206 protein-coding genes and 1 pseudogene (1 of these 207 cut by a window edge) are annotated in these 209,249 nt (G+C 70.9%); 100 read left to right on the top strand and 107 right to left on the bottom strand.

Annotated features, from left to right (window positions below):
* A partial coding sequence (locus FH608_RS29390; protein ID WP_139633847.1) for a phosphoketolase occupies positions 1-1,618 on the bottom strand: 1,618 nt, incomplete at its 3' end.
* 69 nt (positions 1,619-1,687) lie between these two features.
* A complete protein-coding gene (locus tag FH608_RS29385) occupies positions 1,688-3,388 on the bottom strand; it encodes a sensor histidine kinase (RefSeq protein WP_139633846.1) in 1,701 nt (566 codons plus the stop codon).
* A 115-nt stretch (positions 3,389-3,503) separates the two neighbouring features.
* Between FH608_RS29385 and FH608_RS29380 the strand changes: the two genes are divergently transcribed.
* Positions 3,504-4,145, top strand: a complete 642-nt coding sequence (locus FH608_RS29380; RefSeq protein ID WP_139633845.1) for a response regulator — start codon at positions 3,504-3,506, stop codon at positions 4,143-4,145.
* Between the two features lie 91 nt (positions 4,146-4,236).
* Here the strand turns inward: FH608_RS29380 and FH608_RS29375 are convergent, their stop codons facing one another.
* Positions 4,237-4,815 (bottom strand): TetR/AcrR family transcriptional regulator, encoded by a 579-nt coding sequence (locus FH608_RS29375; protein WP_139633844.1) that lies wholly within the window; start codon positions 4,813-4,815, stop codon positions 4,237-4,239.
* 62 nt (positions 4,816-4,877) lie between these two features.
* On the opposite strand from FH608_RS29375, the gene FH608_RS29370 reads away from it, so the two are divergent.
* Entirely contained in the window at positions 4,878-5,723 is an 846-nt protein-coding gene (locus FH608_RS29370; protein WP_139633843.1) for an oxidoreductase, read from the top strand.
* 67 nt (positions 5,724-5,790) lie between these two features.
* Here FH608_RS29370 and FH608_RS29365 read toward each other — a convergent pair whose 3' ends face one another.
* Both FH608_RS29365 and FH608_RS29360 read right to left on the bottom strand, forming a co-directional pair.
* Positions 5,791-6,447 (bottom strand): CBS domain-containing protein, encoded by a 657-nt coding sequence (locus FH608_RS29365; RefSeq protein ID WP_139633842.1) that lies wholly within the window; start codon positions 6,445-6,447, stop codon positions 5,791-5,793.
* Between the two features lie 90 nt (positions 6,448-6,537).
* Positions 6,538-6,732 carry a universal stress protein gene (locus FH608_RS29360; protein WP_139633841.1) on the bottom strand — a complete coding sequence of 65 codons (195 nt, stop codon included), beginning with the start codon at positions 6,730-6,732 and terminating at the stop codon, positions 6,538-6,540.
* A 28-nt stretch (positions 6,733-6,760) separates the two neighbouring features.
* On the opposite strand from FH608_RS29360, the gene FH608_RS29355 reads away from it, so the two are divergent.
* Positions 6,761-6,967: a respiratory nitrate reductase subunit gamma gene (locus FH608_RS29355; protein ID WP_317135589.1), complete on the top strand. Its 207-nt coding sequence runs from the start codon at positions 6,761-6,763 to the stop codon at positions 6,965-6,967.
* Between the two features lie 82 nt (positions 6,968-7,049).
* Here FH608_RS29355 and FH608_RS29350 read toward each other — a convergent pair whose 3' ends face one another.
* On the bottom strand, positions 7,050-7,580 hold the full coding sequence (locus FH608_RS29350; RefSeq protein WP_139633840.1) for a DoxX family membrane protein: 531 nt from the start codon (positions 7,578-7,580) through the stop codon (positions 7,050-7,052).
* A 241-nt stretch (positions 7,581-7,821) separates the two neighbouring features.
* Between FH608_RS29350 and FH608_RS29345 the strand changes: the two genes are divergently transcribed.
* The 4 genes from FH608_RS29345 (at position 7,822) to FH608_RS29330 (ending at position 13,844) form a co-directional block, all read left to right on the top strand.
* Positions 7,822-10,371, top strand: coding sequence for a cation-translocating P-type ATPase (locus FH608_RS29345; RefSeq protein ID WP_226900015.1), 2,550 nt, complete (start codon positions 7,822-7,824; stop codon positions 10,369-10,371).
* A gap of 122 nt (positions 10,372-10,493) precedes the next feature.
* On the top strand, positions 10,494-11,210 hold the full coding sequence (locus FH608_RS29340; RefSeq protein ID WP_139633839.1) for an HAD family hydrolase: 717 nt from the start codon (positions 10,494-10,496) through the stop codon (positions 11,208-11,210).
* A 151-nt stretch (positions 11,211-11,361) separates the two neighbouring features.
* The gene (locus FH608_RS29335) at positions 11,362-12,033 is read left to right on the top strand and encodes a LacI family DNA-binding transcriptional regulator (RefSeq protein WP_226900014.1); all 672 of its coding nucleotides are present in this window, start codon (positions 11,362-11,364) and stop codon (positions 12,031-12,033) included.
* Positions 12,034-12,062: 29 nt separating this feature from the next.
* On the top strand, positions 12,063-13,844 hold the full coding sequence (locus tag FH608_RS29330) for an RICIN domain-containing protein (RefSeq protein ID WP_226900013.1): 1,782 nt from the start codon (positions 12,063-12,065) through the stop codon (positions 13,842-13,844).
* A 193-nt stretch (positions 13,845-14,037) separates the two neighbouring features.
* Here FH608_RS29330 and FH608_RS29325 read toward each other — a convergent pair whose 3' ends face one another.
* A complete protein-coding gene (locus FH608_RS29325) occupies positions 14,038-14,427 on the bottom strand; it encodes a hypothetical protein (RefSeq protein ID WP_193318690.1) in 390 nt (129 codons plus the stop codon).
* A gap of 76 nt (positions 14,428-14,503) precedes the next feature.
* Entirely contained in the window at positions 14,504-15,349 is an 846-nt protein-coding gene (locus FH608_RS29320; RefSeq protein WP_139633838.1) for an enoyl-CoA hydratase/isomerase family protein, read from the bottom strand.
* 124 nt (positions 15,350-15,473) lie between these two features.
* Here FH608_RS29320 and FH608_RS29315 point away from each other — a divergent pair, with 124 nt between their 5' ends.
* From FH608_RS29315 to FH608_RS29300, 4 genes are all read left to right on the top strand, one after another.
* The gene (locus FH608_RS29315; RefSeq protein WP_139633837.1) at positions 15,474-16,073 is read left to right on the top strand and encodes a TetR/AcrR family transcriptional regulator; all 600 of its coding nucleotides are present in this window, start codon (positions 15,474-15,476) and stop codon (positions 16,071-16,073) included.
* Positions 16,074-16,284: 211 nt separating this feature from the next.
* Entirely contained in the window at positions 16,285-16,614 is a 330-nt protein-coding gene (locus tag FH608_RS54455; protein ID WP_139633885.1) for a transposase, read from the top strand.
* 25 nt (positions 16,615-16,639) lie between these two features.
* The gene (locus FH608_RS29305) at positions 16,640-17,440 is read left to right on the top strand and encodes a YdcF family protein (RefSeq protein ID WP_139633836.1); all 801 of its coding nucleotides are present in this window, start codon (positions 16,640-16,642) and stop codon (positions 17,438-17,440) included.
* A gap of 25 nt (positions 17,441-17,465) precedes the next feature.
* Positions 17,466-17,819 carry a WbqC family protein gene (locus FH608_RS29300; RefSeq protein ID WP_139633835.1) on the top strand — a complete coding sequence of 118 codons (354 nt, stop codon included), beginning with the start codon at positions 17,466-17,468 and terminating at the stop codon, positions 17,817-17,819.
* A 13-nt stretch (positions 17,820-17,832) separates the two neighbouring features.
* On the opposite strand, the gene FH608_RS29295 is transcribed toward FH608_RS29300, so the two are convergent.
* Positions 17,833-18,606, bottom strand: a complete 774-nt coding sequence (locus tag FH608_RS29295; RefSeq protein WP_139633834.1) for an ABC transporter permease — start codon at positions 18,604-18,606, stop codon at positions 17,833-17,835.
* Entirely contained in the window at positions 18,603-19,538 is a 936-nt protein-coding gene (locus tag FH608_RS29290) for an ABC transporter ATP-binding protein (protein ID WP_139633833.1), read from the bottom strand. The genes FH608_RS29295 and FH608_RS29290 overlap by 4 nt, the downstream gene beginning before the upstream one ends.
* 110 nt (positions 19,539-19,648) lie before the next feature.
* Between FH608_RS29290 and FH608_RS29285 the strand changes: the two genes are divergently transcribed.
* Both FH608_RS29285 and FH608_RS29280 read left to right on the top strand, forming a co-directional pair.
* Positions 19,649-20,758: a histidine kinase gene (locus FH608_RS29285; RefSeq protein WP_139633832.1), complete on the top strand. Its 1,110-nt coding sequence runs from the start codon at positions 19,649-19,651 to the stop codon at positions 20,756-20,758.
* Complete coding sequence (locus tag FH608_RS29280; protein WP_139633831.1) at positions 20,755-21,405, top strand: response regulator; 651 nt, start codon at positions 20,755-20,757, stop codon at positions 21,403-21,405. Before FH608_RS29285 ends, FH608_RS29280 begins: the two co-directional genes overlap by 4 nt.
* Positions 21,406-21,529: 124 nt before the next feature.
* Here the strand turns inward: FH608_RS29280 and FH608_RS29275 are convergent, their stop codons facing one another.
* From FH608_RS29275 to FH608_RS29260, 4 genes are all read right to left on the bottom strand, one after another.
* The gene (locus FH608_RS29275; RefSeq protein ID WP_226900012.1) at positions 21,530-22,816 is read right to left on the bottom strand and encodes a sensor histidine kinase; all 1,287 of its coding nucleotides are present in this window, start codon (positions 22,814-22,816) and stop codon (positions 21,530-21,532) included.
* Positions 22,817-23,856: 1,040 nt separating this feature from the next.
* Positions 23,857-24,072 carry a hypothetical protein gene (locus tag FH608_RS29270; RefSeq protein ID WP_139633830.1) on the bottom strand — a complete coding sequence of 72 codons (216 nt, stop codon included), beginning with the start codon at positions 24,070-24,072 and terminating at the stop codon, positions 23,857-23,859.
* Positions 24,073-24,151: 79 nt separating this feature from the next.
* A complete protein-coding gene (locus FH608_RS29265) occupies positions 24,152-24,634 on the bottom strand; it encodes a type III secretion system effector protein (RefSeq protein ID WP_139633829.1) in 483 nt (160 codons plus the stop codon).
* 613 nt (positions 24,635-25,247) lie between these two features.
* Complete coding sequence (locus tag FH608_RS29260; protein ID WP_226900019.1) at positions 25,248-25,655, bottom strand: ATP-binding protein; 408 nt, start codon at positions 25,653-25,655, stop codon at positions 25,248-25,250.
* Positions 25,656-25,821: 166 nt separating this feature from the next.
* Here FH608_RS29260 and FH608_RS29255 point away from each other — a divergent pair, with 166 nt between their 5' ends.
* From FH608_RS29255 to FH608_RS29245, 3 genes are all read left to right on the top strand, one after another.
* Positions 25,822-26,709, top strand: a complete 888-nt coding sequence (locus FH608_RS29255; protein WP_193318689.1) for a helix-turn-helix domain-containing protein — start codon at positions 25,822-25,824, stop codon at positions 26,707-26,709.
* Positions 26,706-26,936 carry a DUF397 domain-containing protein gene (locus FH608_RS29250; RefSeq protein ID WP_139633827.1) on the top strand — a complete coding sequence of 77 codons (231 nt, stop codon included), beginning with the start codon at positions 26,706-26,708 and terminating at the stop codon, positions 26,934-26,936. The genes FH608_RS29255 and FH608_RS29250 overlap by 4 nt, the downstream gene beginning before the upstream one ends.
* Positions 26,937-27,064: 128 nt before the next feature.
* Positions 27,065-27,901, top strand: a complete 837-nt coding sequence (locus FH608_RS29245) for an SAM-dependent methyltransferase (RefSeq protein WP_139633826.1) — start codon at positions 27,065-27,067, stop codon at positions 27,899-27,901.
* 47 nt (positions 27,902-27,948) lie between these two features.
* Here the strand turns inward: FH608_RS29245 and FH608_RS29240 are convergent, their stop codons facing one another.
* A complete protein-coding gene (locus FH608_RS29240) occupies positions 27,949-28,770 on the bottom strand; it encodes a CPBP family intramembrane glutamic endopeptidase (RefSeq protein ID WP_139633825.1) in 822 nt (273 codons plus the stop codon).
* Between the two features lie 160 nt (positions 28,771-28,930).
* Between FH608_RS29240 and FH608_RS29235 the strand changes: the two genes are divergently transcribed.
* Positions 28,931-29,566, top strand: coding sequence for a response regulator (locus FH608_RS29235; protein ID WP_139633882.1), 636 nt, complete (start codon positions 28,931-28,933; stop codon positions 29,564-29,566).
* Here the strand turns inward: FH608_RS29235 and FH608_RS29230 are convergent.
* The 9 genes from FH608_RS29230 to FH608_RS29190 form a co-directional block, all read right to left on the bottom strand.
* Complete coding sequence (locus tag FH608_RS29230) at positions 29,551-31,218, bottom strand: sensor histidine kinase (protein ID WP_139633824.1); 1,668 nt, start codon at positions 31,216-31,218, stop codon at positions 29,551-29,553. The two genes, FH608_RS29235 and FH608_RS29230, sit on opposite strands and share 16 nt — an antisense overlap.
* Before the next feature lie 359 nt (positions 31,219-31,577).
* On the bottom strand, positions 31,578-32,993 hold the full coding sequence (locus tag FH608_RS29225) for an MFS transporter (protein ID WP_226900011.1): 1,416 nt from the start codon (positions 32,991-32,993) through the stop codon (positions 31,578-31,580).
* Between the two features lie 31 nt (positions 32,994-33,024).
* Positions 33,025-33,519: an SRPBCC family protein gene (locus tag FH608_RS29220; RefSeq protein ID WP_139633823.1), complete on the bottom strand. Its 495-nt coding sequence runs from the start codon at positions 33,517-33,519 to the stop codon at positions 33,025-33,027.
* Between the two features lie 117 nt (positions 33,520-33,636).
* Positions 33,637-34,854, bottom strand: coding sequence for an RNA polymerase sigma factor (locus tag FH608_RS29215; RefSeq protein ID WP_139633822.1), 1,218 nt, complete (start codon positions 34,852-34,854; stop codon positions 33,637-33,639).
* A complete protein-coding gene (locus tag FH608_RS29210; RefSeq protein ID WP_139633821.1) occupies positions 34,851-35,186 on the bottom strand; it encodes a YciI family protein in 336 nt (111 codons plus the stop codon). Before FH608_RS29210 ends, FH608_RS29215 begins: the two co-directional genes overlap by 4 nt.
* A gap of 339 nt (positions 35,187-35,525) precedes the next feature.
* Positions 35,526-36,956 carry an MFS transporter gene (locus FH608_RS29205; protein ID WP_193318687.1) on the bottom strand — a complete coding sequence of 477 codons (1,431 nt, stop codon included), beginning with the start codon at positions 36,954-36,956 and terminating at the stop codon, positions 35,526-35,528.
* Positions 36,957-37,273: 317 nt separating this feature from the next.
* A complete protein-coding gene (locus FH608_RS29200) occupies positions 37,274-38,515 on the bottom strand; it encodes an RNA polymerase sigma factor (protein ID WP_139633820.1) in 1,242 nt (413 codons plus the stop codon).
* Positions 38,512-38,835, bottom strand: a complete 324-nt coding sequence (locus FH608_RS29195; protein WP_139633819.1) for a YciI family protein — start codon at positions 38,833-38,835, stop codon at positions 38,512-38,514. Before FH608_RS29195 ends, FH608_RS29200 begins: the two co-directional genes overlap by 4 nt.
* A 313-nt stretch (positions 38,836-39,148) precedes the next feature.
* Positions 39,149-39,982: an AraC family transcriptional regulator gene (locus FH608_RS29190; protein WP_193318686.1), complete on the bottom strand. Its 834-nt coding sequence runs from the start codon at positions 39,980-39,982 to the stop codon at positions 39,149-39,151.
* Positions 39,983-40,064: 82 nt separating this feature from the next.
* Here FH608_RS29190 and FH608_RS29185 point away from each other — a divergent pair, with 82 nt between their 5' ends.
* Positions 40,065-40,883 (top strand): phytanoyl-CoA dioxygenase family protein, encoded by an 819-nt coding sequence (locus FH608_RS29185; RefSeq protein WP_139633817.1) that lies wholly within the window; start codon positions 40,065-40,067, stop codon positions 40,881-40,883.
* A 287-nt stretch (positions 40,884-41,170) separates the two neighbouring features.
* Here FH608_RS29185 and FH608_RS29180 read toward each other — a convergent pair whose 3' ends face one another.
* Positions 41,171-41,911, bottom strand: a complete 741-nt coding sequence (locus FH608_RS29180; RefSeq protein WP_139633816.1) for an SDR family NAD(P)-dependent oxidoreductase — start codon at positions 41,909-41,911, stop codon at positions 41,171-41,173.
* Between the two features lie 70 nt (positions 41,912-41,981).
* On the opposite strand from FH608_RS29180, the gene FH608_RS29175 reads away from it, so the two are divergent.
* Complete coding sequence (locus tag FH608_RS29175; RefSeq protein WP_139633815.1) at positions 41,982-42,866, top strand: LysR family transcriptional regulator; 885 nt, start codon at positions 41,982-41,984, stop codon at positions 42,864-42,866.
* Between the two features lies 1 nt (position 42,867).
* On the opposite strand, the gene FH608_RS51705 is transcribed toward FH608_RS29175, so the two are convergent.
* Positions 42,868-43,905 carry a helix-turn-helix transcriptional regulator gene (locus FH608_RS51705; RefSeq protein WP_193318685.1) on the bottom strand — a complete coding sequence of 346 codons (1,038 nt, stop codon included), beginning with the start codon at positions 43,903-43,905 and terminating at the stop codon, positions 42,868-42,870.
* A 63-nt stretch (positions 43,906-43,968) separates the two neighbouring features.
* On the opposite strand from FH608_RS51705, the gene FH608_RS29160 reads away from it, so the two are divergent.
* On the top strand, positions 43,969-45,114 hold the full coding sequence (locus FH608_RS29160) for an epoxide hydrolase family protein (protein WP_139633813.1): 1,146 nt from the start codon (positions 43,969-43,971) through the stop codon (positions 45,112-45,114).
* A 70-nt stretch (positions 45,115-45,184) separates the two neighbouring features.
* Here the strand turns inward: FH608_RS29160 and FH608_RS29155 are convergent, their stop codons facing one another.
* On the bottom strand, positions 45,185-45,757 hold the full coding sequence (locus tag FH608_RS29155; RefSeq protein WP_139633812.1) for a TetR/AcrR family transcriptional regulator: 573 nt from the start codon (positions 45,755-45,757) through the stop codon (positions 45,185-45,187).
* A gap of 71 nt (positions 45,758-45,828) precedes the next feature.
* On the opposite strand from FH608_RS29155, the gene FH608_RS29150 reads away from it, so the two are divergent.
* The gene (locus FH608_RS29150) at positions 45,829-46,401 is read left to right on the top strand and encodes a dihydrofolate reductase family protein (RefSeq protein ID WP_139633811.1); all 573 of its coding nucleotides are present in this window, start codon (positions 45,829-45,831) and stop codon (positions 46,399-46,401) included.
* Between the two features lie 42 nt (positions 46,402-46,443).
* On the opposite strand, the gene FH608_RS29145 is transcribed toward FH608_RS29150, so the two are convergent.
* On the bottom strand, positions 46,444-46,737 hold the full coding sequence (locus tag FH608_RS29145) for a hypothetical protein (protein WP_139633810.1): 294 nt from the start codon (positions 46,735-46,737) through the stop codon (positions 46,444-46,446).
* Here FH608_RS29145 and FH608_RS29140 point away from each other — a divergent pair.
* The gene (locus FH608_RS29140; protein WP_139633809.1) at positions 46,709-47,461 is read left to right on the top strand and encodes an alpha/beta fold hydrolase; all 753 of its coding nucleotides are present in this window, start codon (positions 46,709-46,711) and stop codon (positions 47,459-47,461) included. The genes FH608_RS29145 and FH608_RS29140 overlap by 29 nt on opposite strands.
* Positions 47,448-47,903, top strand: coding sequence for a MarR family winged helix-turn-helix transcriptional regulator (locus FH608_RS29135; RefSeq protein WP_139633808.1), 456 nt, complete (start codon positions 47,448-47,450; stop codon positions 47,901-47,903). The genes FH608_RS29140 and FH608_RS29135 overlap by 14 nt, the downstream gene beginning before the upstream one ends.
* 95 nt (positions 47,904-47,998) lie before the next feature.
* Here the strand turns inward: FH608_RS29135 and FH608_RS29130 are convergent, their stop codons facing one another.
* The 6 genes from FH608_RS29130 to FH608_RS29105 form a co-directional block, all read right to left on the bottom strand.
* A complete protein-coding gene (locus tag FH608_RS29130; RefSeq protein ID WP_139633807.1) occupies positions 47,999-48,979 on the bottom strand; it encodes a threonine ammonia-lyase in 981 nt (326 codons plus the stop codon).
* A gap of 142 nt (positions 48,980-49,121) precedes the next feature.
* Complete coding sequence (locus FH608_RS29125) at positions 49,122-51,536, bottom strand: alpha-N-acetylglucosaminidase (protein ID WP_193318684.1); 2,415 nt, start codon at positions 51,534-51,536, stop codon at positions 49,122-49,124.
* A 33-nt stretch (positions 51,537-51,569) separates the two neighbouring features.
* A complete protein-coding gene (locus FH608_RS29120) occupies positions 51,570-52,871 on the bottom strand; it encodes an ABC transporter substrate-binding protein (RefSeq protein WP_139633805.1) in 1,302 nt (433 codons plus the stop codon).
* A gap of 24 nt (positions 52,872-52,895) precedes the next feature.
* A complete protein-coding gene (locus tag FH608_RS29115) occupies positions 52,896-53,732 on the bottom strand; it encodes a carbohydrate ABC transporter permease (protein ID WP_139633804.1) in 837 nt (278 codons plus the stop codon).
* A gap of 7 nt (positions 53,733-53,739) precedes the next feature.
* Positions 53,740-54,690 (bottom strand): carbohydrate ABC transporter permease, encoded by a 951-nt coding sequence (locus FH608_RS29110; protein ID WP_139633803.1) that lies wholly within the window; start codon positions 54,688-54,690, stop codon positions 53,740-53,742.
* Between the two features lie 147 nt (positions 54,691-54,837).
* Entirely contained in the window at positions 54,838-56,634 is a 1,797-nt protein-coding gene (locus FH608_RS29105; RefSeq protein ID WP_193318683.1) for a DUF6528 family protein, read from the bottom strand.
* A gap of 124 nt (positions 56,635-56,758) precedes the next feature.
* Here FH608_RS29105 and FH608_RS29100 point away from each other — a divergent pair, with 124 nt between their 5' ends.
* From FH608_RS29100 to FH608_RS29085, 4 genes are all read left to right on the top strand, one after another.
* Positions 56,759-57,490, top strand: a complete 732-nt coding sequence (locus tag FH608_RS29100; RefSeq protein ID WP_139633801.1) for an HAD family hydrolase — start codon at positions 56,759-56,761, stop codon at positions 57,488-57,490.
* A gap of 131 nt (positions 57,491-57,621) precedes the next feature.
* Positions 57,622-58,236: a DUF1989 domain-containing protein gene (locus FH608_RS29095; RefSeq protein ID WP_139633800.1), complete on the top strand. Its 615-nt coding sequence runs from the start codon at positions 57,622-57,624 to the stop codon at positions 58,234-58,236.
* 32 nt (positions 58,237-58,268) lie between these two features.
* Positions 58,269-59,393, top strand: coding sequence for an oxidoreductase (locus tag FH608_RS29090; RefSeq protein ID WP_139633799.1), 1,125 nt, complete (start codon positions 58,269-58,271; stop codon positions 59,391-59,393).
* Between the two features lie 53 nt (positions 59,394-59,446).
* Positions 59,447-60,313 (top strand): polysaccharide deacetylase family protein, encoded by an 867-nt coding sequence (locus tag FH608_RS29085; RefSeq protein ID WP_139633798.1) that lies wholly within the window; start codon positions 59,447-59,449, stop codon positions 60,311-60,313.
* A gap of 19 nt (positions 60,314-60,332) precedes the next feature.
* Here the strand turns inward: FH608_RS29085 and FH608_RS29080 are convergent, their stop codons facing one another.
* Positions 60,333-61,889 carry a PucR family transcriptional regulator gene (locus tag FH608_RS29080; protein ID WP_139633797.1) on the bottom strand — a complete coding sequence of 519 codons (1,557 nt, stop codon included), beginning with the start codon at positions 61,887-61,889 and terminating at the stop codon, positions 60,333-60,335.
* A 78-nt stretch (positions 61,890-61,967) separates the two neighbouring features.
* Here FH608_RS29080 and FH608_RS29075 point away from each other — a divergent pair, with 78 nt between their 5' ends.
* Together FH608_RS29075 and FH608_RS29070 are read left to right on the top strand one after the other, a co-directional pair.
* Positions 61,968-63,440: a purine-cytosine permease family protein gene (locus FH608_RS29075; protein ID WP_226900010.1), complete on the top strand. Its 1,473-nt coding sequence runs from the start codon at positions 61,968-61,970 to the stop codon at positions 63,438-63,440.
* Positions 63,437-64,417 (top strand): asparaginase, encoded by a 981-nt coding sequence (locus FH608_RS29070; RefSeq protein ID WP_139633796.1) that lies wholly within the window; start codon positions 63,437-63,439, stop codon positions 64,415-64,417. The genes FH608_RS29075 and FH608_RS29070 overlap by 4 nt, the downstream gene beginning before the upstream one ends.
* Before the next feature lie 357 nt (positions 64,418-64,774).
* Here FH608_RS29070 and FH608_RS29065 read toward each other — a convergent pair whose 3' ends face one another.
* The gene (locus FH608_RS29065) at positions 64,775-65,617 is read right to left on the bottom strand and encodes a universal stress protein (protein WP_139633795.1); all 843 of its coding nucleotides are present in this window, start codon (positions 65,615-65,617) and stop codon (positions 64,775-64,777) included.
* A 293-nt stretch (positions 65,618-65,910) separates the two neighbouring features.
* On the opposite strand from FH608_RS29065, the gene FH608_RS29060 reads away from it, so the two are divergent.
* Positions 65,911-68,502, top strand: coding sequence for a bifunctional acetate--CoA ligase family protein/GNAT family N-acetyltransferase (locus FH608_RS29060; protein WP_139633794.1), 2,592 nt, complete (start codon positions 65,911-65,913; stop codon positions 68,500-68,502).
* 30 nt (positions 68,503-68,532) lie between these two features.
* Here the strand turns inward: FH608_RS29060 and FH608_RS29055 are convergent, their stop codons facing one another.
* The 3 genes from FH608_RS29055 to FH608_RS29045 all read right to left on the bottom strand — a co-directional run bounded on the left by FH608_RS29055 (position 68,533) and on the right by FH608_RS29045 (position 71,630).
* Entirely contained in the window at positions 68,533-69,390 is an 858-nt protein-coding gene (locus FH608_RS29055) for a universal stress protein (protein ID WP_226900009.1), read from the bottom strand.
* A 363-nt stretch (positions 69,391-69,753) separates the two neighbouring features.
* Entirely contained in the window at positions 69,754-70,755 is a 1,002-nt protein-coding gene (locus FH608_RS29050; RefSeq protein ID WP_193318682.1) for a phosphotransferase enzyme family protein, read from the bottom strand.
* Between the two features lie 95 nt (positions 70,756-70,850).
* Positions 70,851-71,630 carry an NAD(P)H-dependent oxidoreductase gene (locus tag FH608_RS29045; protein WP_139633792.1) on the bottom strand — a complete coding sequence of 260 codons (780 nt, stop codon included), beginning with the start codon at positions 71,628-71,630 and terminating at the stop codon, positions 70,851-70,853.
* Positions 71,631-71,772: 142 nt separating this feature from the next.
* Here FH608_RS29045 and FH608_RS29040 point away from each other — a divergent pair, with 142 nt between their 5' ends.
* On the top strand, positions 71,773-72,702 hold the full coding sequence (locus FH608_RS29040; protein ID WP_139633791.1) for a helix-turn-helix domain-containing protein: 930 nt from the start codon (positions 71,773-71,775) through the stop codon (positions 72,700-72,702).
* 65 nt (positions 72,703-72,767) lie between these two features.
* On the opposite strand, the gene FH608_RS29035 is transcribed toward FH608_RS29040, so the two are convergent.
* The 5 genes from FH608_RS29035 to FH608_RS29015 form a co-directional block, all read right to left on the bottom strand.
* Positions 72,768-73,712, bottom strand: a complete 945-nt coding sequence (locus FH608_RS29035) for a hypothetical protein (protein ID WP_139633790.1) — start codon at positions 73,710-73,712, stop codon at positions 72,768-72,770.
* A 103-nt stretch (positions 73,713-73,815) separates the two neighbouring features.
* Complete coding sequence (locus tag FH608_RS29030) at positions 73,816-74,421, bottom strand: GNAT family N-acetyltransferase (protein ID WP_226900008.1); 606 nt, start codon at positions 74,419-74,421, stop codon at positions 73,816-73,818.
* Positions 74,418-76,148: a glycoside hydrolase family 9 protein gene (locus FH608_RS29025; protein WP_226900007.1), complete on the bottom strand. Its 1,731-nt coding sequence runs from the start codon at positions 76,146-76,148 to the stop codon at positions 74,418-74,420. Before FH608_RS29025 ends, FH608_RS29030 begins: the two co-directional genes overlap by 4 nt.
* On the bottom strand, positions 76,145-77,500 hold the full coding sequence (locus FH608_RS29020) for a GH1 family beta-glucosidase (RefSeq protein WP_139633789.1): 1,356 nt from the start codon (positions 77,498-77,500) through the stop codon (positions 76,145-76,147). Before FH608_RS29020 ends, FH608_RS29025 begins: the two co-directional genes overlap by 4 nt.
* 28 nt (positions 77,501-77,528) lie before the next feature.
* Positions 77,529-79,166 (bottom strand): beta-N-acetylhexosaminidase, encoded by a 1,638-nt coding sequence (locus FH608_RS29015; protein WP_193318681.1) that lies wholly within the window; start codon positions 79,164-79,166, stop codon positions 77,529-77,531.
* 181 nt (positions 79,167-79,347) lie between these two features.
* On the opposite strand from FH608_RS29015, the gene FH608_RS29010 reads away from it, so the two are divergent.
* The 10 genes from FH608_RS29010 (at position 79,348) to FH608_RS28965 (ending at position 89,201) form a co-directional block, all read left to right on the top strand.
* Positions 79,348-80,295, top strand: coding sequence for an ABC transporter permease (locus FH608_RS29010; RefSeq protein ID WP_226900006.1), 948 nt, complete (start codon positions 79,348-79,350; stop codon positions 80,293-80,295).
* On the top strand, positions 80,292-81,179 hold the full coding sequence (locus FH608_RS29005) for a carbohydrate ABC transporter permease (RefSeq protein ID WP_139633786.1): 888 nt from the start codon (positions 80,292-80,294) through the stop codon (positions 81,177-81,179). Before FH608_RS29010 ends, FH608_RS29005 begins: the two co-directional genes overlap by 4 nt.
* A gap of 24 nt (positions 81,180-81,203) precedes the next feature.
* A complete protein-coding gene (locus tag FH608_RS29000) occupies positions 81,204-82,850 on the top strand; it encodes a type 2 periplasmic-binding domain-containing protein (protein WP_139633785.1) in 1,647 nt (548 codons plus the stop codon).
* Between the two features lie 23 nt (positions 82,851-82,873).
* Positions 82,874-83,608: a ThuA domain-containing protein gene (locus FH608_RS28995; protein WP_139633784.1), complete on the top strand. Its 735-nt coding sequence runs from the start codon at positions 82,874-82,876 to the stop codon at positions 83,606-83,608.
* Positions 83,605-84,399, top strand: a complete 795-nt coding sequence (locus FH608_RS28990) for a sugar phosphate isomerase/epimerase family protein (RefSeq protein WP_193318680.1) — start codon at positions 83,605-83,607, stop codon at positions 84,397-84,399. The genes FH608_RS28995 and FH608_RS28990 overlap by 4 nt, the downstream gene beginning before the upstream one ends.
* On the top strand, positions 84,396-85,385 hold the full coding sequence (locus FH608_RS28985; RefSeq protein ID WP_226900005.1) for an NAD-dependent epimerase/dehydratase family protein: 990 nt from the start codon (positions 84,396-84,398) through the stop codon (positions 85,383-85,385). The genes FH608_RS28990 and FH608_RS28985 overlap by 4 nt, the downstream gene beginning before the upstream one ends.
* Before the next feature lie 76 nt (positions 85,386-85,461).
* A complete protein-coding gene (locus tag FH608_RS28980; RefSeq protein ID WP_139633782.1) occupies positions 85,462-86,223 on the top strand; it encodes a GntR family transcriptional regulator in 762 nt (253 codons plus the stop codon).
* A 118-nt stretch (positions 86,224-86,341) separates the two neighbouring features.
* Positions 86,342-87,367, top strand: a complete 1,026-nt coding sequence (locus tag FH608_RS28975) for an SIS domain-containing protein (RefSeq protein ID WP_139633781.1) — start codon at positions 86,342-86,344, stop codon at positions 87,365-87,367.
* On the top strand, positions 87,367-88,266 hold the full coding sequence (locus FH608_RS28970; RefSeq protein ID WP_139633780.1) for an N-acetylglucosamine kinase: 900 nt from the start codon (positions 87,367-87,369) through the stop codon (positions 88,264-88,266). The genes FH608_RS28975 and FH608_RS28970 overlap by 1 nt, the downstream gene beginning before the upstream one ends.
* A 20-nt stretch (positions 88,267-88,286) precedes the next feature.
* On the top strand, positions 88,287-89,201 hold the full coding sequence (locus tag FH608_RS28965) for an alcohol dehydrogenase catalytic domain-containing protein (RefSeq protein ID WP_139633779.1): 915 nt from the start codon (positions 88,287-88,289) through the stop codon (positions 89,199-89,201).
* Positions 89,202-89,269: 68 nt separating this feature from the next.
* Here the strand turns inward: FH608_RS28965 and FH608_RS28960 are convergent, their stop codons facing one another.
* The 6 genes from FH608_RS28960 to FH608_RS28930 form a co-directional block, all read right to left on the bottom strand.
* Entirely contained in the window at positions 89,270-90,127 is an 858-nt protein-coding gene (locus tag FH608_RS28960; protein WP_193318679.1) for an oxidoreductase, read from the bottom strand.
* Positions 90,128-90,355: 228 nt separating this feature from the next.
* Complete coding sequence (locus FH608_RS28955; RefSeq protein ID WP_226900004.1) at positions 90,356-91,129, bottom strand: methyltransferase domain-containing protein; 774 nt, start codon at positions 91,127-91,129, stop codon at positions 90,356-90,358.
* Between the two features lie 575 nt (positions 91,130-91,704).
* Entirely contained in the window at positions 91,705-92,109 is a 405-nt protein-coding gene (locus tag FH608_RS28950) for a VOC family protein (RefSeq protein ID WP_139633778.1), read from the bottom strand.
* Positions 92,106-92,927 (bottom strand): arsenate reductase/protein-tyrosine-phosphatase family protein, encoded by an 822-nt coding sequence (locus FH608_RS28945; protein WP_139633777.1) that lies wholly within the window; start codon positions 92,925-92,927, stop codon positions 92,106-92,108. The genes FH608_RS28950 and FH608_RS28945 overlap by 4 nt, the downstream gene beginning before the upstream one ends.
* A 457-nt stretch (positions 92,928-93,384) precedes the next feature.
* Positions 93,385-94,083: a response regulator transcription factor gene (locus tag FH608_RS28935; protein WP_139633776.1), complete on the bottom strand. Its 699-nt coding sequence runs from the start codon at positions 94,081-94,083 to the stop codon at positions 93,385-93,387.
* Positions 94,080-95,330, bottom strand: coding sequence for a sensor histidine kinase (locus FH608_RS28930; protein WP_139633775.1), 1,251 nt, complete (start codon positions 95,328-95,330; stop codon positions 94,080-94,082). The genes FH608_RS28935 and FH608_RS28930 overlap by 4 nt, the downstream gene beginning before the upstream one ends.
* Before the next feature lie 217 nt (positions 95,331-95,547).
* On the opposite strand from FH608_RS28930, the gene FH608_RS28925 reads away from it, so the two are divergent.
* Positions 95,548-95,940, top strand: a complete 393-nt coding sequence (locus tag FH608_RS28925; protein WP_139633774.1) for a DUF6223 family protein — start codon at positions 95,548-95,550, stop codon at positions 95,938-95,940.
* 304 nt (positions 95,941-96,244) lie between these two features.
* Here the strand turns inward: FH608_RS28925 and FH608_RS28920 are convergent, their stop codons facing one another.
* The 3 genes from FH608_RS28920 to FH608_RS28910 form a co-directional block, all read right to left on the bottom strand.
* Entirely contained in the window at positions 96,245-96,457 is a 213-nt protein-coding gene (locus FH608_RS28920; protein WP_139633773.1) for a hypothetical protein, read from the bottom strand.
* 144 nt (positions 96,458-96,601) lie between these two features.
* Positions 96,602-97,279: a response regulator gene (locus tag FH608_RS28915; RefSeq protein WP_139633772.1), complete on the bottom strand. Its 678-nt coding sequence runs from the start codon at positions 97,277-97,279 to the stop codon at positions 96,602-96,604.
* A complete protein-coding gene (locus tag FH608_RS28910) occupies positions 97,279-98,430 on the bottom strand; it encodes a sensor histidine kinase (RefSeq protein ID WP_193318678.1) in 1,152 nt (383 codons plus the stop codon). Before FH608_RS28910 ends, FH608_RS28915 begins: the two co-directional genes overlap by 1 nt.
* A 209-nt stretch (positions 98,431-98,639) precedes the next feature.
* On the opposite strand from FH608_RS28910, the gene FH608_RS28905 reads away from it, so the two are divergent.
* Both FH608_RS28905 and FH608_RS28900 read left to right on the top strand, forming a co-directional pair.
* Positions 98,640-99,242, top strand: coding sequence for a hypothetical protein (locus tag FH608_RS28905; protein WP_139633770.1), 603 nt, complete (start codon positions 98,640-98,642; stop codon positions 99,240-99,242).
* Between the two features lie 319 nt (positions 99,243-99,561).
* Positions 99,562-100,995 (top strand): sensor histidine kinase, encoded by a 1,434-nt coding sequence (locus FH608_RS28900; RefSeq protein ID WP_193318677.1) that lies wholly within the window; start codon positions 99,562-99,564, stop codon positions 100,993-100,995.
* 10 nt (positions 100,996-101,005) lie between these two features.
* Here FH608_RS28900 and FH608_RS54450 read toward each other — a convergent pair.
* Positions 101,006-101,095: pseudogene (locus FH608_RS54450) on the bottom strand (IS5/IS1182 family transposase); the annotation flags it as partial.
* 175 nt (positions 101,096-101,270) lie between these two features.
* On the opposite strand from FH608_RS54450, the gene FH608_RS28895 reads away from it, so the two are divergent.
* From FH608_RS28895 to FH608_RS28885, 3 genes are all read left to right on the top strand, one after another.
* On the top strand, positions 101,271-102,044 hold the full coding sequence (locus FH608_RS28895; RefSeq protein ID WP_139633768.1) for an alpha/beta fold hydrolase: 774 nt from the start codon (positions 101,271-101,273) through the stop codon (positions 102,042-102,044).
* The gene (locus FH608_RS28890; protein WP_139633767.1) at positions 102,041-102,853 is read left to right on the top strand and encodes a MerR family transcriptional regulator; all 813 of its coding nucleotides are present in this window, start codon (positions 102,041-102,043) and stop codon (positions 102,851-102,853) included. The genes FH608_RS28895 and FH608_RS28890 overlap by 4 nt, the downstream gene beginning before the upstream one ends.
* A gap of 628 nt (positions 102,854-103,481) precedes the next feature.
* A complete protein-coding gene (locus FH608_RS28885) occupies positions 103,482-104,630 on the top strand; it encodes a trypsin-like serine peptidase (RefSeq protein ID WP_139633766.1) in 1,149 nt (382 codons plus the stop codon).
* Positions 104,631-104,910: 280 nt separating this feature from the next.
* Here the strand turns inward: FH608_RS28885 and FH608_RS28880 are convergent, their stop codons facing one another.
* Positions 104,911-105,318 carry a MerR family transcriptional regulator gene (locus tag FH608_RS28880; protein ID WP_139633765.1) on the bottom strand — a complete coding sequence of 136 codons (408 nt, stop codon included), beginning with the start codon at positions 105,316-105,318 and terminating at the stop codon, positions 104,911-104,913.
* Positions 105,319-105,391: 73 nt separating this feature from the next.
* Here FH608_RS28880 and FH608_RS28875 point away from each other — a divergent pair, with 73 nt between their 5' ends.
* Entirely contained in the window at positions 105,392-106,252 is an 861-nt protein-coding gene (locus tag FH608_RS28875) for an NAD(P)-dependent oxidoreductase (RefSeq protein WP_226900003.1), read from the top strand.
* Positions 106,253-106,424: 172 nt separating this feature from the next.
* Here the strand turns inward: FH608_RS28875 and FH608_RS28870 are convergent, their stop codons facing one another.
* Positions 106,425-107,417, bottom strand: a complete 993-nt coding sequence (locus FH608_RS28870) for a hypothetical protein (protein ID WP_139633764.1) — start codon at positions 107,415-107,417, stop codon at positions 106,425-106,427.
* 500 nt (positions 107,418-107,917) lie between these two features.
* Here FH608_RS28870 and FH608_RS28865 point away from each other — a divergent pair, with 500 nt between their 5' ends.
* Positions 107,918-108,631, top strand: a complete 714-nt coding sequence (locus FH608_RS28865; RefSeq protein WP_226900002.1) for a helix-turn-helix domain-containing protein — start codon at positions 107,918-107,920, stop codon at positions 108,629-108,631.
* Between the two features lie 14 nt (positions 108,632-108,645).
* Here the strand turns inward: FH608_RS28865 and FH608_RS28860 are convergent, their stop codons facing one another.
* The 3 genes from FH608_RS28860 to FH608_RS28850 all read right to left on the bottom strand — a co-directional run bounded on the left by FH608_RS28860 (position 108,646) and on the right by FH608_RS28850 (position 113,166).
* Positions 108,646-110,058: a WS/DGAT/MGAT family O-acyltransferase gene (locus FH608_RS28860; protein WP_139633763.1), complete on the bottom strand. Its 1,413-nt coding sequence runs from the start codon at positions 110,056-110,058 to the stop codon at positions 108,646-108,648.
* A 62-nt stretch (positions 110,059-110,120) separates the two neighbouring features.
* A complete protein-coding gene (locus FH608_RS28855; protein ID WP_193318676.1) occupies positions 110,121-112,652 on the bottom strand; it encodes a helix-turn-helix domain-containing protein in 2,532 nt (843 codons plus the stop codon).
* Between the two features lie 196 nt (positions 112,653-112,848).
* Positions 112,849-113,166, bottom strand: coding sequence for a hypothetical protein (locus FH608_RS28850; protein ID WP_139633762.1), 318 nt, complete (start codon positions 113,164-113,166; stop codon positions 112,849-112,851).
* Between the two features lie 187 nt (positions 113,167-113,353).
* Between FH608_RS28850 and FH608_RS28845 the strand changes: the two genes are divergently transcribed.
* Positions 113,354-115,609, top strand: coding sequence for an ATP-binding protein (locus FH608_RS28845; RefSeq protein ID WP_193318675.1), 2,256 nt, complete (start codon positions 113,354-113,356; stop codon positions 115,607-115,609).
* A 52-nt stretch (positions 115,610-115,661) separates the two neighbouring features.
* On the opposite strand, the gene FH608_RS28840 is transcribed toward FH608_RS28845, so the two are convergent.
* Complete coding sequence (locus FH608_RS28840) at positions 115,662-116,939, bottom strand: oxidoreductase (protein WP_226900001.1); 1,278 nt, start codon at positions 116,937-116,939, stop codon at positions 115,662-115,664.
* A gap of 40 nt (positions 116,940-116,979) precedes the next feature.
* Between FH608_RS28840 and FH608_RS28835 the strand changes: the two genes are divergently transcribed.
* Both FH608_RS28835 and FH608_RS28830 read left to right on the top strand, forming a co-directional pair.
* Positions 116,980-117,936: an aldo/keto reductase gene (locus FH608_RS28835; RefSeq protein WP_317135588.1), complete on the top strand. Its 957-nt coding sequence runs from the start codon at positions 116,980-116,982 to the stop codon at positions 117,934-117,936.
* Between the two features lie 95 nt (positions 117,937-118,031).
* Positions 118,032-118,925: an IclR family transcriptional regulator gene (locus tag FH608_RS28830; RefSeq protein ID WP_139633758.1), complete on the top strand. Its 894-nt coding sequence runs from the start codon at positions 118,032-118,034 to the stop codon at positions 118,923-118,925.
* A gap of 18 nt (positions 118,926-118,943) precedes the next feature.
* Here FH608_RS28830 and FH608_RS28825 read toward each other — a convergent pair whose 3' ends face one another.
* Together FH608_RS28825 and FH608_RS28820 are read right to left on the bottom strand one after the other, a co-directional pair.
* Positions 118,944-120,530, bottom strand: coding sequence for an FAD-dependent oxidoreductase (locus FH608_RS28825; protein WP_193318674.1), 1,587 nt, complete (start codon positions 120,528-120,530; stop codon positions 118,944-118,946).
* Positions 120,531-120,541: 11 nt separating this feature from the next.
* Positions 120,542-121,978 (bottom strand): aldehyde dehydrogenase family protein, encoded by a 1,437-nt coding sequence (locus FH608_RS28820; protein WP_139633756.1) that lies wholly within the window; start codon positions 121,976-121,978, stop codon positions 120,542-120,544.
* Between the two features lie 143 nt (positions 121,979-122,121).
* Between FH608_RS28820 and FH608_RS28815 the strand changes: the two genes are divergently transcribed.
* From FH608_RS28815 to FH608_RS28775, 9 genes are all read left to right on the top strand, one after another.
* Entirely contained in the window at positions 122,122-123,924 is a 1,803-nt protein-coding gene (locus FH608_RS28815; protein WP_226900000.1) for a thiamine pyrophosphate-binding protein, read from the top strand.
* The gene (locus FH608_RS28810; RefSeq protein ID WP_139633753.1) at positions 123,921-124,925 is read left to right on the top strand and encodes a zinc-dependent alcohol dehydrogenase; all 1,005 of its coding nucleotides are present in this window, start codon (positions 123,921-123,923) and stop codon (positions 124,923-124,925) included. Before FH608_RS28815 ends, FH608_RS28810 begins: the two co-directional genes overlap by 4 nt.
* Before the next feature lie 23 nt (positions 124,926-124,948).
* On the top strand, positions 124,949-126,427 hold the full coding sequence (tcuA, locus tag FH608_RS28805) for an FAD-dependent tricarballylate dehydrogenase TcuA (protein ID WP_139633751.1): 1,479 nt from the start codon (positions 124,949-124,951) through the stop codon (positions 126,425-126,427).
* Positions 126,428-126,489: 62 nt separating this feature from the next.
* On the top strand, positions 126,490-127,872 hold the full coding sequence (locus FH608_RS28800) for an MFS transporter (protein ID WP_139633750.1): 1,383 nt from the start codon (positions 126,490-126,492) through the stop codon (positions 127,870-127,872).
* 2 nt (positions 127,873-127,874) lie between these two features.
* On the top strand, positions 127,875-128,816 hold the full coding sequence (locus tag FH608_RS28795; RefSeq protein ID WP_193318673.1) for an NAD-dependent epimerase/dehydratase family protein: 942 nt from the start codon (positions 127,875-127,877) through the stop codon (positions 128,814-128,816).
* Positions 128,813-129,685 carry a sugar phosphate isomerase/epimerase family protein gene (locus tag FH608_RS28790; RefSeq protein ID WP_193318672.1) on the top strand — a complete coding sequence of 291 codons (873 nt, stop codon included), beginning with the start codon at positions 128,813-128,815 and terminating at the stop codon, positions 129,683-129,685. The genes FH608_RS28795 and FH608_RS28790 overlap by 4 nt, the downstream gene beginning before the upstream one ends.
* 243 nt (positions 129,686-129,928) lie before the next feature.
* Positions 129,929-130,849 (top strand): phosphotransferase, encoded by a 921-nt coding sequence (locus FH608_RS28785; RefSeq protein WP_139633747.1) that lies wholly within the window; start codon positions 129,929-129,931, stop codon positions 130,847-130,849.
* 95 nt (positions 130,850-130,944) lie between these two features.
* Positions 130,945-131,679, top strand: a complete 735-nt coding sequence (locus FH608_RS28780; protein ID WP_139633745.1) for a phosphotransferase enzyme family protein — start codon at positions 130,945-130,947, stop codon at positions 131,677-131,679.
* 174 nt (positions 131,680-131,853) lie between these two features.
* On the top strand, positions 131,854-132,258 hold the full coding sequence (locus tag FH608_RS28775) for an NUDIX hydrolase (RefSeq protein ID WP_226900018.1): 405 nt from the start codon (positions 131,854-131,856) through the stop codon (positions 132,256-132,258).
* A 404-nt stretch (positions 132,259-132,662) separates the two neighbouring features.
* On the opposite strand, the gene FH608_RS28770 is transcribed toward FH608_RS28775, so the two are convergent.
* Entirely contained in the window at positions 132,663-133,148 is a 486-nt protein-coding gene (locus FH608_RS28770; protein ID WP_139633742.1) for a MarR family winged helix-turn-helix transcriptional regulator, read from the bottom strand.
* A 331-nt stretch (positions 133,149-133,479) separates the two neighbouring features.
* Here FH608_RS28770 and FH608_RS28765 point away from each other — a divergent pair, with 331 nt between their 5' ends.
* From FH608_RS28765 to FH608_RS28755, 3 genes are all read left to right on the top strand, one after another.
* Positions 133,480-133,890 carry a RidA family protein gene (locus FH608_RS28765; protein ID WP_139633741.1) on the top strand — a complete coding sequence of 137 codons (411 nt, stop codon included), beginning with the start codon at positions 133,480-133,482 and terminating at the stop codon, positions 133,888-133,890.
* 502 nt (positions 133,891-134,392) lie between these two features.
* Positions 134,393-134,584, top strand: a complete 192-nt coding sequence (locus tag FH608_RS28760) for a hypothetical protein (RefSeq protein WP_139633739.1) — start codon at positions 134,393-134,395, stop codon at positions 134,582-134,584.
* A complete protein-coding gene (locus FH608_RS28755) occupies positions 134,574-134,768 on the top strand; it encodes a hypothetical protein (RefSeq protein ID WP_139633738.1) in 195 nt (64 codons plus the stop codon). Before FH608_RS28760 ends, FH608_RS28755 begins: the two co-directional genes overlap by 11 nt.
* A gap of 45 nt (positions 134,769-134,813) precedes the next feature.
* On the opposite strand, the gene FH608_RS28750 is transcribed toward FH608_RS28755, so the two are convergent.
* From FH608_RS28750 to FH608_RS28745, 3 genes are all read right to left on the bottom strand, one after another.
* Positions 134,814-135,392, bottom strand: coding sequence for a TOPRIM nucleotidyl transferase/hydrolase domain-containing protein (locus tag FH608_RS28750; protein WP_139633737.1), 579 nt, complete (start codon positions 135,390-135,392; stop codon positions 134,814-134,816).
* A gap of 65 nt (positions 135,393-135,457) precedes the next feature.
* Entirely contained in the window at positions 135,458-135,592 is a 135-nt protein-coding gene (locus tag FH608_RS53895) for a hypothetical protein (protein ID WP_264372925.1), read from the bottom strand.
* Between the two features lie 133 nt (positions 135,593-135,725).
* Positions 135,726-137,204, bottom strand: a complete 1,479-nt coding sequence (locus FH608_RS28745) for a SulP family inorganic anion transporter (protein ID WP_139633869.1) — start codon at positions 137,202-137,204, stop codon at positions 135,726-135,728.
* 537 nt (positions 137,205-137,741) lie between these two features.
* On the opposite strand from FH608_RS28745, the gene FH608_RS28740 reads away from it, so the two are divergent.
* A complete protein-coding gene (locus FH608_RS28740; protein WP_139633736.1) occupies positions 137,742-138,143 on the top strand; it encodes a MerR family transcriptional regulator in 402 nt (133 codons plus the stop codon).
* A gap of 347 nt (positions 138,144-138,490) precedes the next feature.
* Here the strand turns inward: FH608_RS28740 and FH608_RS28735 are convergent, their stop codons facing one another.
* Together FH608_RS28735 and FH608_RS28730 are read right to left on the bottom strand one after the other, a co-directional pair.
* Positions 138,491-139,927 (bottom strand): MFS transporter, encoded by a 1,437-nt coding sequence (locus tag FH608_RS28735; RefSeq protein ID WP_317135587.1) that lies wholly within the window; start codon positions 139,925-139,927, stop codon positions 138,491-138,493.
* A 608-nt stretch (positions 139,928-140,535) separates the two neighbouring features.
* Complete coding sequence (locus FH608_RS28730) at positions 140,536-141,213, bottom strand: SDR family NAD(P)-dependent oxidoreductase (RefSeq protein WP_139633735.1); 678 nt, start codon at positions 141,211-141,213, stop codon at positions 140,536-140,538.
* A gap of 222 nt (positions 141,214-141,435) precedes the next feature.
* Between FH608_RS28730 and FH608_RS28725 the strand changes: the two genes are divergently transcribed.
* The gene (locus FH608_RS28725) at positions 141,436-141,759 is read left to right on the top strand and encodes a hypothetical protein (RefSeq protein WP_139633734.1); all 324 of its coding nucleotides are present in this window, start codon (positions 141,436-141,438) and stop codon (positions 141,757-141,759) included.
* Between the two features lie 56 nt (positions 141,760-141,815).
* Here FH608_RS28725 and FH608_RS28720 read toward each other — a convergent pair whose 3' ends face one another.
* The 11 genes from FH608_RS28720 to FH608_RS28670 all read right to left on the bottom strand — a co-directional run bounded on the left by FH608_RS28720 (position 141,816) and on the right by FH608_RS28670 (position 150,716).
* A complete protein-coding gene (locus FH608_RS28720) occupies positions 141,816-142,256 on the bottom strand; it encodes a DoxX family protein (RefSeq protein ID WP_226899998.1) in 441 nt (146 codons plus the stop codon).
* Between the two features lie 345 nt (positions 142,257-142,601).
* On the bottom strand, positions 142,602-143,636 hold the full coding sequence (gene gnd, locus FH608_RS28715) for a phosphogluconate dehydrogenase (NAD(+)-dependent, decarboxylating) (RefSeq protein WP_139633732.1): 1,035 nt from the start codon (positions 143,634-143,636) through the stop codon (positions 142,602-142,604).
* 191 nt (positions 143,637-143,827) lie between these two features.
* Positions 143,828-144,031, bottom strand: a complete 204-nt coding sequence (locus FH608_RS28710) for a hypothetical protein (protein ID WP_139633731.1) — start codon at positions 144,029-144,031, stop codon at positions 143,828-143,830.
* 138 nt (positions 144,032-144,169) lie between these two features.
* A complete protein-coding gene (locus FH608_RS28705; protein WP_139633729.1) occupies positions 144,170-145,051 on the bottom strand; it encodes an aquaporin in 882 nt (293 codons plus the stop codon).
* On the bottom strand, positions 145,035-145,313 hold the full coding sequence (locus tag FH608_RS28700) for a hypothetical protein (protein ID WP_139633728.1): 279 nt from the start codon (positions 145,311-145,313) through the stop codon (positions 145,035-145,037). The genes FH608_RS28705 and FH608_RS28700 overlap by 17 nt, the downstream gene beginning before the upstream one ends.
* Before the next feature lie 174 nt (positions 145,314-145,487).
* On the bottom strand, positions 145,488-146,252 hold the full coding sequence (locus FH608_RS28695) for a DUF427 domain-containing protein (RefSeq protein ID WP_139633727.1): 765 nt from the start codon (positions 146,250-146,252) through the stop codon (positions 145,488-145,490).
* A gap of 60 nt (positions 146,253-146,312) precedes the next feature.
* Positions 146,313-146,819: a peptide-methionine (S)-S-oxide reductase MsrA gene (gene msrA / locus FH608_RS28690; protein ID WP_139633726.1), complete on the bottom strand. Its 507-nt coding sequence runs from the start codon at positions 146,817-146,819 to the stop codon at positions 146,313-146,315.
* 9 nt (positions 146,820-146,828) lie between these two features.
* A complete protein-coding gene (msrB, locus tag FH608_RS28685) occupies positions 146,829-147,296 on the bottom strand; it encodes a peptide-methionine (R)-S-oxide reductase MsrB (RefSeq protein ID WP_139633725.1) in 468 nt (155 codons plus the stop codon).
* A 121-nt stretch (positions 147,297-147,417) separates the two neighbouring features.
* Positions 147,418-147,888 (bottom strand): YkgB family protein, encoded by a 471-nt coding sequence (locus FH608_RS28680; protein ID WP_139633724.1) that lies wholly within the window; start codon positions 147,886-147,888, stop codon positions 147,418-147,420.
* Positions 147,889-148,022: 134 nt separating this feature from the next.
* Positions 148,023-149,378, bottom strand: coding sequence for a sensor histidine kinase (locus tag FH608_RS28675; RefSeq protein ID WP_139633723.1), 1,356 nt, complete (start codon positions 149,376-149,378; stop codon positions 148,023-148,025).
* Between the two features lie 420 nt (positions 149,379-149,798).
* Complete coding sequence (locus FH608_RS28670; protein WP_139633721.1) at positions 149,799-150,716, bottom strand: NADP-dependent oxidoreductase; 918 nt, start codon at positions 150,714-150,716, stop codon at positions 149,799-149,801.
* Between the two features lie 448 nt (positions 150,717-151,164).
* Here FH608_RS28670 and FH608_RS28665 point away from each other — a divergent pair, with 448 nt between their 5' ends.
* The 5 genes from FH608_RS28665 (at position 151,165) to FH608_RS28645 (ending at position 153,645) form a co-directional block, all read left to right on the top strand.
* A complete protein-coding gene (locus FH608_RS28665) occupies positions 151,165-151,587 on the top strand; it encodes a DUF5709 domain-containing protein (RefSeq protein ID WP_139633720.1) in 423 nt (140 codons plus the stop codon).
* A 69-nt stretch (positions 151,588-151,656) separates the two neighbouring features.
* A complete protein-coding gene (locus tag FH608_RS28660; protein WP_139633719.1) occupies positions 151,657-152,262 on the top strand; it encodes a molybdopterin-dependent oxidoreductase in 606 nt (201 codons plus the stop codon).
* A complete protein-coding gene (locus tag FH608_RS28655) occupies positions 152,253-153,020 on the top strand; it encodes an FAD-binding oxidoreductase (protein WP_226899997.1) in 768 nt (255 codons plus the stop codon). Before FH608_RS28660 ends, FH608_RS28655 begins: the two co-directional genes overlap by 10 nt.
* Positions 153,017-153,298, top strand: coding sequence for a DUF6510 family protein (locus FH608_RS54445; RefSeq protein ID WP_226899996.1), 282 nt, complete (start codon positions 153,017-153,019; stop codon positions 153,296-153,298). Before FH608_RS28655 ends, FH608_RS54445 begins: the two co-directional genes overlap by 4 nt.
* Complete coding sequence (locus FH608_RS28645; RefSeq protein ID WP_139633717.1) at positions 153,298-153,645, top strand: hypothetical protein; 348 nt, start codon at positions 153,298-153,300, stop codon at positions 153,643-153,645. The genes FH608_RS54445 and FH608_RS28645 overlap by 1 nt, the downstream gene beginning before the upstream one ends.
* A 25-nt stretch (positions 153,646-153,670) precedes the next feature.
* Here FH608_RS28645 and FH608_RS28640 read toward each other — a convergent pair whose 3' ends face one another.
* On the bottom strand, positions 153,671-154,315 hold the full coding sequence (locus FH608_RS28640; protein WP_226899995.1) for a TetR/AcrR family transcriptional regulator: 645 nt from the start codon (positions 154,313-154,315) through the stop codon (positions 153,671-153,673).
* A 197-nt stretch (positions 154,316-154,512) separates the two neighbouring features.
* Here FH608_RS28640 and FH608_RS28635 point away from each other — a divergent pair, with 197 nt between their 5' ends.
* On the top strand, positions 154,513-155,442 hold the full coding sequence (locus FH608_RS28635; protein WP_139633716.1) for a ketopantoate reductase family protein: 930 nt from the start codon (positions 154,513-154,515) through the stop codon (positions 155,440-155,442).
* On the opposite strand, the gene FH608_RS28630 is transcribed toward FH608_RS28635, so the two are convergent.
* Positions 155,409-156,101 carry a TetR/AcrR family transcriptional regulator gene (locus FH608_RS28630; protein WP_226899994.1) on the bottom strand — a complete coding sequence of 231 codons (693 nt, stop codon included), beginning with the start codon at positions 156,099-156,101 and terminating at the stop codon, positions 155,409-155,411. The two genes, FH608_RS28635 and FH608_RS28630, sit on opposite strands and share 34 nt — an antisense overlap.
* Positions 156,102-156,319: 218 nt before the next feature.
* Here FH608_RS28630 and FH608_RS28625 point away from each other — a divergent pair, with 218 nt between their 5' ends.
* A complete protein-coding gene (locus FH608_RS28625; protein ID WP_139633714.1) occupies positions 156,320-157,312 on the top strand; it encodes a GlxA family transcriptional regulator in 993 nt (330 codons plus the stop codon).
* A 265-nt stretch (positions 157,313-157,577) separates the two neighbouring features.
* Positions 157,578-158,216 (top strand): HD domain-containing protein, encoded by a 639-nt coding sequence (locus tag FH608_RS28620; RefSeq protein WP_139633713.1) that lies wholly within the window; start codon positions 157,578-157,580, stop codon positions 158,214-158,216.
* On the opposite strand, the gene FH608_RS28615 is transcribed toward FH608_RS28620, so the two are convergent.
* Complete coding sequence (locus FH608_RS28615; protein ID WP_139633712.1) at positions 158,188-158,709, bottom strand: YkgB family protein; 522 nt, start codon at positions 158,707-158,709, stop codon at positions 158,188-158,190. The genes FH608_RS28620 and FH608_RS28615 overlap by 29 nt on opposite strands.
* A 170-nt stretch (positions 158,710-158,879) precedes the next feature.
* Here FH608_RS28615 and FH608_RS28610 point away from each other — a divergent pair, with 170 nt between their 5' ends.
* The 6 genes from FH608_RS28610 (at position 158,880) to FH608_RS28585 (ending at position 162,448) form a co-directional block, all read left to right on the top strand.
* Positions 158,880-159,551 (top strand): RNA polymerase sigma factor, encoded by a 672-nt coding sequence (locus FH608_RS28610; protein ID WP_226899993.1) that lies wholly within the window; start codon positions 158,880-158,882, stop codon positions 159,549-159,551.
* Entirely contained in the window at positions 159,548-159,769 is a 222-nt protein-coding gene (locus FH608_RS28605) for a hypothetical protein (RefSeq protein ID WP_139633711.1), read from the top strand. The genes FH608_RS28610 and FH608_RS28605 overlap by 4 nt, the downstream gene beginning before the upstream one ends.
* 112 nt (positions 159,770-159,881) lie before the next feature.
* Positions 159,882-160,154, top strand: a complete 273-nt coding sequence (locus FH608_RS53020) for a hypothetical protein (RefSeq protein ID WP_226899992.1) — start codon at positions 159,882-159,884, stop codon at positions 160,152-160,154.
* Positions 160,155-160,221: 67 nt separating this feature from the next.
* Positions 160,222-160,704: a peroxiredoxin family protein gene (locus FH608_RS28595; RefSeq protein ID WP_139633709.1), complete on the top strand. Its 483-nt coding sequence runs from the start codon at positions 160,222-160,224 to the stop codon at positions 160,702-160,704.
* A gap of 63 nt (positions 160,705-160,767) precedes the next feature.
* Positions 160,768-161,589 carry a GntR family transcriptional regulator gene (locus tag FH608_RS28590; RefSeq protein ID WP_139633708.1) on the top strand — a complete coding sequence of 274 codons (822 nt, stop codon included), beginning with the start codon at positions 160,768-160,770 and terminating at the stop codon, positions 161,587-161,589.
* Between the two features lie 94 nt (positions 161,590-161,683).
* Entirely contained in the window at positions 161,684-162,448 is a 765-nt protein-coding gene (locus tag FH608_RS28585; protein WP_139633707.1) for a sulfite exporter TauE/SafE family protein, read from the top strand.
* Between the two features lie 253 nt (positions 162,449-162,701).
* Here the strand turns inward: FH608_RS28585 and FH608_RS28580 are convergent, their stop codons facing one another.
* The 3 genes from FH608_RS28580 to FH608_RS28570 all read right to left on the bottom strand — a co-directional run bounded on the left by FH608_RS28580 (position 162,702) and on the right by FH608_RS28570 (position 165,457).
* On the bottom strand, positions 162,702-163,481 hold the full coding sequence (locus tag FH608_RS28580; protein ID WP_139633706.1) for an ABC transporter permease: 780 nt from the start codon (positions 163,479-163,481) through the stop codon (positions 162,702-162,704).
* Positions 163,474-164,424, bottom strand: coding sequence for an ABC transporter ATP-binding protein (locus tag FH608_RS28575; RefSeq protein ID WP_139633705.1), 951 nt, complete (start codon positions 164,422-164,424; stop codon positions 163,474-163,476). Before FH608_RS28575 ends, FH608_RS28580 begins: the two co-directional genes overlap by 8 nt.
* A 559-nt stretch (positions 164,425-164,983) precedes the next feature.
* Positions 164,984-165,457 (bottom strand): GbsR/MarR family transcriptional regulator, encoded by a 474-nt coding sequence (locus tag FH608_RS28570; protein ID WP_226899991.1) that lies wholly within the window; start codon positions 165,455-165,457, stop codon positions 164,984-164,986.
* Between the two features lie 158 nt (positions 165,458-165,615).
* On the opposite strand from FH608_RS28570, the gene FH608_RS53890 reads away from it, so the two are divergent.
* Positions 165,616-166,887, top strand: coding sequence for a glycosyltransferase (locus tag FH608_RS53890; protein WP_139633702.1), 1,272 nt, complete (start codon positions 165,616-165,618; stop codon positions 166,885-166,887).
* Positions 166,884-168,158, top strand: coding sequence for a cytochrome P450 family protein (locus FH608_RS28560; protein WP_139633700.1), 1,275 nt, complete (start codon positions 166,884-166,886; stop codon positions 168,156-168,158). The genes FH608_RS53890 and FH608_RS28560 overlap by 4 nt, the downstream gene beginning before the upstream one ends.
* 72 nt (positions 168,159-168,230) lie before the next feature.
* Here the strand turns inward: FH608_RS28560 and FH608_RS28555 are convergent, their stop codons facing one another.
* The gene (locus FH608_RS28555; protein ID WP_139633699.1) at positions 168,231-168,872 is read right to left on the bottom strand and encodes a histidine phosphatase family protein; all 642 of its coding nucleotides are present in this window, start codon (positions 168,870-168,872) and stop codon (positions 168,231-168,233) included.
* A gap of 168 nt (positions 168,873-169,040) precedes the next feature.
* Here FH608_RS28555 and FH608_RS28550 point away from each other — a divergent pair, with 168 nt between their 5' ends.
* The 5 genes from FH608_RS28550 to FH608_RS28530 all read left to right on the top strand — a co-directional run bounded on the left by FH608_RS28550 (position 169,041) and on the right by FH608_RS28530 (position 172,972).
* A complete protein-coding gene (locus tag FH608_RS28550; RefSeq protein WP_139633698.1) occupies positions 169,041-169,991 on the top strand; it encodes an SPFH domain-containing protein in 951 nt (316 codons plus the stop codon).
* Between the two features lie 5 nt (positions 169,992-169,996).
* Positions 169,997-170,257 (top strand): hypothetical protein, encoded by a 261-nt coding sequence (locus FH608_RS28545; RefSeq protein ID WP_139633697.1) that lies wholly within the window; start codon positions 169,997-169,999, stop codon positions 170,255-170,257.
* Positions 170,232-170,888, top strand: a complete 657-nt coding sequence (locus FH608_RS28540; protein ID WP_226899990.1) for a GPP34 family phosphoprotein — start codon at positions 170,232-170,234, stop codon at positions 170,886-170,888. The genes FH608_RS28545 and FH608_RS28540 overlap by 26 nt, the downstream gene beginning before the upstream one ends.
* 81 nt (positions 170,889-170,969) lie before the next feature.
* A complete protein-coding gene (locus FH608_RS28535; RefSeq protein WP_139633696.1) occupies positions 170,970-171,866 on the top strand; it encodes an ABC transporter ATP-binding protein in 897 nt (298 codons plus the stop codon).
* Positions 171,863-172,972, top strand: coding sequence for an ABC transporter permease (locus FH608_RS28530; protein WP_139633695.1), 1,110 nt, complete (start codon positions 171,863-171,865; stop codon positions 172,970-172,972). Before FH608_RS28535 ends, FH608_RS28530 begins: the two co-directional genes overlap by 4 nt.
* Here the strand turns inward: FH608_RS28530 and FH608_RS28525 are convergent.
* Positions 172,941-174,206 carry an MFS transporter gene (locus FH608_RS28525; RefSeq protein WP_139633694.1) on the bottom strand — a complete coding sequence of 422 codons (1,266 nt, stop codon included), beginning with the start codon at positions 174,204-174,206 and terminating at the stop codon, positions 172,941-172,943. The two genes, FH608_RS28530 and FH608_RS28525, sit on opposite strands and share 32 nt — an antisense overlap.
* 86 nt (positions 174,207-174,292) lie before the next feature.
* Between FH608_RS28525 and FH608_RS28520 the strand changes: the two genes are divergently transcribed.
* Positions 174,293-175,291, top strand: coding sequence for an ArsR/SmtB family transcription factor (locus FH608_RS28520; RefSeq protein WP_226900017.1), 999 nt, complete (start codon positions 174,293-174,295; stop codon positions 175,289-175,291).
* A gap of 24 nt (positions 175,292-175,315) precedes the next feature.
* On the opposite strand, the gene FH608_RS28515 is transcribed toward FH608_RS28520, so the two are convergent.
* Entirely contained in the window at positions 175,316-176,008 is a 693-nt protein-coding gene (locus FH608_RS28515) for an alpha/beta fold hydrolase (RefSeq protein WP_139633692.1), read from the bottom strand.
* 118 nt (positions 176,009-176,126) lie between these two features.
* Between FH608_RS28515 and FH608_RS28510 the strand changes: the two genes are divergently transcribed.
* From FH608_RS28510 to crcB, 6 genes are all read left to right on the top strand, one after another.
* On the top strand, positions 176,127-176,969 hold the full coding sequence (locus FH608_RS28510; RefSeq protein WP_193318671.1) for an AraC family transcriptional regulator: 843 nt from the start codon (positions 176,127-176,129) through the stop codon (positions 176,967-176,969).
* 495 nt (positions 176,970-177,464) lie between these two features.
* Complete coding sequence (locus FH608_RS28500; protein ID WP_226899989.1) at positions 177,465-178,436, top strand: sigma-70 family RNA polymerase sigma factor; 972 nt, start codon at positions 177,465-177,467, stop codon at positions 178,434-178,436.
* A gap of 57 nt (positions 178,437-178,493) precedes the next feature.
* The gene (locus FH608_RS28495; RefSeq protein ID WP_139633690.1) at positions 178,494-179,051 is read left to right on the top strand and encodes a dihydrofolate reductase family protein; all 558 of its coding nucleotides are present in this window, start codon (positions 178,494-178,496) and stop codon (positions 179,049-179,051) included.
* 337 nt (positions 179,052-179,388) lie between these two features.
* A complete protein-coding gene (locus tag FH608_RS28490) occupies positions 179,389-179,883 on the top strand; it encodes a fluoride efflux transporter FluC (RefSeq protein WP_139633689.1) in 495 nt (164 codons plus the stop codon).
* Positions 179,880-180,236: a DUF190 domain-containing protein gene (locus tag FH608_RS28485; RefSeq protein ID WP_139633688.1), complete on the top strand. Its 357-nt coding sequence runs from the start codon at positions 179,880-179,882 to the stop codon at positions 180,234-180,236. Before FH608_RS28490 ends, FH608_RS28485 begins: the two co-directional genes overlap by 4 nt.
* Positions 180,233-180,592 carry a fluoride efflux transporter CrcB gene (crcB, locus tag FH608_RS28480; RefSeq protein ID WP_139633687.1) on the top strand — a complete coding sequence of 120 codons (360 nt, stop codon included), beginning with the start codon at positions 180,233-180,235 and terminating at the stop codon, positions 180,590-180,592. The genes FH608_RS28485 and crcB overlap by 4 nt, the downstream gene beginning before the upstream one ends.
* A 36-nt stretch (positions 180,593-180,628) precedes the next feature.
* On the opposite strand, the gene hpaD is transcribed toward crcB, so the two are convergent.
* From hpaD to hpaH, 6 genes are all read right to left on the bottom strand, one after another.
* On the bottom strand, positions 180,629-181,702 hold the full coding sequence (hpaD, locus tag FH608_RS28475; RefSeq protein ID WP_139633686.1) for a 3,4-dihydroxyphenylacetate 2,3-dioxygenase: 1,074 nt from the start codon (positions 181,700-181,702) through the stop codon (positions 180,629-180,631).
* Positions 181,703-181,781: 79 nt separating this feature from the next.
* Entirely contained in the window at positions 181,782-183,305 is a 1,524-nt protein-coding gene (gene hpaE, locus FH608_RS28470; protein WP_139633685.1) for a 5-carboxymethyl-2-hydroxymuconate semialdehyde dehydrogenase, read from the bottom strand.
* Positions 183,302-184,021: a GntR family transcriptional regulator gene (locus tag FH608_RS28465; protein WP_226899988.1), complete on the bottom strand. Its 720-nt coding sequence runs from the start codon at positions 184,019-184,021 to the stop codon at positions 183,302-183,304. The genes hpaE and FH608_RS28465 overlap by 4 nt, the downstream gene beginning before the upstream one ends.
* On the bottom strand, positions 184,018-185,472 hold the full coding sequence (locus tag FH608_RS28460; RefSeq protein WP_139633683.1) for a fumarylacetoacetate hydrolase family protein: 1,455 nt from the start codon (positions 185,470-185,472) through the stop codon (positions 184,018-184,020). The genes FH608_RS28465 and FH608_RS28460 overlap by 4 nt, the downstream gene beginning before the upstream one ends.
* A complete protein-coding gene (locus tag FH608_RS28455) occupies positions 185,469-186,251 on the bottom strand; it encodes an aldolase/citrate lyase family protein (RefSeq protein ID WP_139633682.1) in 783 nt (260 codons plus the stop codon). Before FH608_RS28455 ends, FH608_RS28460 begins: the two co-directional genes overlap by 4 nt.
* Complete coding sequence (gene hpaH / locus FH608_RS28450; RefSeq protein WP_139633681.1) at positions 186,236-187,021, bottom strand: 2-oxo-hept-4-ene-1,7-dioate hydratase; 786 nt, start codon at positions 187,019-187,021, stop codon at positions 186,236-186,238. Before hpaH ends, FH608_RS28455 begins: the two co-directional genes overlap by 16 nt.
* Positions 187,022-187,136: 115 nt before the next feature.
* Here hpaH and FH608_RS28445 point away from each other — a divergent pair, with 115 nt between their 5' ends.
* From FH608_RS28445 to FH608_RS28435, 3 genes are read left to right on the top strand one after another with little or no spacing between them, the layout of a single operon-like run.
* Positions 187,137-188,102 (top strand): PDR/VanB family oxidoreductase, encoded by a 966-nt coding sequence (locus FH608_RS28445; RefSeq protein WP_193318670.1) that lies wholly within the window; start codon positions 187,137-187,139, stop codon positions 188,100-188,102.
* Positions 188,095-189,333, top strand: coding sequence for an aromatic ring-hydroxylating dioxygenase subunit alpha (locus FH608_RS28440; protein ID WP_139633679.1), 1,239 nt, complete (start codon positions 188,095-188,097; stop codon positions 189,331-189,333). The genes FH608_RS28445 and FH608_RS28440 overlap by 8 nt, the downstream gene beginning before the upstream one ends.
* Positions 189,326-189,835, top strand: coding sequence for a hypothetical protein (locus tag FH608_RS28435; protein ID WP_139633678.1), 510 nt, complete (start codon positions 189,326-189,328; stop codon positions 189,833-189,835). Before FH608_RS28440 ends, FH608_RS28435 begins: the two co-directional genes overlap by 8 nt.
* A gap of 11 nt (positions 189,836-189,846) precedes the next feature.
* Here the strand turns inward: FH608_RS28435 and FH608_RS28430 are convergent, their stop codons facing one another.
* The 3 genes from FH608_RS28430 to FH608_RS28420 form a co-directional block, all read right to left on the bottom strand.
* Entirely contained in the window at positions 189,847-190,563 is a 717-nt protein-coding gene (locus FH608_RS28430) for a FadR/GntR family transcriptional regulator (protein ID WP_139633677.1), read from the bottom strand.
* 104 nt (positions 190,564-190,667) lie between these two features.
* Positions 190,668-192,122 carry an aldehyde dehydrogenase family protein gene (locus FH608_RS28425; RefSeq protein ID WP_139633676.1) on the bottom strand — a complete coding sequence of 485 codons (1,455 nt, stop codon included), beginning with the start codon at positions 192,120-192,122 and terminating at the stop codon, positions 190,668-190,670.
* The gene (locus FH608_RS28420; protein ID WP_226899987.1) at positions 192,119-193,756 is read right to left on the bottom strand and encodes a thiamine pyrophosphate-dependent enzyme; all 1,638 of its coding nucleotides are present in this window, start codon (positions 193,754-193,756) and stop codon (positions 192,119-192,121) included. Before FH608_RS28420 ends, FH608_RS28425 begins: the two co-directional genes overlap by 4 nt.
* A gap of 214 nt (positions 193,757-193,970) precedes the next feature.
* Between FH608_RS28420 and FH608_RS28415 the strand changes: the two genes are divergently transcribed.
* Entirely contained in the window at positions 193,971-194,696 is a 726-nt protein-coding gene (locus FH608_RS28415; protein ID WP_139633675.1) for a FadR/GntR family transcriptional regulator, read from the top strand.
* A 137-nt stretch (positions 194,697-194,833) separates the two neighbouring features.
* The gene (gene hisC / locus FH608_RS28410; protein WP_139633674.1) at positions 194,834-195,904 is read left to right on the top strand and encodes a histidinol-phosphate transaminase; all 1,071 of its coding nucleotides are present in this window, start codon (positions 194,834-194,836) and stop codon (positions 195,902-195,904) included.
* Positions 195,905-195,984: 80 nt separating this feature from the next.
* On the opposite strand, the gene FH608_RS28405 is transcribed toward hisC, so the two are convergent.
* From FH608_RS28405 to FH608_RS28395, 3 genes are read right to left on the bottom strand one after another with little or no spacing between them, the layout of a single operon-like run.
* A complete protein-coding gene (locus FH608_RS28405) occupies positions 195,985-197,190 on the bottom strand; it encodes a M20 metallopeptidase family protein (protein ID WP_139633673.1) in 1,206 nt (401 codons plus the stop codon).
* Positions 197,191-197,242: 52 nt separating this feature from the next.
* Entirely contained in the window at positions 197,243-198,448 is a 1,206-nt protein-coding gene (locus tag FH608_RS28400; RefSeq protein WP_193318669.1) for an amidohydrolase family protein, read from the bottom strand.
* A gap of 58 nt (positions 198,449-198,506) precedes the next feature.
* Complete coding sequence (locus FH608_RS28395) at positions 198,507-199,919, bottom strand: S10 family serine carboxypeptidase-like protein (protein WP_193318668.1); 1,413 nt, start codon at positions 199,917-199,919, stop codon at positions 198,507-198,509.
* Positions 199,920-200,023: 104 nt separating this feature from the next.
* On the opposite strand from FH608_RS28395, the gene FH608_RS28390 reads away from it, so the two are divergent.
* Complete coding sequence (locus FH608_RS28390) at positions 200,024-201,499, top strand: S10 family peptidase (RefSeq protein WP_193318667.1); 1,476 nt, start codon at positions 200,024-200,026, stop codon at positions 201,497-201,499.
* A gap of 104 nt (positions 201,500-201,603) precedes the next feature.
* Here the strand turns inward: FH608_RS28390 and FH608_RS28385 are convergent, their stop codons facing one another.
* From FH608_RS28385 to FH608_RS28360, 7 genes are all read right to left on the bottom strand, one after another.
* Positions 201,604-202,779 carry a M20 metallopeptidase family protein gene (locus tag FH608_RS28385; protein WP_139633669.1) on the bottom strand — a complete coding sequence of 392 codons (1,176 nt, stop codon included), beginning with the start codon at positions 202,777-202,779 and terminating at the stop codon, positions 201,604-201,606.
* On the bottom strand, positions 202,779-203,594 hold the full coding sequence (locus FH608_RS28380; protein ID WP_139633668.1) for an ATP-binding cassette domain-containing protein: 816 nt from the start codon (positions 203,592-203,594) through the stop codon (positions 202,779-202,781). Before FH608_RS28380 ends, FH608_RS28385 begins: the two co-directional genes overlap by 1 nt.
* Positions 203,594-205,546 (bottom strand): dipeptide/oligopeptide/nickel ABC transporter permease/ATP-binding protein, encoded by a 1,953-nt coding sequence (locus FH608_RS28375; protein ID WP_139633667.1) that lies wholly within the window; start codon positions 205,544-205,546, stop codon positions 203,594-203,596. Before FH608_RS28375 ends, FH608_RS28380 begins: the two co-directional genes overlap by 1 nt.
* Entirely contained in the window at positions 205,543-206,529 is a 987-nt protein-coding gene (locus FH608_RS28370) for an ABC transporter permease (protein WP_139633666.1), read from the bottom strand. The genes FH608_RS28375 and FH608_RS28370 overlap by 4 nt, the downstream gene beginning before the upstream one ends.
* Before the next feature lie 4 nt (positions 206,530-206,533).
* Positions 206,534-208,075: an ABC transporter substrate-binding protein gene (locus tag FH608_RS28365; RefSeq protein WP_193318666.1), complete on the bottom strand. Its 1,542-nt coding sequence runs from the start codon at positions 208,073-208,075 to the stop codon at positions 206,534-206,536.
* A 208-nt stretch (positions 208,076-208,283) separates the two neighbouring features.
* A complete protein-coding gene (locus FH608_RS53885; RefSeq protein WP_263008676.1) occupies positions 208,284-208,406 on the bottom strand; it encodes a hypothetical protein in 123 nt (40 codons plus the stop codon).
* A 226-nt stretch (positions 208,407-208,632) separates the two neighbouring features.
* Positions 208,633-209,249: the 3' portion of a helix-turn-helix domain-containing protein gene (locus tag FH608_RS28360; protein WP_226899986.1), read on the bottom strand. Its footprint extends 169 nt past the window's final position; only the last 617 of its 786 coding nucleotides appear in the window; its start codon lies off the right edge, out of view — the gene reads right to left on this strand; its stop codon occupies positions 208,633-208,635.

The raw sequence follows: 209,249 nt of genomic DNA, 5'->3' as shown, positions 1-209,249 counted from the left end.
TGGCGTCCGGCGGCAGGTAGACCCGCACCACGGACGCCTTCTTGTTGAGCACCACGTCGAGGAAGCCGGGGTCCTGGTGGCTGAAGCCGTTGTGGTCCTGGCGCCACACGTGCGACGACAGCAGGTAGTTGAGCGAGGCGACCGGCCGCCGCCAGGGGATCCGCTTCGAGGCCTCCAGCCATTTGGCGTGCTGGTTGAACATGGCGTCGATGATGTGGACGAACGCCTCGTAGCAGTTGAACAGCCCGTGCCGGCCGGTCAGCAGGTAGCCCTCCAGCCAGCCCTGGCACAGGTGCTCGCTCAGCACCTCCATGACCCGGCCACCGGCCGCGAGGTGCTCGTCGGTGGGTTCGATCCCGGCGTTCCAGGCGCGCGTGGTGGTCTCGAAGACGGCCTGCAGCCGGTTGGAGGCGGTCTCGTCCGGGCCCATCAGCCGGAAGGTGTGCGGGTTGGCGGCGATCACGTCGCGCAGGAACGCGCCCAGCACCCGGGTCGGCTCGCTCGACTCCGCGGCCGGTGTCTTGACCTGCACCGCGTACTCGCGGAAGTCGGGCAGCCGCAGCGGGGCGAGCAGTTCGCCGCCGTTGGCGTGGGGGCTGGCGCTCATCCGCAGCGGCCCTTCCGGCACCGCCCGCAGCACGGCGGGCACCGGGCGCCCATCGGCGTCGAACAACTCCTCCGGCCGGTACGAGCGCATCCACGCCTCCAGCATCGCCAGATGCTCGGGGTTGTCGCGGACGCCGGACAGCGGCACCTGGTGGGCCCGCCACGTGCCCTCGACGGGCAGGCCGTCGACCTCGCGCGGCCCCGTCCAGCCCTTCGGCGTCCGCAGGACGATCATGGGGAGGCGGCCGGCACGGCCCTCCTTGTAGGCGGCGATCTCGTCGAAGACGGTGTCGAGGGTGGCGGCCATCTCCTCGTGCGAGGGGCCGACGACGTGCGGGCGGTAGCCGTACCCCTCCATGAGTTTGAGCAGTTCGGCCTCGGGGATGCGGGCCAGCACGGTCGGGTTGGCGATCTTGTAGCCGTTCAGGTGCAGGATCGGCAGCACCACGCCGTCACGGTACGGGTCGAGCAGCTTGTTGGAGTGCCAGCTCGTGGCCAGCGGACCGGTCTCGGCCTCGCCGTCGCCCACGACGCACGCCACGACCAGGTCCGGGTTGTCGAACGCGGCGCCGTACGCGTGCGCCAGCGAGTACCCCAGCTCCCCGCCCTCGTGGATGGAGCCCGGCGTCTCCGGGGCGACGTGGCTCGGGACGCCGCCGGGGAAGGAGAACTGCCGGAACAGCCGCCGCATGCCCTCGACGTCCTGCGAGACCTCGGGGTACCTCTCCGAGTAGGAGCCCTCCAGCCAGGCGTGCGCCACCGCCGCGGGGCCGCCGTGGCCGGGGCCCGCGATGTAGATCATGTTCTGGCCTCGCTCGCCGATGATCCGGTTGAGGTGAGCGAAGACGAAGGTGAGGCCGGGGGTGGTGCCCCAGTGGCCGAGCAGGCGCGGTTTGATGTGCTCGGGTCGCAGCGGCTCGGTGAGCAGGGGGTTGTCCAGCAGGTAGATCTGCCCCACCGACAGGTAGTTGGCGGCACGCCAGTACGCGTCGATCGTCCGTGTCGTCGTCATAATCACGATGATTTCCGGCACACCGCCCCCGGCCTAGGGGCCTTGGTCCCCAAGCTCCCGAGTCCAACCTCACAAGGGGATCTTCCAGCACAGCCGCGTGCCACCCTCGCCGGGAGACTCCAGCCGCGCGGTGCCGCCCAGACGGGCGGCCCGTTCCTCGATGTTGCGCAGGCCGCTCCGGCGACCCCCCTCGCCCGTGCCGATGCCGTCATCGGTGACCATCAGGGTGAGGCCCGCGCTGCCGACCTCGACGGACACCTCTGCCCGGGTGGCGTGGGAGTGGCGGACCACGTTGGACAGGGCCTCGCGCAGCACCGCCAGCACGTGCTCGGCGGCCCGCTCCGGCACAAGGGTGTCGATCTGCCCCTCCATCCGCAGACCCGGCATGAACCCCAGGTGACTGCCCGCGCCCTCCACCAGGCCCACGATCTGCCCGCGCAGGCTCGGCGCGGCATCGTCGTGCGCTCCCTGCAGGGCGAAGATGGACGAGCGGATCTGCCGGATGGTCTCGTCCAGCTCGTCGATCGCGTGCTGCACCCGCTTGGACGCCTCCGGCCGCTCCACCAGCCGGACCGTGCTCATCAACGTCATCGCGGTCGCGAACAGCCGCTGGATGACCACGTCGTGCAGGTCCCTGGCGATCCGGTCACGGTCCTCCAGCAGGCCGAGCCGCTCCGCGTCCCGCCGCGCCTCGGCCAGCTCCAGAGCGATCGCCGCCTGTCCGGCGAACGCCTGCAGCATCTGCCGGGTGGCCGCGCTGAACGGCAGCCGCCCGCTGCGCTTCGCCAGCACCAGCACGCCCCGTACGGCCGGCGCGGCTCCCAGCGGGACCATCAGCCCCGGGCCGAAGCCGGCTCGCCGCAGGGGCGAGCCCGGGTGGGAGACACTCTGCAGGTCGGGGCTGGACGTCGGCTCCCCTCGGGTGAACGCGGCGCCCGCGAGCGTGGCCGACACGTCGAAGGCGGCCTCGGCCAGGATCTCCGCGCCCTCACCCTCGGCGACCTCCACCAGGAGGGCCTGCCCGTCGGCGTCCGGCAGCATCACCAGCGCCAGGTCCGCGTCGCTCATCTGGCGGGCCCGCGCGGCCACCACCGACAGCACCTCCCGCGGGTCCGCGCCGGACAGCAGGCTCGTGGTCACCTCCGAGGACGCCTGCAGCCACGTCTCGCGACCGCGCGACTCCTCGTACAGGCGGGCGTTCTCCACCGCGACGCCGGCGGCGGTGGCCAGCGCGACCACCACGGCCTCGTCCTCCTCGTCGAACTCGCCGCCGCCGCGCTTCTCCGTCAGGTACAGGTTGCCGAACACTTCGTCGCGCACCCGGATCGGCACGCCCAGGAAGGTGCCCATCGGCGGGTGGCCGGGCGGGAACCCGTAGGACTCCGGATGGTCGGAGATCCGGCCCAGCCTGAGCGGCCGGGCGTCCTTGATCAGCAGGCCGAGCAGCCCCAGCCCGTGCGGCCAGTGCTCGATCCTGGCGATCTCCTCCTCGCTCAGCCCGACCGGGATGAACTGCAGGAGCGTGTTGTCCTGCCCCACCACGCCGAGCGCGCCGTAACTGGCGTCCACCAGCGTCGTCGCGGTCTCGACGATGCGCCGCAGCACCGTCGGCAGGTCGAGATCACTGCCGACCGACACCACGGCCTCCAGCAGCGCGTGCACCCGGTCCCGGGTGGCCAGCACGGCGTTCAGCCGGACCTGCAGCTCCGCCAGCAGCTCATCGAGCCGCATCTGCGGCAGCAGCGGGCTGCGTTCATCCTCCACGCTCATCCTCCACGCCGATCAGTGTCGCACCCGGGCGACAGGCTGCCTAGCGCGATCGGGCTGCGCGGCCCGCGAACCTTCGTCCTGTCGCGCATGCCGCCGCTTCGGTAGCGTCGGAGACATGATTCGTGTGTTCCTCCTCGACGACCACGAGGTCGTCCGCCGAGGCGTCGCCGCCCTGCTGGACTCCGAGGACGACATCGAGGTGATCGGGGAGGCGGGCACGGCCGAGTCGGCGATCGCGCGCATCCCGGCGCTCGAGCCGGACGTGGCGGTGCTGGACGTGCGGCTCCCCGACGGCAACGGCGTGGACGTGTGCCGCGAGGTGCGCTCGCGGGTGCCGGGGCTGGCGTGCCTGATGCTGACCTCGTTCGCCGACGACGACGCGCTGTTCGACGCGGTGATGGCCGGCGCCGCCGGTTACGTGCTCAAGCAGATCCACGGCTCCGACCTGGTGGGCGCCGTCCGCACGGTCGCGTCGGGGCAGTCGCTGCTCGACCCGCGGACCACGGCGGCCATGTTGCAGCGGCTGCGCGAGCAGGCCACCAGGAAGGATCCGCTGGCCGCGCTGACCGAGCAGGAGCGGCACATCCTCGACCTCATCGGGGAGGGGCTGACCAACCGGCAGATCGGCGAGCGCATGTTCCTGGCCGAGAAGACGGTCAAGAACTACGTCTCGAACCTGCTGGCCAAGCTCGACATGCAGCGCCGCACCCAGGCCGCCGCCCTGGCGGCGCGGCTGCGAGCCGAGCGCGGGCAGTGACGGCCGGCCGGCGGGACCGACGCGCCGCCGGCCCGTAGCCCCGGCGTCGTCGCCGGCAGGACGCCCGGGAGGCGTCTCGCGCCCCCGGGCCCTACTCGTGGACCAGGAGGGAGATCGCGTCGTCGATGAGGGAGTCGCCGTCCTCCGCGGAGATGCGGCGGGCGCTGACGAGGGACGCGATTCCCTGCATGACGGCGGCGAAGAGCAACTGCAGCCGGTACGGGTCCTGGGCTTTGAGCACTCCGGCCTCGGTGCTGCGCTCGATCAGGTCACCGATGGCCGCGAAGAGCCGCCCCGAGGCCGCGTGCAGCCCTTCGGGAGCGTCGCCGTTCTTCGCGGTGAACATGAGGTCAAGGAGCGCGGCGTCCGTCACGGCGAAGCGCACGTAGGAGATCGCGATGGCGCGGAAACGCTGCTTGTAGCCCTCGGCGTCGGAGGCGATCACCGCCTCCACGTCATCGGCGAGGCGGTTGAAGCCTCGCTCGGCGAGCGCGTCGAGGAGTGACTGCCGGTCGATGAAGTGACTCCGGGGTGCGCCATGACTGACGCCGGCCTTCCGTGCCAGCTCACGCAGCGACAGCGCGTCGATGCCGCCCTCGCGCAGCGTCTGCTCGGCCTGGTCGAGCAGGACGGCTCGTAGGTTGCCGTGATGGAAGGGTTTCTGGGTCACTCCCTCAGCCTATCTCGAACTAGACGTTGCCTAGAAACTAGGCAACGTCTAGTGTCACTGTCATGACCCCCGACCTCACAGGCAAGACAGTCATCGTCACCGGCGCGAACAGCGGCATCGGGCTCGCCACCGCCAGAGCACTCGCCGGATACGGCGCGCGCGTCGTCTTCGCGGTGCGCAACACCGCGAAGGGCGGAAGCGCCGCCTCGACGGCGCCCGGCCTCACCGAGGTGCGCCACCTGGATCTGGCCGATCTGGCGTCGATCCGCCGCTTCGCCGCCGACTGGCGGGGCCCGATCCACCTGCTGGTCAACAACGCGGGCACCTCGGCTCCCGAACTCGAGAGGACCGCCGACGGATTCGAGCTGCACTTCGGAACCAACCACCTCGGCCCGTTCGCCCTGACGAACCTGCTCCTGCCCCACGTCACCGGACGCGTGGTCTCTCTGTCGTCACAGGCGGAGCGAATGGGCAGGATCAACCTCGACGATCTCAACTGGGAACGCACCCGCTACCGACAGTCCGGCGCCTATGCGACGTCGAAGCTGGCGAACGTGCTGTTCTCCTCCGAGCTGCAACGCCGGCTCAACGCCGCCGGGTCGGCGGTGCTGGCGGTCGCGGCGCACCCCGGCTTCGTCGCCACGAACATCTACGACCGGGCGTCCGGGCTCGGCACCAGGCTGATGCTCCGCCTGTTCGCCCAGACCCCGGAGGAGGGCGCCCTGCCGGTGCTGCATGCCGCCACCGGGAACGTCCCCGGTGACAGCTTCATCGGACCGGAACACTGGCTGCACATGCGTGGCGGTGCCGAACCGATCGGCCGGTCCAGGACCGCGCAGGACACGGAGCTCGCCCGGCGGCTCTGGGACGCCTCGGAGAAGCTCACCGGCGTGTCGTTCTGCCTCTAGGATCCGCACCGGTGCGGGCCTCACCGCGAGGGCGGACCGGCGGATCGAGCACGACTCGACACGCGCCCTAGAGCAGCGGCGGGACGGTGATGAGGTCGTCGACGTCGGCGGCCACGTCGCACACGACGTCCACGACGCCCTCGACGTTGCGGACGGCCTCGGTGAGGGCGAGGGCCTGTGACCGCCGCCGCACCCGCCCGCCGATCCTCACCACGCCCGCGTCGATCTCTATGGTGAACGGGCCCAGCTCGGAGAGCTCGGCCCGGATGTCGGCCTCCAGCTCCGCGGCGGAGCGGGTGAAGACGCGCAGCACGTCCCGCTGGTGCAGGGTGCCCGCGATCCGTCCCGTGACCACGTCGATCACGGGCAGTTGCTTGATGTGGTGGGCATGCATCAGCCGGGCCGCGTCGCGCACGCTGGTGCCCGGGGTGACGGTGATCGCCGGAGAGGTCATCAGCTGCGCCGCCGTGACGCCCGCCGCCTTGTCGTGGTCGCGCCGCCGGCTGCGGGACTCGAACATCGACACGCCGTGGCGTACCGTGTCGATCTCCTTGAGCAGCAGGTCGTCCTCCGACACCACGCCCACCGGGCGGCGGTCGGCGTCGACCACGGTGACCGCGCCCACCGCGAACCGCTTCATCGCGGCCACGATGTCGGCGAACGACGCGTCCGCCAGCACCGCGATGGCCACCCGTCCCATGACGTCCTTGACTTCGATCGGCATGAACATCCTCCTCGCTTCCGCGTCCCACGCTCCCGTACGGCGGCCCGCCCGGTCAGCGGCGAACGTCCCCGATGACCGGGCCGAAGGTCCTCACGAGCGGACCACCGCCACCGGGCACTCGGTGTGGCCCAGCACGCCCCGGCTGACCGAGCCGAGCAGCGCCGCCCCCACAGGGCCGCCCCCGTGCGAGCCCACGACCAGCAGGTCGGCTCGCTCGGCCGCCGCGGTGAGCGCGTCCACCGGCCGCGCGCACCGCACGTCCTCGACGACCGTAGGCCAGGGCATCTTCTTCCTCCGGCCGGAACCCGCCCTGATGGCGGGCGCGCCCCCGCTGTTCCAGCTGCACGCGCTCAGCGCGCCGGTGCTGTTCGCGATCTGGCCGTTCACCCGGCTGGTGCACCTGCTGACCGCACCTGTCGGCTACCTCACCCGGCCGTACATCGTCTACCGCAGCAGGGTCTACCGCAGCAGGGACGAGCGGCGCTCCACCGCCCGGCGCGGCTGGGAGCCGTCACGCTGACGAGCCTGGCCTCCACCGTCTCTGCTCGTCCTGGACAGCGATCCGCCCACCCTGGGGGCAGGGTGGGCGGAAGCCTGGAGCGCTACCTGAGCCACGGGGTACGCCGGACGAGGGGCATGCCGCCGAGTCCGAGGGTGCTGCCGGCGCCGGCGAGGGCCAGGCCGATGAGGACGATCGCGTAGATGAGGTGCTCGTCCATGAAGGGGTTGGTGTCCAGGGGCAGCTCCGCGGCCCACATGAGCAGCAGCATCGCGCTCCCGGCACCGGCGGCGATGCGGGTGCCGGCACCGAGGGCGAGGGCCAGGCCGATGCCGAGCAGGCCGGCCATGAACAGCCAGTCCACCCACGCCTGACCGGCCAGGGTCGAGAAGAAGCCGCCGAGGGCGTGCTCGCCGGTCCCCTTGAGGAAGCCGGTCGTCGGGCTGCCGCCGTTGATCCAGGCCTTGGCCGCCGGGGTGGCGAAGCCCCAGCCGAACGTCTTGTCCAGGAAGGCCCACAGGAAGATCCAGCCGATCGAGATCCGGGCGACGGCCCAGACGTAGTCGACCGGGGCCTTCCGCGCCGCCTTGTCCACGCTGGTCCGCATCACCGGCCTGTTGATGGTGGTGGCCATGACGGGCCTCCCTTTCCGGTTCCGTCGTGCGTCCTTGTCTCACCTCCATCACACCGTTCGCGGCCGCCCGCGATCAGTGCCGTACGGCCCGCGGCGCGGGGACCTTGGTCATCTCCCCGTGCGCATGGGAAAGGACCTACGTCCCTGTTACCGGCGACGTGAACGCGCGAAGACTTGGAAGCGGAACAGCCCTGGGTACGTGTCCACCGACCGGAGGACGACGAACACGGAGGACGTGACGGTGACGCCATTGTCTGGGCTGTCGTCGGCGGAGGCGGCCTCGCGGCTCGCGCGGGACGGCGCCAACGTGCTCCCGCGCAAGCCGCCCGTTCCCTTGTGGCGCCGGATCGCCACGCAGCTACGCGACCCGCTCATCATCGTCCTGCTCATCGCGGCGGTCCTCACCGTCACCACGGGCGACTGGGCCGACGCCGCCGTGATCATGCTGGTGATCGTCGTCAACACCACCGTCGGGGTGGTGCAGGAGATCCGCGCCGATCGAGCGATCACGGCCCTGGCACAGCTGGCGAGCCCGGAGGCGCGCGTGGTCCGCGACGGCCGCCAGCGGCAGATCCCCTCCGGCGAGGTGGTCGTGGGAGACCTGCTGATCCTGGCCGAGGGCGACATCGTCCCCGCCGACGCCGAGGTGAGCGAGTCGGCGGCCCTGCTCGTCGACGAGTCGGCCCTGACGGGTGAGTCGGTGCCGGTGGACAAGCCCGCGGGCGAAACGGTCTCCTCCGGCACCGTCGTCGTGCGCGGGCGCGGCCGGGCGGAGGTCACCGCCATCGGGACGGCGAGCGCCGGCGGCCGCATCGCGTCCCTGATGGTCGAGGAGACCGGCCCGACCCCGCTGCAACGCCGCCTGATGGGAGTCGGCCGGCTGCTGGCCGGCGTCGCCGTGCTGCTGTCGGCGGTGGTCCTGGCCCTGGGGCTGGTGCGCGGGCAACCGGTGGAGCTGATGGTGGTCACCGCCATCAGCCTGGTGGTCGCCGCCGTACCCGAGTCCCTGCCCGCCGTCGTGACGCTCAGCCTGGCACTGGGAGCACGCCGGATGGCCGCGCGCAACGCCCTCGTCCGCAGGCTGCCCGCCGTGGAGACCCTCGGCTCGGTGACCACCCTGGCCACCGACAAGACCGGCACCCTGACCGAGGGCCGGATGGTGGCCCGCCACCTGTGGACCCCGGAGGCGCAGGCCACGGTCAGCGGCAGCGGCTACGCGCCCGAGGGCCAGGTCACCGGCGAGCGGCCCGTCGATCCCCGCGCCTTCAACGCGCTGCTGACGGCGGCGGTGCTCTGCAACGACGCCCGGCTCTCGCCCCCGCGGGACGCACAGGGGGAATGGACGGCGCTGGGCGACCCCACGGAGGCGGCCCTGCTCGCCGCGGCCGCCAAGCTCGGCCTCGACCGCGAGGACGTGCAGGCCCGCTTCCCCCGCGTGGCCGAACTGCCCTTCGACAGCGACCGCAAGCGCATGAGCTCCGTGCATCTCCTCCCCGGCGGCGGCGCCCGGCTGATCTGCAAGGGCGCGCCGGAAGCGCTGCTCCACCACCCCGTTCTGGTCGACGACCCGGAACTGCTCGCCCGTGCCGCCGCGCGAGCCGACCGGTTCGCCCGAGCCGGGTACCGGGTGCTGGCGGTCGCGAGCGCGGATCTCGACGCCGCGCCCTCGGCGATCCAGGAGAGCGGCCTGTCGCTGCTCGGGCTGATCGCGATCCTGGACCCGCCACGACCGGCGGCCGCCACCGCCGTCGCCGACTGCAGGCGGGCCGGCATCAGGCCCATCCTCATCACCGGCGACCATCCGGGCACCGCCCGCGCCATCGCCACCGAGCTGGGCATCATCTCCGGCGGTGACCGGGTCGTCGACTGCCGCGAGCCCGGCGCCCTCGATCAGGGCCGGGCCGGCGTCTACGCGCGCGCCACGCCCGAGCAGAAGCTCGACATCATCCAGAGCCTGCAGGCCCAGGGCGGCGTCCTGGCCATGACCGGCGACGGGGTCAACGACGGCCCCGCGCTGCGCCGCGCCGACATCGGCGTGGCCATGGGCAGACGCGGCACCGAGGTCGCGCGGCAGGCGGCGAACCTCGTCCTCGCCGACGACAATCTCGACACCGTCGTCACGGCCGTCGAAGAGGGCCGCCGGGTGTACGCCAACATCCGCCGCTTCCTGGTCTACGGCCTGTCCGGCGGCGCGGCCGAGATCGCCGTGATGCTGCTGGGCCCGTTCGCCGGACTCCCGCTGCCGCTGCTGCCCGCCCAGATCCTGTGGATCAACCTGCTCACCCACGGCCTGCCCGGAGTGGCCCTGGGCGGCGAGCCCACCGTGCCGGGAGCCATGGCCGGCCCGCCCCGGCCACCCACGCAGAGCATCCTCGGCGCGGGCCTGTGGCAGCGGGTCATCCGGATCGCCGTCGTGCTCACCGCCGTCACCCTCGGCGTCGCCGTCTGGGCCTCGCTCACCGGGCGGCCGTGGCAGAGCATGGCCTTCTTCGCTCTCGGCGCCACCCAGCTCGGCGTCGCGCTGGGCTCGCGAACCCGGCCGCGATCGCTGGCCAACCCCATGCTGCTGCTCGCCGCCGCCGGCGCGTTCGTCCTGCAACTGGCGGCCCTGTACGTGCCACCGCTGCGCCAGCTGCTCAGCACGGAACCCCTGAACGCCGGCGACCTGCTGATCGTCACGGCGCTGTCCGCCCTCGGCTATGCCGCCGCGCGCCTCGACCGGATCCTGCACCCGTCCCCCCGCCCCCAAGGACTTGCAGCGGAGCAGCCCGGTCCTCGCCAGGCCCCCTGACCGCCCTCCCAGGTCGTCCTCGCCGGTGCGGTGGGCCTGGAAGGTCGTCCGCGTCTGACAGGCCGGCGGTCGTGGCGTCGTTCGGTCGTGGCGTCGTTAGGGTGGCGGATGTGATTCGCGCGGTGGTGATCGATGTGGACGACACGCTCTGCCTGACCGAGGCGGCGTGCTTCGAGCTGGAGAACGACGTTCTGGCGCGGCTCGGCCGGGAGCCGATGTCCCGGGCGGCGCATCTGTCCACGTGGGGGCTGCCGCTGCTGGAGGCGATGCCGCGGCGTTCGCCGGGCGTCGATCTCGCGGCGTTCGCCGACGTCTACCGGGAGGTGCTCGCGGAGTACGTGGCCGACGGCCGGCTGGATGCGGTCGCGCCGGAGAACCTGCGGGCGCTCGACGATCTCGCCGCCGCGGGTCGCGGCGTGATGCTGCTGACCTCGCGGACCGAGGCGGAGGTGGCGCACCTGCTGGCGCCGGACCACGCGCTGACGGGCCGGCTCGACGGCGTCTATCACGCCGGCAACGTACGCTTCGGCAAGCCGGACGGCCGCGCGTTCGACGAGCTGCTGGCCGCGACCGGGCTGCAGCCCAGCCAGTGCGTGTACGTCGGCGACTCCCCCGGCGACGCCCAGGCCGCCAACGGCGCGGGGCTGGGTTTCATCGCCTGCATGCAGAGCGGCATCCGGCGGCGTACGGAGTTCGACGGGCATCGCGTGGACGCGTTCATCGACGCGTTTCCCGAGGTGGTGGAGGTCCTCGCCGACGTGGAGGTGCGCACCCGGGCGGGACGCGACCGCTGGTGTTCCGGCCTTGAGGCCGGGGGTGGAGCGGACCAGCCCGCGTAGCGGGGCAGGGAAAGGCGAATCGCCGCCTCCCTGGCCGGCGAGCACGGCCTCCGCCGGTCGCAGGCACGTGCCGGGGACGGACCCTCGCGAGGGCGGGCTCCTCCCACGTTCGGCCAGGAGCGAGTTACGGATGGGTGACGGACTCTTGACCATGACGCGTCAGGTGAACGGGACCGGCAGCGCCCGGATGCCGCGCAGTGTCGACGTGGCCCGCCTGGCCCGCGTCTCGCAGAAGACGGTGTCCCGGGTGTTCAACAACGAGCAGTACGTCTCGGACGAGGTACGCGGGCGCGTGCTCGCCGCGGCCGAGCACCTGGGCTACCGGCTGAACAACGCGGCGGGGGTGCACTACGACGAGTTCGGCAACCTCACGCGCGACCTGCCGGTGCGCGCCGCCCCCGGCTCGCCGCTCGACCTTCCCGAGGGTGCGAGCGCGACGTGCTGGGTGGACGGCCTCACCGTCCTCTCGGACGCCGACGTGCTGGCCACCTACGAGCACCCGCACTTCGGCCGCTGGCCGGCGATCACGACCCGCCGCCACGGCCGAGGCCGCGTCACCTACGTCGGCACCGTGCCGGGCCGCGCCCTCGCCCGCGCCCTGGCCCTGTGGCTGGCGCCGACCCCGGTGAGCGGCTGGTCCGGCCTGCCCGCCTCCGTCACCGCCGCGACCGGTACGTCCCCCGGCGGGCGCCGCGTCCACGTGGTGCACAACTGGAGCTGGGAACCCGCCCGCGTCCGGCCCCCGCTCCCCCTGTCCGACGCCCTCGCGGGTGCCCCGGTCCCCGCGGGACGTGCGGGTCCTCACCGTCTGGCCCTCCCCTGAAACGCCCCACACCCCCCACCGGAGGCACCATGAACATGCGGACCAGGGTGTTGACCGCCGGGTTGGCGGCCTTGCTGCTGATCCTGACGGCCCTGCCGGCTCAGGCCGTCAGCCCGACCCCGCGAACCCTCTACCAGCTGCCCGGCAACGCCCAGTGCACCAAGGGCTACGGCAACTGCGCCGGGGTTCCGAAGGCGGCGGCACTGCCGAACGGGCGCCTCGTCGCCGGGTTCGAGAAGGCGACGGTCGGCCCGTCCGGCACGGCGGTCGGCCAGGTCATCCCCGTGTACAAGAGCGACGACGACGGCACGACCTGGCAGTGGCTGTCGGACGTCCGGGCGCCGGCGTACCTGTCGAACGACCCCGCGTACGCCAGATACACCAGCAACTGGGCGAGCCCGTACTTCTACGTCCTGCCCCAGAACGTGGGCGGCCTGGCCGCGGGCACGCTGCTGCTGTCGACCGTGGTCACCGGCGAGGACGTCTACTACACCGAGCAGAAGGCGGCCGACCCCGACTGGGTGCCGACCAACGACGGCGACCGCCGCGACATGGCGATCGCCCTGTACGCCAGCACCGACCAGGGCGCGTCCTGGACCTTCCTCAACATCATCACCACCGGCGGCCGGCAGGGCGGCAGCGCCGGCGCCATCGGCCGGCGCATCGCCCGCGCGAACACGTACCAGCAGGTCGACCCGGTCTGGGAGCCGTACCTGATGGTGTACGGCAACCGGCTCGTCGCCTACTACTCCGACGAGAACGACTACACCGGCTACAACCCGTCCACGGGCGTCCTGACGATGCGGCCCGACAACGGCACGGTGGGAGACTCCCACGGACAGGTTCTCGCGCACCGCACCTGGAACGGCAACGCCACGAGCGGCTGGAGCGCGCCCGTGCTGGACGTGGCGGGCCTCACCCAGAACGTGGGCGGCGTCGGCCAGATCGGCGGCGGGCGTCCGGGCATGCCCAACGTGGTGCCCACCACCGACGGCCGATGGATGTTGACGTACGAGTACTTCGGCGGTGGCGACAACGTCCGCTACAAGATCTCGTCGAACCCGCTGACCTTCTTCGCCGTCGGGGGCGAGGCCGGAACCAACATCTCCGCCCTCCCCGTGACGTCCGGATCCCCGGCGCTCGTGACCGGTGGCAGCCCGGTGATCATCCGGCTTCCCGACGGCCGGTTGCTGTACAACGCCGCGGCCGGCGGCGACGTGTGGGTCAACCCGAGCGGCAGCAGCACGGGCGCCTGGACCCGGCAGCACACCACCATGCAGGGGGCATACTTCCGCAATCTGACACCCGTACCGCGCACCGGCCGGGTGCTGATCGTCGGCGGGTTCGACACCATCCGCCATGCCGACATCGACTTCGGACGCTCGGCAGGGGCCTACTACAAGCTGATCAACCGCAAGAGCGGCAAGGCCCTCGACGCCTACCGGGCCGACCTGCAAGATGGAGCCCAGCTCGTGCAATGGGCCGACAACGGCGGGTACAACCAGCACTGGCATGTCACCGACGTCGGCGGCGGCTACCGGACCCTGTTCAACCGCAACAGCGGCCGCATGGTGTCGATCTGGCAGACGAGCACCGCCGACGGGGCCAACGCCGTGCAATGGGTGGAGAACAACGGCGGCGACCAGCAATGGGAGCTGATACCGGCCGGCTCCTACTACAAGATCAGGGCGCGGCATTCCGGCAAGGTACTGAGCGTGTGGGAAGGCGCGACCACGGACGGCGCAAGGGTCGTGCAATGGACGGACAACGGCGGCCTCGACCAGCAGTGGCAGCTCGTTCCCGCGTCGTGATCGACCGCCCGCGGCACCCCAGTCCGGCGAGCCGGCAGCCCCGATGAACGGCTAGGGCCGGAGACGCACCTGCGCTCCGGCCCCCATTCCAAGGAATGCATGCGGAGGGTGTGGGGCGGGCGGCGGCCGAAGCCACCGCGAGACGGTCTGGCGGCGGGCCGCCGGCCCTGGGTGTCGAGGTGGCAGCGGGCGGTCAGGCGTCAGGGTCGACTTCGGGGTGCGTGAACCGCACGGGCTTGCCCAGCGACCGGGCGTAGGCGATTTCGGCTCGGGTGCTGTCTCCGATGTAGTCGCCGACCACGAGCACCTCATCAGCGAGCCGGATCTTCGCCCGGTGCAGATCGTCGAGTCGAGCCTTCAGCGCCTCGGCCTCGACAGGATCGGACCAGAGTTCGTGCGGCGACTTCATGTCACAGCCCGGTTTGACGACAATCCTTCCGGCCATGGTCTCCCGCAGATCGGCCTCGTTCATCTCGGTCATGAAGCGGGTGGAGCCGCAGATCACGACGATACGCGGGAGGCTCAACAGCTTCTTCGCGTCGGCGAGCTTCTCCTCGGGGGTGAGCAGTCGCGGGTATGACACTGGTTCCTCCTGGTGGTGTGGTCCATGGGGTGCCCGGGACCGCAGAGGTCGTATCCCACCGTGCGGACACCAGTCACTAGCCGAGGAGTTGGTCGGCGTGAATGCCATACATCTCGTGGGCGATGCCGAAGCCGAGATCCTGGGTGAGGCGCCGTTTCCAGGGCCGCTGGGCGATGGCGTGGGTGAAGCGGCGGGCGGTGCGGGGAGCCTTCATGATGGCTTCGGCCAGTTCCCAGGCGCGTGGCAGGAGACGGTCGGCGGGCAGCACCTCGTTGACCAGGCCGAGTTCGAGGGCTTGCCGGGCGTCGATGGGCTTGCCGGTGTAAAGATGGTAGGCGGCGCGCTTGGTGCCGAGGAGTTCCTGGAGGGTGAGCTGCTGCCCGTCGCCGGGCGCGACGCCGGCCGGCAGGTGCGGGTCGATGATGGTCGCGGTCTCGGTAGCCAGGGTGATGTCGCACAGCAGTGCGAACTCGGTGTGCGCGGAGCTGGGCCCGTTGATCGCCGCGATGGTGGGGATGTCGATGCCGAAGACGAAGTTCTCCAGCAGCTTGGTGGCGTCGTAGTAGGCGTGCTCGTAGGCGAAGTCCTTAGGGCGCGGGTTGTTCATCAGCTCGTTCGCCGGCTCCGCGGCATCGGCGGCGGTGGTCTCGGGGATGCCCAGCCACTGGTCGCCGGTGCCGGTGAGGATCAGCACCTCGTTGTCGGGGTCGTTGCCGATCTCCTGCCAGGCCTGGGCCCAGGCGTTGTGCACCGCGAAGTCGAATCGGGCTGGACCGCCGTCGGTGTGCATCCGCAGTTCGATGATCCCGTCACGGCGGCGCATGACGAAGTAGCGCGAGTATTTCTCGGCGTAGGTCTCGAACGCCGGCCGTGCCACGTAGCCTCCGGCCCTGGCATGCCACTCATCGAGTTCCTGGGGCATCTGTACATCTCCTCGCTGGCTCATGGACGTGTCCGTAGGTAAGCTTCGACCGTAACCGAAGCGGCGCTCCTATTATCCGTAGCGGTGCTTCGGTTAGCAAGTGCGCGACGAGAGAGAGCCTGAGATGAACGATGCAGACGCCTGGCCGACCGGTCTTCCGGTCCGCGCCGATGGCCGGCGCACCCACGAGCACCTTCTGGTCGCGGCTCAGAAGACGTTCGCCGAACAGGGGACCGACGCATCCCTACGGGAGGTGGCGCGCCGGGCGGGGGTCAGCATCGCGACCCTGTACCGACATTTCCCCACCCGGGAGGCACTGCTCCAGACGCTGCTGCAGCACGGGTTCGACAAGTTGCGCGCCCGGGCGGCGGACCTCATCGCCTCCCTCGACCCCGGCCAGGCCCTTGTTGCCTGGATACGGGAACTGGCCTTGGTATCGGCCCGCTACGACGGGCTGCCCGCCTCGGTCATGGCGGCGCTGCAGGATCCGGGATCAACCCTGCACTCCTCCTGTGCCGGACTCCGCGCCGCAGCCGACGACCTGCTGGCCCGCGCCCAGCGCTCCGGTCACATACGTGCCGACCTTGACGCCGACCAACTGCTCGCCGCGGTCAACGCCATGGCCTGGGCAACACGCCAGGCATCCTGGACAGCCGACGCCGGGGACCGGTTCCTATCACTCCTCATCGAGGGCCTGACAGCCCGCCCCATCCGGCCAACCTGATCTGTTTGCCATGACCGCGTTTCCGCACTCGCAGGTACTCGCCGATCGCGCACCGCCGGCAACGCCCAAGGCCTCGTTCAACGGGGTATCACTACAAGTGACCGGTGTCCGCACGGTGGGAACGGCATCCGTGGTCCCGGGCTCAGCGACCAAACCCTTTGTCAGCAGGCTCTAAGCGACGACCGACGACACGCCGAAGGAGCATCCCGACCTGCCGCCGTGGCGCGACGTCCCGGAGCGCTGCGGGTCTTGGCGGACCGTCCACGGCCTGTTCCGCCGCCGGCAGCGGGCCGGCATCTGGCAGCAGATCCTCACCCGGTGGCAAGCGATGGCCGGTGCCCGGGGGCCTGATCGGCTGGCAGGTCAGGGTGGACTCCACCATCTGCCGGACCCATCAGCACACCGCCGGCGCCTCCCCGCACGACGAGCTCCAGGCCGAGCCACCTGGTGGAGCGCGATCCGGGTGCCCCGGCCCGTACCCGGCCGCCCACGCACCCGACCCGAAACCCGCCCGCGCCGACAGGACCTACCTGCTTTCTGACCCAGACACCGTGGATGATGGGCTGATGATCCTCGACCTCGCCGCCCGCGAGGCCGCCCGCCACGGGCTCGCGCACCAGCTGCGCAGCATCGAGGGCATCCAGCGGACCCATCAGGAGGAGCACGGTCTTCTCCTGCCACGGCGATCAGGGAGCGAGCACGTGAACGCCAAGCAGGTCATCACCGACGAGCAGTGGCGGTACGCCCGAACCATCTGGGACTACCACCAGATGCATCATGACCTGCGCCGGTGTGACGTGGCCATCGGGCTGGGCAGCCACGACCTCGGCGTGGCGACCAGAGCGGCCGAGCTTTACCATGCCGGCTGGTTCCCGCTGCTGGTCTTCTCGGGCGCCACCAGCCCCACCACCGTGGCGCGCTTCCCCCGCGGCGAGGCCGTCCACTACCGCGAACACGCGCTGAGGGCCGACGTGCCCGACGAGGCAATTCTGCTGGAGCCGAACGCCACCAACACCGGCCAGAACATCAGCTTGTCCCGCCAGGTGCTGGCTGAGGCGGGTATCCAGCCCCGTTCAGTGCTGCTGATCTCCAAGCCGTACATGGAGCGGCGGGCCTACGCCACCGCGCGGCAGGTCTGGCCCGATGTGGAGGTGGTGTGCGCGTCCGAGCCGTTGCAGCTGGACGACTACGTCAACAGGATCGGCGATCCGAAGCTGGTCATCGACATGCTCGTCGGTGAACTCCAGCGCGTGATCGAGTACCCCAAGCGCGGCTACGCCATTGAGCAACCCGTCCCAGGAGAGGTCCATGACGCCTACCAGGCTCTTCGCCGCGCCGGATTCGACAGCAGGCTCCTCACGGCCTGAAGCGTCGCATGGCGAGGTGTGCGCGATGCACCAGCCCGATCTCTTTCCCCGGCTTGCCACCCTCGCCAAGCTGCTCGCCGCTGACACGTGGATCGTGCTGGATGACGTGCAGTTCGCTCGGCGCGACTACCTGCGCCGCACACGGCTCGCCTCACTCGACGGCTCACGGAGGTGGCCCTCGATCGCCACCCACCTGCCGCACGGCCGCTCCACCTCGATGTGCCAGGCGAGGATGGCTGAGCCCGCGCGCTGCCCGCGCCGCGTCGAGCAACTCCTCGCAGAGCACTACTGGCACGGCATCTGCTGGCCACAGTTCGAGCGGCGGCTCGCCGCCTGGCGGAGCATCGGACGTCGAGGGGCGCCGCTGCCCCAGCCGTGATCGCGGCGGAGGGCTACTCCCAGCGGAAGAGGGCCGCCGAGACGGCGCCGCCGATCAGGATGGCAGCAGTGAGGCTGATCAGGTGGACGGGCTGGACGGCGGCGCCGGTCCAGGCGGCCGACAGCGCCTGGACGGAGGCGCCGAACGGGAGCGATTCGCCGATCGCCGCGAGCGCGTCCGGCAGGCTTTCCCGGTTACCGAACATGCCGCCGAGGGCGCCCACGGCGAAGAACGAGGCCAGTCCGATCGCCACGGCCGAGTTCGGGGTGGGGGCCAGGGCAGCGACGATCATGCCCACGGCGTACATGGCGGCGGTCGCGAGAGCGAGGACGCCGAACGCCGCCGCGAGGTGGACCGGCGGGTTGGCGTCGAAGACCAGCGACGCCAGCGCCCATGCGGCCGCGACCCCGATGGAGGTCTGCAGCACGCCGACCGCCACCTGGGCGACGAGGACCATGGCGGGAGAGGCGGGGGTCACCGCGAGGCGGCGCAGGATGCCGCTGCGGCGGTAGTAGGCGAGGAAGCTCGGCATGTTGATGATGCCGGTCGTGGCCAGGATCATGGTGAAGACCAGCGGCAGCACGTACACGTCGAGTGCCGTACGGCCGTTCGCGATTTCCTGCCGGCCGGCCGACGAGGCGCTCATGACCAGGATGAGCATGGGCAGGCCGATCGGCACGATCAGGCCGGCGGTGTCGCGCACGACCATCTTGAGTTCACAGATCAGCAGCTCGAGCCATGAGCGCGGGCCCGGTCGGTGGACGGCGGGAAGCGGGATGCCCGTCATCGGCTCACGTCCTCGTGGTGATCCGGACGCCGGCCGGTCAGGGCCAGGAAGGCGTCGTCGAGGGTCGCCTGTTCGCTGCGGGTCTCGGTGGCGACGACGCCGGCGCGTACGAGTGCGACGCTCACGGTCTGCAGCAGATCCCCGCGGCCTTCGACGACCACCCTGCCGTTGTCGGCGCGTACCTGGTCGACCCCGTCGAGTTTCTCCAGCAACCCTACGGGCACGGCCTCCGCCACCCTGAACGTCACCCGCCGGCTGAAACCCACCCGACTGATGAGCCCCGAGGGCGAGTCGAGGGCTACGACCCGGCCCGCGTCGAGCAGGGCCACCCGGTCGCACAGCCGTTCGATCTCTTCCATGGCGTGGCTGACGAGCAGCGCGGTCACCCCGGAGTCGCGCAGGGACGCGACGGTCGACCACATGTGGCGGCGGGCCTCCGGGTCGAGGCCGGTCGTGAGCTCGTCCAGGATCACCACTCTGGGCCGCCCGGCGAGGGTCAGCGCGATCGACAGCCGCTGCTGCTGGCCGCCGGAGAGCCGCTCGAAGCGGACGCTGCGGGAGTCGGTCAGGCCGACGGACTCGATGAGCTCGTCAGTGCCGAGCGGGTCGCGGTAGAAGGCGCGAAACAGGCGGACCAGTTCGGTGACCGTGAGTGCGGAGTGCAGGTGGCTGCTCTGGAGCTGGACCCCGAGAACCTGCCGCAGGCGGGCCCGGTCCTGCCAGGGGTCGAGCCCCAGCACGCGTACGGTGCCCCGGTCGGCCCGCCGAAGCCCCGCGATCAGCTCGACGGTGGTCGACTTGCCGGCTCCGTTGCGCCCGAGGATGCCGAAGACCTCACCGGACGCGATCGACAGGCTGACGTCGTCGACGGCGACCGTCGAGCCGTAGCGCTTGTGCAGGCCGTCGGCTTCGACGGCTGAGGAGGATGACATGGGTACGACGCTAGGAACGGCCGGTCCGCGAAGCCTGTGCCGATCGTCAGTGATCGGGCCCATGACTTTCGGCACCCCCGCCTCGGCGGCCGCGACCTTACAGTGGCGATATGCGGCGCATGGAACCCAACACCTGGGCTGGTCTGGTGGTGTTCCTGATGGCCGTCGCGGTGGGTGCGCCGACCCTGCTCGGCCTGAGCCCCACGGTGGTCCCCAGAGCGCTGTGGACCACGCTGTTCGTGGGGCTGCTGGCCGGCCTGATGTTCTCCGCCCTGTGGGAGGAGACCGGGCTCTGGCCGGCCCGGATCGCCCACGTGCTGTCGGTGGTCCTGGGATGGGCCGTCGTCCTGACTGCGCCCCGCGCGGGCTGGCTGCCGATCCTGCTGATCTTCACTGCCGCCATGGCCGCCTACGTCCTGCCCGCCTGGGGCGGGCCGGTCGTGATCGCGCTCAACACCGGCGTCATCGGCCTGACCGCGAGCCTCCTGTCGGCGCCGGGCGACCAGATCCTCCTGAACGCGCTGCTCTACCTGCTGATCCAGTCGGCGACGTTGCTCAGCACCACCGCGATCATCAGGGAGCAGCGGATGCGCCGCGAGCTGGCCGAGGCGCACGTCGAGCTGCGGGCGGCCAGCACCATCCTCGCCGACACCACCCGCGCCCACGAGCGTCTGCGCATCGCGCGAGAACTGCACGATCTCATCGGCCACCAGCTCACCGCGCTGGCCCTCGAACTGGAGGTCGCGCGGCACCACGAAGGCGCCGAGGCGCACGAGCACGTCGAGCGGGCGAACGCGGTGGCCAGGGAACTGCTCGGCGACGTTCGCAAGACCGTCGGTCAGCTGCGCGCCGACGCGCCCGACCTGCGCGAGTCGCTGACCGCCGTGGTGCGCGACATCCCAGGTCTCGACATCAGCGTGCGCATCGATGACGACGTCCAGGCCGGCGAGGAGCTGACCGAGACGCTCATCCGCGTCGTCCAGGAGATCGTCACCAACACCATCCGCCATGCTGCGGCCACGACGCTGCGGATCCGGATCGAGACGATGCCGGATCACGCGGTACGGCTCACCTCTGTCGACGACGGCCGCGGCAGCCCCGACGTCAGGCCCGGCAACGGGCTGCGCGGACTGGCCGAGCGGATCGGAGCCATGGGCGGCGACGTACGGCTCGACGGCAGCAACGGCTTCCGCATCACCGCGACGGTGCCCGCGCGATGATCCGGGTACTCGTGGTCGACGACCAGACCCTCGTACGGCAAGGCATCGGCAGCCTGCTCGACCTGACCGACGACATCGAGGTGGTGGGCGAGGCCGACGACGGCATGACCGCGCTGGCCGCCATCGAGGAGCTCGAACCCGACGTCGTGCTGCTCGACCTGCGCATGCCGCGCCACGACGGCCTCTGGACGCTCGACGCGCTGCGCGAGCGGACGGGTGCCGTGCCGCCGGTGCTCGTTTTGACGACGTTCGACAACGACGACCTGGTGCTGGACGCGATGCGGGCGGGGGCGTGCGGATACCTGCTCAAGGACGTCACGCTCGAACGGCTGACCAAGGCCATCCGCGTCATCGCCGACGGCGGGACGCTGATCTCGCCGTCGATCACAGACCGGCTGCTGCGGGCCGTGCGGCGTCGGCGGTCGCCGGTCGACGCCGGGCTGCCTCCGGTGCAGCCGCTCACCGAGCGGGAGCTGGAGGTATTGCGGCTGGTCGCGGAGGGTTACAGCAATCGGGAGATCGCGCAGGCCCTTTTTCTGGTCGAGGGGACGGTGAAGAATCATGTCTCGACCGTTCTGATGAAACTGGGGGCGCGTGACCGCACCAATGCCGTACTGCGCGCGCTCCGCGAAAATATCCTGGACTGAGACAGCGGCTGAGCCGGGGACCTGGATACGGCCGCACCGGACCGATCGTCCTCAGCCCGAGGTGCTGACGCGTCTGGAGCGCGTGCTGCCACGGCCGCCGAATTCCTACGCACGGGGGTTTCGGCTACGCCTCCGGATGCGTGAGGTCTTCTTTGATCAGCGGCAGCCACAGGACGAACCTGGCCCCGCCGGATGAGTCGGCGGCCTTGAGCGTGCCGTGGTGGGCTTGGGCGATGTCGCGGGAGATGGCCAGGCCGAAGCCGCTGCCGCCGGCATCGAGACGGCGGCTGTCGTCGAGCCGGACAAAGCGTTCGAAAATTCGTTCTCGATCGGCGGGCGGGACGCCGTTCCCGTCGTCGCTCACCGTGATCGCGGCTCCGCCGTCGGTTTCTTCCACGGTGACCTCGATCGAGGACGCGGCGTGCCGCTGCGCATTGGCAAGGAGATTGGCCAGTACGCGGATCAGCTGCATGCGAGAGCCGTGGATCCACAGTCCCGAGGCCGCCGTGACGCTCATCGGCACGGGCCCGGACTGCGCATGCACCTCGGCGGTGACGAGTTCGCCCACGTCTATCCGTTCCGGGAGCTGCCGGTCCTCGGCACGGAGGCGCGCGAGCAGCGACAGGTCGGTGACGATCGCGTCGAGCCGGTCCGTGCTGACCAGCGCCGCGCGGATCGTCTCCTGGGTGTCGACGTCGTCGGGGTAGAACAGCGCCTCCTCCAGGTGCGCGCGCAGCCCGGCGATCGGGGTTCGCAGCTCGTGGCTGGTCGTCAGTGCGAACTGCCGCAACTGCTCAACCGCGCCCTCCAACTGGCTGAGGGTCTCGTTAGCGGTGGTGGCGAGCTGTGCGACCTCGTCGTCTCCCGGTGGCACGGGGATGCGGACGCTGAGATCACTCACGGTGATCTGTGAGATCTTGGTACTGATGGCTTTGACGGGACGCAGCGTGCGCCCCACCTGCATCCAGGTGGTCCAGCCCACGACGCCGGCGATCAGGATGGTCCCCGCGGCGACGGCGTACTCCAGACGATGGGTGGCCAGCAGGGCGGGTTCCGCGAGACCGGCATAGACCACGGACGCGTCCTGCGCCGGGAACAGCCGGATGGCCTGCAACAGCAGGCAGTGGTCTGGTGACGGGCACTCTGTGTACTGCTGGAAGCGGTCGTCGGGCGGGGGACGCCGCAGGCTGAGGGGAACGGTCTCAGAAGCCGCCTTGCTGGACTCCACCACCCGCCCGTGCACGTCCACGACCTGGATGAACTCAACGGGCGCTGCGGCGGGGATCGGGCGAGGCACGGAGTCGTTGCGCGCGGCCGCGCTCCACTGACTCGCCACCCGTTCGGCCTCATCGAAGGCGTTGGACGCCACCTGATACCGGATCGCGAGGTCCGTGATCGTGCCGAGTGTCACCAGGACGGTAATCGCGAAGAGCGCCGCGACCAGGGTGTATCGCGCCTGGATGGAATGGGGGCGTGAACGTACTGACATGTCATCTCCACACGAGCCCATCAGGTCGTGGAGTTCGCGGAATGAGACCCGCCTGCGAGAGTGCGTGCGGGGCGGTGCCGGCGGGAGGCGTGACTCGCGGTGCCGTGACCGCCGGTCGGCCTGCTGCTGTCGCCAGGAGCGGGAAGACTTCGGAAGCGGACCGGGCCGGCGGCGCGACGCCGGCCGGCACCAAGTCCTTCAAGAGGAACGGCATCGGCCGGCCCGACACGACCGGAGGCCCGTCGACCATCGGTCCGCGCACCGCCCCCCGATGGGGTGCGGACCCGTGACTGTGGTGCGGCTGGAGGAGTCGTACGACCAGCTCATCAGCTCGGCCGGCCACCGAGGTCGGGCCGCTGACTCCCCCCGAGGATACAGCCACGTCAGGAACGTCAGGCATGAGCGCTCCTTCCGTCATCAAGAACTGTCGCGTCTATGGCCGCGGCGGGTTAGCGTCGGCACCGCGTAGCGTCTTACCTTCTCCGTCGCCGCCGTTCCGCAGGTCGAGAGCATGGAAACATGCTGCGCCCGGGAAACTGGTCCAGCCCTGCGGGTAAAGTCCCGTCGGCGGAGCGCCCGGCAACCGATCGGGACCCTGAGGCAGCGCCGCGACCCGCCGCCGCGTGACAGGGCACTGTTCCGGCTGTATGAGAGGGCGACCGCTCGGTCGAGGTCCTCGGCCTCGACGTCGGCGGCTGCCCGCGCCCATTCGCGCAGGTCATACGGGTATTTTAGGGAAGTGGAACGGATCATCTACCTGTCGGGTGATACAGATGCCTCTGTACGGAGGATCGACCAACCTGCTGGTAGACGGGGGCGGTGTGACGTGCTGCGACTCGCATGGGCTGGAAGCACTCCTCAAGGCGCAGGTCAGTCGGATCTTCGCCGGCTGGGAGTGATCCGCGTCGCGTGGGATGGCATCACGTGACGCTCCCGCGGCACCGGCACCGGCCTTTGGGGTGTCAGGCGCTAGCGGCTGCTCGCCACCGCCCCAGGATGTGCTCGTCATCGGCGCTGCCGCGCCGTGCGGCTTCCTCGGGGATCGCATACGGTAGCCAGGTCGCGTAATCCGGGGCATCAGGTGCGATGTCGCGAGTCGCGTCCACGCGAGTCCCGTCCGGCAGCACACTGGGATCGGGTACGCGCAAGACTCCGCCGGCCAGCATGATGGCGGTCATGAGCCGCGTCCCTTCCGTCTCACCGGTTACCGTCCTCGCCCAGGATAGCGCGCGCCTCCGGCGCGGCAAGGAGGTCTGGTCAGCCGATCCCATAGCGGCCCGAAAACCACAGATAGGCGCGCTGAGCGGCGTCCTCATCTCCGAAGAGGGCGATCAGGCGCCGGGCTCGGCGGGTCAGCACGCAGGCGAAGGCTTCAGCGTAGAGCTCGGCCACATCCTGCCGGAAGGGCGGCGCCAGATGAGCCGCGCGCAGGTCATGTAAGTGGGACCAGAATGCACCACGTGATGGCATGTCTTCCAGGTGATCCATGGCATGCCCCAGTTCGTGCCCCATCACGCTGATCGACGGAGACGGCACACTGCCCACCCCGATGCGGTGCCGGCCAGGGTCGTAGATGCCGGCGCTGTGTTCCCAGCCGCCTTCCTGGACCGGCAGTGCAACGCCGCGCAGAGTCTCGAATCCGGGCAGATCCGGGACAGCGCCGACCCCGATGACCAGACCTCCGTCCAGATGTGCGGCCAGGCGGGTACCTAAGGCGCGGGGCACGGCCGACAGCGTCATGACGGCCACGAGAGCCTCGGCGGGCGGGAACGTGCCGGGGTTCCAGGCCCGAGTCAGCCGATGCTCGAGTGCGCCCACGTGGAGCCAGCCCGGCCGTCCCCTGCTCTGGCCGGCCAAACCCGTCTCCCCTGGTGCCGTACGCTGCTCGAGCGCCCAACCGTGCTCGCAGTCCGAGGAATGGCAGCCATCGACCGCGCATGTCAACGTCGAAGATCACAACGAACTCTAGCGAGGGTTGCGGTGCGGCGCATCTGCCCCGGTCATTCACGGCTGCCGGGTCCTGGACAGGCGGATCCTCTTCTGTGCCCGCGAGCGGAGAGCTTCACGTCCACCCGTGCGGACCGCCCGTCACGCACCTGGGCAGACGGCAGAAGCCTGGATGAGGAGGAACTCCAGACGCAGGGTTTCCTCCAAGCCGTTCAGAATGTCCACCTGAGCCGCCCCGCCGCAACAGACGCCCCCATAACCACATCGCCTGCCGCTGGGCTCAGGGCCCGGATCCGTTCGATGGCGACCACACGTGCCTCGCCGGCGTGTGTGTCCGTCGCGTAGTTGCTGGACGAGAGCCTTTACCGCGACATGCCGGGACCACGGGCCGGCATCGCCGGATCGGTCACGGGCGGGTGGGCACGATGGCCCAGACGGTTTGTCCGCACGGGGTGACGGGGGTGACGCCCCATGCTTCGGAGAGCGTGTCCACCAGGAGCAGCCCTCGCCCGGACAGGTCCTCCAGGGCAGGATGCTGGACGGCGGGGGCCGTCTTGATCGTGCCTTGATCGGTCACCTCGATGCGCAGGTGGCCGTTGTCGAGGTGCAGAGCGCAGGAGATGACGTCGCTGACGCTGTGCACGAGTGCGTTGGTGACGAGTTCGCTGGTGATCAGCACTGCGGTCTCCGCGGGCTCGCCCGCGATCGAGTGCCGGAGCAACCAGGCGAGGGTGCGGTGCCGTGCCTGGGCGACGGAGGTGCCGTGCATGGCCAGTTGGAACGCCTCGTGCCGGACGCAGACACCGGTGTCCATCGGGAGCACGGGTGAGTCACCGCCGTTCCACAGATAGTCAGGGAGTAGGTCTGAGCACCACTATGCGGTATGAGAACTTCGCCGTACAAGGTGCACTATGATAATTTCATCATGAAATGGTTCTCCGCCCCGGATCTGCTGTGTCGTGCACGGCAGCGTTCGGAGCATGCACACAGGTGAGGCGCGGCAGGTGGCTCAGGGACAGTCGGCAAGCGCCGCGACCGTCCGGCTGCTGGTCCTTGGCAAGCGACTACGGGACCTGCGGCAGGCGGCAGGCAAGTCGCTGGAAGATGCCGCGGCAAGCCTCGGGCTCAGCCCGCTGGCCATCCGCCGCATCGAACAGGGCCAGGTCAAGTGGAAGCTGCCCTACATCCAGATCTTGCTCCAGGAGTACGGGGTCCAGGGCGAGGAAGCCCAGACGTTCCTCACGCTGACCAAGGAGGCCAACCAGCCGGGCTGGTGGTACCGCTACCGCGACGCGCTGCCCGAGTGGTTCCGGGCGTTCGTCAGCCTCGAAGAGGAAGCCTCACTCATCCGCGCCTACGAACCCCACTACGTCCCCGGCCTGCTACAGACCGAGGAGTACGCACGCGCCGTGCTGAGCGCCGGGCTCGACGACGAGGAGGACATCGGGCGCCGGGTCTCGTTGCGCATGCAGCGCCAGCAGCTGCTGACCCGCCCCGGCGGGCCCGACCTGTGGGTGGTGATCGACGAGACCGTGCTACGCCGGCCGATGGTCCCTCCCGAGGTGATGCGCAGCCAGATCGATCACCTCATCGAGGCGTTGGCGCTGCCCAATCTCAAGCTGCAGATGATCCCTTTCGCGCTGTGTGTCCATGAGGGCATGTACGGGCCCTTCCACCTTTTCCGATTTCCCTTTCCTGAGATGCCGGACATCGTCTACGTCGAGAACGCGCTCGGCGCGGTCTACCTCGACCAATACCCCGACGTGACGGCCTTTCAGGAGGCACTGGACCGGATGAGCGCACAAGCGCCGCCACCACAACGCACCAAGAAGTTCCTCAGCGACATCCGCAAGGAGATCGGGGCATGAAACACCTGCCGAACGCCACCCGGGATCTGGGCGCCGATGGCTGGCACAAGCCGTGGAGCGGGCACAACGGCGGCTCCTGCGTGGAGGTCAAGCCGCTGGACAACGACCATTTCGCGTTGCGCCAGTCCGAAGACCCCGATGGGCCGGCCCTGGTGTTCACCGGGACCGAGCTCGACGTCTTCGCGCTCGGCTGGCTCCCGCACAAGACGGCACTGCGAGCATCCTGACCCACCCAGGCGCGGCTGCCCATCACCACGACGTGGGGCAGCCCGCAAGGCAATGACCCCGTTGGCGTACAGGCCCGGCGCCTCCGGCATCCCCCCGCGGGCCCGTTGACGAAGGAGGCACCTGCGACATGGCCGAGGATGCGGACTGGACCAAGCGGAGGCTCGACTACCAGCCACCGCACATCGATACCAGCAAAGCGCACTCGGCGCGCGTGTACGACTACATTCTCGGTGGCAAGGACAACTACCCGCCCGACCGGCAGGCCGCCGAGGAACTGCTCAAAGCCGTCCCCTCCGCGCAGGTGTCGGTGCGGCAGAACCGCATGTTCATGCACCGGCTCACCCGGTACCTCGCGGCCGAGCAGGGCATCGACCAGTTCTTCGACATCGGCACCGGAATCCCCACCTCCCCGAACCTGCACGAGATCGCCCAGCAGATCACCCCAAGCACACGAGTCGTCTACCTCGATGACGACCCCATCGTCCTGGCCCACGCCCACGCCAGGCTGAGCAGCTCGCCTGAAGGCCACGTGGCCTACATCCACGCCGACATGCGCGAAGCAGAAGCGGTCCTCGCCACGCCCGACCTGACGGCCACGCTCGACCTCAACCGGCCGGTCGCACTGTTCATCCTGTCCACCCTGCACCTGATTCCCACCCAGGACGAGGCACGCGACCTCCTCCGCCGGTACATGGCGGCGCTGGCACCCGGAAGTTTCCTCGCCCTGTCGCTGAGCACCAACGACCACACCCCCACCACCGGAGACCAGGCGCAGTCCGTTCTCAAGGCGCACGGCATTCCCGTCCTGGCACGTACCCAGGCCGAGGTGACGGAACTGTTCGAGGATCTGGAGCTGATCGAACCCGGCGTGGTCCTGGTGAACCAGTGGCGGCCCGACACGGACACCCCCGAGGTCCAGGCATCCGAGGTCGGCCTGTACGGCGGCGTGGCACGAAAGCCGTGAGCTACGCCGGACCTGCCGACGCGCACGTCGGTGGCGTGCGCCGTTGGTCAACTCCTTCGCCCTGACCCCGATGCTTCGGTCGCCTGGGCTCGGCGTGCGGACGCGGCGCCGATCGGCCCCACGATGAGGCAGCCGAACAGCAGGGCCAGGCCGAAGGTCGACATCGGCACCGCGTCACCGCCGGTGAAGGCCAGGGCGAGGTTGGCGCCGAGATGGATGATGGTGCACACGACCATGCGCTGCCAGAACGACCCCGTCATCACAGAGGTCATCGTCACCGTGAGCGCCACGGTGCCGAGGATGAACGCCAGGTGCTCCAAGAGCGGCAGCTCGAAGTACTGGACGTGCCAGACGCCGAAGAGGAGCCCGACCACCGTCGCCGCGACGAAGCGCGGCGTCTTCGCGCTCAGCGCGTGGAACAGGATGCCCCGGAATCCGATCTCCTCGGCCAGCGCGCCGACCGCCTGGGCCAGGATCATGACCGCCACCGGCATCCCGGCGACCCTGGCGGGCACCTGCGGCGGATGGCTTCGGGCGATCGAAACGGCTGCGAAGTAGACGGCCGCCACGACCACCGACAGGACGACCGCCAGGAGGAACCTGCCCGCCGGTGCCGGTTCGGCGAAGCTCGGCAGGTGTTTCCGGAGTGCTGCCCGGCAGATCACCGCTCCGATCGCGGGGGCGAGCATCACCAGCGAAAGGATCTCCATGCTCAGGCCGGTCACGGGTTGCACCGCCAGGAGGCCGAGGGCGGCGACCGACGATGTGACCGCCCAGACGGTGACGACGAGCCACGTGCGCCGCGGCTCGGCCCCGACGTGCCGGGACGGGGCGAGGTCGGGGGGCACGGGTGCGGCATGGCGGGTCATGGGAATCGGTGCGCTCCGTTCGGTAGAGGATCGGCCTCAACCACCCTTTCGGGATGGGGATGCCGGATTCCACGGGGCCGGCACCGGACTCGTTCAGTGCCCGCACTGAATCGCGTGGGCGGGCCAGGTGCGGCGTGGTTACAGTGGCGGCGTGCGCGTGATGATCGCTGAGGATGGGGTCCTGTTCCGGGAAGGGCTCGTGCGGCTGTTCGAGGGTGCCGGGGTCGAGGTGGTCGCGGCGGTCGGGGACGCCGAGGCGTTGCTGGCGGCGGTGGAGGCCGACCCGCCGGACGTGGCGATCGTGGACGTGCGCATGCCGCCGGGTTACGGCACCGAGGGGCTGGTCGTCGCGCAGCGGCTCCGGCAAGGATTCCCCGACCTCGGGCTGCTGGTCCTGTCCCACCACGTGGAGGCGCGGGAGGCGGTCCAGCTGATCGGCGACGACGCGCGCGGCGTCGGCTATCTCTTGAAGGACCGGGTGAGCAACGTTCTCGAACTGGTCGACGCGGTCGAACGGGTGGCCGCGGGCGGCGTGGCGATCGACCCGGACGTCGTCGTACGCCTGCTCGGGAGGCAGCCGGTGCGCGGGCCGGTGGCGACGCTGAGCGGGCGTGAGCGGGAGGTGCTCGCGCTGATGGCCGAGGGGCACTCCAACCAGGCGATCTGCCAACGGCTGCATCTGAGCTCAAGGACCGTGGAAAGCCATGTCCGCGGCATCTTCGCGGGGCTGGGGCTGCCGGCCACCGGTGCCGAGCACCGGCGTGTGCTGGCGGTGCTCACCTACCTGAGGTCGTGAGGCGGCGAAGGCAGTTCGGCGACCAGAGCCGTTCCCCTGCCCGGCGGGCTGGTGACGGTGAGCCGTCCGTCGAGCGCCGCGACCCTGTCGGCGAGGCCGCTCAGCCCGCTGCCCGTGGCCCGGGCTCCCCCGATCCCGTCGTCCTGGATCGTGAGGACCAGACGGGCGTTCCGGATCTCGGCGGTGATCGTGATCCGCTGCGCCTGGGAGTGTTTGATCGCGTTGGTGACCGCTTCGGCGGCCACGAAGTAGGCGGCCCGTTCGACGGCGGGGGCGAGCCGCTCGCCGGTGGCCATCACCGAGGCGGGGATGGGCGACCGTTCCGCCAGGGAGGCCAGGGCCTGGGCCAGCCCGGCGTTCTCGAGGACCGGTGAGTGCAGGCCGCGGGTCAGCTCACGCAACTCCTCCAGGGCGTCCTGGAGTTCACCGACCGCCGCGGTCACCGTCGCCGTCGCCGTCGCGTGCTGACCACGGGAAAGCTGTAAGAGGGCCAGCCCCAGCCGGGCAGCGAGGCTGACCAGGCGTTGCTGGGCGCCGTCGTGCAGGTCGCGTTCGATGCGGCGGCGTTCGGCGTCGCCCGCCTGGACGATGCGGGCTCGGGAGGCGCGCACCGCTTCCAGGTTGTCGGCCAGTTCGGCGCGAAGGTGGTCGTCGCGAAGGGTGAGCCGGGCGAGGGCGGCCGCGGAGCGGATGAGTTCGGGCTGGCCGTCCAACGCGGAACTATAGGTCAGATGGACGACGTGGTCGCCCGCGATCCGCAACGGCACCCCCGAGCGTCCCGGCTCGACCGGCGGATGCCCGGTCAGGCGCACGGTCGGGTCCTTCAACACGGTGGCCAGGGCGTTCTCCAGTTCGGAGGGTGGAAGCAGGCCCTGGTCACCCACCGTCGCGTCGAGGATGGACGCCTGGTGCATGCGCGCGCGGACCACGACGGTGACCAGCCCCAGAGGGCCCAGCACCATGGTGGTCAGCGTGGCCGCGTACACCACGGCGTAGGGGCCGTCGGGAGCGGGCGTGCCCGGCATGACGAACAGACCCAGCCGGCCCCCCACCCCAACGATCGTGAGAGCGCCGGTGAGCGCGGCGAGGGAGAAGCTTCTGCGCTGGGCCGGATGGGGTCTGATGAGCAGTCGCCAGATCAGAACGCCCCCAAGGATCAGCCCGTACGCCCAGAAGAAGGCCGCAGAGCCGTAGAGAAGCCCGCGCTGGGCGGCCGCTGAGAGTTCGGGACCGGGCGGGAAGCAGTCACAGCCGGCGTCGAACCCCGGACCGTAACGGAGGCTGACGGCGGTCGCGGCGACGACCCCGGCGTACATCCCCGCCACCGCCGCCCGCCGGCGTCCGCTGATGATCCGGCCCTGGGGCAGCGTCAGGATCAGGTGGGCCAGCAACCCCAGCATCAGAATGCTCGCGACGTCTCCCACACGCGCGAGCGACCAGGAGCGCGAGTCCTGCAACACCGTCAGCAGATGACAGATCCCGGTCAGCTGCAGGAGCCGGCCCGTGTGGCCGAACTGGCGGTAGGGCTCGAACATCAGGCCCGCGACCAGGAAGGCCCAGAAGACCATGACCACCACGATGACCAGGGCGACGTGCGCCCCCAAGGGATCCCCGGAGGCGTCGTTGACCGTCGCCTGCACTCCGGCCGTCACGCTGACGAGGACGGCGAGGAGCAGTCGCCACCTCGGCCATCCCCGTCGCCCGTCCCCCTGAACACTCACGATGACCGGATCCGGCGAGGACGCGGGCGGTTCGCGTGACACGGTCGGCCCGGGCAGCCCGGCGACTCAGCGGGGAGAGGCGGACAGCTCGACTGCCGAGCGACGTGGGAAGCGGCTGCACTCACCGAATGCTTCGATCCTGTTTGTCCTGGAAGGGCGCATGAAGGATCTTAGTCCTTACATCACGTATCGCGGGCATTCGACCACGAGTGCGCCTCGTACTCAGCGAGGCGTCCGCTCTCGGCGCCACGAGGTCGCGGAACTGCGCAGAGCGTTGCGAGTGGCTCAGGTCACCCAGCGCGTCGGAATCCGATCGCCGCAATGGTGGCCCCAAGACCGGCAAGGACGCCGATGGCGGCGAATGCGGCGTGGAAGCCGGCCAGACCGGATCCGGCCACGAGGACTGCTGACACCGCGGCGACGCCTGCCGCGGGGCCGATCTCGCGCATCGTCTCGATCAAGCCGGATGCGATTCCTGATTCCGATGCGCTGACCCCGGACAACGCGCCGATCTGCAGCGACGGGCCGCAGAGCCCCAGGCCGAGTCCGGCGAGCAGGAACGCCGGAAGCAGGTCGGTGAGGTAGTCGGCGTCAGCGGGGACCTGCGTGAGCCACACCATTCCGGCCGCTATGAGCATCAGGCCGGCCACGAGCAGACGGCGGACGCCGACGACAGCCGCGAGGCGGCCGGCGACGGATGCCGTGACGAATTCGGTCGTTGTCGTGGCCAGCCACGCCAGACCGGTTTGTGCCGGCGAGTAACCGAGTTCCTGCTGCATCAGCAGCGATCCGAGGAAGATGAAGGAGAAGAACGCGCCGAACGCGAGCAGCGCGGTGAGGTTCGCCGCGGCGAGCATCCGGTTCCTCAGCGCGCCGGCCGGCACAAGCGGTGTTGATGAACGTCTCTCCATCCGGACGAACGCGGCCATCAGCACGCCGGCCGCGGTGAACCACGCCAGTGTGGACACCGAGAACCAGCCGTGGGTGGAGGCATGGTGGAGTGCGTAGACGCCTGTCAGCAGCCCCCCGGTCACCGTGCCGGCCCCCGCGACGTTGAGCCGCCCGCCGCGGGGACGAGCCCCGTCGGCCGCAAGGCAGGTGATGGCGAGTGCGATGAGCAGCACGCCTGCGGGAACGTTGATGAAGAACGCCCACCGCCAGCCCGGGCCGGCGGCGATGAGACCACCGGCGACCACGCCGACCGTTCCGGCCGCTGCGCCGACGGCTCCGAAGAGGCCCAGGGCCCGATTGCGTTCGTGCCCTTCGCCGAAGGTGACGGCCAGCAGCGACAAGGCCGCCGGTGCGATGAGCGCGCCGCCCAGCCCTTGGAACCCGCGGGCCGTGATCAGCACACCGCCGTGCTGCGCCATGCCGGCCAGCAGCGATGCGGCGGTGAACAAGCCGAGGCCGGCGATCAGGATGCGGCGTCGCCCCAGCAGATCGGTCATCCGGCCACCGACGAGGAGGAATCCGCCGAGCAGGAGGCCGTAGGCGACGACGATCCACTGCACGCTGCTCTGGCTGATGCCGAGGTCTCGCTGGATCGAGGGCACGGCGACGTTCACGATGGCGATGTCGAGACCCACCATCGCCTGGGCGGCGCACGCCAGCCCCAGCACGAGTCCTCGGCGCGGGCGTGCCGTCTGCCGTCTGCCGCCGTCCAGCGCAGTGGCGGCCGTTTGCAAGGGGCTTTCGAGGACAGTCATGGATGCGGCTCCCTTCAACTCGCGGCCGGGGTCAGTGGCGGTAACTCGGGATGGGCCGGCCGACGCCGGTGGTGATCAGCTGCGGCAGGCTCGTGGTGATGTAGAAGGTCCATCCGCGCGAGCACGCTTCGAAGCACTCCGATTCGCCCGCGGTGAGCCCTTCGTGGGTGAAGTGCAGGGTCGTGCCCTGCGCGTCGGTGGTGATGTCGAAGATGACGTTGGTGCCGGTCCACTCGTCGTGATCGTCGACGAAGGTGAGGTAGGAGTCCACGACGTGCCAGACCATCCGTCGGCCGGGCACGACCTCGGTGAGCTGGAACCGGGCGAAACGGATTCCCCCCTTCCCGTGCGCGAACTCGCCGGCGCGTTCGCTGTCGTCGGTGAAGACGAACTCGTCGAGCAGTACGGCCGTGTCGCCGATCAGGTTCTCGTTCCACCATCCGCGCACGTTGGTGACGGCGGCGAAGACCTCATCCGGCGTCCGGTCGACGGTCATGGTGGCGGTCAGGTGTGTGGTGTTCGACATCGTTCTGGCCCCTCTTTGTCGCGTGGGTTCGCCCCACCGACGAAGGAGGCGGCCCAGGATCGACATCGACGGGGAAGAAACTTCCGAAAGAGTCGGTGGTGATGACTTTCGTGCTGGTCAGAGCCCGGAAAGACGACCCGCCAGATAGCGCCGTTCGGCGTCGGTCGGTGCCAGTTTCAGCGCTTCTTCGTAGGACGCGGCGGCCTCGGCGAGGCGGCCGTCCCGGCGGAGAAGGTCGGCCCGTGTCGCCGGCAGCAGGTAGTAGTCATCGAGCTTGCCGGATCCGGCGAGCTCTTCGACGAGGGCGAGCCCGGCGGAGATGCCGTCGGCCATCGCGATCGCCACGGCGCGGTTGAGTTCGACCACGGGAGACGGCGCCAACCGCATGAGCTCGGCGTAGAGGGCGGCGATCTGCGGCCAATCGGTGGCCGCGGCGTCGCGTGCCGTAGCGTGACAGGCGGCGATCGCGGCCTGCACCTGATACGGCCCGGAACAGCGCATGGCCACCGCTTGGTCGAGCGCCGCGACACCTTCGGCGATCAGCGCGCGATCCCACCGGGATCGGTCCTGGTCCTCCAACGTGACCAGCACGCCATCATCGGTGCGACTCCCCCGCCTGGCCTCCAGCAGCAACATCAACGCCAGCAGGCCGCGCACCTCGGGCTCCTGCGGCATCAGATGAACGAGCACCCGGGCGAGACGAATCCCCTCAGCCGCCAGCGCCCTGCGCCCGTCCACCTCGTCGTAGCCCTCGTTGTAGATCAGGTACAGCACCGCGAGAACAGCGGTCAACCGCTGCGGCAGGAGCTCGGCCGGAGGAACCCGGTACGGGATCCCGGCCTCGACGATCTTGCGCTTGGCCCGTACCAGGCGTTGTGCCATCGTCGGCTCGGTGGTCAGGAACGCCTTGGCGATCTCACCCGTGCTCAGCCCCGCCAACGTGCGCAGCGTGAGGGCGACGCGGGCGGGGAACGGCAGAGCGGGATGACAGCAGGTGAAGATCAACCGCAACCGCTCGTCCGGGATCTCCTCCGCCGACGGCTCGTCCGGATCCCGCTCCAGCACGGCGATCTGACGCACCTTCGCCCCTTGGGTCCTGTCCCGCCGCAGCCGATCGATTGCCCGGCGACGAGCCGCCGTCGTGAGCCACGCGCCCGGACGAGCCGGAACTCCATCGCGAGCCCACGTCGCCAGCGCGGCGGCGAACGCGTCCTGGGCACAGTCCTCGGCCAGGTCCCAGTCCCCGGTCAGCCCGATGAGCGTGGCGACCACCTGACCCCACTCGTCCCGATACGCCGCCTCGACCGCGACACGAATCTCCTCCGGCGCGCTCACTCCCACACCGGGCGCACCTCGACACAGCCCAAGCTCGCGTAGGGATGGCGCGCCGCGATCGCAATCGCGTCATCCAGATCAGCGCACTCGATGATGTCGATACCGCCGATGAAGTCCTTCGTCTCGGCAAACGGGCCGTCGGATATCAGAGTCTCGCCATCACGGACGCGAACCGTCGTCGCCTGCGCCACTGGACGCAGCCGCGCACCACCGACACTGGCCCCCCGCCGCTCCAACTCCGCCGCATACGCCCGATGCGCGGGATCCACAGCGATCTCCTCCATGGACGGCGACATTCTCTCGTCGTCACAGAGCAGCAACACATACTTCACGGCGTCATTATGCCCAAGCTCCAGTTATGTCGTCATCGACACCATGCCGGTCGAAGACGAACTGACACCGTTTGGCGTTGCCACTTTGACGTCGGCGCTGCGGTGACCACGCGCCGCGCCTTCGGCGACGCAGGATGCAGACACATCGGCATGTCGCTGACCTGTTGGTACCGTCCTCAGCCTCGTGTGTCAGAGCCGGAGGAGCGCGAAGCCGGCTCGGCCGTACATCTGCCTTTTGATCATTTTCGTACCGGCACACCAAGACCCCGTCAGCCGCGCTTCCGGGGTCTTTCGCCTGCTGATCACCAACTGCAAGATCAAAAGTTCAGTAACACTCTCTCACTGCTGGGGCTCTGATGGTGCCTTGCGGGGCATCAGGGCGACGACCGGGAGGCTGAGGGCGGTGACGGCCAGAACGACGACAAGGCTGGCTTTCATCGCGTGGCCCAGTCCGGAGGCCGCGGCTTGGAAGAAGATCGAGGTGACCGCGGCCGAGCCGATCGCTGAAGCGAGTTGCTGGATCGAACTGAACGAGCCGCTGGCGCTGCCGGCTTCGTCAGGTTTCGCGTCGCCGAGAGCGACGACGGGGATCGTGGCGAAGCTCAGCCCGATGCCGACGCCGATGACGAAGAACGCCGGGGCCAGGGCCCAGAGGCTGACGTTCGTCCCGGAGTAGGTGACGAGGACCAGTACCCAACCGCAACCCACGAGGTCGATGGTGAGGCCGATGAAGACGAGCCGCCGACCGAGCTTGGCGACCAGGCCGCCCATGGCGGCGAACCCGGCGGCGACGAGTCCCAGGGTGAGCGGCACCAGACCGAGCGAGGTGTCCCTCGGGCTGACGTGCAGCCCCTCCTGCAGGAACAGGGACAGCACGAAGAGCAGGCCGGTGCCCGCGGCGACGGCGACCAGGCACACGAGCAATCCGGAAGTGAAGCCCCGGTTCTTCAGGAGCGAGGGCTTGATGAGCGGGTGGGTCGCGGTGCGCTGACGGTAGGCGAAGGCGGCGAAGAACAGGACGCCGACGACGATCGAGACGATCGGAATGACGCCCCAGCCGTTGGTCGAGCCCTCGATCAGGCCGTACAGCAGCCCGAGCATGGCAACCCCGAGTAGTCCGGAGGCCCAGCCGTCGACGACGGTGGACCGGTCGGCGTCGTCGTCACGCGGCAGGATCCTGACAGCCATGATCATCCCGGCGACGCCAAGGATGATGTTGATGAGGAAGATCGGGCGCCAGGACAGACCGAACACGTCGGCGCTGATGAGGAACCCGGCCAGGACCGGGCCGCCGACACTGGAAAGAGCGAGAACCGGGCCGAACAGCCCGAACGCCTTGGCCAGCATGTCGCGGTCGAAGGCCTTCGTCATGATCGCCATGCCTTGCGGGATGAGCAGAGCCCCGAACGCTCCCTGAGCAACCCGGGCGACGATGAGCAGGGCCGGGTCAGGTGAGAACCCGGCGACGGCCGACGCCAGGGTGAACCCGCCCATGCCGATCAGGAAAAGCCTGCGCTGGCCGAACCTGTCACCCAGCCGTCCGCCGACCACGAGCAGGACACCCATGGCGAGCATGTACGCCGGTCCCAACCACTTGATCAGGCTCTCACCGCCGCTGAGCTCGCCGGCGATGGTGGGAGCGGCGATGTTCGTGACGGTTGCATCGATCACGTCGAGGGCGTCGGCAAGCAGCACCAGCCCCAGAATCGCCCACATCAGGCGGCTGGAGCGGCGTGTGGTGACCGTGCCCGGCTCCGTCAAGGTAGTCATGAGGAACGTCCTTCTCGGTTCCGTCGGGGCGCCCCTCTTGGGCGGCCTCTCACCCTGCTACGAACGCCCCCGACCCGATCCGACACCGCCCACAGAAATTTCGCCGAGATATTCCGGCACGTGTGTCGTCAGCGAAAGTGACCACGGCGGCCTGGAGGCACCTACGCACGCTTCCCGGCCGCGTACGGCAGCTGGAGATGTCGCGGCGCTCTCCAGGCCGTGTCCATGTCAGGCCCGGTACGACGATCGCCGCCGCCCGGGCAGGAGCCCGGCCGATGTGGGCGTTCGGCGTCGCCTTCCATCGCGTATCACCTGCACTACCGCAGTTGATCCCGGCGGCGGGTGAGGTAGGCGGTCTCGCCGGTGTTGCCGGCCAGCTCGATGGCCCGGTCGTAGGCCGCGCGAGACTGCCGGCTGCGGCCCAGCCGGCGCAGCAGGTCGGCGCGGGTGGCGTGGTAGGCGTGATAGCCGGCCAGCACCTCGGCGAGACCGTCGACGATGGCCAGTGCCACCTCCGGCCCGTCGAGCTCGGCCACGGCGATGGCCCGGTTGAGCGCGATGATCGGCGAAGGGTCGAGGCGGACGAGCTGATCGTAGAGGGCGAGGACCTGCGACCAGTCGGTGTCGCGGATGTCGCGGGCAGAGGTGTGCACCGCGTTGATCGCCGCGAGAACCTGATAGCGGCCCGGAGCCACCCCGGCAGCGGCAGCGGCCAGGCGCTCACGCACCAGCCGATGACCTTCGGCGATCAGTTCCGCGTCCCAGGCGCCGCGGTCCTGCTCGGCCAGGGAGATGAGTTCGCCGCTGGACGAGACCCGCGCCGGGCGGCGGGCCTCGATGAGCAGCATCAGCGCCAGCAGCCCGGCCACTTCTCCGTCCTGCGGCAGGAGCGCGCGGATCAGGCGGGTGAGCCGGATCGCCTCGGTGGTCAGGTCCTGCCGTACGGGATCGGTGTCGGGGCCGCTGGCCAGGTAGCCCTCGTTGAAGACGAGGAACAGGACGGCCAGGACGCCGGAGACACGAGCCGGCAGATCGCCGGCGGACGGCATCCGATAGGGGATGCGAGCCGCCTTGATCTTGGCCTTCGCGCGGGTGATGCGCTGCTCCATGGTGGTCCCCCGCACCAGGAAGGCACGGGCGATCTCGGGCACGGTCAGACCGCCGACCATGCGCAGTGTCAACGCCACGCGCGCTTCCATCGCCAGCGCCGGATGACAGCAAATGAAGATCAGCCGGAGCCGATCGTCGTCAATGGCGCCCGGTGGCTCGGATGGGGTGCTGTCGTACAGCATCTGAGCCTCCTTGTGCTTGTCGCCGCGCTTGCTCTCGCGCCGGAGGCGGTCGATGGCCTTGCGGTTGGCGGTGGTGGTCAGCCACGCGCCCGGGTTGGGCGGTACGCCGTCGGCCCGCCACCGCTCGACGGCGGTCGCGAACGCCTCGGCCGACGCCTCCTCGGCGATGTCGAGGTCACCGAAGCGCCTGGTCAGGGCGGCGACCACCCGGGCCCACTCCTCGTGGTGGGCCCGGGTGACCGCCTCGCGGACGTCGACCGTGTTCACTGGAACGGCCGCACCTCGATCCTCCGGTTGCAGGCCTTCGACCCCGCGACGGCCAGCTTCAGCGCCACGTCGAGATCGGGGGCCTCGATGATCCAGAAGCCGGCGAGGTACTCCTTGGACTCCAGAAACGGCCCGTCGGTGACCAGCGCCTCCCCACCCCGGCTGTCGATGACGGTGGCCGTGTCGGGCGAGGCGAGACCGCCGGCGAAGACCCAGTGACCCTCCGTCCGGAGCCGGTCATTGAACACGTCGATGGCAGCGTCCTCCTCCGGGGTGGCGAGGCTGTCCTGGTCGTGGATCACGGAAAGCAGGTACTGCATCTGAAGATCATCTCCTGTGGTGTATCACTGCCCCTTGCAGGGGGCCTCACTCCTGCTACGAACCCCACCGCCCCGATCCGACACCTCCTCCCGCACTTCATCGAAGAAATTTCCGGGACGCCGGTCGTCAGCGAGCCGACCCCACGACGCTGTCGCGGCGAGCGCCCTCCACCTCCCCGAACGCGCCCGTACGGCAGGCCGGTGGACCAGGCCGATCACGACGATCCTGACCAGTGGTGGCGGGCGTCCAACGGCCGGGGCGCGCGGGCATTCTCGCCGACCACCTTGCCGCCGACACGTCCGCCGCTCGATGTCAGGCTTGCCAGCGCGACCTGTACTCGCGCGGAGACATCCCCTTCAGTTCCCTGAAACGGCGATTGAAGTTCGACAAGTTGGCATAGCCGCAGTCCCCAGCGATGGCGGCGACACTCCGATCGGTGTCTCTCAGGAGCCGGCACGCCGCGCTCACCCGCACCATGGTCAGGTAACCGGTGATCGTGGCGCCGGTGATGCGGCGGAAGAGCCGGCTCACCGACGCCGGGGCCATGTGGACGGCACGGGCGATGGCCTGCACCGTGATGGGCCCCGCGTACTCCTCGTTGATCAATGTGACGATCGCGTCGATACGGTCACGCGTGGCCCCGTCCAGCGCCGGCACGTACCGGCTTCCGGCGAGCGGGCGCGCCTCGGCACAGCGCGACAGCCGGACCAGCGCGCCGATCAGCGCGAGGGTCCGCTCGGGCGGCGGCAGCGTACCGAGCCTGCCCAACTCCACGGCCCCGGGAGGAAAGCTCAGCCCGCGGGCCGCCCTCTCCAGAAGCGAGTCCACCCCGGCGAACTCGGTGCGGGTGAAGAAGTCGGCGCCCAGGAAGTCGCGGCGGAACTGGACCACGATCGCCTCATGCCCGCCATCCCCCTGAGCGGACTGGTAGGTGTGCGGCAGTTCAGGGCCGATCAAGGTCAGATCCCCGGGACCGTACTCCTCGACGCAGTCGCCCACGAACCGGGTGCCGGTCCCATGGGTGATCAGGGTCAGTTCGAACTCATGGTGGAAGTGCCAGGCGAAGCGGAAGTGCGACGCCTGCCGGACGTACAGCTTCCAGGAGAGCCGGCTGGTGGCCTCGATGTGTTCGAAGATCGCGCGCAAGGGTGCTCCACTGGTCATAAAAGTACCAGAACCGGTCATCCACCGCGTGGCCGCACAGCCAGGTAACGGACACGCTGGTCACATGACGATCACCCATCCTGACCTGCGATCCGGCTACGCCCTCGACGACGCCGCGCGACGGCACTTCGACGACAACGGCTTCGTGAAGCTACCCGGCGTCCTCGACCCCCGGACGATCGCGGCCTACGAAAAGGAGATCACCTCCAAGGTCATCGAGCTCAACACCCAGCACCTCCCCCTGGAGGAACGCGACACCTACGGCAAGGCGTTCCTCCAGGTCTCCAACCTGTGGCAGCACAGCGACCTCGTACGCGAGTTCGTCTTCTCCCCGCGCCTGGCCCGGATCGCCGCCGAACTCCTCGGCACCGACGGCGTCCGGCTCTACCACGACCAGGCCCTGTACAAAGAGCCCGGCGGCGGCATCACCCCCTGGCACGCCGACCAGTACTACTGGCCCCTGGCCACCGACCGCACCGTGACCGTCTGGATCCCCCTCCAGGAAACCCCGGCCGAAATGGGGCCCCTGGCCTTCGCCGCCGGCAGCCACCGCTTCGAGCACGGCCGCGACCTGCCCATCAGCGACGAATCCGAACGCGCTCTCCAGCAGGCACTCGCCGAGCGGAACTTCCCGCACTTCCAGACCCCCTACCGGCTCGGCGAGGTCAGCTACCACCTCGGGTGGACCTTCCACCACGCCGCGCCGAACCGCTCGGCCATCCCCCGCAGGGTCATGACCGTGATCTACATGGACGCCGACATCACCGTCGCCCACCCCGTCAACGACAACCAACGATCCGACCTGCGCACCTGGATGCCCGGAGCCGAGATCGGGGCGGTCCCGGACACGCCGCTCAACCCGGTCCTGTATCGCGCGGGGTGAACCGCTCGCCAGGACACGGACCATGCCGCTGCGCTCCGCCGGGGATCTGGCGGGCTTTCGAGCGACCGACCTGGATTCCGGCGGGATTCCGGCGGCTCAGGCAGCGGCCTGTCGTGCCATGCTCCGTCCGGTGAGTTGTGCGGGGGCGCTGCGGACGTGCTGCCGACGCCCGCCTCATGGGCACCGGCCGCGTCGACCTCGCGTATCGCCCCCGATCGGGAGGCGTGTTGGTGCCCGCCCGCCGGAGAGCTGCCCGAGGGGGTGCGGTCCCCGGCCGAGCGCGGGCGTCACCAGGCGATAGGGCCCTGGTCGTCGGCGAAGGTGCCGGTCGGGCCGTCCGGGCCGAGTGTCGCCATGCGGACGGCGATCGCGGCCCCCTGCTCGGCGGTACGGTCGCCGGTGAACCCGTTGCCCTCCGTCGCGGTGTGCCCCGGGCAGACGGCGTTGACGAGGATCCCGTGCGGGCGCAGGTGCTTGGCGTACTGAAGGGTGACGGCGTTGACCGCGGCCTTGCTCGGCGGGTAGCCCAGCAGGGGCGGCAGGCCGGCGAACTCGCCGTCCGGCGTGGCCATGGCGGTCAGCGAGCCGGCCCGCCCTGACACGTTCACCACCCGCCCGGCCGGCGAGCGCAGCAGCAGGGGCAGCATCGCCTCGGTCACCGCGATCACGCCGAAGAGGTTCGTCTCGAACACCCGCCGGACCTCGGCCGGCACGTCCGTGCCGGCGCCGGGGATCTGCCGCCTGTCCCCGGTGATCCCGGCGTTGTTGACCAGGACGTCCAGCCGGCCGTGCCGGGCGGTGATCTCTTCGGCGGCCGCCGCGACGGTGTCGGCGGCAGTGACGTCAAGGGCGATCCCGTGCGCATCGCCTCCGGCGGCACGCAACCGTTCGACCGCCGCCTCCCGTCGCCGCGCGTCGCGCGCGCCGACGTACACCGTCATGCCCTTGCCGGCCAGCCCTGCCGCGATGGCGTGACCGATTCCCTGGCCGGCACCGGTGACCAGGGCGATCGTCTCCATGTTCGTCATGGCTCAAGCTCATCAGCCACCGCCGAGCGGAACCAACACCGATCGGATCGGGCACCTATACCCTGAAGGTATGGAATCGCGGGAGCTGGCCTACTTCGTCGCAGTCGCCGAGGAGCGGAACTTCAGCCGGGCGGCCGTCCGGCTCGGCATCGCCCAGCCGCCGCTGTCGCGGGCGGTCCAACGCCTGGAACGCCGGCTCGGCGTCCGGCTGCTGGAGCGCACCAGCCGCCAGGTGTCGTTGACCCATGCCGGCGAGGTGCTGCTGGAGGAGGGCCGCAAGGCGCTCACGTCGCTGGCGGCGGCCGAGCGGCTGGCGCGGCGCGCCGGGCAGGCGACGGCGCGGCTGACGGTGGTGACGAAGCCGGGCGGCGACGCCGGCCTGCTCGAACCCCTCCTGGCCCGTTTCGCCGCCCACCCCGACGCGGTCGACGTCGAGGTGCTGATCTGCGGCATCGGCGAGGAGAAGGCCCTGCTGCGCGACGGAACCGCGGACGTCGCGCTGCTGCGCCTGCCGCAGGACGACCTGTCGGGCCTGGCCATCGAGGAACTGCTGACCGAGCGCGAGATGGTGGTGCTGCCGCGCGCCCACCGGCTCGCCGGCCGCGCGTCGATCCGCATGGCCGACCTGTCCGGCGAGACCTTCCCGCGCTGGACCGCGGCGTCGCCGGGCAGCGGGCCGGTCATCAGGGACACCGGGCAGGTGGCCGAGCTGATCGCGCTCGGCCGGATCATCGCCGTGCTGCCCGAGTCGGTCGCCCGTCAGCTCGGCCGCGGCCTGGTCGCCGTCCCGCTCGACGGCCACCGGACGACCCTGCACGCCGCCTGGCCCGAGGAACGGCGCGACCGCGCGCTGGCCGCGTTCGTCCGCACCGCCGCCGACACCGCCGCCGACACCGCCGCCGACGCCGCCGCCGGCGGGGCCGTGTCTGACGATCGCTGCCTGCGTACGGGCTGATCTACTTCCCGGGATCGGTGCCCCGGGGACGGCCTGAACCGCCGGCCCTGGAGGAGCCGGCCAGGCGGCTCACACTGCTCGCGGACGATACGGCGGCGGCGGTGGCCAGGCGGGCGGACAGGGCGCGGATGCGGTCGACGAGCTCGGGCGGCTCGTGCACCTCGAAGTCGACGTCCATCAGGGCGACCCAGACGGCGAGCTCGTCGAGGTCGTTCGCACCGCTGGACAGCACGCACGTCCGCTCGTCGATCGGCTCGATCGTCCCCGTCGTGGCCGGCATGTGCTCGGCCACGACCTCGGCCGGGGCGTGCATCGTGAAGCGGCCCTGGTACCGGTAGGGCGCGCTGGAGATCGACCGGGACATGTAGGCCGCCAGGTCGGAGTCGGGAAGGTCGCGGGGGACGAACCGCGCTCCGTTCGGCGTCCGCAGGCTCAGGCGGTCGACCCGGTAGGTGCGCCAGTCGTCCCGCCCGGTGTCCCAGCCCAGCAGGTACCAGTGCCGCCCCGAATGGATGAGCCGGTACGGCTCCGCGGCGCGCACGCTCTCCTGCCCCTCGTGCGTCCGGTAGTCGAACCGCAGGGTCTCGTGGTCGCGGCAGGCGGCGGCGATCGCGGCCAGCGACGCCGGGTCGACCGTCGAACCCGCCCGCCCCATGGGCACGGTCATCGACCGCAGCGCGCGTACGCGATGCCGGAGCCGGGACGGCAGCACCCGTTCCAGCTTGGCCAGCGCCCGCACGGAGGTCTCCTCGATCCCCGACACCGAGCCCCCGGCCGCCGTCCGCAGCCCCACCGCGACCGCCACCGCCTCATCGTCGTCCAGCAGCAGCGGCGGCAGGTCCGTGCCCGCGCCGAGCCGGTAGCCGGGCACTCCGGCGGTGGCGTGCACGGGATAGCCGAGCTCGCGCAGCCGCCCGACGTCACGGCGTACGGTCCGCGCGGTCACGCCGAGCCGCTCCGCCAGCTCCACGCCCGACCACTCCCGGTGCGCCTGCAGGAGCGAGAGCAGCCTGAGCAACCGGGCCGATGTCTGCACCATGCCCTCCAGATTGCCCCAGCGCTAGGACCGCTCCTGTCCTAACCCGTCCCTAGCGTGTTTCCCATGACGTTCACCACGGGGATCAGCCCGTTCCGCATCGATGTCCCGCAGTCCGCGCTCGACGACCTGCACGACCGGCTGGCGCGCACCCGCTGGCCCGACGAGCTGCCCGGCGTCGGCTGGACGTACGGCATCCCCGTCCCGTACGTGCGGCGGCTGGCCGAGTACTGGCGCGACGCGTACGACTGGCGAGAGCACGAGGCGGCGCTCAACGAGTACCCGCAGTTCACCACCGAGATCGACGGACAGAACATCCACTTCCTGCACGTGCGCTCCCCCGAGCCGGACGCGCTCCCCCTGGTCCTCACCCACGGCTGGCCCGGCTCGGTCGTCGAGTTCACGAAGGTCATCGGCCCGCTCACCGACCCCCGCGCGCACGGCGGCGACCCCGCCGACGCCTTCCACGTCGTCGCGCCGTCCATCCCCGGCTTCGGCTTCTCCGGCCCCACCCGCGAGACCGGCTGGGACCTGCGCCGGGTCGCCCGCGCGTGGGCCGACCTGATGAGCCGCCTCGGCTACGAGCGCTACGGCGCCCAGGGCGGCGACAGCGGCTCGGTCATCTCCCCCGAGCTCGGCCGCGTCGCCCCCGACCGGGTGGCCGGCGTGCACGTCAACGGCGCGCTCGGCTTCCCCACCTTCGACCCGGCCGAGATGGAGGGCCTCACGGAGGCCGAGCAGGCCCGCATGCGGCAGTACGCCGACGACGACCGCTCCGGCTACGCGATCATCCAGGCCACCCGGCCGCAGACCGTCGCCTTCGGCCTGCACGACTCCCCGGCCGCGCAGCTGGCCTGGATCGCGGAGAAGTTCAAGGAGTGGACCGACCCCGCGCACGACCTGCCCGAGGACGCCGTCGACCTGGACCAGATGCTCACCGACGTGACGGTCTACTGGCTGACCGGCACCGCCGCCTCATCCGCCCGCCTCTACAAGGAGGGCTCGGCCCAATGGGGAACGCCGGTCGAGCGCTCGGAGGTCCCGCACGGGGTCGCGGTCTTCCCCGGCGACGGCGGGATCCGGCGGATCGCGGAGCGCGAGCACAACGTGATCCACTGGTCGGAGTTCGACCGGGGCGGCCACTTCGCCGCCATGGAGGCCCCCGACCTGCTGGTCGGCGACGTCCGGGCGTTCTTCCGGCAGGTCCGCTGACCGCGTGCCTCATGTGTGCGGGGGCTGATCCGGCCCGCCATGTCACGTTCTGGTCGTACGTCGCAACGTGTCAGCCGTTCAGCGATCTCCGTACGGCGGCGTCCACCAGTTCGTGAACCTCCCGCTCGGTGAAGATGTCGGGCAGGGTCAGCCGCTCCACGATGAGCCAGTTCAGCGCGAGGTAGAGGAGCACCACCGAGGTCGAGTCGCCGGGCAGGCCCGAGGCGGCGTGGTGGCCGATGTTGGCGTCGATGTCCTCGCGGATGCGCTTGGTCAGCACGGCGCGCAGCTCGGGACGCCGGGTGGACTCCAGCCGGAGCTCCAGCAGGGCCAGGTAGCCGGAGTTGAACGCGGAGACCCGATCCACCAGCTCGTGCATGATCTCGGCGTAGCGGGCCTGGTCCTGCACGCCCTCCCGGCTCTGGGCGATCGTGGCCTCGTCGGGCAGCAACCGCTCGTAGATGCGCCCGCCGACCTGGGTGAACAGGTCGTCACGGCTGGCGAAGTAGTTGGAGGCCGTGCCCGGGGGCACGCCCGCCTCCGCGTCGACGGCGCGGAAGGTCAGCCCCCTCGCCCCCTGGCCGGCCAGCACCTCGATGGCCGCGTCGATCAGCGCCTGCCGGCGCTCGGGATTCGTCCGCATTGACACCACTCCACATGTAGTACTAATCTCAAACCACTTCAATCAGAGTACTACATATGGAGTTGATCGGTATGCGAAAGCTGGTGTACTACGTCGGCGTCTCACTCGACGGCTACATCGCGGGCCCCGACGCCGAATTCGACTTCTACCCGCTGTCGGACCAGATGGCCGCCTGGATCAACGAGCGCTACCCCGAGACGCTGCCCACCCACGTCCGCAGGCTCGTCGGCCTCGACGGCGTGCCCAACAAGGCCTTCGACACCCTGGTGATGGGCCGCGGCACGTACTTGCCCGCCCTCGACGTCCCCACCACCAGCCCGTACGCCCACCTGCGCCAGTACGTCCTGTCCAGCACGCTGAAGATCGACGACCCCACGGTGCGGGTGGAGACCGGCGACGCGATCGAGCTGGTCCGGCGGCTGAAGGCCGAGGACACCGGCATGGACATCTACCTGTGCGGCGGCGGCAAGCTCGCCGCCTCCCTGCTGCCGGAGATCGACGAGATCATCCTCAAGAGCTACCCCGTCGTGGCCGGCGCGGGCATCCCCATGTTCTCCGGGCGGTTCCGCCCCACCCTGTTCGCCCCCACCCGGCGCGAGTCCTTCGACAACGGCGCCCAGGTCACCTGGCTCGCCAGGGCGTAACACCACAAGCCGGCTCGACGGAGCGCCAACCGCCCGCCCTTCCTACGCCGTCCCGAGCCTGCGACAGAGCCCGTGACCGAGATCTTCGGACGCGGGCTCGGCGCGGAAGTCCGCCACCGCCTGCGGCTCGCGGCCATCGAGCCAGGTCGACAGGGTGCCCTGCCGCACAGGAGAAGCCGACCCGGGCGGCAGCCGACGGCCTGGGAACCGCCCGTAACCGTGGATCTCCTCGTCCAGGCGCATCGGTCGCCGGACGGGGCCATCGAAGTTATTTGACACGACATATATGTCGTGTAATCTAATTTCCATGACGAACCAACCGACGCTGGTCTTCATCCCCTGCTTCTCCGGCGCCCCCTGGGACCTGGAGCAGCTCACCCCGCTGGCCCACCGGCCCCGACGCACCTTCCGCCTCCCCGAGAACGTGGACGACATGGAGGCCTACGCCGACGCCGCCGCGGCCCACATCGCGGACCTGGACGATTATGTGCTGGTCGGCGACTCCTTCGGAGCGAACATCGCGCTGGCGCTGGCCGTCCGCCGACCGGCCGGGCTCCGCGGCCTGGTGATGTCCGGCGGTTTCGCCGCCAACCCGATCTCCTCACCACTCTGGAAGGCCGCCATGCGGCTCATGGGCAGGCTGCGCGGCGGCCCCTACCGGCAGCTGGTGCTGCGCGCGCACGCCCACCGGCTGGCCTCACCGCACGATCGCGAGGGCCAGATCCCCTGGAGCGAGGCCGACAGCCGCCACCTGTTCCTGACCAACACCCCGGCCACCTCCTTCGGAGCCCGCCTCACCGCTGCCTTGGACGCCGATTACACTGATCGTCTGGACAAGGTGGCGGTCCCCACTCTGATCATCACGCCGTCACACGACAAGCTGATCGGCGAGGAGGCGGCCGAGATCATGCGTGCCGGGATCCCGGGCGCCCGCGAGATCGTGCTGGAAGGGACCGGTCACATGTTCCGCTTCTCCCATCCCGTCACCTACGGCCGAGCCGTCGAGACGTTCCTGGCCGAAAGGGTCGACGAGCCCGAGGTGGCCGGTGCGGCCCGCTGAGCAGCTCCGCTACCTGATCCTGGCCGCGCAGCGGGAGGGCAACCGGCTGCTCGGCCAGGCCCTGCGGCCGCTCGGCGTCACGCCCTCCCAGGCCGAGGTCATCCGCGTCCTTCAGGATCGCGGTCCCCTGACGCTCAACGGCCTGGGCGAGCTGCTCGTCTGCGAGAGCGGCACCAGCCCGAGCCGGCTCGTCGAACGGCTCGTCGCCGCCGGCCTGGTCAAGCGCGAGGTGGCCACCCACGATCGCCGCCACATCGAGGTGTCCCTGACCGCGGAAGGAGCCGAGCTCGGCCGAGAGATCATCAAGATCGAGGACGACCTCTACCGGTCGATCGACGCCGCGGCCGACGGGCACGATCTCGAGCCCGTCTTCGGATTTCTCCGTACCTTCGTCGCCGATCTGCCCGCGGGACAGGCCCTGGCCCGCCGCGCCCGCCGCTGACCACCCGTCCCGCCGGTGCGGTGCGGCCTCCCTGCCTGACCGGCACGGCACCAGCGCCCGGTCCGCTCGCAGTGACGCCCTCGCCGCTCCCCCGGTCACCCTCGTACGGTGGGAGCCGTACCGACCCAGCCGTGATAGGCGTCCATGTCGACGTTGCTGCCGCACACGACGGTGACCACGTGCCGGCCGGCGAAGCGGTCACGGTCTTCGAGGATCGCCGCGATGCCGAGCGCGGCCGACGGTTCGACGACGAGGCCGGCGTGGTCGAGGAGCGCCCGCATGCCGGCGATGATCGACGCCTCCTGGACCAGGACGACGTCGTCGGCGACCAGGAGGAGGTCGTCCAGGACGGCCGGGATGGGGCGTCGGCCGGCGACGCCGTCGGCGATGGTGTCGGTCGAGTCGGTGGTGACGACGCGCCGTTCGCGCCAGGAGAGCGTCATCGCCGGTGCGCCCAGCGGCTGGACGCAGATCACCTCGACGCCGGGCGCCAGGGCCTTCACCACGTGACCCACACCGGTGGCCATCGCCCCGCCGCCGAGAGCGATCAGGACGGTGTCGAACGACGGCGCGGCGTCCACCAGTTCCAGGCCGATGGTCGCCGCGCCCTCGCAGGTCTCGATGTCCAGGCTGTCTTCGACCAGCCGGATGCCGTGGTGCCGCGCGATGGCCGCCGCCCGCTCGCGGGCCATGTCGAAGTCGCCGTCCACCAGCTCCAGCCTGGCGCCCAGCGCGCGGATGCGGTCGAGCTTGGCCGCGGGCGCGAAGCGGGATGCCACGACGGTGACGTCGAGCCCCCGGCCGCGACCGGACCAGGCGAGGGCTTGGCCGAGATTGCCCGCGCTGGCGCACACCACGGCTCGCCGGCCGTTCTCGGCGAGCAGGCTCGCCACCAGCTCGGTGCCGCGGCCCTTGAAGCTGCGGACCGGATTCGCCGTTTCGAGCTTGATGCTCACCGTGCACCCGAGATCGGGCTCCAGCGCTTCGCAGCGGTAGAACGGGGTGTCGAGAAAGATCGGATCGATCACCCGGCAAGCCGCCCGGATCCGAGCGAGGTCGAGGCGCGTTTCCTGCACGGCAAGGCAGCCTATCGCGGGAGGGACAACGGTTGATCAAACCCGGTTCCCCCTGGTTCCGCCGGGAGGCGCCGGCCCGTGCGAAGCGCGCGTGGAAACGGACGCCGTCACAACCTGCGGCGTGTGTCAGAGGCGGGCAACGCTAGCTGGGGAGTGACATGCGGGCTCGACGGACGTGGGTGGTGAGGCTCGACGGGTCGACGTAGACGGCGACCTCGACGGTCCCGGTGCGCGTGTGCGGCAGCTCCCATCTCAGTTCGCGCGTCTCACCCGGGTCGAGAACGCCGCCGAGGTTCAGCAGCGGAGGGGCCGCCGGGCGGATCAGCCGGGCCCGGTCGAGCCGGACGTCAACGTTTCCCCTGTTGGCGACGGCCGCCGTGATCGTCGTCCCTTCCGCCCGGTGCTCGGCCGTGAGCGTGACGGTGACCGGTGGCGGCTCCGACGGGGGCAGCGAGGCCGCGATCGCCTCCGCGACGGCGACCGTGTCGCCCTGCGGCTCGGTGGGCGCGTCGGCCAGCTCCCGCGCCCATTCCCGTTCCCGTTCGAACCAGTCGGTGGTCTCGCGGCGCTCGCGCAGCGCGTCGAAGAACCGTGTCCAGCGCTTCGCGTAGAAGCCGGTCATCAGGCCGGCGGCGTGCCGGGCGGCGTAGTCGTGCAGCTCATCCGTCGGGGCGGTGTCGCCCCAGGTCGTGACGAGCGTCGTGATGTCGTCGACGCCTTCGCGCCCGGCGGTCGCGGCCGCCTGGGCCAGCCAGGTGCCCAGCAGGAACTCGGCGCGGGTGCCCAGGATCGCGTCGCACTGCCCGATCATCCGGAGGAACCACGCCGCGAGCCGGTCCACCGCCGCGGCGTCCCCGGCGTCACTGGCCTCGCGGATCCGCGCCAGGAGCCATCGGCTCCGGTTCGACAGCACCTGGACCGTGGTGTCCACGAGGTCGTGCCGGTAGGGCTCGGACCCGCCCGCGCGCGGCGCGGCCTCGACGAGCTCACGCCATCCCGCCTCGAACGCGTCCACGTCGTACGGCACGATTCGGGGGCGCCACTCGATCGCCCGCTCCAGGTCGAGCGCGGGCCGCGCGACGAAGAGGGAGTCGGGGCCCGCGTTTGTCCCGTCGATGTCGTCGCCGATGTGCTGGCCGTACGCGGTGCGCACGAAGGCGTGCCAGGCGCGGATCGCCGGCTCGGCGTCGGTGCCGTAGCGTCGCCGGACGTAGCCGGCGATCCAGTCGTCCAGATCGATCTCGGCGTCGTGCCAGATCGCGTCGGCCAGCAGGTCGTCGACGACCGGATTGCTCTCGAGGCTCTCCGCCGCCTGGACGGTGCCGCACAGGCGTCCGGTGTCCCGCAGGCCGGGCAGGCGGCAGAGCTCGGGCAGCTTGCCGAAGACGTACTGCCGGCCACCCCACGTCGAGATGGTGCCGAACGCCCACGGCGCCCCGCGGAACGCCTCGCGAGACCGCCAGCGCGGGGTGTCGTCCGCGTTGATGTCCAGCACGAGGAGGCGAGACAGGTCCACGCCGGCCAGCAGCTCGTCGGTCGGGTTGGCGCCCCAGGCCTGCACCACCCACGTCGCGTCCGGATGTGCGTCGAGCAGCGCGCCCTGCAGGTTGGCGGCGGCGGCGGAGACGTCCATCCCGTCGGCGATCCCGCCCTCGTGGAGGACGTCCATCGAATAGGCCGTGGACGGTCCGAACCGCTCGTCCTGCAGCCGGTACCAGGCGCCCGCGATGTCGCGGAAGCCGTGAGAGGTCGGATCGATCCAGGTCGGCCGGTCGAAGCCCAGCCACTTCCCCTGCGGCACCGCGGACAGGTCGTCCCGGCCGTCCACGAGCTCCTGCGGCACGAAGCCCGCGAAACCCGGAAGCACCGGCGTGATCTCCAGTTCCCGCATCCGGTCGAGGATGCGGCGCCCCAGGACGGCGCGCTTGCCGAGCAGTTCGGTGGGCTGGCCGCCCGCGTAGCTGTGGAGGTTGCCCATCCACTGCCAGGGCATGTGCCCCGGCATGCTCAGCCAGCCGCGGGCCGCCTCGTCGGAGAAGCCCAGCTCGACCAGCAGGTCGCGGTAGACGATCTCCTGCCCGGTCAGGACGAGCACGTGGGTCGTGCCCGACCAGGCCAGGAAGTCGATCTCGCGCTCCCACTCGGGCCAGTCCCAGTACGACGCGGAGTAGCCGGAGACGGTGTGGTTGTGGGCGAAGCGATGGGTGAGCCGGGTGCGGCGGTGGACGGTCGAGGCCGGGGCCGGGAACAGCTCCGGCAGCCGATCGCCGTGCCGGCTCAGGTGCCCGTGGGCCTCGTGCGAGACGTACCAGCGGACGCCGGCCAGCAGATCGGGCACGCGGGAGCCGGTCACCCGGACCCTGCCGCCGACGTCCTCGATCAGGAACTCACCGCGGAACTCACCACCGGGCTCACCACCGGGCTCACCACCGGGCTCACTGTCGGGCTCACTGTCGGGCCCGCGAGCGACCAGCAGCTCGAAACGGCCGGCGCGGTCTGGTCCGAGCAGTCGTCCAAGGACGTCCTGAGCGGCGTCGGAAGAGGTTTTCGTGGTCACGGACCGGCCTTTCGAAGGGGAGAGCACGGCTGGCTACTTCAGCGCGGCGGTCGCGGCCGCCTCGGCGTTCTTCAGCGCCTCTTCCGGCGTCTGCTTCAGCAGCATGGCCTTCTCGAGCTCGGTGTACAGCGCGGTGCTGACCGCGGCGTACGCCTCGATCGAGGGGCGGCTCTTGGCGTAACTCAGCTCGTCGGCGAACACCTTGATGCGCGGGTTCTCGGCGAGGTACTTCGTCCAGGACGGATCGTCGGCGGTCTTGGTGTTGGTGGGCAGGAAGCCGTTGGCGATGTCCCACTTCGCCTGCACGTCCGGCTTCAGCCAGTACTGCAGGAACGCCCAGGCTCCGTCCTGCTGGGCGGGCGTGCCCCGAAGGATGTAGGAGTTGTTGGAGCCCAGGTTCATGGCCGGCTCACCGATCGGGGGCAGCGGCGCCACCCCGACGTTCTCCTTGCCGAGAGCCTTGTCGAGCACGCCCAGGTTGTAGGCGCCGTTGATCGCCATCGCGGCCTTCTTGGACGTCATCGCGACGGTGTTCCCGTTGTCGCTCGGTGTCTTGAGGCTGGTCGGGTAGGCGGTGCCCTTCTTGATCATGTCCGTCCACGCCTTCAGCGCCGTCACCCCTTCGGGGCTGTTGAACTCGACCTGCGTGTTGTCGGCGTTAATGAACGAGCCGCCGGCGCTCCACAACATGGCCTGCCAGTAGTACGAGGTCCCCTCGCCGTTGCCGATCGGCAGGTACATCCCGTACTGCTCGGTGCCCTTGGTCAGCTTGGCGGCGTCCTCCTGCAACTCGGCCCAGGTGGCCGGCGGCTGCTCGATCCCGGCCGCCTTGAACATCTCCTTGTTGTAGATGAGCGCGAAGTCGCCGCCCTGTGTCGGCAGTGAGTAGACCTGGCCGTTGAAGGTGCCGGTGTCGAGCATGCCCTCGGTGAAGTCGCTCTTCTTCAGCGAGGAATCGGCGGCGTCGAGGTACGTGTCGAGCGGCACGACCGAGCCCATGGCGATGACCTGGCCGAGCCCCTGCGGCTGGCCGTCGTCGAGCACGAGGTTCGGGCCCTGCTTGTTCTTGACGGCGTTGATGAGCTTCGCGTGCGCTTCGGCGCTGGCCGGCTGCACCTCGAGCTCGATCGTGTACTTGTCCTGCGAGGTGTTGAAGGCGTCGATGAGCTGCCTTTTCAGGGGTTCGGTGGCGCCGGTGCTGCCGGCCCAGACGACGATGGTGGTCCGGCCATCGGTCTCGGCGTTGTCGTTGCCGGTCACCGAGCCACCGCAGGCGGTCGCCGTGAGGGCGACGACGGCCACGGCGGCGTACGAGAGGAGGGATCGAGATGTCATGCGTGTTCCCTGAGGGTGAGGGGGTTAGCGAAGCCCGCCGGACATGGCGGTGATGAGCTGCCGTTGGAAGATGAGGAAGACCACGATGACCGGGATGATCGCGAGCGTGGATCCGGCCATGAGCAGGCTGAAGTCCTGGGTGTTGTTCTCGCCCTGCAGCTGGGCGAGCCCGACGGGCAACGTGTAGTACCTGGACTTCGTGGTGACGAGGAACTGGAAGAAGAAGTTGTTCCAGTTGTAGACGAACGAAAGGATCGCGAACGACCCGATCATGGGCCGGGCCATCGGCGTCATGATCGACCAGAGGCGGCGCCAGACGCCGGCGCCGTCGATGCGGCTCGCGTCCTCGATCTCCGTGGGGAACGACTGGAAGAACTGGCGGAACAGGAACGCGCCGAGGATGGACGGCACGTTCGGGATGATCAGGCCCTGATAGCTGTTCAGCCAGCCGAGCTGGGACAGCAGGGTGACCAGGGGTGTGAAGACGACCTCGAAGGGCACCATCAGCGCGGCGAGCAGGACGACGAAGATCACCGTACGGCCCCGGAACCGCATCCGGGAGAAGGCGTAGCCCGCGGCCAGGCTGGTGACGACCTGCCCGAACGTCGCCAGCACCGTGACGATCGTGCTGTTGAGATAGAAGAGGCCGAACGGCGCCACGGCGAAGATGCCGGTGTAGCTGTCGAAGTGCCACTCCTCCGGCAGGAACGTCGGCGGGAACGACAGCGCCTCGCTTGACGACTTGAAGCTCGTCAGAAGCATCCAGACGAACGGGCCGAAGAAGATCACGACGCCGACGAGGAGGGCGGCGTGCCGGGCGATGTGAGGCGCGGCGGTGCGCAGCCGGAGTGCGGGGCTCATGCCCGGCTCACACGAGCTCGACGGCGTCGCGCCGTGAGAGGACTCGAAGCTGGATGACCGACACCACGATGCCGCACAGCAGCAGGAGGACGGCGGCGGCGCTGGCCGAGCCGCCGTCGAAGAACACGAAGCCCTGCTGGTAGACGAAGTACAGGAGCGTCTCCGTGGACTGGAGCGGGCCGCCGCCGGTCAGCACGTACACCTGGGTGAAGACCTGGAGGGCGGAGATGACGCCGGTGACCGCGAGGAAGCCGGTGGTGGGGCCGATGAGCGGGAACGAGATCGAGAAGAACCGCCGGAACGGGCCGGCGCCGTCGAGCTTCGCGGCCTCGTGATAGCTGACCGGGATGTTCGCGAGGGCGGCGGAGTAGATGATCATCGAGTAGCCGACGCCCTGCCAGATCGAGAAGACCATGACGGAGAGCAGGGCCCATGGCTCCGTGGTGAGGAAGCCGATCGGGGCGATGCCCAGCTCGCTGAGCACGTAGTTGACGACGCCACCGAGGGGCGACAAGAGGTAGCCGAAGACCAGGGCGGTGCCGACCACCGGCGCGATGTGCGGCACGAAGATCAGCGCGCGGTAGATCCCGCGGCCCCGGAACGGCGTCGCCAGCAGGGCGGCGAAGAACAGCCCGACGGCCATGGTGCAGGGCACCACCACGGCCACGTAGATCGCGGTGTTGGCCGTGGCCCGCAGGAATTCGGGGTTGCGCAGGAGGTCGGCGTAGTTCGCCAGCCCGACGAGCGAATCGGCGATGCCGGTGGCCGGGTTCCAGTTCGTGAAGCTGTAGTAGACGGTCTGGGCGAGCGGAAACAGGTAGAAGACGATGAGCAGGATGGTCGTCGGCGCGATGAGCAGGTAGCCCGCGCCGCCTTCGCGCCGCTGCGAGGCCGTCACCGGGGTGGGGGTTCGCCTCCTTGCCCGCACGGCGACGGACACGGCTGCTTTGTCGGACATGGCACCTTCCCTATCGATCGCCAGACAAAAATTTCAATATCGATTGGCGACCAGTGCAATTTTTTCCACCAACGTTGTTCGTCTGTTCAGAAAGGGACGCCGACCGGATCAGGTGCCGTCGGCCGAGAACCGGCGCGCCCGTACGGATCACGTGCTGTCAGGCGAGAACCAGCGCGCCCGGTAGATCTGCGCGCCGGGCAGCGTCCTCGATTCGCGGTGGGTGTCGCCGACGAAGAAGTCGACCTGGTCGGTACACCAGTCGCTCTCGTTGCCGGGCTTGGGCGTTGTCTGCAGGACGGCACCCGACCGGCGGTCGGTGCCGACGCTCTTGACGTTGGGCCGGTCGAGTGCGGTGCCCTGGGGAGGCCCCGCGACGAACTCGCCGGCGACGGTGTCGAACTGGTAGACCCCGTGAACCGTCGTCACCCAGAGCCGCCCGGGATCGCCGGCGACCGGCTGCAGATCGTGGCCGCCCTCGGTCGGAAGGTCGTGGCTCGCGCGGCGCCGCAGCGTCGGGGACGCCGGGGAGCCGCCCACGTCATACGCCACGAGGAGGTCGTCCCCGACCGCCCAGAGCGTTCGCGTGTCCTCCCGCCACAGCACCTCGTGCGCGCCGGGCAACCGGTCCTCGACATGGCGGTCCGAGCGCGGCCCCTGGCTCGCGGCGTACACCCGGACCCAGCCTCCCGTGCTCGCCGCGGCGGCGACGTTGCCGTCGGGCAGCCGCTCGATGCCGTGCGGATTCGCCGCCGCGCCGGCGTTCACCGACCAGGCCACGGCGCCGCCCTGCGGGTAGCGCACGGCGGCCAGGAGCCCGAACGAGTCCGACACGAGCACGTACTGCTGCCCCGTCGAGGCGTCGCTCCGCAGGCGGGCGTCGGTCGGCAGCCGCCACGACCCCTCCGGATCCTCGACGCCGCTGTCCGCGTCCGGTCGCCACCACCACAGGACGGCCGGCTCCTCCGACCAGTCCCGGCCGGGGTCGAGCACCAGGATGCGCCGGCTGGCCTGCTCCGTGACGACGACCGGGGTCGCCGCGGCGGTGCCGCCCGCTCCGGCCCGGCCGGCCTCATGGTGCCGGGTCCGCTGATCCCTGGGCGGGGTCTGATAGGGCGCGGTCGCCTGTCCGGCGAGATCCAGCAGCCGCGTCGCCTCGCTCGCGCGGTGCTGGGAGACGCGCACGTAGAGGGCGTCGGTCACGAAGAGCTGGGCGTGCCGGCCGGCGGTGCCGCGGTAGCGCGCGGTCGCGCTGCGGGCCGTCGTCACCAGGGTCAGGTCGGCCTCGGTGACCAGCGGCGCGTAGGCGCTGCTCGTGATCCCCGCGGTGAACGCGCCCCGCTCCCTGGCCACCGACAGCAGGTCGAGGGCGTGCTGCGCCGTGCCCGAGTGGCTGATGGCGATCGCCACGTCACCGGGGCCGAGGGTCACGGCGTGGGCGGCCGCGGTCGTCACGTCGGGCGAGGTGAGCGTGATGATGCCGATGCCGACGAGCTGATCGGCGAGGTAACGGGCGATCTGGGCGCTGCCCCCGAAGGCGAAGATCTGCACCTGCCGGGCCTCGTGGACAGCGGCGGCGAGCCGCCCCAGCGCCTCGGTGTCCAGCAGCGTCGCGGTGCGGCGGATGGCGTTGACGCTCGATGCGGCGATCAGGTTGACGGTGTCGCGAGCACTGGCGGAGGGCTCGATCTCGCCCGTGGGATCGGCGTCGAGATCGGCCGCCGCCTGCCCGAGCTCACTGGCGAGCGCCAGCCGGAGCGCGGTGTACCCGTCGAGGCCGATCGCGCGGCAGAAGCGGTTGACGGTGCCCACGGAGGTGCCCGCCGTCTGGGCCAGCTCGACGATCCCCACGCCGGCCGTGAACTCGGGATTGCCCGTCACCACGTCGGCGACTCGGATGAGGGTGGCGGAGAACGTGGGGCGTGCCGCTGCGATCCTCTCGAGCACCGTCGGCACCTGCGCCGTATGCGTCATGCCGCCAGATGCTGTCACGCCCCAGGGCCTTCGTCAATTTTTTCAATTTGCGATAGGTTGCTGGTACTTTTTTCAAACAAGATCGGATGTGTACGGCATGAATCCCCACCGTCCCGCGCCCCCGACCGGCGGCCACGTGGCCCTCCTTGTCGACGTCGGCGGGGTGCTCCTCCTGCCCAACGCCGCGCTCCTGACGCCGGTCATCGCCCGTCACGGCGGCGTCGACACCCCCGAAGGGTTCATCCGCGCGCACTATGCGGCCCACAACGCGGCGTTTCCCAGCCGCGGGAATCCCCTCGGCGACTACTACGAACTCCTCCCCCGCTATGCGGGCGTGCCCAAGGACCGGTGGCGGTCCTGCGCCGAGGACTACCTGGCGATCTCCCGTACGCGCAACATGTGGCACGCGCCGGACCCGGAGTCGAAACGGACGCTTGACGAGATCACGGCCGCGGGGGTGGGCGTCGCCATCGTGTCGCAGGCCGACGGCAAGATCGCGCAGATGCTGCTCGACGCCCGGATGTGCCAGGAGGGCGACGGGCCCGGCGTGTGCGTGGACGCCGTGCTCGACAGCACGATCGTGGGCTTCGACAAACCGGACCCGCGGTTCTTCCGCGCCGCTCTGGACCGCCTCCACGTGGATGCCTCCCAGGCCGTCCACGTCGGGGACACCGTACCGGCCGACGTCCGCGGCGCGCAGGCCGCCGGCATCCGGGCAGTGCACTACGACCCCTACGACGACTGCGACGACCCGGGCGACCACGAGCACATCCGCCGGCTGCGGGAGGTGCGCGCGTTCCTCGCACCTCAGCCGCAGCCGCGCAAGTAGAGCGAGCACGGGTGGAACGAGTCTGAACGGGCCCTTGAAGCGGCGGAGGCTGTGTGTTCGACCAGCCTCCGGGTCGAACACTGGATGAACCTCTATGGTCCTGCGGGGCGGTCCGGTGGTTGCCTTGTGGCATGGAATCCATATCAGCCGCAGGGCGCACGGTCGTCCCCGCACGGGAGGCGCGTGCGGTGCGACTGGCCGCCGGGCAGCGCGTGAGCGTGGTCGACCTCGAAGGGGGCCAGGTCGGCGACGTGTTCGCCTTCGCCGCCGAGGACGTGGCGGAGCACCTCAGCGCCGCCCACACGCGCGCCACGACGAGCCGGCTGTTCCCCGTGGCGGGCGAGCCGTTCGTCACCGACCGGCGGCGGCCGATCCTGACGCTGGTCTCCGACACCTCCCCCGGCCGGCACGACATGCTGATCGCGGCCTGCGATCCGGCCCGGTACGCCAGGCTGGGCGTGACGGGCTCGCATCCTTCGTGCGCGGACAACCTGCGCCGCGCGCTCGCCGCGATGGGGTTGTCCGTCCCCTTCGTCCCCCAGCCGGTCAACGTGTTCATGCACATACCCGTCGGCGAGGACGGGCGGCTCAGCTGGCTGGCCGCCGTCAGCCGTCCGGGGGACGCGATCACGTTCGAGGCGGCCATGGACTGCGTGTTCGTGCTCTCCTCCTGCCCCCAGGATCTCGTCGGGATCAACGGCAGCCGACCGACGTCGCTGGCGATGGACGTCAGCGCCCCGAACTGACCCAACCGTTCACACGCAGGAAGGACACCATCATGTGCGCATCACACCCCGCGCTGCTGCCGGCCCTGGTCGGCGGCATCGACCTGGCCAACCGGCTCGCGGTCGCCCCGATGACCCGGGTCTCCGCCGCGCAGGACGGCACCCCGACGGCCGAGATGGCCGACTACTACGCGGGCTTCGCCGACGGCGGCTTCGGCCTGCTGATCACCGAGGGCACGTACACCGACACGGCCTACAGCCAGGGATATCTCAACCAGCCGGGCATCGTCACGGCCCGGCACGCGGCCGCCTGGCGGGACATCGCCGACCGGGTGCACGCCGCGGGAGCCCGGATCGTTCTCCAGCTCATGCACGCCGGTGCCCTGTCCCAGGGCAACCGCTACCGCAGCGAGAGCGTCGGCCCCTCCGCCGTGCCGCCGATCGGGGAGAAGATGCCCGAGTACGGCGGGCACGGGCCGTGGCCGGCGCCCAGGGCGATGAGCGCGGACGACATCGAGGAGGCCGTGCGCGGCTTCGCCGCCTCCGCGGCCCGCGCCCGCGCCGCGGGCTTCGACGGCGTCGAGGTGCACGCCGCCAACGGCTACCTGCTGGACCAGTTCCTCACGGACTACACCAACCGGCGCGACGACGCCTACGGCGGCCCCGTCGCGAACCGGGTGCGCCTGACGGCCGAGGTGGTGTCGGCCATCAGGGCGGAAGCCGGGGAGGACTTCTGCGTCGGCGTGCGGCTGTCGCAGACCAAGGTCAACGACTTCGTCCACCGCTGGCGCGGAGGCGCGCACGACGCGCGGATCATCTTCGCCGCGCTCGCCGCCGCCGGGTCGAGCTACCTGCACATCGCCAGCGAGGGGCGCGACTGGATCGAGACCGCCAGGCTGGACGGCGGCCTCACGATCACGGGGCTGGCACGCCAGGTGACCGGCCTGCCGGTCATCGCCAACGGCGGCATGCACGACCTGGCGCAGGCGGCGCAGGTGCTCTCGGACGGCCACGCCGACGTGGTGTCCGTCGCGCGCGGCGCGCTGGCCAACCCCGACCTGCCCCGTCGCCTGGCCGAGGGCGTGCCGCTGGAGGAGTTCGACCACATGATGCTGCAGCCCATGGCGACCCTGGGCAACGCCCGCCTGTGGCGGCACGCCGCCGAGGTGCCGGCGTGACCCGGCCGGATGCCAGACTGTGACCTCTCAGCACCAAGGGGCAGGTGAGCCGCGTGAGTGACCACTGGTACGGCACGGCCGCGGCCGTCGTCACCCTCACCTTCGACGTGGACGCCGAGTCGCCGATTCTCGCCCAGGGACGCGGCTACGCACGGCATGCGACGACCATGTCGCACCAGGCGTACGGCCCCGACGTGGGGCTGCCCCGCATCCTCGCGATGCTCGACGAGCTCGGCGTCCCGGCCACGTTCTTCGTGCCCGGCTGGGTGGCCGAGCAGCGGCCGGGGCTGGCGGCCTCGATCGCCGACCGCGGCCACGAGGTGGCGCACCACTCCTACAGCCACCGCCCGCCCACGTCGATGACGCCGGAGGAGGAGCGGGCGGACTTCGAGCGCGGCCTCGCGGTGTTCGACGCCCAGGGCGTCGAGATCACCGGGCACCGGGCCGCGCTGTGGGAGGCGTCATGGCAGACGGCCGCGCTCGTGGCGGAGCACGGCCTGCTCTACGACTCCTCCCTGATGGGGGACGACCGGCCGTACCGGGTGCCGACGGAGTCGGGCGACGTCGTGGAACTGCCCGTCCACTGGTCGCTGGACGACTGGGAGCAGTACGCGTTCCTGCCGGCGCCGCACGTCGGCTCGGTCATCGAGTCGCCCGCGAAGGCGCTGGAGCTGTGGCGCGCCGAGCTCGACGGGATGCGTCACTACCGGTGCCTGTTCAACCTGTGCGTCCATCCCTTCCTTTCGGGCCGGCCCGGCCGGGCGCTGGCGCTGCGGCGGTTGGTGGAGTACGCCCTGGAGTGCGGTGACGTGCGGTTCGCCCGCTGCAGGGAGGTGGCCCAGGCGGCGGCGGCCGATCGGAGTCTGCCGGTACGCCCGCCACGACCGCCCGCCGTCGATCCCGGGATCTACCCCGGCTGAGGGAGGCCGGGGCCGGCGGTCAGCTCATGGCGTCGATGGACAGGGCGAGGAACAGGTCCACCCGGTCCTCGGTGCGGCTCACGTCCCTGCCCGTCAGCTCGGCGATCTTGGTGAGCCGGTTGCGCAGCGTATTGACGTGGATGTGCAGGGCGGCCGCCGTCGCCGCCCAGTGCCCGTCCTGATCGAGGAAGGTGCGCAACGTCTGCTCCAGGTCGCCGCCGCGCCTGGCGTCATGCTCCCTGACGGGCGCCAGCAGGTCACGGGAGAAACCGCGCAGCGTGCCGGGGTCCACCAGGCCGAGCAGCAGCCGGTGCGTGCCGAGCTCGACGAAGCTGCGCACCGGAGGTCCGCCGCGGCTGCGGCGCAGCACCCGGCACGCCTCCCGCGCCTGCATGAGCGGCTGCCTGAGCTCCGCCGCATGCGGTGCGATGGCGCCGAGCCCGGCGACCGGCCGCCGCCCGGGGAAGCGCCCGTCCACGCTCTGGACCAGCCGTTCGGCGAGCCTGGACAGCTCGCCCTCCGGCTGCCGCCAGGTGAGCACGGCCACGACGTCCTGGGTGCCGCCCGCGACCACGGACGGCACCCCCTCGTTCGCGAAGAAGTCGCCCACCACCTCGGCGAGGCCGTGCAGCGTGGGCCCGTCCTCGTCGGCGAAGGCCATCGCGCAGACCGCGAGCGGCCCCGTGGGATCCACGCCGAACGCCCGCAGCCGTTCGGCCACCTCCCCGGCGCGCCGCCCGCCGGACAGCACCATCTCCAGCAGCTCGCTGGCGAACCGCAGCTCGATGGCCTGCACGGCCTGCTGCTTGGCCACCTCCAGGCTGAGGAACTTGGCGGCCTGCTCCAGGGCCTCCCGCTCGACGGAGGTGAGGGCGGAGAGCGGGCGCAGGCAGACGAGCGCCGCGTCGACGTCACCCACCGCGCCCACCGGGTACAGCGCCGCGAGGCCGGCGCGCAGCCGCAGCTCCAGCGCCGGCGGCCGTCTGGCCAGCCCGGCCGCCACGATGAGCAGCTGCTCGTCGTCCAGCTCGGCCCCGGCGGCGGCCAGCAGCCTGCCGGTCCTGTCGACCACCACCAGCGGCAGGTCGTGGTCGCGGGTGAGGACGCGGAGCACGCCGGAGGCGCCGGCTCCGCGCGAGATCGCCGTGGCCAGCGCGTCACCCCTGCGCACCATGCCCACCAGGGTCTGCTGGCGCTGGTCGGTGTAGAGCGCGGCGACCGCGTGGGAGATCGCGGTGAACGGCACCTCCACGGAGATCTCCAGCAGCGGCAGCCCGGCCTCCTCGCAGGCCTTCACCAGCTCGTCGGGGGTGCGCCGCACCTCGGCGCGCAGCCCGAACACGATGCCGCCCGCCCTGGCCCGCCGCACGTTGGCCACGAACTCGGCCGGTGTCGCCTGACCGGCCCACAGGCCGTTGGTCAGCACCAGCTCGTGCTCTCTGACGTACGGGAACGGGTCGGGCAGCTCGGTATTGTGAACCCACACGAGAGGTTCGTCCAACGCGCCCGGCGGGCCCGGGACCAGCAGGCGCAGTCCGAGTGAAGCGTCCTCGAGCAGGGAACCCAGCGTGAACACCCTGTGAATATAAACAGCCGATGGCGAGATTGCTAGAGCTTCGTCCACTCCCCTGGCGGTGGTGGTGGGTGTTTGGGTGTGAGCGTCACATCGGAGGAGGACACCACCATGCCGACCAGCAGCAACACCACCCCCGCCGGCCACTCGGAGGTCCGGTTCGACGCCCATGGCATCGAACCCATCCCGCCCGCGGCGCGCGACTCCACCTCATGGCAGCAGTTCTGGATCTGGATGGGCGCCAACATCGCGCCGATCAACTGGGTGCTCGGCGCCCTGGGCGTCACGCTGGGCCTCAGCGTGATCGAGACGATCGCCGTCGTGGCCATCGGCAATCTCGCCGGATGCGCCGTGTTCGGCCTGTTCAACCTGATGGGCCACCGTACCGGCGTCAACCAGATGGTGCTGGGCCGCGCCGCCTTCGGCCGCCGGGGAGCGGTCGTCCCCGGCGTCGTCCAGGGCCTGCTGACCATGGGCTGGGTGGGCGTCAACACCTGGGTGGTCCTCGACCTCGTGCTGGCGATTCTCGCGCAGCTGGGGGTGCACGGCGGGACCGGGCTGAAGTACCTGGTGGCGCTCGTGATCATGGCCGCGCAGCTGGTTCTCGCGCTCTACGGCTTCTACGCCATCCGCACCTTCGAGAAGTACACCGTCCCGGCGACCGTGCTGGTCATGGCGGTCATGACCGTGCTCGCCGTGGCCCATGCCGACACGGACTGGACCACCGCCGCGGCGGCGACGACCGGCTCCAAGGTCACCGCCGTGACGCAGCTGCTCACCGCGATCGGCATCGGCTGGGGGATCAGCTGGCTGCCCTACTCGGCCGACTACAGTCGCTTCGTCCGGGCCGGGACGTCCGGCCGTGCCGTGTTCTGGTCCACGGCGCTGGGCACGTACGTGCCGACCGTGTGGCTCGCCGCCCTGGGCGCGTACCTCGCCGGCGCGGGGCATGGCGCCGATCCGTCCGGACTGGTGACGAGCGTCTTCGGCGTGATGGCCGTCCCTGTCCTGCTGCTGATCATGCACGGGCCCGTCGCCACGAACATCCTCAACCTCTACTCCTGCTCGCTCGCGGCCCTGTCGGTCGGCATCCGCGCCGCCCGGTGGAAGGTCACGCTCGTCGCCGGTGCGGTCGCCGCCGTGGTCCTGGCGGTCTTCGTCCAGGCCGACAGCTTCGCCCACGCGTTCGACCAGTGGATGGTGTCGATCCTCGTGTGGATCTCCCCGTGGGCCAGCATCGTGCTGGTCGACTTCCTCGTCCTGCGCCGCAGCAGGCTCGACGTGGCCACGCTCTATCGCGACGATGCCTCGCCGCACGGCCCCGTGAGCTGGAGGGCGATGGTGAGCCTCGGCGCGGGGCTGGTGGCGGCGTGGAGCTGGCAGTACGGCACGGTCCCCGCCACCCAGGGGCCCATCGCGCGGGCGCTCGACGGCACCGACTTCTCCTGGCTGTCGGGAAGCGTGGTGGCGGGCGGGCTGTACTACGTGCTGGCGAGAAGGGCCGCGGTCCGGGCGGCGACCGGCGTGCGCGAGAAGGAGATGCTGCCCCGATGAGCGGTCGCGTTCGCGTCATCACGACGGGAGGCACGATCGCCTCCCGTCGGGGCCTCGAAGGCGCGGTCAGCGTGGCGGTCTCCGGACGCGACCTGGTCGGCGCCGCCCCGGCGGGCGTGACGGTCGAGATCGACGAGGCGATGCTGGTCCACAGCTTCAACCTGACCCTCGACGGCGTGCGGCAGATCGCCGGACGCGTGTGCGCGGCGGCCGCCGAGCCCGGCGTGGACGGCGTGGTGGTGACCCACGGCACCGACACGATGGAGGAGAGCGCCTACTTCGTGGACCTGGTCCTCGGCCAGGACCGGACCGTGGTGTTCACCGGGGCGCAGCGGCACGCCGGCGAGCCTGACGGCGACGGGCCCCGCAACCTCGCGGACGCCGTACGGGTGGCCGCCGGCGCGGGCCGCGGGCTCGGCGCGGTCATCGCGATGGCCGGCGAGGTCCACGCCGCCCGGCTCGCCACCAAGGCGCACACCGTGGCCGTGAACGCGTTCGGCTCCCCCGGCCACGGCCCGATCGGCCACGTGTACGGCGGGCACGTGCGCGTGACCGCCACCCCGGTCCGTCCCGCCGGGTTCGGCCTCGCCGAGCTGGACGGGCCGATCGCCCGCGTGGACATCGTGCCCGTCTACGTCGGCGCCGACGGCGTACACCTCGCCGCCTCCAGGGCGGCGGGAGCGCGCGGGATCGTGCTGGAGGCGCTCGGCGCCGGAAACCCCACCCCGGGGGTGCTCCGCGAGGTCCGCGCGTGCGTCGCCGCGGGCGTTCCCGTGCTGGTCACCTCGCGCTGCCGCCGCGGCCCCGTCATGCCCGTCTACGGCGCGGGCGGGGGCGCGGACCTGGCGGACGCGGGCGCCGTCTTCGCCGGGGACCTCGGCGCGCCGAAGGCCAGGCTGCTGCTCGCCGTCGCCCTCTCCGCCGAGGCCGACCCCGGCAGGGCGCTCGCCCGCCTCCGCCCTCATCTCAGCCCGTGAGCACCAACAGGGGCTCGACCGCTCCACATATTGGGTGAGTCCGGGAACATGCGTGGGATTGGCCGCTACCGAACCGGTAAAACTACAGACGCACCAGTTCGTCACAATCCGTAATGAGAGAGGGGAAGTCATGCGCAAGACGATCATTGTCGCGGCGGTCATCGCCGCTGTCGCCGCGCTGTCGATTGCGAGCCGGTCGGCCTTCAGGAGCGGCTCGCGCCCGTCGAAGGCTCGCTCTTGACGGCTGTCGGCATGCGGTCACGGGGGTACACGAGTGAGGGAGTGCCCGCCTGATCGAGGCTCTCGCCGAGAGCGCCGCCGCGGGGCCGGGTCCCGCCACCCTCCACGCGGACCTGGTCACCCCGCCCGCTCGTCGCGTGGCCGTACCACCGCGACCGGGCACGCGGCACGATGCAGCACACCGTGACCGACCGATCCGAGCACCGCGGAGGCGAAACCGCCCAGCCCGCGCGAGCCGACCACGACCAGGTCCGCCGCGGCTGACGCCTTGACGAGCGCGGGCACCGGATGCTCGCTCACCTGCCAGCCCATGATCTCGACGCCGGGGTGGTCCTCGCGCCAGCCCTCCACCCGCTCGCGAGCCCTCTGCGCCTCCTCCCGGAAATCGTCGGCCAGCAGGTTGCCGTAGTCCGGCGCGTACGCCGAGGCGATCGGCGCCTGCCAGGCATAGATCGCGAGCACCCGCGCCTGGCGGGCGCGGGCCTGCTCGAGGGCGTACGCCATGGCCTCACTCGCGTGTCCGGACCCGTCGTCGCCGACGACGATCTTGCCGTACCGGGCGGCAGCGGGCGCGCGGACGACCACGACCGGCCCGGAGGCGTGCCCCGCGACCGCCATGCTCACCGAGCCGAGTATCAGCCCGGCGAAACCGCCCAGCCCCCGGCTGCCCAGCACCAGCGAGTCAGCCGTGCCCGACAGGTCGATCAGCGAGTCGACGACCCCGCCCTCGAGCGGCTCGGCGCTGACCTCGACGTCGCCGCCCACCCCGCGAGCCCGGTCGGCCGCGGCCTCCAGCGTGCCGAGACAGTAGGCCCTGCCGTCGAAGCCGGCCGGCCACCGCTCGCACACATGCACCACCTTCAGGGGCAGCAGCCTGCGCCGGGCGTCGGCCGCCGCCCACTCCACCGCCGCGTGCGATGGCTCGGAGCCGTCCACGCCGACCACGATCGGTCCGGCCATCTCCGGCCTCCTTCGCCCGGTTCTCCCCTTACCCATGCTTCCCGGAACGGACATCAGCGCACACGGTGTGGTCCATGTTCGCGGGCGCCTCTCGCGGGCAGGTGCACAGTCACCTTCAGTGTCGGAGCGAGCCGGAGCTCCGCCCAGGGCCGGGTGGCCCGGGCCGAGGGGACCTTCGGCCCGCGCCGCCAGGGCCGTCCGGCACTGCCGGGCGCGCCCGGCGCGCGGGAGCGTGGGATCCGAGGATCGAGCCGCGGTCCACGGGGAGACCCATGTCCCGATGGAGGCCCAGCATGTCCGATGAGTACGACGTCCTGTTGCGCGACGGTGGCATCGCCCACGTGCGTCGCCTGCGGCCCACGGACCGCGGGGCGCTGCACGAGCTGGTGGACCGCTCGTCGGAGCGCTCGGCGTACCTGCGCTTCTTCACGGCGGGACGCGGCACCGCGCACGCCTACATCGACGCCATCACGAGTGAGGGGTACGAGGGCCGCGCGCGGGTGGCCTGCCTGCACGGCCGGCTGGTCGCGGTGGCCGAGTACGTCCCCTCCGGTGAGGGCCGCGCCGACCTGGGCGTCCTGCTGGACGACGCCGTACACGGGCACGGCCTGGGCACGCTGCTGCTGGAGCACGTCGCCGTGGACGCCGCCGAGCACGGCGTGCGCGAGCTGGTGGCCGACGTCCTGGCCGAGAACCGGCCGATGATCCGGGTGCTGCGCGACCTCGGGCTGAACGTGACGCAACGCTTCGAGGACGGCACGCTGCACATCAGCGTCGCCGCCGAACCCACCCCCAGGCTGCTCGCTGCCATCGAGGCTCGCGATCACGAGGCCGGGCGGGCCTCGCTCGCGCGGGTGCTGGCGCCCCGCTCGGTGGCGGTGATCGGCGCGAGCCGCGACGAGCACGGAATCGGGCACAAGGTGCTGCGCAACCTCATCGACGGCGGCTTCTGCGGGCCCATCCATCCCGTCAACCCCAACGCCACCGAGATCGCCGGGCTGGCCTGCCACGCCACGGTCCCCCACGGCGTGGACCTGGCGGTCGTGGCGGTGCCCGCCCGGCAGGTGCCGCAGGTGGCGCGCGACTGCGCGGACGCGGGCGTGGCCGGCCTGGTGGTGCTCAGCTCGGGGTTCGCCGAGACCGGGCGGCGCGAGGCGGAGTCGGAGCTGCTGGCGCTCTGCCGTACGGCCGGGATGCGGCTCATCGGCCCCAACTGCCTGGGCGTGATCAACACCGGTGCCTGGCTGAACGCCAGCTTCCTGCCGCACCGCCCCGTCCGGGGACGCGTGGCGCTGCTGTCGCAGTCCGGCGCCGTGGGGGCGGCGCTGCTGGACCGGCTGGAGGTCTCCTCGTTCGTCTCGGTCGGCAACAAGGCCGACGTGAGCGGCAACGACCTGCTCGAATACTGGGAGGAGGACGACGACACCAGCGTGATCGCACTCTACCTGGAGTCGTTCGGCAACCCGCGCAAGTTCGCCCGTATCGCCCGCCGGGTCGGCAAGAGCAAGCCGGTGCTGATGGTCAAGAGCGGCCGCGGTCAGGCCGGGGGCCGGGCGGTGCGCTCGCACACCGCCGCCGCGGCCACCCCGGACGTGGCCGTGGACGCGCTCGCCCGCGCCGCGGGCGTCATCCGCCTCGACAGCGTCTCCGAGCTGATCGACACCGCCACGCTGCTGGCCGCCCAGCCGCTGCCGGCCGGGCGCCGGGTCGCCATCGTGGGCAACTCCGGCGGGCCGCAGGCGATGGCCGCCGACGCGTGCGAGCGCCACGGCCTGCTCGTCCCCGAGCTGCCGGTCCGGCTGCCGGACGCCCGCGCCGCCGCCGCGCTGGGCAACCCGGTCGACCTGACGGCCGACGCCACCGCCGCCGAGATCGGCGCCGCCGTCGAGGCCCTCGCCGCCTCGCCGGACGCCGACGCCATCCTCGTCGTCTACACACCGCCCTTCGGCGACGGCGTCGAGGCGACCCGCCAGGCCATCGCGGACGCGGCCAAGAGGGCGGCCAAGACCGTGCTGGCCTGCGTCGTCGGCTACGACGGCCTGATCGACGGCCGGGTGCCCAGCTACGCCTTCCCCGAGCAGGCCGTCGTGGCCCTGTCCCGCGCCGTGCGGTACGCCGAATGGCGCCGCCGCCCGATCGAGCCCGTCCCCGTCCCGCCGCCGGCCGACGAGAAGGGCGCCCGGCAGATCGTCCGCGCGGAGTTGGAGGCGCGCCCGGACGGCGGCTGGCTCTCACCTGCCGGCGCCGCCCGCCTGCTCGCCTGCTACGGCGTCACGCTGGTGGAGTCCATCGACGTGGACGGCGCCGAGTCCGCCGCCGCGGCGGCCACGAGCCTCGGGCTGCCCTCCGTGCTCAAGGCCACCGGCCCCGTGCACAAGAGCGAGGTGGGCGGCATACGGCTCGACCTGCGCACCCCCGACGACGTCCGGCGGGCCTACCACGACATGGCGGCACGCCTGGGCGCCCAGATGACCGGCGCGATCGTCCAGCGCATGCAGCCCGCGGGAGTGGAGATCATCGTGGGCGGTGTCAACTACCCGAGGTTCGGCCCGCTCGTCATGATCGGCATGGGCGGCGTCATGGCCGACCTGCTCGCCGACCACGCCTTCCGGGTGCCTCCCGTGATCGACGCCACCACCATGATCGACGAACTGCGCTGCGCCCCGCTGCTGCACGGCTACCGCGGCTCACCCCCCGCCGACGTGCCCGCCCTGGCCGACCAGATCGCCCGCATCGGCCGGCTGCTCGAAGACCTGCCGCAGGTCGCGGAGCTGGACCTCAACCCGGTCATCGTCACATCGGCGGGCACGGCCACGGTGGACGCCCGCATCCGGCTGGCGCCCTGCGATCAGCCGCCCTCGCCGCTGCTGCGCCGGCTGCGCTGAGAGCCGGGCCGACCGGCATGCCCGGCCAGGTCACGGCCGTCCCCGCAGCGCGCCGACCACCACCACCGGGCAGTGCGACCGGTGCAGGATCCCGTGGCTGACCGAGCCCAGCATCGCGGAGGCGAACCCGCCCAGCCCTCGCGAGCCCACCACCACGAGATCGGCCTCCCGCGAGGCCGCTGCCAGCGCCGGTACGGGATGTTCGCGGACCGTCGACGCGACCAGGTCGATGCCGGGGTGCTTGTCACGCCAGGCGATCAGCCGCTGCCTGATGTCGGAGACCTCGTCGACGGGCAGCGGCCCGAAGCCGGCGGGATGCGGGGTCATGGCCGGATACCGCTGCCCGTACAGGACGCGCAGGCGGCTCCGGCGGGCGGCCGCCTGCGCCATGGCGTACTCCAGCGCCATGTCCGCCCATCGCGAGCCGTCGTATCCCACCACGATGTCGCCGCCACCGCCGCGCGGCAGCCTTCGCACGACCACGACAGGGCATTCGGCGTACCCGGCGAGGCCCAGCCCGACCGAGCCGAGCACCAGCCCCGCGAAACCGCCCCTTCCCCTGCTGCCCACCACCACGGCGTCGGCCGTCTCGGACTCCGTCTTCAGCCGCTCGATCACCGCGCCGGTGACCAGGGCCGTCGAGACCCGCGCTCCCGGGGCGAGCTCGCGGGCCCGTGCGGCCGAGTCGGCGAGCAGCCTGTCGCACCGCTCGGTCCGGGTCTCCTCGTCGCTGGAGGCGCCGAGCGGGTGCTCGGCCAGCCAGGGCTCGCGTACGTGGACGACGCGCAGAGGCAGGTGCCGGCGCTCGGCGTCTTCCGCCGCCCAGGCCAGTGCCGACCACGCGGTCGGCGAGCCGTCGACTCCCACGACGATCGCTGCGTCCATCATCGGCCTCCCTCGTCGCCCTCCCCGGGATCGCGTGCCGGCTCGCCCGGGCGCCGGAGATCGACGCGGGCCCCGGGTCCTGACCTCCGGGAATCCTCTACCCGGAGGTGCGGCGCACCATCGTCCACCGCGACGTGGAAGCCCTGGCTCCGCGCGCTACCTTCACCCGTTCGCGGGCAGTCGTGAGCTGAGTGCCATGTAGCCATGAGGGGGGGCTGTCATGGATTGGCCTGTCGCGATCGTCATCATCTCCGTGATCCTCGCCGTCGCGGTCGTCATCACGACGTTCATCGCCCGCCCCAGGAAGTAGCGCGAGATGCTCCCTGTCACCTGAGGCCCGTCGGGACCTCCGGCGGAAGCCCGGTATCAGCCGCCGGCGTCCGCCAGTGACCGGAGCTCTCCGCCGTTGGCCTCTAGCCAGCGGGTCGTGTCCTCCAGCTTGCGGACGCGGTCGGTGACCTCGCCGAGCCGCGCCTTCCCGTCCAGCCAGCGGCCCGCCCGCGACAGGGCGCTGCCGGCCGCCCGGGCCAGGAGCAGCCGGGGCAGCGCGTCGGCCTCGGCGGGGTCGAGCGGGCGGACCGAGGCGTACCCCCGGAGGAAGGCCGCCGTGCGGAGCCGCCAGTCGCGCGTCTCCAGGGCCCCGCTGTAGAACAGCGCCGCCATCACGTCCTGGACCAGGAAGCCGACCCCGGCGAACTCGAAGTCGAGCAGCCCTCTCACTTCCCCGGTGTCCTCGTCGACCAGCACGTTCGAGGCCGCCAGGTCACCGTGGATGAGCTGGGCCGGCAGCCCGCCGCCGCCCGAAGCCCACTCCCGCCCGACGCGGCGTGCCACGGCGTCGAGGCGGGCGACCCGCTCCGCGCCGACCCCGGCGGCACGCAGCCGGCGGCAGAGTTCGCCGACGTGCGGCACGGCGGGGTGCGCCAGAGGGTCGCCGCGCCAGTCCCCCAGCCCGTCCTCCGGCGGCACGCCCAGCAGCGCCTCGCCGAGCAGCCCGGCCGCCCGGCCGAAGCGCTCGAGCGCCGTCCGGTCCGTGAGGTCGGGCCGCACGCCGGAGATCCACCGGCAGACGGTGGCGGGCCCGGACGCGGTCTCGATCACCGTGTCCCCGCCGCGCGCGGCGACCGGCTCAGGCACCCGGAAGGGGAGCCCAGCCTCGCGGAGCCGCCGCAGGATCCGGTGCACGGCGCCGACCTGCGCGGCGGACAGGGTCTGGCTGACCTGGAGCACGAAGCGCAGGCCCCCCCGGCGAAGCAGGAACGTCCGGTTGTTGGTCCCCTGCTCGGCCGGGATGACCGTCGTGTCCGGGGGAAGATCCCACGCCGCCAGCAGCCGGGGCAGAGACTCCAGGTCGGTCGGCGCGGTCACGCGTCCATTCTGGCGGCCCGCCCAGGCCGGCCCGCAACCGGTTATGAGCACGACGGCGGCATCCACCTCTACGGACTCGGCCGGCCAGCCGGCGGCTAGGGCCGCACGTGCAGCCCGAAACCCGAGCGGCCCGCGGGCTCCAGCCCCTCCTTCAGGCTCAGCGACGGGATCTCGTAGTCGCCGAAGTTCTGCCGCCGGAACGCGATCGGCTCGGTCGACTCCAACGTCAGCAGCCGCTGCTCCCAGGCCTTGGCGATGTTCGGGAACTCCTCGTCGGTGGTCCGGTCCGCGCCGTACAGCACGAATGGCGGCAGCACCTCGATCCCCGGGTAGTACAGGATCCCGTGGTGGAACGGGAACAGCAGGTCGTCGATCGGGCCGTTGATCCCGCGCTCGGCATAATGCGACTCCCAGCCGCCGACCGTCACCGACAGCAGCGCCCGCCTGCCCGCGAGGGTCCCCTCACCGTAACGCTCTCCGTACTTGACGTCGTTGTGCTCGCCGACGCCGTACGCGAAGTGGTACGTGAAGACCCGGTCGACCCAGCCTTTGAGGATCGCCGGCATCGTGTACCACCACAGCGGGAACTGAAAGATGATCATGTCCGCCCACAGCAGCTTCTCCTGCTCGGCAAGGACGTCCGGGGTGAGGGTCCCGGTGTCGAAGGCCCGCCCCGAGTCCGCGACGAGCTTCAGCCGGCTCGAAGCGGACGGGCCGAAGTCCTCGGCGTCCACGACCGGCTTCCAGCGCATCGCGTACAGGTCACTGACCCGCACCTCGTGCCCCGCCCCCTCCAGCGTGGCCACCGCCAGGTCCTTCAACGAGCCGTTGAGCGACCTCGGCTCCGGGTGGGCGTAAACGATCAGTGTCTTCATGCCGGCTCCTTCGAATCAGATGCCTTCGATCCTGCACACCCGGACGGCCGCCGTTCAGGGGCGCCTCTTCCGTCGGACCCGACTTCCTGGTACTGGCAGGGCCACCTTCATCCATCGCCGGCGCCCGCGAGATACTGGGGCGATGGACGATCTCGCGGGCTTTCTGCGCACCCGCCGCTCCCGGGTCGACCCTGCCGGGGCGGGCATCCCGATCGACAGCCGCCGCCGGGTCCAAGGGCTGCGCCGCGAAGAGGTGGCGCACCTGTCCGGGGTCAGCGTCGACTACTACGTACGCCTCGAGCAGGGCCGCGCCACGCAGCCCTCGGAGCAGGTGCTCGACGCGCTCGCGCGGGTCCTCGAGCTCGACGACACCGAACTCTGCCACCTGTACCGCCTGGCCCGGCAGCGCCGCCGCAAGCCGAAGTCGCCCACCGGGCGGCTGCGACCGGAGCTGTGGCGGGTCCTCGACCTGATCACCGACGCGCCCGCGCTCATCGTCGACCACCGCCTCGACGCCGTCGCCGGCAACCGCCTCGCCGAGCTGCTGTACGGCCGCCCCATGAAAGGCCTCAACACGGCCCGGCACATCTTCCTGGAGGAGGCCGGGCGCGGCCTGTACGCCGACTGGGAGCAGTGCACCCTCGACGTGGTCGGGCATCTGCGGCTGGCGGCCGGCAAGTACCCCGAGGATCCGCGCCTGGCCTCGTTGATTGGGGAGCTGGCGATGGGCAGCGAGCGCTTCCGCCGTCTGTGGGCCCGCGCGGACGTGCGCGCGCGGACGTACGGGCGCAAGGCCTTCCGGCACCCCCTGGTCGGGGAGCTGGAACTGCACCAGGAGAACTTCGCGCTGCCGGATGAGTCGGGCATGGAGTTGCTGGTGCTCTCGGCGGCCCCCGGCAGCGCCGCCGCGGACGGCCTGCGGCTCCTGGCCGGCCTGGACGCCGACGGCGGCGTGCGCCCCGCGGCCGACCGCGGCACGTCGATGCCCTCCATCAGGGGTTCCGCTCAGGCACCGGGATCGAGTGCGACACGGAGTCGCGCCACCGCCCATCAGCACGGCGCGGGCGAATAACGCCTTCTTCCTCGAGCCGGCCAGGCAGCCCAGGTCCGGCAGGCCCTGGCCAGGGCGGGCAGGTCTCAGGCAGGTTGGGCCAGCCGACCTATCCGGTCGAGAAGCGCGTCGTCCAGATCCCCCACAAGCATCCCGTTGTCCACCGAGGGCCGACAATGGGGAGTGATCCGCACCCAAGCCGGCGGTCCCTCCTCGTAACCGAAGTGCAGATAGAGCGTCTCCCGTCGTCCACCACCGACTTCCCTGCAGGTGTTCCCGCCCGGTTCGGCGTCCAGCGAGTTCAGCTCCGCCGCCAGTTCACGCGCCTGCTGCTCCCCATGCTCCGGCGCATGAGACGGGCGGGGTGTGGAGCTGCCGATCTGTTCGTCCCGGCAGACCAGCACCTTGATCGCCCCGTCGGGCACCATCCGCTCGTTCTGGCCCCGCCTTCCGGTCCCCGGGTTGCAAGGGCTCTCCCGCTGGAGGAGTTTCCAGGTCCCGGTGCGGTAGGCGGCGGTGATGCTCGGCCCGACGTAGGAACTGGTGACGACCGTGCCGTTGGTGGTCGTGACGCAGGAGTTGACCTCCTCAGCGCTGCCCACCCACAACGCCTGGCCATCGGGGTAGGCGAACCGGATGAGGTAGTTCGTCATGTGCCCGCCCACCAGCGTGCACACCTTCCCGACGCGATCGGTGGTGACCGGGAGGTAGCCCAGCGCGTAGGCCATCGGCTTGGCCTGGTCGGTCAGGGTCCGGGATCCGGCGAGCGACTCGCCGCCCGGATTCGAGTTCTGCCCGGGGTAGGCGCAGATCAATGCGCTGGCCGGCGTACCGGGCACGAGCGAGTCCTCGACCCCGTCGAGGGCGGCGGCATCCGGCACCCAGTCGCCGATCTTGTTGCTGTCCCATCGCTGCGGACACGTGGCCGGCAAGGGTGGCCCCGGCGCGCCGACCGTGCCCGGAACCAGGACGACCGCCGCGAGGACCATGACCGTCGCCGCGGCGACGCCGAACCAGTGGACGGGTTTCACACCGTTAAGGACGTCATCCGCCCGCCGTCGGTTCACCGGACGGGATATCAGGCCGGCGGGGCGAGCCGCACGATCCGATGCCTTGGTTGCCTCTGGAGGCGGCTCAGCCGCGCAGGTCCATCGTCATCGTGGAGCCCCATGGCGCGCGCCGCGCCTCCTGGAAGCCCATCGCCAGGTAGAAGCCGAAGGCCCGGGGGTTGCCGCTGCCGACGCCGAGGTGCAGGCCCGGCACGCCACGGGCGCGCAGGGCATCCGTCAGGGTCGTGATGAGGCGGCGTCCCAGCCCCGCGCCCTGGCCCCGGGGCAGCAGGTCGATGTGCATATGGGCCGGGTGGGCCCGCAGGACGTCCGCCGGGGTGCGCGGCGGATCGTGCAGGTGGGCGACGCGCAGCCAGTCCTCCGTGCCGTCGCCCGGGTCGGCGGCCGGCCGCCGGGGATACCGGGCGCGCAGCCCCGGCCACCACGCCTCCTCCAGCCACTGCTCGAAGGCCGCCGTGTCGGCGGTGGCGACGACGTATCCCAGCAGCCCCTGATCGTCGTACGCGACCCAGGTGAGCCCGGGATCGGCGATCGGGTACGGACCGGCGTAGATGTGCCCGAGCAGTTCCGGGTCCCGGTACAACCGGGTGGCGTCCCGCCCGGAGTCGCCCGTCTCCAGGCACACGCGGTACATGCCGGCCAGGTCGAACGGCTCGAAAGGACGTATCACCGCATCACCGAGACCGCCAGCAGGAACCAGGCGCTGTGCGGAATCCACTGTTCGGCCCACCTCCAGGACTCTCCGCCGGCACGGTGCTCCGGCGGCATGAACGCGATGTCGTGCTCGTCGTCGAACCCGCTGGTGATCCCGTTCAGGATGCCACCGGGAACGTTCTGGAACGCCGTGGAGTACTCCACGTTGTTCCTCCCCCGCCCTTGGAGCATAGAGGCGTCGAACGGGTTGAGCCCGATGATCCACTGCACCTGGTCCTCGGCCAGCACGTGCAGCCGGTCGCGCAGATCGGGCGGGCAGCCGGGCAGCGCGGCGGCGAGCAGCGCGGCGTACGCGGTCGAGCTGATGCCCGCGTTCTCCCCCTGCCACCAGTAGCCGGTCTCGTTCTCGTGCGGGTAGAAGAAGCTCGTCCCGGGTGGCGCGCCGAGCGGCTGGGTGTACTGGCGGGGGTAGCCGAACGGGTTGGGCACCTCGTCGGTCATGGTGACCGCGTCGCGCAGCAGGGTGAGGGCCAGGTCGCGGGCCCGTCCCGCCTCCGGCGACGCCGGCAGGACCTCGGCGAAGCGCATGAGCGCGACCGCCGGCAGCCCGGGCTCGGCCGCGTGGAAGAACGGCCGGTCCTCCACGTCGCCCCGCAGGAAGCCGAATCCCCGCGCGGAGTCGGTGTGGCGGGCGGCCAGCGAGGCGGCCCGGCGCTCGGCCGCCGCGGCGAACACCGGCAGGTGTTCCGCGCCGAAGCCGTGCCGGGCGGCGCCGGCGAGTTCGGTGGCGGCCATCAGGGCGCAGTAGTCGTCGATGACGGACTCGTGCCCGTCGTAGAGATAGTCGGCGTTGTGCCGCTCCAGGTGCGTGAAGCCCCGGTGGGCGGCCGCGAAGTAGTCCTCCGGCGCGAAGTCGCCGTGGTCGTCCTGGACGGCGGCCCTGGCCAGCGCGGCGATGGCCATGCCGCCGCCCTGGCGGTAGGCGGCCTGCCAGCGGGTGGTGCGCACGCTGTTCTGCAGCGGCGCGTTGATCACCCGTTCGTCGAGCCTCTTGGTGAGGGCGTCGAAGACGGCCGTGTAGAAGTACCCCTCCTCGGACTGGAACCGCACCAGGAAGTCCGCGCCGTACAGCCCTTCGTCGCGCATCCTGGCGCCCAGCGCGCCGGACAGCTCCGGGTGCGTCCCGCGCAGGTGGTCGCGGGCGGCCAGGAACGCCCACGCGCACAGCGGGATCTGCTGGGGGTTCATCATCCGGGTGTAGTTGAGGTGGCTGAGGAACTTGCTGTGATCGCCCGAGGCGTCGAGCCACCCGCCGCGGGCGTCGACCGTGCGCCCGGAGTCGTCGAGGTGGAGCCGGGCGTGCCGGTCCTTGCGCTCGATCTCGCCGCTGGAGCGCACGGCCTTGAAGTAGTACAGCACGTCGGACAGCGTCTGGTGGTGGATGCGGCGATCGGCCACCTCGAACGGCGCCGAGCGGACGCCATCCACCTCCACGTGGTACGTGCCCGCGGCCCGCACGTGGCCGAAGTCCAGCCGGGCGAACCGGCCGAGCGACCACCCGTCGACCCGGTGGAGCGGGCCGGGGACCAGCTCCGTCCTGGCGCCGTCGGCCGCGACCAGGCACGCCGACCGGATCTCGGCGGGCCCGCGGGCGAGCACCACGGCCTTCTTCGACCCGGCCGTGTTGTAGCCGAGGTGGCTCGTCAGGATGCTGATCACCGGGCCGCTCACCGGGCCGCTCACCGGGCCGCCCTCTCGGCCGCGATGCGCTCGGCGTAGTAGCGGGCCGAGCGCTTCGGGATGCGCCGCTGCGTCTCGTAGTCCACCCGGACGATGCCGAACCTGCGGTCGTAGCCGTAGGCCCACTCGAAGTTGTCCAGCAGCGACCAGGCGAAATAGCCGCGCAGGTCGACGCCCTGCGCGCGGGCCGCGAGCGCGGCGTCGATGTGGGCGCGCAGGAAGCGCTCACGGTCGGCGTCGTCCACGTAGCCGTGCTCGTCGGCCACGTCGGGGTAGGCGGCGCCGTTCTCCGTGATGTACCAGACGGTTCCCGGGTAGTCGCGCTCCAGGCGCAGCAGCAGGTCGGTGAGCGTCTTGGGGGTGACCTCCCAGTCCATCGCGGTGCGCTCGACGTCGCGCGCGACCGTGGTGGACGCCGGCCAGCCGTTGTCGCCGGTCGGCGCGGCCCGCACCACCCGGGAGGTGTAGTAGTTGACGCCGAGCACGTCCACCGGCTGGCCGATCAGCTCCAGGTCGCCCTCCCGCACGGGGAGCGGGCATCCCAGCTCGGCCAGCTTGCCCGCGATGTCGTCGGGGTAGCGTCCGCGCAGCAACGGGTCGAGGTAGAGCCGGTTGCTCATGCCGTCGTCCCAGCGGGCCGCGGCCAGGTCGGCGGGCGAGTCGCCGGCGGGGATCTTGTGCGACAGGTTGAGCGTGATGCCGACCTCCAGGCCGTCGGCGCGCCCGGCCGCGGCCGCCTTCTCGCGGATGACCTTCGTGGCCAGGCCGTGCCCGAGCAGCAGGTGGTGGACGGCGGCCATGCCGGCGCGGGCGTCCTTGCGGCCCGGCGCGTGCTGGCCGTGGACGTAGCCGAGCATGGCCGAGCACCACGGCTCGTTCATGGTGGTCCACTGATCGACCCGGTCGCCGAGAGCGTCGTAGGCGATCGCGGCGTAGTCGGCGAACCGGTGGGCGGTGTCACGGGCCGGCCAGCCGCCGGCGTCCTCCAGCTCCTGGGGCAGGTCCCAGTGGTAGAGGGTGATCCACGGCAGGATGCCGGCCGCGAGCAACTCGTCCACCAGGCGGTCGTAGAAGGCGATCCCCGCCGGGTTGCCCGGGCCCTTCCCGCCGGGCTGGATGCGCGGCCAGGCCAGCGAGAACCGGTAGACGTCCACCCCGAGCTCCTTCATGAGCGCGACGTCCTGCGGCATGCGGTGGTAGTGGTCGCACGCGACCGCGCCGGTGTCGCCCGCGGACACGGCGCCCGGGGTGGCGCAGAAGGTGTCCCAGATGGACGGGGTGCGCCCGTCCTCGTCCACGGCCCCCTCGATCTGGTACGACGAGGTGGCCACGCCCCAAAGGAACTTCTGTGTCATCGCTTGTGCACTCCTAGATCGGTGATGGTCACGGCTCGCGAGAGATCGACTCGACCCACTTCTTGGTCTCCTCGATCCGCCCGGGGCCGGTGCGCCGCCAGACACCCGTGCCACCGGTCTGCCAGGGGTGGGGCCCGCCGAGCGGACGGTATTCGACGCCGAGGGCGTCCAGCCGGGACAGGTGCGTCCGCAGGCGGCTCTCGAACTCGGCGAGGTCGTCGATGCCGCCGCGCCACAGCACCTCGGCCAGGGCACAGGCGCGCGGGAAGGCCAGGTAGTCGAGGTGCCGCTGGTGAGGAACCCATTCGCTCCACACCTGCCACTGGCCGCCGAGCACCCGGGAGCGCCGCTCGTCCGGCCATCCGGGCGGAGCGGGGGCGAAGGCGGCCACGTCGGCCAGGGTGATCGGACCCCCTTCTGAACGCCGCTCCTCGGGCAGGTCCGACTGGTCGAAGTTGAAGTAGGTCGGGAAGAGCGGGGCGCGGACCACGTCATGGGTCCGGGCGGCGCGTTCGGCCACCTCGTGGCCGCGCCACGCCATGACGATCGTGTCGGGCAGCACGCCGCCGGTGACGAAGGCCTCGTCCCACACCACCATGCGCACCCCGCGGCCGGCGAGGAACCCGCCGAGCTCGCGCAGGAAGTGGCCGTGCATCTGGCGCGGCTCGGCGTATCCGTGCGCCGCCATCTCCGCCGCGATCGCGGGGTCTCCGGCCCACCAGCTCATGTCGCACTCGTCACCGCCGAGATGGACGTACGGCGCGCCGGTCGCGTCGATGATCTCACCGAGCACGTCCCGCAGGAACGCCACGACCGGCTCTGTCGGGCTGATCGAGGATCCGCCCGCCCAGACGGTGTCCAGGACGGCCTGCCGCTCCCCCGGACGGCCGAGCTCGGGGTAGGCAGCGCGCAGCGCGGACGTGTGCCCGGGCAGGTCGATCTCCGGCACCAGGACGATGCCGTGGGACCGCGCATATGCCGAGATCTCCGCGAGGTCGTCCAGGCTGTAGTAGCCGCCGTGCGGGGTTCCGTCCGGCACGCCGTCGGGACCGAGCCGGGTGGAGGGCCGCCAGGCGCCGATCTCGTGCAGGCGCGGGTGGAGACGGCTCTCGACCCGCCAGCCCTGGTCGTCGGACAGATGCAGGTGCAGCCGGTTGTAGCGGTGGGCGGCCAGCAGATCGACGTAGCGCAGCACGGTGCTCTTCGGGAGGAAGTGGCGGGCGACGTCCAGCATCGCGCCGCGCCAGCCGTACGCGGGGGCATCGGCGGCCCTGCCGCACGGCACGGTCCAGCCGCCGGGAGGCGCGCCCGCACGGCGCCAGGTCTCCGTCGGAAGGAGCTGGCGCAGCGTGGTCAGGGCGCCAGACACGCCTTCGGGACCGCCCGCCTCGACGGTGACCTCTCGCTCGGTGATCCGCAGGGTGTAGCCGCCGGTCGGCGTCCCTTCACGAACGCGTACGGCGAACCGTGTGGTCTCAGTGGTATTACCTGGATCGCCCCCGCTCGCGGACGGCGCCGGACGCAGTCCGTCCAGGAACCGCCGGGCGAGCGACGCCACCTCCTGTGAGCCCTCCACGGCGAGCGGCATTTCCGCAGTCAAACGGCATATTCCGGGATGCGGTTCGACCGTCGCCGGGCGCGGGAGCAAGGAGGACCAGCCATTCATCGCACGTTCCCCCATCACACGAAAGGCCTACTTATCACCGGCGAAGGTACTGGTTGTCTTACTTTGGTGCAAGTGGTATCTTCCCGGTACTTCACTGGTATTTCGCCCTGGTCGGGACGTTTCCCGCGGTAGCCCGGCCCATGAAGAGGTGATCATGGCGGTCAATCAGACCCTGCCTCGAGTGAACCCACCACCCGAGAACAAGCTGCACCCCCAGCGGAAAACGCCCTTCCTCACCCGGCTCTGGCGCGACTCGCCACTGCTCGTCATGGTCGCGCCCGCCGTGATCATCCTGCTGCTCTTCACCTACATCCCGTTGCTGGGCAGCGTGATCGCGTTCATGGACTACGTCCCCTTCCTGGGTTTCACCGGGTCGGAGTGGGTGGGCTGGGCCAACTTCAGCTCATTGTTCTCGGACACGGCGTTCTGGAACGCGCTGTGGAACACCGCGCAGATCACCTTCCTGCAGATCGTGCTGTTCTTCCCGGTGCCGATCGTGCTCGCGGTGCTGCTGAACACGGTCGCGATGCCGCTGGCCAAGAGGTTCGTCCAGTCGGTGATCTACCTGCCGCACTTCCTGTCGTGGGTGATCATCGTCGCGCTGTTCCAGCAGATCCTCGGCGGGAACGGCGTGCTGAACCGTTTCCTCATCACGCACGCGCTGACGCCGTTCGAGATCATGTCCAACCCCGACGCCTTCAAGTTGCTGCTCACCACGCAGGCCATCTGGAAGGACGCGGGCTGGGGGACCATCATCTTCCTGGCCGCCATCGCGGCCATCAACCCCGGCCTCTACGAGGCCGCGACCATCGACGGCGCGGGCGCCTGGCAGCGTTTCTGGCACGTCACGCTGCCCGGGATGCGGCCGATCATCGTTCTGATGCTCATCCTGCGGCTCGGCGACGCCCTGACCGTCGGCTTCGAGCAGATCCTGCTCCAGCGGGACGCGGTCGGCCCTGGAGCGGCCGAGGTACTGGACACCTTCACTTACTTCAACGGGGTGGTCGACGGGAGCTGGGGCACCGCCACCGCGGCCGGCCTGCTCAAGGGCGTCGTCAGCCTCCTGCTCGTGCTCGCCGCCAACAAGCTCGCCCACCGGCTCGGAGAGGAGGGCGTCTACCGGCGATGAACTCCCGTCCCGTATGGCTGGGCAAGCCCAAGCCGATCGCCATCGCCCTGAAGGCCCTCGCGCTCGCGCTCATCTGCGCGGTGGTCATCTTCCCCTTCCTCGTCGTGATCTCCACCAGCGTGGCCACCAAGCAGCAGATCGACGCCAACGGCGGCTACGTCATCTGGCCCACGGAGATCTCGTTCGAGGCCTACAAGCAGATCTTCAACGGCACGCAGGTCTCGCGTTCGATCGTGATCAGCGTGGGCGTCACGGCGGTCGGCACCGCCTTCAGCCTCGCCTGCACCGTGCTGGCGGCCTACGGCCTCAGCCGCAGGCAGTCGCTCTTCCAGCGCGGCCTGCTGTCGTTCGTGCTGTTCACCCTGCTGTTCGCGCCGGGCATGATCCCGGTGTATCTCATGGTCAAGCAGCTGGGCATGCTCAACACGTACTGGTCGCTGATCATCCCCACCGCGGTGAGCGCGTTCAACATCGTCATCGTCCGCGGTTTCATCCAGGCGATACCGCACGAGCTGTTCGACGCGGCGCGCATGGACGGTGCCGGCGAATGGCGAATCCTGCGGTCCGTCGTGCTGCCGAATTCCAGAGCGGTCGTCGCGGTCGTGGGCCTTTTCATCGCGGTCGGCTACTGGAACAACTATTTCGGCCCGCTGCTGTATTTGAACGACACGGAGATGTGGCCGCTCCAGCTGGTCATGCGCACGTTCGTGCTGGAGAACAACGTCACCACCAATGCGCAGGCCATTCCCGGATACGTGGCGCCCCCCGCGCAGTCCGTGCAGATGGCGCTCGTGGCGATCGCCACGCTGCCCATCCTGTGTGTCTATCCCTTCCTGACCAAGCACATGTCCAAGGGAATGCTCACCGGGGCCATCAAGGGTTAACGGATCACCGTAAAGGAAGACATCATGGCTAGCAGAATCCCCCGCGAAGGGCTCACCCGCAGGTCGCTGCTGCGGAACGCGGGTCTGGCCGCGGCGCTCGTGCCCATCGGCGGAGCGCTCGCCGCGTGCGGCTCCGGCTCTTCTGGCGGGAGCACGGGCGGCGGCCCGGCCGGCGGCGGCCAGACGGCGCCGATGCCGGCGTACGTGCCGCCGAACAAGCCCAAGCCGCTGTACGAGGGCAACGCCCAGGGCGTCATGGACGTCTACGAGTCCTTCCCCATGGACGGCCCGAAGACGGTGACCGGGCCGATCGGCGACGGCGGCGACTTCAACATCATGATCATGACGTACGGGCAGCCGGCCCCGCCGCTGAACGAGAACGTCTACTGGCAGCTGCTGAACAAGGAGCTCAACCTCAACGTCAAGCCGCTGCAGGTGCCCTTCGCCGACTTCCAGACGAAGTTCCCCGCGCTGGTCGCCGGTGACGACCTGCCGGAGTTCGTCTCCGTACCGATCTTCCAGAACATCTCCCGCCTGCCGCAGCTCGCCGAGGCGCAGTTCACCGACCTGAGCGAGTTCCTGTCCGGCGACGCGGTGAAGAAGTACCCGAACCTGGCGGGCATCCAGGAGGCCGGCTGGCTCAACGGCTACCTCAACGGCCGGATCTACGGCGTCCCCCGCTCCGACCCCGTCTTCACCACGCAGATCTACACCAAGACGGACGTGATCGAGGCGGCCGGCGCCAACCCCCAGCCGAAGAACCTCCAGGAGTTCCGTGACCTGGCCAAGGCGGTCACGGACCCCAAGGCAGGGGTGTACGCCTTCGGCGGCAACATCGCCGGCTTCCTGATGATGATGTTCGGCGTCCCCAACAAGTGGACCCGCAAGAGCGACGGCACGTTCGTCTCCGCGTACGAGCACGAGGCGTTCGTCCCGGCCATCGCCGAGCTGGCCGCGCTGTACAAGAGCGGCGTCTTCCACCCGGACACGGCCACGCTGATCGGCAACAAGACGCAGCGCGACTCGCTCTTCCGGTCGGGCAAGCTCGCCATGGTGCACGACGGCAACCGGGCGTTCGGCATCGTCGCCGACGACGCCAAGCTCGTGTTCGACATCATGATGCCGTTCGGCAAGGACGGCGGTGACGCCGTGCACTGGACCGGCAACGGCGCCTACGCGATCACCATGATCAAGAAGACGACCGACAAGAAGAGGATCGACATGTTCCTCAAGGTCCTCGACTACGTCGCGGCCCCGTTCGGCTCCAGGGAGTCGTTCGTGATCAACTACGGCGTCGAGGGCGAGGACTACACCGTCAAGGACGGCGTGGCCGTGCTGACCACCCGCGGGCAGCGTGAGCAGGACCTCGGCCTGGCCTACATCGCGGGCGGCCCGCAGGTGCTGTGCAACCCACAGGGCGCGCCGGGCGTGGACAAGCTCAACTACGGCTGGCAGCAGAAGGTCGTTTCGACCCTGCTGGACAACCCCGCCGCCCACCTGTACTCGCAGACCTTCAACACCAAGGGCGCCGCCCTGGAGCAGCAGATGCAGGACGCGATCGTCGCGGTGTTCCTCGGCCGCGAGCCCGCCTCCAGCCTGACCTCCGCGGTCCAGAAGTGGAAGACCGGCGGTGGCGACCTGATGGCCAGGGAGTACGCCGAAGCCCGCTGACTCACGGAAAGGAGTCACCCGTAATGAAACTCAGGAACGGGCCCTCGGCGCTGGTCGTCGTCGAGGGCACCGACCTCCACCACGACCTGCTCGGCGCGGCGCTCGCGCTGCAGGAGATCGTGCTCGAAGGCGGGCTGCCCGCGGCCCGCGCCGTCGGCCTCGACCGGTTCGTCGACCCGATGCCGGCCACGGCCGAGGCGGACGTCTACGTGCTCTACCGCTCGTCGGTCACCTTCGACCCCGCGCAGCAGGAGGCGCTGTCAGCCCTGGTGGCCGCGGGCAAGGGCCTCGTCGCGGTGCACGCGAGCAACCTGTTCGGCTTCGGTCCCGGCGGCCTGGACGCCGACCGGGCGGCGTACGAGCTGGTCGGGTCGCGCTACGTCTCCCACGGCGACGCGGGATCGGAGGGCCGCATCGAGGTCTCGGTGCGGGAGGGCCACCCCGTGACCAGACACCTGGACGACTTCGCCATCGACGACGAGTACTACGTGCTGGAGTACGCGCCGGACGTCGAGGTGCTGGCGGAGCGACGCGCGGGAGAGGGCACCGAGCCGGTCGCCTACGTGCGCGAGCACGGCGCGGGCCGGGTGTGCTACACCTCCCTCGGCCACGACGCGCGGGCCTGGGGCAACCCCTGGTTCCGCCAGCTCGTCCGGCAGGCCACGTTGTGGGCGGCAGGCGTCGGCGACGACCTGATCGGCTCCTGGTCCACCCGCTGGCCGCTGGGCAACGCGCGCTTCATCGGGGGCCCGGCGTGAGCGACCAGGTCGTGCCACCGGTCGCCGCCCAGCTCTGGTCACTGCACGAGGACGCCGCCAAGGACCTGCTCGGCGTGCTGGAACGCGTCGCGGAGATCGGCTACGCCGCGGTCGAGCCCATCAGCCTGTACGGCCACGCGCCGTCGGCCGTACGGACCGCTCTCGACCGGCTGGGCCTCGGCGTGTGCAGCATGCACGTCCCGTTCCCGTCCGGCGAGGACGCCCCGGCCGTCCTGGACGCCTGCCGGGAACTGGGCGTCGAGACGCTGGTGTGGAGCCTGGAGCCGGAGGAGTTCGGCACGCTCGACGGCGTCCTGGCGGGGGCCCGGCGGATCAACCGAGCGGCGGCCAACGCGGCGGCGCGCGGCATGCGGATCGCCTACCACAACCACTTCGCCGAGTTCGTCAACGTCTTCGGCGGCCGCCGCGCCTACGACATCCTGCTCGCCGAGCTGGATCCGGCGGTGGTCGTCGAGCTGGACGCCTACTGGGTGGCCGTGGCGGGGGTGGACCCCGTGCCGGTGGCCGCCGGGCTCGGCGACCGGCTGGAGTTCACACACCTCAAGGACGGTCCCGCCACCGGCATGGACGACTACATGGTGCCCTTCGGCGAGGGCTCGGTCGACGTGGCAGCCGTCGCGCGGGCCAACCCGGCGGTCAGGTGGGCCATCGTCGAGGCCGACCGTTCCCACCAGGACATGTACGCGCTGCTGCGCGCCTGCTACGACTTCCTCGTCGGCGCCGGCCTGGCGACCGGCCGCCGGCCCGTGGACACCGGGGGTGCGTCGTGAGCGGGCCTCGGGTGCTCATGCTCGGGGGCACGGGGGTGCTCAGCGCCGCCTGCGCACGCCGGTTCGTCGCCGACGGCTTCGACGTCACCATCGTGACCAGGGGCCGCACCACCGTGCGGCCCCTGCCGGAGGGCGTGCGCCGGCTGACCGCCGACGTGCACGACGACCCGTCCATGCGCGCCGCGCTGGGCGACGAGACCTTCGACGCGGTCGTCACCTTCATCGGCTACGTCCCCGCCGACATCACCGCGGACGTGGCCAGGTACGCCGGCCGCACCGGGCAGTACGTGTTCGTCTCGACCGGCTCGGTGTACGCCCGTCCCGTGCCGGACCTCCCGGTCACGGAGTCGTCGGCGCGGCGCGCGGGGAACTTCGACTACCCGGCGCAGAAGCTGCGGTGCGAGGAGGAGCTCGAGCGGGCCTTCCGCCACGAGGGTTTCCCCGCGACGATCGTGCGGGCGGCGCACGTCTACGACGAGACGGTGTTCCCCACGCTGGCCGGCTGGACGGTGATCGACCGCTGGCGGCGGGGCCGGCCGGCCATCGTGCACGGGGACGGCACCTCGCTGTGGAACCTCACCCACGCGAGCGACTTCGCCGTGGGACTGGCCGGTGTCGTCGCCCGCCGCGCCGCCGTGGGAGAAAGCGTGCACATCACCTCCGACGAGCTGCTCACCTGGGACGGAATTCACCAGTGCCTGGCCAGGGCCGCAGGGGTGGAACCGAGGATCGTGCACCGGTCCAGCACGGACATCGGCCGGGAAATCGCCTGGATGGGCACCGTCCTGCAAGAGGATTTCCGGCACTCGATGATTTATGACAATTCCAAGATTAAGCGGCTCGTTCCGGGCTTCTCGGCGCGGGTGCCATTCGAGAGGGGAGCCCGGGAGATTCTCCGATGGTTCGGCGCGGATCCGTCCCGGCAGCGGGTCGACGCGGAGCTGGACGCGGCGTTCGACCGTCTTGCCAGTGATTGTGATGGATAATGGTATCCGGCACGGGTCCGGGACGAGAATGCCGCTAGGTTCGTCGAGGAAACAGAAGCTGGGGACAGGGAAAGACATGGACGCGGTGAACACGTCGCCTCAGGGGCCCCTCATCGCTCCCGAGAGTCCCGAGCCGTTGTGGGCGCAGGCGGCCGAGCTGATCGAGCGCCAGGTGCGCGAGGGAGTCCTTCCCGCCGGCAGCCGGCTGCCCGCCGAGCGGGAGCTCTGCACCCAGCTCGGCATCAGCCGGGTGACGCTCCGCCGCGCCCTCCAGCACCTGGTCGAGCGCGGTGTCATGCGGTCCTCGCACGGTCGGGGGTGGTACGTCGCCGCCCGTTCCGATCGGGAGTGGCCGAACTCCCTGGAGTCCTTCACCGAGACCGCCCGCCGCAAGGGCCTGGTGCCGACGTCGCGGGTGCTGCGCGCCGAGATCAAGCAGGCGTCCCTGGACGAGGCGGACGAGTTCGGCGTGGCGGCCGGGGCCGACCTCTTCCTGCTGGAGCGGGTGCGCATGCTGGACGGCGTGCCGATCGCGGTCGACTCCTCCCGCGTGGCGGCCAACCTCGTGCCCGGACTCTCCTCCGTCGACTTCACCCGCGCGTCGCTGCTGGAGGAGCTGGCGGCGGCGGGCGCGGAACCCGTCGTGGCCGAGTCCACCATCGAGGCCAGGGGCTGCGCCGAGGATCTCGCCGAGCCACTGGAGCTCAAGCCGGGCGATCCCGTCCTGATCATGACCCAGTCGATGATGGACGCCGCGGACCGCGTCGTGCTCGTCTCGGCCATCACCTACCGCGGCGACCGCTACCGGCTGCGCACGTCGTTCGTGCGCGGCTCCTGACGCCGGGCCACCTCCCCACCCACCACACCGGTCCTTTATGGCCTTGCCTGGTATTATGTGGTCTTAAGTTTGCTTTGAGTGATTTCTTACTGGTACGCCCCCGAGAGGAAACAACGATATGACCGGGGTGAGAATCCCGTACCTGGAAGGACGAGCGCGCCAGCCGGCAGCGCTGGAGAGGATCGCGGCCAGGGTCGCGGCCCAGCTCCCCGCGCTCGGCGACGTGCTCGCCCCGACCGGACGGCCGGTGTTCGTCGGCATCGGGGCCAGCTACGCGGCCCTGACCCTGCCGGTCGGGCTCCTCGCCGAAGGCGGGATCCTCGCCCGCAGGGAGCTCGCCGGCGAGCTCGGCCCCGGTCTCGCCCTCACCGACGCCGACCTGATGCTCGCCGTCTCACAGTCGGGACGCAGCACGGAGACCCTCGATTCGCTGTCCCTGATGCCGCAGGGGCGCCGGGCCGCGGTGGTGAACGTCGTGCCCTCGCTGCTCAGCCAGGCCGTCGACCACTGCGTCGACCTCGGCAACGAGCCCGACAGCTACGCCTCCACCATCGGCTACACCGGCACCCTGGTCGCGCTCGCCATGATCGCCCGCACGCTCCTCGGGGCGGGCGCGGCCGAGGCGGCCAAGGAGTGGGACGGGATCGGCGCCGTACTGGAACGGCACGAGGCGGCACTGGCTCCGGTGGTGGACGAGGTGGCCCGGCGGGCCGCCGGCGTGGTGGCCGCGGACGTCGTCTCCTCCGGGGCCTTCCGCGCCGTCTCCGAGTCCGGCGCCCTGCTGCTGCGCGAGGTGTGCCGGGTGCCCGCCTCCGCGCTGGTCACCCGCAACTACCTGCACGGCGAGATGGAGTCGGCCGGGGACACCCTGCACGTCATCATCGGCGACGGCCGCGAGCTGGAGCTGGCCGGGAGCCTGGCCGCCGCCCGTCACCACACCCTCTGCGTGACCTCGGCCGACCTCTCCCCCTCCGAGCACCTGCACGTGGTGCCGATCCCGGCCGCGGCCTCGCTCCCCGTGCGCGTCGTCCTCGCCGCCGCCGTGCTGCAGCGCCTGGCGGGCTCTCTGGCGCAGGCACGCGGCGTCGAGATCGAGGACTTCGTCTTCCACAACAGCGACACCAAGATCGAGGAACAGGTCTGATGAACCCGGTCGTGGCCGGCGTCGACGTCGGCGGCACGAAGACGCGGATGCGGCTGCTCGACCTGGCCGCCGGCGAGGTCGTCGCCGACCGTACGGTGCCGAGCACCGGCTGGCAGACCCGATCGTTTCCCGCCGCCGCCACCTGGCTGGCCGAGCGGCTGGCCGCCCTGCCCCGCCCCGGCGACGAGGTGGTGCGCGTGGTGGCGGGCGCGCACGGTTGCGAGACGCCCGAGCATTGCGACCGGCTGGGACGCGAGCTGGAGTCGGCCCTCGGCCTGCCGGTCACGGTGGTCAACGACGCCCAGCTGCTCGTCCCCGCGGCGGGGCTGAGCGCCGGGATCGGGCTGGTCGTGGGCACCGGCTCGATCGCCGTGGGCAGGCACCACGAGACCGGGGCCCATCTGTCGGCCGGCGGCTGGGGCTGGGTGCTCGGCGACGAGGGCTCCGGCTCGGCGCTCGTACGCGACGCGGCCCGCGCGGTTCTCGCCCGGGCCGACGACGGCGCGCCGCTGGAAGCGCTCGGCCGGGCCCTGCTGCGCTCCTACAGCGTGTCCGGCCTGCCCGAACTCGCCGCCGCGATGAGCTGGGACGGCGGGGTGGAGACGTGGGCCGAGCACGCGCCCGCGGTGTTCGCCGCCGCGGCCGAGGGCTCCGCACCGGCGGCCGACGTCATCCGCCAGGGCGGCGCCGCACTGGCGAACCTGGTGGCCCGGCTGGCCCGGCGAGGCGCGGAGACCGACGCCGTAGTGGCGGCGGGCGGCGTGATCGTCGGCCAGCCGTCGCTGTTCGCGGCGTTCGAGAAGGAGCTGACGTCGCTGCTGCCGGGGGTGACCGCGACGCTGCTGCGTGAGCCGCCGGTCGCCGGGGCGGTCGAACTGGCCCGCCGCCTGGCGGTCTGAACCCTGCATGAGGAGGACGCGTGCGATACGCGCAAGTGGTCTCGGCCGGTCACTCGGAGATCGTCGAGGCCGCCGACACGCCGCCGGAGACCGGTGAGGTCCGGGTACGGACCCTGGCCTCCGGGGTCTGCTCCTCGGAGGCGCCCGCGTGGGCCCGCCACCAGGGCGCGCCCGTGCGGCTGGGACACGAGCTGACCGGCGAGATCGAGGCGGTCGGGCCAGGGGTGCACGGCTGGTCGGCGGGCGACCGGGTGACCGGCTTCGCCTCGCCGGCCTTCGCCGACGTGGTGAACACCCCGGCCGCGGCGCTGCTGCCGCTGCCGGCCAACGTGCCCGCCGTGGCGGGCCTCGGGGAGCCGCTCGCCTGCGTCGTCGAGGCGCTGTCCCGTTGTCCGATCGCCACCGGGCGGCGGATCGCCGTGGTGGGGCTCGGCTTCATGGGGCTCATCGCGGTGCAGGCGCTCGCCGAGGCGGGGCCCGTCCGGCTGGTGGGCGTCGACCCGCTGCCCCACGTACGGGACCTGGCGCTCGCTCTGGGCGCCGGCGAGGTGTGCGCGCCGGAGGAGGCGGCCGGACTCGCCGGGGGCTTCGACGTGGTCGTGGAGTTCACCGGCAAGGCCGCCGGCCTCAAGCTGGCGGGCGACCTGGTGACGCGGCACGGCACGCTGTGCGTGGCGGGCTACCACCACGACGGCCCCCGGGAGCTGGACGTCGAGCTGTGGTACCGCGGGGTGACCATCGTCAACGGATTCAGCGGCGAGCGCCGGCGGACCATGGCGGCGCTGCGCGAGGGGCTGCGGCTGATGGCCGACCGGCGGCTCACCCTCGAACCTCTGATCACCCACACCGTCTCCCTCGACGACGTGGACCGCGGCTTCGGCTACCTCGCCGACCGGCCGGCGGGCTTCGTGAAGTGCGTCGTCACCCCGGGGTGAGCCGCCCCGGCTCCTGCTCTGTCAGCAGGACCCGGTCCTCGGCTCCTTCATGAGGTCAGGGTCCGCCCTCATCCGAGTTCGGCGATGTCCTCCTTGCTCAACCTCAGCTCGCCGGCGGCGATGTTCTGCTCCAGGTGGTCCAGCGAGCCGGTGCCGGGGATGAGCAGGATGTTCGGCGATCGGGCCAGCAGCCAGGCCAGGGCCACCTGCGGCGCGGTCGCACGGTGGCGGGAGGCGACCGCGTCCAGGCGTTCGGCCGTGATCGGCTGGAAACCGCCGACCGGGAAGAAGGGGACGTAGGCGATGCCGGCCTCCGCGCAGGCGTCGATGAGCGGGTCGTCATCGCGTCGGGCCAGGTTGTAGAGGTTCTGGACGCAGGCGATCGGCGCGATCTTGCGGGCCTCGGCGAACTCGGCGGCGGTGACGTTGGAGATGCCCAGATGGCGGATCAGGCCCTCCTCGCGCATCGCGAGCAGGGTCTCCAGAGGCGCGGCCAGGGGTGTGTCGCCGCGGTCGAGGTCACCCATCCGCAGATTCACCACGTCCAGGCGGTCCAGGCCGAGCGAGCGCAGGTTCGCCTCGATGCCACGACGCAGGTTGCCGGGGGTGAGGCCGGTCTTCCCCGTCGCCGGCAGGGAGAGGTCGGATCCCTCGACCAGCGCGCCCACCTTGGTCACGATCACCAGGTCGTCCGGGTACGGGTGGAGCGCCTCCCGGATCAGCTCGTTGGCCGCCACCCCGTCACGCGCGTAGTAGTACGAGGTGTCGATGTGGTTCACCCCGAGTTCCACGGCCCGGCGCAGGATGGCCAGCGAGGTGTCCCGGCTGGGCCGCTCACCCCTCGGCCAGCCGGTCAGCTTCATCGCGCCGTATCCGATCCTCGCGACGCTCAAGTCGCCGCCCAGTGCCCACCGTTTCGTCGTCACGACCGCCACCCTAGTGTTCGGTGTGGATCTTCGATGACAGACGGGCGTCAGCAGCACCACCCGGCAGATCGGCGCGGTGCTCGGCGTGGGGGTGCTCGGGGCGGTCGTCCGCATACGAGAGTCCGGCGGCGCCTCCTTCGAACCCGCCCCAACAGCTGGCTGGTGCCGTGACGCCGGGCTGCGCCGTATCCACCGTCCTGCGGCTGACCGCGGCCCGGACGCCGCGGGCTATCCCGGGCGGCGTCCCCACGCCGAGATCAACGGCGCGAGGGTGAGGTCGAGCTCGCCGGCATCGATGGCGGCCAGGTGCGCGTCGACCTCGGCGTCGTCGGCCAACCCGGCGTCGAGCAACTCGGCGCGGACCATGCGCACCGTCGCGGTCTCCAGCCGGTCGCAGGCTACGCCGCCGACCGGGAAGCAGCCGGCCGCCGCGACATCGACCAGGCCGGCCGCACGCAACGCCCGCGGCAGCGTACGCCCGTAGCGCAGGTCGGCGCCGCGGCGGGTCATCAACTCCCGGACGGCGCGCCGCAGCCGGTTGGCGCGCCGCTGTGCCGGGCCGACCTCATCGAGGCAGGCCAGCGGCTGCAGCTCGGTATCGGCGTCCTCGACCAGTAGCCGGCCACCGGGGCGCAGCGCCGCCACCATCGTCGCCAGCGCCCGGGCACGGTCGGGCACGTGGACGAGCACGAGCCGGGCGTGTACCAGGTCGAACGTGCCCGGCTGCGGCGGCGGGTCCCCCACGATGTCGTGCCGGAGCACCTCGTACCCGCCGTGCGGGTCCAACCAGGCCGGATTGATGTCCGTGGCCAGCACGTAACCCGTTGGTCCGACGGCCGTGGCGAGTGCCTCGGGAATGCTGGGGCCTCCGGCACCGACTTCCCAGCAGCGCCAGCCCGCCTTCACTCCGAGCCGGTCGAAGTGCCCCCGTGTGACACCGTCGAACAGCTCGGCCAGCCAGGTGAACCGCTCGCCTGCCTCCACCCGGGCGTTGTCGAGCAAGTAGCGGTGATCCGGGGCGGGCCCACGGGTGTGGGGCGATGGGGGGCGGGATCCCGCGCCGGCGGTATTCACCGCCCCGCCTGAGGTCGTCTTCGGCTCGGACCCGGGGCCGGCGAGGGGCTGCGATGAACTCATGCCTACATCCTCACGACCTTCCGCGTACTGTGTCAGCGCGACAGGGAACGAAACCAGACGGCCTCCGTGACTGGTGAGGATACTGAACGGAGCGGGCGGGTGACACGGCGCGCGGCCTGAGAGCTGGATCGAACAGGGAATCGGACCTTGCGCGCGGCTGATGGACTTCTCGGCGGTTCGAACGATGGCCTCCTCCTTCGAGGCCGGCTCTGGCGACGGGCTGTAAGAACAACGGATCTGGAGCTGGTGGCCGGGCTGGTCGAGATCACCGTCCCACGCGATCGGGAGCTTCGAGCCGAAGATCGTGCGCAGGCGGCAGCGCCACCCCGGGGGTGCGGGGGGCATGATCGCTCCTGGGCTCTCGGCAGAAGGGCGAGCCGATCGGCCACCGACCGGCTCACCGCATGGCGGCGCAAGGTGAGCCCGTCGCGTCGAGGCGTTCACGGCGTGGGCGTGGGGGCGGGCCGGGGGGCGGGCTGGAACAGCTCGATCAGGTTGCCGGCGGGGTCGGCGAGCAGGATCTGGCGCCCGCCGGGGCCGGTGACCACGTCGCTGCGGAACGGCAGAGCTGCGTCGCGCAGTCGAGCCATCTCGGCGTCCAGGTCGTCGACGATCAGGTGGATGCGGTTGCGGCCGGCGCCGGCCTCCTGGTCGGGGGTGGCGCGGGCGCCGGAGCTGGTGGGGCCGGACAGTAGCAGCCGCAGCGGCCCGCGCGCCACGTCGGCGAAGGCGGGGGCGGCGCTGAAGTTCAGGGTGAAGCCGAGGTGGGTGGTGTAGAAGTCGATGGCCGCCTGGACGTCGTCGACGATGTAGCGGACGCTGGCGACCTGGTCGGTTGCCGTCATGACCGGACCTTTCGGTGCGGGGTGGAGAACAGGATGGGTTGCAGGTGCCGGATGCGGGTGTCGATCTCCGCAGCGGTGCGATCGAAGGCGGGGTAGCTGTCCTGGACGGTCTCGTCGCGGCCGATGGCGGCCGGGTCGGGGATGCTCCAGTGCAGGCGTTGCGGCCCTCGTGGCGGGTGGTCGTCGAAGTCGGGGCAGACCTCGCGAACCTTGTCACACAGGCTGATCACGTAGTCGAAGCGGCGGCCGGTCAGCGTGTCCAGGTGCCGTGGGCGCTGGTCGGCGATGTCGATGTCGTACCGCCGGCGGAGCACGCGTACGGCGTGGGGGTGCAGGCGGGCTCTGGGGTGGCTGCCGGCGCTGGTCACCTCGGCGCGGCTGCCGACGCGCCGGCGCAGCAGGGCCTCGGCGATGGGTGAACGGGCGCTGTTTCCCGTGCACAGGAACAGCACGGAGGGCGTTTCCGCCGCAGAGGTCTCGGCCGTGTCGGCCAGTTCGGCGGTCGGCAGGCGCAGCGCGGGGTGCAGGGCGGGGTGCAGGGCGGCACCGGCGTCGGCCAGCGCGTCCGCACAGCGCTCAAGGTCCAGGTGGTAGTAGCTGTCGCGGCCGTCGAAGCTGCTGCGGCGGGCGTTGACCAGCCCGCCGGAGCGCAACAGCCGCAGGTGGTAGGAGATCAGGTTTTGCGGCTCGCCGATCAGGACGACGAGTTCTCGCACGCGCAGGTCGCTGTGCGCCAGCGCGCGAAGCAGCCGCCAGCGCACCTCGTGGGCGGCCAACTGGACGAAGGGCGGCGGGGCAGCCTGATCGGGCAGCACCATGCCGACACAATACATCAAATTCATTTGATGTATTGTGGTCGTGATCTTCTCCGAAGAGATCAGCACCCGGACCAGAGTGGCGGCCGGGGTCCCGCCAAGGTGAGGGAACAGCTCGCACGATCAGGACAGGCGTGCCGCACCAGCGGGTGATCTTCACGATGCATGAGATGAAGCACCCAGGCCGTGCTGCGGTCCATTGCCGAGGAGCTGTCTCATCACGACATCAAGCTGGAGCTGCTGACTGGCCCGTTGCAGAGCACGTACAACCCTCCATCGGGCAGGGGCCGGCCCTGTTCACCTTCTTCGCCGGGATGGCGGAGCCCGAACGGCAGTACGTGCGCGAGAAGTCGCCGGACGGCCAGGCCGCCCGCGAACGTGGACGCCATGGAGGCCGCCCCAATTGCTGGATGACGATCGCCTACGCCAGGTCGCTGCCAGAGCCCGGCCTGGCCGTGCCTTACGTCGCCGGGCTGACCAGTCCTGTCTGGTAGGCGATGACGACCAGTTGCGCGCGGTCGCGCGCGCCCAGTTTCGTCATCGCACGGCTGACATGGGTGCGCACGGTGGCCGGGCTGAGAAACAACTGGGCACCGATCTCGTGGTTGCTCAGGCCCTGACCCACCAGGGCCAGCACTTCGCGCTCGCGCTCGGTCAGCACCGCGAGCCGGTCCTCCGCGGCCTGGGCAGCGGTTCGCCTCGCGGTGAACTGGCCGATGAGGCGTCGAGTGATCCGCGGCGCGAGCAGCGCGTCTCCGGCGGCGATCACCCGGACGGCATGCAGGAGCTCGGCCGGCCCGGCGTCTTTGAGCAGGAACCCGCTGGCACCGGCCTGCAAGGCGTCGAAGACGTACTCGTCGGTGTCGTAGGTGGTGAGGATGAGGACCCGGACCTGCTCCAACCCGTGTGTCCGGACGATCTGGGCGGTGGCCTGGATCCCGTCCAGCCTGGGCATGCGGATGTCCATGAGGACGACGTCGGGGCGGCCGGCGCGGGCCCGTTCGACGGCTTCGGCGCCGTTGGTGGCTTCTCCCACCACCGTGATGTCGTCCTCAAGGTCGAGCAGGACCTTGAACCCGGATCGCACGAGAGCCTCGTCGTCAGCGACCAGCACCTTGATCGGAGCGTTGGTCGACGGTGAGGCGGCCGTCGCGTTCATAGGCGCGACCCGGTCGGCGTGAGGGGAAGCCGTGCCCTGACTTCGAACCCGCCGCCCGCAAGCGGCCCGGCGTCGAGTTCTCCGCCCAGCAGCCGGCAGCGCTCGCGCATGCCGACGATCCCGCGGCCGGGCTTGGCCGAGCCGCCCGTGCCGCTCGGATGCCGGGCCGGTGGACGCGGATCCGCCGAGTCATGACCTGGGGCGGCACGGCGGCCCTCATCGGTCACGCGGATCTCCAAGACCTCGATCCCCGCCTTCAGCGCCACCGTCACGCGGGTCGGGCCGACGTGGCGCATCACGTTGGTGATCGATTCCTGAACGATTCGGTAAGCGGCACTTCCCACCGCGCTGGGCAACGGCGTCTCGGGCGACGTCTCCTGGAGCTTGATGTCGAGTCCGGCCTGGCGTGCCTTGGAGGCCAGTTCGTCGATCTGCCCCAGCCCAGGATACGGCGCCCGCCCGGCGTCATCGTCGTCGTCACGGAGAACCCCGAGGACGGCCCGCATCTCCCGCAGCGCCCGGGAACTGGTCTGCTCGATGGCGCGCAGCGCCTCGCGCGCCACTTCCGGCCGCTTGTCGAGCACGTGCGCGGTGACACCGGACTGCACGTTGATGATCGCTATGGCGTGCGCGACGGTGTCGTGGACCTCGCGCGCGATCCGGAGCCGTTCGGCGTCCACCCGCGCCCGCGCCTCCTCCTCACGAGTCCTTTCAGCCAGCTCAGCGCGCTGCTGAGCTTCGGCCGCGATGACCTGCCGGGACCGGACGGACTCGCCGAGCGCCGCACTCATGACCGACGCGCCGATCCGGAAGAACACCCAGCCGACGGCGGCGCGAGGCTCGATGTCGGCCGCGGCGACCAGCCAGCAGACGGCGAGCACCGTGGTGCCCACACCGGCGATCACCAGGGACCGGCGCCCGTCACCGTAGGCGGCGAGGGAGTACAGGGCGACGAAGAGCCCGAGCCAGCCGGGGCCGTCCGGGAAGTCGAGGCCGTAGTACACCAGGCTGGCCATCGCGGCGGTGACGAACACCGGCACCGGCCACCGGCGGCGAACGGCAATGACCACACCACTGGCGACCAGCAGGACATATCCCAAATTTCCGAGGTCGGTAAGGGGACGCTGTACCACCTCGCCGGCGTTGCGGACTGTCGTGCCCTGAACCTGCATCACGGTGATGAACAGCGCGAGCAACACGTCCTGCGCCGGCACCGGCAGGCGCAACGACACCACGCGGTGTTCCATGCCGCGATCCTACGGTCACCGCCCGCGAGAACACTCCTTCCAGACGCGTGGCCCGCCTACGACGACGGGCGTACCGAGGCACGAGTCGTCTACGCCGAACTGCGTAGAGGCTGCCATCCGCCGGCGGAGGCCGTGCCTGCCTCGGCGGCGCGATGATCGAAGAGGCGCCGCGCCGCGCACGTTGCGGGCGCCCGTCAACCGACCGAAAGGATCCTCCATGTCCGTCCTGGTTGTGCTTGCCGAACAGGCGGCCTCGCCAGTCTGTACGACACCGGCAGAATGCGCGGGCCAGGGTGTCGATACGTTCCTCGGAACCTCTGCGCGTATCTGGGCCAGTGTGGCCGCACTGGTGGCGCTGGGCGCCGTGATCATCGGCTGGCTGGCGCTGCGCTCCGTCCGCCGTACCGGCAACGGCGGGAGAAGCGCAGCCACCGTGGCCCTGGCAGCGGGGGTGATCGGCGGGCTCAACGGCGCGGTGAAACTGGCCGTCTCCGACGGTGGTCTCGGCACCGGCAACGGAGTATTCGGGGCGGCCTTGGCCCTGGTGCTGGGGCTGGCCGGTGCGGTCCTTGGCGGCCTGGCTCTGGCCCGCTCCCGCCGCAACGCCTGACCCGCCCCGGCACCGTTCCAGGTGCCCGTGTCGTTCTCCAACGGCACCGCTCGTGCTTGATCCCGGCCGGGCAGTATGCCGTAACCACTGCTGCTGAAAGTGGGCACGGTTGGCTGGCGCCGAAACCCTGTGCCTGTGCGGCAAGGGCACGCCAGCAGGTCAGCCCAATGCTGCAGCCCCGGCCTCTCCCCGAGGGCGGGAACGCCGTCCAGGTCCGAGTGCCGGCTCATGTCGAGTTCGAAGCGCCCGTACAGGTTCAGGTGGGTCCGGAACAGGGCCGACAGGCCGCGCCGGTCGGCCGGGCTCAGCCGCCTCTGCCAGGCCGGATCGCGCAGCGCGATTCAAGCACGTCCAACAGGTCGATCACGCCCCAGCGGCGGGAGATCTCCTGCTTGAGCGCCTTCAGGCCGGCCGGTTCCTCCTGTTTGCCGAGCGGCGGAACGCTGATCCGCTTGCGTACCGCCACAGCCCGGTATCCCCTAGCTGTGACCACCACGTACTGAAGCTGATACATCACGAAGCGCTCCTTTGGGGCTCGTCGCACGGACCCCAGCGGAGGGCCCGTGCCGGGACGACGGTGCGCGCCGGGCGGCGGCACAACCTTCCCGTCCCTGATCCACGGCTTGGACGGCTTCGCGCCGGTGTCGGTACGCCCCCGGCTTCACACGTCGGGCCGCAACTCCGCTCTGCCCGGCCGTACCAGACCGCTTTCGTAGGCCAGGATCACGGCCTGCACACGATCCCGGAGATTCGCCTTGGCCAGGATCCTCTTGACGTGGGTCTTGACGGTGGACTCCTCCACGGTGAGCTCGCCGGCGATCTCCGCATTGGACAGGCCACGGCCGATCAGCGTCAGCACCTCGCGCTCCCGTGACGTCAGCGGCGACAAGAGCCGGTGGTTCGGCTGGCTCCAGCCCATCTTGTCGATGACGGTCCGCGTCACGGCCGGGGAGAGCAGCGACTCTCCGGTCGCGATGACGTGCACGGCGTTGATGAGTTCTTCAGGGCGGGTGCGCTTGAGCAGGAAGCCCGACGCTCCGGCGGCCAGCGCGCCGAAGATGTATTCGTCGTCCTCGAAGGTGGTGAGGATCAGGACCCGTGCCGCCGGCGCGGATCGGGTGATCCGTCTGGTGGCAGTGATGCCGTCCACGCCTGGCATGCGTACATCCATCAGAATGACATCCGGGGTCAGGCGGCGGGCGTGCTCTTCTGCCTCCCGCCCGTCGGCCGCCTCGCCGACCACCTCGATGGACTCGTCGCTCGACAGCAATGCCCGCAACCCCGCCCGCATGAGGTCGTCGTCATCGACGACCAGCACTCGAGGGCTCACGGAGCTCATCAAGCCTCCTTGGGGTGGGGCAGCCGGGCGTGGATCCTGAAGGTGGTGCCTGCGTTCACGGTCTCAAGCGTCCCGTTGGCCAGGGCGACGCGCTCCCGCATGCCGATGAGCCCGTATCCGCCGATCCCGGACCCTCCGCCACCGGCCGGCGTGCCACCGGCCACGGGATTCGTGACCGTCAACTCGACGGCATCGGGCAGGAAGTCGATCGTGACGTGCGCCTGGCCGGTCCCATGGCGGCCCGCGTTCGTCAACGCCTCCTGCAGAACGCGGTACACCGTCCTCGCCACGTCGCGCGACATCGCCTGGGGCAGGCCGTTGACCTCCAAGCCGGTCGTCAGCCCGGCGTCCCGATGCCGCGCCACCAACTCCTGCAGCGCGCCGGGGCCGGAAGGAACGACCTGCTCGTTCTCGCCGTCACTGCGAAAGGCCCGGACCAGCCGGCTGATCTCCTCCATGGTGTCGTGAGCCACCTTTTCGATCGTCGTGATCGCCGTACGGGAACCTTCTGGATCGCGTTCGTACAGCAGGCGAGCGGCCCCGGCCTGAACCGAGATGACACCGAGCGCGTGACCGGCCGAGTCGTGCAGTTCTCGCGCGATCCGGATCCGCTCTTGCGCGACGGCGAGTTTCCTGGCCTGCTCGGCCTCGAACGTGGCCCGCCGTCTCGCCTCCGCGGCCCGCTCGCGCCGGTCCCGCACCAGTTCACCCGCGATCCACGCCCCCGCCAAGCTCAACCCCCAGATCACCATCCGGCCCGCCACCTCGCTCACGGGCTGTTGCCGCGCCATGAGCAACGCCGCACCCGTCAGCAGTACGGCGCTGCCTCCCACCGCCAGGATCAGCCGGCCGCGCGTCCGCCTGGTCGCCAACGCGTAGACGGCCACCAGCGGTCCGAAGGGAAAGTTGAAGGGATATCCGAATCCTGCCAACGCCAAGGTCGCCGCCGCTACCACGATGAATACCGGCACAGGAGCGACCCGGCGAAAGATCAGCGGCGCCGCTGACGCAGCGACCAGCCCGATGCCCATGGCGTCGACATGCCGGAACCCGCCGGCGCTCTGCTCGCTGGTCCCGGCCAGCATCGCCATCGCGACCAGGCCGACCAGCAGGGCCAGGAGCGCATCAACGAGAAGGGTCCGGCGGATCACACGGGGAGCATAACGCCGCAGATCCGGCCCAGGCATCGCCCGCCGGTGGCACTCGCTGTCCCCCCACGGGAGTACATCAGGACCGCCCCGCGGGATGTTTCAGCCGAAGCTGCCCGGCTCCTACCGTTGCCGACGAATCAGCCATCCCACTGTACGGAGGTACCACCATGTCCGTCGGCCAGAGTCGGCTCATCCGGTGGATCACTGCTGTGTCCATCGTCGGCGGGCCCTTGAGCTTCCTCCTCGGCGGCCTGCTCGCGCCGCCGCTGATGCACATGGGAGGCGCGGAGACCATCGCCGCGAACGCCGAGGCCGATCCTGCCGCCAACACCGCACACGTCATCGCATTCGTCGCCGCCGGCTTCCTGCTCCCCATAGGAGTCGTCGGCCTGGCCTGGCTCGCTCGCCGCCACGCACCCTGGCCGGCCACGATCGGCGGCCTCCTGGGCGTGCTCGGCTGGATCCCCCTCTCGGCTCTGACCGCCCTGGACGAACTCGCCCGCACCATGGGCCAACTGCCGGGCAGCCACGGCCCGCTCTACGACCGCTTCGCCTACGGGCCCATCATGAACACCTACCTGATCATCTACATCGTCGGGCACCTGCTGGCCTACGTGCTGCTCGGGATCGCCCTGCGGCGCGCTCGCGTCCTCCCCGCCTGGGCCGCCTGGGCCATGGTGGCCAGCAGCCCGCTGACGATGGTCATGTTCATCCTGCCGGGCAACCCGATCGCCGTCGGCGCAGTCGCCATCGCGTTGCTGGTGGCGGGAAGCGTGCCCGCGGCCATCACCACGGCGAGACAGCCGTCATGACGGGGCGAGACCATCCCGACATGTTCGTGTTCCTGCGCGCCGCCGCCCACCCCCGGCGTCCACCCGCACCCGAGCAGCGACTGGTGTAGAGGGCAGGTGCCGGTGGATGTGGTCGGCACGCCCGCCCCGGGCCGATCGCCGAGGCTGGGGCGCGTCCACGACGGAGACCGCCGGGGGTGACGACGCCGGCGGGCCGAGCGCACGCGATGATGAAGCCTGGAGGGCCCCCTCCTGTGGGCGAGCGCGATCCGCACCAGGAGCAGCGTCGTCGTGGCGGCCCGTTGATACCGCCCGATGCCGCGGGCCCGGCGAAGGAGACTTGGCCGAGCCTTTTCCAATGCATTGTCACGGACCGGGATGGGTTCACTACTTTGGGGACGTGGGCAACTACTTGTTGATACGGCGCCCACGGTCGATTCGGGGGCGGCTCACGATGTTGGGCGTCGTCTGCACGCTGCTGATCCTGGTGCCCATGGCTGTGGTGATGAGCCAGGTGATCTCGACGGTGGTCGCCGATGTGGCCTGGCAGGAGACGCAGCAGCAGGCGGTGTTGGTGGCCGCGGCCGTCCGCGCGGGCGTCCTCCCTCGCGTGATCAAACCTTCGGTGCCGGGGGTCGATCTGGTGCAGGTCGTCAGTCCCAGCGGGCATGTGCTCGCCTCGTCCGCAACGGCGAGCAGCGAGCCGATGGTGAAGCTGATGCGCCCGCCCGGCGGTGCGATGGAGAACGGCCAGACCTGCGCCAACCCCGAACCGGGCTGCCTGCGCATGACCGCGCTCCGAGCGGACGGATCAGGCTCCCCGGTGGTCTACGCCGCCCGCCGCACCACGACGCTGACGTCCACCACGTTCGTCAACTTCATCGTGGCGGCGCAGGCCGCCGTCCTGACTGTCGCCGTCGGATGGATCGCGTGGGAGGTCACCGGGCGCATCCTGCGGCCCGTGGAGGCTGTCCGCTCCCAGCTCGCCGCGATCACTCTCAACCATCTGACCGACCGTATCGCCGAGCCTGAAGGAGACGACGAGATCACCAAGCTGATCCACACCCTCAATCAGACGCTGTTGCGGCTGGAGCGAGCCACCCACGAGCAGCGGCGGTTCGTCGCCGACGCCTCGCACGAACTGCGTACCCCGCTGGCCGGGCTGCGCCTCAAGCTGGAGGAGGCCCAGCTGCACCCGCACGGCCGGGACGTCGACGGGCTGCTCGCGGAGACCCTGGGCGACGTCGACCGGCTGCAGGCGATCATGGCAGACCTGTTGCTGCTGGCCGGGCTCGAATCCAGCGCATCCGCGGTGCGCGAAAAGGTCGACTTGGCGGAGCTGATCCGTACGGAGCTGGGCCGGCGTGCCGATCGGATTCCGGTACGGGCTCGCCTGGCCGACGGCGTCATCGTGGAGGGGGTCTCCAGCCAGCTCACCCGCGTGCTGACGAACCTGCTGGACAACGCCCAACGGCATGCCCGCGAACGGGTCGAGATCGAGGTGCACCCCGACAGCGAGCAGGCGATCATGGTGGTCTGCGACGACGGCCCGGGCATCCCCGAGGCAGATCGCGAGCGGGTCTTCGAACGGTTCACCCGGCTGGACACAGCCCGCAGCCGCGGGCACGGCGGCACCGGCCTGGGCCTGGCGCTCGCCTGCGACATCGTACGCTCCCACTCGGGCACCATCGCCGTCCTGGACTCCACCTACGGCGGCGCCCGCTTCGAGGTGCGCCTTCCCTTGCGCCCTGGAGCAGCTGACGCAATGAAGTGAGGCGCCGCCGGCAGATGAGCGCGCAGGCCGGCGTGAGGAAGGCCTCGTGGATGTCGGCGCGCATCTCGCAGCGGATGCGCGGGCGGCGGAAGGTGTGCAGCAGGGCGCGGTCTGTCACCCGTGGTGACGATCGGATCCGGGGCTGCGATGCCCCGGGCGGCCCTACTGACCGAGCTTTGCCGGTGAGCGTGGGTGTCGCTCTGGGGGATTGACCTTGACCTTGGGTCAGGGTGCACGCTGAACGGGTGACCAACTCCAACTCCCCCTGGACCGGCATGGTGGCAGTCGACGACACCGCGCTGGCTGTGACCGACACCGGTGGGCCCGGCCCTTGCGTGGTCTACCTCAATGGCCAGTTCGCCAGTCAGCGGTACTGGCGGCGCGTCATCGCCGAACTCGGCAGCGGCTACCGGAACGTCACCTACGACATGCGGGCTCGCGGCCGATCCAGGCGTTCAGCCACGGCCGCTTCGTTCGAGGCGCACGTCGGTGACGTCGGCGCCATCCTTGCGGCCAGGGGTGTGGAGCGGCCGCTGCTGGTCGGCTGGTCCTATGGCGCGCCGGTCGCGCTGCACTGGGCCGTCCGGAATCCGGACCGCGTCGTGGGGGTGGTGTCCGTGGACGGCGCGTACCCGTTCGATTTCGCCTACGCCGAGGAGCGGGTCCGGCGGCTGTGGCACCGGTCGCGCTTTCTGCTGCCCGTGCTCTCCATGATGGGTATGGCCGGGAAGATGTCCGCCGAGCAGCATGCCCGGAGCAACATCGAGCTCAACCAGATCTACGCCGCCCTCGACCCTGTCTTCGACAGCGTGACCTTTCCGGTCCGGTACGTGGTCGCCACGGGCGGCAACCTCGGAGGCGGCCGTGATGAGATGGAAAGCATGCGCGCCAGCCTCGGCCCGGTGCTCTCCCGCAACCCCAACATCAAGGTGAGCGCGAAGGTCACCAGCAACCACGGCAACATGCTGCGCAAGGACTTCCGTGCCGTCGCCGACGCCGTTCGCGAGCTCGCCGGCACCCCACGATCACGAGGTCGGCAGAGCACATGACGGACGGCGTCACGATCGGCCAGGCGGCGGCCTTCGCCGGCGTCACGGTGAAGGCCGTACGGCACTACCACAAGCACGGGCTGATCGACGAACCACGACGCGACAGTTCCGGCTATCGACGGTACGGATCGGCCGACCTGCTGCGGCTCGTCCAGATCCGGACGCTGGCCGCCGCCGGCGTACCGCTGGCCGAGATCGGGGCGGTACTCGACGCCGATCCCGACCGGTTCGCCGCCGCGGTTGTCGACGTCGAACGGCGCCTCAACGATCGGATCGACGAGCTGATCGCGCGGCGTGACATGCTGCGTCGGCTAGCCACCGGCGACCGGGCCCTGCTGCCCGACAGCGTGCTCGCGAAGCTGGACAAGGTGGCCGCCGACCTCGGCTTCACCCCCGACGACGTGGCGATGGCCAGGGAGGGCCTGATACTGGTCAGGGCCCTGGTGCCGGAGGGCTTCGACGACTACGTCGCCAAGGTTGAGCGCGCCCTCGACGAGCCTCGATACCTCTCCCTGGTCAAGCGCCTGTGGCGTGCCGCCGAGTGGGAGCCGGACGACCCCCGGGTCGACGAACTCGCCACGGCCATGGCCGACCACTTCATCGCCCATCCCGATCTGCTACCCGTCCCGGACGGACTCCGGGCCCGCACCGACGCCACGATCCGGTACGGGCTGCTCGCCCAGCACGGAGACGAGCAGAAGCCGGCCTGGGTCCGGCTGAGGGCGTTGTTCGAGGCAAGGCTGCGCTCGGCCGGCATCGACATCGGGGTGTTCACGCACAGGGCCGGCCTGGGGCGCACGAGGGGTTGAGTAGATCGCTTCCCGAGAAGAGAGTGATCGTTTCCGACGCTGACCGTTCAGGGGGCGTTCACGACTGACGTTGCCCTACGACGAGGCAACGCCCTGAAAGATCGTTTTCCGCTTGGTTCGGCGCGCAGACAGAGCCGGCCCGGCTGAGCGCAAGGCGCACCGGGCGTACTCCACCCGCGTCGCGGCCTATCGAGCCGCATAGGCCTTGACCTGAGAAAACCCTTCGGCGAGACACATCCGACCGGCAAGTCTCGGCAAGCCGCTCAACTCCGCTCTGCTAACGGGACTTCGTTCGAATGCTCGTCATGACCCGTAAGGCGGTCAATCCCTGCGCGCTCCCCGCCCGGGATCTCCGACCGGCCGACGAGGTCACCACCGTCGAAGGGCCGGCGCCGAAGACATGCGAGGCCGGGCCCCGTCCAGGGGCGCCGGCCCCACCCGAAGCCACCTCCACGACGCCAGGACCTGCCCGTACGCCCGCCGCGCCGCCGTCGTCCGCGGGCGCGGCCCGCGTTGGGCAGGTCGCCCAAAGGCCCGGGAACCGCCTCGTCAGGTTCGACGAAGCGGGCGTCCACCGCCGATTCCTACCCTGAGGCGGACATCACCGTCTCTGCCCCGGGAGGCACGGGTGAGAGCACTACGCAGGGTGGCCGTCGTGGCCGCAGCCATGTCCATGACCGTCGCCGGAATGACCGCCCCGGCATCGGCGGCGGCCGCGCAGTTACCCCTTGCCTGGGAGGTCGGCGGCCAGCCCGCGACCGCGCAGCAGGTCGTCGACTACTGGGACCTGGGCGCGCTCAAGTTCGCCAACGACCAGGGCCATGCCCCGTCCGCCGTGTCGTCGGGCCACGACGACGCGCTCAGCAGCCCCACCCCGAAGACCGGCCTGTCAGCCAAGACGGTCGGCAAACTGTTCATCCTGAAATCGACCACCAACACCGCCGAGGCCCCCGAAGGGGAGATCAAGACCACCTGCTCGGGCAACGTCGTGGTCAGCGGCAACAAGAGCGTCGTGCTGACCGCCGGCCACTGCGCCGTCGTCAAGATCCCCTTCTCCACCGAGGAGGTCATGCTCAATGGCGTCTTCATCCCGGGATTCGACGGCACGACGCTGGACGCCGAGGCTGCGGCCGACCCGGACGGCTACCCGGACGCGCAGATCGCGCCCTACGGGGTCTGGGCGGTCACCAACGTGTTCCTCACCGGCGCGTGGAACGCCGCGCCGTTCTTCGCCGCCGGGCAGGACATGGCGGCGCTGACGGTCAGGAAGCCCGGCAGCTCGCAGCGGATCGAGGACGTCACCGGCGGGCAGCAGGTGGCCTTCAACCGGCCCCGCGCCGGGCAGCGCACGGTCATCGGATACCCGCAGGACAACACCCGGGCCTGGTACCACGCCAGCAGGAACACTCCCGGCGTGCCGGTCAACTCGACGCCACCGGCCCCGATCAACCACGGGATGCCCGTGTCGGACCAGCGGGAGAACGACGGCAAGGTGATGATCGAGACCACCGGGACGGCCTGGCAGGGCAGCTTCCCGTACCTCGACCCGCAGCTGGCCAGCGCCCTGAGCGCGGGCTCCAGCGGCGGCCCCTGGTTCGAGGAGTACGACCCGGTCACGGGCGAGGGGATCCAGACGGCGGTGTCCAGCCGGTTCGACGGCGACCCCGTCGCGCCGAACGTCATCGCGGGCTGGTACGAGGGACCGAACCTCGTCGGGACCTACTTCGAGGCGCAGCAGCAGGAGGCCTACCAGGCGGCGGCCGCGGCCACGCCGTGACAGCCGGGCGGCGCCGCCCCCGTCGGCGGCGCCGCCGCGCTCCGGCCTCCCCGAGCAGGGCGACGGCCTTGGCGTGCCGGCCCAGGCCGCCCTGCCTTTCGAGGATCGCGGCTGCCGCCTCCACCTGACGGGGGTACGGATGGTGGGCCATGGCGAGCACGACGCGGGCCTCCAGCCCCTCGATGCGCAGGACACGGGTCAGCTCCAGCGCCGCCGGTGGCAGTCCCGTCAACCTCAGTCCGGCCGTTTCAAGAACGGCCCACATCGCGTAACAGCTGGCTCAGGCGGGCGTGCGCTCCTGGCCGGCACAGTCAAAGAGGGGATGGCTTTCGCCGGCCATGCGATCGGCCGCGGCAATGTAGTGGGCAAGAGCGTCGCGGGATTGAGCGAGCCTGTCCATCTGATCGTCCAGCCGCTGCAGCCGTGACCGCATCGCGGCCAGCAACTCGGGACATCCGAGGAGCTCCGGGGCCTCTCCGACCGCACAAGGCAGCAGGTACGCGATGTCCTCAGAGGACAAACCCGCACCAAGCAGGTGCCTGATCTGCTTCACCCGCAGCACGGCGTTCTCGTCGTATTCGCGGTAACCGTTCGCGCCGCGCTCTGCCTCCAGCAGACCCTGGGCCTCGTAGTAGCGCAATTGATGGGCGTTGACGCCCGTCCGGCGACTCAGTTCCCCGATCAGCACCGAAACCTCACTTGACCTTCACACCGGTATCAACGTTGACGATGCTGCCATGAACAGCACAACCGATACACCCGTGACCGTCATCGGGCTCGGGCTGATGGGACGGGCGCTCGCCGGCGCGTTCCTGAAGGCCGGGCATCCCACGACCGTGTGGAACCGCACACCCTCCAAAGCCGACCAGCTGGTGGCCGAGGGTGCACGGCTAGCGCCAACGGTCGGCGACGCGCTCCAGGCACGTTCCCTGACGATCATCTGCGTCACCGATTACCAGGCCATGCACGAGCTGCTCGGCGCGAGCGATGGCGAGCTGGACGGCACGATGTTGATCAACCTGACCTCGGGCGACTCGGCCCAGGCCCGGGAGGCTGCTCAATGGGCCGGGCAGCGCGGCGCCCGTTACCTGGACGGGGCCATCATGGCCGTCCCGCCGGCGATCGGGACCGCCGAGGCGGTGATTCTGCACAGCGGGCCGCAGCCGGACTTCGAGGCGCACAAGTCAACGCTCGACGCGCTCGGCACCGTCACCTACCTTGGTCCGGACCCTGGGCTGGCGTCTCTGTACGACGTGGCCGGCCTCGCCATGATGTGGAGCGTGCTGAACGCCTGGCTCCAGGGCACGGCCCTGCTGAGGACGGCCGGTGTCGGCGCCGCGACGTTCGCGCCGTTCGCGCAGCAGATCGCGGCCGGCGTGGCCGAATGGCTGCCCGGGTATGCCGAGCAGATCGACAGCGGCTCCTTCCCGGCCGAGGTGTCGGCCCTGGAGACCGACGCGCGAGCGATGAACCACCTGATCGAGGAGAGCGAGGCGGTGGGTGTCAACGCCGAACTGCCGAAGTTGATCAAAGCGATGGCCGACCGTTCGATCGCCGCCGGACACGGCGGGGAGCAGTATCCCGTGCTCATCGAGGAATTCAGCAAACCCCGCAACGACTGATCGATCCCGATTCCCGGACCTCGACGGTCCCGGTGACGTCGACTCCGTGCAGGGCCCGGGAAACGATCACCTCCGTCCTGGTAGGTCGTCACAGGAACCGGCCGACGTGATCGTTTCCAGTCTTGCGCCCCGTCGGCGGATTGTGGCTGACGTGTGCACGAGCGGCAATCCCCTACAGCATGTGGGGGCGCAGAAGTTCAGCTCGCGGCTTTGGTATGCCGCCGGCGAGCGCAGCGTCGACAAGTGCCAGACGGACCCATTCCCGATCCACACGCTGACCGTTGCCTCTTGTGAAGAGCAGATCCCCGGCGCGGTGCGTGGAGAGCAAAGTCGTCAGCCACGGACGGACTTGTGCGGGGATCGGAAAGGCGACGATGTCGCCGTGGCGGTCGCGCATGGTGATGAGCAGGGGCACGCTGGCCCCCTTCTCCCCCGCAATGGTGATGCTCCGGCTGCTCAAGGTGGCCAGCACCTCCACGGTCGCCCCGGTGGCCTCCAGCAGGGCGGCGGCCACGGCCTGCGTCAGGTGGCCGCGGTCGGCCAGGCGGGCGGTTCCGAGACGTAGCAGGCGGCGTTCATCACGCCGAAGCGTGCGGGCTTCCGGCCCGGCTGTGAAGTGGTGTGCGAGGGCGCCGCACTGCCAGGCGAAGGCGTAGAACGAGGACAGAACGGCGTGTTTCCTTGCCGTGGTCGACCTGGCGAGCTCTTTGCCGGGCGTGCGACCACCGATGGCGAGCGCGCCTGTCCGTGCGTGCTCACAGTAACGGGCGAGATGCAGCCCCGTGGCCTCGAATAGTTCCCGGTCCGGCTCGGTATCCAGCAGCCAGCGCAGGAACGAGGCCAAAGTTTGCAGGCGAGTTCGCCGTACGGCAGTGCTGGGTCTGTCGAGCAGCCAGGATGCCACGGTGCGCCAGGTCCGGGGATCCAACGCGTCGATGAGGTCGACGTCGGCCGCGGGCACGTGGCCGCCGTCGCCGCGCCGATGACGTGGTCGTAGTCCGGCGATCTGGCCCACGCTGGTGAGCCGGCCTGCCGTGAGCAGCGCGCCTTCGCTTCCCTCTCCTCGCCGAGGCACCGGCGGGGCACCCTCGGGCGCATTCTCCCGGGACCTTGCCGGCGTGCCGTAAGCTGCGACGGTCTCATGGGTGTGGGACATGATCACCATGCGTATGGGCCGAGACCATGACAGGTGTCGTGCGTGGCCACGTGCTCGTCCTCCCCTGTCGGCCCGGCGGCGGATCGATATCGTGCGGCGCCGCCGCCTCGCACGGCTGCCCGCCTGTGCTGCGGCCGATCGCCAGGGCCGCAGGCGTGCGCGCGGTGGAGCTCGTGGCATCGGCCGTCGCACGTGTGGCAGGTCGGGCGGCCCGTGTCGGACAGCGCTGTCGTCATCACTTTGATCTTCTCATGAACTCACCGGAACTCGGGCATGGGAGCGGCGGTTCATGATCGGCGGCCGGGCGGCCCCTGGCGGCTTGAGGGCGGGCCGGGATCAGCTCGGCCGCGACAGCGATCTTAGGTGTGAGGGTGATGCGGCCGAAGTCCGGCGCCACCGTCATGTACTCCTTCCCCGGTGCGGGGCAGCGTCCGAGCGCCTCCCACGTGGACCGTCATGACATGGGTTGAGCGCACGCCGCTGGAACGAATCCGGAGCCGAAGGACCCTGTGCGCGAGGCCGCCGTGTGGGTAGTTCCATGGGCGATGACCAGGGAGGGCACGCTCATGGCAGGCAACGGCGACTTCGGACGTCGCATCAGCTATCACCGTCACCGGCTCGGCCTGACCTCCGCGCAGGTCGCCGACCGGGCGGACATGTCCACCGGATACGTCGAGCACCTCGAAACGCATCTCGGCACTCCCGACCCGGGCACCGTGGCCCGCCTGGCCGCCGCCCTCGAGACGACGGTCGAGGACCTGCGGGGTGGCGGGCGCGATCGCCCGCCCGGTCCCGGCCCCGGCGCGGACAACCCGGTCCTGGAGGTCCTCGATCGCGAGGAGTGCCTGCGGCTGGTGGCCCCGGGCGGCATCGGACGGGTGGCGTTCGGCGGCAGGAGCGGCCCGACGGTGCTGCCGGTGAACTTCAGGTTCCACGACGGCGCCGTCGTCTTCCGTACCGCCTACGGAGGGCCGATGGACCAGGATCTGCGCACCGGCCTGGAAGGAGTCGACATCATGGTCGGCTTCCAGGTGGACCGGATCGACGAGGCCCGCCAGGAGGGGTGGAGCGTCCTCATCCAGGGGCCCGCGCACCACGTGCCGCAGGACGAGGTGGAGAAGGTCACCGGGGCCGGCGTCACCTCATGGGCGGGTGGCCCGCGCGCGCTCTACATCCGGATCGTCCCCCACCAGATCACCGGCCGCCGCATCCACGGGCTCTGAGGGCTCGACCCGGATCACCCGAGGCGCGGCGGCGCCTTCCGCCTTCCGGGACCCGGGTCGAGCTCGTCCAGGGCCTCGCGCAGGTAGGCGGGAAAGGCCCACACGTCGGGGACCAGGTCCTGGCAGGCGGTGATCCCGACGTCCAGGCGACCGTTGTAGGAGAACGCCGTGAGGTTCACGGCCCCGCTCACGTCGGTGACCACGGACACCGGGTAGTGCGCCAGCAGTCTGGCTCCGGCGATCCTCAGCGGGAACTGCGGGCCCGGAACGTTGGAGACGACCACGTTGAGAGGCGGCGTCCGTCCCATCAGCTCCATCGCGGCACGGTCGGCCAGGCCGTTCAGGGCGGCGGGCATGCTCCCGCTCAGGTCGCGGAGCAGGCGCGCCGGGGTCAGCGCGAACCGCTCCTTGATCTGCCGCATCGCCTCGCTCACGAGTTCGAGCCGCCGGCGGGCGTCGGCCACCTGCGTGGGCAGCCGCGTGATCATCATGGTCACCTGGTTCCCCCCGTTCGCGCCCTCCCGCCCTCGGATGGAGAACGGCACGCCCGCGACCAGGGGAGCCTCCGGCAGCACCGCATGGGCGACCAGCCAGCGGCGCAGCGCGGAGGCCGCCAGGGTCATCACCACGTCGTTCACCGTGACGCCGTAGGCGTTCTTGACCCGTTTGATCTCCCTCAGCGGCAGCTCGACGAAGGCATAGCTCCGATGGGGCGAGATCGGGCCGTTGAGCGGGGTCCGGGGGGCGGCGGAATCCGGCGCCTCGGGAAGGTCACCGCGCCGTACCAGCCGTGACAGACCGCCCGCACCGGGCAGCCGGGAGATCACGGGCAGCTGATCCAGCACCGGCAGGGCCTCGCCGACGAACCGCAGCAGGTGCAGCGGATTCCCCGCCAGGTGCCACACGCTCCGGGCCAGCATGTGCCACAGGTTCGGGGCGGCCACGGGCTCGTGCTCGGCCGGCTGGGGAACGGGGTCCATGAGCGCGGCGAGCACCTCCGCGCCCGTCAGCCCGTCGACGGCGGCATGGTGGACCTTGGCGTAGATGCCGCATCCTCCGCCGGCCAGGCCGTGGATCAGGTGCATCTCCCACAGCGGACGGCTCCTGTCCAGCCGCTGCTCGTGCAGGCGGGCCACCTGCTCGCCCAGTTGCCGGTCGTCCCCCGGGGGCGGCAGGGTGAGCTCCCGGACGTGATGGCCGAGGTCGATCTCGCTGTCGTCGGCCCAGTACGGGTGGTCCAGGCCCAAGGGCACGCGGACCAGGCGCTGCCGCAGCTGCGGCACCACCGCCATGCGTTCCGCGAGCCTGCGCTGGATCTTCTCCCTGGACAGGTCCTTGCCGAGGAGAGCCAGCCCGCCGACGTTCGCGATGTTGGTGGCGGTCTCGAAGTTGAGGAACTGCGCGTCCAACGCACTGAGCTGCCGCATGTCTCCACCTCGGTCCAGCCGGAGCCTCCTCGTGAGCTCGCCCGATCGGCCCACCCACTCCCCTACCACCGCCACGGCGCAGTACGCATGGCGTAGCACCCGTGACCGGGCGGCGCCGGGCGGCCCGCACCGCCGCCCAGCAGCTCGTCCACCGTGGTCTGCAGGGCGTCCGACAGGCGGTGGAGGGCGCCGGCATCGACGGTGCCGGGGTTCTCCTCCTCCAGGTATGTGACGTAACCCGATGACATGTCCGCGCGCTCGGCGACCAGTTCGCGGGTCAGCCCCAGGCGTTCGCGGCAGCGCGTGATGCGGCGTCCGAGATCTCCGTCGCCGGCCGTGATCGCCTCTTCCGGCGTGTACGTGCGGCGGGCGACGCCGTTCACGCGTACGTCGTCGTGGTCGGCGTCGATGAAGATCTGGCGCCCGTGGTGAAGGATCGGCATGGAGAGGACGCCGAACCGGCCGGGCAGCAGGGGGTCCAGCCGGAGCCGGCCGTCCGGCCGCAGCTCCAGGCCGAGATAGCAGCGCTGGAGGAGGTCGAGCGTGCCGCCCATGGCGCCGAGGTGGATGCCCTCGGCGGTCGTGCCGCCCTGGACGTCCTCGATGTCGCCGTTGAGAGCCTCGATGAAGAACCTCCAGGACTGCGCCCGGTTGGAACGCGCCAACACCCAGGCGTGGACGACCGCGCTGAGGGTCGATCCGTGGCTGGTGCGATCAAGGTAGTAGGAGACCGTACGCGGGATCAGGCCGGGCTGGACCGGGTAACCGAGCCGTTCGAGGATGCCGGTGAGCTCGTCCGCGGTCAGCAGGTAGCAGAGCATGAGCGTGTCGGCCTGCTTGGAGGCCTTGTAGCGGTTGACGTCGTCACCGTCGGCCTCCAGCGCCCGGTCCAGCCGCCGGACGCCGCGGTAGCGGGCCCAGTCGAGCTCCAGCAGGTCCGCGTACCCGGTGAACTGGCTGATCACGCCGTCGTGGAAGTCCACCCGCATCCGGCGGCTGATGTCGTCCCAGCGTGCCCGCTCCGCCGCCGTGGGCACCAGCTCGGGCGCCAGTGCGGCGATCTCGCGGGCGTGCATCAGCAGCCACACGGTCATGATGTTCGTGTACGCGTTGTTGGCCAGCCCCGGCGTGGCGGCGCCCGGGTAGGCGGCCTGGTACTCGTCCGGCCCCATGACGCCGCGGATCTCGTACCGATCGCCGTGGAGCGTGGCCAGGGAGGCGAAGAACCTGGCGATGTCGAGGAACAGCTCGGCGCACCACGGCGGCATCGAACCGGTGGCCAGGTAGTACTGCCACACGTTGTAGGCGATGGCCAGGCCGACGTGCCGCTGCAACCGGGAGTGGTCGGGCAGCCAGCGCCCCGAGGCGGGATTGAGGTGCACGGTCGGGGTCTCCTCACCGCCCTCGCTGCCGCTCTGCCACGGGAACATCGCCCCCTCGTACCCGGCCTCCCGAGCCGCCGCCCTCGCCTGCGGCAACCGCCGCCAGCGGTAACGCAGCAGCCCGAGCGAGGTCTCGGGGAAACGCAGGCTGAGCCAGGGCTGCACGAACATCTCGTCCCAGAACACGTGCCCCCGGTACGCCTCGCCGTGCAGGCCACGGGCGGGCACCCCCACGTCGAGTTCGGCCGTGTGCGGCGAGAGCGTCTGCAGCAGGTGGAAGACGTGTACGTGGACGGCTCGCGACAGGCGGGTGCCGTCCACGTCGAGCCGGGCGCGCCGCCACAGCCGTTCCCACGCGGCCGCGTGCCCGGCGAGGAGATCCTCGAAGGACGGCGCGCGGCGAACGCGGCCGACCGCCGACGAGCCGGGGTCGTGGCCGGTGGGGTCTCGCGAGGTCGTCAGCGCCACGATCTTGGCAATCGTCACGGGCTCGCCACAAGCCAGGTGGAGCACATGCTCCGAGGAGACCTGGTCGGCGGCGGGCGACGGCCGCGAGCCGGGGATGCCGGCGTCGATCCTGGCGGCCAGGGCCACGGTGACGCGCGAGCACCGCGTACGCGCCGTCAGCCAGGCCAGGCCGTCCTCGGCGCCGGTGGCATGCCCGGTCAGATGGTCACCGCGCAGCCCCCGGTAACGGGCCACCCCGCGGTTGGACACCCGCCCGTCCAGCGTGGCACGCACGCGCATCGGCCCCGACCAGTTCTCAGCGGTGAAGGTAGTCTCCAGGGCTGCCAGGTACGGGTCGGCCATCGACACCAGGCGGCGCTGCCGCACCCGCGTGGTACGTCCGTGCCCGTCGCACCAGCGCACCTCCCGTACGAGGACGCCGTGCCGCAGATCGAGCTCGTGCCGGTAGGCCAGCAGCGCGACCCGCTCGGGCCGGAACCACTCCGACCCCGGCGTCGCGAACGTCAGCGGCAGCCAGTCGGGCAGGTTGACCATGTCCTCGTTGGTCACCGTACGCCCGGCCACGACGGAGTCGAGCCGGTTGTAGATTCCCGCCGCGTAGGTGCCGGGCGTGCGCGATCCGTTGTCCTCCGGGGTGGCGCCCCGCGTGGCGAACCTGCCGTTCCCGAGCGTGCACAACGCCTCCCGCAGCCCTTCCCTGCTGAGGTCGAGGCCGTCGTAGACGAGCGTCCAGGCGTCATCCATGCCTCCCTCCGGCACATCGGACGGGCGCGCCACCCCCACGGATGGCACGACTCTCCGGCTGCGCGCGCCGACCGGGACCATACCTGGCCGCCTACCCATATCCGCCCCGCCCAGCCGTCCCCGTTTCGAGCGTCCGCCCTGGTCCCGGTGCTGTCGCTGCCGAGCGCCGTCCGGTGGCTCGCTCACATGCGCCACGTCAGCGCTCCCCCGGCGCGCTCTCCATGCCGCCCGTTCCGGCTCCCGTGCGGCTGGGAGCCTTCCGGCGCGGCCGGGAGCGCGATGGGGCGCGGGTGGTCCACGGCAGCAGGCGAAAGGCCCGGTCGCTGATCGTCTTCGACGCGTACAGCGCGGTGGCGACGACGGCGACGGCGAGGGCCGCCTCCAGCATCGTGATGATCACGGCCATGCCCGGGGCCTTCAGCCACAGTCCGGCGTGAACGCCGGCCAGCGTCAGGGCCGTCCCGGCTCCGGTCCCGGGAAGCAGGGGGCGGGCGGGTCTGCGTGAGGTGGACATGACCGCAGGTTGCGCCGAGTGACGGCCGGTCCGGAAGGGGCTCGGACGAGGTTCGGACGAGGTTCGGATCGACATCGATCTTCCAGCAGGCGAGACGGCTGGCCCCCGAATGAGGCAATATCCGAAGGGTTCGGACAAGCTCAAGGTGACGGGGACGGCACGGGGCGCCGAGGGGATGAGAGCCGTCATGGGATCGCTGCGCACGCCGGAGGATTTCGGGACGGCGTTCAAGGACCTGCTCGACGCCGCGGAGCTCACCGTCCCCCGGATCCTGGAGCTGCAGCCGCCGCCGGTCAGCCGCAGCACGCTGTACGACTGGAGGAACGGCGATCACCTGCCCGAGACCCCCGGCCCGCTGCTGAAGATCGTCGAGCTGTGCCTGGAACGAGCCGCGCGGCGAGGCAAGCCCCTCGGGACGGCGCCTGGCGATGTGGAGGGGTGGCGGGACCTGCTGGCCGAGGCCAAGCAGTTTCGTGACTCCGGTGTGGCAGGGCGTACGGAAGAGGCCGCAGGTGCGGCGCCGGAAGAGCCGCGGCCCTCCCCGACCGGACCGGCGCGTTCGTACGGTGGCCTGCCCAACCGGGTCTTCGACCTGGTGGGCCGCGATCAGGAGATCGACGACCTGTTGCGGACGCTGCGCCCCGACGCCGACGGACCACCTGTCGCCCTGGTCACGGGCATGGCCGGGGTCGGCAAGAGCGCAATGGTGACGAACGCCGCGTACCTGGCGTTGGAACGGGGCTGGTTCCCGGGCGGGGCCCTTTACATAGAGCTGTCGGGTTACGACACCGACGGCCCGGTGACCGGCGACCAGGCCGTGCTGACGGCACTGCGTGCCCTCGGTGTGAGCGAGCCGTTCGAGCCCACGGCCGCAGGCCGGCAGGCGCAGTATCGCGCGCGCCTCGGGGAACGGGGCGAGGCCACGCTGATCGTGCTCGACAACGCCGCGTCCGAGGATCAGGTCATGCCGCTGGTGCCCGGTGCCGGACCGCACCGGGTGGTGGTGACGTCCAGGAACACGCTGGACAACCCGCGGCACGCCACGAGGATCGGCCTCGAGGTGCTCGGCGTGGCCGAATCGGTCCGGGCGCTGGGACTGGCCGACAGGGATCCTGTGCACGCCGAGCGGCTGGCCGAGCTGTGCGGGCGGCTCCCGTTGGCGTTGCAGATCGTGGCCGCCTCCATACGTTTCGACCCGCTACGCCCGCCGGCGGAGCTGGTGGCCGAACTCGCCGACGAGCACCGGCGGCTGGACGTGCTGGAATATCACGACTCGCAGGAGCGCGGCGTCCGCGCGGTCCTCGCCATGTCCTACAGGAAGCTGGCGGGCCCGCATCAGCGGCTGCTCAGGCTGCTGTCGCTCGTCTCCGGTCATCAGCTCGGTGAACAGGCGCGGCGCAAGGGCACCTCGCACGTCTCCCTTCCCGCGGCCGCGGCCTTGGCGGGCGAGCCGCCGGCGGAGGTCCGCAGGTCGCTGGTGGCGCTCACCCGAGGGCACCTTCTGGAGTACGTGGTCTGGGAGCGTTCGACGCATCGCGAGTACTGGCATCTGCACGACCTGGTGCTGCTGTACGCCAGAGAGCTGGCGCCGGCCTTTCTCGAGGAGGACGGAGCCCTGGAGGCCGCCGCCCGGCATCGCGACCATTACCTCGAGAACGAGTTCGTGAAGGATGTCACCGTTCAGGTGATCAGCGGCGACTCGGAGCTCGGACACGTCGAGTGGCGGGAGCAACTGGGTGACTTCGTGACGGTCGGCGATCCAGGCGATGCCTCCTACGCGGAGCGCGGGTTCGTCTGGGACGAGGAGCAGCAGGGCTGGGTGTCCTCCACCCCGTTCCCGCTGGACGTGGCGTCACGAGCGGTGCGGGAGGCGGAGCGCTCAGGCGATCGCCATGCGCTGGGCCTGGCCAAGGCCGCGTACGGCGCCGTGTGGCTCCGGCTGGGAGAGGCCGACGCGGCCGGTCAGGTGCTCGGGCAGGCGGCGGAGCTCCTGGACGAAGCCGGTGACCGGCGTGCTCACGAGCGTGCCCTCGTGGACCTGGCCCTCGCGCTCGCCTGTGACGAGCAGATCGAGCAGGCGCGCGGCGTCCTCGACCGGGTATGCCCGGACGACGTGCGACTGTTGCGTGACAGAGTCGACGAGCTCCTTGCTGACGCGGAAGGTCACCGGGCCAAGGGGGTGCTCTGGATGGGGTTCGGGCAGTTGCTGCGCGTGAAAGGCCTGTCCAGGGAGGCCATCAGCCCGCTGAACAAGGCGGTGGTCCAGTTCCGCGCATCCGGGTTCCGCGATCATGAGGGGTTGGCCCTGGGCAATCTCGGCTGGGCGTTGCGTGAGTGTTCCTTCTTCGGCGAAGGCGAGCGCCGTCTGCGACAGGCCCGGGAGATCCTGACGGCGAACGGTTTCCCGGCGCAGATACGCCGGCTGCGGCTGGACGCGCAGTAGGAGGGGACGGCTCCCGCGAACGGGCGGGCCCACTGTGGCTTCACCGCCGGATTCAGAGCGGGCTACGCGTTCCTGACGGAGTGCGGGCGGCCAGCCAGTCGCGGTAGCGCCGCAGCAGCCGGGCGCGGCGCCGCGCGTCCAGGCGCAGCGCGGCGTCGGGGTCGGTGGTCTCGGGAGCGACGCCGCGGGCGGCGGTCCGCCGGAGGATCCAGCGGACGGCGGCCTGCTTGGCGGCGGAGACCGTCGCCTTGTCGGTCGCCGACGAGGCGGGCAGCGGCTCGGGGCCGGGACGTCCGCGGGACCAGTCGCGCGGAAGGGTGGGGCGTTGCGCGAGGGCGGTGGCGACCCCGACGACGGCCACCCCGGCGCGCAGCACCTCGCGGGCCCCTTCCACGGTCCTGATGCCGCCGGTCAGCATGATCGGGATCGGGGAGGCCGCGACGACCTCACGGGAGAGGTCGAGGAAGTACGCCTCCCGCGCCCGCGTCCGCTCGTCGATGCCCGTGCCGTCCAGGGCGCCGTGCATGGCCGGGCGCTCGGCGCTGCCGCCTGACAGCTCCACCAGGTCCACCGGGTGCTCGCTCAGGAGTCGGACCACCCGTAACGCGTCCTGGTGCTCGAAGCCGCCGCGCTGGAAGTCCGCCGTGTTGAGCTTGACGCCGAGCGCGGCGCCGGCGGGCATGGCCGCGCGTACGGCGTCCACGACCTCGATCAGCAGCCGGGCCCGCCGCTCGATCGGGCCGCCCCAGCGGTCGGTGCGCCGGTTGGCGAGCGGCGACAGGAACTGCGAGAGCAGGTAGCCGTGCGCGGCGTGGATCTGCACGCCGGTGAAACCGGCCTCGATCGCGCGGGCCGCGGCGGAGGCGAACATCGCGATCACGGCCCGGATGTCGTCGTCGTCCATGGCGACCGGCCGGGCGAAGCCGCCGGTCCCGGAGATCGGGACGGCCGACGGCGACCAGGCGACGCCGCCGAGGTCGGCACGTACCTGGCGTCCGGGGTGGTTGAGCTGCATCCACGCGGCGGCGCCGCCGGAGCGTGCGGCGGCGGCCCAGGCCGCGAACGGCTGCAGCGGCGCTCTGGTGTCGAGGACGACTCCGGCCGGTCCGGTCATCGCGCGGGCGTCCACCATGACGTTGCCGGTGATGAGCAGGCCGGCGCCGCCGGCGCCCCAGGCGCGGTAGAGCCTGCGCAGCCGGTGGTCGGGAATCTGGCCGGGCGCCGCGAGGTTCTCCTCCATCGAGGCCTTGGCGATCCGGTTGCGCAGCACCGCGCCGCCGGGAAGGGACAGTGGGGAGAACAGCACGTCAGCCTGGTCTGAGCCTTGCACGTGTTGCAGCATAAGCAACGGATTGGGCATTATGCAATACATGGACATGCACGGGATCACTCCGGCCACCGGCGCCCAGCCCGCTCCGATCGTGCTCGGCGGCAACGTGTTCGGCTGGACCGCCGACCGCGACGCCTCGTTCGCGGTCCTGGACGCGTTCGTGGCGGCGGGCGGCACGCTCATCGACACCGCCGACTCCTACTCGCAGTGGGCCCCGGGCAATTCCGGCGGCGAGTCGGAGACGATCATCGGCGCCTGGCTGGCCGGGCGCGGCGACGGCCCGCCGGTGGCGATCGCCGGCAAGGTGAGCCAGTCGAAGCACCGCCCCGGGCTCGCCCCGGACAACATCCGCGCCGCGATCGCCGACTCCCTCGCCCGGCTCGGCCGCACGTCGATCGAGCTCTACTACGCCCACTTCGACGACGAGGACCGTCCCATCGAGGAGATCGCGCGGGCCTTCTCCCAGCTGCGGGACGAGAAGCTGATCGCCGAGATCGGCGTGTCGAACTTCAGCGCCGAACGGATCGCCGCGTGGCTGGACGTGGCGGAGCGGGAGGGGCTGCACGGACCGACCGTGATCCAGAAGGAGTACAGCCTCATGGAGCGCGGCATCGAGGCCGACGTCATCCCCCTGGCGCGCGAGCGCGGCCTGACCGTCATGACGTACTACTCGCTCGCGCGCGGCTTCCTCACCGGCAAGTACCGCGACGGCGCGACGGTGGACAGCCCCCGGGCCCAGGCCGCGGCGGCGTACCTGGACGACCGCGGCCACGCGGTGCTCGCGGCGCTCGACGAGGTGGCCGCCCGCCACCAGGCGGCGCCGGCGGCCGTCGCGCTGGCGTGGCTGGCCGTCCGGCCCGCGGTCGGCGGGGTCATCGCCTCGGCGCGCGACACCGGCCAGCTGAGCGACGTCCTCGCCGCCGCGCGGGTGCGGCTGAGCGAGGAGGACGTCGCGCGGCTCGACGCCGCCTCCGCGACCACGACGGCGGCTCGATGACGCGAAGCCGTCGAACGCCCGCGAACGCCCCGCGACGCGATGCGCCGGCGGTGACGGCGTGCCTGAGCGCGATCGCGGCTGACTAGGATCCAAGCATGGGCGATTGGACCCCACCAGCCGCCGGAGGGGACCGGCAATCCGGGCAGAACGTGATCGTGGCGCTCCGTCGCGGCCTGGACATCCTCGACATGTTCAGCGCCGACCGGCGGGTGGTCGGCATCACCGACATCGCCCTCGAGCTCGGCATCCACAAGTCCAGCGCGTCCCGGCTGGCGGCGACGCTGGCCTCGGCCGGATATCTCGTGGCGGCCTCGGCCGGCAATTACACGCTCGGGCCGCGCCTGGCCGTGCTCGGCTCGCTGCTGGCCGCCCGGCAGGATCTCGCCTCGGTGGTCACGCCGTTCCTGCGGGAGCTGGTCGAACGCACCGGCGAGACCGGGCACCTGGCCGTGCTCGACGGCGCCGTCGCCAAGACCGTGCAGGTGGTCGACGGCTGGCACACCGTACGCATGCACTCGTGGGCCGGCAAGCTGTCACCGGCGCACTGCAGCTCGATGGGCAAGGCGCTGCTGGCGGGGTTGTCCGAGGCCGAGATCGAGAAGCGGTACCCCGACGCGGAGCTTCCGGTGCGGACCGTGCACACCGTCGGCACGATCGAGCGGCTGCGCGCCGAGCTGGCACGCATCCGCCGCACCGGCTACAGCCTCGACAACGAGGAGCTGGAGGCGGGGCTGCGCTGCGTGGCGGCGCCCGTCTTCTCCCCTGAGGGAGTCGTGGACGCCAGCATCAGCATCTCCGGCCCCGCCCAGCGGGTGACCCGCGACCGCATGGCGGTGCTGGCCAAGCTGGTCCGCTGGTACGCGTGGCGGGCCAGCATGGCGCGCGGCGTGCTCGCCGTGCCGCCCGGCTGGCCGGCGGCGCCCACGGAGGAGCCGCCGGCCCCGGACTGGATCGAACGGCCCGGGGCGTCCGGCCACTCCGGCACCTGACGCCCTGGCCGTAGGGGGTCAGCGGGCGGCGTCCAGGCCCGCGAGGTAGCCGAAGGTCATGCCCACGGCGAGGGTCGCGCCCGGCCCTGGATAGCCGTCGCGGGTCCAGAAGGCCGCGGCGTTGCCGGCGGCGTACAGGCCGGGCAGGGGCGACCCCTCGCGGGTGAGGGCGCGCCCGGCGGTGTCGGTGACGGGCCCGCCCTTGGACCCGATCACTCCGGAGTACACGCGCATCGCGTAGTACGGCGCCCGGTCGATCGGCCCCAGGCAGTGGTTGCCCTCCTGCCAGGGGTCGCCGTAGTAGTCGTCGTAGGCGTTGCCGCCCCGCCGGAAGTCGTGGTCCACGCCTTCGGCGCAGAAGCCGTTCCAGCGCTCGACGGTCGCGGCGAGCCCGTCCGGGTCCACGCCGATGCGGCCGGCGAGCGTGGCCAGGTCCTCGCCGGCGACGATGTGGCCCGGCAGCGGACCGTCCGGCGTCAGCCCGGGCAGCGGGTAGCGCTCGCGGAAGCCCTCGTCGAAGATCAGGTACGCTTCGTCGCCGGGTTCGAGCCGGTGCATGGCCTTGCCGAACTCGTTGTACGGCACCGCCTCGTCGACGAAGCGCCGCCCCTGCCGGTTGACCACGATCTGCCGCGGGACCCCGCGCTCGCGCACCAGGCCGCGCGGATACGGCACGCCGTCGACGAGGTCGCCCTCGGGCCGCGCCATGGGCATCCACCAGCCCTCGGGCAGGTTGTCGACGGGCAGGCCGAGCTCGTCGGCGACGGTGAGGGCGATCCCGGTGTCGCTGGGCGCCGAGGCGGACACGCCGAGCCCGGCCGGCAGCAGCCGGTGGCGCAGCTCGTCCGCCGCGTCGAACGCGCCGGTGGCCAGCACCACCGAGGACGCCCCGATGGTCCGCTCGCCGTCGCCGGTGCGTACGCGCACGCCGGTGACCGCGCCGCCGCCGGCCAGCACCCCGGTCAGCACCCCGGTCAGCGCGGTGCCCGTGCGGACCGTGGCGCCGGCCCTGACGGCCCCGTCGAGGAGCGCGGCGACCAGGCCGAGGCCGCCGGTGCGGATGCCCTGGGCCATCCGGGCCGCGAGCAGGTCGTGGTCGATGGCGGCCGGGTAGCGCCACCTCTCCCACTCGGCGTGGGTGATCGGGCTGTAGCCCGGCGGCTGCCGGACCGACCGCGCCTGGGGGACGAGCTCGTTGAGGTCGACCGGCGCGACGTCGAAGCAGCGCCCGCCGCGGGTCGCCCCGGGGTAGTCCTGGTGGTAGTCGGGGTAGTTCGGGCAGACGACGAACCGGTGCGGGGAGTGCTTCTCCACGAAGGCGCCCATCACGCGGGCCTCCCGGACGAAGGTGCGGATCATCGCCTCGTACCGGGTGTCGAAGACCTGGTCGAGGTACCGGTCGGCCAGCTCGTCGGAGTCGCCCGCGTTCTCGGGCGTGCCGTTGGCGGGCAGCCACACCCGCCCGCCGGAGAGCGCGCTGGTGCCGCCGATCTCGCTCGCCGACTCGATCACCAGGGTGCGCGCGCCGCTGACGGCCGCCGCCAGGGCGGCCGTGAGGCCCGCGGCGCCGCTCCCCGCCACGACGACGTCGTACGTCTCGCTCATCGATGTTCCTCTCATTGCGGCCGGCGCAGGTTGAGCACGACGATCCGCGGGTCGGTCATGTCGTGGACCGCGTACCGGGGCCCCTCCACACCGTGCCCGCTGTCCTTGACCCCGCCGTACGGCATGGCGTCGGCGTGGTAGCTGGAGGTGTCGTTGATCATGACGCCGCCGACGCGCAGGCTGCGGGCGGCGTGGAAGGCGCGGTCGAGGTCCTGGGTGAAGACGCCGGCCTGCAACCCATACCGGCCGGCGTTGACCCTGGCGATCGCGTCGTCGAGGTCGCGGACCGGGACGACGGACACGACCGGCGCGAAGATCTCCTGGGTCAGCACCTCGCTCTCCTCGGGCGGCTCGGCCAGCAGGGCCGGGGTGAGCACGCTGCCGGAGCGCTCGCCCCCGACCCGCAGCCGCGCGGACCTGCCCGCCGTCTCGACCCAGGTCGCGGCGCGCCGTGAGGAGGCCTCGGAGATGAGCGGGCCCACGTCGGTGCCGGCCGCGCGCGGGTCTCCGGCCTTGAGCCCGGCGACCCGGTCGGCCAGCGCCGCGGTCAGCTCGTCGAAGCGGGTGTGCTCGACCAGGATGCGCTGCACGCTGGTGCACACCTGGCCGGCCTTGCGGAAGCCGGCCGTCGCCACCAGCCGTACCACGTCGTCGAGCCGGGCGTCGGCGGCGACGATGGAGACGCTGTTGGAGCCCAGCTCGAGATGGGTCCTGGCCAGGCCGGCCCCGGCCGCGATGACGCGGCCCACCGCGGTCGAGCCGGTGAAGGTGTAGAAGCGCACCCGGTCGTCGTCGAGCAGCGCGGGACCGATCACGCCGCCCGGCGCGCACACCAGCTGCAGCAGGCCCGGCGGCAGCCCCGCGTCGGCGAACGCCCGCACGACGTTGATCGCGCTCAGCGGCGTGTTCTCGGCGGGCTTGAGCACGACGGCGTTGCCCGCCGCGATGGCCGGGCCGACCTTGTGCGCGACGGTGGACAGAGGCGCGTTGAACGGCGAGATCGCGACGACCACGCCGACGGGGACGCGGGTGGTGAAGGCCAGGCGGTTCTCGCTGCCGGGCGTCGCGGCGAGCGGCACCTGCTCGCCCGCGATCCGCAGCGCCTCCTCGGCGCTCAGCCGGTAGATCCCCACCGCCCGCCGCAGCTCGCCCCGCGCGTCGGCCTCCAGGAAGCCGGTCTCCCCCACGTAGTCGTCGACGAGCCGGTCCGCCCGCTCCTCCATCAGGTCGGCGACCCGGAGCAGGATCCGGGCTCGCTCCCCCTCCTCCAGCGGGCGCTCCGAGGCGCGGTTCGCGCCGGCGATCGCGTCCTTGGCGTCCTCCGGCGTGGCCTCGGCGACGTCGGCGAGCACCTCGCCGGAGTACTTGTCCAGAACCTCGATCCGGCCGGCCGCATCCCGCCATTCACCGTCGATGTACAGGCCGCTCGCGCGTGCCGCTGTGCTCATTCAGGTCTCCTTCACCTGCACGACCCGTTGACGTGCGAGTCAGAGACTACCTACGATCTCACATCATGCAAGGCGTTGCACGTTATGCAATGCGACGGAGATCGCTGTGCTCCTACCAGCGGAATCAATCATGGAGGTCAGCTGTGAGCCTCACCGGCGCACAGATCATCACCGAATACCTGGTCCGCGAGAACGTGCCCTACGCCGTCGGTCTCTGCGGCCACGGGGACCTCGGTCTGCTGGACGCTCTCCTGGAACGGCAGGACGACATCACGACGATCTCGGTCCACCACGAGTCGCTGGCGGGGTTCATCGCCGACGCCTACTACCGGATCACGCACCAGCCGCTGGCGACCTTCACCTCGTGCGGCCCCGGCTCGGCCAACCTGCCCGTCGCCCTCGGCTCCGCGCTGATGGACGACTCCGCCTTCCTGGCGATCACGGGGAACGTCGCGACGAGCCAGTTCAACCGCGGGCCGTTCCAGGAGACCGGGCGGCACTTCCAGGCCGACTTCCCCAGCGTGGTCCGGCCGTACGTGAAGCGCAGCTACCAGGCCACCCGCGCCGAGCAGCTCCCGCTCATGCTGCGGCAGGCGTTCGCGCAGATGCGCGGCGGCAGGCCCGGCCCGGTGCATCTGGACGTGCCGCTGGACGTGTTCGTCGACCGCACCGACGAGCCGGTCCCCGACCCTGCGGCCTGGGGCACCGGCCGGCCCCCCGCGCCGGGCGCCGGGCGCGCCGAACTCGACGCGGCCTGCGCGCTCATCCGCGACGCCGCGCGCGTCGTGATCGTGGCCGGGTCCGGGGTGGAGGGCGGCGAGGCCGAGGCGGAGCTGCTGGCCTTCGCCAGGGAGAACGGCTTCCCGGTCGCGACCTCGCCGCTGGGCAAGTCGGCGTTCCCGGGAAGCGACCGGCTGGCGCTCGGCGCGACCGGCCGCAACGGCACCTACCAGGCCAACCACGCGGCCAGGAACGCCGATCTGGTGCTCGCGCTCGGCACCCGCTTCGACGACCGGTCGACCAGCTCGTGGCTGCCGGGCTACACCTACTCCTTCCCACCCGCGAAACTCGTCCACGTCCACATGGACGTCCAGGAGCTGGGCCGCAACTTCCCGCCCACGCTGGGCATCTGCGCCTCGCCGCGCGAGGTCCTCGCCCAGCTGCGCGAGCGCCTGCCCGACTTCCCGCCCACCGGAACGGTCGCCGAAGGGCGTCGCCGCTGGCTGGACGAGCTCGGCGAGGCGAAGGCGAGGTGGGCCGCGCACACCGAGCCGCACGACCACTCCGACGCCTCCCCCATCCGTCCCGAGCGCGTGCTCGCCGAGCTGCGCGGCGCGCTGCCCGCGGACGGCATCCTGCTCAGCGACGTGGGCGTGCACCACAACTGGATCGTGCAGAACTGGCGCACCGACGCGCCCCGCACCGTGCTGCAGAGCTGGGGTTACGCCTCGATGGGCTTCGGCGTCGGCGGCGTGCTCGGCGCGCACCTCGCCGCTCCGGACCGGCCCGCCGTCGCGGTCGTCGGCGACGGCGGGTTCCTGATGTTCCCCAGCGCCGTGGCGACCGCCGTCGAGTACGACATCCCCGCCGTGTGGGTCGTCTGGAACAACGGCGGCTACGTCTCCATCCGCGACCAGCAGAAGCTCTACTTCGGCGCGGACCGGCAGCTGGCCACGAGCTTCGAGCACGTCGCGAGCCGCACGCCGTACTCGGCGGACTTCGCCGCGCTCGCCCGTTCCATGGGCGGCGAGGGCCTCACCGTCACCGAGGCGTCCGACCTCGGGCCGGCGTTCAAGACGGCGATCGACCTGCGCCGTCCCGTCGTGGTCGACGTACGCGTCGACGACGCGATCGGCCTGCCGGCCGCGGCCACCTGGGAGCTGCCGCCGCTCCCCCACCCCGAGCCGTCGTTCGGCTGGCCCCAAGCCCAGGAGGGAACGCGATGAAAGCGCTGATCAAGACCGCGTCCGGTCCCGGCGCGCTGGAATGGGCCGACCTGCCCGACCCCCGCCCGGCCGAGGGGGAGGTGCTGCTCGAACTGGTGGCCGCCGGGCTGTGCCACACCGACCTGGGGATGATCCACGGCGACTACGGCCCCGGCAGCGGGTACGCGCCGAGCTTCCCGCTCGTGCTCGGCCATGAATACGCCGGCCGCGTGGTGGAGGCCGGGCCCGGCACCGCCATCCCCGTCGGCAGCCGCGTCGTCGGCAGCGCGCACCTCACGTGCGGCGCCTGCGTCTGGTGCCGACGGGGCCGGTCCATGCTGTGCGAGAGCCGAAAGGTCCTGGGGCTCGACGTGGACGGCGTGTTCGCCGAGCGGTTCGCCGTACCGGCGCGCAACCTCGCGATCCTGCCCCCGGAGCTGCCCGACCGGCTGGCCGTCCTCGCCGAGCCGTTCGCCGTCGCGGCGCACGCCGTGGACGTCGCCCGGCTCGGACCGGCCGACGACGTCTGCGTCATCGGGCCGGGCACCATCGGCCTGCTCACCCTCGGGGCCCTCACCGGCAGGCGGGTCACCGTGGTCGGCAGGGTCGAGGACACCCCGCAGGTGGCGAGGGCCCAGGAGCTCGGCGCGGCCGAGATCGCCACCGCCCCGGACGACATCGAGGCCCTGTACGGGCGGTTCGACGTGGTGTTCGAGACCGCCGGCACCGCCTCGGCGGTGACCACCGCGACCAGGCTCCTCGGCCGCGGCGGGCGGCTGATCTGCGTCGGGCTGCCGGCCGAGGAGGCCCGCTTCTCCTCCGCCCAGCTCTCCTGGAACGAGCAGACGATCATCGGCTCCCGCGCCTACGACGTCTCCACCTGGGCCTCCGTGCCCGACCGGCTCGGCGCCGCCCCCGGGCTGGCATCCATCGTCACGCACACCGTGCACCTGTCGGACCACCAGCGGGCACTGGAGCTGGTCGAGTCCCGGCAGGCGACCAAGGTGCTGCTGCACCCCTGAAACCCACGCGAAAGGTGGAGACGTTGAGCAGACAATCGCCCGACCGCGCGGACGTCGTCGTCGTAGGCGGCGGCAACGCCGGATTCTCCGCGGCCCACGCGGCCGCCGAACGCGGGCGCCGGGTGGTCCTGCTGGAACGCGCCCCGCGCGAGCTGGCGGGCGGCAACAGCTACTACACCGCGGGCGCGACCCGCATCGTCCACGCCGGTCTGGACGACCTGCTGGACTTCGTCGAACCCGACGAGCGGCACTCCCGCACCGTCGTGCCCGCCTACCCGGCGGAGGAGTTCGCCGCCGACATGGTCAAGGTGACGGGCGGGCGCAACGACGCCCGGATGACCGAGCTGCTGATCGGCGACAGCGCCGACACCATCCGCTGGCTCGCCGCCAAGGGCGTCCGCTACCGGCTCATGTACGAGCGGCAGGCGTACGAGCGCGCGGACGGCTTCCTGTTCTGGGGCGGCCTGCACGTCGGCAACGTCGGCGGCGGCGTCGGCCTCGTCGCCGACCACACCCGCATCGCCGAGGCCGAGGGCGTCGCCATCCGCTACGGCCACCGGGTGACGGGCTTCCTCACCGGCGACGGCGGCAGCGTGACCGGCGTCCAATTCGAGACCGCCGGCGGGATCACGGGCGAGCTGCGCGCGGACTCGGTGATCCTGACGTCGGGCGGCTTCGAGGCCAACCCCGCCATGCGGGAGGAGCACCTCGGCGCCGGATGGGCGAAGGCCAAGGTGCGCGGCACGCCGTACAACACCGGAGAGCTCCTGCTCCGCGCGCTCGAACTCGGCGCCGCCCGCGGCGGCGACTGGACCACCTGCCACAGCGTGGCGTGGGACGCCCTGGCCGAGCACAACGAGAGCAACCGCGAGCTGACCAACCGCCTCACCCGGCAGAGTTACCCGCTCGGCATCGTCGTGAACGCCGAGGGCAGGCGCTTCCTCGACGAGGGCGCCGACTTCCGCAACTACACCTACGCCAAGTACGGCCGGGAGATCCTGCGCCAGCCCGGCTCGATCGCCTACCAGATCTACGACGCCCGGCTCCGGCCGATGCTCCGTACCGAGGAATACGACATGCCGGGCATCAGCGTCGTCGAGGCCGGCACCATCGAGGACCTCGCCGACGGACTCGGCCTCGACGCCGCGGCGCTCTGCGCCACGGTCAAGGAGTTCAACGCGTCGATCGAGACGGACAGCCCGTTCGACCCCACCGTCAAGGACGGCCGGCGCGCCCGCGTGACGCCGCCGAAGAGCAACTGGTCCTCGCCGATCGACCGTCCGCCCTTCTACGCATACCCGGTAACCTGCGGAATCACCTTCACCTTCGGAGGACTGAAGGGTGACGACCACGGGCGCGTCCTGCGCGAGGACGGCACCGCCGTCCCCGGGCTGTTCGCGGCGGGCGAGGCGCTGGGCGGCCTGTTCAGCGGCAACTACCCGGGCGGCACGGGCCTGACCGCCGGAATGGTGTTCGGCCGGCGGGCCGGCTCCGTGGCCTGACAACTCCCGGCGGCTCATCGGAACCGCCGGCCCTTCGACCCCCCTGCGAAGCGGAGACCATCATGACCACCGACCCAACTGCGACCGGGACGTCCCCGGACCCGAAAGACGTCCGCACCGCCGTCTCCTCCGGCGTCATCGGCACCGCCGTGGAGTACTACGACTTCTTCGTGTACGGCACGGCGGCGGCGCTGGTACTCAACGAACTGTTCTTCCCGACCTTCTCCCCCGCGCTCGGCACGCTGGCGGCGTTCGCGACCTTCGCCGTGGGCTTCGTGGTCCGGCCGATCGGCGCCATCGTCCTCGGCCACATCGGTGACCGGGTCGGGCGCAAGAAAGCCCTGGTGTTCTCGCTCGTGCTGATGGGCGTGGCCACGTTCGCCATCGGCCTGCTGCCGACGTACTCCTCCGTGGGGGTCCTCGCGCCGATCCTGCTGGTGACGCTGCGGCTCATCCAGGGGCTCGCCCTCGGCGGCGAGTGGGGCGGCGCCACCGTGCTCGCCTCCGAGTACGCCGGCCGGGGCAACCGCGGGTTCCTCGCGTCCTTCGTCCAGCTCGGCTCCCCGCTCGGGCTGCTCATCTCCAGCGGCGCGTTCGCCCTCGTCGGCCTCGGGTCGGACGAGTTCGTCCAGAGCTGGGGCTGGCGGCTGCCGTTCCTGGCCAGCGCGCTCCTGGTCGCGATCGGCCTGTACATCCGGGTCCGGATCATGGAGTCCCCCGAGTTCAGGCGCGCCACCGCGGCCGGCGAGATCTCCACCCGCACTCCGCTCGTCGAGGTGTTCAGGTACTCGTGGCGGCAGGTGCTGATCGCCATCGGGATCCGCTTCGTGCCCGACATCGGGTTCTACATGGCCGCGACCTTCCTGGTCAGCTACGCGACGACGACGATGCACTACCCTCGCGGCGCCATCCTGACCTGCGTGATGATCGCCGCGGCCGTCGAGCTGTTCACCATCCCGCTGTTCGGCCGGCTGTCCGACCGCGTCGGCCGCAAGAAGGTCTACCTGTTCGGGGTGCTGTTCCTGACCGTGCTCGCCTTCCCGCTGTTCGCCCTGGTCTCCAGCGGCTCGATCCTGCTGACCGGGATCGGCGTGGTGCTGGCCCTGGCCGTCGGGCACGCCGCCACCTGGGGGCTGAGCGCGGCCATCAACTCCGAGCTGTTCCCCACCCGGTACCGGACGACGGGCGCCGGCCTCGGCCTCAACGTCTCCAACATCGTCGGCGGCGGCCCCGCGCCCCTCATCGCGTCCTCCCTGGTGATCGCCGCCGACGGCGGATCGTGGCTGGTGTCGCTGTACATCGTCGCCGCCGGCGTGCTCAGCCTGATCGCGATCGTGTCCATGGCGGAGACCTCCGGCCGGGACCTGTCCGAGGACTACAGCAGGCGCACGGCGCCCTCCCCCGCCGCCGGGATCGCCTCCGAGATGAGGGGGCAGACCCTGTGACCGTGCTCGTGACAGGCGGCGCGGGATTCCTCGGACGCCCGCTCGTACGCAGGCTCGCCGGCCTCGGCGAGCGGGTGGTCAGCTTCGACCGGCTCTCCGGGGAATCCCTTCCGCCGTCCGTGACGCAGGTCGCCGGTGACATCACCGACGGATCCCACCTCGAACACGTGCTGCGGACGTACGCGGTGACGGAGGTGGTGCACGCCGCCGCGGTCGTCGGCGTCACCGCCAGCGTCGCCGGCCTGCCCGCCGCCGTGAACGTCAACGTCGACGGCGCGGTCGCCCTCTTCGAGGCGGTCTGCCGCGCCAGCGGGGTCCGCCGCGTCGTCGACCTCTCCTCCGAGGAGACCTACGGCCACTTCGCAAGGGACCCGATCAGGGAGGACGACCCGGCCCTGCCCGTCTCCCCGTACGGCATCACGAAGTACGCGGTCGAGCGGCTCGGCGAGTACTACGCCGACCAGCAGGGGCTGCCCTACGCCGCCGTCCGGCTGTGCTGGGTGTACGGGCCGGGATTCCCCCGCCGCCGGCTGCCCCACCCCTGGCTCCAGGACGCCGCGGCGGGCCGCGCCAGCCGGCTCGCCCACGGCGGCGACCAGCGCATCGACTTCACCTACGTGGACGACGTGATCGACGGAATCCTCCTCGTCCTGCAGGCCGGACGGCTCGGCCACCGCGCCTACAACATCGCCACCGGCCACGCCGTCGACATGCGCGAGCTCGCCGCCGAGATCGCGAGACTCCGCCCGGGCTGGCAGGTCGACCTCGGCGGCGGGCCGCTCGAGATGGCGCCGGGCGTCACCGCGGCCCGCAAGGGCGCGCTCGACATCACGCGAGCCCGCGCGCTCGGCTACACCCCCCGCGTCCCGCTGGCCGAGGGGCTCGCCCGCACCCTGGCCGACCTCGAAACCGGCCACCCGCTCACCCAAGGAAGCAACCCGTGACCCAACCCGCTCTCGCCCTCGGCGGCACCACCTACAGCTGGCTCCACCAGGCACCCTTCCACGACGCGCTCCGGGACCTGGCCGCGACCGGGTTCCGGCAGATCGAGATCACCACGGCCGCGCCCCACCTGCAGGCGAGCGGCTTCGGCGCCTACGAACGCCACGAGCTTCGCCGCCACCTCGCCGACCTCGGCCTGACCGTAACCTCCGTCAACCCCGGCTTCCTCGACATCAACCTCATCAGCCCCAGCAACGACTTCCGCCGGGCCAGCCTCGACGCCGTCCTCGGCGAGATCGAGCTCGCCCACGACCTCGAAGCCCCGATCGTCATCCTCATCCCCGGCCGCAGGCACGCGCTCTCCCCCGCGCCCGCCGAGGCCTGCCGCTGGTGGCTCGACCAGGCACTGCACATCCTCCTGGACCGGGCCGAGCGGCTGGGAGTGACGATCGCCCTGGAGACCAGCCCCTACGGCTACCTCGGCGACGCTCGCCAACTCTCGCAGGTCGTCGACGAGATCGCCGCCCCCAACCTCGGCATCGCCTACGACGTCGCCAACACCATCACCCAGGAGGACCCGCTGGACGGCGTCCGCACGGCCGGCCACCGGATCCGGATCGCCCACATGAGCGACACCTGGCGCGACCGCTGGGCCCACACCTCGCCGGGACGGGGCGAGGTCGACTTCGCCCGCTACGCCGAAGCGCTGCGCTCCATCGGCTTCGGCGGCGTCACCATCTTCGAGCTCGTCGACCTCGAACCGCCGCTGCCACGCCTGCGCGACGACATCGCCGCCTTCGAGAAGCTGGGCTGGAGCGTGGAGCGGACGGGCACGGTGCCCTGGCACCCGACCGGCGCGTCCGAGGCGTGACCCCCTGGACAGGCGATGCTGTCGACACGGTTCAGCCCCCGACCAGCCCGACGCGGCCGGACCGGCACCGCCGGCTCAGGAGGCGAGCCGGTCGGAGCGGCAGCCTCCGTCAGTGATCTATCTGGCGGCGCACCTGGGATGTCAGCGAGAGGTGGTCATGCCCGCGATGCGGGGCCTTGGCCTCAGCATCTGCCCACACCCCTCGCTTCCGCCGGGCTCGGCGCCTATGGCACAGTCCTTCGCGTGCCCCTGGACGAGTTGCCGGACTGGTTGCCGGCGTGGTGCCGTGACCATCTGGGCGGCGAACCCGCCGACGTGTTGTTCCGGTCACAGCAGGTCTCGATGGTGTTCGGTCTGCGGTTGGCCGGTGGCCGGGACGTGGTGGTCAAGGCACGTGCCGACGACGGCCGGGCGGCGTCGTGTGTCGCGGCGCAGGCCCGGCTGGCCGAGCGCGGGTTCCCCTGTCCCCGGCCGCTGACCCCGGTGGTCGGTGCCGGTGCGCTGGCCGTGCACGCCGAGGAATTCCGGCCCGGCGGCGAAGTGCTGCACGGGGACTCGCCGGACGTGGCCGTACGGTGCGCGGAGGTGTTCGCTCGGCTGATGGCCGAACTCGCCGGCGTGACCGTCGCGCCGCCGTTGCCGAATCCGCCCTGGGTGCGCTGGGACGAGACCGGTTCTGGAACGTGGCCGCCGATCGACTTCCTCGACGGCCTGGACCAGAGTGTCGTGTCCGAGCACATTGTCGAGGCGGCTGAGCGGGCCCGGAGGCGCCTGCTGGCCGCCCGCCTGCCGTGCGTGCTCGGCCACGCCGATTTCGAGGCGCAGAACCTGCGGTGGCAGGGGCGGCAGCTGTGGACGGTGCACGACTGGGACAGCCTGGCGTGGCAGCCGGAGGCGGCGCTGGTGGGAGCGGCGAGCGGGGCGTTCGCCAGCGCAGGGCCGCCGACCCTGGCGCCGATCGAGAGCTCCGAGGCGTTCCTGGTGGCTTACCAGCGCTTTCGGGGGCGCTCGTTCACGCCCGTGGAGCTGGAGATCGCGTGGGCGGCCGGCGTGTGGATGGCTGCGTACAACGCCCGGGAGATGGCACTGTGCGGTGGCTCCCCGGCGGGCGGCGATGCACTGCGGGCCCAGGCCGCTGAACGCCTCCGCCGCGCGAATGCCTAGGAGTGTCGCAGCTGATGTCCGTCGCGAGGGCCGACGACCGAGGATGCGCCTCATGCCGAGAACAGTGATGTCCGAAACCCCGTAAGGTCTGATCCATGGGTTGGGAGGCACTTGGGCAGTGGGGTGAAGACGTCGCTCGCGTCGAACCGCTCGCTGGAGGAGTCGCCAACGACGTGTGGAGCGTGCGCGTCAACGGGCGCCTTGCGGTCGGTCGGCTCGGTGCCAGGAGCGACGGTGATCTCGCGTGGGAGACCGAGCTCCTCGTCTATCTCGACCGTGAAGGTCTGACCGTACCGGTGCCGATCCCGACTACGGATGGCCGGCTCTTCGCTGACGGCCTGGTGGTGATGACCTATCTGGATGGCGGACCGCCCGAGACGCAGGCCGACTGGCGTCGCGTGGCCGGCACGCTCCGCGAGCTGCATCGGTTGACGCGGGGCTGGCCGCAGCGCCCAGGTTGGCGATCGTCGACCGACCTCCTGCACGCTGAGACCGGGACGAGAATCGACCTGGGCGCGATGCCCGCGGAGGGCGTTGCCCGATGCCGAGCAGCGTGGGCGCGATTGTCCGGACGCCAGACATGCGTCGTGCACGGCGACCCCAACAATCCGGGCAACGTCCGCATGACCGCGAATCAGGTCGCGCTGATCGACTGGGACGAGTCGCACGTCGACGTCCCTGACCTCGACCTTGTGCTGCCCGACAACGCCGCGGGCCTCGACGACGGCGCGCACGACATCGCCGCTCAAGCGTCGGCCGCATGGGAGGCCGCCATCTGCTGGGGCGACGACTACGCAGTCAAGCGGCTCGCCGAAGTTCGAGCGGTGTGAGAACGCATTCGACGAAGGGGGTTGTTGGCGGTCGACTGCGCACATGATCGTCATGATCCGATCTTGAGGAGACCCAGAGCTCCGTGGATGCGTTGCAAGGTCCGCAATCGTTCTCCGGTGTGGCCCGGTTCCGTCTGATCTGGAATGCTGGCAAGCGTGCTTGGTGACCGCGTGATGGAGGTCGTGGCAGCGGCCGTCATCGATCAGGGGCGCTTGCTCGTCGTAAGCAAGAAGGCCGCGCCGGCGGTGTTCTACCTGCCCGGCGGAAAGCCCGAGGCGGGGGAGAGCCAGGAGGCAACCCTCGTTCGGGAGCTGGGCGAGGAACTCGGCGTCGCGCCCCGTGACATGGACCTGCTCGGCCGGGTCGAGGACGTGGCAGCGCTTGAGGGCGTGCCGATGTGCATGACGGTGTTCACGGCCAGCCTGACCGGACCCCCGAAGCCTGCCGCTGAGCTTGCCGCTCTTGGGTGGACCGACGGGCGTGATGCCTATGAACCTCGCCTGGCTCCAGCGGTTCGCAACCAGGTGCTTCCTCTGCTCGTCCGCGCAGCCCTCCTTCCGGGCGATCACGGAATCTAAGAACCGGAACCCGCGAACAAAGCCATGGGGAGAGCAGCAACACCGACGCATGTACCGGCAGCGTCGACGACCTCCTCGAAGAGGCTGCCGCGCGGCTGCCCGCTCTGCCCGTGGCACTACGATCTGGCGACGTACAACGTCGGGATCATCCCGCCGGCTGGCTTCACCAGCCAAGATGTCGAATCGGCCCTCTCGCCGGAGAGCGAGGCTCGCGGCGTCGCGCTGGTGGCCCAGGTGGAGCAGGACGCGATGGCCGCTTGCGTCACATCGGATCCTCCGCCGCCGCCCTGACCAGCCCGGCGTCGGCTGACCGCCTGATCAGTTCTTGAGCCATTCGCTGTCCGATCCCTGGCCGTCGGGCGGTGTTCCGCGATTCGCCGACATGGCGGCGTACGAGGATCCGTTCACGCTGGTGCGACGTCCGCCGGCGCGCGCGGGTCTGGATGGCCGACGACCTGGTCGTGGGGCAGCGCCGACAGCGTCCGTACGGCCCGCAGAAACCCGCGCCTGTCCTCCTCGGGGAGCATGGCGAGCAAACGGTCCTCGTTCGAGTGAATCTCGGCCTGGGCGGAGTCGTACAACGCGCGGCCGGCCTCGGTGATCGACAGCAGTCTGGCGCGGCGGTCGCCCGGGTCAGGGATGCGTGAGATCAGCCCGGCTTCCTGGAGGATGTCGAGCGTGCCGATGATGCGGGTCTTGTCGGCAGCGATGGTCTCGGCAAGGGCGGCCTGCGTACGCACAGGGCTGTCGCACAGTGCCCCGAGCACCGCGTACCCCCACATCGAGATCCCGTGCCTGTCCAGTACGGGAAGCTCGGCGGCGATGAGGGAGCGGACCAGCGCATGGAGCGAGGCGGCGAGGTCACGGCGTCCACCGTCAGCAACCGTCATACTGCGAAATATACAGTTGACAGATAATAAGCTCGTGTAGACGATATGCGAATGAATATCAATTTCAGCTCGGTGGCGTAGGGTGGCGACTCTTCGTGATTCCGATGCGCTCCTGGCCGAAGTCGATCTCGCTTCGCCCCCTCGGCGACAACCCCGTTGGGGCTTACCGCGGCGCGGCCCAGCACGTGCCGGCAGCCTTCGCCGCCGACGGTGTCCGCGATCGCTGGAGGTCCTCTGCTCCGGCCGGTCCCACCTGCATCGGGTTCTCGCGGTCCTGGGCCGCTCACCCAACCGGTCTACGTGAACGAACTCTTCGGAAAGGAACAATGAGATGAGTGCAGCTGTCAGGCTGATCCGCAATTCCGAGCTCGCGCAGACGGTGGAGTACGCCTACGCGTCCGTGGTGGACGCGCCGATGCGTTCCATCTGGGTCGCTGGGGCGTGCCCGCTCGACGCTGACGGCAAGACCGTGGCGGTCGGCGACTACGCCGGGCAGACCCACCAGGTGATGCGCAACCTCGTCACCGCACTGGCCGGGGCCGGGGCGTCGCTGGCGGACGTCGTCAAGACCACTGTGTACGTGGCCTCCGCCGACCAGGCCGACCTGGGGGCGGCGTGGAGCGTCTACCGGGAGTACATGGGCGACCACGACGTACCCAGCACGCTGCTGGGGGTGGCGGTGCTCGGATACAATCACCAGTTGGTCGAGGTCGAGGCGGTCGCCGTGCTCGGCGCAAGCTAGGCAGGCGGGGCCAGGACCTGGTCGAGGATCACGACCATGAGACGTGGCCCGGCGCAGGGTTTGCCCTGCCGCGGCTGCAACGTCATGGAGGGCATGGACTCCGACGTGTCGGGATGCTCCTGGACTACCCCAGGCGGCATCCGACGGTCATCCTCGGTCTGCGACTGGAGTACGCGGGGCCGGGCCGCTGTTCGGCGCGGAGGTTCCGCTGCTACCCGCCCCAGGAGACCGGTAGCGCACGGAGTGTCCGTGCCCCGCATACGCTGCCCCGCGCGTCCTCTTTCAGGGCGTGCGGGAGCCGATCTTCAGCAGGGTGTGACGGTCACTCGCCGATCTTCTTGGCGTACAGCGTGATCAGCGTGTCGGTGGAGACGCGCTTGCCGGCGGCGCTGGTGGCGCGACGACACCATGTTCGCCGCGGTCGTCGAGCCGTACGAGGTCCGCGGCGGGGCCGTCACCGGTGGAGCTGTCGCGGGCGTGGCCGGCCGCCATGGCCCGCCGGGTGCGTCGGGCGGGTGAGCAGCTGCATGCGGCGCTGGAGAAGCCGGCGTCGTTGCCGTATCCGGCGCCGGAGGTGGCCGAGCTCGCCGGCGTGGCTGACGCGGCCCTGACGTGGGCGAAGGTCCTCGAGGACGCCCGCGCCGACCGGGTCGCGGCCGGCGGCTCTCACCAGGCTGCCGGGCATGCTCCCTGACGAGGTTGAGGATTGCCCGCGCTGCTCGCCGAAGATGGTGATCGAAACCCTGGCCATCGCCCAGTCTCCTGTCGCGGCGTCCGACCTGGATCGGCACCGCGCCGATGGAGACCTTGCCAGGGTGCAGTATCTGATCAACCGGTACGAACTCATGCCCGCCGACGGCTCTGATCGAGTCGTGTGAGAGCGGTCACACGGTGTGGTCGCGCGGTGGTGGCCCTGGACTGAATCACCTTGTACGGCTGCCTAGCAGGCGGGTCATCAGCAGGTCCAGCGGTCGTGGCACGCGGTCGTGATCGAGGGCTGCGGCGAGCAGGCCGGCGTAGCGGATTTTTCGGCCGCTGCCTGATCCCATGAACCGGCGCAGCTGGTCATGGGGGGTGCCATCGCGCCATGCGGGCTGTTTCTGCAGCGTACGGAATGAGCCGAGTTCGCCTTCCGCGTCGATCACGGTCTCGACCGTGGCGGTGCCGAGGGCGCGGATGAGTTCGTCTTCCAGGTCGGCGACGCAGACGAAGAAGCCGAGTGTCTCCAGGTCATTCCGGTCGAGGTTGGATCCGAGGCCCGCGCGTTCGAGGACTTTCCGGAAGTCGCTTTCCTCTCCGGCGTCGCACAGGCCGGTCAGCCGGAGGTTGTGTCCGGTGGGGCCGAATTTGGAGACGTACGTTCCGATGTTCGTGGCGCCGCCCATCGCGACAACGGAGATGCCTTCGGATGCCAGGTGCCGGCCACGACGTTCGGCCAGCGCTTCGATCGCTGACTTGTCGCTGACTCCCTCGACCAGGACCACGGTGTGGGTGTCGCTCACGAGATCAGCTTTCCACCCAACACGGAAAGGTTCGACCCATTTTGCGCCCTTGAACGCTTTGCTGGTCAGGTGCGGCCGAGGTGAGCACGCGGGACGGGGCTGAGCGCGGCGATGGCTTGCAGGGCCTGGTCCCGGTCGCCGGTGAACGCTACGGCGCGGTCGTCGACGTAGGCGTGCGCGGCGTATTTGCGGGACGTCACCAGCAGGACGCCACGCCGGTACGTCGCTCCGCCGGGCGTTCACGGCGGAGGGTGGCATCGCGTCGTGAGCGGATGACGGCTGGGCTCTCTGCTGCTGGTGGAAGGCCCAGCCGTAAGGGGCCTGGCGTGGCGGTCAGTGCCTGCCGGACAGCTCGCCGGACAAGGTGGCGTGCATCTTGGCGCTGGCCTGGTTCAGCCCGATGAGGCGCACGGTCTTGCCGCGGGCGGCGTACTTGGCCTCGACGGCGTCCAGGGCGGCCACGGAGGAGGCGTCCCAGATGTGGGCGTCGGTCAGGTCGATGACCACGTCGCCCGGGTCGTCGGCGTAGTTGAACTGGGAGACCAGGTCGTTGCTGGAGGCGAAGAACAGCTCGCCGGTGACGGCGTAGACGACCTGGCCGCCGTCGGGGTCGACGACGGCGGAGACCTGCGCCAGGTGTGCCACTCGGCGGGCGAAGATGACCAGGCCGGTCAGCGAGCCGACGACGACACCAATGGCCAGGTTGTGGGTGGCGACCACGACGGCGACCGTGACGACCATGACGGTGATCTCGCCGGCGGGCATGCGGCTGAGCGTGGCCGGGGCGATGGAGTGCCAGTCGAAGGTGCCGAACGACACCAGGATCATCACGGCGACCAGGGCGGCCATCGGGATCTGCGACACCCAGGGGCCGAACACGATGCACAGCACCATGAGCATGACGCCGGCGGTGAACGTGGACAGGCGGGTGCGTGCGCCGTTCTTGACGTTGATCATGGTCTGGCCGATCATCGCACAGCCGCCCATGCCGCCGAAGAAGCCGGTGACGATGTTGGCGATGCCCTGGCCGATGGACTCGCGGGTCTTGGAGGAGCGGGTGTCGGTGATGCCGTCGACCAGTTTGGCGGTCATCAGCGACTCCATCAGCCCGACCAGGGCGAAGGCGAGCGCGTACGGGGCGATCAGGGTGAGGGTGTCCAGGGTGAAGGGCACGTCCGGCAGTCCGGGCACGGGCAGCGCCGACGGCAGCGCTCCGCGGTCGCCCACGGTCGGCACCGCCAGGGCCGCCCCCACGGTGATGGCGGTCAGGGCGGCGATGGACACCAGCGGCGCCGGCACCGCCTTGGTCAGCCGGGGGAAGAACACCATGAGCGCCAGCCCGCCGGCCACCAGGGCATACACCGTCCACGGCACGCCGGTGAGTTCGGGGACCTGGGCCATGAAGATGAGGATGGCCAGGGCGTTGACGAAGCCGACCATGACGCTGCGGGGGACGAAGCGCATCAGCTTGGCCACCCCGAGGGCCCCGAGCGCGACCTGGATGAGACCGCCGAGGATGACGGTGGCGATCAGGTAGCCGAGGCCGTGCTCGCGCGCCAGCGGGGCGACGACCAGGGCGATGGCGCCGGTTGCGGCGGAGATCATGGCGGGGCGGCCGCCTGCGATCGCGATGACGACCGCCATGGTGAAGGAGGCGAACAGGCCGACGCTGGGGTCGACCCCGGCGATGATGGAGAAGGAGATCGCCTCGGGGATCAACGCGAGGGCGACGACCAGACCTGACAGGATCTCGGTGCGGGCCACCGAGGGTGTCAGCCAGGCGGGCCGGCCGGGCCGCAGGCGGCCGGCCAGGGGCGTGGACGGGCGGGCGGGCACAGATGAGCTGGGCAACAGACGTCCTTCAAGCGGGAACGGCCCCGCGTGGGGCCGGCGGGCAGCGTGCCACCGGCCCGGGGCACGGCGGCAGCAGGTGAGGAAACGGGACAGACAGAGGGCCACAGGGGCACGCTCACGAGGCGTGCCCGGGTCAAAGGGAGAGGAGGGCGGCAGTCCGGGACGTGGCAGGCGCTACCGCGGGCAGGTCACGGCGGGCAGCAGGCGGCGGCGATCAAGGGCATGCGCGCGTCGATGTTCCTTACCTCTGGAGGGAGTGGCGCTCGTACGGCGCCGGTGCAGGTTGCCGGGCCGGGTACGCCAAGGTTCACCTGACCTGGTCCGGCCATCGACAACTCTACCTTAACGTTAGGGTAGAGATTCGGCGGACTCCGGTGTGGCCCTCCCGCACCGCCCAACCAGGTGAGCAGTGAGGTCGTGCAGAAGATGGACGGATCGGCGCGTTCCGCCCCGGAGGGCGAACTCCCGGCTTCCACCGGCAGTGGTGGAGATCACATGCACATCGGGCAGGTGGCGGCGCGGACCGGGCTGTCGCTGCGGACCATCCGGCACTACGACGAGGTGGGCTTGGTACGTCCCTCGGCGCGCAGCCACGGCGGTTTCCGCCTCTACACCGAGGCCGACGTGGCGCGGCTGATGGTGATCCGCCGGATGAAGCCGCTCGGTTTCACCCTCGACGAGATGGGCGAGTTGCTGACCATCACCGACCGGCTCGACGACACCGGCGCGGCGACCCTGGAGACGGCCGAACGCGAGCAGATGCTGGCGCGGCTCGGCCAGTTCGAGCAGGCCGCCCGCGAGCGCTGTGAAGCGCTGCGCACGCAGCTGAGCAGGGCCGAGGAGTTCGCCGCCGACCTGCGGCACCGCGCCGGCCAGCTGGCCGGCGGCACCGCCTGACGGGGCGTCCGGGCGTTCTGCCGCCTCACCCCCTGCTGCGGTTGGGGCTCGACGATGACAGGAGGTACGGCCCTCAGCCGGCCGCGAAGGAGGCCAGGTACGCTTCGACGCTGTCGCGGCCCCGGACATCAGCGGCATGGTGTGGCGTTGTCCGGCACCTGGCGGGTGGGCTCGCCGACAGCGGCGGGAGCCGCAGCGGTTGGCGGACGACCCGTAACCGCGCACGGGCCGCTCCTGGCCGGGCTTGTCCTTCACCGCCTTCCGGTGGTTCCGGCCGCGGCTGCACCTCACTCCTGCAAGACGCCTAGGCATGGAGCCGGCCCGCTTGTGGAGGAGGCGGCCACGAATCAGCGGGCGGGCTGCTGGTCCGCCGTCTCGTCGGAACCAGCGGCAGGGGCAGCGGCGTCGCGCCGCCTCGGCAGTGCGGATGCCAGGACGGCGACGGCGGCCAGCATCACGGCGATGGCGACGAACGCCTGCCCGTAGCCGGTCGCCGGTTCCTGCGGCTGCACCGAGCTTGCGAGCTCGCCGTCCTGCCCCGCCGTCAGGGCGACCAGCGCGGCCAGGCCGAGGGCGCCGCCGATCTGCTTGGCGGTGTTCATCAACCCGGAGGCCGCTCCGGCGTCCTGCGCGGGCACGCCCGAGGTGACCGTGACGGTCAGGGGCGTGTTCAGCAGCCCGCCGCCGAGCGAGATCAGCACGGCCGGGCCCAGGACCGCCGTCAGGTAGTCCTGCCCCGGAGCGAGGCGGCTCTGCCACCAGAAGCCGGCGGCCCCGATCAGAGCTCCCGCGACGATGAGGCCCCGGTGGTCGGCGTGGCGCATCAGCCACGGCGTCAGGCGCAGGCCGATGAGCATGGTCAGCAGCGTGTGCGGGAGAAACGCGAGCCCGGTCTGCAGCGGGCCGTAGCCCAGCACGTGATGCAGGGACAGGGCCAGGAAGTACCACATCGGGTTCAGGCACGCCCCGGCCAGCAGCATGGCCAGGTTGCCCAGCCAGATCGGGCGCGGCCGCAGCAGGCGCGGCGGCAGCAGTGGCGTACGGACCAGGCGCGCCTCGACCAGCACGAACAACCCCAGCAGGACGGCCGCCACCGCAGCGACGAGGACGGCGGCGGGCGAACCGGACAGACTGTAGGCCAGCGCGGCCAGCCCGCCGGTGGCCAGCAGCGCTCCCGGCACGTCCAGGCGCTGCCCGCGTTGCCGGGCCGGACCGCGGGGCAGCGCGCGGGTCGCGGCCAGGCAGGCCAGCCCGATCGGCACGTTGATCAGCAAGATCCAGCGCCAGGACAGGTACTCGGTCAGCGCGCCGCCGATGAGGTTGCCCGCGGTGCCGCCCGCCAGGCTCACCGCCGTCCACACCGCGATCGCGCGGGTGCGGCGCGGCCCCTCGGGAAAGGCGGTGGTCAGGATCGTCAACGTGGCCGGGGCGAGGACGGCCGCCCCCATCCCCTGACCGATGCGGGCGGTGATCAGCAGGCCCGGCGAGGTCGCCAGCCCGCCGGCCAGACTGGCGACGGTGAACAGGGCCAGACCGATGGTGAAGACCCGCCGGTGCCCGTACAGATCGGCCAGCCGCCCGCCGAGCAGCAGCAGCCCGCCGAACGCCAGCGCGTAGGCATTGCCGACCCAGGCCAGGTGCCGCGCGTCGAAGCCGAGCGCCTCCTGGATCGACGGCAGCGCGACGTTGATCACCGACACGTCCAGCACGACCATGAACTGCGCCGCGCACATCAGCACCAGGACCGCCCGCACCCGCCACCTCGTCCAAATCAATACGATCACATCGGTTTATGGCCAGCATACAATCCGATGCGACCACATTGGAAACGCCGCCCCCGCAGTCCCGGATCGCCTCAGGGGAACGCGTGCGAGCGCCCAGCAGCCCGAGCACCTCGGCTTCGCCACCAGCCTCAGCTGCTGCAGGCCATGATCGAACGGGCGCTCCCCGACGGCCAGCCTTCAATGATCGCCAACTCCTTACCGGCCAGCACGGTGAGCACTCCGCCAACGGCCGGCCGTAAAGCACGCTCGACCGCGTCAGCCCAGAACCGGCGCGACGCCAGGCGACGCTGCCGGCGGCGGATAGCCCCGTGTTCGCAGGGGAGGCCGACGGCGTGGCTACGCGTAGAGCTCGACGATGACGATGCCGTCGCCGCCGGCTACGCCGTTGACCAACTCCCCGCCCCAACCACACGATCTTTAGGGCAGTCCCACGCCCGGATGATCCGCAGGGGCTTCCCCGCGCGATCATGCTGTGATCAGCAGCCCGCCGCACGGGGATGAAACGGCTCAGGTGCAGCAGAAAGCGTCGGCGTTCACGCGTTGTTGTCAGCTTTAAGGATGATTTGTCGGAGTTCCCCTGCGGTTTCGCGACCCCAGGGGCAAGAGACTCAGCGCGGCGTCGGCAGTACGGACAGCTCGCAGGCGTAGGCATCGGCAGGTGCGCTCAGCGCCCAGACGATCATCGCAGCCAGCGTTTCGGGCTGGATGCACGACTCGGGATCGTACGGGCGCCCGAAGGCGCGCCTGACCTCACCCAGCAGGTCGGTGGCCGTCGCTGCGGGATAGACCGTGGTGACACGGATCCCATGTGCGGCCTCCTCCTCACGCAGGGAGTCGGCCAACTCCCGCAGCGCCGCCTTGCTGCCGACGAACGCCGACCAGCGGGGGACACCGGTCATCCCGGGCGAGGCGTTGACGAAGATCACGTGGCCCCTGGACCGCCGCAACGCCGGCAGCGTCAGCCGTACCAACTCGGCGGCGGAGGCCACGTTCACCGCCAGCGTCCGCCGCCATGTCTCGGGGTCGGCATCGGCGACGGCCCCGATGGGGGAGATTCCCGCGCAATGCACCAACGCCTGCACATCCCCCAGCTCCCCCGCGTCCTGCAGCACGCCCATGGCGGTGGCCAGCGTCCCGGGTTCGGCCAGATCCGCCTCAATCCCCCGCACGTCCAGCCGCGCGACGTCGCGCCCCACGGCAGTCACCCGATGCCCGGCCTCTACGAGCGCGCTGACCAGCGCCATCCCGATCCCTCCGGTGGCCCCGGTCACCAAGACATGTCCCATGACGGCTCTCCTTCTCGACGTGCGGTAACTGATCATCACCCTGAGGACGCGGCGAACAACATCATGTGCTTCTGCCCGTAACCTGGCTCGGCGCTGTTGCTCGTACGCCGACAGAGGGCCCCGGGGGGTGAATGACAAACGCGACCCCTGATGACCGTCGGCTGTCCACGCCAGTCGATCAAGAATAGGGGCCGCGCTCGCGTGCCATCATCCCCGAGCGACGTGCTCACCCGCCACCTCGAGCACGTCACCGCCTCCGGCCCGCCAACCGACCGGCACGATCTGCCCGCACTGGCCGAGGTGCTGGATACGGTGCCCGACCCGCGCAGCCGCCGGGGACGCCGCTACCGGCTCGGCCGGTGCTATCTGCGCTATCCGCGCTCGGTGGAACAACGTCCCTGGCCGGCCGTTCAGGGCGTCAAGTCGGTACGCCGGCTCCGGCAGAGGCTTCGCCGCGTGCGGCGCACCATGGGAGAACACCACCTTGGGAGCGGATTCCAGAGCTCCGCCCATTCGAGCCGTGCGTCGTTCCGCGACGGATCCTGATCGGCGGTCTCCCAGGAGAGCATCGCCTCGTGGAGCGGGCCCGCGCGGTGCTGCCGTCAAGCGACACGGCCTTCGGATACGTCACGCCGCGTATCGGCAGCCCTCCTCGCCCGGCCTGCGGGCAACAGCCTTCTGCCGGCCGGCCTGAAATGCCATGACGCCATCGCCAGAACGAGAAGGAAAAGAGCCGTGAGCGATTGATACCAGTCGTCGCCGGAGGCGACATGCGAGAACATCCCTCCTGTCAGCAGGAAGAAGATGCCTGCGTACGCCCATTCCTTGATGAGCGGATACTTGGGGGCAAGAATCGCCACCGCTCCCGGGAGTTTCCAAATGCCCAGGAGCGTGAGGACGTAGACCGGGTAGCCGAGTTGGACAATGCCCCAAGCATAGGGTGGCGCCAGCGCGCCCTCGCCCTCCACTCTCAGCAATTGCTGGATGCCGGAGCCGATCAGGCCCGATGCGAGCACCAGGGTGGATCGCTGAAGGAGGTACACATGGCCTTGCAGCTTGACGTCGCCGCCCTCGGGGCGCCCGAGGTGGACAGCGCGCGCCGGTTCTACACCACCGCGTTCTCGTACTGGCCTACATCGTCAACCAGCCCACGGAGGTCAAGTCGATGATGGAGGCCGCCGCACGCGGTGGCGCGGAGGTTCTCAAGCCTGCGAAGAGGCGTTCTACGAAGCTCTGGGCATGGCGGTGGACCGGGACTACGGCAGCAAGTACGTAGACTTCCACCCCGCCAAGGCGGTGGTCAGGCTCTGCCTGATGGAGCGCGGGGTCCTGGCGAGGGACGCCGGCACCGCCAAGGACGGTCGTCCAGCAGGCGCCGGTGCTCATCTTCAGGGGCGGTCCTTCTTCTCCGCGTGGCCGCCGAATTCGGCTCGCATCGCCGACAGGGCCGCGTCGGAGAAGTGGCCGAGCCCACGTGAGCAGAAGCGCTCGAACAGCGCCGCACCGATCACGGGCGCGGGCACGCTCTCCTCGATCGCGGCGATCAGCGTCCAGCGTCCTTCGCCGGAGTCCGACACACGCCCGCGGAAGTCCGTGAGCTCCGGGGATTGGGCCAGCGCGTCGGCCAGCAGATCGACCAGCCACGAGGCCACCACCGACCCGCGGCGCCACACCTCCGCCACCTCGGCGACGTCGATGTCGTACCGGTAGGCGTCGGGATCGCGAAGGGGTGCGGTCTCGGCGTCGACGGTCTGTTCCTTCACCCCCGCGTCCGCGTGCCTGATGATGGACAGGCCCTCGGCGATAGCGGCCATCATGCCGTACTCGACGCCGTTGTGGACCATCTTCACGAAGTGCCCGGCTCCGTTCGGGCCGCAATGCAGGTAGCCGTGCGGGGCGGTGCCGTCGCGGGTCCGTCCCGGTGTCGGCTCCGCGGTTCCGGTGCCGGGAGCGATGGTCGCGAAGATCGGATCGAGCCGGTCGACGGGCTCGTCCTCACCACCGATCATCAGGCAGTAGCCGCGTTCCAGCCCCCACACCCCGCCGGAGGTGCCGCAGTCGACGTAGTTGAGCTGCTTGGCGGCGAGCTGCTGGGCCCGGGTGATGTCGTCGCGGTAGTAGGAGTTGCCGCCGTCGATCACCGTGTCGCCTGCGTCGAGCACCTCGACGAGCTGGTCGAGCGTGGATTGCACAATCCCGGCGGGAAGCATCAGCCATACGGCCCGGGGCCGTTCCAGCTTGCCCGCGAGGTCGCGGAGCGACGTGGCGCCGGTCGCGCCCTCGCCCTGCAGCGCAGTGACGGCCTCCTCGTTGACGTCGTAGACGACGCAGTCGTGCCCGTCGCGGATCAGCCGGCGGACGAGGTTGGCACCCATCCGGCCCAGGCCGACCATCCCCAGTTGCATGGGTCTGTCCGTTGCCATGGTTCCCCCAAGCGGTTGTCTCTAGGTCCCGCTTCGACTTCCGGTAGTGGCGGATCAGCGCGTTCGTGGACGAGTGGCGGGCGAGCAGCGGTTCGGTTAGCTGACCGTTGGTGCTGGGCTCGCCCGTGACCGGCCGTCACGCCGTCGACGGTGGCGCGCCTGCCGTTCGGCTCTCCCGTGAGGTGCTGCAGCTAGGCCGGGAGGCGTTCGAGGTATCGCTCGTACGGTATGGCGCCGATGACGCATGGGGCGCCGGAGAAGAAGTGCAGGAATCGCTGCCACAGCGTGTACGCCACCGGTGCGACATCCGTCGGCGTACCGGGATGTTCTGGCTCGGCCCGCTGGGTCGCATCCAGACACAGGCCGCGGATCGTGTTAATGAACAAAGCGTCCATAACTCCCCCTACCCAGCAGGCTACCAGGGCAAAGGTCGAGGTCAGCGGCGGTGGGAGGCGGGTGGCCCCGGTCCCGCCGGTAGCCGCCTCGGTGCGTCCGTGACGTGCAGGCTGTCCGCCTGGACGACGGCGATCGCCTCATCTTCGGTGCTCCCCGCGCGAGCGATGGTGACGGGCGCCCGGTCGCCACCGGCCGATGCGAAGGAGGATGGACGACAGGGCCGAGGAGCGGGTGCGGACGGGCCGCCGGATGCGGTCGCCGGGTGGGGTGTAGGCGCAGTTCAGGAAGTGGCATGGGTAGGTGTCGTCGTGCATGAGCTTCGCGCAGGCCACGGTCCCCCACAGGCGCCGGTGCAGCAGCGCCGCGGTGAGAGCGCCGAGCAGGGGCGCCACGAGGTAGACCCACAGTCCCGTCCAGACGGCGCCGACCAGCGCGGGGCCGATGCTGCGGGCGGGGTTGAGGCTGGTGCCGGACACCGGCGATTCGGTGAACACCAGTACGGCCACGAGCGATGCCGAGGCGGCCGCGGTGTACGGCATCAGGCGCGGGCGATCGACGAAGGTGAGGATCAGCGTGAGGAGCAGGAACGTCATCACGGCCTCGGCGACCAACGCGGTGGCCACGCCGCCGAGCCGGGGTACGGTCGCCCCGACCCGGACGCTGGCCGCCGCGCCGCCCCACACCAGGAGCGCCCCCAGCGCGCCGGTGATCGCGCCCGCCACCTGCGCGGCGGAGTACTTCAGCGCCGAGCCGGACGTCATCTTGCCCAGCACCCAGAACGCGGTCGTGACCGAGGGGTTCAGGTGGCCGCCGCTGATCCGGCCGAGCGGCGAGTAGACGATCAACGCCGCCGAGGTGGCGGTCAGGACGCCCGTCAGGAGCCGCCTCAGGTCCTCGTTCGGCACGGTTTCGACGAGCGGCGAGCCGGGTGCGAAGCCTGCGACGATCGCGCTGACGACGAGCAGGAGCAGGAGCGCCGTGCCGGCGAACTCGGCGGCGACCTCACGCCAGCTGACCATTGCCGTTCCCGCGGGCAGCCCCGCCGACCTGCCCGGACATGGCGAGCGCCTGCACCGGCCAGAACGAGCGCAGCAGGCCGTTGCCCTCCGCGCCGCCGCGTATCACCCGGTGCCCGGCCTCGTCGCCCAGCCGGCGGGCGAAGGCGGGCGGACCGTCGAACCGGGGGAAGCACTGCCCCTCGGCCGATCCGTCTCGGCGGATCAGGCCCGAGGCATGGCGATCCGGCACCAGCACGAGGTCGGCGATGGGTGTGGTGCTCATCAGCGCCCGATACCCGGAGAAGACAAGCTTGTTACCTACGGGCCGGGAAAATGGCGGCAAAAGCATGAGAACAACGCACCGACAATTTCGGGCCCGCACCGGAACGATTCGCACCAACACAGGCGTGACAGCGCGCCGGGCGGCGGCGCCAGTCCGAAATGGACGGCTGACGTGTCAGGAGAAGTGCGTGCCCGGCCGCGGGATCTCGGCGCCGTCGACGAAGAGATCGACCTTCTCGTTGTAGAAGCAGACCAGGCCCTTGATCGGGTCGAGCGCCGCGGTCGGGAAGTCGTAGGTCCAGGCCAGATCCTCGTGCACGATGCCGTTCACGCGCACCGACCAGTAGCCGCTCGTGCGGCCCTTGTACGGGCATGCGGTGACCGTGCTCGTGGGCGCCAGCAGCGTGAAGTCGACGTCGGTGCGGTTGACGTAGTAGCGCGTCGGCAGGCCGGTTTCGAACACCAGCACCGGCGACGACGACTCGGCGAGCGTGTGGCCTTCGAGGGCGACGCGCACGTGCCGGGTCGAGCGCAGGGCGTCGACGCGCGTGTACGGGCTGCGCGGGTGGACGAAGATCTGCTCGTCCTCCTCGAACCACGCGTCCAGGGCGTCCCACTCGAACCGGACGTGACCGGCGAGCCCCGCGACGGCGTCCTCGCCGTAGAGGCGGGCGGCGGCGGACCGTACCTCGTCCCCCGTCTTGAGCGACTGGCGGCGCGCGGTGCCGAGCTCGAGCCGCTCCGGGTGGTCCTCGTCGATGAGCGCGCCCGGCGTCACGTCCTCGGCCGGGATGTAGAAGGCAGGGTAGTACGGCCATTCCCACACGTACTTCGCGCGGGTCGTGTCGAGCACCGTGGCCTTGCCGGCCACGGCACGGATCCGCCGCGGGACGGGCTCGACGTGGCCGGTCGCGGCGATCATCTCAGGGTAGTCACGCATGGGACTTCACTCCCCGGATACGCGCCGGCGCGCGGACTCGGGGTCCGCGCGCCGGAGATGTCAGGCCTTCGCCCGCTTCGGGAGCTTCCACCCGGGACGGGGGAAGTGGCAGGTGTAGCCGTTGGGGTACTTCTGCAGGTAGTCCTGGTGCTCGGGCTCGGCCTCCCAGAAGTCGCCCGCAGGGGTGACCTCGGTGACGACCTTGCCGGGCCACAGGCCCGAGGCGTCGACGTCGGCGATCGTTTCCTCGGCGACCCGCTTCTGCTCGTCGCTGGTGTAGAAGATCGCCGAGCGGTAGCTGGTGCCGATGTCGTTGCCCTGGCGGTTCTTCGTCGAGGGGTCGTGCACCTGGAAGAAGAACTCGAGCAGCGCGCGGAAGTCGGTCTTGTCGGGGTCGTAGACGACCTCGATGGACTCCGCGTGGGTGCCGTGGTTGCGGTAGGTGGCGTTCGGGACGTCCCCGCCGCTGTAGCCGACGCGTGTGGACACGACGCCGGGCTGGTGGCGGAACAACTCCTCCATGCCCCAGAAGCAGCCGCCGGCGAGGATCGCCTTCTCGGTGGTCACGTCGTCTCCCTACTTGTCGTCGATGTCACTTGTGAACAGGGTGCGGTATTCGCCGTACCCCTCCTGCTCCAGGTCGTCCAGGTGGATGAACCGCAACGACGCGGAGTTGATGCAGTAGCGCAGCCCGCCCCTGTCGAGAGGACCGTCGTCGAAGACGTGGCCGAGGTGGCTGTCGCCGTGCAGCGAGCGGACCTCCGCCCGGATCATCCCGTGGCTGAAGTCCTTGCGCTCGACGACGTTCGCCTTGGCGATCGGCTTCGTGAAGCTCGGCCAGCCGGAGTGGCTGTCGTACTTGTCGACCGACGCGAACAGCGGCTCGCCGGACACGACGTCGACGTAGATGCCGGGCTCGTGGTTGTCCCAGTAGGCGTTCGCGAACGGGCGCTCGGTGCCGTCCTGCTGGGTCACGCGGTACTGCTCCGGGTCGAGCCGCGAAACGGCTTCCGGGTTCTTGTGGTACTGGGTCTGTCTAGGCACAGCTCTCCCTTCCCGGCCTTTCGGCACGAAGCTGGGGGCCCATGTGAAACGCACCTGGACGCGCACGTACAGACACTGTATGGGCCGGTTCTATTCCCACGGAGGGCCGCCTGAGCGGCCGTTATTCTCTCCAGCGCTCGATGGCTTGCAGGGCGTCGGCGGCCGTCACCAAGGAGGCTCCAAGGAGCACGACGTCCTTCACCAGGAACTGCCCCGCGAGAGACAGCTTCGGTTCGCCGCGCCCCTCCTGCCACGCCTCGGGCATCGTCGCCAGGAAGCTGAGGGTGGTGGCGAACATGCCGACGGCGGCGAGGCTGCCGAGGGCCGACGCTTTCGGCGCGATCGGTTTTGCTCCGATCAGCGAGCCCAGAACGATTTCCGTGACGCCGAGCAATCTGGCGACCTTCTTCTCCCCCAATTTGGCGATGAGCCACGAGAGCGGGGGGCTCGAGCTGACGAGGGGACGAATATTCTCCACCTCGTAGTCTTCGAACTTGACTCGCCCGATCTCCAGAAGGTTGACCACCAGCCCATACCTAATGGTCGAAATCCCTATATTATGCACCATTTTCCCGATGCGGTGCATTTCCATGAAATCCCCCTAATGAGTGGTTATATCGCTCAGTGTAGAACTCGAAACATCAGCCAACGCCAAGCATCAGGTCATGCTTCACCATGGGTGCCGAGGGCCACCGAGCGCGTGCGAATCGGGCGGGCAGCGCATCGTCACGTCGCGGGACCTCCTCTGATGAGCGGCAGCCACAGCACGAACCTGGCCCCGCGTGGCGAGTCCTCGACCGTGAGGGTGCCGTGGTGGGTGTGGGCGATGTCGCGCGAGATGGCCAGGCCCAGCCCGCTCCCACCGGGGTCGCGGCGGCGACCGTCGTCGAGGCGGACGAACCGTTCGAAGACGCGTTCGCGGTGGGCCGGCGGGATGCCGGGCCCGTCGTCGGTCACCGTGACCGCGACCCCGTCGTCGGCCGGTTCGACGCTGACCTCCACCGCGGACTCGGCGTGCCGCAGAGCGTTGGCCAGGAGGTTGTCCAGCACGCGGATCAGCTGCATGCGCGAGCCGCGGATCTCCAGCCCGGCAGGCGCGTGGATGTCGATGGGCACCGCGGCGGAGTGCGCGCTCGCCTCGGCGGCGACGAGCTCCCCGAGATCGATCTTCTCCGGCGGCAGCGGATCGGCGGCCCGGAGACGGGCGAGCAGCAGCAGGTCGTTGACGATCGCATCCAGCCGGCCGGCGGTGGTCAGAGCGTTCCGGAGCGCGGCCTCGGCGTCGACGTCGTCCGGATAGAGCAGCGCCTCCTCCAGTTGCGTGCGCAGCCCGGCGATCGGGGTGCGCAGCTCGTGGCTGGTCGTGGAGGCGAACTGGCGCAACTGCTCCACCGCGCCCTCGAGCTGGGTGAGGGTCTGGTTGGCGGTGGTGGCCAGCCGGCCGATCTCGTCGTTGCCCCGCGGTGCCGGGACGCGCAGGCTGAGGTCGCTCACCGTGACCTGCGAGATTCTGGCCCTGATCGCCTCGACCGGACGCAGCGCGCGCCCCACCAGCATCCATGCGGTCCAGGCCGCGATCCCGGTGACCACGGCGATCCCGGCCGCGATGGCGTACTCGAGCTTATGGGTGGCCAGCAGGTCCGGCTCCGGGATGCCCGCGTAGACGACGCTCGCGTCCGGCGCCGGAGTGAGGCGGATGGCCTTCAGCAGGACGCACCGGTCGTTCGGCGGGCACTCGCGGTAGGGCTGGAAACGGGCATAGGGCGGTGGCCGGCGGCGGCTCAGCGGCACGGTCGCGGAGGCCCCCCTGCTGGCGTGCACGACCCGGTGATGGACGTCGACGACCTGGATGAGATCGACGGGCGGGTTGGAGGGTATCGGCCGTGGCACCATGCCGTCGCGGGCCACCGGGCTCCACTGGCTCGCCACCTGCTCGGCCAGGCGGAAGGCCCCGGACTGGATCCGGTAGCGGATCGCCAGGTCCAGCGTCGCGCCGAGCACCACCAGGACGCTCACCGTGAACAGCGCCGCGATGAGGGTGCACCGAGCCCGGACGGAGCACGGGCGCGCAAGGAACGGCATGGCACCTGCGCGGGTCAGAAACCGTCGAACCGACGCACGGCCCGCGCCCCGCGGCTTCACGACCGATCCGCGAAGTCCTGGCCGGAACCACTCGACACGGTGGCCGAGCCGCTGGTAAAGGCACATGGCTGACGTGAGGCCGCCGTCGTGGTCGAAGGTGTCCGCATCGTCGCTCATGGCGGTGTCCCCTCCTTTGGTGGCCGTGGCCCGGTGGATGGTGTGTCGTAGGCGGAGTCCTGTTCCTGATATGGGACTATATGGTCCCGTTATGGGTCCTGCCAAATCCTCGGCCCGCTGCTCCGGCCATCTGGTTGCACCAGGTCAGAGCAGTTACGCCGTCCGTGAGGCCGAAACTGTCTTCACGCGACTTCGGGACTATGTAGTCCCGCCATCTCAACGCCGGCGAGCCGCACCGAGCGTTCACGGACGGACGCGGATGATCGTCTTTCCCTTGGCCCGCTCGGCCGGGTTGAAGGCGGCGACGGCGTCGTCGAGGGTGGAAACGTTGCCGATGTTGGTGCGCAGTCGTTCGTCCCGCACCCGCTGGACGATCTCACCCAGCTGGGCGCGATCGGCCTCGACGACGAAGTCGATCGCCAGGCCGTCGGCGGGCCGGGCCTCGGGCGGGCCGGCGATGCTCACCAGCGTTCCTCCGGCTCGGACCAGGACCGCGGACCGCTTCCCGACGTCCCCGCCGATGACGTCGAACACCAGATCCACCCCGCCGACGTCTTCTAGCGAGTCGTTCTGGAGGTCGACGAACTCCTGCGCGCCGAAGTCGAGCGCCGCCTGACGGTCTGCGGCACGTCCGGTGCCGATGACGTAGGCGCCCGCCTCGCGGGCGAGCTGCACCACCATCGAACCGACTCCACCGGCCGCGCCGTGCACGAGGACGCTCTGCCCCGCCTGGACGCGGCCGTGCACGAACAGTCCCTGCCACGCGGTCAGGCCCGAGATCGGCAGGCTCGCGCCCACCGTGAAGTCGACGTCGCCCGGCAGCGGCGCGAGGTTGCGCGCCTCGACGGCCACGTACTCCGCCAGCGTGCCGTCGCGGGTCCAGTCCGCGAGCCCGAACACCCGCAGGCCCACCGACAGCCCCGCCGTGCCGTAGCCGAGAGCACGGACCACACCGGCCACCTCGTGCCCGGGGATCGACGGTGTCCGGTCGCGGCCGAGGCGATCGGTCCAGGTCCCTGGCCATGTCAGCTCACCCGGGGTGAATCCCGACGCATGAACCTCGACGACGACATCGTTCGGCGCCGGGTTCGGCTCGGGCCGCTCCGCCAGCGTCATCCCGGCCGTTCCAGCGGCCTCGTCCTTCACCACAATCGCCTTCATCCGGCGCCTCCCCGTATCCAGTCCCCGCCGCCACACTCTGTGGATGCTCGTACGGACGTTATCGTCCATTATACTCTCGCCCGCACAGAGGTTCCCGGCCGGACGATGATGAACCATAATGGCCTGGACGTGCTGCTACCCTTGACCACTGATGGCTTTCGAAGGCTTGCCGATCAACGCTACGTTGACCATATTGGGACTATGTAGTCCGATTAGAAGGCCGTTCCGTGGCCCTCGCCACGGCGGGCGCCGGCGAAGTCCGGCACGAGCCTACGTCTCACAACTGGTCGATAACGTCCCTTTTCATCCCAGAGACGGTACGATGCCTGAGCGGGTTCGGCCCTCCCGCAGCAAGCACGCGCACCTGACAGCGGCACGATTCCCAAGGACAGCCGCTGGGACACGTTGCCCGGCCCGGCCGACCGGGCAGGAGAATCAGAGGATCATTATGGACGAATACGTCCCAGGACTGCTGCCGCCAGAAGAGAGTCTCGATGACGACGAACTCGGCGAGGACGGCGACGGCCCGGGTTACCTGCCGGCGGATCGCCCGATCGGAAGCCGGGCCTGGGGGTTGACCGCCGACGAGGCCCGCACCCACGAGCCCTTCAGCCAGAGACTTACCCGCGAGGTTCCCGACATCGCCGTCGAAGAGGTCAGTGACGGGATCGGTGACGCATCCGACACTGACGGCGAGATCATCGACGACCAGGTCGGATACCTGAGGGCGGGCCGGCTCGTCTGGGCCACCCAGGACGCCGACGACCCGTCGTCCGACCTTCGAGCCGAGGACATCGGCATCGATGGTGCGGGCGCTTCCGCTGAGGAGGCCGCGATCCATGTCGTCCCCGACGACCCGTTCGAGGGGTAAGAGCCCGGTGCGGGCGGATCCGCCAGAACGGCACATGGGTTCCCGACCATCACTCGTGAAAGAGAGAACATGACCTCCGACACCACCCGAGGATTCGTCGGAAAACGGCGGGAGCGCAGCCAGGATCTTCCACCGGGACAGCACCTCACAGACGGATTCCCGGTGCTCTCGACCGGACCGACGCCACAAGTGAACAAGAACGATTGGGAACTCGTCATCCGCACGGGTCCCGACACCTCGACGCGATGGACGTGGCAGGACTTCATGGCACTGCCCATCAGCACCGTCGTCACCGACATTCACTGCGTCACAAGCTGGTCCAAGCTGGGAACCCGATGGCGCGGAGTCTCGCTTGACGTGCTCCTGAAGGACGTACGGACAAGTGATCAGTACGTGATGGCGCACTCCTACGGCGGTTACCGCACGAACCTCGCGCTGGAGGATCTCCGCGGCGACAAGGCGTGGATCGTCTTCGAACACGATGGCGCCGAGCTCACACCGGAACACGGCGGACCGGCGCGACTTCTCGTGCCGCATCTCTACTTCTGGAAGAGCGCGAAGTGGATTCACGGATTCGTCACGCAGGAGCACAACACGCCCGGCCTCTGGGAGCGAAACGGCTACCACCTGCACGGTGATCCATGGCGAGAGGAACGGTACGCCCGTTGGTCGTAGAAAACACCGCCGCCATCAGAGGCGACACTGTTGCACGCCCTGTCGCGACATGGCTGCCCGCCACCATTACCGCCGCCGTTCCCCTCACCGAGCGCAGCCGCAGCCTGCGACTCGTGGTTCCGGGATGGCGCGGCAATGTGCCTGGACAGCATGTCGACATTCGGCTGACCGCACCCGACGGGTATCAAGCGGTCCGGTCGTACTCCTTGGCGACCAGTGGGCCCGGTGAGCACATCGAGCTCGCGATAGATCGCCTGCCTGACGGTGAAGTGTCGCCCTATCTGGTCGATGTCGCGGAGGTGGGAGACAAGGTGGAGGTGCGCGGCCCCCTCGGCGGATGGTTCGTCTGGCGGCCGGGCGATCCCCGCCCCGTACAGATGATCGCCGGCGGGTCCGGCGTCGTGCCGTTCGTGGCGATGATCCGGGCACGAGAGGCGGCGCCCGCCGGCAACCCGTTCCGGCTGCTGTACTCGGTCCGGTCCCCCGCGGCCGCGATGTACCGCGACTACCTGGAGCACTCACCCGTCGGCACAACCGTGAACTGGATCTACACGCGCAACCCTCCGCCCGGGTCGAGCCGGCCCGCCGGGAGGTTGACGAGCATTGATCTTGATTCACACGTCATACCGGTCGAGCAGGATCCTTTGACCTTCGTCTGCGGGTCCACGGGGTTCGCCGAACGAGTTTCACAGATGCTCATCGAGCGAGGACATCCAGCATCGATGATCAGGATCGAGCGATACGGAGACAGCAGATGAGCGGACACCTCGATGGGAACTCCCTCGCCGGCCCGCTGTCCGGCACATTCAGATTCGACCCGACCGTGGCAGTCGGACTGTGCGACACCTGCGGTGACGCCCGACCCCTCGCGGCATCGCCCGTGTACGGCTCCGCCATGGGGCAGATCGTGCGATGTGCCCGCTGCGACAGCGTTCTCCTGACACACGTCCAGACGCCCGCGGGCACGTACTTGAGCACCCAGGGGTTGACCTGGCTCCGCTTCGCCTCCGAAGCCGACCCCAGAGTGACTTCCTGATGCTCGGCAAGCGGCATCCAGGTTCCGATCAGCCTGTGAACCACCGGCCCGACGAGAGGATCGAGCACATGGACGGAGAGCCGGATCAGGAGCTCGACACGCTGCTGACGGCCATCCCGGAGGGTTGGTCACGTGCGGAGATAGCCGGACAGGCTTGGGGCGTCACACGTGCGACGCGCGCGGGAGGCAAGGTGATCTCGCTCAACGCGGAGCGACTCGGTGACGCCGAGCAATTCGGGGCGAACGTGTGGATCACGTCCAAGGGGCCGGTCCTCAGGCCGTGCGAGGTGCCGGCGGAAAAGGTCATGCGGTTCCTTCGCGCCGCGGCGAAGGCGTACTCCGATTAGCCGAACCGGGTCTCCCCAGTGGCCGCTACGATGCCGCCTCCTGCTCGCTGCTCAGCATGCGCAGATGCGCGATGGCCATGTCGATCGCGGAAGCCATGGGCGTGACGTCGCGGGATGCCTGCGCCAGCAGGTAGCCACCCTGGACGGCTGCGAGGAGACCTGTGGCGAGTTGCGCGACGTCGGCTTCCTGCGGGATGACGCCCGACTTCTGGAACCGCCGGAGGAGATCTTCGAAGAGTTCCTGCCACGCGGCGAACAGGTCGTTCAGTTTCTTGCGCGCGATCGCGTCCTGATCGGAGACCTCGTTCGCCAGCGAACCCAGCGGGCACCCGTACCTGCCCTCGTGCAGGGCGTTGTTCTCGACGAGCGCATTGCGCCAGCGCCGCAGGCCCGCGAACGTCATCACCTTGTTCAGGCGTTCCCGTTCAACGGCGATCGTGCGCTCCCCCACGAACTCGATGACCGCCCGCACCAGCGCCTGCTTGTCCTCGAAATGCCGGTAGAGCTGCGACTTGCTGACGTTGCTCGCGACGACGACGTCGTCGAGGGTCGTGCCTCCGACACCTCGTACGCGCATCAGGTCGGCTGCCGTCGCGATGATTCGAGACCTCGTCTTCGCACCACGCGCGGTCAGGCGTGCGACCGCGGTCTCGCTCGAACCCTCCTCCACGCTGTCATGCTACTGGCATTCCCGGTGCCGGCCGCTGTAGCGGACTTCGCACCCGACATCAGCAGCGGCGACCGCTCCATCGCCCTTCACAAAGTGATGGACCTCGCGGGGGTCTTGTTGCCCCGCATTTCTCACCCGGCGGACAATGGCCATCGCGCGGATGCGAGGACCTCCCGCCTGACCAGCAAAGGATTGCCATGCGTATCGCAGTGATAGGAGCCGGGGGCGTTGGGGGCTACTTCGGGGCCAGGCTGGCCGCCGGCGGCCACGACGTCACCTTCGTCGCGCGGGGACGGCACCTGGCGGCCATCCGGGACCATGGCCTGCGGGTGCGCAGCGCGCTCGGGGACCTGCACGTCCCGGCCACGTCGGCGGTGCCGGCCATCGCGGACGCGGGCCCTGCCGACGTGGTGCTGGTGGCGGTGAAGCTGTGGGACACCGAGGACGTCGCCGTCCAGTTGCGCGAGATCGTGCACGCCGGGACCCGCGTGGTCTCCTTGCAGAACGGCGTCCACAAGGACGGGATCCTACGTCGCCACCTGCCGCCTGAGTCCGTGTGGGGAGGCTCCTGCTACATCTCGTCCTTCATCCAGGAGCCCGGTGTCGTCGTGCACAACAACACGCTGCAGAAGATCGTGTTCGGCCCTTACGGCGGGGACGACGACCTCGTCGCGGGCTTTCTGGACGCCTGCCTCGGCTCCGGGATCGAGACGGAGGTCAGCTCCGACATCGAACGGGTGATCTGGGAGAAGTTCGTCTTCCTCGTGGGCCTCTCCGCGACCACGGCCGCCGTGCGGCAGCCGATCGGCGTGATCCGCGGCCACCGGCGGTCGCGGGCCTTGCTGCACGACGTGATGGCCGAGGCCGTGAACGTGGGCCGGGCGGCCGGTGTGAAACTTGAACCGGACTTCGCCGAGGACCGGCTCGCGTTCTGTGACACGCTGCCGCCCACGATGACCTCCTCCATGCACAACGACCTGGAGCAGGGGAACCGGCTGGAACTCCCCTGGCTCAGCGGCGGCGTCGCCGATCTGGGCCATGAGCTGGGCGTCCCCACGCCTCGCAACGAGACCGTGGCCGGCATCCTCGCCCCTTACGAGTTCGGGCGCCCGGCCGCCGGAAGCTGATCCAGGTGCACGGCGGTCCGGCCCGTCCCGTCCATGACGGCGTAGGACCTGACGTGGTCGATCGCCATGTCGAGCGCGACCCTCATGGGCTCGGCGTCGTGGGCCATCTGCGCCAGGAGGTATCCGCCCTGCAGCGCCGCCATGAGGCCGGTCGCCAGCCGACCGGAATCGGCGTCCTCGCGCAGCACGCCTGACTCGGCCATCCGCGACAGCCCTGCCTCCAGAAGGGACTCCCAGGCCCGGAAGTGCCCGGCGAGCGCGGCTCGGGCCTTGTCGTCCTGGTCGGCCACTTCGCTGGCCAGGGAGCCGAGCGGGCACCCGTACGCGCCGCCGGCCAGCGCGTTGCTCTGGACCATGGCGTCTCGCCACCGCTCCAGCCCCCGGATCGAGCCGAGCCGCTGGAGATGCCGGCGCTGGCCCTCCAACCGTTTCTCGGCCTGCACAGTGATGACGTCCCGGACCAGAGCGTCCTTGTCCGGGAAGTACCGGTACAGCTGCGACTTGCTGGTGCCGCTGACGCTCCTGACGTCGTCGAGTGTCGTCGCCGCCACGCCCTGGACGTACATCAGCCGGGCGGCGGCCTGCAGGATCCGAGCTTTGGTGACCGCCCCCCGCCTGGTCAGCCGGAGCCTCTCGGTATCGCGCTCTCCATCCCCCACAGCATCCAGACTACTCGTCGCAGGGCTGCCAGGCCCAGTATTTTGGACTTTCTAGTCCCTTGCTGGTCCTGCACAGGCAACCTCGGACTCACCCACACCAATGTCATCCGGAGTCTCGCCCGATCACGCCGTCCCACCGAGCAAGATCTTCTGGACCCCTCCTAGTCTCATGACGGGACGGCGCACTCTTGACCAGGGACCTTGCAGAGGAGGAGATCATGGCAGGTGACCACCGTGTCGTGTTCGTCGTCTTCGACGGTATGAAGATGCTCGACCTGGCCGGACCGGCCGAGGTCTTCGCCGAGGCCAACCTGTTCGGCGCCAGATACGCGCTGCGCCGTGTCTCGCCGTCCGGGAAGCCCGTCCTGACGTCCACGGGGATGGAACTGCCGGTGGACGGTACGGCAGAGGATGGGCCCGGCGCCGGCCCGGACACCGTCATCGTCGTCGGCGGCGATGTGCTGGCGACTCACCCCGTACCGCCCGAGCTCATCACCACAATTCAGAGCTTCCGCCCTCGCGCCCGCCGGATGGTGTCGATCTGCACGGGTTCGTTCGCGCTTGCCGCGGCCGGGGTGCTCGCGGGCCGCCGGGCGACCACCCACTGGCGGCACGCGCGGCTCCTGGCGTGCGCCCACCCCGATGTCCACGTGCAGCCTGACGCCTTGTTCGTCGAGGACGACGGGGTCTTCACCTCCGCGGGCGTGTCAGCGGGCATCGATCTGGCGCTCGCGCTCGTCGAACAGGACCACGGCCCCGACCTGGCGCGCGACGTCGCACGCGGTCTCGTGATGTTCATGCAGCGGCCCGGCGGGCAGTCCCAGTTCTCCGCGCCGCTGGAGGCCAAGCCACCTCGCACCCCCACGCTCCGGCGCATCGTGGACCTGATCGCGGCGCAGCCGGCGCTCGACCACACCGTGAGCACGCTGGCCCGGCGCGTCGCCGTCAGCCCACGTCACCTGGCGAGGCTGTTCGCCACCGAGCTGAACACCACTCCGGCGAAGTACGTCGAGCAGGTGCGGCTGGACCACGCGAAGGTCCTGCTGGCCGCGGGGCACGGCGTGGCGGAGACAGCACGGGTCGCCGGTTTCGGCAGTGCCGAGACCATGCGCCGGACCTTCACCGCCCGCCTCGGCATCTCACCGAGCCAGTACCGGACCCGGTTCGCGACCACCGGCCCGGGCCGGCAGAAGCCGGGCAACGATCGGTGACGGTGCAGGCGAGGGCGATCGTGGCCGGGTTTCCCGGGCATCGCAGCGGCTACATACAGGTGGACGCGGTCCGCAGCCCATTCGGCGAGCGCTCGATGACTGCTCGCACGCGGTCTGGCCTGCCGTTCGGAGGAGCCTGACGCGGTGACCGCGTCCGCGTGAGGTCAGCATCTGTGCGACAGGTGTCAGTTTGCGCGGTGGGCCGGGACCGCGCGGCTCACAAGACTGGACGTAGTCCACTCGACCGCACAGCCAAGGAAACGTCATGCCGGAAACCATCGCAGGAATCACCATTCCCGACACCGAGCTGGCTCGGGAGGCCACGGCCCTCGTACGGGCGGCCACCGACGACACCCTGTTCGACCACTCGCGCCGGGTGTTCCTCTGGGGAGCGCTCAAGGCGGCCGCACGCGGGCTGGACGTCGACCCCGAGCTCGCCTACGTAGGAGGGCTCTTCCACGACCTCGGCCTGACGCCGGCCTACGCCACCAAGGATCGGCGTTTCGAGCTCGACGGCGCGGAGGCCGCGCGGGACTTCGTCCTCGACCACGGCCGAACCGAGAGGGAGGCCCAGAACGTCTGGCTGGCGATCGCGCTGCACACCACGCCCGAAGTGCCGCTCCACCTCGCGCCGGAGGTCGCGGTCGTGACGCTCGGCGTGGAGACCGATGTGCTCGGTCTCGATCTCGACGAGATCACCGACGAGCAGATCTCCGAGGTCACCGCGGCACACCCGCGGCCCGATTTCAAGAACCGCATTCTGCGGGCGTTCTACAACGGCATGGCCGACCGTCCCGACACCACCTTCGGGACCATGAACGACGACGTGCTCGCGCACTTCGACCCGTCCTTCGCCAGGAAGGACTTCGTCGAGATCATCCAGAACAACGCCTGGCCGGAGTAGGGCTCACCCGCCCCGCGCGGGCACGTCCCAGCGACTCGCCGAGGGTCCACAGCGCCACGCCGATCAGCACCAGATCCTTCAGCAGGAACTGCCCGGGCAGGCCCGACAGGACCGGGAGCCCGTGGACGACGGTCTGCACCACCCCAGGAGTGGTGAACAGGAAGCTCAGCGTGCCCAGGAACAGCACCACCGCGATGGCGCTCCCGATCGCGGAGACCCGGGGCCGGCGCGGGTGGACGGCGATGAGCACCGCGGCGACGATCTCCGCCGTGCCCAGCGCGTCGGCGACCACGGTGTAGCTGAAGAAGTCGTAGAGCCAGCTCAGCAGCGGGCTGTGCTGGATCAGCGTCCGGCTTTCCATCTTGACGTACTTGCCCGCGCCGATCCACGCCAGGACGACGACCAGCCCGTACCGGCTCACCCACCGGCCGGCCACCGAGATCCGGCCGCCTGCGTCCTCCAGGCGTACCGCCACGTCACGGATGTCAGGCATGAGGATTCCTCCCATCGTGAAGGCCGCTTGTGTCCGGGTGGTCGAATCGGAGGGGCTCTCCTCCCGCACTGCGGCGGCGTCATGCCGGTGGTCATGTCGTGTTGGCGTCGCCACCGCGGGAGGTCTTACCTTCGGCCTGCCACTGCCCGGCAGGTCGATAGCATGGGCACATGGCGATGCCACACCGCCCAGCGGGCGGGGCCTCGATCGCCCGTCTCTCGTTCGACTTCGAGTCGGAGGAGTGGGTGCGGGCGTTGCGCGGCTCGGAGGCGGAGCGGCAGGCGGCCGTCGAGCGGCTGCACGGGCTGCTCCTGCGGATCGCCAGGAGCGAGGTGCGCAGGCGGAGCCCGCGGCTGGGCATCACCGGGCCCGAGCTCGACGACCTGGCGCATCAGGCCGCGGCCGACGCGCTGCTGGCCATCACCGCCAAGATCGGCGACTTCCGGGGGGAGAGCCGGTTCACGACCTGGGCCTACAGGTTCGTCATCTTGGAGGTGTCGGCGAAGGTCGGGCGGCATTTCTGGCGTGATCCCGGCGTACGCCTGGAAGGTGAGGATTGGGAGCGGCTGCCCGACCGGTTCGGGTTCGACCCGGCGAGGGAGGCGGAGTGGCGGGACCTGCTGGCCGCGCTGCGCCGGGCCGTGGAGGAGACGCTGACCGAACGGCAGCGCCGCATCTTCGTCGCGCTGGTCCTGAACGGGATTCCGCTGGACACTCTGGCCCTGGAACTCGGCTCCAACCGGAACGCGATCTACAAGACGATGTTCGACGCGAGGCGTAAGCTGCGGGCCGCCCTTGCCGCGAACGGTTATGTGGACGACGACAGGGTGAGGCGGTCATGAGCGGATGGGCCGAGCTGGATCGTTTCCTTGCCACCGACCCGCGGGACGTGGGGTGCGAGGAGGCGATGGCCATGCTCCACGTCTACGTCGAACTGGTGGCGCAGGACGCGGGGGCTGAGCGGCGCTACCCGGGCATCGCCGCGCACCTGCGCGCGTGCGGTCCGTGCTCCGACGACTTCGAGGGCCTGCTGGCCGCGATCGGCGGCCCGGCGGACTGAACGCCCTGCCGCCGGCGACGCGTCACCCAGAACGCCAGAAGATCCACGCGACCCCGCTGTGACGTGCGTCACCTGCTGGTAAGAAACGGCTGATCCATGGCGCCAACCCTGCGTGACCACTGATTCCTTCGCGGGCAGGACCGCTCTGGTGACGGGGGCCGGCCGCGGCATCGGCCGCGCGACCGCCGTGGGACCGGCCGGTGGGGGCCTGGCCCATCCCGCACGGACCGGCGCCGCGCCGCACGAGCGGTTCGTTCGCTCGCACAGCGACGGAAGGCTCCGCACGCCGGAGCGCTCCGCCCGGTCGCTGCTCGCCCATGCCCGGTCGCTGCTCGCCCATCCGGCCGGCGACCACCGTACCGGGCAGGTCTCCGACCTCGCCTGATCGCGCGGCCTTCACCACTCCTCCGGCCGGTCTTCGACGACCGGCCGGTCAAGAAAGGATTCCATCTATGAGTTTGCTGCATCCCGGCGACACGTTCCCGGCACTCACGGTGTCGCTGCCCGGCGCGGAGAGCCTTCGGCTGCCCGACGCCCTGGCCGGCGGCTTCGGAGTGGTGCTCTTCTATCGCGGCTCCTGGTGCCCGTACTGCAACGCCCAGCTTCGCGCGTTCCAGCGGTCGCTGGAGAAGCTCGCCGAGCTGGACGTCACGGTGGTCGCGGTCTCGGTCGACGACGAGGCCACCACCAAGGAGCTGATCGACAGGCACGGCCTGCGGTTCGCGGTGGGCCACAGTGCCGACGCGGAGGCGTTCGCCGAGGCGACGGGCGCCTTCGTTCACGACGACCCCAGATACCTGGAGTCGACCGGCTTCGTGCTCGACCCCGAAGGCAGGGTCATCGTCAGCGTGTACTCCAGCGGAGCCATCGGACGTCTCGTCCCCGAGGATGTCGCCGGACTGATTCGCTACCTGCGCGAGCACGGAGGCGCGTAGCGGGGCGTGGCGTATCTCTGGCGATACAGTGGCGTAACTCTGGCGGAGCGCTAGAGTGGCCCCATGGACGAGGACGACGCCAGGCCGGACGGGCCGGCTGCCCCGCGCGAGGCGGCTGCCCCGCGCGGGCAGGCGCGGCGGGTTCCGCCTGAGTGGGTGTCGTCGCGGCCGCGCGCGGAGCGGGCGCGACGGGTGGCTGACGTCCTGCGCCAGTGGATCTCCTCGGGGCGCTTCGCCGACGATGTGCTGCCCGATGAGCGCGTGCTCGCCGAGCAGCTGGACGCGTCCCGGAACGCCGTTCGGGAGGCGCTCAGCCTGCTGCGTGACGAAGGGCTGCTCACGCGTCGCCGCGGGGTGGGCACCGTTGTCGTGACGCCGACGTACGGTCATGGGCTGGACCGGTTGGCGGGGCTGGCGGAGGCACTGGCCGGCCATGGGACGGTGACCAATGAGGTCCTCGTCGCGGAGGTGGTCACCGATCCACCCGCGGACGTCATGGAGCGCCTGTGCCTCGAAGCCGGCGCGGCCGCGGTCCACATCGAGCGGGTTCGCCGCGTCGACGGCGTGCCCGTGTCGCTGGACAGCACGTACCTCACAGCCGACATCGGCCGCGGCGTGCTGCGGGGTGACCTGGAGACCCGCGACATCTTCACGGTGATCGAGGAGACCATCGGCGGGCCGCTGGGCCGCGCCGACATCGAGGTACGCGCGGCCAACGCCGATCCCGAGACCGCGGCACTCCTGGGCGTCCGGGCCGGGGCTGCGATCTTCGTCATCGACCGGCTCACCCGTCTGTCCGACGGGACTCCGGTGGATGCCGAGCTCCTGCGGATCCGCTCGGATCGCATGGCGCTGCGCGCGACCCTGTATCGAGGTCTGAGGTGAGCTTCGCGACCGGATCCGCCGGACCGACGGCATGCCCGTCGTCGCCGGGCCGTGTCGTCCGCGCGGGCGGCGACCTGCCGGGCGGTGGGCGGCCATGAGCGGGGCGAGCGCGCCCGAACTGCTGTTTCTTGCCGTCATCGGTCTGGTCGGCGGGATCGGCATCACGGCCGTCGGCCCCGGAGGCGTGCTCCCCACGATCGGGCTGTTCGCCCTGACGGGGCTGTTGCCCGCCCAGGTGGCCGGGACCGCGATCGTCACCCACATCGCCACGGGCGCGCTGGGAACCCTGGCCTACACCCGCTCGGGCCAGCTACGCGAGCGCGACACCCGCCGCACCGCGCTGATCCTGGCCGGGACCGCGCTGCTGGGAGCCCCGCTCGGCGTGGTCTCCGGCACGCTCGTGTCGAGGCACGCGTTCGCGGTGGTGCTCGGCGGGGTCGTCGCCGCGGCCGCGGGGCTCGTCTGGTACCGCGCCCGCCGCCCGTACGCCGCGCTGCTCGTTCATCCGCCGACCGCGTTGGTCGTGGCCCTCGGACTCGCGGTGTCCGCCGTGAGCGGGATCGTGGGCATCGGCGGACCGATGCTGACGGTGCCCCTGCTCACCGCCGTGGGCCTTCCCGTGCTCCGGTCGCTGGCCTGCGCCCAGGCGCAGTCGGTCGTCATCGCCACGGTCGGAACCCTGGGATACCTCGTCCATGGCACGATCGACTGGCCGCTGGCCGCCCTCGTCGGCCTGCCCGAGCTCGCCGGGGTACTCGTGGGCTGGAAGATCGCCCATGCGCTTCCCACCCGCGCCCTGAGGAACACCCTCATCACCACGCTGTGCGTCCTCGCCGTCTACCTCGTTCTCCGGGGCTGACCCGGGACAGGCGGATCGCGGCAGCGCCGGCTCGCACCATGGCCACGACGCCCCACCGCCCACGCTTTCGGGACAGCTAGTCGAAAGGTCATCTCGCTGCCGGCCGGTCTCGACCCCGGATCCCGGAGTAGATGATCAAGTCGCTGGATCTGGTGGCTGAGATCGGCGGCACCGAACTCGGCCGGCTGGAGCTGAACGCCGCGAGCTGGCGTGACGATACCTCTGCCCGGTGGGCGGTGGCGTCGCAGGTCCTTCATCGGGCGTGGTCGGCGCGGTTCCACCACCAGGCGGTGGCGACGGCGCCGGCCGCGCCGGTGGCGGCGACCAGCCCGACGCCGAGGATGCCGGGCGGGTCCTGATCGGGCCCGGCGATGCCTGCGTACAGGCCGGGCACCGACCAGGGGAAGACGGCGCCGTAGCCGAGCGCGGCGATGACCTGGGCGGCGAAGATGACGGCGAACAGGACGCCGACGGCGGCCAGGTAGCCACGGCCGATGCTGGCGGCCAGGGCCAGCGGCGTGGTGGTCACCGCGGCCAGCCCGGCCGTGGCCAGGAGGTGGCCGACCCCGGCGGCCACGCCCGGCGCCGACCAGGCGGGCAGGTCGAGCAGGGCGCCGATCAGCAGTCCGAGCCCGGCGAGCAGGAGGGCCAGCAGCAGCGCCCAGAGCGCGGCGATGGCGAACTTGGCCGCCACGACGGCGGTGCGGGAAGTGGGCAGGGCCAGCAGGTCGATGGCGGTGCGGTCGCTGAACTCCCGGCCGAACAGCCAGATGGCGACCAGCCCGTAGATGCCGAGCCCGCCCACCGCGACGGCCTGGGCGAGCAGGGCGAGGTAGCCGGGCCAGTCGGCACTGGCGCCGGACAGCTGGGCCTTGCCGCCGATCAGGCCGAACGCCCGGGCGCGGGCAGGGTCGGCCAGGATGAACATGAACATTCCGCACACCAGCGCGGCGATGGCGAAGGCCAGCCCGGTGATCCAGGGCAGGCGGCTGCGCCGGACCTTCAGCAGCTCGGCCCACCATGCCTCACGCATCCCCGGCCTCGGTCAATTCTGGAGCGGCGTCGGGGGCGACGGTGCGCAGGAAGAAGGCTTCGAGATCCTCTTCCTCCAGATGCAGCTCGGCGGGCGGCGCCCCGCCGTGGACCAGGACGGCGGCGACCTGCTCCGGCTCGGCCAGGGCGCGGGGGTCGGCGAGCAGCAGGCCGGTCGGCGCAGGCTCGGGGTGGTAGCCGTGGGCGCGCAGCACCGCGCGGGCGGCGTCGTCGTCGCGGGTGGCCAGGCGCAGGTGCCGGCGGCGGTGCCGGTCCAGGTGGTCGGCGTCGTGCTCGCCGACCAGGCGGCCGTGGTGCAGGATGCCGACGCGGGTGGCCAGGCGGGCGACCTCGGCCAGCAGGTGGCTGGACAGGAACACGGTGGTGCCGTGCCGGTGAGCCAGGCTGGCGAGCAGGGCGCGGATCTCGGCGACGCCGGCCGGGTCCAGGCCGTTGACGGGCTCGTCGAGGATGAGCAGGGCGGGGGCGTGGATGAGGGCCTTGGCCAGAGCCAGGCGCTGCAGGTTGCCGAGCGACAGCGTGCGCGCGCGGCGGTCGGCGTAGGGGGCGAGAGCCAGGCGGTCGATGATGTCGCCGACCGGGTCGACGCCGGTGCCGGGCAGGCGGCGCAGGCGGCGGACCACGTCCAGGTTCTCGCGTACGGTCAGCTCCGGGTAGGCGGCGGCCGCCTCCACCAGGTAGCCCACCTTCGCCCAGGCGGCGCGGTCGCCGGACGGGACGTCGGCGCCCAGGACGCGTACCGCACCGGCGGTGGGGGCGATCATGCCGAGCAGCATGCGGATCAGGGTTGTCTTGCCGGCTCCGTTGAGGCCCAGCAGTGCGTAGATCTGCCCGCGCTCCACGCGCAGGGTGACGTCGTCGACGGCCGTCAGGTCGCGGTAGCGCTTGCTCAGGCGCGCGATCTCGATGGCCGGGGCGGTCACGCCGCGATCCGGAGGCATGGTGACGAACTGGGACGCGGATCGGGGCGCGGGCTCGGCCGCGGCGCCGTCAGGGAATGGGGGTCGGAGCGCACGGGCACATCCTTGTCTCGCTGCGGATGGGACGTGCCGACCAGGCTTCCCGGCTCACCTGCTGTCAGCGTACTCCCGCCGGCCTGCCCGCGGCAGTGCCCCAGCGGTGCCGTCTGGACGAGTGAGGTGGAACTCGTCCGGGCGCTCCCAGGCTGTGCCGAGCCGTCGTGCCCGCGCCACGATCGATGCCATTACGGATGTCGCTCACTGAGGCGTCCGATCACCGCCAGCATGATTCTTCACCCATCCGTGACGCTGGAGCCATGGGTACAGCGAAGGTGACCGAGAGGCAGGCTGACGGCTCGCCTGCCGGGGACCGAGGGCAGGACGCATCAGGCTCCCGGCTTGCCTTTCACGGGGACGGTCAAGATCGTTGACTGCGGCGATCCGGCACAACCGCGCCACCGGCCGGCCCATCACCCGTTCGTTGATCGCCTACGACCACTGACCGAACTTCGGACTTGCTCGTCTACGTGACCTCCTGGCGACCCTGCCAGCGGCGCAGCAGGCCGGGCAGCTCCTCGAGCAGGAACTCGTAGAAGTCGCGCATCCGCCCCAGCCGGTGGTGGGCCGGGTCGCCGGAGCTGGTGGCGGCCATGCCGGCCTGCGTGGCCTGCAGCATGACGTGGACGACGGTGTTCTGGGTGGAGAACAGGGTGGGCCAGGCATCCTCACGCAGCCGGTAGTGCTCGCGGCGGCTGCCGGGAGCGGGCAGGCGTTCGATCAGGCCGGTCGACAGCAGGGTCTTGACCGCTCCGGACACTGAGCCCGCGCTGACGCTGAGCCGATCGGCGATGTCGCCCATGGTGACCGTCTCGGCCCCGGTGAACAGGAACACCGCCAGGACCCGCGCCGACATGCGCTGCAGGCCACCCGCGTTCAGCACCAGCGCCAGCCGTTCTGCGGCCTGCCATCGTTGCTGCTCGCATTCCTGCTCATTCACCTGGCCACCTCCTGAGAGGAGGATAGCGGAGTAGTAAGACTTCAGAAATTTCCGAACTTTAGCTACATTGTTGAGCATTCGGCCCCTCGCGGGGGGCCGACGGTGTGCCGGGAAGCCTGGTCGGCGAGTTCAAGCGACCCTTCTCACCCGGAGCGCCGATGAAGGTCCTCATCCTCACCCATGGCACCCGCGGCGACGTGCAGCCGTATGCCGCCCTCGCGCTGGCCCTGAAGCGGGCCGGGCACGACGCCGTCCTGGCGGCCCCGGCCGCGATGGCCGGGCTGGCCACCCCGCACGGCATCGCCTTCGCACCGGTGCACGACGGGCCGAACACCCTCGTGGACGATCCCGGCCTCCGCCAGGCGATCGAGACCAACTACCGCGGCCTGCGCGGCAAGAAGATCGCCCTGCGGGTGATGCGGCGTACCAAGCCGCTCATGGCAGCCGTGTTCGGCGACATGGCCGACGTCGTGGTGGACGGGGCCGGGCAGGGCGCCGACCTGGTCGTGCACGCGCCCGGCGTCCCGGGCCGGCACCTCGCCGAGCGCCTGGGCGTGCCCGCGGTGCTCGCCACGCTGCAGCCGGTGTGGGTGCCCACCGCCGCTTTCCGCAACCCGATGCTGCCGCTGCCGCTGCCCAGGGCGTTGAACCGGGCCTCCTACCTTCCGGTCAGGCTGATGCTGCGCTCCTTCGGCGGCATCGTCGACGATCTTCGTGAGCGGCTGGAGCTGCCGCGGCGGCGTGGCCGGCACGACATCCTGCGCCGCCCGGACGGCGGCCCGGCGACCGTCCTGCAGGGCTTCAGCCCTCACCTGCTGCCCGGCGAGCCGGACTATCCGGCGTGGGTGCACACCACGGGATTCTGGTTCCTGCCCGCCCCGCCCGGCTGGACACCGCCCGCGAAGCTGGCCGCGTTCCTGGCCGATGGGCCGGCACCGGTGTACGTCGGATTCGGCAGCATGGCAGGCACCGACCCCGCCCGGGTGGGCCGCGTGGTGGCCCAGGCCGTACGGCTGAGCGGCGTGCGCGCGGTGCTGGCGTCCGGCTGGGGCGGCATGCGCGTCGAGAACCTGCCCGAGGGGGTGTTCCCGCTGGAGCAGGCCCCGCACGACTGGCTGTTTCCCCGCATGGCCGCGATCGTGCACCACGGCGGCAGCGGCACCACCGGCGCGGCGCTGGCGGCCGGACGGCCGCAGGTCATCTGCCCGTTCGTCGCCGACCAGCCGTTCTGGGCCGCCCGCGCGCACGCGGCCGGCATCGCCGTGCCGCCCCAGCCCCAGCGCCGCCTCACCCCGGACGCCCTCGCCGCCGCCATCCGCCTGGCCGCCACCGACCCGAGACCGGCGGCCACCGCCGCCGACCTCGGGAGCCGCGTCCGCGCAGAGGACGGCACCGGGCGCGCCGTGGCGATCCTGGAGTCGCTGTCATGACCGGCAACAGCCTGCGCGGCCTCCTCACCGCCACTGACAGGGACGCCTTCCTGGCCGAGCTGGCGGCCGGCGGCCCGATCAGCCGCGGCACGCACCTGGACGGCAGCCCCATCTGGCTCGTCACCGGCCACGCCGAGAGCCTGACGGTGCTGACCGATCCCCGCTTCAGCAGCGACCCGGCCAAGCAGACCGGCTTCGACCTGGCCGCAGCCGCCGGACTGCCCGAGGACGTGGCCCCTTACCTGCTGCGCACGCTCGGCGCCTACGACCCGCCGGACCACACCCGGCTGCGCCGCCTGGTCTCCCGCGCCTTCACACATCGGCGGATCGAACAGCTCCGTCCGCGCATCCAGCAGATCGCCGACGGTCTGCTGGACGGCTTGCCCGACGAGTTCGACCTCATCGAGCGCTACGCCTACCCGCTGCCGATCCAGGTGATCTGCGAGCTGCTCGGCGTGCCCCTGCATGACCGGGACACCTGGCGGGCCTGGGCCGGCGACCTGAGCGCCCCCGACCCGGCCAGGATCGCCACCGGAGCCCGCGCCCTGGTGGCGTACATGGCCGACCTCATCGCCCGCATGCAGGCCGGCGATCAGGCCGGGCAAGCAGAGAACCTGCTCTCCGCGCTCATCGCGACCCGGGACGAGGACGGCGGCCGGCTCAGTGAGCAGGAGCTGATCGCGCTGTCGATCAGCATCCTGATCGCCGGGCATGAGACCACGGTGAGCCTGATCGGCCGGAGCGTGCACCTGATCCTCAGCCGCCGCCTGTCGCTCGCCGGCCTCACCGATGCCGGAGGCGAGACCGGAGCCGAGACCGGAGCCGAGGCCGGCGGTGATGTCAGCGGTGATGTCAGCGGTGATGTCGGTGCGGCGGTGGAGGAGTTCCTGCGCTACGGCGGCCCCGCCGAGATCGCCGTCCTGCGCTACGCGCTCCAGCCCGTTCAACTCGGCGGCGTCACCATCGGTGCGGGCGAGGCGGTGCAGGTGGTGTACGCGGCCGCCAACCGCGACCCGGCCCGCTTCGACCGCCCGGATGCGCTCGACCCGCGCCGCGCGGACAACCCGCACCTCGGTTTCGGCCACGGCATCCACTACTGCCTGGGCGCCGCCCTGGCCCGCGCCGAGACCCAGATAGCGCTCACTACCCTGCTGCGCCGCTACCCGGCACTGGAATTGGCCGTGCTCGCCGACGGGCTCGCCTGGAAGCCGGGCCTGCAGCGCGCGCTGGCCGCCCTGCCGGTACGCACCGGACCGGCTCATCCTTCCTGAGCGGGCGGGTACGGCCCGCCTGGCGGTGGTCGGCCGTCCGGCACGACCACCTCGCCGCGGGCCAAGTAGAGGTCAGCTGCTTACGGCGGAGTCGAGATGGCGGGCGTCGCCGAGGCCGGCGACCGTGCGGTTGTGGAAGAAGTCGTCCTCGCGCAGCGTGGTGATGCTGCCTGATGGCACCCGGAAACCCGCATGGCCGACCGCCTCGACCGGCATCTTGATCCAGGCGGTCACGACGAACGTCAGGGAGCCGCCGTGCGTCACGATGATCTGGTGCTCGCAGGGGCGCCGCACGATCTCGTCCGTGGCCGCATAGACGCGCCGCGCGCACGCCCCTTTGGTCTCGGCGCCCTCCACGCCCTCGTCGTGCTCCAACCGCTCCCCGGCCGCAGGCGGAGGGATGAATCGCTGGTCCAGCCACTCCTGCGGCCTTCCTCCCGCCACTCCGTACGATTTCTCCCGTAGCCGGGGATCCAGGATCGGCTTCACGCCGAACAGTCCGGCGATCTTCTCGGCCGTTTGCCTGGTGCGCCGCAGATCCGAGGAGAACAGCTCCACCTCGGCGCCGTCCGGGATCCGGGCCCGCAGCGCGTCGGCGATGGAGGCCGCGGCGCTGAGGCCGGCCGGCGTCAGCTGCGAATCATGCCAGCCACCGACGACCCGCTCGACGTGGTGTGTCGCCTCCGGATGGGTGACGACGTAGATGGTGCGCATGCGTGAGCTCTTCCTGCGGGGGGCTGGTCTTTAGTGATCTTACGAGGGGTTCACGCGTTCTCCGCACTTCCAGACCCCTCGATTCCCCCGGAAAATCAGCCTTCCCCCGCCGCCAAAAAAGTGATATCAGTTTGCTATCAGGATGAAGACGGGTGGAAGGGACGGACGATGGCGAACACATCGGGCGGCGCCGCACTTGAGGCCGCCGTGGTGGACATGCCGGCACCGCGCACGAGCGAGCACCCGGTGCGGGCGGCCAACGGGTTCGTGATGCTGGGGGTGGCGACGGCACTGGGCCTGGCCGGGATCGCGCTGCTCGTCGCGGGAATCGTCATGCTGGCCTCGGGGGCCGGGCAGGCCGGCCTGTGGATGGTCCTTGTGGGCAGCCTGATGATCCTGGCCGGGCTCTTCGTGTCCTGCGGCCTCACCGCGGTGGCGCCGGGCGAGGCGCGGGTGGTGCAGCTGCTCGGCCGGTACGTCGGCACCCTGCGCACCCCCGGCTTCCAGTGGGTCAACCCGATCACCGCGCGGCGGCGGGTCTCCACGAGGATCCGCAACCACGAGACGGACGTGACGAAGGTCAACGACGCGGACGGCAACCCCATCCAGATCGCGACCGTGGTGGTCTGGCAGGTCCGGGACACCGCGCAGGCGGTCTTCGAGGTGGACGACTTCGTGGAGTTCGTGGCCATCCAGGCGGAGACCGCCGTGCGGCACATCGCGGGCAGCTACCCGTACGACGCGCACGGCGAGCCGAGGCTGTCGCTGCGGGACAACGCCGACGAGATCAACGAGCGGCTGTCGGCGGAGATCGGGGCGCGGGTGTCGTCGGCCGGGGTGAAGGTCATCGAGTCCCGCATCATCCACCTGGCGTACGCGCCGGAGATCGCCCACGCCATGCTGCGCCGCCAGCAGGCGGGCGCGGTGGTCGCGGCCCGGCAGCGGATCGTCGAGGGCGCGGTCGGCATGGTGGAGATGGCCCTGGACAAGCTCGCCGAGCACGACGTGGTCGAGCTGGACGAGGAGCGCAAGGCGGCCATGGTCAGCAACCTGCTCGTGGTGCTGGTCGGCGACCGCGACACCCAGCCGGTGGTCAACACGGGCACCCTCTACCAATAGTCCCCGTGGAGCGGAAGAAGATCCTGCTGCGCCTTGACCCGGTGGTTCACGACGCACTGGCCAGGTGGGCGTCCGACGAGCTGCGCAGCACGAACTCTCAGATCGAGTTCCTGCTGCGCAGGGCGCTCTCCGAGGCCGGCCGCCTCCCCGACGGGGTGGGGCGGATGCGCCCACGCGGACGACCGAGGAAGGCGCCGGAGGACGGCACGGACCAGGAAGAGGAAGAAGAGGAGCGGGTGGATGGAGACGCAGGTGAAGCAGGGTGACTCACTGGCCGGATCGGCCTTCCTTCTGGCCTTCGACCTCCGGAAGGAGAAGCTGACCCAGCGGAGCGAGCTGGGCTACCTGCTGCGCGCGGCCACCCTCGCCGAGCTGCTGCTGGCGGGCAACCTGGCGGACGAGTCGGGCAAGGCGCGAGCGCTCACCGCTCCGGCCGCCGAGCCGGGTTCCCTGCGGGCCGTGGTCTGGGAGCAGATCTCGAGCTCGCCGCCCCGCTCGTGGCGGCGGTGGGTGCGGAAGGACAACGGCAAGGCGGTCCGCATGGTACGCGACGAGCTGGCGGCCACCCGGATGATCAGCGTGGAGCGACGGCGAATCCTGCTGTTCCCGGTCGAGCGGATCACGCCGCGCAAGCCGTACCTGTCACGCAGGCTCGCCGAGCGCGTCGGCCGGGCGATCCGCGACGGCCGGCCGGTCGGGCACCTGGACGAGGACGTCCGCGTCCTGGCGGCGCTGGCCACGGCGGCCGGGCTCAAGACGGTGGCTCCCTCCTGGCGGAAGGCGCGGCTGCACCGGGACAGGATCCAGCAGCTGTCCGCGCCCGTCGAGCCGATCGCGACCGCGCTGCGCAAGAACGTCGAGGCGGCCAGGGCCGCGGCGGCGAGCGGAGGGGGCTGACACGGCCTTCCCCGGAACCCGGGTCCACCAGGGCGAACGGCTCGGAGGCCACGATCGGCCCACGATGAAGGAGAGAACCTGATGCTCGAGATCAGCGAGCTGCGCAAGCGCTTCGCGGGCGGCCCCGACGCACCCGACGGCAAGCTCGCCCTGGACGGGATCGGTTTCGCCGTACGGCCGGGGCGGATGTTCGGGTTCGTCGGCGCGAACGGCGCGGGCAAGACGACGACCATGCGCATCGTGATGGGCGTGCTCCAGGCCGATTCCGGATCGGTGAGCTGGCAGGGCCGCCCGCTGCGCCACGACGACCGGCGCCGCTTCGGCTACATGCCGGAGGAGCGCGGCCTCTACCAGAAGATGCGGGTCGCCGAGCAGATCGCGTACTTCGGCCGGCTGCACGGCATGAGCGCCGCGGCCGCCCGGAAAGCCACCGAGGACCTCATGGAGCGGTTAGGCGTGGCCGAACGAAGGAACGACCCGGTGCAGGCGCTCTCGCTGGGCAACCAGCAGCGCGTGCAGCTGGCGGTGGCGCTGGTGCACGACCCCGAGGTGCTGGTGCTGGACGAGCCGTTCTCCGGGCTCGACCCGATCGCGGTGGACGCGCTCGCCACGGCGCTGCAGGAGCGGTGCGGCAGCGGCGTACCGGTGATCTTCTCCAGCCACCAGCTGGAGCTGGTGGAGCGGCTGTGCGATTCGGTCGGCATCGTGGCGGCCGGGCGGATGGTGGCCACGGGCGCGGTGGCCGAGCTGCGCTCGGCCGCGGGTGACACGCTGCGGGTGGTCGTCCGCGATGCGGCCCCCGGCTGGCCGGACGGCCTGCCCGGCGCGGTCACCGTGTCCGGTGACCGGCACATCCTGCGTACGACGAGCGGCGACGACCAGGAGATCCTGCGCCGCGCCCTCAAGGCCGGGCGCGTCGAGCACTTCGGCGTCGAGCGACCCACCCTCACCGAGATCTTCAAGGAGGCCGTGACGTGAACGGGTTGATCCTGGCCGCCCGCCGGGAGGTCATGACGCGGATCCGCACCAGGGCGTTCGTCATCGGCCTGATCTTCACGTCCGTGCTGGTGGGCGCGGTGTCCTTCGCTCCCAAGGTGTTGGACAGGCCCGACACCTACACCCTCGGCACGCTCGGCACCCAGCGGCTGCCGCTGCGGGCGGCCGCGCCGGATGCGACGTTCGAGTGGCGCACGTTCCCGAACGAGGCCGCCGCCAGGCAGGCCGTGCTCGACGGGGACGTGGACGCGGTGCTGGCCGGCGGCACCACGGTGCTCACCAACGGGGAGATCGACGACCGGCTCGGCGTGCTCCTGCAGAGCGCCGACCGGGAGGCCAAGCTCGCGGCCGCGGGCGTGTCGATCCCGCCGCTGCGCATGGAGTCCATAGGTGCCGACGCCCACGATCAGACCGCGCGCACCGGGCTCGCCGTGGTGCTGGTGGTCGTGCTGTTCATGATGCTCATCGGCCAGGCCGGGATGGTCGCCATGGGGGTGGTGGAGGAGAAGAGCAGCAGGATCGTGGAGATCCTGCTCGCCACGCTGCGGCCGTGGCAGCTGTTCGGCGGCAAGATCGTCGGGTTGGGCGCGGTCGGCCTGATCAACCTGGTCACGAACCTGGCCGTCGGCCTGGCGGCGTCCACGGCCTCGGGTGTCGCCGGCGACTTCCCGCCCGGCATGCCGGGGCTGGTGGCCGGGGTGCTGGTGTGGTTCGTGCTCGGGTACGCCTTCTACGCCACGCTGGCGGGAGCGATGGCCTCGCTGGTCTCGCGCCAGGAGGAGGTCAACAGCGTGCTGACGCCGCTCATCATGGTGATCATGGTCAGCTACTTCCTGGCCTTCTACGCCACCAACGCTCCCACGGGCACCCTGGCCACGGTCATGTCGTACGTGCCGCCCTTCTCCTCGATCGTCATGCCCGTGCGGACGGCCGCGACCGAGGTGCCGCTGTGGCAGGTGGTGCTCTCCATGGTGGCGATGGCGGCGGCGGTGCTCGCGGCGCTGGCCTTCGGCGCCAAGGTGTACCAGCGGGCGGTGCTGCGGACGGGCGCCCGGGTCAAGCTCCGCGACGTGGTGCGCGTGCGCTGAAGGGACGATCCCGAGCCGATCGCAGCACCGCCGCAACGCACACCGTGCCGAGCACGCCGCCTCCCGCGATGACCTGGTGGACCGGGACGAACTCGGCGATTCCACCTGCGACAGCCATGCCGAGCCCCTGAGCCGTCATCAGGCCGGCGGTCATCAGCGTCATCGCACGGCCGCGCAACTCCTCCGGTACTGCGGCGACGAACCACTGGTCCAGGCCGAGCGTGTAGGCGATGCCGCAGCCTGTGAGGACCTGGCAGGCCAGCGCCCAGCCGAGCGAGGGCTCGAAGGCGTACCCGATGGCCGGCAGCATGGCCAGGACGGCCACCGGCCTCGTCAGCCGTGCCCGGCCGCGCGGGCCGAGCAGCGAGCCGGCCAGGGTTTCGCTCAGGATCGCGCCGATCGGCATCCCGCACATGAGCAGTCCGAGCCCTGCCGGGGCGAGGCCCAGGGCGCTGGCGTACGGCGTCAGGAGCGCCTCAGGCACCACCACGAACGTCGGCGGCACCCAGCACAGCAGCAACAGCGATCGGATCCGCCGGTCGCCAAGGAGCAGCCGCATGCCCGCGAGCGAGGAGCCGATGAGAGCACCGCCCGTCGCGGCCCGCGCCGGCCTGCGGCGGGTCCCGAAACGGAGCAGTACCGCGGAGCCGAGGAAGGTCGCCACGGCCCATACGAGCACGGCCCGCGGCGACGCGACGGTCAGCAGCAGGCCGCCGGCGCCGAAACCCGCGAGTTGCCCGGTCTGACCGACGATCCGGACGACCGAGCGGCCCAGGACGAACAGGTCTCCCTCACCGAGAATGTCGCCGAGCGTCGAGGCGCGCGTGCCCTGGAAGATCGGTGCGACGGCGGCGGTCACACAGCGCAGGACGAGCAGCAGGGCGACCGGCATGTCCGGCACCGCCATCGCGGCCGCGCAGACCGCGCACACCAGGTCGCACACGACCAGCACCCGGCGTGCCGGGAAACGGTCGGCCACCGAGGACAGCAAGGTGCCGCCCAGAGCGTAGGGAAGCAGGCCGAAGGCGAACGTCAGCGCGCTCATCAGCGGCGAGCCGGTGATCCGGTACACCAGGACCGACAGGGAGATCTCGGCGACGACGACGCCCAGCGTCGACATCGCGTGTGCGGCGAAGACGGCGCGGAACTCGGCGACCGCGAACACGGCCCGGTATCCCGCGCTGCGTTCGCCGCCGGAGGAGGAGGGCTCCGACTCCCGCGGGGGCGATGACATGGCGGCAGCCTCCAAGAAGTGCCGCGTCGTCTTCTAGTCTTTCGTGTGCAGCCGAATCAGCCAGTCAGAGGGGAAAGACCGTGCCCATGCACCTGCGGTTCGGCCCCGAGGATCTGCTGCGCTGCCGGTTCGCGATCTCACCGCTGTGCGAGACCCATGAGGCCGTACGCACGCTGCGCCGCACGGGACGGCACGGCTACCACCAGCCATGGCTGCGGCGGATGCGAGCAGCCGTGGCCGGGCTGGATCTGTCCGAACTGTGGTTGTTCATGCCGCGCAGCGGCTACATCCCGGATTTCCTCGGCCCGCCGCCGGACGCCCCCTTCGAGTCACCGGCCTCCTTCGACGCCGAACTGGCCCGCTTACGGGCCACCGATCCGGTCGTCGCCCACCGGGAAATGGTCCGCTCCCTGGCCTGCACACCAGGAGCCGCGCAGTCCCCGCTCGGCCGCACGATGCTCGATGACCCCGGGCGGGCCGTCCAGCGGCTCGCCGATCTCACCGAGCGTGTCTGGACGGCCCTGATCGCCGACGACTGGACACGGCTGCGGGCCGTGATGGAGGCCGACGTCGCCTACCGCACACGGAAACTGGCCGAAAGCGGCCTGGAGAGCCTCTTCGCCGGCCTGCACGCGAACCTGAGCTGGAACGAGGGCACACTGACGCTCCGCACGGTTTCCTCGGCACTGATCGGGCGCGACCTCCACGGGCGCGGTCTCCTGCTGATGCCGAGCGTCTTCGTCTGGCCCGACGTGGTGAGCGGCTTCGCCCCGCCCTGGCAGCCCACGGTGATCTACCCGGCGCGCGGCATGGCCGGCCTGTGGCGCGACAGTCCACCCTCCGCGACCCGGGACCCGCTCGCCCGGCTGCTGGGCCCGAACCGGGCGGCGATCCTGCGCGGACTCCACGTACCGGCCACCACGACGGTTCTCGCCAGCCAGTACGGCCTCGCGCCGTCCTCCGTCTCGGCGCACCTGACCGTCCTGCGCGAGGCCGGGCTGCTGACCTCGCGCCGCCAGGGACACCAGGTGCTGTACGCGCGCACGCCGCTGGGCGAGGCGCTGGTCGACAGGATCCGAGCCTGAGTCGCGGCGATCAGCGCAGAGAGGTCACCTGCACGTCGACGCATCCGCGACGCCTTCGCCGAGCAGGAGCGCGGCGACCGCCTCCGGGGCCTCGTGCATCGCGTCGTGCCTGGTCGGGAGGTCGTGGACCTGCCAATCGGGATCGGCTCGGAGCCGGGTGCGGAGTTCGGCGAACGGCGTCCGGTCCTCCCATCCCGAGCAGTAGACGAACTCCCGACGGACCTGGGCGGGCGTACCTGTGAGCCGGATCGCTTGCAGGAACGAGGCGAGGGGATGGGGACGGCGGCGGGGATCGCCGCCGTCCGGCGGCCGGACGGCGTAGCCGGTGCTCGCGGCGCCGGCGGCGAACGCCTCCCGGTAACGCTCGGTCGTCAACGACCAGCACGACTCGCCATGACGCGGTACGTAGGCGTCGAGATGAACCAGGCGTGAGACCCGGCCGTCGGCCCGATCAGCGGCGGCGGCGATCACCATGCCACCGTAGCTGTGGCCGACCAGCGTCGCACTGGTGATGTGGGCGCGATCGAGGAGCCGCAACACGTCGTCGGCATGCGTATCGAGGTTGGCTGCCGCGACCGTCGCGGTGTCGTCGCCCGGCCGCAGACCGGTCAGGGTCAGGGCGTGAACGGCATGACCGGCACGCTCCAGCAGCGGAACCACCGCCTCGAACGACCATGAGCCATGCCAACCGCCGGGCACGAGAACGAACGTCGCCATGCGTTTCTCCTTCTCCCTCAAGCCGCGGCATCGAGGCACGCCGCCTCGATGACCACTCCGCATAGGAGGCAGTCTCACCAAATCGAGATGTGGCGTGCTACCGATAAGATGCCAACCGATGCCTGTTCGCCGCCAACCTTCCCGGATCGCCGATGTGACGTCGCACATGTGGCCGTCCGGCGGGCGCCACCTCTGGCCCTCCGGCGAGACAAGCGAGGTGCAGTCGCACGCGCGGGGGCACCTGGTGTACGCGGCCAGCGGCGTCCTGGCACTTCACACCGAGCGCGGCACGTCGATCGTGCCCGCCAACCGGGTCGCCTGGACGCCCGCCGGGTTCACGCACTACCACCGCGCCCACGGCGACACCGATATGCGGATCGTCTTTCTCGCGCCTTCACTCGCGCGGCTCCTACCAGACCATCCCTCCGTCTTCCTGGCCTCCGACCTCGCCCGCGAGGTCCTGCTCGCCCTGACCGGCCCCCGCAACTACGACGACGCCGCGCCCGGCTACAGCCGCTCCGCGCGCTCCCGCCTCCTCCGGGTCCTCGTCGACGAACTCGGCGAGGCACACGAACAGCCACTGCACCTGCCCGAGCCACGGGACGACCGGCTGCAGGCCATCGCACGGATGCTGTACGAGACGCCCGCCGACAACGCCACCCTGGCCGAACTCGGGAAGACGATCGGAGCCAGCAGCCGCACCCTCAGCCGGCTCTTCCGCGACGAACTCGGCATGACCTTCTACGAGTGGCGCACGCAGCTACGCATCTACCACGCGCTCGTGCTCCTCGCCGACGGCCACGACGTCATCCGGACCGCCTACGCCTGCGGATGGGCCGGCCCCAGCAGCTTCATCACAGCGTTCACCGACATCATCGGCACGACCCCTGGCCGCTACCGAACCAGCCGCCAGACCACCGCCCGTACGTCTCACCCGACGGTGGTCAGGTCCTCGGAGTGACGAACCGTGGTCGCAGCCGACGATCTTCTCGCCTGGATCGACGCCCCGCCTTTACATTGTAGATCACTAACCCTCACCGATGACCGGACCGTCCGCAACGTCGTCCTCGCCGATCCCGCCGCGTTCGAGGCGCTCCGAGCGGCTGCAGGTCCAACTGGACCGGATCGAGCAGGATGCGGCCCCTTGGCGTGACAGGTCTGCCGCCACCTCGCACGACGACGCCGCTGCCTGACCACAGCAGCTCGTACCTTCACCCACGCATGGGGTTTGTCCTGACGCTGCCCTGCTCACCGGAGCTCCGCCGCCGACCTCGTCCTGAACAACGCCCCTGTCCAGCTCATCTCACCGATCACCGAGCTGACCTGTTCCACCGCGTGCGGCTGAGCCAGGCTTCAACGCCAGGGCCGCTCCCCCGGCAAGCCTCGCCGGCAAAATGGAGCAGTTCTTCCAGTAGCGTCGATCACCCGTGCCAAGCCGCCTCTCACCAGCTCAGATGTGCGGGGACGTCACGTGCGCCATGATGGGGCGGTGGATTGCGAGCCGTATCGAGCCGAGTTGGTGGCGTACTGCTACCGGATGGTGGGCTCGTACCACGAGGCCGAGGACCAGGTGCAGGAGACGATGCTGCGGGCGTGGAAGGCCCGGGATCGGTACGACGCCGGCCGCGCGTCGCTGCGCACCTGGCTGTACCGGATCGCGACCAACGTCTGCCTGACCGCTCTGGAGGGCCGCGCGCGGCGGCCACTGCCGTCCGGGCTGGGCGCTCCCAGCGATGATCCCCAGGCGCCGCTCGCACCGGTCTTCGACATTCCCTGGCTCCAGCCGTTTCCCGACGCCAGGGTCGAGGTGGGGGTACGGGCCGACATGCGGCTCGCGCTGGTGGCGGCGATGCAGACGCTGCCGGCGCGGCAGCGGGCCGTGCTCCTGCTGCGCGAGGTCCTGGAGTTCAGTGCCGCCGAGGTGGCCGTCCAGCTCGGCACCACGGTCCCGGCCGTCAACAGCGCCCTGCAACGAGCCCGCGCCGCCCTCGCCGAAGCGGGCGAGACCACGGACGTCAACGAGGTCGGCGAGCCGGACGACCCGAAGGTACGCGAGGTGATCGAGCGCTACATGCGGGCGTTCGAGGCGGCCGACGTCCCCGCGCTCGTGCGGCTCCTCACCGACGACGCCGTCCTGGAGATGCCGCCGGTGCCGCTGTGGTACCGGGGAAGCCACGACTACGGCCTGTTCATGCGGCGCGTGTTCGACATGCGCGGCACCGGCTGGCGCCTCAGGCTCCTCACCGCCAACGGGCAGCCCGCCCTGGCCGCGTACGCCCCCGAACCCGGCGGCGGGCATCGCCTGCACACGCTCCAGGTCTTCACGGTCACCGGTGACCGGATCGCCCGCAACGTCGTCTTCGCCGATCCCGCCGTGTTCGAGGCATTCGACCTGTCCCCGCAGATTATTTTCGACACACCGCGATGAGTCCGGCCGATGCCACCGGTACGTACGGGTGAGCATCGAACGAAAGGGACACCCATCGTGAGCGTCATCGTCATCGAATTCATCACCCTGGACGGGATCGTGTCCGACCCGGACGGCTCCGCCGGCACTCCGGCCGGCGGCTGGGCGTTCCGGCACGGGCCCGAAACGGTCGCCGGGGACAAGTTCCGGCTCGGCAGCATCCTCGACGACGGCGTCATGCTGCTGGGACGTACCACCTGGCAGCTGTTCTCGCGGCTCTGGCCGGGACGCGACGACCCCTTCTCCGCGCGGATGAACGCCGTGCCGAAACTCGTCGCCTCGCGCACGCTGACCGACACCTCGGCTTGGACCGGCTCGCAGGTCGTCAAGGGCGATCTCGTCCAGGCCGTCAAGCGCGAGCCGCGTGATGTGGTCATCACCGGAAGCCTGAGCGTCGTCCATGCGCTGATGGCCGAGGACCTCATCGACGAGTACCGGCTGCTGACCTTCCCCACCGTCCTCGGCACCGGCGAACGGCTCTTCCCCGCCGGCGGCCCACCCGCCTACCTGGAGTGCCTGTCGGCCGAACCGGCCGGTGCCGCCGTCCTCAGCCGGTACCGGCGGCCGGCACGGTGACCGTTCGTTTCCCGGCCTGAACGGTGACCGTTTGTTTCCCGGCCTGAACGGTGACCGTTCGCTTTCCGGCCTGAACGAGACGCGAGCCGCCCTGCGCGACGGCTTTCCCGCTGCCGGCCAGGAATCGCCCCCTGGCCGGCGCGGTACTCAGGCTGCTGCGCAGCGGCATCGGCATGCCCGGCGGCCACCGGTACAGTGGACAGTGAGACCTCGACCAGCACGGTGAGGTCCGCGGCGGTGGGGCCCGCCGTCCCGGGTCGGCCCGGGGAAACCGCGGTGTACGCCGCCAACGGTCCCTACCAGGAGAAACGCGTGTCTTTCTGGTAGGGAGAGCTGTATGCACGAGCCGGTCGCGCCCGTCGATCCTGACGTCGATGCCCACGTCCCCGGCGTGCGCGCCGAACCGCAGGCGCGCGCCTGGCCGGTGACGGCTGCCGTCTCCGCCGGCGGCGTGCTGGGCGCGCTGACCCGCTACGGCATCTCGACCGCGCTGCCGCACGCCCCGGGCGGCTTCCCGTGGTCCACGTTCCTGATCAACGTGTCCGGCTGCCTGCTGATCGGCGTGCTCATGACGCTCATCGACCAGGTATGGACCGGGCGGCGCCTGCTGCGCCCGTTCTGGGGTGTGGGAGTGCTGGGCGGCTACACCACCTTTTCGACCTACATCATCGACGTCCACACCGCGGTACGGGCCGGCGCTCCCGGCGTGGCCGTGGCCTACCTGGCCGGCACGCTGGTCATCGCCCTGCCTGCGGTCTGGGCGGGCGTGGCCGTCGCCGGGAAGGTGCCGGCGATCGCCCGGCGCCGAAACGAACGCAGGAGGCAGCGGTGAAACTGCACGGACCCGCCCTACGGCTCACCGTCTTCATCGGCGACACCGACACCTGGCACCACAAGCCGCTCCACCACGAGATCGTGCACCGGGCACACGTCGCCGGGCTGGCCGGCGCGAGCGTGTTCCGCGGCATGGAGGGCTACGGCGCCTCCAACCGCGTCCACACCACGCGCATCCTGTCGCTGTCGGAGGATCTGCCCGTCGCCGTCATCATCGTCGACGCCGAGGAGAAGATCCGCGCCTTCCTCCCGCAGCTCGACGAGCTGATCAGCGAAGGGCTGGTCATCCTGGACGAGGTCGAGGTGATCCGTTACGTCGGCCGTACGCCCGGATCGGCGGACGGCCGATGACGATCCTGCTGGTGGCCATCGGTGCGGCGATCGGCGCGCCACTGCGCTACCTGGCCGACCGCCTGGTGCAGAGCCGGCACGACTCGGTGTTCCCCTGGGGCACCATGGCCGTCAACCTGACCGGCTCGTTCGTGCTCGGCCTGCTGGCGGGCCTGCCCGCGGACCGGGGCTGGTCCGCGCTGCTCGGCACCGGCTTCTGCGGCGCGCTGACCACCTACTCGACCTTCGGCTACGAGACGCTGCGGCTGGCCCAGGACGGCTCGCGCTTCTACGCGCTGGCCAACGCCACCGTCAGCGTGATGGCCGGGCTCGGCGCCGGAGCGCTGGGACTCCTGGTCGCCCCGGGCGGAGCGTGAGGCGGCCCTGTCGTCCCGGGACCGGCTCCCGGCAGGTCACAGCTGCTCGCCGAGCTTGAAGCCGCGCTCGACGTCGCCCTCACGGGTGTAGGAGAAGCCGTCCGCGCCGACCGTCACGGCCATCTCGCTCGCGTCCGTACGCTCCACGACCGGCACCGGGCGGCCGTCGAGGTCGAGCACCGTCGACGCCTCGGTGTACCAGCTCGGGACGACCGGGTTGCCCCACCAGTCGCGGCGCTGGTTGTCGTGGACGTCCCACGTGACGAGCGGGTTGTCCGGGTCGCCGGTCCAGTAGTCCTGCGTGTAGATCTCCACGCGGTGACCGTCCGGGTCGAGGATGTAGAGGTAGAACGCGTTCGAGACGCCGTGACGGCCCGGGCCGCGCTCGATCCGGTCGGAGATGCGCAGGGCGCCCATCTTGTCGCAGATCGCGATGATGTTGTGCTTTTCGTGGGTCGCGAAGGCGACATGGTGCATGCGCGGGCCGTTGCCGCCGGTCATCGCGGTGTCGTGGACGGTGGGCTTGCGGCGCATCCACGCGGCGTACACGGTGCCCTCGCTGTCCTCGATGTCCTCGGTCACCCGGAAGCCGAGATCCACCATGTGCTTCGCCGCGCGCGGGACGTCCGGGGTGACCTGGTTGAAGTGGTCGAGGCGGACCAGGGCGCCCGGGGTGTGCAGCTGGTAGTGCCAGGCGAGGCGCTCGACGTGCTCGACCTCGTAGAAGTACTCGATCGGGAACCCGAGCGGGTCCTGGACGCGAACGGCGTCGCCGATGCCCTTGACGAAGCCCTCCTTGCGGCGCTCCACACGGCAGCCGAGCTCGGTGTAGAACGCGACCGCCCTGTCGAGCTCCTCCGCCGAGCGAACCCGGTAGGCGAACGCGGCGACGGCGGCCACCGGGCCCTGGCGCAAGACGAGGTTGTGGTGGATGAACTCCTCGAACGTCCGCAGGTAGATCTCGTCGTCGCTCTCCTCGGTGACGACGAGGCCGAGCATGTCGACGTAGAACTCGCGTGACTTCTTCAGGTCGGTGACGACCAGCTCCATGTAGGCGCATCGGATGATGTCCGGCGCCGGAGCCTTGGGGGTGGGGATGTCGGGGGTCATGACGCCTTCCTCGCTCTCACTCCTGCGGTACGAATGCCTACGTCTGCGTTCCGGACGTTCGCGTCCGCGTTCCGGACGCTCATTTCTGCGCCCTGGACGACGTGGCCGCCTGCGGTCCGACGCCGAAGCGCGGCGAGTGGGCGTCGTTCAGGGCGATGTGCACGGCCTGCTGGTCCGTGTAGAAGTCGATCGACCGGTAGCCGCCCTCGTGGCCGAGACCGGAGGCCTTCACACCGCCGAACGGCGTGCGCAGATCGCGCACGTTGTTCGAGTTGAGCCAGACCATGCCCGCGTCGACGCTCTGGGAGAAGGTGTGGGCGCGCTTGAGGTCATTGGTCCAGACGTACGCCGCGAGGCCGTACTCGACGCCGTTGGCGAGCCGGAGAGCCTCCTCGTCGCCGTCGAACGGGGTGATCGCGACCACCGGCCCGAAGATCTCCTCCTGGAAGATCCGCGCCTCCGGCCTGACGTCGGCGAAGACGGTCGGAGCGACGTAGTTGCCCTCGGGGCATCCTTCCGGGCGGCCCCCTCCCGCGACGAGACGGGCCTCGCGCTTGCCGATCTCGACGTAGCTCATGACCTTGTCGTAGTGCTCGGGGTGCACGAGCGCGCCGACCTCGGTCGCGGGGTCGGCCGGTTCACCGACCACGATGGCCTTCGCGCGCTCGGCATAGCGCTCCACGAACTCGTCGTACACGGGTCGTTCGACGAGGATGCGGCTGCCGGCCGTGCAGCGCTCGCCGTTGAGCGAGAACACCCCGAACACCGTCGCGTCCAGCGCCGATTCCAGGTCGGCGTCGGCGAAGACCACGGCCGGCGACTTGCCGCCGAGCTCCATGGACAGGCCCTTGAGGTACGGTGCCGCGTTCGCGTAGATGATCTGCCCGGTGCGGCTCTCACCGGTGAAGGAGATCAGCGGCACTCCAGGATGCTTCACGAGCGCGTCACCGGCTTCCTCGCCGAAGCCGTTGACCAGGTTGAACACACCGTCCGGGACGCCGGCCTCGCGGAAGATCCCCGCCCACAGGGATGCCGACAGGGGCGTGAACTCGGCCGGCTTGAGCACCACGGTGTTGCCGGTGGCGAGCGCCGGGGCGAGCTTCCAGGACTCGAGCATGAACGGGGTGTTCCACGGCGTGATCAGACCCGCGACGCCCTTGGGCTTGCGGTTCACGTAGTTCACCTGGCGGCCGGGCACCTTGTAGGTGTCGTCGCGCTGGGCGACGATCAGGTCCGCGAAGAACCGGAAGTTCTCGGCGGCACGCCGGGCCTGGCCGAGCGCCTGGGTGATCGGCAGGCCGGTGTCCCAGGTCTCCAGTTCTGCCAGCCGCCTGTCCTGCGCCTCGACCAGGTCCGCCACCCGGTGCAGCACCCGCGAGCGCTCGCGGGGCGCCAGCGTGGGCCACGGGCCGCCGAAGGCCCGCTTCGCCGCGGCCACCGCGCGGTCGATGTCCGCCTTCCTGCCGGCCGCGGCCTTGATGTAGACCTGGTTGGTGGCGGGGTTGAGGACGTCGAAGGTCTGGCCGTCGACGCTGTCGACGAACCGGCCGTCGATGAAGTGCTGGATGTGGTCCGGCAGCCCGCCGGGGACGTGCTGGCTCATGGTTGCTCCCGCGTCAGGTGGGTCGATGGGTTGCGGCCAACGGCCGGCGCGGCATGGCGGCGGCCGGCCTGGTAGGCCAGCACCGCGTGCAGGGTGCCGAGCCGGTGGTCACGGGCCGCGAGTTCGATGGTCAGAGGGGCCTCCCCCGCTTCGATCAACCGCAGGAGCGCCTCGTGCTCCCCGACGGACTCGCGCGCACGACCGGGCACGAAGCCGAAGACGGAGTCACGGAGCACGGTCAGCCGCTTCCACCCTCTGCCGACGAGGTCGGCGATGTGCGGGTTGGGGCACTTCTGGAAGAGCACCGTGTGGAAGGCGAGGTTGAGCTCGGTGAACCGTCGGGGGTCGAAGCTCTCCAGCTTCAGGGAGTCGGCCAGCTGGTCGTTGATCGATCGTGCTCGGGCGATGTGGTCGCCGGTGAGGCGCGGCGCCGACAGCGCGGTCGCGGCGCCCTCCACGAGGGCGAGCGTCTGCATCGTGTACTCGTACTCCTGCTCGTGCATGAAGGCGACCTGGGCGCCGACGTTGCGTTCGAAGGTCACCAGACCCTCCGCCTCGAGCAGGCGGATCGCCTCGCGGACCGGGACCGCGCTGATGCCGATCTCCCTCGCGATGGCATCGAGGACCAGGCGGTACCCGGGGGTGAACCGGCCGGTCTCGATCCGCTCCCGGATCCACTCGTAGGCGGCGCGGGACTTGCTCCCAGGCTGGGTCACGGCTGTTCCTCCCGCCAGGCCTGATAGCGGCCGCGCCATTCGGCGTCGAGCGGGAAGAGTCCTTCGACGGGATGGCCCTCCGCCACCCGCGCGGCGACCCACGCGTCCTCCGCCTCCTGGGCTGCTGCCCCGGTGGCGACCTGCCCGACGAGGTGGCGCGGGATGACGACGACTCCGTCGTCATCGCCGACGACGACATCGCCCGGCAGCACCGTGGCGCCCCCGCAGGTGATCGTGGCGTCGACCTCCCACGGGACGTGCCGCCTGCCGAGCACCGAGGGATGAGCGGCCTGGGCGAACGTCGGAAGGCCGATGGCGGCGACGGCGGCCGAGTCGCGCGCGGCCCCGTCCGTGACGATCCCGGCGGCGCCCAGCGTCTTGGCCCGCAGGGCGAGGACGTCGCCGACGGTTCCGGCGGTCGCGTCGCCGCGAGCCTCGATCACCAGCACCTCGCCTTCCGCGAGCGAGTCGAAGGCCTGCTTCTGAGCGTTGAAGCCGACGCCGTGGGACTCGAACAGATCCGGCCGGTGCGCGACGAAGCGCAGGGTCCGCGCGACCCCGATCATCTTCGTCCCGGGGGTCAGGGACCGGACACCGTCGATCGACGCGTTCGGATGGCCCAGCCTGCGCAACTGGGCGCTGATCGTCGCCACGGCGGCCGACGACAGCTTCTCGCGCACCTCGTCGGTCAGGGCGAACGGAGCCGGCGCGGTGACACCTGCCGTCTCGGCGTCGCCCCACGCCTCGATCCGCTGCAGGTCGTCGACATGAGGCCGCGCACCGTACTCGGCGAACGGCGTCGTCCCCTCCGCCACCCTGGTGACCAGGCGGCCGGTGCTCGGAGTCCCCGGGGCGGTCGGCGCGTCGACCTCGACCTCCACCACGTCGCCCGGGAGCGCGACGGAGGAGCCGGCGGGCGTGCCGGTCAGGATGACGTCGCCGGGCTCAAGGCTGATCAGCTGGGACAGGTCCGCCACCAGTGTCCCGAACGGGAAGACCAGGCCGGCGGTCGTGTCGTCCTGCTTGAGCACGCCGTTGACCCACGTGCGCACGCGCAGGGCCGCCGGGTCGACCGACGCGGCCGGGATCACCTCGGGGCCGAGCGGAGTGAACCCGTCTCCCCCCTTGCTACGCAGGTTCGAGCCCTTGTCGACGAGGCGGAGGTCGTAGAGGCCCCAGTCGTTGGCGGCGGTGATCCCCGAGATCGCCGCCCACCCCTGGTCGGGGGTGACCCGGCGCACGCGGGTGCCCACGATCAACGCGACCTCACCCTCGTACGCCAGCAGTTCCGTGCCCGCCGGGCGCTCGATGACGTCGCCGCTGACAGCCATCGACGAGGTCGGCTTGAGGAAGAACGACGGATGTGCCGGGGTTCTCCCCCGCTGCGCGATGCGCGACGGGTAGTTCAGGTGCACAGCGATGATCTTGCTGGGGCGTCCGAGCCTGTTCACACGGCCTCCTCGATGTAGTCGGCGGCGAGTCTCTCGCTCCCGCGGGCAAGCAGCTGGACGTCGGCGCCGACGAGGATGAAATCGGCGCCGGCGGTGAGGTACCGCCGGGCGAGCGCCGGCGCGAAGGCGTTGAGGCCGGCCTTGACACCTGCCGCCGCGGCGGCCCGGAGGCAGTGCTCGACCGCGGCCACCACCTCGGGATGGTCCTGCTCCCCGAGCACGCCCATCGAGGCCGCCAGGTCGGACGGCCCGATGAAGATGCCGTCGATGCCGGGTGTGGAGGCGATGGCCTCGACGTCGGCGACCGCCTCGGCTGACTCGATCTGGAGGTAGAGCGCGATGGTCTCGCGGGCGGTGTGCAGGTAGTCGGGGACCCGGTTCCAGCGCGACCCGCGCGCGAGCGCACTGCCCACGCCCCGGATCCCGCGTGGCGGGTACTCGATCGCGCGCACCGCCGCCGCGGCCTGTTCCGCGGTGTCGACCATCGGGATCAGGAGATTCTGCGCGCCGAGATCGAGGTACTGCTTGATGACGACGGGGTCGCCGATCGGCGGGCGGACCAGCGGGGTCACCGGATGTCCGCGCACCGCCTGCAGCTGGGCGAGCAGGGACTCCAGTCCGTTGGGGCTGTGCTCGGCGTCGATCAGCAGCCAGTCGAGCCCGCTGCCGGCGCAGATCTCGGCGACCAGCGGGCTGCCGCTGCACACCCACATGCCGATCAGGGGCCGGCGGGACGCCGCGAGAGCGTCGCGGAAGGTCGGGTCTACGCGAAACGACACGTGATCGCCCCCAGGTCGCCGTAGTCGGCGTGGACGCTGTCGCCGCGCTCCACCCACATCGGGCGGGTGAACGAACCGGACAGGATGATCTCCCCCGCCTCGAGCGACGTCCCGTGCTGGGCGAGTTTGTCGGCCAGCCAGGCCACGCCCGTGGCCGGGTGATTGAGCACGCCCGCGGCGACCCCCGTCTCCTCGATCGTCTCGTTCCGGTAGAGCAGGGCGCTGACCCAGCGCAGATCCACCGCGTCGACCGCGACGGGGCGCCCGCCGACGACCATCGCGCCCATCGCCGCGTTGTCGCTGATCGTGTCGACGATGGTCCGGCCCCGCAGCTCGATGTGCGAGTTGAGGATCTCCAAGGCGGGCACGACGTACCTGGTGGCGTCCAGCACGTCGAACACCGTGCAGGCCGGGCCGGTGAGCGGCCTGCCCAGCACGAAGGCCAGCTCGACCTCGACGCGCACGTTGGAGAAGGCGTCGAACGGCAGCACGCCACCGTTCTCGACCACCATGTCGTCGAAGATCACCCCGTAGTCGGGCTCGGTGATCCCGGTGGCCGCCTGCATCGCCCGCGAGGTCAAGCCGATCTTGTGGCCGACGATCCTGCCGCCCGCCTCCGTACGGCGCCTGGCCCACAGGGCCTGGACGGCGTAGGAGTCCTGGATCTCCATCCCGGGGTAGCGGGCGCTCAGAAGCGGCACGACGCTCCGCTCCCGGCCCGCCGCGAGCAGTTCGTCGGCGATCTGCTCGATCTGTTGCTGCTGAAGCACTGGCTCCATCCTCCATATCCGCGATCGGCCCAGACCATATACGATTTCGTATCATCATGGAACTAGTTAAACTGATTGAACATGTCTAATATGCGTTATCGTGACAGTGATGCAGGTGGACCAACCGCTTGAGGCGGGAGCGCAGACGTACCTGGCCCTCCGTGTCGTGACGCTGCACTGGGAGGCAGCGGGAATCGTGTCCGTCATCCTCGGCTCGGACGACGGCGCGGCCCTTCCGGCGTGGACACCCGGCGCTCACATCGACGTCGAGCTGGCCTCGAACCTCGTCCGGCAGTACTCCCTCAGCGGCGATCCCGCCGACCGTTCGTCCTACCGGATCACCGTGGCGCTCGAACCGGGCGGCCGCGGCGGGTCGAGGCACGTCCACGAACGGCTCCGGGTCGGCGAGATGCTGACCGTGAGCGCGCCCCGCAGCACATTCCCCTTCGCCGACGCCCCGCGCTATGTCTTCGTCGCGGGCGGCATCGGCATCACTCCCCTGCTGCCGATGATGCGGCGCGCCACTGCCATGGGCAGGCCATCGGATCTGTATCTCGCCGTCCGTTCCCGTCACGCGATCCCGTTCCGTGACGAGTTGGCGGACGGCACCGGGACCGTCCACGTGTTCGCCTCGGACGAGGGACGGCGCCTCGACCTGCGCGAGGCCATCGCACGGGCGCACCCCGCGGCGGCCATCTACTGCTGCGGCCCCGAACGGATGCTGGTCGAGGCGGAGCAGCACGCCCGCGACCGCGGGCGCGAGGTCACGGTGGAGCGCTTCCGGGCCAGGCCGTTGAGCGAGCCGGTGCGCCAGGGGACCTTCGTGGTGCGCTGCGCGCGCTCGCAGCGGTCCGTCACGGTCGAACCCGGACGGAGCATTCTCGACACCTTGGAGAGCGCCGGCATCGGCGTGCCCTCCTCCTGCCGCGAAGGCGTCTGCGGCACCTGCGAGCTGGCCGTGCTCGACGGCGCGGTCGACCACCGCGACTCGATCCTCACCGACGCGGAGAAACGAGCCAACGAAACCATGATGGTCTGCGTCTCGCGGGCCCTGACAGAGGAACTGGAACTCGATGTCTGATGTGACGACCACCCACGCCACCGAGGCCGCCGCCGATACGGGAACCGCCTACGGGCTGGAGCTCGGCGGGCCACTGGACGACCTCGCCCGGGTCGGCCCCGGCACGCCGTTCGGGGAGGTGCTGCGCCGGTACTGGCATCCGATCTCGAAGGCCGAGAAGGCCACCACCACCCCGCGGCGCGTCAAGGTCCTGGGTGAGGAGCTCATCCTCTTCCGCACCCGACGCGGCGAGCCCGCCCTGCTGCATCCGCGCTGCATCCACCGCGGCGCCTCGCTCTACTACGGAGGCGTGGAAGAGGACGGCATTCGCTGCTGCTACCACGGCTGGGTCTTCGATCCGCAGGGCCACTGCCTGGAGCAGCCCTGCGAGCCCGACCTCGGCCAGCACCGCGACAAGGTCCGCCAGCCGTGGTATCCGGTGCGGGAACGCTACGGACTGGTGTGGGCCTACCTGGGCCCCGCGGGCAAGAAGCCCGTCCTCCCCCGCTACGACGTCTTCGAGACCATCCCCGAGGGGCAGCAGCTGATCGTGAACGACGCCGGCGTCGGTGGCGGCGGGCCGGAGGTGCTGGACTTCAACTGGCTCCAGCACTGGGAGAACGTGATGGACCCCTTCCACGTGCCGATCCTGCACGCGCGGTTCAGCGGCGAGCAGTTCACCGCGGAGATGGCCGTGATACCCGAGGTCACCTTCGAGTACACGCCGGTCGGGGTCCGCTCGACGCAGATCAGGAAACTCGACGATCAGCGGGCGCTGCGCCGGCGCACCGAGGTGATGTTCCCCAACCTCCGTGTCGTGCCCAGCCCGCGGCTCACGCCCGGCCCGACCAACCTGATCGGATGGGTGGTGCCCGAGGACGACACCACCTTCCGGATCTTCACCCTCGCGGTCCACGAGGATCCCGACTTCCTGGTCAAGCTACGCTCCACCTTCGGCGGCAAGCCGTGGGCCGAGCTCAGCGAGGAGGAGCACCGGCGCATGCCCGGTGACTACGAGGCCCAGAAGAGCCAGGGGCCGATCTCGCTGCACTCCGAGGACCACCTCACTACCACCGACCAGGGCGTGGCGATGCTGCGCCGGATGATGGCCAGGCAGATCCGTGCCGTCACCGCCGGCGACGACCCGGTCGGTGTGATCCGCGACCCCGCCGACGAGATCGTCGGCATCACCGGCGGCAACTTCTTCCTCACCCGCGAAGAGGCCCTGGCGGAGGGACTCGTGGATGCCTAGCCCCGCCGCGCTCCTGGCCAAATACACCCCGGCGGCCGTCACCGCGGGGAGGCCGCTGGCCGTGCTCGGCGTCGACGGTGTCGTCGTCCTCGAAGGCGAGGCGCGCGTGCCGGCCCGGCTCGAGCACCTGTCGGCACGGGGAAAGTGGGTGCGCGATCTCCAGGTGCCCGACGGCACCCGCGAGGCCGTCGCGCACCTCGCACGACGCTACGGCATCGTCTGGGCCTCCGAGTGGGGGCCGAACGCGCACCTCGCGCTTGCCGGGGTGCTCGGCCTGCCCGCCGCCCCGTGGCCCTATCTGCCGGTGCAGTTCAACAAGCTGGCCGCCATCCGGGAGTACGCCGCCGGCCGGCCCTGGGTGTGGATCGATGACCCGGTCGTCGACCTGGACCCGCTGCCCGGCGAACCGGGCGGCGTCATCGTCCGGGTCGACCCCGCCCGGGGCCTGGCGGGACTCGACCTTTCCGTGATCGACGAGGCCGTCTTCGGCCCGGCCGCTTGACGGATGTCCTGTCAGGGAACCTCGACGACGTGGAAGTCGTCGTAGACGGTCTGGTGGCGCCGGACGGCATCGGCGGTGGCCGCCCGGTCCCCTGCGACGATCGCGGCGACCAGCTTCTCGTGGATCTCCAGCCGGACCCGGGAATTCGGCGGGATGCCGTCATCGGCGACATAGAAGTCGTCGTGTGACTCCACGTAGGCCAGCAGGCTGAGATAGACCGTCTTCAGAACGGGATTGGGGACGATCTCGGCGATGCGGCGGTGCAGCAGCCAGTTGGCCCGCAGGCCGGCGACCCGGTCGCTCCACGTCGCGCGGAGCTGTTCGAGAAGCCGGGTGAGGTCTTCGGCGTCGGCCGCGGAGCGGTGCTCGGCGGCCGCCTGCGCGACGGCGGGTTCCAGGGCGTCGATCACCCGGACGCAGTCGATCGCGGTGCTCGGCACGTCCTGGAGGTTGAGGAATCCGCTGCCGATCACGGCCTGCGCCGTTCGCTGGGCGACGAAGATGCCGCCCTGCGGACCGGTGCGGGTCGTGATCAGCCCCTTGGCCTCGAGAACGCGCACCGCCTCGGCGATGGTCGTCGGCGCCACCCCGAACCTGCCGGCGAGCTCCGCGCGGGTGCCGAGCCGGCTGCCCACCCGCAGGCGCCCCTCGACGATACCGTCTTCGATCTCGGACGCGACCGCTTCGACGGCTGAGCGCCGGCGCGGAACAGCTCGTGGAACAGACATGGTGGATCCAGTATCGCAGGCCGGCGGCGTTCGAGCGGCCGGCGCACGACCGGGTGAGGCCACCCGGCGGCGCGCGCCCCCGGCCCGCGATCCCGTCGGAGATCTCAGGCGATGGCCTCGGGCAGGCCCACCACGGTCTTGGTCTCCAGGAACTCCTCGATGCCGTACCGTCCGCACTCGCGGCCGACGCCCGAGCGTCTGTAACCCCCGAAGGGGGCCGCGACGTTGAGTCCTGCCCCGTTGACGCTCACCATCCCGGTGCGCAGGCGGCGGGCCACCGCCAGCGCTCGGGCCGGGTCCGCCGACCACACGCCACCCGACAAGCCGTACTCGGAGTCGTTGGCGATGGCGACGGCCTCGTCCTCGGTGGCATAGCTCATGATCGAGAGGACCGGTCCGAAGATCTCCTCGCGGGCGATCGTCATCTCCGGCCGCACCCGGGAGAAGACCGTCGGGGTGACGTAGGCGCCCGGCCCCCCGGTTCCCGCGCCACCCGCGATGGTTTCCGTGCCGCCCACGATGAGCCGCGCGCCCTCCGCGACCCCCGCGCGAATGTAGTCCTGGACGATCCGCTGCTGCCGCCGCGACGCCTGCGGGCCGAGTTTGGTGGCCGGGTCGGACGGCGGTCCGGGCACCCACCCGGCCGCCGCATCGGCCGCGAGCCGCTCGACCTCCTCCAGCAGGTGCTCGGGCACGAGCAGCCTGGTCAGGGCGGCGCAGATCTGGCCGGAGTTGGCGAAGCAGCCGCCGACGGCCTGCGGGACGACCGTCTCCAGGTCGGCGTCGTCGAGCACGATGCCGGCCGACTTCCCGCCGAGCTCCAGGGTGACCTTCTTGACCGTGCGGGCGGCCAGCTCGGCCACGCGCGCTCCCGCCCGTACGGATCCGGTCAGCGTGACCACGTCCACCAGCGGGTGCGCGACAAGCGCCTCCCCGGTGACCGGGCCGTCGCCTGGCACCAGGTTGAACACCCCCGCGGGCACTCCGGCGGCCTGGACGATCTCGGCGAAGACGTACGCGTCCAGCGGGGTCAGCTCGCTCGGCTTGAGCACGACCGTGCACCCGGCCACCAGCGCCGCTCCCACCTTGAGCGCGATCTGGTGCAGCGGGAAGTTCCATGGGGTGATCGCCGCGACCACGCCGGCGGGCTCGCGTACCACCAGGGCGCCGCCGATGGACTCCTCCGCCGCGTAGTCGCGGCCCGCTTTGACGATCTCGTCGAGATCGGCCAGCGCGACGCCCAGCTGCGCCTGCCTGGCGAACGTGATGGGCGTCCCCATCTGGAGGGTGAGCAGCCCGGCCAGTTCCTCCCGGCGCTCCTCGACCCCGGCCCTGATCCGCTCGACCAGTGCGACGCGCTCCGCCATCGAAACCTGGGACCAGGCCGGGAAGGCCGCGGCGGCGGCACGGACCGCGGCGTCGACGTCCGCGACCGAGCCGGCCGGGACCCGTCCCACCACCTGATCGGTTGCCGGGTCGACCACGTCGAGTGTGGCGGGGGCGTCGCCCAGCGGGGCGGTCCACGCACCGGCGATCAGCAGGTCATCGCGCTCGATCATGACGTCTCCAGTGGTGCGGGGCGCGGCACGCCCTCATGGATCAGATGCCAGGGGCCGGGGAACTCTCCGACGGGAGCGTCGACGAGCACCGGCTCGTTGGCGGTCAGCGCCTCCTTCAGCACCGCCTCCAGCTCCTCAGGGCCGCTCGCCCGCGCGGCGGCGATCCCGAAGGCGTCGGCGAGCTTGGCGTAGTCGGGATTGACCAGGTCGCTGGCGAAGTAGCGGGCGCCGAAGCGGTTCTTCTGGATCCGCCGGACGTTGCCGAAGTAGCCGTCGTTGAACACCACCGTCACCGTGGCCAGGCCGTACTTCTTCGCCGTGGAGAGCTCCTGGAGGGTCCAGGAGAACCCTCCGTCGCCGGTGACGGAGACGACGGGCCGCTCCGGGGCGGCCGTCTTCGCGCCGAGCGCGGTCGCGAAGCCGTATCCCAGCGTGCCCTGGTATCCCGGCGTGAGGTAGGTGCGCGGCCGGTAGACCGGGAAGCAGACATTGCCCGCGTAGCCGATCTGGGTCAGCTCGCTCACCAGGACGCCGTCGTCGGGCAGCGTGGAACGGATCGCCTTCAGGTAGGCCCGTTGCGGGGCGATGTCGGCGTACTGCTCCTCCAGCCACGCCCGTACCGCGTCGAACTCGGCCACGCGGGACTCACGGTCGGCGCCGCGCAACTCCTCGGCCAGCGCGGCGAGCGCCAGCCGGGCGTCCGCGTGCACGCCGAGCTCGGGAGCACGGGGCTCGCCGAGGTCGGCGGCCTCGGCGTTGATCAGGACCAGCCGGGCCCGGGCCGTGTTCACCTGGCCGCCGAACGCGGTCACGAAGCGGGTGCCCACCGCGAGCACGACGTCGGCGTCCTCGCGCAGCCGGCGAAACGCGAGCGCGTCGAACGCGAGCCGATGCCTGGCGGAGATCGCGCCACGGCCGTTCTCGCTCATCACCACCGGCGCGTGCAGGATCTCCGCCAGTTCGCGCAGTTCCTCCGAGGCGCCGGCGGCGATCACACCGCCACCCGCGTAGATCACCGGCCGCCGGGAGCCGCGCAGCATCTCGGCCACGGCGTCGATCGGCTTCTGGTCCGGAACGGCGGGCGCGGCCGGAGCGGCGCCGGGGATCTGGACGTCGGCCCGCGCGGCGAGCACGTCAGGGGGGATCTCCAGGCCGACAGGGCGGGGCCGTCCCGAGCGCAGCTCGGCGAAAGCGCGGTGGACCAGGCCCGGGATGTCCTCGGGACGCTTCGCCATGCCGCTCCACTTGGTGAGCGTACGCAGGATGCCGCTCTGGTCGGGGATCTCGTGCAGCGCGCCGAGCCCCCTGCCGATCGCCCCCGAGTCGATCTGCCCGCAGACGTACAGCAGCGGGGAGGAGCAGGCGTACCCGGTGGCGAGGCCGGCCAGGCCGTTCAGCATGCCCGGCCCCGGCACCACCATCGCGACGCCGGGCCGGCCGGTGGATCGCGCGTAGCCGTCGGCCATGTAGGTCGCGGCCTGCTCGTTACGCACGCAGGTGAAGGCGATGTCGTCGCCGGCGTGGTAGAGCGCGTCCGCGGCATGGTCGAGCTGCACGCCGGGGATGCCGAAGATCTGGCTGACGCCGTTGGCCGCCAGCGAACGGGCGAGAGCCTCGCCGCCCGTCATGTCCATGGGTCTCCTTAGGGAAAGTGATCGGCCGAGGACCGGAACCCGACCGCGCATCCCCGAACCAGGCTTATCTCATAAACCATATATATGGTTATGGCTGTTGTCGGAGAGTGTCAACCATTTGTATGGTTTCTATGGATCGGCGGAAGCATGATGGCTCCGCCGCGCGGCGAACGATCTACAGTTGACGGCGTCGCCGTCCAGGGGAGAAGCCGGAATGTACGACGCAGAGACGGTCACCCAGGTGACCTTCGACCACAGCGACGCGCGGTCGTCGATCGCCGAGACGCTGGTCGAGCGCATCGAAGAGACGATTCGCCGCAACCACCTCGCACCGGGCCGCCGCCTGGGCACCAAGGACGAACTGCGCCAGCAGTTCGGCGTCGCGCCCGCGACGCTGGCCGAGGCCATCCGGGTGCTGCGCCTGCGCGGCGTGCTGGACGTGCGCCCGGGGCCGGGCGGCGGCATCTTCGTCGCCGAGCAGTCGCCCCTGGTCCGGCTCGGCCACGACATGCTCCAGCTCGGCGCAGGCGGCGCCTCGGTCAAGCACTGCCTGGCCGTTCTGGACGTCCTCGACCAGGAGGTGGCGCTCGACGCGGCCGCCCACCGCACCGAACAGGACATCGACGAACTGACCGAGATGATCGAGCGGCTGCGGCAGTCCTGGCCCGACCCGGCCGAGGCCCAGCGCCGCAACTGGGACCTGCACCGCCGGCTCGCCCTGATCTCCCCCAACACCCTGCTGCGCACCATGTACACCCGGCTGGTCGACTACATCAGCAGAGACCTGTCCTCCGCCATCACCGCGGAGGACTTCCGCAAGGGCTCGGCAGACCGGCTGCAGGTCCACGTCGACCTGGTGGAAGCGGTGATCCGGGGCGACCAGCGCGGCGCCGAGGCCATGGCCCTGCGCCACCGCGGCCTGACGCGCGACGATCGCTGACCTGCGGGCCGAGGAAGGGCCGCAGGACGGGCAAGGGGCCGGCGCCGACGGGGGCGCCGGCCCCTTCCGCGTCTTGCAGCTCCACCGAAATCATTATATAGATTTAGGTGATTAGGTTCCATGGTCAGAGGAGTGAGATGACCGTCAAGCACCGCCCCTCCATCGACGGGCTGGCCGCCTACAAGCCGGGCCGGGCTCCCGCGGCGGGCCGTCCCCAGGTCAAGCTCTCGTCGAACGAGATGCCGTTCGGGCCGTTGCCGGCCGTGCTGGACGCGATCTCACACGCGGCCGCGACGTTGAACCGCTACCCCGACTTCCACCGGGTGCGGCTGACCGAGGCGCTGGCCGAGCGGCACGGCGTGGATCCGTCGCAGGTGGTCGTGGACAACGGTTCCGGTGCGCTGCTGCAGGTGCTGGCCTCGGTCATCGCCGGTCCGGGCGACGAGATCCTCCACGCGTGGCGGGCCTTCGAGAGCTACCCGATCGTGACCGCGGTCTCGGGGGCGACCGGGGTCACCGTCCCACTGGACGACCGGTACACCCATGACCTGCCCGCGATGGCGGCGGCGGTGACCGACCGCACCCGGATGGCGATCGTGTGCAACCCGAACAACCCGACCGGCACCGTGGTCTCCCGCGCCGAGCTGGACCGGCTGCTCGACGCGCTGCCCGACGACGTGCTGCTCGTCCTGGACGAGGCCTATCACGACTTCGTCACCGACCCCCGCTCGCCGTGCGGCATCGACCTCGTCGGCGAGCGGCCCAACGTCGCCGTGCTGCGGACGTTCTCCAAGGCGTACGGCCTCGCCGGGCTGCGGGTCGGATACTGCGTGACCCGGCCGGAGACGGCCGAGCTGATCAGGAAGGCGGTCGTCGGGTTCTCGGTCTCCACCCTGGCTCAGGCCGGCGCCCTCGCCGCTCTGGACCCGGAGTCGGACGTCGAGCTCAAGCGGCGCGTCGCGCACGTCGTCGAGGAGCGCACCCGTGTCGCCGCGGAGCTGGCCCGGCTGGGCGTGCCCGTCGTCCCCAGCCAGGCCAACTTCGTGTTCATGCCGATGCCCGACGGCCCCGCCATGGCCGCCGCGCTGGAGGAGCGCGGAGTGATCCTGCGGGCCTACGGCACGGACGGGCTGCGCGTCACCATCGGCACGACCGAGGAGAACGACCGCTTTCTCGCCCTCGCCGCCGAGCTGCTGCGAAGGTCCTGACTCCTCTCCTGCGGGCGCCGCGGGCCGGCGCCCGCAGGAGACAGGACAGCGGACGGTGGCGGCCGATCCGGTGGCCTCGCTCAGCCCCGGGCCGCGACGTGTCGCATCGCGAGCGCGGCGAGGGCCACGGCCTGGTCGGCGAGCACGCCGTCGTCGAACAGCGCGCGCGGCGAGTGATTCATCTCCGCCCGCGCCGGGTCGACGTGCGACGGCGTCGCCCCCAGGAACACGAAGGCTCCCGGCACCTCGTCGAGCACGAAGGAGAAGTCCTCCGAGGCCATCACGGGTGACTCCAGCCGGAGCACGCGCTCGGCCCCGAAGGTCTCGGTCAGCGTGTTCAGGGCGCTTTCAGCACGTTCGGTGTCGTTGACGGTGACGGGATAGACGACCTCGAACTCCGTCTCGGCGCGGCAGCCGTGGGCCGTGGCGATGCCCTGCGCCAGCGCCGGCAGCTCCGTGGCCAGGCGCTCGGAGGCCGCCTTCGACAGGGTGCGGACCGTCGCGCCGAGCTCGGCCCGCTCCGGGATGACGTTCAGCACCTCGCTCGCCGCGAGCTTCGTCACCGAGATGACGACCGGATCGAACACGGAGACGCGCCGGGTGACGTACGACTGCAGCGCGAGCACGATCTCGGCGAGCACCGGCACCGGATCCACGGCCTCGTGCGGGCGCGAGCTGTGCCCGCCGGATCCGATCACCCGCGTGCGCAGCACGTTCGCACCGCCCATGAGCGGGCCGGGACGCGTGGAGAACGTGCCGGGCGCACCGGGCAGGACATGGATGCCGTAGGCCGCCTCGACGCGCTGCCCGGCCGCCTCGAGAACGCCCTCGTCGATCATCAAGGGCGCTCCCCCGCCGGCCTCCTCCCCCGGCTGGAACATGAGGACGACCGAGCCGCGGATCTGCGATCGCCGCGCCGCGAGCAGCCGCGCCGCCCCGACCAGGCCGGCGACGTGCAGGTCATGACCGCAGGCGTGCATCGCGCCGTTGCGCGAGGCGTACTCCAGCCCGGTCTCCTCGCCGATCGCGAGCCCGTCCATGTCCGCCCGAAGCAGCACCGAAGGGCCGGGCCGGTCGCCACGGAGGACGGCGGTCACGGAGCTGAGGCGCTCGCCTGTGCGGATCTCGAGATCGAGTGGCCTGAGTGCCTGGATGATCGCCGCCTGGGTGCGCGGCAGTTCGAAGCCCACCTCGGGCTCGCGGTGCAGACGGCGCCGAAGCGCGACGAGACCGTCACGGAGGCCGGCGGCGTCGGCGCGCAGCGAGCCGGGTGTCAACGCGCTCATCGCCCGGCCCGCCGATCCGCGTCCGCACGTGGCGTCCCGGCCGCCATCGCTCTCATCGCTCAGCCCACCGATCCGCCACCACGGGCGCGCCGTTGCCGGCCCGGTAGACCTCGCGGCCGAGGATGTGCACGCGCTCGACGGCCGAGCCGAGATCGAGCGGGTCGCCGCTCCACACGACGACGTCGCCGTCGCGGCCCGGCTCCAGCGCGCCGACCCGCTCGCCGAGCCCGGCGATCGAGGCCGCGGCCGAGCTGATCGCCGCGATCGCCTCGTCCCAGGTCAGTCCGGCTCGTCGGGCGACGGCCGCCTGCAGGACGAGAGCGTCGATCGGCACCACGGGATGGTCCGTGCAGATGGCGGTGCGGACACCGGCGCGCGCCAGCGTGACGAGGTTGCCCACGGACGCCTCCCGGGTCTCGACCTTGCCCCGGGTGCTGAGCACCGGGCCGAAGATGACGGGCACGTCGCGCTCGGCCAGCTCGGCGGCGAGCCGGTGGGCCTCGGTGCCGTGGTTGAGCACCAGGCGCAGGCCGAACTCGTCGGCGATCCGCAGCGCGGTCGCGATGTCGTCGTGGCGGTGCACGTGCTGGTCCCACGCGAGGTCGCCCGCCAGCGCGGCGGCGAGCGCCTCCTTGCCGAGGTCGCGTGCGAAGAACTCGCCCTTGTCGCGGGCCTCTGCCTGCCGGGCTGCGTACTCGCCCGCCGCGATGAGCGCCCGCCGGATGACGAGCGCGACACCGAGCCGGGTACGCGGCAGCCGGCCGCGCTCGCCCCAGGCGCTCTTGGGGTTCTCGCCCAGAGCCGACTTCACCCCGGCCGGCTGCTTGACGACCTGCTCGTCGACGGTCCGCCCACCCCAGGTCTTCATGGCCACGCTCGTCCCGCCGATCGGGTTGCCCGATCCGGGCTTCACGACCACGGTCGTGACCCCGCCCGCGAGCGCGTCCCGGAAGGCGCGGTCCTCGATGTTGACGGCGTCGATGGCACGCACGGCGGACATGTCGGGTTCGCTGACCTCGCTGGCATCCGCCCCCGCGGGGCCCTCGCCGTCCTCGTGGGCGCCGATGTGCGTGTGCGCGTCGACGAACCCGGGGAGCACCCAGCGCCCGCCCGCCTCGACGACGGGGACGCCCTCGGGCACGAGTGGATCGTCGTCCACGCGTTCGATGACGCCTTCTCGCACCAGGACCGTGCCGCGGTCGATGACGCGACCGGTGCCGGTCACCACGCGTCCACCGACGAATGCGACCTCCGCCATGCTCACTTCCCTTCCCTGCCGTTGCCGTGCGCGGCCACCTGCCGCGCCTCCACGTCGATCACGCCGCTCCCCCGCCGATGAACGCCCTGAGGTCGGCCGACAGCGCGGCCAGGCCGGCGGGATCGGTGTACATCATGTGCCCGGCGGGGTAGCGTCCCTCGCTCAGGCGCGCGGCCGGCAGCCCGTACTGCGCGCGCAGGTGCTCGAGCGACCCGACGGTCGTCAGGGTGTCGAAGTAGCCGGTGCCGAAGAACAGGCGCGCGCCGGCGTTGGCGCGCAGCAGCGCCGCGAGGTGGGCCGGGTAGTCGAACACCGCGAAGGGCGAGGGCATCGCGCTGCCGCCGAACCGGGAGACGGCCGCGCTTTCGAGGTAGTTCCAGCGCTCGTGAGCGGCGACCGCGATGCGGTAGCGGCGCTTGCGGGGGATGCCGAGGTGCTCGGTGAACAGCCGCCGCGCGGCGGCGTAGAAGACCGGATCGAGCCGTACGGACGCCGCGTCGACCTGCGGCTCGCCCGCACCGGCCGGGACGGGCAAGGTGTAGCGCGCGTCGGTCAGGCCGAGCACGAGTCCCCGGTCGGCGAGCAGCAGCGTACGGAACTCCTGCGTGTCCACGCGGAGGCGGCGCGCCCGGAGTTCGGCTTGGCCGAGCCCGGTGAAGCCCGCCAGCCGCTCGACGACGGCGTCGGGCATCGCGCCGCCGAGCAGCGCCGCCGCGTAGTCGCCGACGGCGAACGCGTGCGCCCGGCGCACCACCTCGTCCAGGGCCAGCGCGCCGTGGGCGCCTTTCCCGTGGTACCACGCGGCGGCCGCGAGCAGCGGGAGGGCGGCGACGAACCCCGCGGGGTTGCCGGGGCGCTGCGTGGTCTCCTGCGCGTTCACGCACTGGCCGAGCATGGCGACACCGGAGACCACGACCGGCTCCTCGGCCGTGAGAAGGGCCGTGGCGGTGAGCGCGGCCCGGATCGTGCCGTAGCTCTCGCCGAGCAGGTGGACGGGCGATTCCAGACGGTGGTGACGCTCCAGCCACGAGCGCACGATCTGCGCGGTGATCGCGGCGTCGCGCTCGGCGCCCGAGATCGCGGCGGGGTCGACGCCGTCGGCGAGCCGGCCGAAGCCGGTGTCGATCGGGTCGACGAACACCAGGTCGGCGGTGTCGATGAGGGCGTCGGGACTCACCGCCAGCGTGTCCCGCGCCACGGGCGCGGCGTCGAGATCGCCGGGGACCGCGGCCCGCCAGGGGCCGAGCCCGCCGAGGTGGAGCCACACCGAGGAACAGCCCGGCCCGCCGTTGAAGAGGAAGAGCACCGGGCGCTCCACCTCCGCCGCGTCCCGGACATACGCGAAGGTCCATGCCTCGCCGAGCGGGCGCCCCGCGTCGCCGGCGATCGGGAGGCGATCTGCGGTCGCCGTGAAGTCGACCGGGGCGTCACGCACCACCGTGGAGTGCCGGCTCATGTAGCGCTTGGGCATATCGTGGTCCTCGCGAAGCCATCGCATAAATGGTTATAATCATTTGAGACCATATGGAACCTACGTTACAGGTGTCAATACCGCCCATCTTTGAGGGGAGCAGGATGACCGAGCGCGAAAGTGCGGTCGACGCCGAGGAACGCGTCGAGACCCGGCACACCATCCGGTTCGGCGAGCGCACGCTCGAGTACACCGCGGCCGCGGGAACCGTCATCGTTCACAACGACCACGGGCAGCCCAGGGCGAGCATGTTCTACGTCGCGTACTCCGCTTCCCGCGAGGAAGGCGCCGCCAGGCGGCCGATCACCTTCCTGTTCAACGGCGGGCCAGGCTCGGCGAGCCTCTGGCTCAACATCGGCGGGTTCGGGCCGAAGCGCGCGCCGACCGCGACGCCGGAGGCGACCCCGCCCGCTCCGTACACCGTCGGCGACAACCCGCACAGCCTGCTGGAGCACAGCGATCTCGTCTTCCTCGACGCCCCCGGCACCGGCTATTCGCGCCTGCTCGGCGACACCCCGGCCGCCGAGATGTGGGGCGTCGACCAGGACGTCGACGCGTTCGCCCGCGCGATCACCCGCTACCTGACCCTCACCAACAGCTGGAACGCCCCCCGCTTCCTGTTCGGCGAGTCGTACGGGACCACCCGGGCGGCAGCGCTCGTGCATCGGCTGCAGAACCAGGGGCTCGACTTCAACGGCGTCGTGCTGCTCTCGACCATGCTCAACTGGGCGGAGAACCATCTCGGCCTCGACCAGGAGCACATCAACCTCCTGCCCTCACTCGCCGCGACCGCGTGGTACCACGGCCGGTCACGCATCGGCGCGACGAGCGTCCAGGAGGTGCTGGCCCAGGCGCGCGAGTTCGCGCAGGCCGAGTACGCGACCGCGCTCCAGTTCGGCGACCGGCTCCCCGCCGATCGCGAGCAGGCGGCGATCGAGCGCTTCAGCGCCTTCACGGGCCTCGACGCCGACCTCGTGCGCCAGCGGCGCTTCCGCATCGGCATGGAGCCGTTCCGCTACGCCCTCCTCGCCGACCAGGGCCGGGTCGTCGGCCGTTTCGACACCCGCTTCGTGGCCGATCACCAGTACGTGGTCGGCACCGGCTCGCACGACCCCGCGACCGACGACGCCGCCACCGCCGGCGTGAACAGCGCGCACCTCTCGGCGTTCCGGCAGCACCTCGCGAGCGACCTCGGCTACACGAGCGATCTGCACTATCGCCACCTGTACAACATGGTGATCTCGCGCGCCTGGGACTGGCACCACAAGGCCCCCGGCATCGACGAGCCCATGCCGGTGCCCGTCGTGAGCCTCGACCTGTCGGCGGCGATGCGCCGCAACCCGAACCTGCGGGTCGCGGTGATGGGCGGCATCTACGACCTCGCGACCCCGTTCTTCGGCGCCGAGGTCGACATCGCCAAGCTGTATCTCGCCCCGCATCTGCGCGAGAACATCGAGTTCCGCTTCTACGAATCGGGGCACATGACGTTCGTCGACGAGGTCGTCGTGGCGAGGATGAAGGCCGACCTAGCGTCCTTCTACGCCCGGGCGACCGCCCACAAGCCGGTCGATCCCTCCTGACCTCCGCCGCGCCGGCGGCCCATCACCATCAGGCCGCCGGCTGCGTCCTCACCCGGCCTCGTGGTCGGCACCTCAACCTCGCGGTCAGCGCCCCGGCCGCGCGGTCAACCGAGGTGCCGGAGCGCCAGCGACGCCAGCGCGACGGCCTGGTCGGCGAGGACGGCGTCGTCGAAGACGACGTGCGGCGAATGGTTCGGCGCAGCCGTCTCGTGATCGAGGTCGCGCGGTGTCGCGCGGAGAAAGACGAAGGCCCCGGGCACCTCGCGCAGCACGTAGCTGAAATCCTCCGACCCCATGACGGGTGCGGGCGAGACGCGAACGCGCTCGCCGCCGAACGTCGCCGACAGCGTGGCCAGCGCGTCGCTCGCGAGCGCGGGATCGTTGACCGTCGGCGGGCACAGCACGCGCACCTCGACGTCGGCGCCGCACCCGTGCGCGGCGGCCACGCTCCTGACGAGTCCGGGAAGCTCGGCCTGCAACCGGGTGAGCACGTCCATGGACAGCATGCGGATCGTCGCGCCGAGCTCGGCCTCGCCCGTGATGATGTTGCGGGCCGCTCCGCCCGCCCGCAGCCGCGTCGTGGTGAGCACCACAGGGTTGAAGACGTCGAACCGGCGCGTCACGAACGTCTGGAGCGCCTGGACGAGCTCGGCGGCGGCCGGCACGGGATCGACCGTGAGGTGCGGGGCGGACGCGTGGCCGCCCCGGCCACGGACGACTACGTCCAGCTCGGCGCAGCCCGCCATGAGCGGTCCTGGGCGTGTCGAGAAGACGCCGAACTCGCCCGGCACCACGTGGATGCCGTACGCCGCCACGGGACGCGCCCCCGCGGCGTCGAGCACCCCCTCCGCGATCATGCGAGCGGCGCCGTCCCCGAGCTCCTCGCCGGGCTGGAACATGAACACGACGTCGCCGGCGAGCTCCTCGCGCCGCCCGTGCAGCAGCATCGCCGCGCCCACGAGTCCGGCCACGTGCAGATCGTGCCCGCACGCGTGCATCGCCTCTCCACGCGCGCGGTACGGCAGGTCGGCCTCCTCGCGCATGGGCAGCGCGTCCATGTCGGCACGCAGCAGCACGGCCGGCCCTGGACTGCCGCCTCTGAGGACCGCCACGACCGAGTCCAGTTCCCTGCCCAGCGTGATCTCGACGTCGAGGTCCGCCAGCGCGGCGATGATCCGCTGCTGGGTCCTCGGCAGCCGCAGGCCGAGCTCGGGGTCGGCATGCAGCTCCCGGCGCAGCCCGATGAGCTCGGGCAGGATCCGGCGGGCGTGCTCGCGCATCACCGGGCACCTTCCGGGTCGGTGAGCCGCAGCAGGTGATCGGTTCCGGCGTTCTCGATGCGCGGGATCGCCGACACGAGCGCCCGGGTGTACGGCCGGCGCGGATTCGCGACGATCGCCGCCGCGTCACCGTGCTCGACCACGCGTCCCCGGCTCATCACCGCGGTGGTGTCGGCGATGTAGCGGACGGCGGCGAGGTTGTGGGTGATGAAGATCATCGAAAGGTCGAGCTCGCGCTGCAGGTCGCGGATGAGGTTGAGCACCGCGCCCTGGACCGAGGCGTCGAGCGCCGAGGTGATCTCGTCGGCGACGATCAGCCGCGGGCGCACGGCGAGGCACCGCGCGATGGCCACGCGCTGCCGCATCCCGCCCGAGATCTGCGACGGGTACTGGCCGGTGACCGCCGCCTTCAGGCGCACGAGATCGAGCAGTTCGCGGACGGACGCGGCCCGCTGCTTCGCGTCGAGATCGCCGTGCGTGGTCAGGGCCTCCTCGATCGTCTCGCCGACCGTCATGCGCGGGTTCAGCGACGAGTAGGGATCCTGGAAGATCATCTGTACGTCCCGGGCCCGGCGACGACGGTCGACCCCGCGCGTGCGCAGCAGGTCGTCGCCGTCGAGCGTGACGCGCCCGGACGTCGCCCGCTGCAGGCCGGCGACCGTGCGCGCGACGGTGGACTTGCCCGACCCCGACTCCCCGACCAGGCCCACGATCGTGCCGTGCGGCACGGTCAGTGAAACCCCGTCGACGGCGTTGACGGCACGGTGGCGGTGACCGAAGGTCACGACCAGGTCCTCGATGACGAGCTCGGCCATCAGGCCTCCACCTCCTCGCGCCCGGGCGCGGTGTCAGGCGCGGTCGCGTCCTGCGGGTGCCAGCACGCCACCCGGCCCAGGTGACGGTGCGGAGCCAGAACCGGGGTCTCGGTCCGGCAGCGGTCGGTCGCGAACGCGCAGCGGGCGGCGAAGGCGCACCCTGGCACGGGCCGCGACAGGTCCGGCGGCTCGCCCGGGATCGTCACCAGCTGCCGGGTGCGGTCGGTGCCGAGGTCGGGAAGCGAGGCCGTGAGGGCCCTCGTGTACGGGTGCGCGAGGCGTTCCGGGGTCGCCAGGAGGGCGCAGTCGACGTCCTCGACGATCCGGCCGGCGTACATCACGAGGATCCGCCCGCAGAGCTCGGCCAGAACGGCGACGTCGTGCGACACGACGATGGCGGCCGTGCCCGACTCGGCGCACCCGCGCCGCAGGAGCGCGAGCACGCGCCGTTGGACGGTCACGTCGAGCGCCGTGGTCGGCTCGTCGGCGATGATGAGGGACGGCGAGCCGATCTGCGACATCGCGATGAGCGCACGCTGCCGCATCCCTCCCGAGAACTCGTGCGGGAACTGCTGGGCGCGGTGCTCGGCATCGGGGATCCGCACGTCGTCGAGCGCTCGAACCGACATCTCACGTGCCTGCCTGCGCCCGGCGTTGCCGTGGACACGCGGGACCTCGGCAAGCTGGGCACCGACACGCAGGGCCGGGTTCAACGCGGTGAGCGAGTCCTGGAACACCACGCCGACACGGGTTCCGAGCACCTTGCCCGCGGCCGCGGGCGTGAGACCGGTCAGGTCCTCGCCGTCGAACCGCAACCGCCGCGCGGTCACCGCCGCACCCGCGGGGGCGAGCTGCGCGACCGACATCACGGTGACGCTCTTGCCGCTGCCGGACTCGCCGACCACCCCCACGATCTCCCCTGGCGCGATGCGGAAGGAGACATCCTGGACGGGGGTGATCCAGCCGTCCGGTCCGGGGAAGGACACCGACAGCCCGTCGACCTCAAGGAGCGGGACGACCGTGTCCACTCCCTCCTCCGTGCTCTCCTTCGGGGTCGCGGACGGCGTCTCCACCGGTCGCGCGGCGACCGGCGCCGGGCCGAGCCGACGAGGCGGCAACGCCTTCCCGTGCTCGCGGTGGCGCAGATGCGCGGCGAGCGACTCGCCGAGCATGCTGAAGGCGAGACCGGCGAACACGACCGCCACACCGGGACCGATGGCGGCGACGGGCGAGTTGTACACCTCCCCGAATCCCTCGCTGAGCAGGCGGCCCCAGTCGAAGTCCGGGGGCTGGACGCCGACGCCGAGGAAGCTCAGGCTCGACAGCGCGAGCAGGCCGCCGCCGATCGAGGTGGTCACGTTGACGATGACGGGCTCGGCGATGTTCGGGAGCACGTACCGGGTGAACTGGCGCCTCCGGGAAACGCCGAGCATGCGGGCGGCGGCAAGGTACTCGGATCCGCCGACGCGCGAGGACAGCGTCTGCGCGAGGCGCGCGAACGACGGCGCCATCGTGAGCGCGAGGGCGACCACCGCGGTCGTGGCCCCCGTACCCAGGAGGATCACGGTGAGCATGGCGATGAGGAGCACGGGGAACGCGAGCCACGTGCCGATGACGCCGGCGAACCACCGCTGGGCGCGCGCGCCGAGCACCGCGGGCAGGGCACCGAGCAGCAGGCCGGCGCACGCGCCGATGGCGGTGGCCGCGACGGCCATCACCAGCGACAGCCTCGTGGCCACGAGCGTGCGCAGGAGCACGTCACGGCCGAGCTTGTCGGTGCCGAGCAGGTGCTCGGCCGACGAGGGCAGCGTGATGGCGTCGGGATTCGCCGCCGCGGCCTGCCCGCCCCACAGCACCGGAGCGAGCACGGCCAGCACGACCAGCACCCCGAGCATGCACGCGGCGGTGATCGCCATCGGCTGCCGCAGCAGGGCGGAACGGCGGGTCGTCATGAGGTCTCCAACAGCGAGGTACGCCGGTCGAGCAAGGAGAGCACGAGGTCGACCAGCAGGTTGACCACGAGGATGATCGCGGCGTACACGAGCGCGAGGCCCTGGACGATGCCGTAGTCCTTCGTGGTGATGGCTCCGACGAAGGCGGTTCCGAGCCCTGGCCAGTTGAACACCTGCTCGACGAGCACGCTGCCGGCGATCATCGCCGCGAGCAGCGTCCCGCCGATCGTGAGCGTCGCGGTCAGCATGTTCGGCAGAGCGTGCCGGAAGTAGATCATCCAGGCGGGAAGCCGCTTCGAGCGTGCCGTGCGCACGTAGTCGTCCTTGAGCGTGTTGAGTGCCTCGATGCGGGCGATGCGGGCGATGGACGCCGCGGCCGAGACGGACAGGGCGATCACCGGCAGCAGGTACGACGCGGGACCCGTGCGCCCGGCCACCGGCAACGCGTGCAGCGTGATGGCGAAGACGATGACGAGGACCACGCCCAGGAGGTATTCGGGGATGGCGGCGATGAACGCCGTGACCCCGGTGAAGGCCATCTCCGTGCCCCGGCGGCCGTTGCCCTGGGTGATGATCGCGATGCCGAGTCCCACGGGAACGGCGACGAGCAGCACGGCCAGGAAGGCGATGCCGGCGAGCTCGAGCGTCGCCGGCAGGCGATGCGAGACGAGCTCGGTGACGGAGCGGCCCGTGATGAGCGAGACGCCGAGATCACCCCGGAACAGCCCCGAGAGGTAATCGAGGTACTGCAGGACGAGCGGATCGTTCAGGCCGAGCTGCTCCCGCCGGGCCTGGACCACGCTCTCGTCGGCGGTCGCGCCCAGCGCGGAACGGACGGGGTCGCCGCCCGCGATCCGCAGCACGAGGAACGCGACCGTGACGATCACCCACATGGCGACGAGCATGCGCCCCGTGCGCCGCAGGAGGAAGCCGAGCCACCGGTTGCCGAGAGGGCGGCCGGACGCGGATGTCGGACGCGTCATCGGACTACTTCGACACGCGCAGGCTGGTGGGCACGACGAGCGTATTGGAGTTCAGGCTGAACGTGACGCCGTTGCCGTAGGTGGTCTCGGTCGACTCGTACAGCGGCATCAGTTCGAGGTCCTTGACCAGCGAGCTCTGCGCGGCCGCCCAGCTCTCGCAGCTCTCCTCCCCCGCGTGGCCCTGCGCCGTGGCGGCCAGCTCGAAGAACTCCTTGTTGGTGTTGTACGTCCAGTTGCCGCCCTTCGGGGGGAAGTCACCCGAGAAGATGCCCTGCCACGTGCTCGGGAGGGTGGTCGAGATGGGAGCCCACACCAGGTCCCATTCGCCGCCCTGGAAGATGACGTCGGTGTACGACGGTGACGGCGTCGGGGTCGCCTTCACGCCGATCTTGGCGAGATCCTGCTGGATGAGTTCGATGCCCGCGACGGTCGACTTGTCGGAGTTCGCGGGGTAGAGCAGCACGAGCGACAGCGGGTGGCCGTCCTTCGCCCGCGTGCCGTCCGCGCCCTTGGCCCAGCCGGCCTTGTCGAGCGCGGCGCCGGCGGCGTTCTGGTCGAACGCCGTGAGCGCCGGAGTGATGTCGGTGGTTTTGCAGACGTTGCTGTACGACGTCGTGAGGCTCTTCATCGGCACGCCGCGACCGCCCGTGCTCACCTTGCCCACCGCGTCGCGGTCGATGGCGCCGGCGAGCGCCTGGCGTACGGCCAGGTCGTGGGTCGCGCGGCCCTTGGCCTGGTTGAAGAAGAGCAGGCCTGGGCGGGCCGGCACGTCGATCGTGCTGAGGCCGAGCGGGTCGAGACGCTTGCGGTCGTCGCCGGAGACCAGCCCGAGGTTCACCTCGCCCGACTGGAGCATGTTGGCGATCGTCGACTCGCTCTCGACGACCTGGACGGTCACGGTGGCGGGCAGGCCCGGCGTCTTGGCGTTCACTCCGCCGGCTCCCCACGCGTACTCGGGGCGCAGCGTGAGCGTGTAGCTCTGGCCGGGTGACGACCCGGTGAGCTTGTACGGGCCGGTGCCGAGCCACTCCTTGTCGAGCCGCGCGGGGTCGGTCGAGCCCGCCTGGCACACGATCGGCATGAGGCCGATCGTGGCGAGCAGGAAGCTCTGCGGATCATCACTGTGGAACGTGACGGTGCGGCTCGCGTCGTCGGCGTCGATCTTGAGCCCGGTGGCAGGGAAGTAGACGCCGCTGTAGGGGGACCCTGTCTCCTTGCGGCCGGCGTACTCGAAGCTCGCCTTGACATCGCTCGCGGTCAGCTTGGAGCCGTCGGCGCACACGACGCCGTCCTTGAGGGTGAAGCTCACCTCGGTGGTCGACTCCTGCCACTTCTCGGCGAGCAGCCCTTGGGGGTCGGCACCGGCGACGAAGGACATCAGGGACTCATAGCCGAACGCGGCGAGACTCTGGGCCGCCACGGTCGCGTTCTTGATGGGGTTGAGCTGGCCCGGGTCGCCGGCGAGCGCGTAGGTCACGCTGTCCGACGTTGCGTCGCCGTCGCCCGTTCCGGAGCAGCCGGTCAGGGCGAGGGCGGTCGCTCCCATGGCACCGAGGAGGGTAGCAATGCTTCGTTTCATGGTGGGTCCTTGCAACACAGACGCGAGGGACACGTCCGGCGACTAAATGACTGTTATGAATTATGTAGATACTGATGTTGCGCAGGTGTAACGATTCGTGCGCACCAGCGTGCCGTCCCCGAGACGAGCTCGGACCCCGGGAACCGCCCGAACCCCGGCGCCCGAGCCCTGCCGCTCATGGCCGCCATAACGTGCGGGAGGTGGCATGGACCTGGGGGCCGAGGATGCCGGCGACGCGCGAGACCTCACGGGTGACCCGTGCTTCGACGAGCAGTTCGTCGCCGGCCAGTTCCTTCATTGGACCCCTCCCGCCTGATGGCGGAACACTGTATTCGTTACAATGATTTATGGCAACCATGTCTTCCGGGAGGGCACACCACGGGCGGCGGCTGCGGGCCAGGATGAGCTGCGCGCTGCACCGGTCACTGCCACCTCGGGCTGATCAACCGGTCAACGTGCTGGGATTCGGAAACTCGCGGGAGCAGGTGGCGTTGGCGCAGGCGAAGTCCCGCTCGGGGAGCGTGTCAGCAGGGCTGGAGGGCGGGCAGGCGGCCCTCGAAGAAGGCTCCCGGAGTGACGCCCATCAACGTACGGAACTCGGCCGTCATGTGGGACTGGTCGTAGTAGCCGGCGGCCGCGGCCAGGTCGGCCCAGCGGGGGCCGTTGGCATGAGCGAGGGCGAGGGTTGCGCGCACGCGTTCGATGCGTTCGAAGCGTTTGGGTGGCAAGCCGACCGCCTCGGCGAACAGGGTGCGCAGGTGGCGTTCGCTGACGGCGAGGTGGCGGGCGATGGCGGGCAGCGGTTCGCGTCGCCTCCCTGTTCGGCCGCGCAGCGCCTGGACGGCGGCCCGGACCAGGTCGCCTCGCGCCCGGTCCGGCGAAGGCCTGGCCGACAGCGCCGCCTCCAGATGGTCGAGTATCAGGCCGTGGTCTCCGCCCGCCTGCATCAGCGCGGCTTCCAGCCGGTCGGATGCGGCGCCCCAGAGTTCCCCGAGGCAGACCACCCGGTCCGTGAGCTCGCTCACCGGGACGCCGAGCAGCGGCCGGGCGACGCCGGGACGCAGCCGCAAGCGCAGGCAGAGCGGGATGTCCTTGCCGACGTAGTACGAGGCGCGCGTGCGCGGGCCGATCACGAGCAGGT

This window comes from Nonomuraea phyllanthi (assembly GCF_006334985.2).
GTDB classification, from domain to species: domain Bacteria; phylum Actinomycetota; class Actinomycetes; order Streptosporangiales; family Streptosporangiaceae; genus Nonomuraea; species Nonomuraea phyllanthi.
This window is presented reverse-complemented; position numbering and strand designations above follow the sequence as displayed.

Coding starts and splice junctions, on each gene's coding strand:
- FH608_RS29385 (WP_139633846.1), bottom strand. CDS start 3,388: ATGAGCGTGGAGGATGAACGCAGCCCGCTGCTGCCGCAGATGCGGCTC.
- FH608_RS29380 (WP_139633845.1), top strand. CDS start 3,504: ATGATTCGTGTGTTCCTCCTCGACGACCACGAGGTCGTCCGCCGAGGC.
- FH608_RS29370 (WP_139633843.1), top strand. CDS start 4,878: ATGACCCCCGACCTCACAGGCAAGACAGTCATCGTCACCGGCGCGAAC.
- FH608_RS29365 (WP_139633842.1), bottom strand. CDS start 6,447: ATGCCGATCGAAGTCAAGGACGTCATGGGACGGGTGGCCATCGCGGTG.
- FH608_RS29360 (WP_139633841.1), bottom strand. CDS start 6,732: ATGCCCTGGCCTACGGTCGTCGAGGACGTGCGGTGCGCGCGGCCGGTG.
- FH608_RS29355 (WP_317135589.1), top strand. CDS start 6,761: ATGGCGGGCGCGCCCCCGCTGTTCCAGCTGCACGCGCTCAGCGCGCCG.
- FH608_RS29350 (WP_139633840.1), bottom strand. CDS start 7,580: ATGGCCACCACCATCAACAGGCCGGTGATGCGGACCAGCGTGGACAAG.
- FH608_RS29335 (WP_226900014.1), top strand. CDS start 11,362: ATGACGCGTCAGGTGAACGGGACCGGCAGCGCCCGGATGCCGCGCAGT.
- FH608_RS29330 (WP_226900013.1), top strand. CDS start 12,063: ATGAACATGCGGACCAGGGTGTTGACCGCCGGGTTGGCGGCCTTGCTG.
- FH608_RS29320 (WP_139633838.1), bottom strand. CDS start 15,349: ATGCCCCAGGAACTCGATGAGTGGCATGCCAGGGCCGGAGGCTACGTG.
- FH608_RS29315 (WP_139633837.1), top strand. CDS start 15,474: ATGAACGATGCAGACGCCTGGCCGACCGGTCTTCCGGTCCGCGCCGAT.
- FH608_RS29305 (WP_139633836.1), top strand. CDS start 16,640: ATGATCCTCGACCTCGCCGCCCGCGAGGCCGCCCGCCACGGGCTCGCG.
- FH608_RS29300 (WP_139633835.1), top strand. CDS start 17,466: ATGCACCAGCCCGATCTCTTTCCCCGGCTTGCCACCCTCGCCAAGCTG.
- FH608_RS29295 (WP_139633834.1), bottom strand. CDS start 18,606: ATGACGGGCATCCCGCTTCCCGCCGTCCACCGACCGGGCCCGCGCTCA.
- FH608_RS29290 (WP_139633833.1), bottom strand. CDS start 19,538: ATGTCATCCTCCTCAGCCGTCGAAGCCGACGGCCTGCACAAGCGCTAC.
- FH608_RS29285 (WP_139633832.1), top strand. CDS start 19,649: ATGCGGCGCATGGAACCCAACACCTGGGCTGGTCTGGTGGTGTTCCTG.
- FH608_RS29280 (WP_139633831.1), top strand. CDS start 20,755: ATGATCCGGGTACTCGTGGTCGACGACCAGACCCTCGTACGGCAAGGC.
- FH608_RS29270 (WP_139633830.1), bottom strand. CDS start 24,072: ATGACCGCCATCATGCTGGCCGGCGGAGTCTTGCGCGTACCCGATCCC.
- FH608_RS29265 (WP_139633829.1), bottom strand. CDS start 24,634: ATGACGCTGTCGGCCGTGCCCCGCGCCTTAGGTACCCGCCTGGCCGCA.
- FH608_RS29260 (WP_226900019.1), bottom strand. CDS start 25,655: ATGGACACCGGTGTCTGCGTCCGGCACGAGGCGTTCCAACTGGCCATG.
- FH608_RS29255 (WP_193318689.1), top strand. CDS start 25,822: ATGCACACAGGTGAGGCGCGGCAGGTGGCTCAGGGACAGTCGGCAAGC.
- FH608_RS29250 (WP_139633827.1), top strand. CDS start 26,706: ATGAAACACCTGCCGAACGCCACCCGGGATCTGGGCGCCGATGGCTGG.
- FH608_RS29245 (WP_139633826.1), top strand. CDS start 27,065: ATGGCCGAGGATGCGGACTGGACCAAGCGGAGGCTCGACTACCAGCCA.
- FH608_RS29240 (WP_139633825.1), bottom strand. CDS start 28,770: ATGACCCGCCATGCCGCACCCGTGCCCCCCGACCTCGCCCCGTCCCGG.
- FH608_RS29235 (WP_139633882.1), top strand. CDS start 28,931: ATGATCGCTGAGGATGGGGTCCTGTTCCGGGAAGGGCTCGTGCGGCTG.
- FH608_RS29225 (WP_226900011.1), bottom strand. CDS start 32,993: ATGACTGTCCTCGAAAGCCCCTTGCAAACGGCCGCCACTGCGCTGGAC.
- FH608_RS29220 (WP_139633823.1), bottom strand. CDS start 33,519: ATGTCGAACACCACACACCTGACCGCCACCATGACCGTCGACCGGACG.
- FH608_RS29205 (WP_193318687.1), bottom strand. CDS start 36,956: ATGACTACCTTGACGGAGCCGGGCACGGTCACCACACGCCGCTCCAGC.
- FH608_RS29195 (WP_139633819.1), bottom strand. CDS start 38,835: ATGCAGTACCTGCTTTCCGTGATCCACGACCAGGACAGCCTCGCCACC.
- FH608_RS29185 (WP_139633817.1), top strand. CDS start 40,065: ATGACGATCACCCATCCTGACCTGCGATCCGGCTACGCCCTCGACGAC.
- FH608_RS29180 (WP_139633816.1), bottom strand. CDS start 41,911: ATGACGAACATGGAGACGATCGCCCTGGTCACCGGTGCCGGCCAGGGA.
- FH608_RS29175 (WP_139633815.1), top strand. CDS start 41,982: ATGGAATCGCGGGAGCTGGCCTACTTCGTCGCAGTCGCCGAGGAGCGG.
- FH608_RS51705 (WP_193318685.1), bottom strand. CDS start 43,905: ATGGTGCAGACATCGGCCCGGTTGCTCAGGCTGCTCTCGCTCCTGCAG.
- FH608_RS29160 (WP_139633813.1), top strand. CDS start 43,969: ATGACGTTCACCACGGGGATCAGCCCGTTCCGCATCGATGTCCCGCAG.
- FH608_RS29155 (WP_139633812.1), bottom strand. CDS start 45,757: ATGCGGACGAATCCCGAGCGCCGGCAGGCGCTGATCGACGCGGCCATC.
- FH608_RS29150 (WP_139633811.1), top strand. CDS start 45,829: ATGCGAAAGCTGGTGTACTACGTCGGCGTCTCACTCGACGGCTACATC.
- FH608_RS29140 (WP_139633809.1), top strand. CDS start 46,709: ATGACGAACCAACCGACGCTGGTCTTCATCCCCTGCTTCTCCGGCGCC.
- FH608_RS29145 (WP_139633810.1), bottom strand. CDS start 46,737: ATGAAGACCAGCGTCGGTTGGTTCGTCATGGAAATTAGATTACACGAC.
- FH608_RS29120 (WP_139633805.1), bottom strand. CDS start 52,871: ATGACATCTCGATCCCTCCTCTCGTACGCCGCCGTGGCCGTCGTCGCC.
- FH608_RS29115 (WP_139633804.1), bottom strand. CDS start 53,732: ATGAGCCCCGCACTCCGGCTGCGCACCGCCGCGCCTCACATCGCCCGG.
- FH608_RS29110 (WP_139633803.1), bottom strand. CDS start 54,690: ATGTCCGACAAAGCAGCCGTGTCCGTCGCCGTGCGGGCAAGGAGGCGA.
- FH608_RS29100 (WP_139633801.1), top strand. CDS start 56,759: ATGAATCCCCACCGTCCCGCGCCCCCGACCGGCGGCCACGTGGCCCTC.
- FH608_RS29095 (WP_139633800.1), top strand. CDS start 57,622: ATGGAATCCATATCAGCCGCAGGGCGCACGGTCGTCCCCGCACGGGAG.
- FH608_RS29090 (WP_139633799.1), top strand. CDS start 58,269: ATGTGCGCATCACACCCCGCGCTGCTGCCGGCCCTGGTCGGCGGCATC.
- FH608_RS29070 (WP_139633796.1), top strand. CDS start 63,437: ATGAGCGGTCGCGTTCGCGTCATCACGACGGGAGGCACGATCGCCTCC.
- FH608_RS29065 (WP_139633795.1), bottom strand. CDS start 65,617: ATGGCCGGACCGATCGTGGTCGGCGTGGACGGCTCCGAGCCATCGCAC.
- FH608_RS29060 (WP_139633794.1), top strand. CDS start 65,911: ATGTCCGATGAGTACGACGTCCTGTTGCGCGACGGTGGCATCGCCCAC.
- FH608_RS29055 (WP_226900009.1), bottom strand. CDS start 69,390: ATGATGGACGCAGCGATCGTCGTGGGAGTCGACGGCTCGCCGACCGCG.
- FH608_RS29045 (WP_139633792.1), bottom strand. CDS start 71,630: ATGAAGACACTGATCGTTTACGCCCACCCGGAGCCGAGGTCGCTCAAC.
- FH608_RS29040 (WP_139633791.1), top strand. CDS start 71,773: ATGGACGATCTCGCGGGCTTTCTGCGCACCCGCCGCTCCCGGGTCGAC.
- FH608_RS29020 (WP_139633789.1), bottom strand. CDS start 77,500: ATGACACAGAAGTTCCTTTGGGGCGTGGCCACCTCGTCGTACCAGATC.
- FH608_RS29015 (WP_193318681.1), bottom strand. CDS start 79,166: ATGAATGGCTGGTCCTCCTTGCTCCCGCGCCCGGCGACGGTCGAACCG.
- FH608_RS29005 (WP_139633786.1), top strand. CDS start 80,292: ATGAACTCCCGTCCCGTATGGCTGGGCAAGCCCAAGCCGATCGCCATC.
- FH608_RS29000 (WP_139633785.1), top strand. CDS start 81,204: ATGGCTAGCAGAATCCCCCGCGAAGGGCTCACCCGCAGGTCGCTGCTG.
- FH608_RS28995 (WP_139633784.1), top strand. CDS start 82,874: ATGAAACTCAGGAACGGGCCCTCGGCGCTGGTCGTCGTCGAGGGCACC.
- FH608_RS28980 (WP_139633782.1), top strand. CDS start 85,462: ATGGACGCGGTGAACACGTCGCCTCAGGGGCCCCTCATCGCTCCCGAG.
- FH608_RS28975 (WP_139633781.1), top strand. CDS start 86,342: ATGACCGGGGTGAGAATCCCGTACCTGGAAGGACGAGCGCGCCAGCCG.
- FH608_RS28970 (WP_139633780.1), top strand. CDS start 87,367: ATGAACCCGGTCGTGGCCGGCGTCGACGTCGGCGGCACGAAGACGCGG.
- FH608_RS28950 (WP_139633778.1), bottom strand. CDS start 92,109: ATGACGGCAACCGACCAGGTCGCCAGCGTCCGCTACATCGTCGACGAC.
- FH608_RS28945 (WP_139633777.1), bottom strand. CDS start 92,927: ATGGTGCTGCCCGATCAGGCTGCCCCGCCGCCCTTCGTCCAGTTGGCC.
- FH608_RS28935 (WP_139633776.1), bottom strand. CDS start 94,083: ATGAACGCGACGGCCGCCTCACCGTCGACCAACGCTCCGATCAAGGTG.
- FH608_RS28930 (WP_139633775.1), bottom strand. CDS start 95,330: ATGGAACACCGCGTGGTGTCGTTGCGCCTGCCGGTGCCGGCGCAGGAC.
- FH608_RS28925 (WP_139633774.1), top strand. CDS start 95,548: ATGTCCGTCCTGGTTGTGCTTGCCGAACAGGCGGCCTCGCCAGTCTGT.
- FH608_RS28915 (WP_139633772.1), bottom strand. CDS start 97,279: ATGAGCTCCGTGAGCCCTCGAGTGCTGGTCGTCGATGACGACGACCTC.
- FH608_RS28895 (WP_139633768.1), top strand. CDS start 101,271: ATGGTGGCAGTCGACGACACCGCGCTGGCTGTGACCGACACCGGTGGG.
- FH608_RS28890 (WP_139633767.1), top strand. CDS start 102,041: ATGACGGACGGCGTCACGATCGGCCAGGCGGCGGCCTTCGCCGGCGTC.
- FH608_RS28870 (WP_139633764.1), bottom strand. CDS start 107,417: ATGGTGATCATGTCCCACACCCATGAGACCGTCGCAGCTTACGGCACG.
- FH608_RS28860 (WP_139633763.1), bottom strand. CDS start 110,058: ATGCGGCAGCTCAGTGCGTTGGACGCGCAGTTCCTCAACTTCGAGACC.
- FH608_RS28855 (WP_193318676.1), bottom strand. CDS start 112,652: ATGGATGACGCCTGGACGCTCGTCTACGACGGCCTCGACCTCAGCAGG.
- FH608_RS28850 (WP_139633762.1), bottom strand. CDS start 113,166: ATGTCCACCTCACGCAGACCCGCCCGCCCCCTGCTTCCCGGGACCGGA.
- FH608_RS28845 (WP_193318675.1), top strand. CDS start 113,354: ATGGGATCGCTGCGCACGCCGGAGGATTTCGGGACGGCGTTCAAGGAC.
- FH608_RS28835 (WP_317135588.1), top strand. CDS start 116,980: ATGGACATGCACGGGATCACTCCGGCCACCGGCGCCCAGCCCGCTCCG.
- FH608_RS28830 (WP_139633758.1), top strand. CDS start 118,032: ATGGGCGATTGGACCCCACCAGCCGCCGGAGGGGACCGGCAATCCGGG.
- FH608_RS28825 (WP_193318674.1), bottom strand. CDS start 120,530: ATGAGCGAGACGTACGACGTCGTCGTGGCGGGGAGCGGCGCCGCGGGC.
- FH608_RS28820 (WP_139633756.1), bottom strand. CDS start 121,978: ATGAGCACAGCGGCACGCGCGAGCGGCCTGTACATCGACGGTGAATGG.
- FH608_RS28810 (WP_139633753.1), top strand. CDS start 123,921: ATGAAAGCGCTGATCAAGACCGCGTCCGGTCCCGGCGCGCTGGAATGG.
- FH608_RS28800 (WP_139633750.1), top strand. CDS start 126,490: ATGACCACCGACCCAACTGCGACCGGGACGTCCCCGGACCCGAAAGAC.
- FH608_RS28780 (WP_139633745.1), top strand. CDS start 130,945: ATGGGTTGGGAGGCACTTGGGCAGTGGGGTGAAGACGTCGCTCGCGTC.
- FH608_RS28775 (WP_226900018.1), top strand. CDS start 131,854: ATGGAGGTCGTGGCAGCGGCCGTCATCGATCAGGGGCGCTTGCTCGTC.
- FH608_RS28770 (WP_139633742.1), bottom strand. CDS start 133,148: ATGACGGTTGCTGACGGTGGACGCCGTGACCTCGCCGCCTCGCTCCAT.
- FH608_RS28765 (WP_139633741.1), top strand. CDS start 133,480: ATGAGTGCAGCTGTCAGGCTGATCCGCAATTCCGAGCTCGCGCAGACG.
- FH608_RS28755 (WP_139633738.1), top strand. CDS start 134,574: ATGCTCCCTGACGAGGTTGAGGATTGCCCGCGCTGCTCGCCGAAGATG.
- FH608_RS28740 (WP_139633736.1), top strand. CDS start 137,742: ATGCACATCGGGCAGGTGGCGGCGCGGACCGGGCTGTCGCTGCGGACC.
- FH608_RS28730 (WP_139633735.1), bottom strand. CDS start 141,213: ATGGGACATGTCTTGGTGACCGGGGCCACCGGAGGGATCGGGATGGCG.
- gnd (WP_139633732.1), bottom strand. CDS start 143,636: ATGGCAACGGACAGACCCATGCAACTGGGGATGGTCGGCCTGGGCCGG.
- FH608_RS28710 (WP_139633731.1), bottom strand. CDS start 144,031: ATGGACGCTTTGTTCATTAACACGATCCGCGGCCTGTGTCTGGATGCG.
- FH608_RS28705 (WP_139633729.1), bottom strand. CDS start 145,051: ATGGTCAGCTGGCGTGAGGTCGCCGCCGAGTTCGCCGGCACGGCGCTC.
- FH608_RS28700 (WP_139633728.1), bottom strand. CDS start 145,313: ATGAGCACCACACCCATCGCCGACCTCGTGCTGGTGCCGGATCGCCAT.
- FH608_RS28695 (WP_139633727.1), bottom strand. CDS start 146,252: ATGCGTGACTACCCTGAGATGATCGCCGCGACCGGCCACGTCGAGCCC.
- FH608_RS28680 (WP_139633724.1), bottom strand. CDS start 147,888: ATGGAAATGCACCGCATCGGGAAAATGGTGCATAATATAGGGATTTCG.
- FH608_RS28675 (WP_139633723.1), bottom strand. CDS start 149,378: ATGCCGTTCCTTGCGCGCCCGTGCTCCGTCCGGGCTCGGTGCACCCTC.
- FH608_RS28670 (WP_139633721.1), bottom strand. CDS start 150,716: ATGAAGGCGATTGTGGTGAAGGACGAGGCCGCTGGAACGGCCGGGATG.
- FH608_RS28665 (WP_139633720.1), top strand. CDS start 151,165: ATGGACGAATACGTCCCAGGACTGCTGCCGCCAGAAGAGAGTCTCGAT.
- FH608_RS28660 (WP_139633719.1), top strand. CDS start 151,657: ATGACCTCCGACACCACCCGAGGATTCGTCGGAAAACGGCGGGAGCGC.
- FH608_RS54445 (WP_226899996.1), top strand. CDS start 153,017: ATGAGCGGACACCTCGATGGGAACTCCCTCGCCGGCCCGCTGTCCGGC.
- FH608_RS28645 (WP_139633717.1), top strand. CDS start 153,298: ATGCTCGGCAAGCGGCATCCAGGTTCCGATCAGCCTGTGAACCACCGG.
- FH608_RS28635 (WP_139633716.1), top strand. CDS start 154,513: ATGCGTATCGCAGTGATAGGAGCCGGGGGCGTTGGGGGCTACTTCGGG.
- FH608_RS28625 (WP_139633714.1), top strand. CDS start 156,320: ATGGCAGGTGACCACCGTGTCGTGTTCGTCGTCTTCGACGGTATGAAG.
- FH608_RS28620 (WP_139633713.1), top strand. CDS start 157,578: ATGCCGGAAACCATCGCAGGAATCACCATTCCCGACACCGAGCTGGCT.
- FH608_RS28615 (WP_139633712.1), bottom strand. CDS start 158,709: ATGCCTGACATCCGTGACGTGGCGGTACGCCTGGAGGACGCAGGCGGC.
- FH608_RS28610 (WP_226899993.1), top strand. CDS start 158,880: ATGGCGATGCCACACCGCCCAGCGGGCGGGGCCTCGATCGCCCGTCTC.
- FH608_RS28605 (WP_139633711.1), top strand. CDS start 159,548: ATGAGCGGATGGGCCGAGCTGGATCGTTTCCTTGCCACCGACCCGCGG.
- FH608_RS28595 (WP_139633709.1), top strand. CDS start 160,222: ATGAGTTTGCTGCATCCCGGCGACACGTTCCCGGCACTCACGGTGTCG.
- FH608_RS28590 (WP_139633708.1), top strand. CDS start 160,768: ATGGACGAGGACGACGCCAGGCCGGACGGGCCGGCTGCCCCGCGCGAG.
- FH608_RS28585 (WP_139633707.1), top strand. CDS start 161,684: ATGAGCGGGGCGAGCGCGCCCGAACTGCTGTTTCTTGCCGTCATCGGT.
- FH608_RS28580 (WP_139633706.1), bottom strand. CDS start 163,481: ATGCGTGAGGCATGGTGGGCCGAGCTGCTGAAGGTCCGGCGCAGCCGC.
- FH608_RS53890 (WP_139633702.1), top strand. CDS start 165,616: ATGAAGGTCCTCATCCTCACCCATGGCACCCGCGGCGACGTGCAGCCG.
- FH608_RS28560 (WP_139633700.1), top strand. CDS start 166,884: ATGACCGGCAACAGCCTGCGCGGCCTCCTCACCGCCACTGACAGGGAC.
- FH608_RS28555 (WP_139633699.1), bottom strand. CDS start 168,872: ATGCGCACCATCTACGTCGTCACCCATCCGGAGGCGACACACCACGTC.
- FH608_RS28550 (WP_139633698.1), top strand. CDS start 169,041: ATGGCGAACACATCGGGCGGCGCCGCACTTGAGGCCGCCGTGGTGGAC.
- FH608_RS28540 (WP_226899990.1), top strand. CDS start 170,232: ATGGAGACGCAGGTGAAGCAGGGTGACTCACTGGCCGGATCGGCCTTC.
- FH608_RS28535 (WP_139633696.1), top strand. CDS start 170,970: ATGCTCGAGATCAGCGAGCTGCGCAAGCGCTTCGCGGGCGGCCCCGAC.
- FH608_RS28525 (WP_139633694.1), bottom strand. CDS start 174,206: ATGTCATCGCCCCCGCGGGAGTCGGAGCCCTCCTCCTCCGGCGGCGAA.
- FH608_RS28520 (WP_226900017.1), top strand. CDS start 174,293: ATGCACCTGCGGTTCGGCCCCGAGGATCTGCTGCGCTGCCGGTTCGCG.
- FH608_RS28515 (WP_139633692.1), bottom strand. CDS start 176,008: ATGGCGACGTTCGTTCTCGTGCCCGGCGGTTGGCATGGCTCATGGTCG.
- FH608_RS28510 (WP_193318671.1), top strand. CDS start 176,127: ATGCCTGTTCGCCGCCAACCTTCCCGGATCGCCGATGTGACGTCGCAC.
- FH608_RS28490 (WP_139633689.1), top strand. CDS start 179,389: ATGCACGAGCCGGTCGCGCCCGTCGATCCTGACGTCGATGCCCACGTC.
- crcB (WP_139633687.1), top strand. CDS start 180,233: ATGACGATCCTGCTGGTGGCCATCGGTGCGGCGATCGGCGCGCCACTG.
- hpaD (WP_139633686.1), bottom strand. CDS start 181,702: ATGACCCCCGACATCCCCACCCCCAAGGCTCCGGCGCCGGACATCATC.
- hpaE (WP_139633685.1), bottom strand. CDS start 183,305: ATGAGCCAGCACGTCCCCGGCGGGCTGCCGGACCACATCCAGCACTTC.
- FH608_RS28440 (WP_139633679.1), top strand. CDS start 188,095: ATGTCTGATGTGACGACCACCCACGCCACCGAGGCCGCCGCCGATACG.
- FH608_RS28435 (WP_139633678.1), top strand. CDS start 189,326: ATGCCTAGCCCCGCCGCGCTCCTGGCCAAATACACCCCGGCGGCCGTC.
- FH608_RS28430 (WP_139633677.1), bottom strand. CDS start 190,563: ATGTCTGTTCCACGAGCTGTTCCGCGCCGGCGCTCAGCCGTCGAAGCG.
- FH608_RS28425 (WP_139633676.1), bottom strand. CDS start 192,122: ATGATCGAGCGCGATGACCTGCTGATCGCCGGTGCGTGGACCGCCCCG.
- FH608_RS28420 (WP_226899987.1), bottom strand. CDS start 193,756: ATGGACATGACGGGCGGCGAGGCTCTCGCCCGTTCGCTGGCGGCCAAC.
- FH608_RS28415 (WP_139633675.1), top strand. CDS start 193,971: ATGTACGACGCAGAGACGGTCACCCAGGTGACCTTCGACCACAGCGAC.
- hisC (WP_139633674.1), top strand. CDS start 194,834: ATGACCGTCAAGCACCGCCCCTCCATCGACGGGCTGGCCGCCTACAAG.
- FH608_RS28405 (WP_139633673.1), bottom strand. CDS start 197,190: ATGAGCGCGTTGACACCCGGCTCGCTGCGCGCCGACGCCGCCGGCCTC.
- FH608_RS28400 (WP_193318669.1), bottom strand. CDS start 198,448: ATGGCGGAGGTCGCATTCGTCGGTGGACGCGTGGTGACCGGCACCGGT.
- FH608_RS28395 (WP_193318668.1), bottom strand. CDS start 199,919: ATGCCCAAGCGCTACATGAGCCGGCACTCCACGGTGGTGCGTGACGCC.
- FH608_RS28390 (WP_193318667.1), top strand. CDS start 200,024: ATGACCGAGCGCGAAAGTGCGGTCGACGCCGAGGAACGCGTCGAGACC.
- FH608_RS28385 (WP_139633669.1), bottom strand. CDS start 202,779: ATGCGCGAGCACGCCCGCCGGATCCTGCCCGAGCTCATCGGGCTGCGC.
- FH608_RS28380 (WP_139633668.1), bottom strand. CDS start 203,594: ATGGCCGAGCTCGTCATCGAGGACCTGGTCGTGACCTTCGGTCACCGC.
- FH608_RS28375 (WP_139633667.1), bottom strand. CDS start 205,546: ATGACGACCCGCCGTTCCGCCCTGCTGCGGCAGCCGATGGCGATCACC.
- FH608_RS28370 (WP_139633666.1), bottom strand. CDS start 206,529: ATGACGCGTCCGACATCCGCGTCCGGCCGCCCTCTCGGCAACCGGTGG.
- FH608_RS28365 (WP_193318666.1), bottom strand. CDS start 208,075: ATGGGAGCGACCGCCCTCGCCCTGACCGGCTGCTCCGGAACGGGCGAC.
- FH608_RS53885 (WP_263008676.1), bottom strand. CDS start 208,406: ATGAAGGAACTGGCCGGCGACGAACTGCTCGTCGAAGCACGGGTCACC.